217 protein-coding genes, 20 pseudogenes and 3 riboswitches (2 of these 240 cut by a window edge) are annotated in these 223,563 nt (G+C 71.7%); of the genes and pseudogenes, 120 read left to right on the forward strand and 117 right to left on the reverse strand.

Annotation, left to right across the window (positions count from 1 at the left end; all coding sequences use genetic code 11):
• Both J5Y04_RS13145 and J5Y04_RS13150 read left to right on the forward strand, forming a co-directional pair.
• A protein-coding gene (locus J5Y04_RS13145; protein WP_245204782.1) for a radical SAM protein crosses the window boundary here: on the forward strand, positions 1-207 show its 3' portion. The gene continues 1,245 nt to the left of window position 1, outside the view; 207 of the gene's 1,452 nt are visible here — the last part of the coding sequence; its start codon lies off the left edge, out of view; it ends in the stop codon at positions 205-207.
• Positions 188-2,164, forward strand: a complete 1,977-nt coding sequence (locus J5Y04_RS13150) for a HEAT repeat domain-containing protein (protein ID WP_209412172.1) — start codon at positions 188-190, stop codon at positions 2,162-2,164. Before J5Y04_RS13145 ends, J5Y04_RS13150 begins: the two co-directional genes overlap by 20 nt.
• A 97-nt stretch (positions 2,165-2,261) precedes the next feature.
• Here the strand turns inward: J5Y04_RS13150 and J5Y04_RS42850 are convergent, their stop codons facing one another.
• From J5Y04_RS42850 to J5Y04_RS13165, 4 genes are all read right to left on the reverse strand, one after another.
• The gene (locus J5Y04_RS42850; RefSeq protein WP_256463491.1) at positions 2,262-2,393 is read right to left on the reverse strand and encodes a hypothetical protein; all 132 of its coding nucleotides are present in this window, start codon (positions 2,391-2,393) and stop codon (positions 2,262-2,264) included.
• Between the two features lie 279 nt (positions 2,394-2,672).
• Positions 2,673-4,010, reverse strand: coding sequence for a M1 family metallopeptidase (locus tag J5Y04_RS13155; protein ID WP_209412173.1), 1,338 nt, complete (start codon positions 4,008-4,010; stop codon positions 2,673-2,675).
• 146 nt (positions 4,011-4,156) lie between these two features.
• Complete coding sequence (locus J5Y04_RS13160; protein WP_209412174.1) at positions 4,157-8,191, reverse strand: Pls/PosA family non-ribosomal peptide synthetase; 4,035 nt, start codon at positions 8,189-8,191, stop codon at positions 4,157-4,159.
• A 557-nt stretch (positions 8,192-8,748) separates the two neighbouring features.
• Complete coding sequence (locus J5Y04_RS13165) at positions 8,749-9,975, reverse strand: FAD-dependent monooxygenase (protein ID WP_209412175.1); 1,227 nt, start codon at positions 9,973-9,975, stop codon at positions 8,749-8,751.
• Between the two features lie 87 nt (positions 9,976-10,062).
• Here J5Y04_RS13165 and J5Y04_RS13170 point away from each other — a divergent pair, with 87 nt between their 5' ends.
• Entirely contained in the window at positions 10,063-10,746 is a 684-nt protein-coding gene (locus J5Y04_RS13170; protein WP_209412176.1) for a TetR/AcrR family transcriptional regulator, read from the forward strand.
• A 505-nt stretch (positions 10,747-11,251) separates the two neighbouring features.
• Here J5Y04_RS13170 and J5Y04_RS13175 read toward each other — a convergent pair.
• Both J5Y04_RS13175 and J5Y04_RS13180 read right to left on the reverse strand, forming a co-directional pair.
• Positions 11,252-11,863, reverse strand: a complete 612-nt coding sequence (locus tag J5Y04_RS13175) for a DUF6368 family protein (RefSeq protein ID WP_209412177.1) — start codon at positions 11,861-11,863, stop codon at positions 11,252-11,254.
• A 134-nt stretch (positions 11,864-11,997) separates the two neighbouring features.
• A pseudogene (locus tag J5Y04_RS13180) lies at positions 11,998-12,150 on the reverse strand (DUF4287 domain-containing protein); the annotation flags it as partial.
• 40 nt (positions 12,151-12,190) lie between these two features.
• Between J5Y04_RS13180 and J5Y04_RS13185 the strand changes: the two are divergent.
• The 3 genes and pseudogenes from J5Y04_RS13185 to J5Y04_RS13190 all read left to right on the forward strand — a co-directional run.
• Positions 12,191-12,406 (forward strand): annotated as a pseudogene (locus J5Y04_RS13185) (IS256 family transposase); the annotation flags it as partial.
• A gap of 9 nt (positions 12,407-12,415) precedes the next feature.
• Positions 12,416-12,544 (forward strand): annotated as a pseudogene (locus J5Y04_RS43925) (IS256 family transposase); the annotation flags it as partial.
• Between the two features lie 42 nt (positions 12,545-12,586).
• Entirely contained in the window at positions 12,587-13,570 is a 984-nt protein-coding gene (locus J5Y04_RS13190) for a GNAT family N-acetyltransferase (protein WP_209412178.1), read from the forward strand.
• Between the two features lie 237 nt (positions 13,571-13,807).
• On the opposite strand, the gene J5Y04_RS13195 is transcribed toward J5Y04_RS13190, so the two are convergent.
• The 3 genes from J5Y04_RS13195 to J5Y04_RS13205 form a co-directional block, all read right to left on the reverse strand.
• Positions 13,808-14,188, reverse strand: coding sequence for a transposase (locus tag J5Y04_RS13195; RefSeq protein WP_245204755.1), 381 nt, complete (start codon positions 14,186-14,188; stop codon positions 13,808-13,810).
• A gap of 269 nt (positions 14,189-14,457) precedes the next feature.
• Positions 14,458-14,961 (reverse strand): GNAT family N-acetyltransferase, encoded by a 504-nt coding sequence (locus J5Y04_RS13200; RefSeq protein ID WP_209412179.1) that lies wholly within the window; start codon positions 14,959-14,961, stop codon positions 14,458-14,460.
• 263 nt (positions 14,962-15,224) lie between these two features.
• A complete protein-coding gene (locus J5Y04_RS13205) occupies positions 15,225-16,013 on the reverse strand; it encodes an alpha/beta fold hydrolase (protein WP_209412180.1) in 789 nt (262 codons plus the stop codon).
• Positions 16,014-16,187: 174 nt separating this feature from the next.
• Here J5Y04_RS13205 and J5Y04_RS41605 point away from each other — a divergent pair, with 174 nt between their 5' ends.
• Positions 16,188-16,676: a hypothetical protein gene (locus J5Y04_RS41605; protein WP_245204821.1), complete on the forward strand. Its 489-nt coding sequence runs from the start codon at positions 16,188-16,190 to the stop codon at positions 16,674-16,676.
• Here J5Y04_RS41605 and J5Y04_RS43930 read toward each other — a convergent pair.
• From J5Y04_RS43930 to J5Y04_RS13220, 4 genes are all read right to left on the reverse strand, one after another.
• Positions 16,624-16,926, reverse strand: a complete 303-nt coding sequence (locus tag J5Y04_RS43930) for a hypothetical protein (protein WP_374106014.1) — start codon at positions 16,924-16,926, stop codon at positions 16,624-16,626. The two genes, J5Y04_RS41605 and J5Y04_RS43930, sit on opposite strands and share 53 nt — an antisense overlap.
• A gap of 13 nt (positions 16,927-16,939) precedes the next feature.
• Entirely contained in the window at positions 16,940-17,476 is a 537-nt protein-coding gene (locus tag J5Y04_RS41610) for a DUF6193 family natural product biosynthesis protein (RefSeq protein ID WP_307853104.1), read from the reverse strand.
• Positions 17,477-18,269: 793 nt separating this feature from the next.
• Complete coding sequence (locus J5Y04_RS41615; RefSeq protein ID WP_245204756.1) at positions 18,270-18,665, reverse strand: hypothetical protein; 396 nt, start codon at positions 18,663-18,665, stop codon at positions 18,270-18,272.
• 45 nt (positions 18,666-18,710) lie between these two features.
• Positions 18,711-19,037, reverse strand: a complete 327-nt coding sequence (locus J5Y04_RS13220) for a hypothetical protein (protein WP_245204757.1) — start codon at positions 19,035-19,037, stop codon at positions 18,711-18,713.
• Between the two features lie 248 nt (positions 19,038-19,285).
• On the opposite strand from J5Y04_RS13220, the pseudogene J5Y04_RS41620 reads away from it, so the two are divergent.
• Positions 19,286-19,447: pseudogene (locus tag J5Y04_RS41620) on the forward strand (IS5/IS1182 family transposase); the annotation flags it as partial.
• Between the two features lie 63 nt (positions 19,448-19,510).
• Here the strand turns inward: J5Y04_RS41620 and J5Y04_RS13225 are convergent.
• The 3 genes from J5Y04_RS13225 to J5Y04_RS13235 form a co-directional block, all read right to left on the reverse strand.
• Positions 19,511-20,080: an SMI1/KNR4 family protein gene (locus J5Y04_RS13225; RefSeq protein WP_209412182.1), complete on the reverse strand. Its 570-nt coding sequence runs from the start codon at positions 20,078-20,080 to the stop codon at positions 19,511-19,513.
• 193 nt (positions 20,081-20,273) lie between these two features.
• A complete protein-coding gene (locus J5Y04_RS13230) occupies positions 20,274-20,660 on the reverse strand; it encodes a hypothetical protein (protein WP_209412183.1) in 387 nt (128 codons plus the stop codon).
• A 12-nt stretch (positions 20,661-20,672) separates the two neighbouring features.
• Positions 20,673-21,245, reverse strand: a complete 573-nt coding sequence (locus J5Y04_RS13235) for a TetR/AcrR family transcriptional regulator (RefSeq protein WP_209412184.1) — start codon at positions 21,243-21,245, stop codon at positions 20,673-20,675.
• 119 nt (positions 21,246-21,364) lie between these two features.
• Between J5Y04_RS13235 and J5Y04_RS13240 the strand changes: the two genes are divergently transcribed.
• Positions 21,365-21,805: a nuclear transport factor 2 family protein gene (locus J5Y04_RS13240; RefSeq protein WP_209412185.1), complete on the forward strand. Its 441-nt coding sequence runs from the start codon at positions 21,365-21,367 to the stop codon at positions 21,803-21,805.
• 261 nt (positions 21,806-22,066) lie between these two features.
• Here J5Y04_RS13240 and J5Y04_RS13245 read toward each other — a convergent pair whose 3' ends face one another.
• Both J5Y04_RS13245 and J5Y04_RS13250 read right to left on the reverse strand, forming a co-directional pair.
• Positions 22,067-22,438: a hypothetical protein gene (locus J5Y04_RS13245; RefSeq protein WP_245204759.1), complete on the reverse strand. Its 372-nt coding sequence runs from the start codon at positions 22,436-22,438 to the stop codon at positions 22,067-22,069.
• 194 nt (positions 22,439-22,632) lie between these two features.
• Positions 22,633-23,358 carry a TetR/AcrR family transcriptional regulator C-terminal domain-containing protein gene (locus J5Y04_RS13250; protein WP_209412187.1) on the reverse strand — a complete coding sequence of 242 codons (726 nt, stop codon included), beginning with the start codon at positions 23,356-23,358 and terminating at the stop codon, positions 22,633-22,635.
• A 104-nt stretch (positions 23,359-23,462) separates the two neighbouring features.
• Between J5Y04_RS13250 and J5Y04_RS13255 the strand changes: the two genes are divergently transcribed.
• The 3 genes and pseudogenes from J5Y04_RS13255 to J5Y04_RS41625 form a co-directional block, all read left to right on the forward strand.
• Positions 23,463-23,795 (forward strand): hypothetical protein, encoded by a 333-nt coding sequence (locus tag J5Y04_RS13255; protein WP_148647027.1) that lies wholly within the window; start codon positions 23,463-23,465, stop codon positions 23,793-23,795.
• A gap of 392 nt (positions 23,796-24,187) precedes the next feature.
• Positions 24,188-25,678, forward strand: coding sequence for an FAD-binding protein (locus tag J5Y04_RS13260; protein WP_307853092.1), 1,491 nt, complete (start codon positions 24,188-24,190; stop codon positions 25,676-25,678).
• Positions 25,679-26,743: 1,065 nt separating this feature from the next.
• Positions 26,744-26,887, forward strand: a pseudogene (locus J5Y04_RS41625) (pirin family protein); the annotation flags it as partial.
• Between the two features lie 530 nt (positions 26,888-27,417).
• On the opposite strand, the gene J5Y04_RS13265 reads toward J5Y04_RS41625, so the two are convergent.
• Both J5Y04_RS13265 and J5Y04_RS13270 read right to left on the reverse strand, forming a co-directional pair.
• Entirely contained in the window at positions 27,418-28,197 is a 780-nt protein-coding gene (locus tag J5Y04_RS13265; protein WP_209412189.1) for an alpha/beta fold hydrolase, read from the reverse strand.
• Between the two features lie 34 nt (positions 28,198-28,231).
• The gene (locus J5Y04_RS13270; protein ID WP_209412190.1) at positions 28,232-28,639 is read right to left on the reverse strand and encodes a hypothetical protein; all 408 of its coding nucleotides are present in this window, start codon (positions 28,637-28,639) and stop codon (positions 28,232-28,234) included.
• A gap of 262 nt (positions 28,640-28,901) precedes the next feature.
• On the opposite strand from J5Y04_RS13270, the gene J5Y04_RS43935 reads away from it, so the two are divergent.
• Positions 28,902-29,618: a helix-turn-helix domain-containing protein gene (locus J5Y04_RS43935; protein ID WP_209412191.1), complete on the forward strand. Its 717-nt coding sequence runs from the start codon at positions 28,902-28,904 to the stop codon at positions 29,616-29,618.
• Positions 29,619-30,276: 658 nt separating this feature from the next.
• Here J5Y04_RS43935 and J5Y04_RS13280 read toward each other — a convergent pair.
• Positions 30,277-31,187, reverse strand: a pseudogene (locus J5Y04_RS13280) (IS5 family transposase).
• A 21-nt stretch (positions 31,188-31,208) separates the two neighbouring features.
• On the opposite strand from J5Y04_RS13280, the pseudogene J5Y04_RS41645 reads away from it, so the two are divergent.
• Positions 31,209-31,334: pseudogene (locus tag J5Y04_RS41645) on the forward strand (alpha/beta hydrolase); the annotation flags it as partial.
• 299 nt (positions 31,335-31,633) lie between these two features.
• Here the strand turns inward: J5Y04_RS41645 and J5Y04_RS13290 are convergent.
• Together J5Y04_RS13290 and J5Y04_RS13295 are read right to left on the reverse strand one after the other, a co-directional pair.
• Positions 31,634-31,885 carry a hypothetical protein gene (locus tag J5Y04_RS13290; RefSeq protein WP_209412192.1) on the reverse strand — a complete coding sequence of 84 codons (252 nt, stop codon included), beginning with the start codon at positions 31,883-31,885 and terminating at the stop codon, positions 31,634-31,636.
• 54 nt (positions 31,886-31,939) lie between these two features.
• A complete protein-coding gene (locus J5Y04_RS13295; RefSeq protein WP_209412193.1) occupies positions 31,940-32,254 on the reverse strand; it encodes a hypothetical protein in 315 nt (104 codons plus the stop codon).
• A 199-nt stretch (positions 32,255-32,453) separates the two neighbouring features.
• On the opposite strand from J5Y04_RS13295, the pseudogene J5Y04_RS41650 reads away from it, so the two are divergent.
• Together J5Y04_RS41650 and J5Y04_RS41655 are read left to right on the forward strand one after the other, a co-directional pair.
• Positions 32,454-32,804, forward strand: a pseudogene (locus tag J5Y04_RS41650) (hypothetical protein); the annotation flags it as partial.
• A 281-nt stretch (positions 32,805-33,085) separates the two neighbouring features.
• On the forward strand, positions 33,086-33,388 hold the full coding sequence (locus J5Y04_RS41655; protein ID WP_307853105.1) for a helix-turn-helix domain-containing protein: 303 nt from the start codon (positions 33,086-33,088) through the stop codon (positions 33,386-33,388).
• Here the strand turns inward: J5Y04_RS41655 and J5Y04_RS13305 are convergent.
• The 6 genes from J5Y04_RS13305 to J5Y04_RS13330 all read right to left on the reverse strand — a co-directional run bounded on the left by J5Y04_RS13305 (position 33,358) and on the right by J5Y04_RS13330 (position 37,873).
• The gene (locus J5Y04_RS13305) at positions 33,358-34,281 is read right to left on the reverse strand and encodes a VOC family protein (RefSeq protein ID WP_209412194.1); all 924 of its coding nucleotides are present in this window, start codon (positions 34,279-34,281) and stop codon (positions 33,358-33,360) included. The two genes, J5Y04_RS41655 and J5Y04_RS13305, sit on opposite strands and share 31 nt — an antisense overlap.
• Positions 34,282-34,871: 590 nt before the next feature.
• Positions 34,872-35,861: an aldo/keto reductase gene (locus tag J5Y04_RS13310; protein WP_209412195.1), complete on the reverse strand. Its 990-nt coding sequence runs from the start codon at positions 35,859-35,861 to the stop codon at positions 34,872-34,874.
• Between the two features lie 236 nt (positions 35,862-36,097).
• The gene (locus J5Y04_RS13315; protein WP_209412196.1) at positions 36,098-36,247 is read right to left on the reverse strand and encodes a hypothetical protein; all 150 of its coding nucleotides are present in this window, start codon (positions 36,245-36,247) and stop codon (positions 36,098-36,100) included.
• A gap of 220 nt (positions 36,248-36,467) precedes the next feature.
• Positions 36,468-36,839, reverse strand: coding sequence for a nuclear transport factor 2 family protein (locus tag J5Y04_RS13320; protein ID WP_209412197.1), 372 nt, complete (start codon positions 36,837-36,839; stop codon positions 36,468-36,470).
• Between the two features lie 45 nt (positions 36,840-36,884).
• Positions 36,885-37,337, reverse strand: a complete 453-nt coding sequence (locus J5Y04_RS43505; protein ID WP_307853093.1) for an alcohol dehydrogenase catalytic domain-containing protein — start codon at positions 37,335-37,337, stop codon at positions 36,885-36,887.
• 107 nt (positions 37,338-37,444) lie between these two features.
• Entirely contained in the window at positions 37,445-37,873 is a 429-nt protein-coding gene (locus J5Y04_RS13330; protein WP_209412198.1) for a nitroreductase family deazaflavin-dependent oxidoreductase, read from the reverse strand.
• Positions 37,874-38,417: 544 nt separating this feature from the next.
• On the opposite strand from J5Y04_RS13330, the gene J5Y04_RS13335 reads away from it, so the two are divergent.
• From J5Y04_RS13335 to J5Y04_RS13350, 4 genes and pseudogenes are all read left to right on the forward strand, one after another.
• Positions 38,418-38,945 carry a YceI family protein gene (locus J5Y04_RS13335; protein ID WP_209412199.1) on the forward strand — a complete coding sequence of 176 codons (528 nt, stop codon included), beginning with the start codon at positions 38,418-38,420 and terminating at the stop codon, positions 38,943-38,945.
• A 19-nt stretch (positions 38,946-38,964) separates the two neighbouring features.
• Positions 38,965-39,186 (forward strand): annotated as a pseudogene (locus J5Y04_RS43510) (AAA family ATPase); the annotation flags it as partial.
• A gap of 73 nt (positions 39,187-39,259) precedes the next feature.
• Complete coding sequence (locus J5Y04_RS13345) at positions 39,260-40,411, forward strand: hypothetical protein (protein WP_307853109.1); 1,152 nt, start codon at positions 39,260-39,262, stop codon at positions 40,409-40,411.
• Between the two features lie 511 nt (positions 40,412-40,922).
• Entirely contained in the window at positions 40,923-41,933 is a 1,011-nt protein-coding gene (locus J5Y04_RS13350; RefSeq protein ID WP_209412202.1) for a hypothetical protein, read from the forward strand.
• Positions 41,934-42,261: 328 nt separating this feature from the next.
• Here J5Y04_RS13350 and J5Y04_RS13355 read toward each other — a convergent pair whose 3' ends face one another.
• The 6 genes and pseudogenes from J5Y04_RS13355 to J5Y04_RS13380 form a co-directional block, all read right to left on the reverse strand.
• The gene (locus tag J5Y04_RS13355; RefSeq protein WP_209412387.1) at positions 42,262-42,468 is read right to left on the reverse strand and encodes a hypothetical protein; all 207 of its coding nucleotides are present in this window, start codon (positions 42,466-42,468) and stop codon (positions 42,262-42,264) included.
• Positions 42,460-42,635: pseudogene (locus J5Y04_RS13360) on the reverse strand (transposase family protein); the annotation flags it as partial. The pseudogene J5Y04_RS13360 and the gene J5Y04_RS13355, both read right to left, overlap by 9 nt.
• Positions 42,636-43,159: 524 nt before the next feature.
• Positions 43,160-43,396: a hypothetical protein gene (locus J5Y04_RS13365; protein ID WP_209412203.1), complete on the reverse strand. Its 237-nt coding sequence runs from the start codon at positions 43,394-43,396 to the stop codon at positions 43,160-43,162.
• Positions 43,397-43,423: 27 nt separating this feature from the next.
• Positions 43,424-44,437: an FtsX-like permease family protein gene (locus J5Y04_RS13370; protein WP_209412204.1), complete on the reverse strand. Its 1,014-nt coding sequence runs from the start codon at positions 44,435-44,437 to the stop codon at positions 43,424-43,426.
• Positions 44,431-45,174, reverse strand: coding sequence for an ABC transporter ATP-binding protein (locus J5Y04_RS13375; RefSeq protein WP_374106016.1), 744 nt, complete (start codon positions 45,172-45,174; stop codon positions 44,431-44,433). The genes J5Y04_RS13370 and J5Y04_RS13375 overlap by 7 nt, the downstream gene beginning before the upstream one ends.
• A 431-nt stretch (positions 45,175-45,605) precedes the next feature.
• Entirely contained in the window at positions 45,606-46,466 is an 861-nt protein-coding gene (locus J5Y04_RS13380) for an SDR family oxidoreductase (protein WP_209412205.1), read from the reverse strand.
• A gap of 89 nt (positions 46,467-46,555) precedes the next feature.
• On the opposite strand from J5Y04_RS13380, the gene J5Y04_RS13385 reads away from it, so the two are divergent.
• The 4 genes from J5Y04_RS13385 (at position 46,556) to J5Y04_RS13400 (ending at position 50,919) form a co-directional block, all read left to right on the forward strand.
• Positions 46,556-47,284: a TetR/AcrR family transcriptional regulator gene (locus tag J5Y04_RS13385; RefSeq protein WP_209412206.1), complete on the forward strand. Its 729-nt coding sequence runs from the start codon at positions 46,556-46,558 to the stop codon at positions 47,282-47,284.
• Between the two features lie 458 nt (positions 47,285-47,742).
• Complete coding sequence (locus J5Y04_RS13390) at positions 47,743-48,399, forward strand: hypothetical protein (RefSeq protein ID WP_209412207.1); 657 nt, start codon at positions 47,743-47,745, stop codon at positions 48,397-48,399.
• A 176-nt stretch (positions 48,400-48,575) separates the two neighbouring features.
• The gene (locus J5Y04_RS13395) at positions 48,576-48,887 is read left to right on the forward strand and encodes a hypothetical protein (protein ID WP_209412208.1); all 312 of its coding nucleotides are present in this window, start codon (positions 48,576-48,578) and stop codon (positions 48,885-48,887) included.
• A gap of 232 nt (positions 48,888-49,119) precedes the next feature.
• Positions 49,120-50,919 (forward strand): S8 family serine peptidase, encoded by a 1,800-nt coding sequence (locus J5Y04_RS13400; protein ID WP_209412372.1) that lies wholly within the window; start codon positions 49,120-49,122, stop codon positions 50,917-50,919.
• A gap of 789 nt (positions 50,920-51,708) precedes the next feature.
• Here the strand turns inward: J5Y04_RS13400 and J5Y04_RS13405 are convergent.
• Complete coding sequence (locus J5Y04_RS13405) at positions 51,709-52,455, reverse strand: hypothetical protein (RefSeq protein WP_209412209.1); 747 nt, start codon at positions 52,453-52,455, stop codon at positions 51,709-51,711.
• Entirely contained in the window at positions 52,452-52,940 is a 489-nt protein-coding gene (locus tag J5Y04_RS13410) for an N-acetyltransferase (protein ID WP_209412210.1), read from the reverse strand. Before J5Y04_RS13410 ends, J5Y04_RS13405 begins: the two co-directional genes overlap by 4 nt.
• 296 nt (positions 52,941-53,236) lie before the next feature.
• On the opposite strand from J5Y04_RS13410, the gene J5Y04_RS13415 reads away from it, so the two are divergent.
• Both J5Y04_RS13415 and J5Y04_RS13420 read left to right on the forward strand, forming a co-directional pair.
• The gene (locus tag J5Y04_RS13415) at positions 53,237-53,380 is read left to right on the forward strand and encodes a hypothetical protein (RefSeq protein WP_209412211.1); all 144 of its coding nucleotides are present in this window, start codon (positions 53,237-53,239) and stop codon (positions 53,378-53,380) included.
• Positions 53,381-54,012: 632 nt separating this feature from the next.
• Entirely contained in the window at positions 54,013-55,476 is a 1,464-nt protein-coding gene (locus tag J5Y04_RS13420) for an alpha/beta hydrolase (RefSeq protein WP_307853094.1), read from the forward strand.
• Here J5Y04_RS13420 and J5Y04_RS43940 read toward each other — a convergent pair.
• Positions 55,418-56,188 (reverse strand): hypothetical protein, encoded by a 771-nt coding sequence (locus J5Y04_RS43940; protein WP_209412213.1) that lies wholly within the window; start codon positions 56,186-56,188, stop codon positions 55,418-55,420. The two genes, J5Y04_RS13420 and J5Y04_RS43940, sit on opposite strands and share 59 nt — an antisense overlap.
• Here J5Y04_RS43940 and J5Y04_RS13430 point away from each other — a divergent pair.
• Positions 56,187-56,861, forward strand: a complete 675-nt coding sequence (locus tag J5Y04_RS13430; protein WP_209412214.1) for an AIM24 family protein — start codon at positions 56,187-56,189, stop codon at positions 56,859-56,861. The two genes, J5Y04_RS43940 and J5Y04_RS13430, sit on opposite strands and share 2 nt — an antisense overlap.
• Positions 56,862-56,879: 18 nt before the next feature.
• On the opposite strand, the gene J5Y04_RS13435 is transcribed toward J5Y04_RS13430, so the two are convergent.
• On the reverse strand, positions 56,880-57,341 hold the full coding sequence (locus J5Y04_RS13435) for an IS110 family transposase (protein ID WP_374106017.1): 462 nt from the start codon (positions 57,339-57,341) through the stop codon (positions 56,880-56,882).
• 264 nt (positions 57,342-57,605) lie between these two features.
• Here J5Y04_RS13435 and J5Y04_RS13440 point away from each other — a divergent pair, with 264 nt between their 5' ends.
• Positions 57,606-57,959 carry a hypothetical protein gene (locus J5Y04_RS13440; protein WP_209412388.1) on the forward strand — a complete coding sequence of 118 codons (354 nt, stop codon included), beginning with the start codon at positions 57,606-57,608 and terminating at the stop codon, positions 57,957-57,959.
• Positions 57,960-58,524: 565 nt separating this feature from the next.
• Complete coding sequence (locus J5Y04_RS13445; protein ID WP_209412215.1) at positions 58,525-58,713, forward strand: hypothetical protein; 189 nt, start codon at positions 58,525-58,527, stop codon at positions 58,711-58,713.
• A gap of 163 nt (positions 58,714-58,876) precedes the next feature.
• Here J5Y04_RS13445 and mscL read toward each other — a convergent pair whose 3' ends face one another.
• Both mscL and J5Y04_RS13455 read right to left on the reverse strand, forming a co-directional pair.
• Positions 58,877-59,269 carry a large conductance mechanosensitive channel protein MscL gene (gene mscL, locus J5Y04_RS13450; protein WP_209412216.1) on the reverse strand — a complete coding sequence of 131 codons (393 nt, stop codon included), beginning with the start codon at positions 59,267-59,269 and terminating at the stop codon, positions 58,877-58,879.
• Between the two features lie 524 nt (positions 59,270-59,793).
• A complete protein-coding gene (locus J5Y04_RS13455) occupies positions 59,794-59,973 on the reverse strand; it encodes a hypothetical protein (RefSeq protein WP_209412389.1) in 180 nt (59 codons plus the stop codon).
• Here J5Y04_RS13455 and J5Y04_RS13460 point away from each other — a divergent pair.
• Positions 59,930-60,328, forward strand: a pseudogene (locus J5Y04_RS13460) (transposase); the annotation flags it as partial. The gene J5Y04_RS13455 and the pseudogene J5Y04_RS13460 sit on opposite strands and share 44 nt — an antisense overlap.
• Positions 60,329-60,541: 213 nt before the next feature.
• Positions 60,542-62,254 (forward strand): GAF domain-containing protein, encoded by a 1,713-nt coding sequence (locus J5Y04_RS13465; protein WP_209412217.1) that lies wholly within the window; start codon positions 60,542-60,544, stop codon positions 62,252-62,254.
• 37 nt (positions 62,255-62,291) lie between these two features.
• Here J5Y04_RS13465 and J5Y04_RS13470 read toward each other — a convergent pair whose 3' ends face one another.
• From J5Y04_RS13470 to J5Y04_RS13480, 3 genes are all read right to left on the reverse strand, one after another.
• The gene (locus J5Y04_RS13470; protein WP_209412218.1) at positions 62,292-62,690 is read right to left on the reverse strand and encodes a pyridoxamine 5'-phosphate oxidase family protein; all 399 of its coding nucleotides are present in this window, start codon (positions 62,688-62,690) and stop codon (positions 62,292-62,294) included.
• 91 nt (positions 62,691-62,781) lie between these two features.
• Entirely contained in the window at positions 62,782-63,480 is a 699-nt protein-coding gene (locus J5Y04_RS13475; RefSeq protein ID WP_305852834.1) for a response regulator transcription factor, read from the reverse strand.
• Positions 63,481-63,592: 112 nt separating this feature from the next.
• On the reverse strand, positions 63,593-63,970 hold the full coding sequence (locus tag J5Y04_RS13480) for a hypothetical protein (RefSeq protein ID WP_209412219.1): 378 nt from the start codon (positions 63,968-63,970) through the stop codon (positions 63,593-63,595).
• 333 nt (positions 63,971-64,303) lie between these two features.
• Here J5Y04_RS13480 and J5Y04_RS13485 point away from each other — a divergent pair, with 333 nt between their 5' ends.
• From J5Y04_RS13485 to J5Y04_RS13505, 5 genes are read left to right on the forward strand one after another with little or no spacing between them, the layout of a single operon-like run.
• Positions 64,304-65,710 carry an amino acid permease gene (locus J5Y04_RS13485; RefSeq protein WP_374106022.1) on the forward strand — a complete coding sequence of 469 codons (1,407 nt, stop codon included), beginning with the start codon at positions 64,304-64,306 and terminating at the stop codon, positions 65,708-65,710.
• A 17-nt stretch (positions 65,711-65,727) separates the two neighbouring features.
• Positions 65,728-66,951 (forward strand): arginine deiminase, encoded by a 1,224-nt coding sequence (locus J5Y04_RS13490; RefSeq protein WP_209412221.1) that lies wholly within the window; start codon positions 65,728-65,730, stop codon positions 66,949-66,951.
• Between the two features lie 17 nt (positions 66,952-66,968).
• Positions 66,969-67,973, forward strand: a complete 1,005-nt coding sequence (argF, locus tag J5Y04_RS13495) for an ornithine carbamoyltransferase (RefSeq protein ID WP_209412222.1) — start codon at positions 66,969-66,971, stop codon at positions 67,971-67,973.
• 2 nt (positions 67,974-67,975) lie between these two features.
• The gene (locus tag J5Y04_RS13500) at positions 67,976-68,971 is read left to right on the forward strand and encodes a carbamate kinase (protein ID WP_209412223.1); all 996 of its coding nucleotides are present in this window, start codon (positions 67,976-67,978) and stop codon (positions 68,969-68,971) included.
• 23 nt (positions 68,972-68,994) lie between these two features.
• Positions 68,995-69,783 (forward strand): HPF/RaiA family ribosome-associated protein, encoded by a 789-nt coding sequence (locus J5Y04_RS13505; RefSeq protein WP_209412224.1) that lies wholly within the window; start codon positions 68,995-68,997, stop codon positions 69,781-69,783.
• Positions 69,784-70,202: 419 nt separating this feature from the next.
• On the opposite strand, the gene J5Y04_RS13510 is transcribed toward J5Y04_RS13505, so the two are convergent.
• Complete coding sequence (locus J5Y04_RS13510) at positions 70,203-71,078, reverse strand: universal stress protein (RefSeq protein WP_209412225.1); 876 nt, start codon at positions 71,076-71,078, stop codon at positions 70,203-70,205.
• Between the two features lie 146 nt (positions 71,079-71,224).
• On the reverse strand, positions 71,225-72,814 hold the full coding sequence (locus J5Y04_RS13515) for an oleate hydratase (protein ID WP_209412226.1): 1,590 nt from the start codon (positions 72,812-72,814) through the stop codon (positions 71,225-71,227).
• 305 nt (positions 72,815-73,119) lie between these two features.
• On the opposite strand from J5Y04_RS13515, the gene J5Y04_RS13520 reads away from it, so the two are divergent.
• The 6 genes from J5Y04_RS13520 to pflA all read left to right on the forward strand — a co-directional run bounded on the left by J5Y04_RS13520 (position 73,120) and on the right by pflA (position 83,425).
• Positions 73,120-75,501, forward strand: a complete 2,382-nt coding sequence (locus tag J5Y04_RS13520; protein WP_209412227.1) for a phosphoketolase — start codon at positions 73,120-73,122, stop codon at positions 75,499-75,501.
• Between the two features lie 40 nt (positions 75,502-75,541).
• The gene (locus J5Y04_RS13525; RefSeq protein WP_209412228.1) at positions 75,542-76,351 is read left to right on the forward strand and encodes a universal stress protein; all 810 of its coding nucleotides are present in this window, start codon (positions 75,542-75,544) and stop codon (positions 76,349-76,351) included.
• A gap of 145 nt (positions 76,352-76,496) precedes the next feature.
• Complete coding sequence (locus J5Y04_RS13530; RefSeq protein ID WP_209412229.1) at positions 76,497-77,354, forward strand: universal stress protein; 858 nt, start codon at positions 76,497-76,499, stop codon at positions 77,352-77,354.
• Positions 77,355-77,592: 238 nt separating this feature from the next.
• Positions 77,593-80,238 (forward strand): bifunctional acetaldehyde-CoA/alcohol dehydrogenase, encoded by a 2,646-nt coding sequence (gene adhE / locus J5Y04_RS13535; RefSeq protein WP_209412230.1) that lies wholly within the window; start codon positions 77,593-77,595, stop codon positions 80,236-80,238.
• 31 nt (positions 80,239-80,269) lie between these two features.
• Entirely contained in the window at positions 80,270-82,531 is a 2,262-nt protein-coding gene (pflB, locus tag J5Y04_RS13540; RefSeq protein WP_209412231.1) for a formate C-acetyltransferase, read from the forward strand.
• 174 nt (positions 82,532-82,705) lie between these two features.
• Positions 82,706-83,425 carry a pyruvate formate-lyase-activating protein gene (pflA, locus tag J5Y04_RS13545; protein ID WP_245204791.1) on the forward strand — a complete coding sequence of 240 codons (720 nt, stop codon included), beginning with the start codon at positions 82,706-82,708 and terminating at the stop codon, positions 83,423-83,425.
• A gap of 180 nt (positions 83,426-83,605) precedes the next feature.
• Here pflA and J5Y04_RS13550 read toward each other — a convergent pair.
• Positions 83,606-83,997: pseudogene (locus tag J5Y04_RS13550) on the reverse strand (transposase); the annotation flags it as partial.
• Positions 83,998-84,167: 170 nt separating this feature from the next.
• On the opposite strand from J5Y04_RS13550, the gene J5Y04_RS13555 reads away from it, so the two are divergent.
• Together J5Y04_RS13555 and J5Y04_RS41670 are read left to right on the forward strand one after the other, a co-directional pair.
• Positions 84,168-84,767, forward strand: a complete 600-nt coding sequence (locus J5Y04_RS13555) for a GNAT family N-acetyltransferase (RefSeq protein ID WP_209412233.1) — start codon at positions 84,168-84,170, stop codon at positions 84,765-84,767.
• Between the two features lie 453 nt (positions 84,768-85,220).
• Positions 85,221-85,428 (forward strand): annotated as a pseudogene (locus J5Y04_RS41670) (phosphotransferase); the annotation flags it as partial.
• A gap of 220 nt (positions 85,429-85,648) precedes the next feature.
• Here J5Y04_RS41670 and aspA read toward each other — a convergent pair.
• The 5 genes from aspA to J5Y04_RS13580 all read right to left on the reverse strand — a co-directional run bounded on the left by aspA (position 85,649) and on the right by J5Y04_RS13580 (position 91,199).
• A complete protein-coding gene (gene aspA / locus J5Y04_RS13560) occupies positions 85,649-87,058 on the reverse strand; it encodes an aspartate ammonia-lyase (protein ID WP_209412234.1) in 1,410 nt (469 codons plus the stop codon).
• Positions 87,059-87,095: 37 nt separating this feature from the next.
• Complete coding sequence (locus J5Y04_RS13565) at positions 87,096-88,112, reverse strand: asparaginase (RefSeq protein WP_209412235.1); 1,017 nt, start codon at positions 88,110-88,112, stop codon at positions 87,096-87,098.
• A 101-nt stretch (positions 88,113-88,213) separates the two neighbouring features.
• A complete protein-coding gene (locus tag J5Y04_RS13570) occupies positions 88,214-89,653 on the reverse strand; it encodes an amino acid permease (protein WP_209412236.1) in 1,440 nt (479 codons plus the stop codon).
• On the reverse strand, positions 89,650-90,327 hold the full coding sequence (locus J5Y04_RS13575) for a FadR/GntR family transcriptional regulator (RefSeq protein WP_209412374.1): 678 nt from the start codon (positions 90,325-90,327) through the stop codon (positions 89,650-89,652). Before J5Y04_RS13575 ends, J5Y04_RS13570 begins: the two co-directional genes overlap by 4 nt.
• Before the next feature lie 86 nt (positions 90,328-90,413).
• Positions 90,414-91,199, reverse strand: a complete 786-nt coding sequence (locus J5Y04_RS13580; RefSeq protein WP_209412237.1) for a gamma-glutamyl-gamma-aminobutyrate hydrolase family protein — start codon at positions 91,197-91,199, stop codon at positions 90,414-90,416.
• A gap of 260 nt (positions 91,200-91,459) precedes the next feature.
• Here J5Y04_RS13580 and J5Y04_RS13585 point away from each other — a divergent pair, with 260 nt between their 5' ends.
• A complete protein-coding gene (locus J5Y04_RS13585) occupies positions 91,460-92,368 on the forward strand; it encodes a LysR substrate-binding domain-containing protein (RefSeq protein WP_209412238.1) in 909 nt (302 codons plus the stop codon).
• A gap of 69 nt (positions 92,369-92,437) precedes the next feature.
• Here the strand turns inward: J5Y04_RS13585 and J5Y04_RS13590 are convergent, their stop codons facing one another.
• The gene (locus tag J5Y04_RS13590) at positions 92,438-93,700 is read right to left on the reverse strand and encodes a hypothetical protein (RefSeq protein ID WP_209412239.1); all 1,263 of its coding nucleotides are present in this window, start codon (positions 93,698-93,700) and stop codon (positions 92,438-92,440) included.
• A gap of 647 nt (positions 93,701-94,347) precedes the next feature.
• Between J5Y04_RS13590 and J5Y04_RS13595 the strand changes: the two genes are divergently transcribed.
• Both J5Y04_RS13595 and J5Y04_RS41675 read left to right on the forward strand, forming a co-directional pair.
• Positions 94,348-95,220 (forward strand): IS256 family transposase, encoded by an 873-nt coding sequence (locus J5Y04_RS13595; protein ID WP_307853095.1) that lies wholly within the window; start codon positions 94,348-94,350, stop codon positions 95,218-95,220.
• A gap of 33 nt (positions 95,221-95,253) precedes the next feature.
• Positions 95,254-95,427: pseudogene (locus tag J5Y04_RS41675) on the forward strand (hypothetical protein); the annotation flags it as partial.
• On the opposite strand, the gene J5Y04_RS41680 reads toward J5Y04_RS41675, so the two are convergent.
• The 6 genes from J5Y04_RS41680 to J5Y04_RS13630 form a co-directional block, all read right to left on the reverse strand.
• Complete coding sequence (locus J5Y04_RS41680; protein WP_374106018.1) at positions 95,386-95,682, reverse strand: DUF6296 family protein; 297 nt, start codon at positions 95,680-95,682, stop codon at positions 95,386-95,388. The pseudogene J5Y04_RS41675 and the gene J5Y04_RS41680 overlap by 42 nt on opposite strands.
• Complete coding sequence (locus J5Y04_RS41685) at positions 95,627-96,019, reverse strand: STAS domain-containing protein (RefSeq protein WP_209412240.1); 393 nt, start codon at positions 96,017-96,019, stop codon at positions 95,627-95,629. The genes J5Y04_RS41680 and J5Y04_RS41685 overlap by 56 nt, the downstream gene beginning before the upstream one ends.
• A gap of 71 nt (positions 96,020-96,090) precedes the next feature.
• Positions 96,091-96,411, reverse strand: a complete 321-nt coding sequence (locus J5Y04_RS13610; protein WP_209412241.1) for a plasmid stabilization protein — start codon at positions 96,409-96,411, stop codon at positions 96,091-96,093.
• Positions 96,412-97,540: 1,129 nt separating this feature from the next.
• Complete coding sequence (locus J5Y04_RS13620; protein ID WP_209412242.1) at positions 97,541-97,753, reverse strand: hypothetical protein; 213 nt, start codon at positions 97,751-97,753, stop codon at positions 97,541-97,543.
• A 61-nt stretch (positions 97,754-97,814) separates the two neighbouring features.
• Complete coding sequence (locus tag J5Y04_RS13625) at positions 97,815-98,096, reverse strand: hypothetical protein (protein ID WP_209412243.1); 282 nt, start codon at positions 98,094-98,096, stop codon at positions 97,815-97,817.
• Between the two features lie 486 nt (positions 98,097-98,582).
• Positions 98,583-98,990: a DUF317 domain-containing protein gene (locus tag J5Y04_RS13630; protein ID WP_307853096.1), complete on the reverse strand. Its 408-nt coding sequence runs from the start codon at positions 98,988-98,990 to the stop codon at positions 98,583-98,585.
• Between the two features lie 236 nt (positions 98,991-99,226).
• Here J5Y04_RS13630 and J5Y04_RS13635 point away from each other — a divergent pair, with 236 nt between their 5' ends.
• Positions 99,227-99,406: a hypothetical protein gene (locus tag J5Y04_RS13635; protein ID WP_245204822.1), complete on the forward strand. Its 180-nt coding sequence runs from the start codon at positions 99,227-99,229 to the stop codon at positions 99,404-99,406.
• Positions 99,407-99,413: 7 nt separating this feature from the next.
• Here J5Y04_RS13635 and J5Y04_RS13640 read toward each other — a convergent pair whose 3' ends face one another.
• The 4 genes and pseudogenes from J5Y04_RS13640 to J5Y04_RS13655 form a co-directional block, all read right to left on the reverse strand.
• On the reverse strand, positions 99,414-100,523 hold the full coding sequence (locus tag J5Y04_RS13640) for a DUF317 domain-containing protein (RefSeq protein ID WP_209412244.1): 1,110 nt from the start codon (positions 100,521-100,523) through the stop codon (positions 99,414-99,416).
• Positions 100,463-100,627: pseudogene (locus J5Y04_RS43945) on the reverse strand (DUF317 domain-containing protein); the annotation flags it as partial. The gene J5Y04_RS13640 and the pseudogene J5Y04_RS43945, both read right to left, overlap by 61 nt.
• Before the next feature lie 168 nt (positions 100,628-100,795).
• The gene (locus J5Y04_RS13650) at positions 100,796-101,080 is read right to left on the reverse strand and encodes a hypothetical protein (protein WP_209412245.1); all 285 of its coding nucleotides are present in this window, start codon (positions 101,078-101,080) and stop codon (positions 100,796-100,798) included.
• 245 nt (positions 101,081-101,325) lie between these two features.
• Positions 101,326-103,335, reverse strand: a complete 2,010-nt coding sequence (locus J5Y04_RS13655) for a trypsin-like serine protease (RefSeq protein ID WP_209412246.1) — start codon at positions 103,333-103,335, stop codon at positions 101,326-101,328.
• Between the two features lie 170 nt (positions 103,336-103,505).
• On the opposite strand from J5Y04_RS13655, the gene J5Y04_RS42865 reads away from it, so the two are divergent.
• Positions 103,506-107,645: a polymorphic toxin-type HINT domain-containing protein gene (locus tag J5Y04_RS42865; RefSeq protein WP_209412247.1), complete on the forward strand. Its 4,140-nt coding sequence runs from the start codon at positions 103,506-103,508 to the stop codon at positions 107,643-107,645.
• A gap of 148 nt (positions 107,646-107,793) precedes the next feature.
• On the opposite strand, the gene J5Y04_RS43515 is transcribed toward J5Y04_RS42865, so the two are convergent.
• The gene (locus J5Y04_RS43515) at positions 107,794-108,933 is read right to left on the reverse strand and encodes a barstar family protein (RefSeq protein WP_209412248.1); all 1,140 of its coding nucleotides are present in this window, start codon (positions 108,931-108,933) and stop codon (positions 107,794-107,796) included.
• Positions 108,934-109,426: 493 nt separating this feature from the next.
• Here J5Y04_RS43515 and J5Y04_RS13670 point away from each other — a divergent pair, with 493 nt between their 5' ends.
• The 3 genes from J5Y04_RS13670 to J5Y04_RS13680 all read left to right on the forward strand — a co-directional run bounded on the left by J5Y04_RS13670 (position 109,427) and on the right by J5Y04_RS13680 (position 113,910).
• Positions 109,427-109,564: a hypothetical protein gene (locus J5Y04_RS13670; RefSeq protein WP_209412249.1), complete on the forward strand. Its 138-nt coding sequence runs from the start codon at positions 109,427-109,429 to the stop codon at positions 109,562-109,564.
• A gap of 20 nt (positions 109,565-109,584) precedes the next feature.
• Complete coding sequence (locus J5Y04_RS13675; protein ID WP_209412250.1) at positions 109,585-110,430, forward strand: hypothetical protein; 846 nt, start codon at positions 109,585-109,587, stop codon at positions 110,428-110,430.
• Between the two features lie 456 nt (positions 110,431-110,886).
• The gene (locus tag J5Y04_RS13680) at positions 110,887-113,910 is read left to right on the forward strand and encodes a hypothetical protein (RefSeq protein ID WP_209412251.1); all 3,024 of its coding nucleotides are present in this window, start codon (positions 110,887-110,889) and stop codon (positions 113,908-113,910) included.
• A gap of 640 nt (positions 113,911-114,550) precedes the next feature.
• Here J5Y04_RS13680 and J5Y04_RS13685 read toward each other — a convergent pair.
• Both J5Y04_RS13685 and J5Y04_RS13690 read right to left on the reverse strand, forming a co-directional pair.
• Positions 114,551-115,198 carry a hypothetical protein gene (locus J5Y04_RS13685; protein WP_209412252.1) on the reverse strand — a complete coding sequence of 216 codons (648 nt, stop codon included), beginning with the start codon at positions 115,196-115,198 and terminating at the stop codon, positions 114,551-114,553.
• A gap of 31 nt (positions 115,199-115,229) precedes the next feature.
• The gene (locus J5Y04_RS13690) at positions 115,230-115,907 is read right to left on the reverse strand and encodes an SRPBCC family protein (RefSeq protein WP_209412253.1); all 678 of its coding nucleotides are present in this window, start codon (positions 115,905-115,907) and stop codon (positions 115,230-115,232) included.
• Between the two features lie 227 nt (positions 115,908-116,134).
• Here J5Y04_RS13690 and J5Y04_RS13695 point away from each other — a divergent pair, with 227 nt between their 5' ends.
• The gene (locus tag J5Y04_RS13695; RefSeq protein ID WP_245204763.1) at positions 116,135-116,902 is read left to right on the forward strand and encodes a hypothetical protein; all 768 of its coding nucleotides are present in this window, start codon (positions 116,135-116,137) and stop codon (positions 116,900-116,902) included.
• A gap of 85 nt (positions 116,903-116,987) precedes the next feature.
• On the opposite strand, the gene J5Y04_RS13700 is transcribed toward J5Y04_RS13695, so the two are convergent.
• From J5Y04_RS13700 to J5Y04_RS13710, 3 genes are read right to left on the reverse strand one after another with little or no spacing between them, the layout of a single operon-like run.
• Positions 116,988-117,761 (reverse strand): FAD:protein FMN transferase, encoded by a 774-nt coding sequence (locus tag J5Y04_RS13700; protein ID WP_209412254.1) that lies wholly within the window; start codon positions 117,759-117,761, stop codon positions 116,988-116,990.
• Between the two features lie 30 nt (positions 117,762-117,791).
• Entirely contained in the window at positions 117,792-118,328 is a 537-nt protein-coding gene (locus tag J5Y04_RS13705) for an FMN-binding protein (protein WP_209412255.1), read from the reverse strand.
• Between the two features lie 19 nt (positions 118,329-118,347).
• Positions 118,348-119,703 carry a ferric reductase-like transmembrane domain-containing protein gene (locus tag J5Y04_RS13710; RefSeq protein ID WP_209412256.1) on the reverse strand — a complete coding sequence of 452 codons (1,356 nt, stop codon included), beginning with the start codon at positions 119,701-119,703 and terminating at the stop codon, positions 118,348-118,350.
• A 226-nt stretch (positions 119,704-119,929) separates the two neighbouring features.
• On the opposite strand from J5Y04_RS13710, the gene J5Y04_RS13715 reads away from it, so the two are divergent.
• Positions 119,930-120,646 (forward strand): response regulator transcription factor, encoded by a 717-nt coding sequence (locus tag J5Y04_RS13715; RefSeq protein WP_209412257.1) that lies wholly within the window; start codon positions 119,930-119,932, stop codon positions 120,644-120,646.
• A 32-nt stretch (positions 120,647-120,678) separates the two neighbouring features.
• Complete coding sequence (locus J5Y04_RS13720) at positions 120,679-122,109, forward strand: cell wall metabolism sensor histidine kinase WalK (RefSeq protein WP_209412258.1); 1,431 nt, start codon at positions 120,679-120,681, stop codon at positions 122,107-122,109.
• Between the two features lie 151 nt (positions 122,110-122,260).
• On the opposite strand, the pseudogene J5Y04_RS43190 reads toward J5Y04_RS13720, so the two are convergent.
• A pseudogene (locus J5Y04_RS43190) lies at positions 122,261-122,365 on the reverse strand (universal stress protein); the annotation flags it as partial.
• Between the two features lie 499 nt (positions 122,366-122,864).
• Between J5Y04_RS43190 and J5Y04_RS13730 the strand changes: the two are divergent.
• On the forward strand, positions 122,865-123,488 hold the full coding sequence (locus tag J5Y04_RS13730; RefSeq protein ID WP_209412259.1) for a PhoU domain-containing protein: 624 nt from the start codon (positions 122,865-122,867) through the stop codon (positions 123,486-123,488).
• A gap of 10 nt (positions 123,489-123,498) precedes the next feature.
• Here the strand turns inward: J5Y04_RS13730 and J5Y04_RS13735 are convergent, their stop codons facing one another.
• Complete coding sequence (locus tag J5Y04_RS13735) at positions 123,499-124,509, reverse strand: hypothetical protein (protein WP_245204764.1); 1,011 nt, start codon at positions 124,507-124,509, stop codon at positions 123,499-123,501.
• 123 nt (positions 124,510-124,632) lie between these two features.
• On the opposite strand from J5Y04_RS13735, the gene J5Y04_RS13740 reads away from it, so the two are divergent.
• On the forward strand, positions 124,633-128,226 hold the full coding sequence (locus J5Y04_RS13740; protein WP_307853097.1) for a hydantoinase B/oxoprolinase family protein: 3,594 nt from the start codon (positions 124,633-124,635) through the stop codon (positions 128,224-128,226).
• 18 nt (positions 128,227-128,244) lie between these two features.
• Here the strand turns inward: J5Y04_RS13740 and J5Y04_RS13745 are convergent, their stop codons facing one another.
• From J5Y04_RS13745 to J5Y04_RS13760, 4 genes are all read right to left on the reverse strand, one after another.
• Positions 128,245-129,132, reverse strand: a complete 888-nt coding sequence (locus J5Y04_RS13745; protein WP_209412262.1) for a universal stress protein — start codon at positions 129,130-129,132, stop codon at positions 128,245-128,247.
• A 180-nt stretch (positions 129,133-129,312) separates the two neighbouring features.
• The gene (locus J5Y04_RS13750) at positions 129,313-129,873 is read right to left on the reverse strand and encodes a flavodoxin domain-containing protein (RefSeq protein ID WP_209412263.1); all 561 of its coding nucleotides are present in this window, start codon (positions 129,871-129,873) and stop codon (positions 129,313-129,315) included.
• 7 nt (positions 129,874-129,880) lie between these two features.
• On the reverse strand, positions 129,881-130,168 hold the full coding sequence (locus J5Y04_RS13755; RefSeq protein WP_209412264.1) for a hypothetical protein: 288 nt from the start codon (positions 130,166-130,168) through the stop codon (positions 129,881-129,883).
• A 4-nt stretch (positions 130,169-130,172) separates the two neighbouring features.
• Positions 130,173-130,415: a DUF1918 domain-containing protein gene (locus J5Y04_RS13760; RefSeq protein WP_209412265.1), complete on the reverse strand. Its 243-nt coding sequence runs from the start codon at positions 130,413-130,415 to the stop codon at positions 130,173-130,175.
• 416 nt (positions 130,416-130,831) lie between these two features.
• Between J5Y04_RS13760 and J5Y04_RS43520 the strand changes: the two genes are divergently transcribed.
• On the forward strand, positions 130,832-131,695 hold the full coding sequence (locus J5Y04_RS43520; protein WP_209412266.1) for a GNAT family N-acetyltransferase: 864 nt from the start codon (positions 130,832-130,834) through the stop codon (positions 131,693-131,695).
• Positions 131,692-132,399, forward strand: coding sequence for an HPP family protein (locus J5Y04_RS13770; RefSeq protein WP_209412267.1), 708 nt, complete (start codon positions 131,692-131,694; stop codon positions 132,397-132,399). Before J5Y04_RS43520 ends, J5Y04_RS13770 begins: the two co-directional genes overlap by 4 nt.
• A gap of 32 nt (positions 132,400-132,431) precedes the next feature.
• Here the strand turns inward: J5Y04_RS13770 and J5Y04_RS43950 are convergent, their stop codons facing one another.
• The gene (locus J5Y04_RS43950; protein WP_209412268.1) at positions 132,432-132,569 is read right to left on the reverse strand and encodes a universal stress protein; all 138 of its coding nucleotides are present in this window, start codon (positions 132,567-132,569) and stop codon (positions 132,432-132,434) included.
• On the opposite strand from J5Y04_RS43950, the gene J5Y04_RS13780 reads away from it, so the two are divergent.
• The 3 genes from J5Y04_RS13780 to J5Y04_RS13790 all read left to right on the forward strand — a co-directional run bounded on the left by J5Y04_RS13780 (position 132,557) and on the right by J5Y04_RS13790 (position 134,118).
• Positions 132,557-132,724 (forward strand): hypothetical protein, encoded by a 168-nt coding sequence (locus J5Y04_RS13780; protein WP_209412269.1) that lies wholly within the window; start codon positions 132,557-132,559, stop codon positions 132,722-132,724. The genes J5Y04_RS43950 and J5Y04_RS13780 overlap by 13 nt on opposite strands.
• Positions 132,725-132,834: 110 nt before the next feature.
• The gene (locus J5Y04_RS13785) at positions 132,835-133,119 is read left to right on the forward strand and encodes an SHOCT domain-containing protein (protein WP_209412270.1); all 285 of its coding nucleotides are present in this window, start codon (positions 132,835-132,837) and stop codon (positions 133,117-133,119) included.
• A gap of 15 nt (positions 133,120-133,134) precedes the next feature.
• Positions 133,135-134,118: a nitroreductase family protein gene (locus tag J5Y04_RS13790; protein ID WP_209412271.1), complete on the forward strand. Its 984-nt coding sequence runs from the start codon at positions 133,135-133,137 to the stop codon at positions 134,116-134,118.
• A gap of 169 nt (positions 134,119-134,287) precedes the next feature.
• Here the strand turns inward: J5Y04_RS13790 and J5Y04_RS13795 are convergent, their stop codons facing one another.
• Both J5Y04_RS13795 and J5Y04_RS41720 read right to left on the reverse strand, forming a co-directional pair.
• Positions 134,288-134,554, reverse strand: coding sequence for a hypothetical protein (locus J5Y04_RS13795; RefSeq protein WP_209412272.1), 267 nt, complete (start codon positions 134,552-134,554; stop codon positions 134,288-134,290).
• Positions 134,460-134,778, reverse strand: a pseudogene (locus tag J5Y04_RS41720) (histidine kinase); the annotation flags it as partial. The gene J5Y04_RS13795 and the pseudogene J5Y04_RS41720, both read right to left, overlap by 95 nt.
• A gap of 275 nt (positions 134,779-135,053) precedes the next feature.
• On the opposite strand from J5Y04_RS41720, the gene J5Y04_RS13800 reads away from it, so the two are divergent.
• Entirely contained in the window at positions 135,054-135,755 is a 702-nt protein-coding gene (locus J5Y04_RS13800; RefSeq protein ID WP_209412273.1) for a pyridoxamine 5'-phosphate oxidase family protein, read from the forward strand.
• Positions 135,756-135,949: 194 nt separating this feature from the next.
• Here the strand turns inward: J5Y04_RS13800 and J5Y04_RS13805 are convergent, their stop codons facing one another.
• Positions 135,950-136,474 carry a hydrogenase maturation protease gene (locus J5Y04_RS13805; RefSeq protein ID WP_209412274.1) on the reverse strand — a complete coding sequence of 175 codons (525 nt, stop codon included), beginning with the start codon at positions 136,472-136,474 and terminating at the stop codon, positions 135,950-135,952.
• A gap of 176 nt (positions 136,475-136,650) precedes the next feature.
• On the opposite strand from J5Y04_RS13805, the gene J5Y04_RS13810 reads away from it, so the two are divergent.
• Genes J5Y04_RS13810 through J5Y04_RS13830 form a run of 5 tightly spaced genes read left to right on the forward strand, consistent with a single transcriptional unit; the run spans position 136,651 to position 141,217 of the window.
• Positions 136,651-137,793, forward strand: coding sequence for a 4Fe-4S dicluster domain-containing protein (locus tag J5Y04_RS13810; protein ID WP_307853098.1), 1,143 nt, complete (start codon positions 136,651-136,653; stop codon positions 137,791-137,793).
• On the forward strand, positions 137,790-138,251 hold the full coding sequence (locus J5Y04_RS13815) for a Crp/Fnr family transcriptional regulator (protein ID WP_209412275.1): 462 nt from the start codon (positions 137,790-137,792) through the stop codon (positions 138,249-138,251). The genes J5Y04_RS13810 and J5Y04_RS13815 overlap by 4 nt, the downstream gene beginning before the upstream one ends.
• Positions 138,248-139,051, forward strand: coding sequence for an FAD/NAD(P)-binding protein (locus J5Y04_RS13820; RefSeq protein ID WP_209412276.1), 804 nt, complete (start codon positions 138,248-138,250; stop codon positions 139,049-139,051). Before J5Y04_RS13815 ends, J5Y04_RS13820 begins: the two co-directional genes overlap by 4 nt.
• Position 139,052: 1 nt before the next feature.
• A complete protein-coding gene (locus J5Y04_RS13825; protein WP_209412277.1) occupies positions 139,053-139,841 on the forward strand; it encodes an oxidoreductase in 789 nt (262 codons plus the stop codon).
• Positions 139,838-141,217 carry a Ni/Fe hydrogenase subunit alpha gene (locus tag J5Y04_RS13830; protein ID WP_209412278.1) on the forward strand — a complete coding sequence of 460 codons (1,380 nt, stop codon included), beginning with the start codon at positions 139,838-139,840 and terminating at the stop codon, positions 141,215-141,217. Before J5Y04_RS13825 ends, J5Y04_RS13830 begins: the two co-directional genes overlap by 4 nt.
• 160 nt (positions 141,218-141,377) lie before the next feature.
• On the opposite strand, the gene J5Y04_RS13835 is transcribed toward J5Y04_RS13830, so the two are convergent.
• From J5Y04_RS13835 to J5Y04_RS13845, 3 genes are all read right to left on the reverse strand, one after another.
• Positions 141,378-141,821 (reverse strand): universal stress protein, encoded by a 444-nt coding sequence (locus J5Y04_RS13835; protein WP_209412279.1) that lies wholly within the window; start codon positions 141,819-141,821, stop codon positions 141,378-141,380.
• A gap of 213 nt (positions 141,822-142,034) precedes the next feature.
• Positions 142,035-143,045, reverse strand: coding sequence for a hypothetical protein (locus tag J5Y04_RS13840; RefSeq protein ID WP_209412280.1), 1,011 nt, complete (start codon positions 143,043-143,045; stop codon positions 142,035-142,037).
• A gap of 192 nt (positions 143,046-143,237) precedes the next feature.
• Positions 143,238-143,681, reverse strand: a complete 444-nt coding sequence (locus tag J5Y04_RS13845) for a universal stress protein (RefSeq protein WP_209412281.1) — start codon at positions 143,679-143,681, stop codon at positions 143,238-143,240.
• A gap of 266 nt (positions 143,682-143,947) precedes the next feature.
• Here J5Y04_RS13845 and J5Y04_RS13850 point away from each other — a divergent pair, with 266 nt between their 5' ends.
• Positions 143,948-144,604, forward strand: a complete 657-nt coding sequence (locus tag J5Y04_RS13850) for a DUF4389 domain-containing protein (protein WP_307853099.1) — start codon at positions 143,948-143,950, stop codon at positions 144,602-144,604.
• Complete coding sequence (locus J5Y04_RS13855) at positions 144,601-147,159, forward strand: cation-transporting P-type ATPase (RefSeq protein ID WP_209412282.1); 2,559 nt, start codon at positions 144,601-144,603, stop codon at positions 147,157-147,159. The genes J5Y04_RS13850 and J5Y04_RS13855 overlap by 4 nt, the downstream gene beginning before the upstream one ends.
• A 44-nt stretch (positions 147,160-147,203) precedes the next feature.
• On the opposite strand, the gene J5Y04_RS13860 is transcribed toward J5Y04_RS13855, so the two are convergent.
• Positions 147,204-150,122 carry a cation-transporting P-type ATPase gene (locus J5Y04_RS13860; protein WP_209412283.1) on the reverse strand — a complete coding sequence of 973 codons (2,919 nt, stop codon included), beginning with the start codon at positions 150,120-150,122 and terminating at the stop codon, positions 147,204-147,206.
• Positions 150,123-150,336: 214 nt separating this feature from the next.
• On the opposite strand from J5Y04_RS13860, the gene J5Y04_RS13865 reads away from it, so the two are divergent.
• Positions 150,337-150,987: a flavodoxin domain-containing protein gene (locus J5Y04_RS13865; RefSeq protein ID WP_209412284.1), complete on the forward strand. Its 651-nt coding sequence runs from the start codon at positions 150,337-150,339 to the stop codon at positions 150,985-150,987.
• Here J5Y04_RS13865 and J5Y04_RS13870 read toward each other — a convergent pair.
• From J5Y04_RS13870 to J5Y04_RS13880, 3 genes are all read right to left on the reverse strand, one after another.
• Complete coding sequence (locus J5Y04_RS13870; RefSeq protein WP_209412285.1) at positions 150,962-152,059, reverse strand: glutamate--cysteine ligase; 1,098 nt, start codon at positions 152,057-152,059, stop codon at positions 150,962-150,964. The genes J5Y04_RS13865 and J5Y04_RS13870 overlap by 26 nt on opposite strands.
• Positions 152,060-152,187: 128 nt before the next feature.
• A complete protein-coding gene (locus tag J5Y04_RS13875) occupies positions 152,188-152,556 on the reverse strand; it encodes a low affinity iron permease family protein (RefSeq protein WP_209412286.1) in 369 nt (122 codons plus the stop codon).
• Positions 152,557-152,885: 329 nt separating this feature from the next.
• Complete coding sequence (locus J5Y04_RS13880; protein ID WP_209412287.1) at positions 152,886-153,227, reverse strand: helix-turn-helix domain-containing protein; 342 nt, start codon at positions 153,225-153,227, stop codon at positions 152,886-152,888.
• Positions 153,228-153,441: 214 nt separating this feature from the next.
• Here J5Y04_RS13880 and J5Y04_RS13885 point away from each other — a divergent pair, with 214 nt between their 5' ends.
• The gene (locus tag J5Y04_RS13885) at positions 153,442-153,798 is read left to right on the forward strand and encodes an STAS domain-containing protein (protein ID WP_209412288.1); all 357 of its coding nucleotides are present in this window, start codon (positions 153,442-153,444) and stop codon (positions 153,796-153,798) included.
• A 491-nt stretch (positions 153,799-154,289) separates the two neighbouring features.
• Positions 154,290-155,984, forward strand: a complete 1,695-nt coding sequence (locus tag J5Y04_RS13890) for a CYTH and CHAD domain-containing protein (RefSeq protein WP_209412289.1) — start codon at positions 154,290-154,292, stop codon at positions 155,982-155,984.
• A 447-nt stretch (positions 155,985-156,431) separates the two neighbouring features.
• On the opposite strand, the gene J5Y04_RS13895 is transcribed toward J5Y04_RS13890, so the two are convergent.
• Positions 156,432-156,914, reverse strand: coding sequence for a flavin reductase family protein (locus J5Y04_RS13895; protein ID WP_209412290.1), 483 nt, complete (start codon positions 156,912-156,914; stop codon positions 156,432-156,434).
• 279 nt (positions 156,915-157,193) lie between these two features.
• Here J5Y04_RS13895 and J5Y04_RS13900 point away from each other — a divergent pair, with 279 nt between their 5' ends.
• The 8 genes and pseudogenes from J5Y04_RS13900 (at position 157,194) to J5Y04_RS13930 (ending at position 163,871) form a co-directional block, all read left to right on the forward strand.
• The gene (locus J5Y04_RS13900) at positions 157,194-157,595 is read left to right on the forward strand and encodes an ATP-binding protein (protein WP_209412291.1); all 402 of its coding nucleotides are present in this window, start codon (positions 157,194-157,196) and stop codon (positions 157,593-157,595) included.
• 50 nt (positions 157,596-157,645) lie between these two features.
• On the forward strand, positions 157,646-158,011 hold the full coding sequence (locus tag J5Y04_RS13905) for an STAS domain-containing protein (RefSeq protein ID WP_209412292.1): 366 nt from the start codon (positions 157,646-157,648) through the stop codon (positions 158,009-158,011).
• 30 nt (positions 158,012-158,041) lie between these two features.
• Entirely contained in the window at positions 158,042-158,464 is a 423-nt protein-coding gene (locus tag J5Y04_RS13910; protein WP_245204766.1) for an ATP-binding protein, read from the forward strand.
• Positions 158,465-158,556: 92 nt separating this feature from the next.
• On the forward strand, positions 158,557-160,947 hold the full coding sequence (locus J5Y04_RS13915) for a SpoIIE family protein phosphatase (RefSeq protein ID WP_209412294.1): 2,391 nt from the start codon (positions 158,557-158,559) through the stop codon (positions 160,945-160,947).
• Positions 160,948-161,821: 874 nt separating this feature from the next.
• A pseudogene (locus J5Y04_RS43955) lies at positions 161,822-162,010 on the forward strand (DUF6296 family protein); the annotation flags it as partial.
• 63 nt (positions 162,011-162,073) lie between these two features.
• Entirely contained in the window at positions 162,074-162,841 is a 768-nt protein-coding gene (locus tag J5Y04_RS13920; protein ID WP_307853100.1) for a YhjD/YihY/BrkB family envelope integrity protein, read from the forward strand.
• A 126-nt stretch (positions 162,842-162,967) separates the two neighbouring features.
• Positions 162,968-163,621, forward strand: coding sequence for a HemK2/MTQ2 family protein methyltransferase (locus J5Y04_RS13925; RefSeq protein WP_209412295.1), 654 nt, complete (start codon positions 162,968-162,970; stop codon positions 163,619-163,621).
• A 22-nt stretch (positions 163,622-163,643) separates the two neighbouring features.
• The gene (locus J5Y04_RS13930; RefSeq protein ID WP_307853107.1) at positions 163,644-163,871 is read left to right on the forward strand and encodes a CDGSH iron-sulfur domain-containing protein; all 228 of its coding nucleotides are present in this window, start codon (positions 163,644-163,646) and stop codon (positions 163,869-163,871) included.
• Here J5Y04_RS13930 and J5Y04_RS13935 read toward each other — a convergent pair.
• Positions 163,830-164,852 carry an iron-containing redox enzyme family protein gene (locus J5Y04_RS13935; RefSeq protein ID WP_209412297.1) on the reverse strand — a complete coding sequence of 341 codons (1,023 nt, stop codon included), beginning with the start codon at positions 164,850-164,852 and terminating at the stop codon, positions 163,830-163,832. The genes J5Y04_RS13930 and J5Y04_RS13935 overlap by 42 nt on opposite strands.
• A 222-nt stretch (positions 164,853-165,074) precedes the next feature.
• On the opposite strand from J5Y04_RS13935, the gene J5Y04_RS13940 reads away from it, so the two are divergent.
• The 3 genes from J5Y04_RS13940 to J5Y04_RS13950 all read left to right on the forward strand — a co-directional run bounded on the left by J5Y04_RS13940 (position 165,075) and on the right by J5Y04_RS13950 (position 167,143).
• On the forward strand, positions 165,075-165,248 hold the full coding sequence (locus J5Y04_RS13940) for a CsbD family protein (protein ID WP_209412298.1): 174 nt from the start codon (positions 165,075-165,077) through the stop codon (positions 165,246-165,248).
• Between the two features lie 26 nt (positions 165,249-165,274).
• Positions 165,275-165,733: an SRPBCC family protein gene (locus J5Y04_RS13945; protein WP_209412299.1), complete on the forward strand. Its 459-nt coding sequence runs from the start codon at positions 165,275-165,277 to the stop codon at positions 165,731-165,733.
• A 624-nt stretch (positions 165,734-166,357) separates the two neighbouring features.
• On the forward strand, positions 166,358-167,143 hold the full coding sequence (locus J5Y04_RS13950) for a SigB/SigF/SigG family RNA polymerase sigma factor (RefSeq protein WP_245204767.1): 786 nt from the start codon (positions 166,358-166,360) through the stop codon (positions 167,141-167,143).
• A gap of 163 nt (positions 167,144-167,306) precedes the next feature.
• Here J5Y04_RS13950 and J5Y04_RS13955 read toward each other — a convergent pair whose 3' ends face one another.
• Positions 167,307-167,558: a hypothetical protein gene (locus J5Y04_RS13955; protein ID WP_209412301.1), complete on the reverse strand. Its 252-nt coding sequence runs from the start codon at positions 167,556-167,558 to the stop codon at positions 167,307-167,309.
• On the reverse strand, positions 167,555-168,091 hold the full coding sequence (locus J5Y04_RS13960; protein WP_209412302.1) for a hypothetical protein: 537 nt from the start codon (positions 168,089-168,091) through the stop codon (positions 167,555-167,557). Before J5Y04_RS13960 ends, J5Y04_RS13955 begins: the two co-directional genes overlap by 4 nt.
• Positions 168,092-168,779: 688 nt before the next feature.
• Between J5Y04_RS13960 and J5Y04_RS13965 the strand changes: the two genes are divergently transcribed.
• The gene (locus J5Y04_RS13965) at positions 168,780-171,056 is read left to right on the forward strand and encodes a catalase (protein WP_209412303.1); all 2,277 of its coding nucleotides are present in this window, start codon (positions 168,780-168,782) and stop codon (positions 171,054-171,056) included.
• 376 nt (positions 171,057-171,432) lie between these two features.
• Complete coding sequence (locus tag J5Y04_RS13970; RefSeq protein WP_209412304.1) at positions 171,433-171,933, forward strand: hemerythrin domain-containing protein; 501 nt, start codon at positions 171,433-171,435, stop codon at positions 171,931-171,933.
• A 267-nt stretch (positions 171,934-172,200) separates the two neighbouring features.
• Here the strand turns inward: J5Y04_RS13970 and J5Y04_RS13975 are convergent, their stop codons facing one another.
• From J5Y04_RS13975 to J5Y04_RS14020, 10 genes are all read right to left on the reverse strand, one after another.
• Complete coding sequence (locus tag J5Y04_RS13975) at positions 172,201-173,121, reverse strand: Rieske (2Fe-2S) protein (protein WP_209412305.1); 921 nt, start codon at positions 173,119-173,121, stop codon at positions 172,201-172,203.
• Between the two features lie 338 nt (positions 173,122-173,459).
• The gene (locus tag J5Y04_RS13980) at positions 173,460-174,482 is read right to left on the reverse strand and encodes a YihY/virulence factor BrkB family protein (protein WP_209412306.1); all 1,023 of its coding nucleotides are present in this window, start codon (positions 174,480-174,482) and stop codon (positions 173,460-173,462) included.
• Between the two features lie 287 nt (positions 174,483-174,769).
• Positions 174,770-175,195 carry a gas vesicle protein K gene (locus J5Y04_RS13985; protein WP_209412307.1) on the reverse strand — a complete coding sequence of 142 codons (426 nt, stop codon included), beginning with the start codon at positions 175,193-175,195 and terminating at the stop codon, positions 174,770-174,772.
• Positions 175,185-175,436: a gas vesicle protein gene (locus J5Y04_RS13990; protein ID WP_209412308.1), complete on the reverse strand. Its 252-nt coding sequence runs from the start codon at positions 175,434-175,436 to the stop codon at positions 175,185-175,187. Before J5Y04_RS13990 ends, J5Y04_RS13985 begins: the two co-directional genes overlap by 11 nt.
• Positions 175,433-176,233: a GvpL/GvpF family gas vesicle protein gene (locus tag J5Y04_RS13995; protein WP_209412309.1), complete on the reverse strand. Its 801-nt coding sequence runs from the start codon at positions 176,231-176,233 to the stop codon at positions 175,433-175,435. Before J5Y04_RS13995 ends, J5Y04_RS13990 begins: the two co-directional genes overlap by 4 nt.
• On the reverse strand, positions 176,230-176,739 hold the full coding sequence (gene gvpJ / locus J5Y04_RS14000) for a gas vesicle protein (protein ID WP_209412310.1): 510 nt from the start codon (positions 176,737-176,739) through the stop codon (positions 176,230-176,232). Before gvpJ ends, J5Y04_RS13995 begins: the two co-directional genes overlap by 4 nt.
• Before the next feature lie 40 nt (positions 176,740-176,779).
• Entirely contained in the window at positions 176,780-177,034 is a 255-nt protein-coding gene (locus J5Y04_RS14005) for a gas vesicle protein GvpG (RefSeq protein ID WP_209412311.1), read from the reverse strand.
• A gap of 12 nt (positions 177,035-177,046) precedes the next feature.
• Positions 177,047-177,760 (reverse strand): GvpL/GvpF family gas vesicle protein, encoded by a 714-nt coding sequence (locus tag J5Y04_RS14010; RefSeq protein WP_209412312.1) that lies wholly within the window; start codon positions 177,758-177,760, stop codon positions 177,047-177,049.
• Position 177,761: 1 nt separating this feature from the next.
• On the reverse strand, positions 177,762-178,199 hold the full coding sequence (locus tag J5Y04_RS14015) for a gas vesicle structural protein GvpA (RefSeq protein WP_209412313.1): 438 nt from the start codon (positions 178,197-178,199) through the stop codon (positions 177,762-177,764).
• Positions 178,200-178,270: 71 nt separating this feature from the next.
• Positions 178,271-178,669: a gas vesicle protein gene (locus J5Y04_RS14020; protein WP_209412382.1), complete on the reverse strand. Its 399-nt coding sequence runs from the start codon at positions 178,667-178,669 to the stop codon at positions 178,271-178,273.
• Positions 178,670-179,196: 527 nt separating this feature from the next.
• Here J5Y04_RS14020 and J5Y04_RS14025 point away from each other — a divergent pair.
• The 3 genes from J5Y04_RS14025 to J5Y04_RS14035 all read left to right on the forward strand — a co-directional run bounded on the left by J5Y04_RS14025 (position 179,197) and on the right by J5Y04_RS14035 (position 181,499).
• A complete protein-coding gene (locus J5Y04_RS14025; protein WP_209412314.1) occupies positions 179,197-180,096 on the forward strand; it encodes a histone protein in 900 nt (299 codons plus the stop codon).
• Between the two features lie 3 nt (positions 180,097-180,099).
• A complete protein-coding gene (locus tag J5Y04_RS14030; RefSeq protein WP_209412315.1) occupies positions 180,100-181,146 on the forward strand; it encodes an SRPBCC family protein in 1,047 nt (348 codons plus the stop codon).
• Positions 181,147-181,325: 179 nt separating this feature from the next.
• Positions 181,326-181,499, forward strand: coding sequence for a CsbD family protein (locus tag J5Y04_RS14035; RefSeq protein WP_209412316.1), 174 nt, complete (start codon positions 181,326-181,328; stop codon positions 181,497-181,499).
• Positions 181,500-182,109: 610 nt separating this feature from the next.
• On the opposite strand, the gene J5Y04_RS14040 is transcribed toward J5Y04_RS14035, so the two are convergent.
• Entirely contained in the window at positions 182,110-182,580 is a 471-nt protein-coding gene (locus J5Y04_RS14040; protein ID WP_209412317.1) for a hypothetical protein, read from the reverse strand.
• Between the two features lie 414 nt (positions 182,581-182,994).
• Between J5Y04_RS14040 and J5Y04_RS14045 the strand changes: the two are divergent.
• The 4 genes and pseudogenes from J5Y04_RS14045 to J5Y04_RS14055 form a co-directional block, all read left to right on the forward strand.
• A pseudogene (locus tag J5Y04_RS14045) lies at positions 182,995-183,978 on the forward strand (acyl-CoA desaturase); the annotation flags it as partial.
• Between the two features lie 16 nt (positions 183,979-183,994).
• Positions 183,995-184,132 carry a DUF6131 family protein gene (locus J5Y04_RS41730; protein WP_307853108.1) on the forward strand — a complete coding sequence of 46 codons (138 nt, stop codon included), beginning with the start codon at positions 183,995-183,997 and terminating at the stop codon, positions 184,130-184,132.
• Between the two features lie 686 nt (positions 184,133-184,818).
• On the forward strand, positions 184,819-185,226 hold the full coding sequence (locus tag J5Y04_RS14050; protein WP_209412318.1) for a hypothetical protein: 408 nt from the start codon (positions 184,819-184,821) through the stop codon (positions 185,224-185,226).
• 92 nt (positions 185,227-185,318) lie between these two features.
• Positions 185,319-185,462 carry a hypothetical protein gene (locus tag J5Y04_RS14055; protein ID WP_209412319.1) on the forward strand — a complete coding sequence of 48 codons (144 nt, stop codon included), beginning with the start codon at positions 185,319-185,321 and terminating at the stop codon, positions 185,460-185,462.
• Between the two features lie 230 nt (positions 185,463-185,692).
• On the opposite strand, the gene J5Y04_RS14060 is transcribed toward J5Y04_RS14055, so the two are convergent.
• The 3 genes from J5Y04_RS14060 to J5Y04_RS14070 form a co-directional block, all read right to left on the reverse strand.
• Positions 185,693-185,848, reverse strand: coding sequence for a DUF6131 family protein (locus tag J5Y04_RS14060; RefSeq protein WP_209412320.1), 156 nt, complete (start codon positions 185,846-185,848; stop codon positions 185,693-185,695).
• Positions 185,849-185,983: 135 nt separating this feature from the next.
• A complete protein-coding gene (locus J5Y04_RS14065; protein ID WP_209412321.1) occupies positions 185,984-186,544 on the reverse strand; it encodes a hypothetical protein in 561 nt (186 codons plus the stop codon).
• Positions 186,545-186,708: 164 nt separating this feature from the next.
• A complete protein-coding gene (locus tag J5Y04_RS14070) occupies positions 186,709-187,386 on the reverse strand; it encodes an RNA polymerase sigma factor (protein WP_209412322.1) in 678 nt (225 codons plus the stop codon).
• Between the two features lie 152 nt (positions 187,387-187,538).
• Here J5Y04_RS14070 and J5Y04_RS14075 point away from each other — a divergent pair, with 152 nt between their 5' ends.
• From J5Y04_RS14075 to J5Y04_RS14095, 5 genes are all read left to right on the forward strand, one after another.
• Positions 187,539-188,009: an Asp23/Gls24 family envelope stress response protein gene (locus tag J5Y04_RS14075; RefSeq protein ID WP_209412323.1), complete on the forward strand. Its 471-nt coding sequence runs from the start codon at positions 187,539-187,541 to the stop codon at positions 188,007-188,009.
• A gap of 90 nt (positions 188,010-188,099) precedes the next feature.
• On the forward strand, positions 188,100-188,285 hold the full coding sequence (locus tag J5Y04_RS14080; RefSeq protein WP_209412324.1) for a hypothetical protein: 186 nt from the start codon (positions 188,100-188,102) through the stop codon (positions 188,283-188,285).
• Positions 188,282-188,641 (forward strand): Asp23/Gls24 family envelope stress response protein, encoded by a 360-nt coding sequence (locus J5Y04_RS14085; RefSeq protein WP_209412325.1) that lies wholly within the window; start codon positions 188,282-188,284, stop codon positions 188,639-188,641. The genes J5Y04_RS14080 and J5Y04_RS14085 overlap by 4 nt, the downstream gene beginning before the upstream one ends.
• Positions 188,642-188,733: 92 nt before the next feature.
• Complete coding sequence (locus tag J5Y04_RS14090) at positions 188,734-189,393, forward strand: DUF6286 domain-containing protein (RefSeq protein WP_209412326.1); 660 nt, start codon at positions 188,734-188,736, stop codon at positions 189,391-189,393.
• A gap of 49 nt (positions 189,394-189,442) precedes the next feature.
• Positions 189,443-190,042 carry an alkaline shock response membrane anchor protein AmaP gene (locus J5Y04_RS14095; protein WP_209412327.1) on the forward strand — a complete coding sequence of 200 codons (600 nt, stop codon included), beginning with the start codon at positions 189,443-189,445 and terminating at the stop codon, positions 190,040-190,042.
• 252 nt (positions 190,043-190,294) lie between these two features.
• Here J5Y04_RS14095 and J5Y04_RS14100 read toward each other — a convergent pair whose 3' ends face one another.
• Positions 190,295-190,654, reverse strand: coding sequence for a hypothetical protein (locus J5Y04_RS14100; RefSeq protein WP_209412328.1), 360 nt, complete (start codon positions 190,652-190,654; stop codon positions 190,295-190,297).
• Positions 190,629-191,321, reverse strand: coding sequence for a hypothetical protein (locus J5Y04_RS14105; protein ID WP_209412329.1), 693 nt, complete (start codon positions 191,319-191,321; stop codon positions 190,629-190,631). The genes J5Y04_RS14100 and J5Y04_RS14105 overlap by 26 nt, the downstream gene beginning before the upstream one ends.
• 114 nt (positions 191,322-191,435) lie before the next feature.
• Between J5Y04_RS14105 and J5Y04_RS14110 the strand changes: the two genes are divergently transcribed.
• From J5Y04_RS14110 to J5Y04_RS14125, 4 genes are all read left to right on the forward strand, one after another.
• Positions 191,436-191,870, forward strand: a complete 435-nt coding sequence (locus J5Y04_RS14110) for an Hsp20/alpha crystallin family protein (protein ID WP_209412330.1) — start codon at positions 191,436-191,438, stop codon at positions 191,868-191,870.
• A 123-nt stretch (positions 191,871-191,993) separates the two neighbouring features.
• Positions 191,994-192,287 carry an STAS domain-containing protein gene (locus J5Y04_RS14115; RefSeq protein ID WP_209412331.1) on the forward strand — a complete coding sequence of 98 codons (294 nt, stop codon included), beginning with the start codon at positions 191,994-191,996 and terminating at the stop codon, positions 192,285-192,287.
• 49 nt (positions 192,288-192,336) lie between these two features.
• Positions 192,337-192,741, forward strand: a complete 405-nt coding sequence (locus tag J5Y04_RS14120) for a DUF2267 domain-containing protein (protein ID WP_209412332.1) — start codon at positions 192,337-192,339, stop codon at positions 192,739-192,741.
• 59 nt (positions 192,742-192,800) lie between these two features.
• On the forward strand, positions 192,801-193,199 hold the full coding sequence (locus J5Y04_RS14125; RefSeq protein ID WP_209412333.1) for a DUF2267 domain-containing protein: 399 nt from the start codon (positions 192,801-192,803) through the stop codon (positions 193,197-193,199).
• 180 nt (positions 193,200-193,379) lie between these two features.
• Here the strand turns inward: J5Y04_RS14125 and J5Y04_RS14130 are convergent, their stop codons facing one another.
• Entirely contained in the window at positions 193,380-193,574 is a 195-nt protein-coding gene (locus tag J5Y04_RS14130) for a hypothetical protein (RefSeq protein ID WP_209412334.1), read from the reverse strand.
• Between the two features lie 855 nt (positions 193,575-194,429).
• On the opposite strand from J5Y04_RS14130, the gene J5Y04_RS14135 reads away from it, so the two are divergent.
• The gene (locus J5Y04_RS14135) at positions 194,430-194,777 is read left to right on the forward strand and encodes a MerR family transcriptional regulator (RefSeq protein WP_209412335.1); all 348 of its coding nucleotides are present in this window, start codon (positions 194,430-194,432) and stop codon (positions 194,775-194,777) included.
• Between the two features lie 199 nt (positions 194,778-194,976).
• Here J5Y04_RS14135 and J5Y04_RS14140 read toward each other — a convergent pair.
• Positions 194,977-195,075, reverse strand: a pseudogene (locus J5Y04_RS14140) (IS5/IS1182 family transposase); the annotation flags it as partial.
• Between the two features lie 237 nt (positions 195,076-195,312).
• Here J5Y04_RS14140 and J5Y04_RS14145 point away from each other — a divergent pair.
• A complete protein-coding gene (locus tag J5Y04_RS14145) occupies positions 195,313-196,065 on the forward strand; it encodes a DUF1775 domain-containing protein (protein ID WP_209412336.1) in 753 nt (250 codons plus the stop codon).
• Between the two features lie 92 nt (positions 196,066-196,157).
• On the opposite strand, the gene J5Y04_RS14150 is transcribed toward J5Y04_RS14145, so the two are convergent.
• The 3 genes from J5Y04_RS14150 to J5Y04_RS14160 form a co-directional block, all read right to left on the reverse strand.
• Positions 196,158-196,439 carry a hypothetical protein gene (locus J5Y04_RS14150; RefSeq protein WP_209412337.1) on the reverse strand — a complete coding sequence of 94 codons (282 nt, stop codon included), beginning with the start codon at positions 196,437-196,439 and terminating at the stop codon, positions 196,158-196,160.
• Positions 196,440-196,778: 339 nt separating this feature from the next.
• Positions 196,779-197,639 (reverse strand): CAP domain-containing protein, encoded by an 861-nt coding sequence (locus J5Y04_RS14155; RefSeq protein WP_209412338.1) that lies wholly within the window; start codon positions 197,637-197,639, stop codon positions 196,779-196,781.
• Between the two features lie 172 nt (positions 197,640-197,811).
• On the reverse strand, positions 197,812-198,243 hold the full coding sequence (locus J5Y04_RS14160; RefSeq protein ID WP_245204768.1) for a DUF664 domain-containing protein: 432 nt from the start codon (positions 198,241-198,243) through the stop codon (positions 197,812-197,814).
• A gap of 17 nt (positions 198,244-198,260) precedes the next feature.
• Here J5Y04_RS14160 and J5Y04_RS14165 point away from each other — a divergent pair, with 17 nt between their 5' ends.
• Positions 198,261-198,755 carry a DUF664 domain-containing protein gene (locus J5Y04_RS14165; protein WP_209412339.1) on the forward strand — a complete coding sequence of 165 codons (495 nt, stop codon included), beginning with the start codon at positions 198,261-198,263 and terminating at the stop codon, positions 198,753-198,755.
• A gap of 89 nt (positions 198,756-198,844) precedes the next feature.
• On the opposite strand, the gene J5Y04_RS14170 is transcribed toward J5Y04_RS14165, so the two are convergent.
• Positions 198,845-199,504 carry a response regulator transcription factor gene (locus J5Y04_RS14170; protein ID WP_209412340.1) on the reverse strand — a complete coding sequence of 220 codons (660 nt, stop codon included), beginning with the start codon at positions 199,502-199,504 and terminating at the stop codon, positions 198,845-198,847.
• Positions 199,501-200,622 carry a sensor histidine kinase gene (locus tag J5Y04_RS14175; protein WP_374106023.1) on the reverse strand — a complete coding sequence of 374 codons (1,122 nt, stop codon included), beginning with the start codon at positions 200,620-200,622 and terminating at the stop codon, positions 199,501-199,503. The genes J5Y04_RS14170 and J5Y04_RS14175 overlap by 4 nt, the downstream gene beginning before the upstream one ends.
• A 597-nt stretch (positions 200,623-201,219) precedes the next feature.
• Between J5Y04_RS14175 and J5Y04_RS14180 the strand changes: the two genes are divergently transcribed.
• On the forward strand, positions 201,220-202,710 hold the full coding sequence (locus tag J5Y04_RS14180) for a dienelactone hydrolase family protein (RefSeq protein WP_209412341.1): 1,491 nt from the start codon (positions 201,220-201,222) through the stop codon (positions 202,708-202,710).
• 118 nt (positions 202,711-202,828) lie between these two features.
• On the opposite strand, the gene kdpB is transcribed toward J5Y04_RS14180, so the two are convergent.
• On the reverse strand, positions 202,829-205,030 hold the full coding sequence (kdpB, locus tag J5Y04_RS14185; RefSeq protein WP_209412342.1) for a potassium-transporting ATPase subunit KdpB: 2,202 nt from the start codon (positions 205,028-205,030) through the stop codon (positions 202,829-202,831).
• A 387-nt stretch (positions 205,031-205,417) separates the two neighbouring features.
• Between kdpB and J5Y04_RS14190 the strand changes: the two genes are divergently transcribed.
• From J5Y04_RS14190 to J5Y04_RS14215, 7 genes are all read left to right on the forward strand, one after another.
• Positions 205,418-205,717, forward strand: a complete 300-nt coding sequence (locus tag J5Y04_RS14190; protein WP_209412343.1) for a type VII secretion target — start codon at positions 205,418-205,420, stop codon at positions 205,715-205,717.
• Positions 205,717-206,979 carry a putative T7SS-secreted protein gene (locus J5Y04_RS14195; protein WP_209412344.1) on the forward strand — a complete coding sequence of 421 codons (1,263 nt, stop codon included), beginning with the start codon at positions 205,717-205,719 and terminating at the stop codon, positions 206,977-206,979. The genes J5Y04_RS14190 and J5Y04_RS14195 overlap by 1 nt, the downstream gene beginning before the upstream one ends.
• A 4-nt stretch (positions 206,980-206,983) precedes the next feature.
• Complete coding sequence (locus tag J5Y04_RS14200) at positions 206,984-207,646, forward strand: hypothetical protein (protein ID WP_209412345.1); 663 nt, start codon at positions 206,984-206,986, stop codon at positions 207,644-207,646.
• Positions 207,643-208,332: a hypothetical protein gene (locus J5Y04_RS14205; protein ID WP_209412346.1), complete on the forward strand. Its 690-nt coding sequence runs from the start codon at positions 207,643-207,645 to the stop codon at positions 208,330-208,332. Before J5Y04_RS14200 ends, J5Y04_RS14205 begins: the two co-directional genes overlap by 4 nt.
• Positions 208,333-208,574: 242 nt before the next feature.
• A complete protein-coding gene (locus tag J5Y04_RS14210; RefSeq protein ID WP_209412347.1) occupies positions 208,575-209,099 on the forward strand; it encodes a PH domain-containing protein in 525 nt (174 codons plus the stop codon).
• A 111-nt stretch (positions 209,100-209,210) separates the two neighbouring features.
• Entirely contained in the window at positions 209,211-209,339 is a 129-nt protein-coding gene (locus J5Y04_RS42870; protein WP_256463492.1) for a hypothetical protein, read from the forward strand.
• On the forward strand, positions 209,336-209,521 hold the full coding sequence (locus tag J5Y04_RS14215; protein ID WP_209412348.1) for a hypothetical protein: 186 nt from the start codon (positions 209,336-209,338) through the stop codon (positions 209,519-209,521). Before J5Y04_RS42870 ends, J5Y04_RS14215 begins: the two co-directional genes overlap by 4 nt.
• A 113-nt stretch (positions 209,522-209,634) precedes the next feature.
• Here J5Y04_RS14215 and J5Y04_RS14220 read toward each other — a convergent pair whose 3' ends face one another.
• Positions 209,635-209,961, reverse strand: a complete 327-nt coding sequence (locus tag J5Y04_RS14220; RefSeq protein ID WP_209412349.1) for a MazG-like family protein — start codon at positions 209,959-209,961, stop codon at positions 209,635-209,637.
• A 668-nt stretch (positions 209,962-210,629) separates the two neighbouring features.
• Here J5Y04_RS14220 and J5Y04_RS14225 point away from each other — a divergent pair.
• The 3 genes from J5Y04_RS14225 to J5Y04_RS43195 are packed head-to-tail and all read left to right on the forward strand — an operon-like array spanning position 210,630 to position 215,568.
• Complete coding sequence (locus J5Y04_RS14225; RefSeq protein WP_209412350.1) at positions 210,630-211,766, forward strand: GNAT family N-acetyltransferase; 1,137 nt, start codon at positions 210,630-210,632, stop codon at positions 211,764-211,766.
• Positions 211,763-212,941 carry an acyl-protein synthase gene (locus J5Y04_RS14230; RefSeq protein WP_209412351.1) on the forward strand — a complete coding sequence of 393 codons (1,179 nt, stop codon included), beginning with the start codon at positions 211,763-211,765 and terminating at the stop codon, positions 212,939-212,941. The genes J5Y04_RS14225 and J5Y04_RS14230 overlap by 4 nt, the downstream gene beginning before the upstream one ends.
• On the forward strand, positions 212,938-215,568 hold the full coding sequence (locus J5Y04_RS43195) for an acyl-CoA reductase (protein WP_209412352.1): 2,631 nt from the start codon (positions 212,938-212,940) through the stop codon (positions 215,566-215,568). The genes J5Y04_RS14230 and J5Y04_RS43195 overlap by 4 nt, the downstream gene beginning before the upstream one ends.
• A 55-nt stretch (positions 215,569-215,623) precedes the next feature.
• On the opposite strand, the gene J5Y04_RS14240 is transcribed toward J5Y04_RS43195, so the two are convergent.
• Positions 215,624-216,898 carry a phenylacetate--CoA ligase family protein gene (locus J5Y04_RS14240; RefSeq protein WP_209412353.1) on the reverse strand — a complete coding sequence of 425 codons (1,275 nt, stop codon included), beginning with the start codon at positions 216,896-216,898 and terminating at the stop codon, positions 215,624-215,626.
• Positions 216,899-217,069: 171 nt separating this feature from the next.
• Positions 217,070-217,228, forward strand: a riboswitch (cobalamin riboswitch).
• Between the two features lie 97 nt (positions 217,229-217,325).
• Between J5Y04_RS14240 and J5Y04_RS14245 the strand changes: the two genes are divergently transcribed.
• Both J5Y04_RS14245 and J5Y04_RS14250 read left to right on the forward strand, forming a co-directional pair.
• Positions 217,326-218,456 (forward strand): peptidase, encoded by a 1,131-nt coding sequence (locus tag J5Y04_RS14245; protein ID WP_209412354.1) that lies wholly within the window; start codon positions 217,326-217,328, stop codon positions 218,454-218,456.
• Positions 218,457-218,485: 29 nt separating this feature from the next.
• Entirely contained in the window at positions 218,486-218,965 is a 480-nt protein-coding gene (locus J5Y04_RS14250) for a flagellar hook-length control protein FliK (RefSeq protein WP_209412355.1), read from the forward strand.
• 106 nt (positions 218,966-219,071) lie between these two features.
• Here J5Y04_RS14250 and J5Y04_RS14255 read toward each other — a convergent pair whose 3' ends face one another.
• Positions 219,072-220,493: a prenyltransferase/squalene oxidase repeat-containing protein gene (locus J5Y04_RS14255; protein ID WP_209412356.1), complete on the reverse strand. Its 1,422-nt coding sequence runs from the start codon at positions 220,491-220,493 to the stop codon at positions 219,072-219,074.
• Positions 220,494-220,627: 134 nt separating this feature from the next.
• A riboswitch (cobalamin riboswitch) is annotated at positions 220,628-220,704 on the reverse strand.
• An 85-nt stretch (positions 220,705-220,789) separates the two neighbouring features.
• Positions 220,790-220,935, forward strand: a riboswitch (cobalamin riboswitch).
• Between the two features lie 104 nt (positions 220,936-221,039).
• Between J5Y04_RS14255 and J5Y04_RS14260 the strand changes: the two genes are divergently transcribed.
• Both J5Y04_RS14260 and J5Y04_RS43960 read left to right on the forward strand, forming a co-directional pair.
• A complete protein-coding gene (locus J5Y04_RS14260; RefSeq protein ID WP_209412357.1) occupies positions 221,040-223,202 on the forward strand; it encodes a prenyltransferase/squalene oxidase repeat-containing protein in 2,163 nt (720 codons plus the stop codon).
• On the forward strand, positions 223,199-223,563 hold the 5' portion of the coding sequence (locus J5Y04_RS43960) for a hypothetical protein (RefSeq protein ID WP_374106019.1). It continues 823 nt past the right edge of the window; 365 of the gene's 1,188 nt are visible here — the first part of the coding sequence; the start codon lies at positions 223,199-223,201; its stop codon lies off the right edge, out of view. Before J5Y04_RS14260 ends, J5Y04_RS43960 begins: the two co-directional genes overlap by 4 nt.

Below are 223,563 nucleotides of genomic sequence, written 5' to 3' on the forward strand. Positions count from 1 at the left end.
GCCGGGGGCTGGAAGAAGTTCGAGCCGGCCTGGGACCTGCTGATCCGTTCCGGCCGGACCGTCGGCGCCCTGCCACTGCTGGAGAGGACGCTGGAGGCCTTCGGCGGCCACCGCCCGACCGGCGGGCGCCCGGTTGTCAGTGGGTCGGGGCAGACTGTCCGGGCAGGGACCACCGGAGAGGGCGGGCATGTTCGACACACTGCATGAGATCGACTGGGCGGCCCTCGGGCACGCCTACGGCCGCGCCGACGACGTGCCCGCGATGCTGATCGGCCTGGCCTCCCCCGATCCGGGCGAGCGCGAGGAGGCGCTGGACGACCTGTACGGCGCCGTCCACCACCAGGGCGACGTCTGCGACGCCACCCTCGCGTGCCTGCCCTTCCTCTTCGAGCTGATCGCCGACCAGGCCCTGCCGGACCGCGGGCCGGTGGTCGAACTGCTCACCAGCATCGGTGAGGCCGGCCGCCATCTGGTCGACGAGCAGGAGGCGGAGAGCACGGACGAGTCCACCTGGCGGGCCCTCCTTATTCGGGGCCGGGAAGCGATGACCGCGCGCGCCGACGCCTTCACGCCCCTTCTCGCCGACCCCGACCCGGCCGTGCGCTGCGCCGCACCCGGCGCGCTCGCCCGCCTGCACGCCGACGGGCCCGCCACCCTCGCGCTGCTGCGCGAGCGGCTGCCGCACGAACCCGACACCGAGGCGCGGACCGCCCTCGCCACCGCGGCCGCGGCACTCGCCGGGCGCTTCCCCGACCTCGCAGGGCCGGTCATCACCTGGCTCACCGCCCTGGCCGACGACCCGGACCAGCCCGCGGCCCTGCGCCTCGGCGCCTTCGCCCGGCGCGCCCGCCTCACCCCCGGCGCGCCGCCCGCCGACACCCTCCCCACCGCCGTCGGCCTGCTGCGCCGCATCCCCGCCGACCAGGACGGCCACGCGACCGACGTCGCCCTGCGGATCCTCCACCGCACCCTCGGTGACCGCCCCGCCGACCGGGCGGCGCTCTGCACCGAGCAGCTCACCGCAGCCGGCCCGGCGCCGCGCCGCGGCGGCTGCCGGGAGACCGGCCGGCTGCTCGGCGAGGTACGTGGCTCCTTCAGCGAGCTGGTCGCCCTGCTCGGCCGCCGGCTCGCCGACCCCGACCCGACCCTCGGCGAGGCCGTCCTTGCGGTTCTGCCGGACCTCTTCCGCCTCGCCGCCCCCGCCGCCGACGCCGTCGCCGACCGCCTGGCCACGGTCGCCGACCCCTGGGACGACACCCACCCCGACTCCGGGCCGGACGGTCGGCGCCTGGTCCAGACCCTCACCCGGCTCGGAGACCCGCGTGCCCTCCCGGCCCTGGCCGCCGCCCTCGACCGGCCCGTGCTCCCGCACGACCTCGGCTTCCTCGTCGCCGACCTCGGCCCCGCCGCCGCGCCGCTCGCCGTCCCGCTGCGCGAACGCCTCGCCGGCCTGCCGCTGGACGGCACCCCGCGCTTCGACCAGGCCGATCCCCTGCTCACCGCGCTGGGCGTGGTCGGCGACGCCGACGCCGTCCCCGCCGTCCTCCGTCTGTTGCGTGCCGCCCCGGCAGGCCCGTTGACCGACTCCGCCCTGCGCTCCCTTGCCAGGCTCGGCCCGGCCGCCGCCGAAGCCGCCCCCGAGTTGCGTACGCTGCTCGCCGCCCCGTGCTCGCCGCACGCCCTGCCCGCAGCCGCGGCCCTCTGGTCCGCCACCGGCGACACCGGCGCCGTCCTCCCGCTGCTCCTCGCCAAGGCCGCCGACCCAAGCCCCTGGGTCCGCCGCGATGCCGCCAAGGCCCTCGCCGCGATCGGCCCGGCCGCCGCCGACGCCGCCCCGGCCCTGCGCGCCATGCTCGCCGACCCCGAGGTCTGGGTGCGCGTCGACGGCGCCACCGCCCTCTGGCACACCGCCGCCGACGCCGAAGCCGTCCTCCCCGTCCTCACCGCCGCCTGGACGGAGAACGCCCACACCCGCGCCACCGCGGCCGCCTGCTTCACCGCGATGGGCCCGGCCGCCGCCGACGCCTTCCCCCTCGTCCGCACCGAACTCACCACCACCCGCCGCCACAACGCCGGCTTCGGCAGCAGCCACGCGATCCACGACGACGAACTCCTCCTCACCACCTGCCGGTCGGCCGCGGAGGCGATACCGACCGCCGGCTGAGCCGACTGTTCCGGTGTGCGGTGTGCGGTGTGCGGTGTGCGGTGTGTGAGGTCACTGTCCAAAGGGGGCCCGCGCAACCCTCGCCGTGGCCGGCTGGTCAACCGGGCAGGCGGAGACCGCTCATCATCCCGGCGATCTTGTGCAGTTCCGCCACGGCGGCGTTGACGAGGTGCTCCAGGACTTGGTCGTAGGGGTCTCCGCGGTCCGCCGCAGCCGCTTGCGCAGCCACGAGGACGGAAGGACCTTGTCCCGGTGCAGGACCGTCTGCAGCACCGTGGTGCTGCTCAACCAGAGCCGGAAGTGCCGCTGGACGACGGCGGGCCGGCTCCGGAGCTCCAGACCTCCAGACCTCCAGCGGGACTCCGAGGAGCTCGCCGAAGAGGTCACGGCAGACCGGTTCGAAGTCAGGGTCCGTCAGACGCCCCAGGTCGAAGGAATCCATGCCACCTTCACGGACAGGACCCGCCGGGACGTGTTGTCGCCGACGGGTCCCATCCTTCCCGAAGGGTCAGACACCCGGTGCCGGGAACGGGGGCAGCTCGGGGCGGTCGAGCCAGGCCGTGAACAGCCCTGCCAGCGGCCTGTCCGTGTAGCGGGCCGCGTGGGCCGTGAAGTCGGCGGTGGCGACGACGCCGTGCCGGTTGAGCGTCGCCCAGTCCATGAGCAGGCGGAAGAAGGCCGGGTCGCCGACGGCGGTCCGCAGCGCGTGCACGGTGAGCCCGCCGCGCTGGTACAGCCGGTCGTCGAACATCAGCTTGCGGCCCGGGTCGCCCAGCCGGAGGTCCTGCGGGCTGTCGGACAGCAGGGCGTGGGCGATGGCCGCGTGCGAGGCGGCGGACGGTCCACCGGTGTGCTCGGACCAGAGCCACTCCGCGTACTTGGCCAGGCCCTCGTTGAGCCAGATGTGACTCCAGTCGGCGATCGACACGCTGTTGCCGAACCACTGGTGGGCCAGCTCGTGGGCGATCAGACGCTCGTTCCCCCAGCCGCCGCCGAGGTGGTTGGTGCCGAAGGTCGCGACGCCCTGCGCCTCCACCGGGACGTCCAGCTCCTCGTCGGCCACCACCACCGCGTACTCGCCGAACGGGTACGGGCCGAAGACGTCCTCGAAGTACGCCATCATCTGCGGCTGCCGGGCGAAGTCCCTGGTGAACTCCGTGGCCAGCTGCTCCGGCACGTAGCCGGTCTGCCGGACGGCCGGGCGTTCGGCGAGCGCCACCGGCACGTAGTGGCCGATCGAGACGGTCACCAGGTAGGTCGAGGTCGGCGCGCTCTGCTCGTACACCCACGTCGTGCTGGACGCCCGGGTGGTGCGGGTGAGCATCCGGCCGCCGACGACCACCGTGTACGGGGAGGGCGTGGTGATCGCTATCTGGTAGGTCGCCTTGTCCGCCGGGCGGTCGTTGCACGGGAACCAGGAGGGCGCGCCGACGGGCTGGCTGGCGACCAGCGCGCCGTCGGTCAGCTCCTCCCAGCCGAGACCGCCCCAGGGGCTGCGGACCGGGCGCGGGTTCCCCGTGTAGTGCACCTCGACGGTGAACGCGGCCCCCGCCGCGAGTGCCTTGACCGGGCGGACCCGCAGCTTGCCCGCCCGGTGGGTGTAGCGGGCGGCCTTGCCGTCCACCAGGACCCGGCCGATCCGGAACTCGGCCAGGTCCAGCGCGAACTCGGGCAACGCGGTGACCGCGACGGCGCTGAGCCTGGCGGTGCCGCCGAGCCGGTTGGGCCCGGGCCGGTAGTCCAGGGCCAGTTCGTAGCGGTGGACCCGGTAGCGGTGGTCCCCGCTGTTCGGGAAGTACGGGTCGGGCGCGGCGGTGGGGGCCGCCGGGGCGTGCTGGTGGTTCACCGGACGGGATTTCACCGGGTCGTGCGCTCCCTGCGAACTGGGGGACGGGGACGCGTCCAGGAGGGACGTGAGGGATGTCGTGGACGTGGCGGATGTGGAGGATGTGGCGGACGGGCGGGACGTGGGGACGGGGGAGGCCGGCCCGGTCACGACGTCGTCTGCCACGCCTCGATCGGGTTGCCCAGCCACCGCGTGTCCGCGGGAACGGACTCGGCGCGCATCACCAGCGAGGCCGGGCCCAGTGTGCTGCGCGCGCCCACCGTACTGCCGGGCAGCACGATGCCGCCCGGGCCCAGGGTGGCGCCCTCGCGGAGGATGACAGTATCCATCCGCATGATCCGGTCATGGAAGAGGTGGGTTTGCACCACACAGCCCCGGTTGATGCTCACCCCGTCCCCGAGGGTGACCAGGTCCGCCTCCGGCAGCCAGTAGCTCTCGCACCAGACGCCCCGCCCGACACCCGCGCCCAGCGCCCGCAGCCAGAGGTTGAGCACCGGGGTGCCCGGCACCGCGCCCACCAGCCACGGCACCGCGAGCACCTCGACGAAGGTGTCGGCCAGCTCGTTGCGCCAGACGAAACCGCTCCACAGCGGGTGCTCCACCGCCCGGAACCGCCCGACCAGCAGCCACTTCGCCGCCACCGCGACCAGGCAGGCCGCCACACCCGCCGCCGCCAGCACCAGCCCGGAGAGCAAGGCCGCCGCCACCGGGGACCAGCCGGCCGCCAGCCAGGAGAGCGCCGCGAGCGTCAGAGCGCCGAGCGCGCCGGAGGCCAGTACCGGCAGCACCCGGGCCACCTCGACCAGCCCGCGCGCCCAGAGCAGCCGGGCCGGCGGCTCGTAGGTCAGGCTCTGGTCCGCCTTGTCCGCCGAACGCGGCAGCCGCATCGGGGGCATGCCCAGGTAGGACCCGCCCTTCTTGGCCTTCGCCGGGGTCGCCGACAGCACGCCCACCAGCCCCCGTTTGGGGACCGACCGGCCCGGCGCGGTCATCCCCGAGTTGCCGAGGAACGCCCGCTCGCCGACCTTCGCCTCGCCGAGCCGCACCCAGCCGCCGCCCAGCTCGTACGGGGCGATCAGGGTGTCGTCCGCCAGGAACGCGCCGTCCCCCACCGTGGTCAGGCTGGGCAGGGCCAGCACCGTGGACACCTCGGCGCCGCGGCCGACCTTCATCCCCAGCGCCCGCAGCCACAGCGGCGTCACCAGACCCGCGTACAGCGGGAAGAGGATCTCGCGCGCCTGGTCCATCAGCTGCGTCACGGTCCAGGCCTGCCAGCCGACCCGCCCGTGCAACGGGTGCGCCCCGGGCGTGAGCCCGATGCTGAGCAGCCGCACGGCCACGACCAGCTGCGCGGCGTACACCAGCCCGTACGCGAGGGTGGCCGGCAGCAGCCCGAGCAGGGCACCGCCGAGTGCGGCGCCGAGGCCCGTGCCGGGGTGGACGAAGCGGGCGAGCACGGTCAGACCGGCGAGCGCCGGCAGGACCGGCAGGAGGCTGAGCGCCGTGCCGCTGGCCCCGTAGAGCGCGGCCCAGCGGGCCCGGCGCGGCGGCCGCTCCTTGGGCCAGGCCCGCTCCGCCCGGCCCAGCTTGACGGCCGGCGCGCCGCCCCATCGCTGGCCGGTCGGCACCTGGCCGGTGACGCTGGAGCCGGGCACCACCTGGGCCTGCTTGCCGACCCGGGCCCCGGGCAGCAGCGTGGAGCGCGTCCCGACCACGGCGCCGGAGCCGACCTTTACCTGGCCGACCTCCAGCCGGTCGCCGTCCAGCCAGTAGCCGCAGAGGTCGACCTCGGCCTCCACCGCGCACCCTCGGCCCAGCTTGAGCATCCCGGTGACCGGCGGAAGCGAGTGGAGGTCCACCTCGGGGCCGACCTTCGCGCCGAGCGCCCGCGCGTAGCGGACCAGCCACGCCCCGGAGAGCGCGGTCGCGCCGGTCACCTCGGCGAGCCGCTCGGCCGCCCAGACCCGCAGATGGGTTGAGCCGCCGCGCGGGTAGCTGCCCGGGCGCAGACCGCGCAGCAGCAGCCGGGCGCCGCCGGCCGCGACAGCCAGCCGGCCCGCCGGGGTGTAGAGCACCAGCGCGCCCGCACCCACCGCCCACCAGGAGGCGGTCGGCGCCCACGGGTAGTCGCCGAGCCAGGTGAGCACGTTTCCGAGCGCCAGCAGCGCGACCGTCCAGCGCAGGCCGGCCACGGTGAACAGCGGGATCAGCAGGAGCAGCTGGAGCAGCTTGGCCCTGTTCGGCACCGGTGCGATCGTGCGGGTCTCGCCGCCGTCGGCCGCGCTGCGCTCCAGGTGCCGGGCGAGCTTGCGCAGGGTCGGCTGCTGGTAGATGTCCAGCACGGCGACGCTGGGGTAGCGGGTGCGCAGCAGGGTGGTGAGCCGGGCGGCCGCCAGGCTGCCGCCGCCGATGGCGAAGAAGTCCTCGCGCGGGCCGCTCACCGGTACGCCCAGGATCTCGGTCCACTGCTCGGCCAGCCAGGCCTCGGTGCCGTAGAGCTGTTCGGTGGGCCCGGCCGTTTCCAGGTCGGGCAGCGGCCAGGGCAGCGCGTTGCGGTCGACCTTGCCGGAGGTGCGGGTGGGCAGCGAGTCGACCGGCGCGAGCAGCGGCACCAGCGCGGCGGGCAGCTCGGCGCGCAGCCGCTCGACGGCCTGCTCGCGGTCCCAGCCGTCCTTGGTCACCAGGTAGCCGACCAGCAGCTGGTTGCCGCCGCGTGCGGTGCGGACGGCCGCGGCCGCACCGGCCACGCCCGGCAGGGCCTGGAGGGCGGCGTCGACCTCGCCGAGTTCGATCCGGCGGCCGCCGAGCTTGATCTGCTCGTCGGCGCGGCCGAGGAAGAGCAGCCCGGCGGGGTCTGCCTCGACGAGGTCGCCGCTGCGGTAGGCGCGCTCCCAGCCGAGCGAGGGCAGCGGCGCGTACTTCTCGGCGTCCTTGACCGGGTCCAGGTAGCGGGCCAGGCCGACGCCGCCGATCACCAGCTGGCCGGTGCCGCCCGGCGCGACCGGCTCGCCGGCCTCGTCCACCACGGCGAGGTCCCAGCCGTCGAGCGGCAGGCCGATCCGGACCGGGCCGTCGCCGGTCAGCAGCGCCGCACAGGCCACCACGGTCGCCTCGGTCGGCCCGTAGGTGTTCCACACCTCACGGCCCTCGGTGACCAGCCGCTGCACCAGCTCGGGCGGGCAGGCCTCGCCGCCGAAGATCAGCAGCCGGACCTCGTTCAGCGCCTCCGCCGGCCAGAGCGCGGCCAGGGTGGGGACGGTGGAGACCACGGTGATCTCCTGCTCGGCCAGCCACGGCCCGAGGTCGGCGCCGCTGCGGACCTGCGAGCGCGGGACGGGCACCAGGCAGGCGCCGTAGCGCCAGGCCAGCCACATCTCCTCGCAGGACGCGTCGAAGGCGACGGAGAGGCCGGCCATCACGCGGTCGCCCGGACCGATCGGCTCCTCCTGAAGGAAGAGCGCGGCCTCGGCGTCGACGAATGCCGCGGCGTTGCGGTGGGTGACGGCGACGCCCTTGGGGCGGCCGGTGGAGCCCGAGGTGAAGATGATCCAGGCGTCGTCCGCGGTGGTCGGGCGGCCTGGTGCGGCGGCCTCCCGCGGCGCGCCGGTGAGGGCCAGGGCGCGCTTCGCGCCGAGGACGGCGGCGACGGCCGCCTCCTCGAAGACCAGCTGCGCGCGCTCGTCCGGGTCCTCGGCGTCGACCGGGACGTAGGCGGCGCCGGCGGCGAGCACGGCGAGGATCGAGACGTAGAGGTCGTTGGTGCCGGAGGGGACGCGGATGCCCACCCGGTCGCCCGTGCCGATCCCGGCGGCGGCCAGTCGGCGGCGAAGCTGCTCGACCTCGGCGGCGAGCGCCCGGTAGCTGAGCACGGTCTGCCCGTCGTCCAGGGCCGGTTCGCCGGGGTGGGCGCGGACGGTGGCGTCCAGGAGGTCGACCAGGGTGCGCGGGGCGGGGGCCGGGCGGCCGGGGAAGAGGGCCCGGCCCGGGGCGGCCGGCGCGCTGGGGGCGGTGGCGGCCGTTTGGCTGGGGGGCGCAGTGGTCGGCTCGCCCGGGGCGGGGGCGGCCGTCTCGCCCGGGGAGTGTGCGGTCGTCTCGCCCGGGGCCGGAGTGGCCGGCTCGCCCGGGGCGGGGGGCTGTGGGGCGTGCGGGGCCTGCTCGATGTAACTCGGTTCAGCTGTCATGGCCCGTGCGCTCCTCGTCCTCGCCCCTGTCCCGACGGTACTCGGCCCTTGGGGGCGGTGGGAGAACACGCCTGATCGGGTGACCCCACTCCGGGGCCGGAGCGGACAACCCGACCGATGGTAGCCCCGGGTGATGAACGGCGTACTGTCCGACACTCCACTCAACTCGCGCTCAACTGGCCGAATCTGACGTCCAGTCAGTCAATAACTGAGCTTCTGTGAGCCGATTGTGACGAACTGTCAGTCACTTTGACGGAGCGTCAGACGATTTTTCACGCCGTGATCCACGCCACACCGGAAAATGCTCCCTTCGGGTGGTGGGAGGCAGGGCGGCCGCCGTATCGGCCGCCCTGCCACCCTTTCGGCCGCCGTGGTGACGATGGTGACGCCCGTTCCGGACCCTGTGCTGGACCCGTGTCGGATCCGGACCCAGTCGGACCGAGCCGGACCCGGGACCGGAGCCGAGCCGGACCCGGACCGGCCCCCGGGTGGGCGCGGAACCGCTCCGCGGCTGGCTCCGGAACCGGACCGTGGCGGGCCTCCGAGATGGGGTGGAGTCAGGGCCGGGTGGGCGCGGCGGCGATCCGAGGCGCGGTCCAGTCCGCGTGTCGCAGGACGGTGCGGATCATCGCGCCGGACGGGGTGAGGCGGATCGCCGTGTTGCGGGCGGCGACGGCCAGCGGGTGCGCGAGCTGCTGGCCCATCCGGCCGGCCCGCCGCGCGTCGCGGGCGACCGTCTGGCTGCGCGGGCGCCGCTCGGTGTCGTACCGGGTGAGGGCCGCCTCGACGGTCGGCTCCGAGCCGAGGGCGGAGGCAAGGGTCACCGCGTCCTCCAGCGCCTGGCAGGCACCCTGCCCGAGGTGGGGGGTCATGGCGTGAGCGGCGTCGCCGAGCAGTGCCACCCGGCCGGCCGTGTAGGAGGGGAGCGGGGTGGACAGCTCGTTGATGTCGTGGTGCAGGACGGCTCCCGGGCGGGTCGCGGCCAGGAGTGCCGGAATCGGCTCGTGCCAGCCGGCGAAGCGGCGCCGAAGCTCGGCCAGCGGGTCCGGGTAGCGCACCCCGGCAGGGGCGTTCAGCACCGCGTGCCACTCGGCCCGCCCGTCCGGGAAGGCGATGTGGCCGAACTCGGCGCCGTGCCCCCAGGTGAGCTCGAAGTCGGCGATCGGCTCGCCGGCCGGTCCCTCGACCGGCTGTGCGGTGATCGCCCGCAGCACCGTCGAGCCGCTGTAGGCCGGCCCGGGGTGACCGGGGAAGAGGTGGCGGCGCAGCCGGCTCCCGATCCCGTCGGCGGCCACCACCAGGTCGGCGTCGACCGCGGTGTCGCCGTACCGGACCCGCACGCGCGACGGCTGACGGGCGTCCGCGGGCCCCGCCGCCGTGTCCGGCCCCGTCTCCACTGCCGTGACCTCCGCGCCGATGACCAGCGACTGGGGCGGCAGTGCCTCGCGGAGGATCCGGTGCAGGTGGGCGCGGGGAATGCCGATGATCGGTGCGCCCAGCTCGCGTTCCAGCGCCCGGCCGTCCATCCGCGCCAGCCGGCGTCCGTCCGGGGTGCGGGTCCCGCCGGTGTACTGGCGGCGCGAGGCCATCTCCACCGCCTCGCCGACGCCGAGGGCGGTGAGCGCCCGCAGACCGTTGGCGGCCAGCGAGATGCCGGCGCCCGCGTCGTCCAGGACGGGTGCACGCTCGACCACCGTGACCTCCCACCCCGCCAGCCGGAGCCCGATCGCGGCCGCCAACCCGCCGATGCCGCCCCCGACCACCACTGCGCTGTTGCTGCTCATCCCCGGTCCCTCCCTGGGCTTCACGCCATCTTTCTACAGATGTAGAAGGAGCGTACTCCCCTCTTACTACGGGTGTAGAAAGGGGGGATGCAGGAAGCTGGGGCACACGGGCAGGAACAGTCGGACGGTCACGGCGGGGGCGCGGGCGGGAGTGCGGGCGCGCCCGGGGCGCAGGCACCCGGTGCCGCACCGCGCGGCGCCGGTCGGCGCACCCTGTTGGCGGACGCGGCGATCGGCGTCCTGGCCGACGCGGGCGTACGCGGGCTGACCCACCGCGCGGTGGACGCTGCGGCCGGACTGCCGGCCGGTACGACGTCGGCCTACCTGCGCACCCGGCAGGCGCTGCTCACCGCGCTGGTCCGACGCCTGGTCGAGCTCGACCAGGGCGAGCTCCAGGCCCTGGGCGAGCAGGTCGCGGTGCCGCGCTCGGCCGCCGAGCTGGCCGAGGGCATCGCCGTACTGACGGAACGCCGCCTGACCGGCGAGGGCCGGCGGCGGTCGCTCGCCCGCTACGCCTGCGCCGTGGAGAGCGTGCGCGACCCCGAACTGCGCGAGATCCTCGTCCCGCGCGAGAACGCGGGCCGCGCGGTCGTCCGTGCGTTCATCACCGCCCAGGGCGTGGCGGACCCGGAGGGGCGCACGACCACGCTGCTGGCCTGCATCGACGGGCTGGTCTTCGACCGGCTGGTCGGCGGCGGCCCGGTACGGGCCGACGAGATCGAGGGCCTCGTCGCGGCAGCCCTGCGCAGGCCGGATGCCGCCACCAACTGACCCGGTCGCGTCCGCGAGCGGGTGGGCTTGTGGACGATCACGCAATTCCGCGGTCACGTTGTTCGGCGCTGGCGCGCGCTCCCCAAGCCACTGGAAAGACCAGCCGTCTCGCGCGGCATCCTGCCAGGCCGATGTAGCGACGCCGAGGTGGTCGTACTCCCAGCAACGGGCCGTCTCGTGCCGCTCCCCACCCAGGGTCCAGCCGCGCCTCACCTGGTTTCGACGATCGTCCGGACTGCGGGGTGGAGGGTACGCGGTGGAGCCGTGGCGGCGAGTGTGGCATGGGGAGGGCATGGAGACCCGGCGCACGACAGGCCCGGCGACTGTGCGGAGGCCGTCGACGGATCAGGTCGCCTGGGCGGAGAACGAGTTGGGCGTGGACCGGACGCCGATAGCACCCCGCGGAGCTGCGGAAGCAGGAGGTCTGGCCCCGGGGAGAAGCACCGCAGCGGCGGCCCAGAGTCCAACTTGGCCTGACCAATCGTCACTGAGCGAGTGAAAAGCGCTACTTGACCAGGTGAAAACCTGGATGCTGAAGCCACGCCGAAAGGAACTCCACATCACCGACGTGCCGGAACCACCGCCCGCCACCCCAGGTGTCGTACGAGACTTCCGCGACTCTTCCCGGGAGGGAGCCGACCAGCGCTCTCGCGCGTTCCAGAAGCGCCTCGTCGCCGGTGTCCTCACGTGGGGTGGGGTAGCTCAGAAGGCCGTCGAAGTCGATCAGGGCGCCGAGGCGTTCGGCGAGCGCGAGTGTGAGATGACCGAGCACGAGGTGGTTCGTCGGGCCGGAGCAGCCGGCGCCGAGTATCAGCCCCTGCGCGGGTGGCTGCGAGAACGCGGAGTAGTCCTCGTCCTCTGCCGGTAGCTCCTCGTCCTCGGACAGGAAGAACACACCGGTGCTGTTGGGTTCGAAGGCCGGGAGCCCCACGGCCGAACCGTCTCGCACCCAGAAGTCCAGGTCTCCGCGGAGCCTCGTCTCGACCGGCTCGCAGAAGCCCTCCAGCCACGGGACCACATCGTCCACGATGTCCCCGAACTCGCGCGGTTCGAAGAGCCACAGCCCCACTGCCGGTCCCGCCATGTCGTCCCCCGGAAAGTTGTGGCCCAGTGCCATCCGGACCCGGTTCTACCAGGTGTGGATGGCGACCGCTTGACCATTCATGAGACACGGCCTTGGCGTTGGCATCATTCGGATCATCGTCGTTGCCGACTACGGCGGCGAACCCTGTTCCTGCGCTTCTGTCCAGGTCAAGGTGATCTCGGAGAAGCGGCAGCAGCGTCGGCGGGGCCACCGGTGCTGCCGCGCTCGGCGAGGGCGTGGGCGACGAGGGCTTTGGCGTGCCCGTGACCGAGGCCATGCTCGGCCTTGAGCCATGCGACGAGTTCCATGTGCTTGGTCAGGGAACGACCGAGACCGGCTCTCTGATCGACGACATCGTCCGCGAGGTGGATACTGGCCGCCGCTCTGGAGGCTGAAGTCAACTCCTGCATTGCCGAGTTGGCCAACCAGCGAGACGAGAGCGGGCGCCGCCGGGTGGTCCGCAACGGCTATCACCAGCCCAGGAGGGTCACCACTGCGGCCGGGGTGATCGAGGTGAAGGCTCCACGCGTCAACGACGAGCGCGTCAACGAGGCAATCGGCGAGTGCGAGCGGTTCGTGCTCCTCAAGCTCGTCGAGTCCGCCCAGGCCCGCTGGCGAGCCGTGAATGCGCCCCACCTCGTTGCCCTCGTCCGCGCCGGGGCCCGCTTCGAACGCGGCCAGCTCGTTGAACGGCTGCAGACGACCGCGGTGTGAATAGTGTGGCGGACCTGCCTCGAAGTTCGAGAATATCCGGTCATGTTGGATGGCACGGCAGGACAGGACCTTCCGGTCGGCTTCGCGTTCCGGCCGTATCGCGGCGACGAAGATCACGGCGCCATGGCCGCGGTGCGGCTGGGGTGTGCCGAACGGGACCGGGTCGATGCCCGTTCGGTTGTGGAGGGGATCCCGGCAGCGGCCGAGATCGCCGAAGCTTCTGCCAAGTTGGAGGAGCCGTCCAAGAACCAGATCCTGGTGGTGCTCGACGGGAGCGTCGTCGGCTACTCGACGATCCGCTGGTGGCAGGAGCGGAACGATACGTGGCTGTACCTGCACCGCGGCTACCTCTTGCCCAGGCATCGCGGCCAGGGCATCGGCTCAGCCATGCTGAGCTGGGCCGAGGAGCGGATCCGCCGGCTCGTCCAACAGCATGGAACGGCGCGGGCGGCAGTGATCGGCGCGAACGCCATGACCTCCGAGCAGGATGCCACAGCACTTCTCCGCGCGGCCGGCTACCGACGTGTCTTCAGCCTGGTCGAGCTGGAGCTGGGCGATCTGCAGCAGATGCCCGAGCCGGGCGGCGAACTGCCGGCCGGGATACGCACAGGGCCGATCGGGACGAGCCACTACCGTGAAGCCTGGAGGACGGTCGTCGATTCGTACGCGGACAGCGGCTTCACTCGGAGATGGCCGTTCCAGGAGTTCGTCGACACTGCCGACCCGGCATGCTGGAGGGCTGCCTGGAACGGGCAGGACATGGTCGGCGTCGCTCTCTGCTCCATCCGCCGTCACGACCACACCGTGGGCGAGGTGGAAGAGCTGAGTGTCCGGACGGACCAGCGACGTCTCGGAATCGGCCGGGCCCTGCTGCTGGACGGGCTGCAAAGCCTTCGCGAACAGGGCGCAACGACCGCCCGGCTGTTCACGGGCACGGCAAATCCGCACCGGTCCTACGACCTCTACGAGAGCGTGGGATTCCGGCGGCAGAACGAGTACGTCCGCTACCGCAAGCCGCTTGCTTGATCGACCGGTCATCGGGCTGTCCGGTCATCCACAGGATTTGGCAACAGCTCCTTCTCGATCGACGGGAAGTAGCTGCTGCACGGGGCCCTTCGCCGGTGCGGTCATGACGCGCCGTCCTGTCTGTTTGAGTGCGGCGGTCTCGGGATGTTGCAGTGCGTCCGGGATCTGGGCCGCTACTGCCGTGCGATCGGGGCCAGGCCAGCCAGCTGGGTTGTGGCTGCGGTGAGAAGCCGTATCTCAACCGAACGTGATTCGTTGATTTCTGCTGGTCAGGCATGGTGTAGCTCGGAATGAGAGAGACATCAGGCGTCTTGTTTCCGCTCCGTGAGCGTTGGGCTCGGCCTCGCGGCCCTCGCGCTCACGGACCGTCCCGTGCAGCCGGTCGTGGAACTCGGCGATCAGCCTGTGCTCGCGCCGGCGGTGGAAGAAGGCGTAGGCCCGGGCCCGTGCGGGGAAGTCCGAGGGCATCGCCCGACACGAGATCCCGCCCGCGACCCGGTGGCGGATCGTGTCCAACAGCTGCCGGTGACAGTAGCCCTCGGGCCGTCCACCCCGCCCCTGGAACCAGGCCGGCACGGGCAGCAACGGCGGGACGGCCGCCCATTGCGCGTCCGTCATGTCCGACGGATACCGCGCACCCGGGCCAGCAGTTCGGTCGCGTTGCCGTACACGTGCACGAGGCAATCGCACGACACGGAGGGCGAGTTGAGGTCAACTGCTCGGGAACGTACAACAACGACAACAGGGCCTCCGGGAACCACTCGGAATGGGATCGCACCCCCGAGCCGCCTGGAGGCCCTGCTTTCGCGCGCGGAAACCGCCGTAGTCACCCGATCGAGACTCCCGTTCGGTCGACAGCCTTCGGGATCGGTACGGGAAACACCCACTTACCTGTCGGGATGCTCCGGCAGGGCGAGCCAGTCCGACCAGGAGATCTCGCGGCCGAGGAAGCGCGGCTGCTCGAACGGCCAGTCGGCGGCGATCCACTGCGGCACCAGCGCGTCGAAGGCCTGCTCGACCTTGCTGCCCACCAGCTCGTCCACCACCCACCAGGAGATCTCGCCGTCCGCGCCGGCCCTCTCCGGTGGGTCGATGTAGACACAGCCGAGCAGGGCTGTCTCCGCCGCGTCGAACAGCGCGTAGTTGAAGGACTGGTGTGCGGCGATCTCCTTCTCGTGCCGCAACAGGTCGGCCTGGTCGGCCTCGTAGGTCATGGTGGCCGCGGGCCAGCCCCAGGCCGGGCCGAAGATGGTCCACAGCCGCTCGCGCGAACCCATCACAGCCGGATAGTCGAGCGGGGCGTCCGCCTCCCGGATCGGCCGCAGGTGATGGTCACCGCCCGGCAGCGGTACCAGGACGGGGTGGACGAAGTCATCGGGAAGCCAGCTCATGGCGCCTGACCGTAGCAGGGCACGGCCGTCCGCGCCCCTGGATTTTCCCGTATACCGCCAGGCCCTGCTCTCATGCCGGGCAGGGCCCGCGATCACCCGATCGAGACTCTCGTTCGATCGACGGACTCCGTGATCGGTATGGCAACGGCTTCGAGCTAATCGCGAGCGGTCCGAGGCCGGCGTCCTCGGCGCGCAACCTGACCAGATCGCCTTCGAGCAGGGCTTCGTCTCCTGTGGCGGATGGGGTGCGGGCCGGGGCTGGATCAGGCGAAGAACTTCAACAGGACGGGAGCCAAGACGTCGGCGGCCACGTCGTGGGTCTGGCCCGCCGGCGTCATGTGCTCGGCCCCCGGGACGGCCGCAGCGACCGCGCGGGCAGGGGCGCGCAGCAGTTCGGGGCTGGCGCCGCCGTCGACGACCAGAGTTGCCGCGGTGATCCGGGCGAGGGTGTCGACGGGGACCGTCGCACCCGTGCGGGCGTCCAGGGCCTCGGCGTCGTGCACCAGGGTGGGGGCCGCAGCCTCGAACAGCGGCCACACCGGGGCGGTGCGCATCTGGTCGACCATCTCGGTCGGCATGCCGGCGAAGGTCATGAACCGGGCGACGGCGTCACCGCGGCGGCCGTCGGCCACGGCCGCCGCCAGGTCCGCCGCGTACCGGGCGAAGTGCTCGCGCTGAGCGTCGTCGGTGCTGAACGGCGGCTCGTGGACGGCGAGTCGGGTGATGCCGATGTCGCGGGTGGCGGCGCTCAGGGCGAGAGCCGCGCCGGAGGAGAGGGCGGCGACGTGTGCGGAGCCGCCGGCGGCCGCGATCACCGCCGCGAGGTCCTCGATCTCCCGCTCGACGGAGAAGGGCGCGGTGTTGCTGCTGTCGCCGCGGCCGCGCCGGTCGTAGGTGTGGACGGTGTGGTGGGTGGCGAGTTGGTCGGCGATGGCGGCGCCGGGGCGAACGGCGCGGTGGCACAGTGCCCCGTCGACGAGGACGACGGCGGGTCCGATTCCGGTGATGGAGCAGGCGATTGCGGTGCCGTCGGCGGAGATGACGGTGGTCATGGCAGGGGTCTCCTCGTGTGATCGGATGCGGTGGGTGTCGATGGGGTGCGAGCCGGGTCCAGGTGGGCGAGGAAGCCGAACAGCAGGTGGTGAAGGTTGCCAGGTCGTTCCAGGTGGAGGTCGTGGCCGGCACCGGGGATGCTCGCGGCGACGGTGTCGGGGCGCAGGGTGAGCATGACCCTGGCGTCAGATCCAGGCCAGCCTGCCCCCGAGCCGAAGAAGTTCGCAGACCCCTCCGGCTCGCCCTGGCCGAGGGGACACCGCTTCGCCGACCGCACCCGTGCCAACCACGCGACCGTCCAGGAACTGCTGGCCGCCGGGCTCAGCCGGCGGGCGATCGGCCGCCAACTCCGGATGACCTCCCGCACCGTCAAGCTCCTCGCCGACGCAGCCTCCCCGGAGGACCTGTTCCAGGGGCAGTGGCAGGGCCGACCTTCCAAACTCGACGCCTTCAAGCCCTACCTGGATGACCGCTGGAACCAAGGCTGCACGAACGCCTGGAGAGTGTGGGAGGAGATCGTGCCGCTCGGCTATCAGGGCAGTTACCAGCGGGTCGCGCCTATTTCCGGGAGAAGCGGCTCTCGCCAGGGCCGTCACGGCTCGGCCACCGTCACCCCGGGTCGTCGCTGGATGGATCCTCCGCCGACCGGAGACCCTCACTGAGACGGAGCACCTTCGGCTCAAGGCCGTTCTGGTCCACTGCCCTGAACTGGACGCCCTCACCGGCCACGTCCGCGCCTTCGGGCAGATGCTCACCGAGCGCCAGGGCGAACGGCTGCCGCAGTGGCTCGATGCCGTCCGGCAAGATGACCTCCCCGGCCTCCATACCCTCGCCGCAGGCATCGACCGTGACCGCGATGCAGTCATCGCCGGCCTCACCCTGCCCTGGAACTCCGGGGTCGTCGAAGGCCACGTCAACCGGATCATTATGTGGAATCTGTTTTGTCAAGGTCTTCGGCGGTGCCAGCAGCCGCTGGCCCGCAGTTGTGGGGCAGATGGGCGACGACCAAGGCGACGGCGTCGTCAGGGGTGTCGGCTTCTCCGATGTCCGCCGGTCCGTGAGGTGACCGGGTGTGCCACCAGGTCACTCGGTAACTTCCGTTCGCGGGAGTGATCACCGGGATGTCGTGGGTGTAAGGGAATCCGGTGCAGCGGCTGAAGTTCAGCGTCCGGTGGCTGTGGAAGGGAAACAGGGCTCGCAGCTGCGGCTGGGCGTATGCAGCCTCGATGAGTTCATGGTCCACGTGCCGTGCTGTGGTGTGCCGATAGCTCGTCCATTGGGCCTCGACTGCGTCACCACGCTCGTGGGCCTCGGCGAGCGGACTGTAGTCGACGAACGGGCATGCGGACTTCAGGCGTGCCAAGGTGGCGCCGGACTGCCAAGCGCTGATGGCCGACACGACGGCGTCCAAGCTGGTCGTCGTGCCTTTGCCCATCCCAACGCCGCGTTCCCAGAAGTTCACGATGAAGGCGCGCTCCGCGATGCCGAGGAGAACGCTTGTCGTCCGACTGCCACCGTCTACGCGGGCTCCGGACCGCCACCAGCCTGGAGCGCGTTCGGGGAGCACGTCCAGCCCGTATCCAGCGTGATGAACAGCTGTCTGCAGGATGCTCTGGAGCGTTTCGTTCCCACCGAGTTCGGGATATAGGCAGACCAGGTTGTCCGTTGCGGGGGCAGGCCTCACGATTCCCCCTCTCGCCGATGCACTCCGAGTGCGGTCGGCCCTTTAACACTTCCCGACGGCGGCTCGCTACACTTCCCGACGGCGGCTCGCTGCGTCGGACTTCGACGAGAGGAAGCAGCCTGGAGTTTGCAGATATTCCGAGCTGGCGGGGCGTCGGACCTGCCGGGGTGGGGACATCGGCGAGGCGGTCAAGGAGCCTGTCCAAGGCGGTCTGGCCGTCATTGACGGCCAGGCGTTCGTCGTCGGTCAGCGGGATGGTGACGAGCATGCGCTGAAGATTGCCTTTGGCCTCCAGGATCTGACTCTTGGTGGACCCCTTCGGGGTGTAGAAGTCGCACTTGGCGCACGCCATGCGGTGCTGGCACTGCTCGAAGAAGGTGTAGGTGCAGTAGCCGTGGCCGAGGTCGTAGTGATGCCAAGGCTCACCGGCCGCGGCGGTGCCGGAAGCGACCGCGTCGCGGTCGACCAGGACCTCGATCGTGCGGACGTTCCGCTCGAAGTAGCCCGCCTCGGAATACGCTTTGGACAGGGTGTTCGGGGTGATCTTCGCGTAGTACTGGGTGGATTCCGGTCATCGGTGAACGAGCCAGGCTTGCAGTTCGAACAGCGTCATCGGTTCCTTGGCGTTGTAGAGCTGGCTGGCGATGGTGGACCGGGCTCGGTGGCTGGTGATGTTCCCGCGGACGTCCGCGTCCGGGACTCCGGCCTTGCGGCAGAGCATCGGGATGATCGTGTTGTTGATGTAGTGCGTGGAGACGCGGCGGGCCCGGATGGCGAACAGCAGGTCGACGCGCTCGCCGGTGCGGCGGTCGGTGAACTTCGGTTCATCCGGGCGGACGGCCTGCCAGGCATCGACGGCCTGGCCGAGGATCGGGTCGACCGGCTTGGTGAATGCTGTGCCGGTCTTTGTGGGGCGGGACGTCGAGGAGACAGACGGTGTCGCGGGCCAGGACCTGCTGGGAGTCACCGGTGATGGGGGTGCCGTCGTGCTGCCAGCGGATGCAGCCCACCCTCAATGAACAGGCGGACCGGCACCAGGCGCTGCTGGATTGTGGCGTTCGCCAGCCCCGACCCCGAGTCGATCGCCACCGTTCGCACCCCGAAAGTGCGGTCGTGACGTCAACTCTCGTACGTAGACGGCGATGTGGGCGCGGTTCGCGGTGACCGGGTCGACGTCCTCCCGCTCGCACATCACCAGGTACTCGGCCAGTCCGCGGGCGTAGGCGTCGATCGTCCTCGGCGCCCGACCGAGATCAGTCCAGATCTGCAGCCGCACCGCCGCCTGCTCATGCCGGCCCAGCACCGGCCACTTATCCGTCAGCACCATCGTGCCGCTCAAGCCATCTCCCAAGTCCGTGGTTGCACCGGGGAGACATGATCGCCCCGGACAGATTCCACGAAACTTTTAAGATGCTCAAACGCCAGATGTTCGGCCGAGCCGGCTTTCATCTTCTCCGCAAGCGAGTCCTTCTCTACTCGTGATGCACAGGACAGACTGCGTCATCAACGAGGCCGAAGCCTTCAGGAACCTTTCCAGGAACTCCCGCCGCACGGGGTCGGACTCGGCTTCGGCCATCGTCCCGAGCAGAGCGGGCGATCAACCGAGCCCTGTCAGTGGCACGAGCACCGGTCGAACGAAGCATCGCGTGACTCAAGTCCTGGCAGATCCTCCGCCGGGCCCGCTGCAGCCCCAACCTGATGACTTTCATCGCCGCAGCCATCCTCACCTTGGAACGTCAATGCTGCTGAATCCCATTGCCGTTCCAGGGTGGGGACGGATTGGCAATGGCCGTCATCCAGTTGGGAGCCGTCTCACGACCAGACAAGTCGACCTTCGGTGAACCGACAGACCGGTGAGCTTCCATCGGCGATCCTCGTCAGCGTCTCCGCCACGGAGTCGAAATACTGGGCCATCGATTCGTACTCGCCCGTGACCGTGGGGTCACCCACGAACCAGCTGCCGACGCGCCCGTCCCGCACATCGACGAACTTTCCCATCCAGCCGTCCTGGTCCGACAGGAACGGGATCCACTCATTCCGCCAGAACGGGGAGTCCGGCTGGTGCGGAGGGTCGAATCCGCAGGACGTGGAGCGGTTCGCGTGGAGCCTCTCCATCGCCCGGATGCCCAGAAAGAAGCTTCCCTCGTCGGGGAACCCGTCGAAGCCGCAGCATGCCACTTCGTCGTCGACGTCTCCCTCTGGCAGATCCAGATTGTTCTGCAACAGCCACGTCCGCAGGTCCCCATGCAGGGAGATCCCCATCCGTTCCTCGGCTGCCGCGAGCATCTGCTCCGTAGCGGGCCCCGGCAGATCTGCGTGATCGGCCGGTGCGTGCTCCCGGAGAAGAGTCATCACACGCGACCAACTCTCAGTCACACTCATCGCCCTTTGCCCTCCGTCCTCTCCCCATGATCATCTTCCCGCCCCGAAGTGCGGGGTCGGCCCCTCAGTGAAGTGACCGCCCGCGACTTTTCACAGACAACCCACTGTGTCCGGCGGGCCCAGCCGATGAGCTTCCAGGACTCAAGCGAGGGCCACGGCGTCACCCTGGGGTGGCGAAGCTGAAAACGCTCAGTCAGCCCTCCACGGAAAGTGAGCCAGAACCCGTTCTCGTGAACAGAGCCAAGGGATCGACGCTGTGGACGTCGCCGCCGAAGTCATTGGTCCACAGGGCCGGCGTGGCCGGTGCGAGGTCCAGGAGCAGGGTGAAGACGACACGGAAGGGGAAGCCGAGGGGATCGCGGTCGGTGAAGGAGAAGAACTGCTGGTCCGCGAAGTAGGTGAGCTCGTGCATGTCGCCACGGAACGGAACGTCGAGGGTGTAGACGGCGAAGCGGGGAGCAGGCCCGGCCATGCGGGCGTCCGGCCAGTTCCGCCGCAGGGCCTGGTCCAGTTGCTCGGGGGTGAACTCCCATGAGGCGCCCTGCCGCTGGTCCGGCATGACGAGGTACCTGCCGCTCACAGCCCTCCCCTCTCACTGCGGCCGCAGTCCGTCGAAGACCACGTCGAAGATCCGCTCCCGGGCGGCCGGGTCCGCGCCGAGCTGATCCATCGACGCGGTAGTGCCCACCAGGAGCGCCATCAGCTCCGGCACGCCCAGCTCCGGACGGACTGCGCCGGCGCGCTGCGCTCCGGCCAGTAGTTCGGCCAGCTGAGTCCGGATCACCGTGCTCGACTCCCGCAGGGACTCGTGCGCGTCCACCCCGGCCGCGGCGAGTGCCCGGGTGAACTCGTTCTTGCCCGCGGACTGGTCGATCACCAGACGGAAGGCGTCGAAGAAGGCGGTGGCGGGTTCGGTGTCGATGGTCAGCTCCGCGGTCCGGGCGGCGATGGCCTCCAGGCGGCGCACCATCACCGCCTCCAGGAGTGCCTCCTTGGTCGGGAAGTGCCGGAAGAGCGTCCCGACCCCGACCCCGGCCGCCCGGGCGATCTCCTCGGTCGGCGTGCCGACGCCGCGGGCGGTGAACACCTCCGTGGCGACGTCCAGCAGTCTGGCCCGGTTGCGGGCCGCGTCCGCCCGGAGCGGACGCCCCTGAGCGCCGTTCATCCCTCTCACCTCTTCCGTGCGTGGCGGAGCCACCCCTGGACAACCGGAGTCGCCAGTCCGTATCGTCTAATCGGAGTCGCTAGTCCGATTCTAGCGGCGGAGCCCACTGGAGGTTGATCATGTCTGAAACGCGGTCGCCGCGCGAGGTCTTCCAGGAACTGCTCAATGGCATCAGCGAGGGGCGGTTCTCGGAGCTGGCCGAGCTCTACGCCGAGGACGCGGTGGTGGAAACCGTCTTCCAGCCGGTCGGTCCGCGGCGGTTCGAGGGACGGAGTGTGCTCGCCGAGCGGTTCGCGGAGGTCGCCGCGCGCTCGCCGATCGAGCTGGCCTCGAAGAACGTGGTGATCCGGGAGACCGACGACCCGGAGGTGATCGTCGCCGAGTGGGACTACGAGGTGAACCACCGGGTCACCGGACGGACCGTCGAGGCCCCCAACATCCAGGTGTTGCGGGTCCGCGACGGCCTGATCGTCCACAGTCGGGACTTCCACGACCACCTGGCCCTCGCCGTGGTCGGCGGAAACCTGCCGGACCTGGTGGCGGCGCTGGCAGCCGAGTAGCGGACTGCCGGGACGCCGGGACGCCGGAGAGAAGCGTCCGGCCCGTGTCCCCGGTCAGGTTTCCGTCGCCGAGGCCCGCCTCCCGATCCGGGCGAGCAGGCGCCGGAACTTCCTGGCCGGGGCTGCGGGCGGCGACGCGCCATGGCCGCTGCACGGGTTGCCGGGCAGTTGCGGGGCCTTCCTGAAGTTCCTGGGGAGGACGCGCCGATGGAGTGGAAGGCGCCAGGGTGCTTTCCACGTGGAGACCCGGCAGTCGGCGGATCACCGTCGGGCCTTCTGCACCAGCCCCCGGTTCCGGTTGGCGAACGGGCGAGCCCCGTGGACCCCCATGAACTCGGCGATGAGTCCCGTCTCGGCGTCACCCGGGTCCTGTTCGGCCGTCGGCCGCCAGGCGACGAGCAGGGCCGCCGAGTCCCGCAACTGCCAGATGTAGCGCCCGCCCCAGTGGCCGACCGCCTGGCCGGCCCCGTGGCGGCGGTGCTCGTCGAGCCGTTTGCGGAGCCCGCGTCGGCCGGTACGGCCCGCCGACGCCTTGCCGGCGTACAGGATGCAGGCGTCCTCGACCCAGGCCGCCCTCAGCACCTCAATCGCTACGGACGGATCCCGCCCCTTGAAGTGGCCTGCGGTGCTCACGGGCAGGAACTCCGGGCGGGACGCCGTCGATCGGAGGACGACATAGATCCCGGCCTCCGTCGGCACCTCACTGTCGCCCAGCTCGCCAAAGGGCACGAACCCGCAGAACCCACGCTCGGCCAGCCCATCCCGCGTCAAATCCGCTCCGGGAATCATGCGCCGCATGGTGTCAGGCGGCCGGATGGCGGGGGAGATCAGTGTCGCGGCCTCGCGCCGTCCCCGGTGGTAGAACCCGCCTCTGAGGTGCCCGCCTCCTTGGGGCCTGTCTCGATCTCGGCGGCGAAGCCGGCGAGCAGGATGCGGAGCGTGCGGTGGAAGCGAAGCTCGGAGTCCAGGCCGGCACCGGTGGCGAAGGCCTGGGCCAACTGCGGGAAGACCGCCGGGTCCAGTGACCGGAACTGGTCGGGGTCGGGCTCCGTGCCCTCGTGGTGGGGGGTCTCGCCGACCTCCGCGAGGGTGTGGCCGAGGGTGTACGACACCACGGTGTTGAGGACGTCGAGCGCGTCCGCGAGTGGCACCCCGTCGGCGCGCAGGGCGTCGATTCCGCGCTCCAGCAGGTGGAGTGCGGCGGGGGTGGCGACCGGGCGGGTGGCCAGGACGGTGAGCATCGCCGGGTGGTCGAGCAGGATCCGGCGCAGGGCGACGGCGAAGTCGCCGACCACCGCCGTCCACGGCCGCCCGGCGGGGTCGGTGAAGAGGTCGCCGGCGGACAGCGTGAGCAGGCGCTCCACCATCCCGTCGAGCAGGGCTGCCTTGCTGGGCACGTAGTAGTAGAGCGTCATGCCCTCGACGCCGAGCGCCGCGCCGAGCTTGCGGGTGGAGAGGGTCGAGAGCCCGTGCTCGTCGACGAAGGCGAGGGCCGCGTCGATGATCTTCTCCCTGGTCAGACCGGTCCTCGGGCGCCCGCGTCCGCTCGCCATCGACTGTTCCTCCGCGTCTCGTCTTGACATGTCTTGCGATGCAAGAAAATAATAGCGGACAACAGAGTTCTTGCACTGCAAGAAAACCTTATGGGGAGGACGTCATGCAGCTGGTCAGCGTCATGGTGCGCAAGCTCAACGACGGGGTCGACTACGGGGAGTTCCGCAAGGGGTGGATCCCGGACGAGGTGGTCCCGGGGGATCCGCGGACCCGCGTCATCACGGCCGCGAACATGGAGAACCCGCAGGAGATCGTCACCATCGCGATCATCGAGGGCGACCACGGGCCCGAGTCCGTCCAGGAGTGGATGGAGCGGCTCGCCCCGGTCGAGGAGCGCCGCTTCGAGCGGATCAAGGACATGGTCGGTCCGCCCTCCCTGAACGCCGTCTACCAGGTGCTGGCCGAGGACGACCTCTCCAAGCCGATCGCCGAGTAGGGCGGGATTGGAGGCGGAGGTGGGGTCGGCTGGGGGCTGAGGGTGGGGTGGGCCGCCTGGGGTGACGGGACATTGGCCGGCCCCATCGGCAATGCGGTTGGGCCGAGAGGAATCGGGGGATCCCCGGGGCTCCTGGGATTCCCAAGAAAGGACGTACAGTCACATTAATTCGTATAGGGATTCACATGGGCAAACGTGCATGCTAGCGTGCGCCTGCCAGCTTCTCAGAGCCGAGAAAGTGGGTCCCTGTCATGCGTCAAGAATTCTCCCGGCGCGGATTCCTGGGTACTGCCGGGATGAGCGCCGCCGGAGTGTCCGCGGCCTCACTCGGCTTGGCGGCCGGCGCCGGTCCGGCGGCTGCTCAGCCCGTGGAGGTGCCCGAGGGGCAATCGGTGCTCCCGAACGACTCGCGGTACCAGACGCTCAGTCAGGGGTTCAACCAACGGTGGAGCAGCACGCCGGCCTACATCCGGCTGGTGGGCAACGAGGCCGACGCGGTGGCGGCCCTGAGGGCGGCGCTCGACAAGGGGCTGCGGCCGACGATCCGGGGCGGCGGGCACTGCTACGAAGGCTTCGTCGACAACGACAACGGCGTCATCCTCGACCTCAGCACCCTGCGCGGCGTCCGCGCGGCGACGGACAAGTACGGGGCGTCCACGTACTGCGTGGAGGGCGGGGCCACCAACTGGGACGTCTACACCACCCTGTTCCGCAAGTACGGCGTCACGCTGCCGGCCGGCTCGTGCTACTCGGTCGGCGCGGGCGGGCACATCTGCGGTGGCGGGTACGGGCTGCTCTCCCGGCGGAACGGGCTGACCGTCGACCACCTGGTCCAGGTCGACGTGGTGACCGTTCGCGCCGGCAGGGTGGAGGTGACCAGGGCGCACCGGGACGACCCGACCGGCTCGGCGGAGAGGGACCTCTTCTGGGCCCACACCGGTGGCGGCGGGGGGAACTTCGGCGTGGTGTTGCGCTACCACTTCCACCACCAGCTCCCGAAGCCGCCGCCGAGGGTCTGGCTGAGCAGCGTCGCCTGGCCGTGGGACGACCTGCTGAAGCAGCCCGCGGACTTCCGTCAGCTGGTGAACAACTTCGCCGCATTCTTCGCCGAACACAGCGGGAAGGGCGAATCGATCTACCAGGGGTTGTTCGCCATCCTCAAACTCACCCACTGGACGAACGGGAACGTGGTCCTGCTCAGTCAGTGGGACGAGGACGATCCCGCGCCGCTGGAGAGATTCCTGGCCGCCATGGAGGCCGGAATGAAAACCAAGGCGACCGTCCAGACCCACAGCGCCGGCGGGCTGTTCCTGCCGTACCCCGACAAGAGCCGCCAGATGCCGTGGTTCCAGGCCACCATGACGCTCAACGGGTCGGGCGACAACCAGCGCGGCAAGTACAAGTCGGCCTACCACCGCAGGCCGTTCACCCCCGCGCAGGTCGACGGCTTCTGGGAGTGGCTGACGAAGAACGTGCCGGGCGTCGACCTCACACAGACGCTGGTGCAGATCGACTCCTACGGTTGCCGGATCAACGAGCGCAAGCCCACCGAGGACGCCGTTCCGCAGCGTGACTCGATCATGAAGCTCCAGTACCAGACGTACTGGACCGACCCGGCCCAGGACACCGCCCACCTCGATTACCTGCGCGGCCTCTACCGGGATGTGTACAAGGCCACCGGCGGCATTCCCGAGATCAACACCGACACCGACGGCGCCTACGTCAACTACCCCGACACCGACCTCGGCGTGGCCGGACAGCCGAACCCGGCTTACCAACGGCTCTACTACAAGCAGAACTACAGCCGACTGCAGAGGGCGAAGAAGACCTGGGACGACAAGAACGTGTTCCACCACGCCCAGTCGATCACCTTGCCGTCCTGACTACGCACGCAGAGTCATGTCGACCATCCGGTAAACGGAAGATGCCGGGGCGAATGGTGCGAGTAAAGAGCTGAGAGTGACGACTTGCCCCGAGCGGAGCCGGCTTGCCGGGCCTTCTCGCGACGCCTGAACGGGTTCGGCGAGCCAGGGTCAGGGGTCTCAGCTGTGCGCGTGTTTGTGAGGGTCTACTCGGACTGATGCTGACTTTTGCTGACCTCGGCTGACGGTTCGTCAAGGTAGATCGGCGTATCAGGCTGGTCCGGCGCGATGTGTGAGCGATGCCCTCACGGTCGGTTCCCACCTCCACCACGCCTCCACCCCTGCCAACCTCCACGAGCATTTCGGCGTCGTGGAAGCGGAACGAATCAGCCCGGACGGCGCCGTCGACCGCGCGGCATGGCAACCCAGGGAACACGACCGTGTCGAGGCGTGGGCGGGGACGGTCCGGCAGTCCGGTGTCCGGTGCGACCGTGTTGCACAGAAACCGGGAGCAGCCGGAGGGGACCTTGCGCGGTTGGCCGCGCACGGCCCCCGGGGCGCGGTGATCGACGCCTCCGCCTCGTCGCTCGGACCGCGTGACGTGTTGGCCGGTGCGCGGGTCCTGGAACCGGGTGTCGGCCGGTATGCGTACCGGACCCCGGCACGGTTGATGAGGATCCCGGCGAGGCACGCAGCACCGCGCAGCCGCGGGCGCGCCGCAGGGTGGCAGTGTCCGGCGCGGGCCGGTTGGGCGTTGTGGCACGAACCGGTCGACGGCACCGTCCAGAAGCAGGATCCAGGCGGCGGCGAGGTCGTTGCCGGGTCGCCCGCGCAGAGGCCGCCGAAGCCGATCACGCCGCAGACGGTGCCGTCCGTGGTGAGGACGCTCGCCGGGTGCAGGGCAGTGCGGAGCCACCGGGCTGGGCCGGGCGGGCACGGCGACAGCGTCCTCCCAGACCGCGCGGACGGCCGCCGTGCCCTGGATCAGGCCGAACTCGCCGGCTCTGGCGAGGTGCGCGGCGAATCCCTCGGCGAAGTCGGCCGGCGGACCGCCGCGGCTGCGGCCGATGGGTTCCCAGGCGGGCGCGGTCCGGTGAGGAGATCGTACAAGCACGGAACGACTGGGAGAGGAGCTCGCGGTTCGGCGAGGTGCACGGTTACGACGGTGCGCGGCTGCGTGCTCCCGAGCTGCCGGATCTTCCGCTCAAGTCGCATGGGCGGGTGCGCTGACTTGTGAAGATGTTGCCATCTGGCGTGCGGGCGGGCAGTTGGCCGGCAATTCCGGAGCGCTTTTCGGCCGTCGGGTCGACGGCCGATCCGGAAGGTTGCCTGCGGCGCGGCGACGGCTGGGGTGAGGGCTTCTCGGTTCTCATCTCCGAGAGCGTGTAACCGGGTCTGCTCGGGTGGGTGCTGACCTTTTGCTGACTCTTCTGATGGTTGGTCAGGCAGAGGCGTTCTGGTGCTTCCGCCGGTCGCGTTCCGCACGTACCGGGGGATCACGGAGCTGCGGAGGCACTCGGCCGGTGAGGCGGTGAGGTCGGCAGTGACTGGGAAGCTGCGGGTGTACCTGGGGGCGGCCCCTGGCGTCCGACCGACTGCACAGGGAGCGGAAACCCTGACGGGTGATGCTTGGGCAGAAGGCCGGTGGCGGGGTTGCTGCTGCGTACCGGCACGTACTCATGCGTGTGGCCGGCACCGGGGGCGACCCGGTGGGCGAGATGGTCCGCGGCCCGCATGTGGAGCCTTGTGGCAGCTCGCGTTCAGCCGGCCACCTCACGGATGGCATTTGCGACGGCGAGGAAGTCCTTCTTCAGGATCAGGTCGTGGTTGCTCGCGACCTTCGCGCTGATCTCGATGTGCGGGTTGCGCTCGGTCACCGCCTGCAGGACGGTCCGGATCCGCTCCTGCTCGTCGCCCTTGCTGCCCAGTGACGAGCCCGAAGCGACGACGTACCGCGCCGGGACCGCGATCGCGTCCAGCACCGGGCTCATCGCGCTCACCCGGGCGACCTTGCCGAGCTCGATGTTGCACTCCGCCATCTGCGCGGCGGTCATCCGGGGTGTCAGGCCGGTCGGGCGTGCCAGCGCCACCAGCGGGGACATCCGCCGGAACATCCTGCGGATCCGTTGCTCCATCGCGTCGTCCAGCCAGTCGTACGGCTGCGCGCCCTCCACCATGACCGCACCCAGTGCACGCTCCGGGTTCCGGCTGGCCCAGTACGCCGCGACGAACGCCCCGTAGGACCAGCCCGCCACCACCGCCCGCTCCACGCCCCGGGCCGCGAGCACGGCGTCGACATCCGTCACCATGGTCTCGAAGGAGTAGTCCGCCGAGCGCCCCGACTTCCTGCCGCGGGCCCGCATGTCGTAGGTGATGTGCCGCCAGCCCGTGCCCAGTTCGGCGATGGTGTGCCGCCAGTAGCCCTGGGTGGCGAACTGGCCGTTGAGGTAGATCACGGGGGTTCCGGAGCCGCCGGTGTCGGTGACGGCCAGGGCTGTGTCGTCCACCGGCACCATGCCGGTCCACTGCGTGTTCGTCATGGCTTTCCTCTTGGCGACGTGGACCGACGTGCCGTCAGGCTGCGTCGAGAGCGGCGGTGATCTTGCGGGTGATGTCGGTCAGGACGGGGCTGGGCTCGCCCTTGAGGACCCGGGTGGCCGATGCGACGGCGACCAGGACGGTGCTGCGGAAGTTGTCGGCCTCGGCCTGGTCCTGCTGCTTGAGCAGGCTCATCGCGGCCGTCAGGGCCGGCAGCACCCGGTCGGCGATCGTGGCCACGGACGAGCTGTCCGGCTTCGGGCCCTCCGCTTCCTCGGCGAGCACGTGCCCGACCAGGCCGGTCGCGGACGACAGGGCGATGGAACCCGCGGTGGCCATCTTGTGCGGCTTGGTGGTGGCGCCGGCGGCGACCAGCAGCGCGATCGCGCCGTGCGCGGCGGTGCGGAGGGTCAGCTTGTCCTGCTCGGAGAGGGTGATGGACACGGAGGGGCGCTCCTTCGGGCGGGTGGTTCGTGACTGTTCGGCAATTGCTGAACGTCTACGACCGTACATTGCGTTCATGGATTGGGCAACGCCAATGAAGCCGAATCGCCCTTATGTAGCAAGGGTTGAGCGCCCACGATTGCAATGACGGTGACGCTAAACGCAAGAGCCCTTCGGGGCTGGCATTGCAATGATCCCCGCGTCTTCGGATACTGTGCCGCAGAAGGAGCGGGAGCACCGGCACAGAAGGAGAAGAGCACCGATGCCCGGAGGCAGACTCACCGACGGGGACCGCCGGCAGATCGCTGCGGGACTGGCCGAGGGGCTCGGGTACACGGAGATCGGCCGGCTCCTGGACCGTCCCGCCTCGACGATCATGCGCGAGGTCGCCCGCAATGGCGGACCGGAGGGCTACCGGGCGGACTTGGCGCAGGAGGCCACCCGCCATCGCGCGCGCCGGCCCAAGCAGGAGCCGTCGCCCGTGCTACCGCCGGTCGCCACGGACGGCCGGGGCCGCGACCCGCAGGTGGTGCGGGAGGTCGCGGAGACCGTCACCACGCTGATCGAGCAGCAGGGTATGCCCACGATGGCGGCGAAGGTGCTCGTCTGCCTGCTCGTCACCGATTCGGGCGCCCTCACCGCCGGCGACCTGGTCCAGCAACTGGGCGTCAGCCCGGCGTCCGTCTCGCACGCCGTCGCCTTCCTGGAGCAGCAGGGCCTTCTCCGGCGCGAACGGGTCCCCGGCGAGCGCCGCGAGCGCTACGTCATCGACGGCGAGATCTGGCTCCGGTCCACCGTGGCGGCGGTACAGATGCACAGGGCCCTGGTGACCGAACTCCGCACCGCCGCCGAGGCCCTCGGCCCCGCCACCCCGGCCGGCACCCGCTTCGGGGACTCCGCCGAGTTCCTGACCCTGATGAGCGGGACCCTCCAGCAGGTCGTCGATCAGTGGCAGCAGCGCCGGGCAGCAGTCGAATAGCCCCCATCGCACTCGCTGGTAGCCCCCCTGATCGCAGCTGTGAGTACCTCCCCCGTTCGGGGTGACGTCCCGGGCCGCTCTGCGCGACGCACTCGATCGGCTGCAGCCACCAGGGGCCGGCCCGAAGTACGTCGGATGACGGAAGCGACTGCCCGGGGACCGCCCCTAGGGCCTCTCTTTCGGATCACGCCACGCAAACCGAGGTTTGTAGGGTCAGTGCCCAATACGGATTGAGGGGGCGGAGTGACAGGGACTTCTTCGGCTTCGGGCGGCGTGTTCGAGCCGGTCAGGCAGCACTTGCGGGATCCTGCGTATGACTTCGATGTGGGTCCAGGCTGGCGGCAGTTGGTGTTGGAGTGCCATCAGGCCGTCGTCGCAGAGTTCCCGGAGTATGAGCTACGGGCCGTGAAGCAGAAACTCGGGGCCCTGGCCTTCCAAGCGTCTCCGCGACCGTGGCAGCCCGGCGGCAACTGGAGCAGAGAGGAGCACGCACGGCTCGATGCCGTGACTCGCTCATTTGCCAACCGTAGCGAGGCCATCTGTGAACGGTGCGGAGCAGATGGCACTCTGCGTGGGAGCAGGCGGATCCTTCTGGTCCTGTGTGAAACGTGCGAGACACTAGTGCCGGAACACGGCCACCTCTGAGCGGCACCGCTTGTCAGCGGGCGGACCAGATGAAGATGCCTGCGATGTGGAGTCCGGCCTGGAAGACGGTGGCGGTCTTCTCGTAGCGGGTGGCGAGGCCGCGCCAGTTCTTCAGGCGGTTGATGCACCGTTCGACGGTGTTGCGCTGCTTGTAGGCCTGACGGTCGAAGCCGGGAGGACGTCCTCCGAGCCGGCCCCTGCGTTTGCGGTTGGCGATCTGGTTGGCGGGCTGCGGGATCACCGCCCGGATGTTGCGCCTTCGCAGGTGTTCGCGGATGGCCCTCGACGAGTAGGCCCGGTCCGCCAGGACCACGAGGGGCCGGGTGCGTGGTCGTCCGACCGGCCTGGGCACGCGCAGGGCGGCCATGACGTGCTCGAACGCGGGCGCGTCGCCCGCCTGGCCGGGCGTGAGGTGGAAACACAGCGGGCGGCAGCGGCCGTCCGCGGCGAGGTGGATCTTCGTGGTCAGTCCGCCGCGGGAGCGCCCGACGGCGTGGTGGCCGGGTTCGTTGGCCGGGGCCCCTTTTGACGGGCCCCGGCCGCGTTCTGGTGCGCGCGAACGATCGTGGAGTCGACCGAGACAACCCAGTCCAGGTCGCCCTCGGCGTCGGCCTGGGCGAGCAGGGCGGTGAAGACCCGCTCCCAGGTCCCGTCGATCGCCCAGTTCCGAAGCCGGGTGTAGACGCCTTTCCACGAGCCGTACTTCTCGGGCAGGTGCACCCACTGCGAGCCGGTCTGGAACTTCCACGCGATCGCGTCGATCACCTCCCGGTGATCACGCCAGCGCCCTCCCCGCTTCGGCGTCCGGTCCGGCAACAACGGCTCTATCCGCGCCCACTGCGCGTCAGTCAACGGCACGACCAGACCAACGATCCGATGATCGGAAAGAAACGCCCTAGCGTGACCTGACGTACCGTCACGCATTCGGCGACGACAGGAGAACCGATGAGTGAGCAGGAACGCCGCGGGAACATCGTCCTCGTCCACGGGGGATTCGTGGACGGCTCCGGCTGGCAGGGAGTGTACGAGCGATTGACCGCGGCCGGGTTCCGCGTGAGTGTCGTGCAGAATGGCCCGTCTCCCAGGTCACCGTCGCCGAACTGGCCGAACGCGCCGGAATCACCCGGGCGACGTTCTACAACCGCTACAGCACCCCGGTCGCCCCGCGCATCGAGGCGCTCTACGCGGACCTGGAGACCGGCCACCGCCTGGAAGACCGGCGTCGCGCCGAAGGAGCGCCCGGCGCGAGCTGCTACGGCTGTCCGTGGTGGAGGTGGCCGATCACGTCGAGCGCTTCGCCGACGTCTAACGCCACGCGGCCGACTGCCGGGATTTCCAGGAGCGATCGGCACGGCGGCGGTCAGTGATGATCAAGCGACCAACTGGCGGCCCTGCTCGAAGAAGGCCAACACACCGTCCACGCCGCCGAGCTCGCGGACCGTGGCCAGCGCGCCGAACGGCGCGTTCCAGTACGTCCCCTGCTGCGGGGTGTGCGGGCCGACGTAGGCGTACGGCTCCGCCTGGAAGCCATCGCCCGGGGAGACCCCGTAGTTGACCGCGGCCACGGTCACACCGATGTCGAAGTGCTCGGGCCAGATAACCGGATCCGCCCCGGGAAACATCCGGCGAAGTGCGGCATCGCCGACTGCGAAACCATGCGCGATCCAGTGCGCCGGCTACGGATCGGCTTCGATCACGTCCTCGGGGCCGACACCGGATCCACCCTGGTAGAGCCCCGCGGGTGCACCGACCGTGACCCCGACCGCAGCCGCCAGCGCGGCGCAAGTGGTCCGCTCCAGGAAGAGGCGCTGCCCGGACGCCACCAGATCCGCGCCGACGACCTGCACGTTCGGCTCGGCCCGGGTGGCGAAGCCGCCGAGGGAGGCGCGCAGCCTGATCGTGCCACTGGTTCGGAACTGTGGTCCGGCCAGGACCAGCTCCGCGACCGCGTGCAAGGCGCGGCGGGTGCGTACAAGCGATTCGATGTCCATGACGGCATGCTCTCCCACCGTGGCGCCCGGCTCCCGCACCCGGCGCGTTCCCCACCGCTCACGCGCCGAATCACAGGCCGAACCACGACACCTCGCAGCTCTACGAATCCGGTCCTCAGCTGGCCCCGCCTGACAGTCACCCGGCGGACCAGCCCGTCCCGTCCAGGCGGGTCCCCAGCGGGTCGAGCGCAGCGCGGGGATGATCTCCCGCGGCGGTGAGGACCACCTCACGCTGGTGCTCCAGCACCGCGGCACCGCCCGCCTGGCCCAGGACGGCAATCGGGTGGAGCTGCGCCCGGGTACCTTCGCGGTCTCCGACGCCGGGCGGCCGTTCGCGAAGGAGCTGCCGGAGCCATTCGTCTTCACGGCCTTCCACTGGCCGCGCTCGGCCGTTGGCGTCTCGGAGGAGGAGCTGCGGACGCTCACCGCGACCGTCTTCGACGCCGGCACCGGCACCGCCCGCCTGGCGGCCGCCTACCTGGGGCACCTCTCCGTGTCGGCCGAGTCGCTGGAGCCCCAGGTGGCCTCCTGGCTCGCCACCACGGCGCTCGACCTGCTCGCGGTGCTCGCACACGAACGCCGCGGCCGGTCCGTCCCCGAGGCGCCCGGGGCGGCACTGGCCATCCTGGCCCGGGTGAAGGACCACATCCCGCGCCACCTGGGCGACCCGGACCTCACGCCGGACCGGATCGCGGCCGCCCAGCACGTGTCCGTGCGGTACCTGCACAAGCTCTTCCGCTTCGAGGGTGTGACGGTGGCCCGCTGGATCCAGCGCCGGCGGCTGGAAACGTGCCGTCGTGAGCTGGCCCGTTCGACGGAGGGCGGACGACCGTGGCGGCGGTCGCGGGCCGGTGGGGCTTCGCGAGTGCCAGTCACTTCAGCCGGGCGTTCCGGGCCGCCTACGGGGTCTCCCCGCGCGAGTGGCAGGCTGCGTCCGGACGCGCCCCATCCCGGGGAGCGCGCCGCTGCCGGCGGTGGAACAGGTCCGGGCTGCTCTCCCGCCCGGGTACGACGTCGCGGTGTGACGGCCGAGGCGGCAGGCGCGGCCCGGGCCGCCGGGCGGTGGTGCCGGACTTGACGGCCCGGGCCTCCTGGTCCGCCGGTCACCGGTCGGTGTGCAGCTCCGCGACGTAGCCGCCCGGGAACCGCACCATTGCGCTGTCCCGACCGTCTGCCCGGACCGGCCCCCACAGTACCGAGGCGCCCGCGGCCTTCGCCCGCTCCAGGGTGGCGCCGAGGTCCGCCGCACCGTAGCCGGTGAGTTCCCGGCCGAACGGGTACGGCAGGTGGCCGTCCGTCACGGCGACCGTGGTGGCGCCGAAGCCGGAGGTGAGACGCAGCAGCCGGTAGACGGTTCCGGGCAGTCCGATCGCGGCGCCGTCGGCCCGGCGGTCGTCGGAGACGATCCGGCCGCCGGTGAAGGCGAGGTAGCTGCGCAGGAAGGCGCCGACCGCGTCCGGTGACAGGTAGAGCCGGTTCTCCGGCACGCTGGCCAGGTCGGGGTAGGACGGCGGCGTGGTGTGCACGTAGAGCTGGGCGCTGATGCCGCCGGGGAACTGGACGACGGCGTCCCGGCCGATCGGGTCGGCGAACGGTGCCACGGTCACGGCCGCGCCGTCGGTCCGGGCGGCGCGGACCGCCCGGTCGAGGTCGGTGACCAGCCAGCCGGTGCGCTCGCTGCCGAACGGGTACGGGACGGGCGTGGTGTAGTCGAACACTGACAGTGTGCCGACCGGGGAGAGCACCAGCTCCGACAGGGTCCGGCTGGGCGTGGGCGTCACCTGGGTGGCGTTCGGCCCGATTGTCCTCCCGCCGAAGGTGGCCACCCAACTGGCCACGAAGGCCTGCTCGGTGCCGGGTTCCACGTACACGTGGGTGGAGTCGTACTGCGGGCCGACGGCGAGCTGCCGGTGCGAGGCGGACGGCGCGGCCTGGGTGTCCTGGGCCACCGAGGTGGTGGGGGCCGCAGCCAGCGCGGCGATCGCCGCCACCAGTGGGACCAGCCGTCGGGTGAGGCTTCGTTTCATGGGATGACCTCCCGGTCGTGGTGCTCGCCCGGCGTCCCGGAGGGAATGCGCGGGCGCGTGGTTGTGGTCGGCGTCGCTCAGGTCGGCGTTGCTCAGGTCGTCGTCGCGCCCCGGAGCGGACCGCTTCCCGGTGCGGGTGGCGGCGTGCGGCGTCCGAGCGGTCGGGAACAACGGCTGAAGACCGTCGAAGTCCTGATGGAACGTTAGATCGGAAGGTGATGTCGGACTTGGTCGACAGCGCACCGGATCCGGCCCGGGAGTGCACCGGTGGGTCGGAGCGGCGGCCGTGCGCGAGGTTCGCGGCGTCGGAACGGGAAGGTGCCCGGCTGCCGGGCAGCCGGGCACCTTCCCGTTCGTTCAGGGGGCGGTCAGGGGGTCGCGATGCGCGTCCTGCCGCGCGGCCTGCCGTGGTCAGGTTCCCCGGACCGTCGGCCCAGCAGTTGCGGCGGGGGCACCGGAGCAGGTCCCGGCCGGTTCAGACCGTTCGCCGGCCGGGACGTCCCGTGGTGGGCGGAACTCCTTGTTCTGCACGATCCGGCACGGGCCCGCCTGCTGCTGTGGCTGCCACCCGGCCGGTCTGCGGCCGTCGTTCAGCGGTTCACCGCCCGCATTCCGTCCTCGTCGTAGCGCTCGCCCTCCACCGCGGGCAACTCGGCCTCGATGCGCGCCAGGTCCTCGTCGGTCAGCTCGACGTCGACCGCGCCCGCGTTCTGCTCCAGATAGGTGCGGCGCTTGGTGCCCGGGATCGGCACGAGGTCCTCGCCGCGGGCCAGTACCCAGGCGATGGCGAGCTGGGCCGGGGTGACGTGCTTCTCCGCGGCGATCTGCTTCACCTTCTCCGCGAGCCGGAGGTTGGCCGCCAGGTTGGCCTCGGTGAAGCGCGGGTTGGTGCGGCGGAAGTCGTCCTTGTCAAGCTCGTCCGGGGAGCTGAAGCGGCCCGCGAGGAAGCCGCGGCCGAGCGGGGAGTACGGCACGAAGCCGATTCCGAGCTCCCGGCACGTGGGGAGCACCTCGGCTTCCACGTCCCGTGTCCAGAGCGAGTACTCGCTCTGGACGGCGGTGACCGGGTGGACGGCGTGGGCGCGGCGGATGGTCTCCGCACTCGCCTCGCTCAGCCCGATGCACCGCACCTTGCCCTCGGCGACCAGTTCGCCGAGCGCGCCGACGGTCTCCTCGATGGGCACGGTCGGGTCGACCCGGTGCTGGTAGTACAGATCGATGCGGTCGGTACGGAGTCGCGCGAGTGAACCGTGGACGGAACTGCGGACGTGCTCGGCCGAGCCGTCCTGGCGCCCCACCGTCGACATGTCGCCCGGAACAGCGCCGTCCATGCGGTAGTTGAACTTCGTGGCGATCACGTACTCGTCACGGTGTCCCCGGACGGCCTCGCCGACCAGGGACTCGTTGGTGAGCGGTCCGTAGACCTGCGCCGTGTCGAGGAAGGTGATGCCGAGGTCCAGCGCGCGCCGGATGGTCGCGATGCCCTCGTCCTGGTCGGCCGTGCCGTAGAAGGCGGACATCCCCATGCAGCCGAGCCCGATGGCCGACACCTGGAGGTCCCGCAGACTGCGCTGTTTCATGTGTCGTGCCAGTCCTTCGTCTCGTTCTTCCCTTGCCCTGGGCGTTCCGACGCCCGGTCCGGGCGAACGCCCGGGGGCCTCGTCTCATCGGAGAGGACCCTACGGCGCCGGGGTCTTCCGGAGGCGGACCGGCACGGCCGGATGCCGGGCGCCCGTGCGGGGGTCTTTGCACCACCGGCGGGCGGGCTTGCGGCCCGGCGAGGTCCGGCCCGGCCCGGACCGGGAGTCCCGCACCGTCAGGGGAGGGCGGTGAGTGGTGGGTGTCGGTACTCCTCCGTCGCGTCGAGCAGCCGGTCCCCGAGCTGCTGGGCGAAGGACCCGCGGACCAGGAGCCGGTACGACGGCGCCTCGTCGAGCTGGTGCAGCACCACGTTGACCTTGGACACCGCCGTCCGGGCGCAGCGGCCCGGCGCGAAGGCGCGCCGCTCCCGCCGATCCTGTCCCGGCCGCCTCGGACGAGGTCGAGGGCGAGGGCGAAGGTCCGGCCGAGCGGATCAGAGCCTGGATCGGGAATCCGTCCGTGACCAAGGAGGACCTGGTCGCCGCGCCCATGGCGTGCGCACCCGCCTGGTAGGCGGTCGCCGCCCGGCGCTCCGACCCGCCGGGCTAGGAAGGCTGGTGGACCTCGGTGACGAAGGTGTAGAGCTCGACGATGACGCCGTCCTTGCAGTGGGCGATGTCCATTCCGGTCACGACGGGTGCTTGGCCGGCGGGACCGTACCGGAAGCCGAGATGGCCGAGGTCGTCGTTGACCGAGACGGGGCCGTCCGGCTGGAAGGTCCAGTCCGGGGTCTGCGCCCGTAACTCGGCGGCGCGGTGCGCCAGCGCCTCGCGCCCTCGGATGACGCGGTCCGGCTCGTGCCACACGACGCCCTCGGCGTAGGTCTCGGCGATGGCGGTGGCGCGGCGGTCGGGGTCCGGTTCGTTGAAGACGTCGAGGAGGTTGCGGCGCATCAGGTCGGCGACGGTGCTGTCCATGGCTGGTCCTTCGGATCGTGCCGGGGATTCGGCGGGCGGGCGCGTTCAGCTCGGGCGGGCCGGTGCAGGCGGCGGGAAGTGCCTTGCGAGTTGGGTTCGGGTTGCCTCGTCGAGCTGAACGGCTGCGGTGGCGGGGTTCTCGGCGAGGTGGGCGCGGGTGCGGGTGCCGGGGATGAGCAGGATGTTGGGGGCGAGGTGGAGGAGTGGTGGGCTCGGGCATGGTCCCTCTACCAGGACCAGCTCGGCCTGGGAGGCCCGCTTGTTGCTGAATCCGATCACCTCGTCACCGGGCCGGAATCCGCTGACCCCGGCGCCGACCTCCTCGATGACTCCGGCGAGGTCGCTGCCCTGCCCGGACGGGAACGTCGACGGGAACATGTCCGCTACCGCCCCCGTGCGGATGACCGCCTCACTGGGGTTGATGCCGGCAGCCTTCACCCCTACGAGGACCTGCCCGTCTCCGGGTAGCGGGCGCTCCACCTCGTCGACTCGCAACACGTCGATGCCGCCGAACTCGTCGTACCTGACAGCCTTTGGCAGGATCTCTCTCCTTCGACCCGATGGGGTTCTTGCCCAGGTGAACGGGCGGGGTCAGAGGGCGTGGGCTACGCCCGTCGAAGTTCGAGCACAGGGATGGTGCGCACGCCAGCCGTCTGGCGTGCGTAATCGGCAAAGCCGTGGTAGCGCCGTGCTTGCTCGGCGTAGACGCGGTCGCGTTCGGCGCCGGTCAATTCGCGGACGGTCACCTGGTACATCTCGGTCCCGCGTTCGATGCTGCCGACACCGACGGCGATCAAGTTGCGGTACCAGTCGGGGTTGGTGGGTGCCCCACCCTTGGAGGCGAAGACGTAGATGATGTCCGGCTCTGTCTCGTGCGGGAGGTACATCATCGGGTTGACGTACTCCCGCCCGCTCCTGCGGCCGCGGTGGTGCACCAGGACCAGCGGAGCGCCCTCGAAGACCCCGCCGACCCTGCCCTCGTTCGCTCGGAACTCCGCGATGGTCTTCGCGTTCCAGTCGAGCGCTTCGCTCATGTCGAACTCCTGTCTGGGAGGTGTGCCACTGTGAGCCTTCCCACCAGCCAGGTGAGGAGGCATCACCGGATAGAGGTGATTCGCACGGTCGGGGGCGTCGCACCGCGAACTCCGACAGGCTCTGCCCGACCTCGGGCAGGTGGCTGGAGACCAGCAGCCGCAACGCCGCGCCGTCCTCGCAGAGCCCAGGGCAGTCGGCGCCACCGGGCAGGCCCGCCGGCTCCTTCCGGTGCGTCGAGGCGCTCACCGACGCCCGACGCCCGGAGAGGACCTGGCCGCCCTTCGTCGCAGCGGACGCGGAAATCATCAGGTTCCGGCGATGGGCGCTCACCTGTCTGGCGGTGATCCTGGGGGCGATCGAGAAGACGGGCACCTTGTCGGGGAATGGCTCACCGTTGCGGAGATCTTCGTGCCTTCACTGAGCCCTAGGCCGACGGCGCGGCGCTGTCGCCGGACCGTTCCCCCGTGCCGCCGACAACGCCAGAACCTGCAGTGAAGAGCTCCACAGTGCTCGTTGCATGATCAAGTAGATGAGGAGGTCATCATGACCGTCGCAACGCCGAAGCCGGGACAGTACGCCATCGACGTCCCCCGTTCCGGGATCACCTTCACCACCAAGCACATGTTCGGGCTAGGCACCGTCCGCGGCAGCTTCCGGCTGCGCAGCGGCACTGTCGTCCTCACCGAGCCGCCCACCGGAAGCCGCGTGCACGCCGTCGCCGACGCCAGCAGCTTCGCCACCGGCAACAAGAACCGCGACCGCCAGGTGCTGTCCAAGGCGCTGCTCGACACCGCCGCCTACCCCGACATCGTCTTCACCTCCACCGGGGCCGAACTGGACGGGGCCGGTGCCTGGGCTCTCCAGGGGCAGCTGACCGCCCACGGCGTCCCCGCGCCCGTCACCTTCATCGTGGCGAAGGCCGAGATCGACGGCGACGAGATCGCCGTGGAGGCCACGGCGACCGTCGACCGCTACGCCCACGGCGTCACCAGGCTCAAGGGCATGGCCGGGCGCCGCCTTCAGATGACCGCGACCATCCGCGCCCGACTCACCGGCGGTGGCTCTGCCTAGCGGGCCGCCGCACAAGGGAGTGATCGTCGCGACCGCGGAGGCACTCGCCGGCGCGGGGCCCGGCGGTCTGCTGCTGCTCCTGGGGGAACCGGGCGTCGGGAAGACGGCACTGCTGGCCGCCGCCGCAGCCCGGGCCGAGGAGCGCGGCATGCAGGTGGTCGCGACCGCCGGCGCGGAGTACAGGGCGCGCCTGAGCTACAGCGGCCTCAGGCAGTTCCTCGACGCGGCGGCCGCGTTGCATCCTGCGCTCCACCCGGGCGAGGCCCTCGCCCGCCGAACGCGCCCGGCTGATCCGGGCGGACGACCCCTCCGGGGTGTGGTTCCGGCATTCGCTGACCCGGTCGGCGGTCGTGGAGCCGTCGACCAGCGACCAGCGCCGCAGCGCTCACCGTGCGTTGGCCCGGGCGTGGGAGGACGATCCGGAGCGGCGGGCGTGGCACCTCGCCCAAGCCGTGGACGCTCCCGACGAGGGGGTTGCGGCGCTGGTGGAGCGCGCGGCCGTCGGGATCGCCCGCCGAGGCGACGGTCCGGCCGCGGTGGCGGCGCTGCTGCGCGCCGCCGAACTCACCCCGGCCGGTCCCGAACGGGCCCGGCGACTGGCCGAGGCGGCGTACTCCGGCGCGAACATCACCGGTGACCTGAGTGGCGTACCGGGTCTTCTGGACGACGCGCGCCGCACGGCGCCCGGGCAGGGGTCGCTGGCCGCGGCGATGGCCGGGGCGGCGTACCTGCTCAACGGGGCCGGCGACGTCGACACCGCACACCGCCTCCTGTGTGGAGCCATCGCCGGGCAACAGGCACCGTACGATCCCGCCGACGCCACCTTGGCCGAGGCCCCGCACACCCTGCTGCTGGTGTGCTTCTTCGGCGGTCGGCCCGACCTGTTGACCGGGTTCGACGCCGCCGCGGCCGCCTGTCCCTCGGCTCCCGAGCTGCTGGCGACGACACGCAGCACGTTCGCCGACCCGGCCCGCACGAGCCCGGCGAATCTGGCCCGGCTGGACGAGTCCATCGCGCAACTCGCCCACCAGTCCGACCCGTTGCACATCGTCCGGGTGGCGGTGGCCGGGGCGTACGTGGACCGGCTGGGCGGGTGCGAGGAAGGGCTGCACCGCGTGGTGGCCGCCGGGCGGCGGGGCGAGAGCATCGCACCGGCCATCGACGCCCTGTTCCTGCTGGGCAACCACGCGTGGCTGACCGGGCAGTGGCCGCAGTTGAGGCAGGCGGTCCGCGAAGGGCTCGACCCGTGCGAGCAGTACCACTACCCCATGCTCGCCTGCCCGGGGAACTTCCTGCCGGCCTGCACGGCCGCGGTCCGTGGCGACCGCACGGCGACCCGCGGCCTGACCGACCGGACGGAGCAGTGGGCCGGGCCCCGCCGTGCCCATGCGCACGGCCGGAGACCAGTGGTAGACATCGGGGCAGCCGGGCCGGCACTCAACCAGCCCAGCCGCGGCGCGGCCTGAGTGCCAGCCGGCTCTGTCGTGCCGAAGCGCGATGTCTGCCGCTTCAAGTAGGCGCCCACCCGGCCGGCGGCAGCAGCACGTGCCGGGCATTCACTCTTCCGGCCTATTGGGCAAGGTGGTTCGAGCCCGATACATTTTCCTGTATCGGGACGCTCCCCGCGGACTCACAGCATGCGGGGATTCGCATTCAGTACCGTCACCGCGACATTCGGAACGGGCATTTCCGCCGCACCGATGACCGATGCCACAGGACCACCTCACCGACATCCCCGGCGACCTCACACACGGCCGCCGATGAGGACAGCCATCTCCAGCGGCAGTCCGAAAGAAGCCTTCCCCGGGGATTTGCACCGCCCCGACGACCATGGGACGGCCCCGCCCGCCACCGCGGAAGCCAACACACGACCCTTGGCAGGCAGTTCCGCGACCAACGGATCACCGTCGCAGAAGACGCATCTCCGCGACCGGGCCCGTCGTGCCCGCCGGAACACACCATCACTCGGGAGGAACCATGAACGCCGCCGCCAACTGGAACGACATCCTCGTCCGGGACAACTTCCCGGACGTCGGACAGACCCCCACGGCCGACCCCGTCTGGGAGTCCCCGGACATCATCCCCTTCGGCAGCGACATCCTCGACTTCGGTCTGCTGGAGTCCAGCTACGACGGCCCCGACCTCGGACTGAGCCACCCCATCGTCTACGGGCGGCTGAACCGCATCTACGTCCGGGGAAAGAACCTCAGGACCGGTTGCCCCTCCTCCGGCAACGTCAGGCTCTACTACGCCCCCGGAGGACTGCTCCTGGACCCGCGGGCATGGACCCCGCTCACCGCCGAGGGCGGCGGTACCGCCGTGCCGTTCACCGTCCGCGGCGGCGCCCGGGAGATCCCGCCCGGACAGATCTGTGTCAGCAGGTCCGCCTTCCTCTGGCCGAGCCAGAACCCGTCGGGTCACTACTGCACGATCGCCACCGTGGACACCCCCGCCCACCCCATGCCCGCCGCACTGCCCACGTTCGGCTCGCTCGTCGACTACCTGAACTGGGTCAGGTACAACCCCAACGTCGGCTGGCGCAACATCGACGTCATCCCGTGCCGGCAGACGAGGTACGTCCTCTCCAACCTGGCCATCGCCAACCTCAACAACACCCCGACGCGCTTCGTCTTCGGGATCTCCGGCACCGACCTGCCCGCCGGCACCGCGACCTTCTCCAACACCGACCAGCAGGCCCCGTTCAGCCTGACGGCGCAGATCTATGCGCCCGGCACCGACGAGGGCTACACGCGCTCGATCGTCCTGCCCGCCAACTACTCCGGCACCGTCACGGTCGTGGTCCAGCTCGAGCAGCCCCTCCCGTGCGACGCCCGGATCGTGCTGCGGGCCTACAACCCGGTGACCGCCAACGCCGGAAAACTCGAACGGCGACTCGCCGTCCCCCTCACCGGCGTACCCGAGCTCCAGGACGCCCTGTTCCTCGAACTCGGCGCCTACACCTTCGTCGCCTCACCGAGCAGCCCGTGACACGCTCGGAGGTACCCACACCGGGCCCCCGGCCGACCACGGTCGTCACGGCGCAGGCCGGCCCGGAACCCGAGTAGGCCGCCACGCCCTACGGGGCCGGCGGCGGTCGCCTCCCGAAGGCCACGTCCCAGGGCTCACCGAGCGCCAAACTCGGACACCACCCCATGGGGACGCTCAACCAGGCCTTCGAACGGCGGGAGGGGAATCCGCGGCCGAAGCGATCCCGCCCCGTCGGTCACCGGATCCGCTTCCCGACGAACCGGTGCATGCATGAAAGTGCCGGGCGATGGTCCCGGTGCCCCTGCCCCGAGGCAGGGGCACCGGGAGGTCACACGAAGGGGCTCGGTCGGTCGGCGTCCCCGACGGCGTCGAGCAGCTCGGGCAGCTCGAGCAGATCGCAGGGTTCGGACGAGCGCCGGTCGATCCACCAGCCGGCGCGGGTGACGGTGCCGGACCGGTCCTCGATCTGCTCCCATCCGACCTCGGGCATGTCGCCGTCCAGGACGAGGGCGGTGCAGGCGGCGGCGAGGATCACGGTGTCCTTTCGGAACCGCCGGCGGGTTTGAGCGTCAGGAGCGGGCCGATGTGGTCGATGATCCGGCCAGCTGCCGACTTGGACACCCCGAACAGCGGCGCGAGCTGCCGCAGCGTCAGGTTGGTGCGCCAGTAGGCCGCGACCTGCAGGACCCGGCCCCCAGCGGGAGGGCCGCCCACCAGGCCGGCTGCACCCGCGCCGATCAGCGCGCCGGCGCCGAAACGGCGGCCGCCTCCGTCGGGCCGGCCGGCGTGACCGGCAGGCCGTACTTGAGGGGCGACCTGGGCGAAGCGCACCGCGTAGGCGCAGCGGATGTCGGGACGGGCGGGCAGCCATTTGGCCGGGCCCTTGGGCTGGTCCCGTGCTCCGCGGCCGGCGGCGCGCCGTCGCCGGAGGACGAATTCCTGCCGGTGCAGCCGGTGACGGCCAGGGCGGCGAGCAGGACGGCGGTCAGTGCTGTACGGCGGGGGGTGCGCACGCCGCATTCCTGCGAGAAGACAGGGGGTGACGGCGCGACAGAAGAGCAGCAGCGTCCGTGCCACGTCAAAGTGCTGTTCGTGCGGCGCCTCGTGGCACTGGGTCGGCGGCGCCAGGGGCGGCGACGGTGTTCAGCCGACGGCGATCGAGGCCATCAGGACGTAGGCGGCGATCGCTACCGTCAGTGCGGGCGCTCAGGACGACGGGAGCGTGATCAGCCGCTCTCCCCGCTGATCCCGGCGAGGATGCTCCGGCCGTCGCGGCCGCGCAGGGCGAGGGCGGCGGGCAGGACGGCGGCCGGCAGGGCGACGGCCGCGCAAGCGGCGAGGAGTTCGCCGAGGACGGTCCAGGGCACGACGGCCGGGGTGGCGCCGACCAGCCGGTGCAGGGCGGCCCACGACCCGGCGATGCTGAGGGCCGAGGCGAGGGCGCCGAGCTCCCGCAACGGCATGCTGATGATCCTCGGTCTGCCGATCCTCTACGCGCTCGTCGCGCTCGCCAACACCCTGGTCATGACCAGGCACAGCGGGGTGCCGAGCAGCCCGAGCGCACAGCCGGCCGCCGAGGCGAGCAGGCCGACCAGCACGGCCTCGGCGTATATCAGCCGCCGCAGTTGGCGACGGGTCGAGCCGATCAACCGCAGCAGCGCGAGCTCCCGGCGGCGCTGGGTGATGGACAGGGCGAAGGTGCCGGCGACCACGAACACCGCGACGAAGCCTGCGACGGCGGCGGCCAGACCGAGCGGGGTGTCCACGCTGTCCACCATGGCGAGCAGGGCGGCATGGTGCGGGTCCGCGGTCGCACGTTCCTTCCCGGTGAGGACCAGCGCAGGAGCCGGGCCGCCGGATCCGTCGGCCACGGCCTGCCGCACCGCCTCGACCGGGCCGTAGACGGCCAGGGCGTCGACGTCGGGCGAGAGTCGGGCGGCCTCGCCGTCCGAGAAGAACACCGCGTGCTCGTACCGCACCTCGTCGGTGACGCCGGTGACGGTGACGGTGCGCAGCCCGGCCGCCGTCAGCAGCCCGAGCGTGCGGCCGACCAGGGACGCCGCGCCCCCGCCGACCACGACCTCGTCCTCCGCGCCCGGGGCCCGGCCCGCCGCCAGCCGGTACCCACCGGCCTCGGCAGCCGACCAGCCGCGCCCGACCTGGTCCTTCGGTCCGCCTGCGAGCTGCGCGTAGAAGCTGTGGTCCTCGACGACCCGGCCGGTGCGGGCGACCGCCGCGACCAGAGCCGCAGTCAGACCCGGCTGCTGCGCCACGGCGGTGTGCTGTATCTGCCCGGAGTCGTCAGCCACGTCGATGGTGGTGTTCGGCACGACGACGACGGGGGCGGCGCAGTAGCGGTGCTCTGCCGGGTCGGCGACCGAGCCCGTGGCGGCGATCACCGGGACGGCCGTTGCCATCAGCCCGACGCCGAGGGCGAGTGCGAGGAAGGTGCCGACGAACGACGCCCAGCGGACCCGCAGTGTGGAGAGGGCCACGCTCAGCACGCCAGGGCCTCCAGGCTCGTCATGCGGGCGGCGACGGCCTCGGGAGTGGGGTTGTCGAGTTCCCCGGCGAGCCGGCCGTCGGTGAGGAAGACCACGCGGTCCGCGCAGGCCGCGGCGACCGGGTCGTGGGTGACCATCACGACCGCCCGTCCGGCGTCGTCCGCCAGGCCGCGCAGCAGCGCGAGGACCTCGCGGCCGGTCCTGGTGTCGAGCGCCCCGGTCGGTTCGTCCGCGAGGACCACCGCGGGGCGGGTGACGAGCGCCCGGGCGACGGCCACCCGTTGTTGCTGGCCACCTGACAGTTCGCCGGGGCGGTGGCCGGCCCGGTCCGCGAGACCGACGGACGCGAGCGCGGACGTCACCTCCGTCCGGCTCGGCCGCCGGCCGGCCAGCTTCAGCGGCAGTGCGACGTTCTGGGCGGCCGTCAGCGAGGGCAGGAGGTTGAAGGACTGGAAGACGAATCCGACCTTCTCCCGGCGCAGGACCGTCAGCTCCTTGTCCTTCAGCTCGCCGAGCCGGGTGCCGTCGACGAGGACCTCGCCGTCGTCGATGCCCTCCAGCCCGGCCGCCGTGCGCAATAGTGTGGACTTGCCCGACCCGGACGGTCCCATGACGGCGGTGAAGGTTCCGAACGCGAAGCCGACGTTCACCCGGTCCAGGCCGGTGACGGGCTCCGGGCCGGAGCGGTAGGTCTTGGAGACCGAGCGGAGTTCGACGGCGAGGTCAGAGTGGATCACAGGGGCAAGTAGATCTTGTGGATCAGGGCAGGAGCAACGGGGGCCCGATCTCGCCGCGGCCGTGGCCTGGCTGCGATCAGTTGCCGATGGTGTCGCGGCGGCGGTGGGTACCAGGAGCGGTCGGCCTCCGCGGCGGAGGATGGCGGCGACGCCGCGGAGCTGATCAGCGGACGTCGCCGCGTCAGGACTCGAAGAGCTGGGTGAGCAGCGCTCCCAGGGCGAGCGTCGGCAGGCCGAAGCCCGGGTCATGGACCGGGTGACCGGTTTGCCGGGCTCGATGTGGATGTCGACGTGGACCATTGCGGAATCCGGTGCGGAGCCTGGGCTTTGTGCCCGAGGCCGCCGATCTGGCGATCGATGCCTCGGGCGACAGGGAACGAGCCTGTGTGGGCGGCGAGTCGGACCGGGGCCGTCTGCGCGCCCCGCTGGATCTATTCGGCCCAGGCACGCTCCAAGTGGGTGCGGAAGGTGGCGGGCTGCCGCCCGATCAGCTCGGCCAAGGTCGAGTCGACCGTGGTGAACTCGCCAGCCCGCGCCGCGTCGAAGATGCTCACCATCAGGTCGGCGATCGGGGCCGGGGCGCCGTGCGCCAGGACCTGCTCGCGGAAGGCGTCGTCGGGGACGACGGTGCGGGTGAAGGGCCGTCCGGCGGTCTGCGACGCGATCTCGGCGACGGTGTCGAAGTCGAGCGCCGCCGGGCCGGTGAGCGGCGGGGTGGGCCCGTCGAAGCGGCGCTCGTCGAGGATGATCGCCGCGGTGGCCTCGGCGAGGTCGTCGTGGCCGGTCCAGGCGACAGGGCCGTCGGCGGGGAGGGCGATGTCGCCGGTGTGGCGGGCGGACTCCAGGAACTGCAGGGCGCTGGCCGCGTAGAAGCCGTTGCGCAGCGCGGTCCAGGGCAGGCCGGTGGCGCGCAGCAGGTCCTCGGTCGTGGCGTGGTCCCGGCAGGCCTGGAAGCGGGAGTCGTGGGCAGCGCCCATCTGGCTGGTGTAGAGGATGCGGCCGACCTTGGCCTTCACGGCGGCGTCGATGGCGGCACGGTGGCCGCTGACGCACTCCTCGCCAATGCGGTCGAGGGAGACGAGGAGCAACTGCTCGGCCCCTTCGAAGGCGTGCATGAGCGAGTCGGGGTCGTCGAAGCTGCCCTGCCGGACGCGGACGCCGCGGTCGGCGAGGTCCCGGGCCTTGCGGGGGTCGCGGACGCTGACGCCGAGGCGGTCGGCGGGGACGCGCTCCAGGAGGCGCTCGACGGTGCGGCGGCCGAGCTTTCCGGTGGCTCCGGTAACGATGATCATTGGGTTCTCCCGACGATGGTTCCGGTGGAATCGCTTCAACAGTAACACTGGAAATTCCGATGGAAACAGATTCCCGGTACCATCGATTCATGGCTACACGCGACTCAACCGACAACCCGCGGCGCCGCATCGTCGAGGCAGCCGTCGAGCTGCTGGAGAACGGCGGTCCTGACGCGGTGAGCACCCGCGCGGTCGCCGCCGCGGCCGGAATGCAGCCGCCGGCGATCTACCGCATCTTCGGCGACAAGGAGGGGCTCCTTGAGGCCGTCGCCGAGCACGGCTACGCGCAGTTCCTGGAGAGAAAGCGCGCGCAGCTCGACCCCGCCCCGCAGCACCCGGTGGAGGATCTGCGTCGCGGCTGGGACGTGGTGGTCGAGTTCGGGGTCTCCCGCCCCGAGCTGTTCGCGGTGATGAACCGGGCCACCGGCCCGGGATCGGACACGGCACACCGCTCGGGCCTGGAGATCCTCCAAGGGCGGGTGCGCCGGCTGGCGGCCGGGGGGTGGCTGCGGGTCGACGAGGACCTGGCCGCCCAGATCATCCGGGCAACTGGCCAGGGCGCAGTCGCCACCTGGCACTCCACGCCCGCGGACCGCCGCAATCCGGCGCTGTTGACCGTCCTGCGTGAGTCCATGGTCGCGGCCGTCACCCGCGCCGAGCCAGCGCTTCCCGCCGCGGAGTCCGGTCCCGCCGCGGCGGCCCGCGCGCTGCGTGCCGCCCTCCCCGACGTCTCCGATGTCCTGAGCGACGCGGAGCAGTGCCTGCTGCGTGAGTGGCTCACGCGCCTGGCGGCGGACGGTGGCGCTCCGCGTGCCTGATCGCGCGTCGGGCGCCCTCGTGCAGGTTGAACCTCACGTGGAGAGATCGTGCGATGAAGATGAAGCAGCCTCCACGAGATGATCCGGTGGGCGACCACACGGCTCCGGCTGGCCTCCCCTCGCCCACAGCCCGCCGCCAACCTTGATCACGTCTCCGCCGCCCACTGTTGACCTCGCTCGTGGTCAATACACCTGGCGCGACCTGTGGTTCCCCCCGGTCGACATCCCGCTCGGCTGCGGGCCGTCCGGGCGCCCGTTCCACACGACCTGGCACGAGTACGGGACATGGGAGCGGCGGCCGATCAGAGTCCTGATCCACGCCCGGGGTCCACCGCTGGTCTCCCCGGACCCTGCCGTCGCAGGCATGTGGGGGTGGGGCGTCAGGCGCCGGATATTTCACTGCCCGCCAACGCCAAGATCGACTAAGTTGCGGTGCCATGAGAGGCAGAGACCAGTCGGTGGCCATTGCTGAACTCGATGGTGCCTGGAACAGGTCGTGGCCTGAATGCCCGCCGGAGGCCCGCCGTCTGCGTCACCGGTTCCCGGAGCGCTGGGTCCGTTTCCACGCCCTCCCGGAGGGCAAGAGGTATGCGACCTCAGACGCCGAGCACGCCGAGATCCTGCGTCGTCACCACGTCCTTCTGGAGGATCTCCTCGGCGGCGTCACGGCAGGCGGCGGAGGATTGGTGGCGATCACCTGTTCCTGGTCCGCGACCAGTTCCCCGACTCCGCGAGACTCCGCGGTCGCAGTCACCACGCCCGGGGCCGTGCACTGGCGAAGCGATGACCTGGCCACCGAGCCGGGCTTCCAGTCGTGGCAGCACCACTACGTCTCCGCGACGGACGTGCACGATCCCGCGCTGGACCAGCTCCTGCTCTGCGCGGCCGACGACATGACCGCCGGAGTCATCCTGACCGAAGCCGCCTGTGCATGGGTTGTCCACCCCTATGACGGTGGCGTGGACATCTTCGCCGAGAGCAGCAAGGCGCGCGACCAACTCGCCGGCAGACATGCCGAGTGGCTGCCGTCGACGCGGCAGGGAAACGTGAGCTGGAACGCCGTCGGGAAGACGAGGGTGACTCGGCGGCTCCGGCCGTGCGGAGATCGCGACTGAGCTCACCGACGAGCACGCGGGGGTGGCGTCGCCACCACCGATGCCAACTTCTGGGGCGTCACCTCCACCGCCGACGGCAGCCGCTTCTGCGCCACCATGTCGGCCGGCGGCCACCACTCCCTGGTCGCGGGCGACTTCACCGCTCGTAGCCTGCCGACCGTCAAGGACGAGGTGGGTTGCCCGTCACTGTCCCCGGCGACACCCGGTCGGCCGGCAAGGGCCGTCTGTCCGACGGCGGTTGGCGGATCACGGTGCTGCGGCCGGCTGACCTGGCCGACCTGGCCGAGCTGACCCTCGCCGAGACCCGCGGCGTCGACGACCGGTCGGCCTGGCTGGACGACGCCACCGTCGCCTACGGGCTGCCGCACGACGGCACGGGCGCGGACGCCTGGGCGCGGACGTCCGGGCCGTGCCCGCCGGCGGCAGCGGCCGGCCCGCCGTGGCCGTGCTCGCCCGTGACGCGGGAATCCCCGGCCGTCCCCCGATGAGACGGGTCGGGTTCCCCCGGTTCGGCCGTCCGACCCGGGCGCGACATCAAATGTTGACACTGCTGTGACAAGTCGTCATGCGTAAAGCCTTCCCCAAGTGCTCACTGTTCTGGCATGTTGCGTTCAAACCCCGTGTGATCCCCTCACGCACGGGCCGATCGGAGGACATGTGTCACCCCTGATATCCCGGCGGCTGGGCCGCCCGGCCGCCGCTCTCGCCGTGCTCGCGGCCATGGCGATCGCCACGCCGACGGCACTCGCGACCGCCGCCCCGGCGACCATCACCCCCACCATCCCCAGCACCCCCACCGCCCCGGTCGCGGCCGAAGCTCCCGTAGCCGAAGCCCCCGCGGCCGGCGCCCCCGCCGCCGCCCCGGGCGCCGCGGCCGCCGGATGGGCCGCCGGGACCCGCGCCTACCTGGTGATCAGCGCGCCCGCCGACATCGCCGCCGCCAAGGCCGCGGTCGCCGCGAAGGGCGGCACGGTCTTCGCGAGCTACGACGCGATCGGCGTCATCGTCGCCCACTCGACCACGGCCGGCTTCGCCGCCGCCCTGCGCGGCGTCACCGGCATCCAGCAGGTCGGCGCCACCCGCACGTCCGACGTGCCGGCCGACGCGTACAGCCCGGCACTGCCCGCCAACCCGGCCCAGTCGGCCACCACGCTCACCGAGTCCAACCGCTGGGACATGACCCAGATCAAGGCCGACCAGGCCTGGGCGGTGACCACCGGTTCGCCCACCGTCAAGGTCGGCGTGCTCGACACCGGCGTTGACGACCAGCACCAGGACCTCGCGCCCAACTTCGACGCCGCCGACTCCGTCTCCTGCGCCTACGGCAAGGCCGACGCCCGCACCGGCGCCTGGCGCGACGTGGACACCCACGGCACCCACGTCGCCGGCACCATCGCGGCCGCCAAGAACGGCAAGGGCGTCATCGGCGTCGCGCCGGGCGTGAAGATCGCCTCGGTCCGGATCGCCGAGCCGACCAGCACCCTCTTCTACGCCGAGAACACGGTCTGCGGCTTCGTCTGGGCCGGTGAGCACGGCTTCAAGGTGACCAACAACAGCTACTACACCGACCCGTGGCAGTTCAACTGCCCGAACGACCTCGACCAGGCGGCCATCATCGAGGGCGTCAAGCGCGCCCAGGAGTACGCCGAGGGCAAGGGCTCGCTGCAGGTCGCCGCGGCCGGCAACTCGAACTACGACCTGGCCAACAAGACGACCGACTCGGAGAGCCCCAACGACTCCACCCCGGTCACCCGGACCATCAGCAACGCCTGCCTCGACATCCCCACCGAACTTCCGGGCGTGGTGACCGTCGCTGCCACGGGCAGCGGCAGCGGCAAGGCCTCCTACTCCAACTTCGGCCGGGGCGTCATCGACGTCGCGGCTCCCGGCGGGGACGGCGCCACCGGCGTCTACTCCACCCTGCCCGGCGGCAAGTACGGCACCAAGAGCGGCACCTCGATGGCCTCCCCGCACGTCACCGGCGTGGCCGCGCTGATCGCGAGCACCGACGCGTCGCTGACCCCGGCCGACATCCGGGCCCGCCTCGCCACCCAGGCCAACGACCTGGCCTGCCCGGCCTCGGACAGCCGCTGCACCGGCACCACCGCCAACAACGCCTTCTTCGGCGAGGGCCAGGTCGACGCGTTGAAGGCCGTCGGCTCGACCCCGCCGGCCGGCAAGTACTTCGAGAACCTCACCGACGTGGCGATCACCGACAACACCACCGTGGAGAGCCCGGTCACCGTGACGGGCGTGAGCGGCAACGCCCCCGCCACCCTCAAGGTCGGCGTGGACATCAAGCACACCTACCGCGGTGACCTGGTCATCTCCCTGGTCGCCCCCGACGGCACGGTCTACCTCCTGGAGGACTTCCCGAACGGCGACAGTGCCGACAACGTCGCCAAGACCTACACGGTCAACGCCGCCGCGAGCGCGGCCAACGGCACCTGGAAGCTCCGCGTCAAGGACGGCGCCGCGGGCGACGTCGGCACCATCGACGCCTGGAACCTCACCTTCTAGCCCCCGCCCGCACCACGCGCCAGCCCCTACCACGCGCCCGCACCACCCGCCCGCGCCCCGCCGCCCGTCTTTCGGGCGGCGGGGCGCACGGGTGTCGACATCCTCGGCGTCAAGGCCGGCGCTTGACCGCCAGTGAGCCGATGCATCCGGCGGGGGCAGCGCTGCTGCAGCTCGCTCGGCAGCGAGGTTGAGCCCGAGCACGAGTGGTCGGCGACCGAGGCGGCGCTGCGATGAAGAACGGCACGGCGAGACTCCATGACCGCGGGGGCCACCCCGGCGAAGTGGCCTCACGTACGCGACACGATGGACGGGTCATCTCGGCCTCGGCGGGTCCAGGTCGCCGAGCGCGTACTCGGTGCACAGTCTTCGGGCCCCGCATGCGGGCTGAGCACGTACAGCGGGGCGAGTCCGCCGGTGGCGCGATTGAGACGTTCGAGGGTTGGCGCGCTGACGCCTGCATCACGGCGGGGCTACGGGCGTTCGTTCGATGAGCCCAACGAACCGTTCGTCGACGAGCCCACGCGGCATCAGGGGCGAGCGGTTTCCTCCGCTCATACTCGTCGGCGGGAGTCAGGACAACCTGGTCTGCCTTGAGGGCCACCTGCGTCCGACCGCCCACGCCCTCGTTGGCTTCCGGACCGCCATCGAGTGCCTGATCGGCACCGCGCCGACGCTGGGAGGCCCGGGTGGAAGTAGTCCAGTCGGCCGGTCGTACCAGGCTCTCACCGCCCCCGATGGACCTCAGGGGACGTTCTGAGCCGCTGTGCTCGATTCGACTGTTGACCCGGGTCAGGAGGACTGGTGGGCCGGGGAGTCCGGGTGGGGTCGCATCAGCAGCAGGTCCTCGCCCCAGGAGTCCAGCACCGCCGCGTGGCCGGCGGCCCGGGCGGCCGCCTCGACCCGGGTGAAGAGCTGCTGCTGCGGCGCCACTTCACCGGTCGCGGTGATCCGGGCGACGGTGTCCAGCAGCGCGGCGCTGTCCCAGCCGGGCAGCGGGAACCGGTCCAGCTCCCAGGCCAGGTACTTGTTGTAGGGGCGCGGTCGGCGGTCCAGGGCGAAGAGCAGGTCGAGCAGGAAGCCGACACTGGCGGCCGCGTCGAGGTGGCCGGCGAGTGGGTTGCCATCGCGGTTGTTCTTGACCGAGCGGTAGAGCGAGTTGGCGTAGGCGTCCAGCAGGGCGGCGCCGGACCGGAAGGCCTCCTCGGTACCGAGCCGTCCCATTGCGGCGACGATCCGGGTGACCTCCCCGTCGCTGCGGTCGACCAGCACCCGGGAGCGGGCGATGGCGTACCGCTCCCAGTCGGCGGGCCGGCGGAACCGTTCGAGGGTGGTGACGACCAGGTCGAGCTGCGCGGAGCGGTAGCCGTCGAGTGCGGCCAGCTCGCTCGCCGCGTCGTCGGCGAGAATGACGTAGAGGTCGTGGTCGGAGTGACGGGTGGTCATGCCGTCGTGGGCCCGGGAGCCTTTGAGGACGAGCCCGACGACGGCCGGGTCGGCCGTCGCCTCGGCGACGAACGCCGCGAAATCCAGCGTCACGCCAGCTCCTTGCGCATCAGCGTGCACATCGTCTCGTGCCGCTGGAGCGAGCCGTCCTCGGCCTCCACGTCCCATGAGTCGAGCTCGCGGCCGAAGGCCCGGTAGCCCAGGCGCTCGTAGAGGGCGCGAGCGCGCGGGTTGCCCTCCTCGACGCCGAGTTCGGCGCGGGTCAGGCCGCGGGCGCCGATCCGCTGCTCGGCCGAGCGGATCAGCAGCGTGCCGATCCCGCAGGACTGCAGGGCCGGGTGGACGCCGAGTTGCCAGAGGGTGCCGGCGCCGGGCCTGACCGTGTAGTCGATGCCACCGACCGCCACCGGGAGCCCGACCGGCGTGCACACCGCCAGGTAGTCGATCTCGCCCGCCTCGGCACGGCGGATCTGGTGGACGAGCTCGCGTACGTGCTTGGGGGAGCCTGCCCAGTTGCAGGACGGCAGGTCGGCTTCGGCGAGGCTGCGCACCGACAGGTGCAGCCTGATCTCGGTCATCGTCGCATCCCTTCGACTCCAACAGCAGCCGTCTCCCAATTCAGCACGCCGGTCCCGTGCCGTCCAAGGGGTTTCGGACCGGCCCCGACGTCAGCCCGAAGGGTTTGCGCTCGCGACCGGGACCGGGACCGGGCGTCGGCGAGGGTCCTACCAGATCCGCTTCACGCTCCGTCACGCGCACATCCTGGCGGGCCAGCAGCTGACCTCGCCGGCCAGACAACACTTGTACAAGTTCAGTACCTTCACGGCATCTACCCGCCGCCGGCGACATGGGCGGGGAGGGGCCAGCCCGTGACGTGTGGACGGAGCAGCAGATCGCCCTGTCCGGGGTGTACTTGAGCCTGCACGACAAGGGGCTGATCGAGGTTGCGGTGCCAGCCGATGGCAGCAACCCGGACCTTGTGGTGCCGACCGAGGCCGGGCACGGCGCGTTGCAGTGAGGCGACGGTCGGCCGGGACATTCCCGGCCGGCCTCCGGGCCCCCAAGCGCCGCCACGCCGTGGACGATGCGTGGCGAGTACGCCGCCGCCGACCAGCTCGTCGCCCGAGCCGGCACCCTGCTCCCCTCCGACCCTCCCCCCGGCCGCCGGCTGGGGGAGGGGGCGCCTGTACATCGGCGTCGCCGACGCCCGCTGATCCGGCGTGACCCGGAAGGCGCCCCCTAGGGGTTGGCCGTGGGCCTTCGGTGCGGGATTCTGCCGGGTGACCGGCGGCGTGCCGGCCTGCGCGAGGCCGTCCTGAACGTGATCACGGAGGCTGCTGCCCACGGAGGCCGGCTGGATACAGGGCGCGGAAGGCTGAATGCCGGCCGTCGCCTGACGGGTGTCCACCCTGATCGGTGGGGGACGGGCAGTGAGACTCCAGCAGTACGGCGGCGTGTTGGTGTACGCCGCAAGTTGGATCATGAGCCCATCCCCGTGCCGTACGAGGTGCGGGTGCGGCGGACCGGAGACTGGAGGCGACCCCGGACACCCACTCTGCACGGAGGACTGCCATGGCTCTGCGAGGCGCACGAACGAATTTCGGCCTGACGGTCGGTGTTGCAGCCGCCGTTCTGACGGCGCTGACTCCCGTGACGGCCTTCGCAGCGGGAGATCCGCTCGAGCAGGACGAGCGGCAGGGGCTCCGTTGGGAGCGCTGCGACGCGGACCACCCGGAAGAGTTCGAGTGCGCAAAGGTCAAGGTGCCGCTGGACTACGGCGACCCCGGGGGCCGGCGGGTCGACCTCGCGATATCGCGGATCAAGGCGAGCAGCGCGAAGGAGCGGCACGGCGTGCTGCTGATGAATCCCGGGGGCCCGGGCGGTCCCGGGCTGACCATGCCCGTGGAGATGCAACCGCTGCTGCCGGCGGGGGTGCGGGAGCGGTTCGACCTGATCGGGTTCGACCCGCGCGGAGTCGGGCAGAGCTCGCCGATCGGTTGTGACCTGACGGCCGACGAGCAGACCTTCCAACACCCCTACGCGGCAGCGACGTTCGCCAGGGACACAGCCCGGGCTCGGACGGTGGCCGACAAGTGTTGGGCCAAGGCGGGGGACGTGCTGGCGCACATCACCACCCGCAACACGGCGCGGGACATGGATGTCGTCCGGGCGGCGCTGGGGGAGCGGAAGATCTCCTACTTCGGGCACTCCTACGGCACCTACCTGGGCGCCGTCTACACCCAGATGTTCCCGCGGCGCTCGGACCGGTTCGTCCTCGACAGCGCGCTCGATCCCGCGCTCGCGTGGCGGGGGTTGTTCCGGGGATGGTCGGCAGGGGCCGAACTCGCCTTCACCCGCTGGACCGAGTGGGCCGCCGCCCGCAACGCCACCTACGGGCTGGGCACGACTGCGGCGGAGGTTCGGCAGGCCTACTGGGACTTGATCGCCCGCGCCGACCGGACGCCCGTCCCGACGGTGGGCGGGTCACTCAGCGGTGACGCCATCCGCGCCGGGTACGCCGCGTTCGTCCGAGTGGAGACGGTGACGCCCTGGGTCGTCGCGCTGAAGGCCGCCGCCGCCGGCGGGTCGCCGGCGCCTGACGGGCCCACGGAGGCGGTCGGCGCGGCGGCGGGCGAGCCGGCCCCGATCAGGTCGGCCGCGGCGCGTGCGGGGGCGTCCGGAGCGGCGGTTCCGGCGGACAACATGTCCGCCGTCGTGTGGGCCGTCTTCTGCGGCGACACCCGGAGCTGGCCGCGCGACCCCGAGCGGTACCGCCGGGACGCGATCCGGGACCGGGCCGAGTACCCGTTGGCCGGCGACTTGGGGGCCGGCATCCAGCCGTGCGCGTTCTGGAAGTCGGCGGGCACCGAGCAGGCGACCGCGGTGGACAACGACGTCAACGCGTTGATCGTGCAGAACCAGTGGGACCCGCAGGCGACCCTGGCCATGGCGCAGGGCATGCGGCGGGCGCTGCACGGTGCACGGATGGTCACGGTGGCCGGCGGCGAGGGGCACGGCGTGGTGGTGGCCGGCCCGTCCTGTGCGGACGCCAGTGTCACCCGGTACCTGACCACAGGCCGGCTACCCGAGAAGGACCTGACCTGCGGCGCGTGAACTCGACCCGGCCGGGATCTTGGAGCTTCCTGTCGGCCCGGCTGGTCTTGGTAGGCCGCCCGCGGCGCCCGCCGATTCCGAGACGCGCATCCGGGTCGTCACCGGCGGGTCCTGACACTCGGTGGTAGGCGGTCTCATCAGGCCTGGCGATGCTGCGGCGGGCCAGCATCCGGCGCTGACGGGTCGGCTCGTCGCCGTCGAACTCCCATACCGCGGGCAGGCGGGCCGCGGCCCAGTCGTAGAAGCGCTCGCCCTTCGCGCCGCTTCCTGCCGACAGCCGCTGCCAGGCCTCCGGCGGGGCCTGCCCGACGAGATGGTCGATGCGCGGACCGTGGACCTGTTGGGATGTGGCCCGAGCACGACTGTACGACGCATCAGATCCTCCATCCTCGGCAACCGCTGTGCTGATCACCACGATCGCCCCTGCCCGTTCCACCCGCACGCCGCCGGTGTGCGCGGGCCCCCGGGGCGCCATCGCCGGACTCCGGACGGTCCGCACCCCGCCGACGTCCTCGAGGCCGCTCTCCACCTTGCCCAGACCCTCCTCGCCCGATCCGACGAGGACCCGCTGCTTCTGGAGGCCGCCGAGGGGCCTCGCCCGGTCATCCCCCAGCACCTCGCCGCCACCGGCCTCTGACGGGCTGGACCGGTGCCGGCCTCCGACTTGGGGAGGATGTCGCGCATGCCATCGCCGGGCGAGGATCGAGCGCATGAAGAGCGATCTTTTTGCGTCCGAGAACCTTGCCCAGCCGTCCACCGCACCGGGCATGTCCCTGCAGAACGCCAAGTCTGTCAAGTGCACCGTCAACGGGGAGATGCTGGCCCGTCAGGGCTCGATGATCGCCTTCCGCGGCAACCTCCGGTTCGAGCGCAAGGGCCAGGGCATAGGCGGCATGCTCAAGCGCGCCGTCACCGGTGAGGGCCTGCCGCTAATGTCCGTACACGGCCAGGGCGAGGCCTGGTTCGCGCACCAGGCCGCCAACTGCTTCATCGTCGAGTTGGAGCCGGGCGACGCGCTGACCGTCAACGGTCGCAGCGTCCTGTGCTTCGACCCGACGCTCTCCTACGAGATCAAAATGGTCAAGGGGGTCGGGATGACCGGCGGCGGACTCTTCAACAGCCTCTTCACTGGCACCGGGAAGCTCGCCGTGGTCTGCGACGGCAACCCGATCATCATCCCGGTCACCCCGCAGGTGCCGGTCTACGTCGACACCGACGCGGTCGTCGGCTGGAGCGCGCGGCTGGAGACCGGCCTACACCGATCCCAGTCGGTCGGCTCGATGATCCGCGGCGGCTCCGGCGAGGCCGTCCAATTGAAGCTCAGCGGCGAGGGCTTCGTCATCGTCCGCCCGAGCGAGCTCACCGAAACCCCCGCGGCGCACTGACCCCGGGCCGTGGCCGGGTCAGAGCCAGTCGAGCCCGGTTGCGGGGAGCCGCGACCGGCACGACGCCGACCCCGCGGATTGCGGCCGGGGGTCTGGTAACCGGTCAGCAGCCTGAGCGGGCCGGTGTTGGTCACGTCCAGGGCCCGCTCCGGGGCTGGGAACATACTCAGCAGAGTGCCGCGCAGGCGGTTGACGGCACGGGTGCGGGTCCTCAACCAGGTCGGTCCGTTGTGCGGCCAGCAGCTTGAGCTCGATCGCGGCCTCGTCGCCGGGCCGGATCGGGTGCAGGTCGCGGTGCATCCTGGCCTGGTCGGCAATCACGTAGGCTTCGCGAGCGTCGGTCTTCCCGTCGCCGCGGTAGCCGTCGGAGGCCCGATTCGCCAGGCGGCCGGGCAGGTAGAGAACCTCATGGCCGTGGGCCATCAGCAGGCTCAGCAGCAGGGCCGGCTCCCCGCCGGTCATGTCGATCGCCCGGGTCACCTCACGGGTCGTCGGCAAGGGCCAGGATGTCGCCGATCAGCTGCAGCAGCTCGGGCTCGTCGTGGTCACCCGCCGCGACAGCGAGGTCTTCCCGTCGGCGTCCGGAGCGAGGCCGTCAACCCGGCTCAGAAGGTAGAGCTGCCTGACCTTCCCGCTTCCCGCGCTGCTCTGCCGGTCCCACGTCCGAGGCCTGACGCCGATGGCTTCCTCCGGACGGCGGTCGTGGAGGGGCAGGCGGCTTAGGCCGCTCCTAGCGTCGGGAGCATGACGACGGAGAACACGGCGGTGGTGGGGGTTCGGTCGGCGGAGGAGGTGTTCGCCGCCCTGGAGGGGCTTGACGCGCGGTGCCGGCCGTTGACCGAGTACGAGCAGCGGCTGCTGGAGGCGTACCGCTGGGCGGTCGGCGCGCGGACCGCTGCGCCGGTGACGGCCGCCGCCACGGCGGGCCCGTGGGGGCCCTGCCGGGCGCAGATGCTCGCTGAGTGCCAGGCCGCGGCCGTGGCGATCCGCACTGGAGCGGACCGGACGGAAACGGCGCGGGCGGTGGACGCGGAGCGGATGCTGGGTCTCTACACGGCGCTGGCCTGGCTGTGCGGCCACCACGACGACCGTCCCTGACCGAGACCGCCCGCCGCCGGCCCGGCCCGGTCGTACGCTGGAAAACCCGGGTGGCACCGCCGCCCAGTGCGCCGGTCGGAGCCATTCATCCAGACATCGCCCGCACCGCGATCTTGCTCTGCCGGTGCGGGCGGTCGTGTGCCGCGGATCAGGTGTCCTGGCTGACCCGGGCGAGCATGGCGGCAAGGAGCCGGATAGCGGCTTCGGCGTCGGTGAGTCGTCGTCGGCGGGGAGAACGGCGCCGAAGGTGCGGTCGCCGGGGGTGCCCAGAGCGCGCCAGTGGAGGACCGGTGCGAGGTGGCTGCTGGCGTGGGCGAGGAACCAGGCGAGGTGGCCGTGGGTGCGGGCGACAGTCAGGGCGAGAGCGGCGAGGGCCTCCACCCCGGCACCCACAGTCGTCCCGGATACCCGCCGGTCGCCCTGGTCGTCACCGACGCCGGACCGGTCGCGCTGGCCAACCGGCAGCAGGCCGCGGCCTGCTGCCGGCCGAGGTCTGGGGCGGGCAGCAGTACACGGCGCCGGGGACGACAACGACGGGAACGGCTGGCGCGAGTACGACGACGCGGTGCCCATCGTCGCCGCCATGCTGGAACTCCTCACCGAGCACGGCCCGCTCGGTCCGGTGTGGTGGCGCTTCGGCCGCCCCGGCCGGCACTCCCTCATCGACGCACTGGACAGCCCGGAGACCCGCGCCGCCTACGACCAGGGCCAGGCCGCCGCGAGCACGAACAGCAGAAGGCCCACCAGGAGCTGATGGACACCCTGGCCTGCATCGACTGCGGCGACATTCCCGAGCAGGAGAGCACCCGGTAGTACGACGGCCGCGAGCGGAACCGCCGCCCCGGACGAGGCGGCCGGGGCCAGGCTGTCGGCGGAATGTTGATCGGTCTGCCCTGGAAGGCTCCGTCACCGAGGGTTCAGCGACGCGGCGGTTCGCGGAGCAGGTCCCGCATCTGGGTCAGCAGCTCGAGTTCGGTCGGCGGTTCGTCCAGTACGGGGAGACCGGCTTTGCGGCGGCGGCGATCGGCGACGGCGTTGAGCGGCGCGACGACGAAGAAGTACAGGGCGGCGGCGATCAACACGAACGAGATCAGTGCGTTGACGAACGCGCCGTAGCGGAAGACGCTGCCGTTGACCGTGAAGGTGAGCGCTGAGAAGTCCTGCTTGCCGAAGATGGCCGCGATCAAGGGGGTCAGCAGGTTGTTTACCAGGCTGTTCACCACGGCGACGAACGCGGCGCCCATCACGAAGGCGACGGCCAGGTCGATCACGTTCCCGCGCATGATGAACTTCTTGAACCCGTGTAGCATCCGTGGCCTCCTCGCAGCCGTGCCCTTCTCCGAGCCTGCGGCGCCGGGTGGGCTCCGGCACGGCAGGCGGGCCCGCCCGGGTGACGGGCGCCTCAGATGGTGGGAATGTGCGACTCCGCGCGCTGCCCTCAGGCCATGCACCATCCCTGTCACCGGCCCGTCTTGGCCGCCGGCGCCGAGAGCAAGAAGGCGTTCATCGCCGCGATCGGCCGCAGCCAGAGAACGGAGAGGGTTCGGCTGCAGCAGGAACGCGACCGGGACCTGCGAGCCCTGGCGGCCATCGACGCCGCGCACGGAAGTGAGGAGCGACATGAGCCGCATCACCGGACAGACCCGGGCACGCAACGAGGAGGCGATCCGCGCGGCGATGGACCGGCTGCTGCGAGGTGAGATACCCGTGGGCGGTCGGTGCGACCTCACAACCCTGGCAGCCGTGGCCGGCACATCCCGGACTGCCTTCTACTCGAAGAGGAACTGGGACGGAGCCGAAAGGCCCGGGCCATACCAGCACCTTGCGAAGGAGTTCACCCGGCGGCTGGCCTCTGCACGACACAGGGGCGGTGCCGGATGCACGCGACGCCCAGATCGAGCAGCTCAAGGCTGCGAACGCCGATCTGGCCAAGCTGCTGCGGAACCGGGACGAGCAGGTCAAAGAGCTTCACGCCCGGGCAGTGCGCCGACTGCACCCGGTTCGAGCCGGTCATGGACAGGATCCGTGTGCCGCGGCTGACCTGCGGCAGGCCGCGCACGAAGCCGGACAGTGTCAGTGCCGACAAGGGCTACAGCAATCGCCGGACCTGCCGCTACCTGCGCAGACGCGGAATCCGGCACGTCATCCCGGAGAAGGCCGACCAGGCCGCCAACCGGGTCCGACGCGGCAGGGCCGGGGGCCGACCGCCCGGCTTCGACAAGGACCGCTACAAGAAGCGCAACACCGTCGAGCGGGCGATCAACAAGCTGAAGACCTTCCGCGCGGTCGCGACCAGGTTCGACAAGCGCGGCTACGTCTACCTCGGCACCGTCACCGCGGCCGCGCTCGTCATCTGGCTCCGCTCGTGATCGCCAGGACGCTGCCTATGTGCACTGACATCGGTGTGGGCCGGTGCCGGACGCTGCAGTACTTGCACGTGCCGTACTCGATAGCCGTGCATGTGCTGCGTGACCTGGGAGCTTTCGCCGGTCGCCGTGATTGGGCGAGGCCCGGCCACTGTCAGGTCCTGACCCGTGTCTGCCAGAATCGACCGGTCGGTGGCCGGAGATGAGGAGGCTCGCGTGGGCGGGGACGAGGTGCGGTCGCGGATCCCGCAGCTGCGGTTGGACGAGCTGCTGGAGGAGTTGCAGGCGCGGATCGACGCGGCCCGGGGTACCCGTGACCGGGTGCACAGCCTGCTGGAGGCCGTGCTGTCGGTGGGCCGGGAGCTGGATCTGACGCAGGTGCTTCGGCGGATCGTGGAGGCTGCCGCGGTGCTGGTGGACGCCCGGTATGCGGCGCTGGGGGTGATCGGTCCGGACGGCGAGTCGCTGTCGCAGTTCCTGACCGTGGGCCTGGACGAGGAGGAGATCGGCCGGATCGGGCCTTACCCGACCGGCAAGGGGATCCTCGGCGAGCTGATCCACCATCCCGAGGCGCTGCGGCTGGAGGATCTGGCCGCGCACCCGGCCTCGCACGGCTGCCCGGCGCACCATCCGGTGATGCGGACCTTCCTCGGGGTTCCGGTGAGGGTGCGGGAGGAGGTGTTCGGCAACCTCTACCTGACGGACAAGAGGAACGGGGAGCAGTTCGACGCCGACGACGAGTCGGTGATCGCGACGCTGGCTGTGGCTGCGGGGGTGGCGATCGACAACGCGCGCCTCTACGAGGAGGCGCAGAGCCAGCAACGGTGGTTGAGCGCGAGCGCGGAGATCACCCGGGGCCTGCTGTCGGGTGCCACGCGCGGCGAGGTGATGGAGCTGATCGCGCGGCGGGCGCTGGAGATCACCGGTGCTGAGCTGGTGGACCTGTCGGTGCACGAGGGCGACGGCGAGGGGTTGCGGGTCGAGCTCGCCCTGGGGGGTGACCCGTCCGCGCGGTCGGGGATCCACCTGCCGCTGACCGGGACGCTGTCGGGGGAGGCGTTCAGCCTCGGATCCCCGGTCACGACCCTGGATCTGGCGCAGGACCCCCGGCTGACCGGCGGGCCGCGCCGGTTCTCCGGCCTGGGGCCGGCGGTGGCCGTGCCGCTGGGTCGGGCGGGCGGGCAGAGCGAGGGGGTGCTGCTGCTGGCCAGGCGAACAGCCGAGCGGGCCTTCACCGAGCGCGAGATCGATCCGCTGCTCGGGTTCGCCGACCAGGCCGCGCTGGCGCTGGAGCTGGCGGACCGGCGCCGGGACGCGGAGCAGCTGGCGATGCTGGAGGACCGCGACCGCATCGCCCGTGACCTGCATGACCTGGCCATTCAGCGGCTGTTCGCGACCGGGATGACGTTGCAGAGCGCAGCCCGGTTCATCGAGCACTCCGGAGCTTCGGACCGGGTACTGCGGGCGGTCGGGGATCTGGACGAGACGATCAAGATCATCCGTTCGACGATCTTCGGCCTGAGGGCGCGCGAGGATTCGGCTGCTCATGGACTGCGTTCGCGGGTGGTGCGGGTAGTCGAGGGGGCGCAGGCGGCGCTGGGCTTCGCACCGAGGCTGAGTATGGAAGGGCTGCTCGACACGGATGTTCCGGGCGAGGTGGCCGATCACGTGGTGGCGGTGCTGGGCGAGGCGCTGAGCAACACGGCCCGGCATGCGAAGGCCGGCCGGGTCGAGGTGGCGTTGCGGGCGACCGGAGCCGAGGTGGTGCTGACCGTGCAGGACAACGGCGTCGGTATCCCTGAGCAGGGGCGGCGCAGTGGGCTGCGCAACCTGGCGGACCGTGCCGAGAGCCTGGGCGGGGCGCTGGAGGTGTCGAGTCCGCCCGAGGGCGGGGCCCGGCTCGTCTGGGCGGTGCCGTTGGAGGCCTGATCGCTGCCGGGGGAAAGGCGGCCGCGCGTTTTCGGTGTCAATCGTGCGGGGCAGGGGCGGCGGGCAGGAGGCGGCCGGTTACCCACTCGGGGTGGATCCGGATGGTCACCTGGCCGGCGGGCGGCGTAGCGGTAGCACGAGTGGCAGCGCCTTCCCCGGTGGCCTCGGCCGTGCCGAGGACGGTGACGCTCCAGCCGCTGCCGTCGGCACTGCTGACCTCGTCGGCGTGGAAGGCGACGAGTGCTCCCGCGACCGCGCGATGGAACTCGGAGCCGGCGGTGGCCTGCAGCACCACGCTGCCGTCATCGTCGAGGCGGTAGCGGGTCGGCAGGACAGCGGGCAGAGCGCCGACGGTGTAGACGATGCGCCCGACCGGTGCCCCGGCCAGCAGGTGCAGGCAGCGTCGCTCATCGAGCGGCGCGGTGTCAGGTGTCATGGCATCGATGGTCGTCCGGTGCCGGCGGGGGTGGGAGAGGCCGTTGGTCCCCCGGCCGGTGGCCGGGCGGCCCGACTGCCAGGGGCAGGTGTCAGCGGACGTGCCGGCCGGTCGGCTTGTCGTGGGCGGCCAGGGTCTGGGTGGCGATGACAGCGGCCTGGACCCGGCGTTCCACGCCGAGCTTGGCAAGCAGGCGGGAGATGTGGTTCTTGACGGTCTTCTCGGCGAGGTAGAGGCGCTGGCCGATCTGGCGGTTGGTCAGGCCTTCGCCGATCAGGGCGAGGATCTCGCGCTCGCGGTCGGTGAGCTGCGGAAGGTCGGAGGCGGGCGGGGCGGTGTCGCCGCGCAGGCGGGCCATCAGGCGGGTGGTGGCGCCGGGGTCGAGCATGGACTGCCCGGAGGCGACCGTGCGTACCGCGGAGACGAGGTCGGTGCCGCTGATCTGCTTCAGCACGTATCCGGCGGCGCCGGCCATGATCGAGTCCAGCAGCGCCTCCTCGTCGTCGAAGGAGGTGAGGATCAGACAGGCCAGATCCGGCATGCGCGATCGCAGCTCGCGGCAGACGGTCACGCCGTCGCCGTCCGGCAGCCGCATGTCCAGGATCGCCACGTCGGGGCGCAGCGCGGGTACCCGGGCGAGTGCCTGCTCGACCGTTCCGGCCTCGCCGACCACGGTCAGGTTGGGTTCTGCGTCCAGCAGGTCGTGCACGCCCCGGCGGACCACCTCGTGGTCGTCGAGCAGGAACACTTTCACCAGGCCGCTCGCCCGGTCCGCCGTGCTGTCTGCCATCACTTCTCCATACCTGCTGGACCCGCCGCCGGAGCGGGACGAGTGGGATCGTCGGGCAGTCTGCCTGACGCTCCGGCACGTGCGATAGGGCCGGACGGCCCTATTCTCCCGGTTACGGGCGGGCGGAGTCGGCCAACGGAGCCGCAGCGAGGTCCTGGCCGTCCGCCTCCGGCAGCTCGGCGCGGAGGCGGGGAGTGGGACAGCCGGCCGGTCCGTACGCGATGCGCAACAGCATCTGCGGGGCGCAGCGGCCGTGTTCGGGGCTGGCCAACTGCGCATGCAGGTCCGGCCGTTCCAGGGCCTGATGCAGCATTGAGGCGCGCAGACCGTGGAGGGTGAGCAGGAGCAGGACGTGCCGGAGCGCCCGGCCGGCGCGCAGCCAGTCGGCCCGGCGGTCGTGCCGGGTGGTGAGCATGCGCAGCTGAGGGTCGCCCTCGAACGCGGCACGTTCCCGGGGCAGTCCGTCGGTGGGGCCAGCGAAGGTGCGCAACGGCACCACGCCGGTGGAGTCCTGGGGCCGAGCGCGTGGGCGGGGGTGCCGACGCGGGTACCGCGGGCAGCTGGGAGCCCCGGGACCAGTGGGGCGTGGGGAGGGACCGGTGGCGCCGTGATCAGGGCCCGATGGTCCCTAGGGTGACCGTCGGCCGCGACCGCAGGATCGTCACCGTGAGCGACGGACGCACCGGTGTCCGTCTCCCCGGGGCAGATCACAAAGGAGCACCAGATGTCCGCACACGGTCGCGGAAGACCAGAGCAGGGCAAGCCGGTTGACGGAACCAGTGGAGCAGGAAGCGGTTTCGGGCTTCCTGCCGCGACCGCGCTGGTGGTCGGCAGCATCATCGGTACGGGGGTGTTCGCGCTGCCGTCCGCGCTGGCACCGTACGGGCCGATCGCGCTGGTGGCGTTCGTGCTGGTGACGATCGGCGCTGTGGCGCTGGCGATGGTCTTCGGGCGGTTGTCGGAGCGGGTACCGGGCAGCGGCGGACCGTACGTCTACGCCCGGGAGGCGTTCGGCGAGTTCGCCGGGTTCCTCACCGCCTGGTCGTACTGGATCACCGCCTGGGCCGGGAACGCCGCGATAGCGGTGGCCTGGGTCGGCTACGTCGAGGTGTTCGTCAACAAGGGGCACCACACCTGGGGTTCGATCGCGATTGCGCTGACCGGCCTGTGGGTGCCGGCGATCGTCAACCTGACCGGGGTGCGCAACATCGGTGCCTTCCAGGTGGTGACCACGGTGCTGAAGTTCCTGCCGCTGGCGTTCATGGCCACCGCCGGCCTGCTCTTCATCAAAGCGGGGAACCTCGGCGCGTTCAACGCGAGCGGTGGCTCGGCGCTGGGCGCCGTGTCGGCCGCCGGGGCAATCGCGCTGTTCAGCTACATCGGCCTGGAGACCGCCTCGGTGGCGGCCGGCCGGGTCCGGGAGCCGAAGCGGAACGTGCCGCGGGCCACCGTGTACGGCACGCTGGCCTGCGCCGCGATATACCTGCTCGGCACCCTGGCGGTCTTCGGCACCGTCCCGCACAGCAGACTCGGCTCCTCCACCGCACCGTTCACCGACGCCATGAACAACATCGCGGGCGGCCACTGGGCCGGCAACCTGGTCGCCGCAGCGGCGATAGTCTCCGGCCTCGGCGCACTGAACGGCTGGACCCTGATCTGCGCCGAGATGCCGATGGCGGCCGCCCGCGACGGGCTCTTCCCCGCCGCCTTCGCCGGTACCCGGGGCCGGAGCGAGGTCCCGGCCTTCGGCATCCTCTCGGCCACCGGCCTGGCCTCGGTGCTGACCGTCGTCAGCTACACCAGCTTCACCAAGGTCTTCACCGAGATCGTGCTCCTAAGCGTGCTCACCGCCGTCATCCCGTACCTGATCTCGGCCGCAGCCCAGCTGTACTGGCTGGTGGTGCGCGGCCGTCAGGAGCTTGAGCAGCGGCGCTTCGCCCGCGACGTCACCGTCGCGCTGCTCGCCCTCGCCTTCTCGTACTGGTCGATCCAGGGCAGCGGCTACCAGACCGTCTACTACGGCCTGTTCACCATCCTGCTCGGCATCCCCGTCTACATCTGGCTGAAGCGCCCCAACACCGCAGCCCGGACCGCAGGCTCGACCGGAACCGCCGAAGCCGAGCCCGCAATCCCCACCGCGGCGCCCCTGCCGAAGGCGGCCCGCACCGCCCGCCCGGTGAGCCTGCCGACCATCCTGCGCCGCGCACTGACCGCGCGTCACCAGCACTGAACCCCGAGGAGCACCCCATGTCCACCCTGCGTGTCGAATCCGAGGCGGGCCGCCTGCGCCAGGTGATCCTGCACCGCCCGGGCCTGGAACTGTCCCGGCTGACACCGCGCAACGTCGACGAACTGCTCTTCGACGACATCCTGTGGGCCAAGCGGGCCCGCGAGGAGCACGACGCCTTCGCCCAGGTGCTACGCGACCACGGCGTGCGCGTCCACCACTACGCCGACCTGCTCGCCGAGACGCTCGACCTGGCGCCGGCCCGGGCCTGGCTGCTCGGCCAGGTCGTCACCGCGGCGACGGTCGGCCCGGCCTTGGTGGAGCCGGTCCACGAACTGTGCCTGCAACTCGACGGCCAGACCCTGGCCGCGTACCTGATCGGCGGCGTCCTGAAGACCGACCTGCCGCTGGGCAACCCGCACAGCCTGGCCTGGCACACGCTCGGCGAGCAGGACTTCGCGCTGCCGCCACTGCCCAACCACCTCTTCCCACGCGACAACTCCTGCTGGATCGGCGGACGGTACAGCCTCAACCCGATGGCCAGGCCCGCCCGCCGCCGCGAGACCCTGCACACCGCCGCGATCTACCGATTCCACCCGCTGTTCGCGCAGGCCCCGCCCCCGCTGCTCGACGGCACCACCACGGCTCCCGGACTGAGCCTGGAGGGCGGCGACGTGCACGTCCTCGCCCCGGGAGTGGTCATGGTCGGGATGGGGGAGCGCACCACCGCGCAGGCCGTCGAAGCCCTCGCCCAGCAACTGTTCCTGACCAACACCGCACACCGGCTGATCGCGGTGCGGCTTCCGGAAAGCCGTGCGTTCATGCACCTGGACACCGTCATGACGATGATCGACCGCGACACCTTCGCCGTCTACCCGGGCCTGGCCGACCAGCTGCGCTCCTGGACCCTCACCCCCGCCCCCGAGCGCCCCGCAGGCTTCGACGTCACCCCCGACACCGACCTCGCCGCCTCCATCGCCGAGGCACTCGCCCTGGACAAGGTCCGCCTCCTGTCCGCAGAGCAGGACGTCCGGGCCGCCGAGCGCGAGCAGTGGGACGACGGCAGCAACTTCCTCGCCCTCGAACCCGGCCTCGTCGTCGGCTACGAACGCAACACCACCACCAACACCCACCTGCGCAAGCAGGGCATCGAGATCGTCACCATCGCCGGCTCCGAGCTCGGCCGCGGCCGCGGCGGCCCGCGCTGCATGAGCTGCCCCGTCCAGCGCGACCCCGCCAGCTGACCCTCCAGGAGAGCGACATGACCACCAACCTGCACGGCCGCCACTACCTGCGCGAACTCGACTTCACCACTGCCGACATCCACCACCTGCTCGACCTCGCCGCCCACCTCAAAGCCGCCCGGAAGGCCGGTACCGAGCGCCAGCACCTCATTGGCCGGCGCCTCGCGCTGATCTTCGAGAAGAACTCCACCCGCACCCGCTGCGCCTTCGAAGTCGCCGCCGCCGACCAGGGCGCCACCACCACCTACCTCGGCCCCGACAGCTCCCACATCGGCCACAAGGAGTCGGTGGCCGACACCGCCCGGGTGCTCGGGCGGATGTACGACGGCATCGAGTACCGCGGCTTCGCCCAGGACACCGTCACCGAACTCGCCGCCCACGCCGGCGTGCCGGTCTACAACGGCCTCACCGACGAGTGCCACCCCACCCAGAGCCTGTGCGACGTCTTCACCATGCGCGAGCACAGCCACAAGCCGCTGGAGCAGATCTCCTTCTGCTACCTGGGCGACGCCCGCAACAACACCGCCAACTCCCTCATGATGATGGGAAGCCTGCTCGGCATGGACGTGCGGATCGCCGCCCCGCGCGAGCTGTGGCCCGACCCGCTGCTGGTCTCCGAGTGCATGCTGCTCGGCCAGGAGAGCGGCGCCCGCTTGACCCTCACCGACCAGGTCGAGGACGCCGTGCGCGGCGCGGACTACCTCTACACCGATGTCTGGGTGTCGATGGGCGAGGACCACGACCGGTGGCAGGAGCGCATCGACCTGCTGCTCCCGTACCAGATCAACGCCAAGACCATGGCCGCCACCGGCAACCCCGACACCGCCCTCCTGCACTGCCTGCCGGCCCTGCACGACCGACGTACCGACCTCGGCGCCGAACTCGCCACCGAACACGGCCTGGAGGGCCTGGAGGTCACCGACGAGGTCTTCGAGTCGCCCGCCTCCCTGGTCTTCACCCAAGCGGAGAACCGCATGCACACCATCAAGGCGATCCTCGTCGCCACCCTCGGGAGGGACTGACCATGCGCATCGTCGCCGCCCTCGGCGGAAACGCCCTGCTCCAGCGAGGCGAACACCCTGACGCCGCCATCCAGCAGCACCACGTCCACGACGCCGCCCGCTCGCTCGCCGAGCTCGTCCTCGCCGGACACGAACTCGTGATCACCCACGGGAACGGGCCGCAGATCGGCCTGCTCGCCGTCGAGAGCGAGAGCGACCCGGCTCTGACCGCCCCCTACCCGCTGGACGTCCTCGGTGCGCAGACCCAGGGCATGATCGGCACCCTGCTCGCACGCGAACTCGCCGGCCGCCTGCCCGGCCGCGCCGTCACCGCCTTGGTCACCCACACCGAGGTCGACCCCCACGACCCCGCCTTTCAGCACCCCGACAAGTTCATCGGCGGCCAACTCACCGACCACCAGGCCAGGATGGTGGAGCTCGACTGCGGCTGGACCACCGCCCGCGACGGGGATCACCTGCGCCGGACGGTTCCCTCGCCGCTGCCGAAGGCGGTCACCGAGGTGCCCGCCATCCGCGCCCTGCTTGCGGCCGGAGCCGTCGTGATCGCAGCCGGCGGCGGCGGAATCCCGGTCGTCCACAACCCGGACACCGGCCAGGTGCGGGGTGTGGAGGCCGTGGTCGACAAGGACCGTACCGCCGCGCTGCTCGCCGAGCAGTTGGAGGCCGACGCGCTGTTGATCCTCACCGACGTGACCCACGTGTTCACCCGCTTCGGAGCGGCCCACCCCGGCCCGCTCATCACGGTCACTCCCAGCCGGCTGCACGAGCTGGACCTGCCCGCGGGCTCGATGCGCCCCAAAGCCGAGGCCGCCGCGGCGTTCGTCGAACGGACCGGCAGCCTCGCCGCCATCGGCCCGCTGGACGACGCCCTCGGCGCGCTCCTCGGCACCACCGGCACCATGGTCCGCGCACTGCCCGCACGGGGTGATCGGGGACCTGCGGATCTGCCGGCGGGACCTTCGGCCCACGGCCCGGCTGCACCGCACGCGGCATTCTGAACGCACCAGGAAAGGGAACTGTGATGAACCGTCTGCAGACCGGGCCCGCCACCGAGGTCCTGGTGGAGACCCGAGGCGAGGTCACCCTGGCCGCGCCCGACTACGCCCGGACGAAGATGCGCGCCGTGCTGACGCGGCTGGACGAGCCGGTCCTCGCCGCCCGGGTGAAGCTCACCCAGGAGCCCAACCATTCGATGGCGAAGCCGTCGCTCGCCCAAGCCGTCGTCGACCTGAACGGCAGGCCGGTGCGGGCCCACGTGGCCGCCGCTACCATGCAGGAGGCCGTCGACCTGCTGCAGGACCGCCTGAACGCCCGGATCGCTCGCGTCCGCGACCACCGGGAGCACCGCCGCCGCCACCATGCGAGCGCACCGGTCGGCCCGTCGGACGGCGCGCGGCACGAGCACCGCCCGCAGCGCGACGCCCGCAGTGAGCAGGCGCGGCGGATCGTGCGGCACAAGTCCTACAGCCTGGCGCGGCAGACGGCCTGGGAGGCGGTGTTCGAACTGGAAGCCATGGACTACGACTTCCACCTGTTCACCGACGCGGCGAGCGGCTGCGACAGCGTGGTCCACCGCGCCCCGGCCGACGACGGGTACCGGCTGGCCACCACCGGCCCGCAGGCCGAGCCGGTGCCGGGCCTGCCGGTGAGCACGCTCGACGTGCCGCGACTCGCCGTGGCCGACGCGGTCGCGCGCCTGGACCTGAGCGGCCTGCCGTTCGTGTTCTTCACCGACGCCGCCACCGGCCGCGGCAACGTGCTGTACCACCGCTACGACGGCCATTACGGCCTCATCACTCCCGTGCTGTAGGGGGCACAGGTCAGACCCGACGGCCGTGGGGGCCGGCCGGGTACGAAATGCGGGGCCGGGGACGGTGTGGAGCCGTCCCCGGCTTTCGCGTGCCTGCTGCCCGGCCCGGTTGGCACAGTTGCCCGGTGGGTCCGGCCTCGTCGGTCCGGCGCACTGCTTGCGCTGTGTGCCGGCGGCGCGCTCCGGTCTCTCCGAGGCCGGGTGGCGTGGCAGCGGTCCACTCGTCCAGGGCTCCACGGCACTGGGCGGCGCTGCCGGGTGGCAGGTCACGTTCCCGGCCGATCCGAGTGGATCACCGTCGGGTGCCGGGTCCGCGTCCGGCGAACGCCGTCAGAAGACCGGTGTAGGCCGGGACATGCGAAGAGGGTGGTGGACGCCCGGGCTTGCCGGAGTCCACCACCCTCGATGTGGTGGGCGGGTCAGTCGTGCGGCACGACGGCGACCGGTGACTGCGCGTGGTGGAGTACGGCGTGGGCGACCGGACCGAGCCGCATGCCGGCGTGGTGGTGCGGGCGGCGCCGGCGGCCCACCACGAGGAGGTCCGCGTCGGCGCAGGCATCGACCAGGGCCGCCGCGCCGCTGCCGATCCGGCAATCCTGGACCACCGAGACCTCGGGGTACTTCTCCTGCCAGCCGGTCATGGCCAGCGTGAGGAGTTCGTCCTCGATCGCCCGGAACTGCTCGGCCTCGGGCTGCGGGGGAACCCAACCGGCGTAGCCCCACACCGGCGGAGGCGTCCAGCCATGCACGGCGCGCAGCACCGCGCCACGCCGGGCGGCCTCGCGGAAGGCGAAGTCAAGGACGTCCGTGGCGGGCTCGCGGGTGTCGACACCGACGACGACCTCGGGTCCGTCGGGCCCGGCGGGGCGCTCGGTCTCACCGGAGCGGACCAGCACGGTGGGGACCTCGCTGCGGGCGGCGACGGCCAGACCGATGGAGCCGACCATGAGTCCGCCGAAGCCACCGAGCCCGCGGGAGCCGAGGACCAGCATGCGAGCGTCGGCGGCCGCGCCGACCAGCACGTCGACCGGCTCGCCGCCCCCGATCAGCTCGGCGCGGATCTCCAGGCGCGGGTGGGTGTTCGTGACCGACTGCTTGGCGTCGGAAAGCATGCGCGTGGTCAGGGCGCGGACATCGGCTGGCTGGCCGGGGTCGGCGTGGATGTCGTCGAGCCAGGTCTGGGCGTGGACCAGGCGCAGCGACAGGCCGTGGCGGGCGGCCTCGTCGGCGGCCCAGCGGGCGGCGGCGATGCTCTGCGCCGAGCCGTCGATCGCGGCGAGCAGGTAGTCGGCCATGGGTGAATCCTCTCCGGAGTGGGGTACGCGGGGCGCGTGATCGTGTCGGGCCAGTCTTTGTGGGCGCCGGTTGTCGGACCAGGGCCGGCCGGTGCCCGGCGCACGGCCCGAAGGTCCTGTACCGGGCGCCGGCTCGGCTGCGGTGTTCACGCGAAGGCGGTCCGCAGGGCCTGCAGGGCTGTGGCGGGGTCGGCGAGAGCGTGGTGGACCGGCGGGATGGGCAGCTTGAGGCCGAGTAGCTGGTAGACGGCGTGCATGGCGCCGCGCACGGAGTACTCGACGGTGAAGACGACGTCGTCGGGGATCTCGACGTACTGGCCGAGGAAGGCGAAGTTGCGGGCGCCGTGCGGGATCACGCGCGGGCGGTCGTGCACGGTGCGCGGGGCGAACTGGCTGGTGATGTAGGGCATCATCACGGTGGTGACGGTCGTGGTGGCGCGGACGTCGTCGGCGATGTCCTCGAAGCCGAGCTGGCCCAGGAGTTCGGTGAGGATCTCCTGCCCGGTGCACTCGGCCATGACCTTGCCGGTGTGCTCGCCGGTGGTGTCGGTGAACAGGCCGTAGCCCCACAGGGTGAACACGTCGTCCGGCTGGCCGTCGAAGTGCGGAGGGCGGGGTACGACGATCGACATCAGCCAGGGCGAGTCCTTGAAGGTCATCAGGGCGCCCGTGCCCGGGGCGTTGCCGCTGAACTCCTCGATCCGCTTCAGCAGCGCGGGGCTGCGCATGGTGAGGGTGAAGGACTCCCAGGCGGCCTCGGGGATGCTGCCGTTGAAAACGGCGGGCCGGCCGAAGTCCGGCGCCTTGCGCGAGAGGGTCTCCCAGAGCGTCCAGCTGCCGTCGCGCTTGTCGCGGACCAGCTCGGGCACGGTGTGGTCATCGCCGTAGGAGGCATCCGCGGTCATCGAGCCGAGCGTGATGAACGCGAGGTCGAGGTCGGCGAGTTCGATCTCCTCGTGGCGGCCCTCGCGGTCGAGGTGCAGGCGCTTGGCGCGGCGGATGCCGTCGTGCTCGGTGAAGTCGACGTCGGTGACGGTGACGCCGTGCTCGAAACGCACCCCATGCTCATGCAGCCACGCGGTGAGTGGCCGCACGATCGAGTCGTACTGGTTGAGGCGGGTGCGGCGCACGCCGGCGAGGGTGTGGATGCGCGGGAACTCCTGCAGGAAGCGCAGCAGGTAGCGCTTGAGCTCGATGGCACTGTGCCAGTTCTGGAACGCGAAGGTGGTCCGCCACATCGCCCAGAAGTTCGTGGTGAAGAAGCGCTCGGAGAAGAACTCGTCGATCCGGCGGGCACCGATCACCGACTCGGGCAGGACCAGCAGACGGGTCAGCTCGATGCGGTCGTGCGCATTGAGGCCGAGGCGGGCGGCGCAGACGATCCGGTGGTCGCGGTCGATCAGCCGCGCTTTGGCGTCGGTCGGCCATGTCCGGTTGAACTCGATGATCTCTTGGCGGACAGAGACGTTCGGATCGTCCAGGGTGGGGATCGTCTCCAGCAGGTTCCACAGGCAGGTGTACGCCTCGTCCTCCAGCATCCGCCCGCCGCGCGTCACGTACGCCTGATCCGGTGACCCTCCGCCGTCGAGGGAACCGCCCGCGAGCGAAAGCTGCTCCAGGATGTGGATGTTCTCGCCGGGGACGTCGCCGTCCCGGATCAGGAAGGCCGCGGCGGCCAGGGCGGCGATCCCGCCGCCGACCAGGTAGGCCTTTGTCTGACGCCCGCTGTCGATCATGTCGTCTTCCGTTCGTTCGCTGAGGCCGCCTGCGACGATCGGCAGGGGGTGTCGCAAGCCTCCGCCAGCGTCGGCGCAGGCGCGCGGGCCGACAGGCCCCGCTCCAGGGCCATTCGTCCTCGGCATCGCGGCCCATCACGCCCCCACGCGGTGCGGGGAGGTTTGGCTGGGCCGCAAGTCCCACTCCCAGCCGCTGGGCCATGACCCGGTCGGCCCTGTGTCCGGCCGGGTGCGCGGCGTGACGATGGGTACGGCCCGCCGTCGGCGGCCAGCGAAGTCGGCCCATTCCCGAGGAGACCGCCGCCATGACCGTGACCGCTTCAACGCCCGGAGAGCCGACCGAGGCCGAACTGCGGGCGCTCGATGCTCACTGGCGGGCCGCCAACTATCTGGCGGCCGGTCAGATCTACCTGATGGCCAACCCGCTGCTGCGCGAGCCGCTGCTCCCGGAGCACATCAAGCCCCGGCTGCTGGGCCACTGGGGGACCTCGCCGGGCCTGAACCTGGTGTACACCCACCTCAACCGGGTGATCTCCGGGCGTGACCTGGACGCCGTCTGCGTCTGGGGCCCCGGCCACGGCGGCCCGGCGGTGCTGGCCGGCTCCTGGCTGGAGGGCAGCTACACCGACACCTACCCGTCCGTCACCCGGGACGCCGAAGGCATGGCGAAGCTGTTCCGGCAGTTCTCCTTCCCCGGCGGTGTGCCCAGCCACGTCGCTCCCGAGACTCCCGGCTCCATCCACGAGGGCGGCGAACTGGGCTACGCCCTCTCGCACGCCTACGGCGCGGCCTTCGACAACCCCGGACTGCTGGTTGCCTGCGTGATCGGCGACGGCGAGGCGGAGACCGGCCCGCTCGCCGCCTCCTGGCACGGCAACAAGTTCCTGGACCCGGTGCACGACGGAGCCGTCCTGCCGATCCTGCACCTGAACGGCTACAAGATCGCCAACCCGACGGTCCTCTCCCGCCTGCCCGAGGCGGAGCTCGACGCCCTGCTGCGCGGCTACGGTCACGACCCGTTGTACGTCACCGGCGCGGACCCGATGGCCGTGCACCACGCGATGGCCAACGCCATGGACACCGCCCTCGACCGGATCGCCACCATCCAGCGCGCCGCCCGCGAGGACGGGGTCACCGAGCGTCCGTCCTGGCCGCTGATCGTCCTGCGCACTCCCAAGGGCTGGACCGGCCCGCACGAGGTGGACGGTGTACCGGTGGAGGGCACCTGGCGGGCCCACCAGGTGCCGCTCGACCAGGTCCGCACCAACCCCGCCCACCTCGCGCAACTGGAAGCCTGGCTGCGCTCCTACCGCCCCGAGGAACTGTTCGACGAGCACGGGAGGCCCACCGAGCAGGTGCTCGCCTCCCTTCCCGAGGGCCGTCGCCGTCTCGGCGCCAACCCGCACGCCAACGGCGGCCTGCTGCTGCGCGACCTGCCCCTGCCCGAGCTGGAGCGCTACGCCGTCCCGGTCGACAAGCCCGGCACGACCCACCACGAACCCACCCGCGTCCTCGGCGACCTGCTCGAACAGGTGATGGCCGACACCGCCGAACGCCGCGACTTCCGACTGGTCGGCCCGGACGAGACGGCCTCCAACCGGCTCCAGGCCGTCTACGCCGCCACCGGCAAGGCGTGGCAGGCCGACACCCTGCCGGTCGACGAGCACCTGGCCCGCGACGGCCGGGTACTGGAGATCCTCTCCGAACACACCTGCCAGGGCTGGCTGGAAGGCTACCTCCTCACCGGCCGCCACGGCCTGTTCTCCTGCTACGAGGCCTTCGTCCACATCGTCGACTCGATGGTCAACCAGCACATCAAGTGGCTGCGCACCACCCGGCAGATCCCCTGGCGCGCCCCGATCGCCTCCCTCAACTACCTGCTCACCTCCCACGTCTGGCGCCAGGACCACAACGGCTTCTCCCACCAGGACCCCGGCTTCGTCGACCACGTCCTCAGCAAGAGCCCCGAAGCGGTGCGCGTCTACTTCCCGCCGGACGCCAACACCCTGCTCGCCACCGCCGACCACGTCCTGCGCAGCCGCGACTACGTCAACGTCGTCGTCGCCGGCAAGCAGCCCTGCTTCGACTGGCTGAGCCTGGAGGAGGCCCGCACCCACTGCGCGCGCGGCGCCGGCATCTGGGAGTGGGCCGGCAGCGACGACGGCACCGGCGAGCCGGACGTGGTGCTCGCCTGCGCCGGTGACGTGCCGACCCAGGAGGTGATCGCCGCCGCGCAGCTGCTGCGCCGCCACCTGCCCGATCTGCGGGTGCGCGTGGTGAACGTGGTCGACCTGGCCCGCCTGATGCCCGCCGAGGAGCACCCGCACGGCATGCCCGACGCCGAGTTCGACGCCCTGTTCACCCGCGACAAGCCGGTGCTGTTCGCCTACCACGGCTACCCCTGGCTGATCCACCGCCTCGCCTACCGCCGCACCGTCCACCCTCACCTGCACGTGCGCGGATACAAGGAGTCCGGCACCACCACCACGCCCTTCGACATGGTCGTGCGCAACGACCTCGACCGCTACCGCCTGGTCATGGACGTCATCGACCGCGTCCCTGGTCTGGCGGTCCGAGCCGCCGCCGTCCGCCAGCAGATGGCCGACCAGCGCAGCCGGCACCACGACTGGATCCGCGAACACGGCACCGACCTGCCCGAGGTCGCCGACTGGCAGCCGGGCAGCTGACCCGGACCGAAGGGCGCTCCACCCGAAGGAGAAGATCACCATGGACCTGCCCGTCACCGTCGGCGTCGACGGCTCCGACGCCAGCCTGGCGGCCGCCGAATGGGCCGCACGCGAGGCACTGCTGCGCGGCCGCCCCCTGCGCGTGCTGCACGCCCTGCCCCTGATGCCCCACCTGCTCCCCAGCTGGAGCCGGCAGACCCGGCCCGCCGGTGACCTGCTCCACGAGGTCCGGCACATCCTCGCGGTACGCCACCCTCAGTTGCTGGTCCGCACCGACGAGGTTCACGATGCCGTCACCGCGGCGCTGGTCGCGGCAGGGGAGGACGCCGAGCTGCTGGTCCTCGGGGCACGCGGCAGCGGCGGCTTCCCGGAGCTTCGCGTCGGCTCCACCGCCCTGCACATCGCCGCCCGGGCCAACAGTCCCACGGTGCTGCTCCCGGCGAACGGCCCGGGCGCGCATCCGCGCGAGCAGGTGGTGGTGGGGCTGGACGCCCGCCGTCCGGCCGAGGCGGCGCTGCTCTTCGCCTTCCTGGCCGCGCAGAGTTACGGCCTGCCGCTGCGGGTCGTGCATGCCGGGGCAGGTCCGGCGGGGGCGGGCGAGGACCACAACGGTGAGAGCGTGCTGCTCGCCCGGGTCCTGGAGCCCTGGAAGGCAGCCCATCCCGAGGTCGAGGTGGTCGCGGACACCGAGGGCGCCGCACCGGGCCCGGCGCTGGTGGAGGCGTCGGCCAAGGCCCGGTTGCTGGTGCTCGGCCGCCGACCGGTGGATCGGGTCGGCCTGCTCGGCCCCGTGGCCCACGCCGTCCTGCACCACGCCGACTGCCCGGTGGCGGTCGTGCCCGAGGCGTGAGCGCAGCCCACTGACCGGGACCTTCGGGACCGGTCAGTGGGCTGCTCGGCCTCTGTGCCCGGCCTTCGCCGACCGTGAGGCTGTCCGTCAGACACGAGGTCGCGCACGTCGGTCCGTGACCGCAGAAACGAAGGAGGTCGTGATCATGTCTCACGCTGTGGTGGTGGGAGTCGACGGATCGGCGCAGAGCGCGGCGGCGGCCGAGTGGGCGGCCTACCAGGCCCACCGGAGCGGCCGGGTGCTGCGGATGATCCACGCCGGTGGAGCGGAGCCGGCGCTGTCGGCGGAGCCTGTGGACCTGGTGCAGTCACTGCCCCGGCCGGTGCTCGAACTGCATGACCACCTCGCGGAGGTGCTGCCGGGCCTGGAGATCTCCTGCGAGCACGTGCCCGGCCACCCGGCCTACGCACTGGTGGCCGCCGGGGACCGGGACGGCCTGCTCGTGCTCGGCTCGCGCGGGCTCGGCGGGCTTGCCGGATTGCTGGTCGGGTCGGTCGCGCAGCGCGCGGCGGCGCACGCTGCCTGCCCGGTGGTTCTGGTCCGGGCGGACACGGACGGCGGCGGAGTGGAGTCCGGCGTGGTGGTGGGGGTGGACAGTGCCCGGCCCAGTGCCGAGGTACTCGCCTTCGCCTTGGAGCGGGCCACCGAACGGGGAGCGAAGCTGCGGGCGCTGGAGAGCCGGAACCTGCCCACCGGAGGGTACGTGACGGCGGCTCCGGTAGACCCGCCGGAGATCACGGAGGCCTTGGCAGCGGAAGCGCTGGTCCGGCTCCAGGACGCGCTGGCACCCTGGCGGGAGAAGTTCCCCGAGGTGCGCGTCGAGGCCGAGGTGACCGGCTGGCCGGCCGGGAGGGCACTGGCGGAGGCCTCCCGCAGCGCCTCGTTGGTGGTGATGGGCCGGCGGACGCCGAGGATCCGGCCGGCCGTGCCCGGACTGGGCGCCGTGGCCCACACGGTGCTGCACCACGCGCACAGCCCGGTCGCGGTAGTACCGCACGACTGACCGGCAACGCCATCGTGGCCGTGGCAGGACCGACACCAGGTCCTGCCACGGCCACCGGCGCGTCCAGCCCCGGGGCATGGTGACCCCGGCAGCCGGTGGACGAGGGACCTTCGGCCCGCAGGCGTACCCCAACGGCCACCTCCCTGCGCGGTGCCGCTCGGGAAGTCTGTGGGTGCAAGCGCGAGCGACGCCCGCCAGCGCACGATCCCCGGATGAAGAACCGAAAGGTGGTCCCGCCATGCCCCGCCGCCCGCAGGCCGAGGAACCGATCCCTTCCGCCCCCGCCCCGGCCAGTACCACCGCCGTCCACGCTCTGGTCGCCGACGCGCTGACGGCGCTTCGGGACTACGCCGACTTCACCCAGGAGCAGGTCGACCACATCGTCAAGAAGGCGTCCCTGGCGGCACTGGCCCGGCACACCGGCCTGGCAGCGCTGGCGGTGGAGGAGACCGGGCGCGGCCTGTTCGAGGACAAGGCCGTCAAGAACGTCTTCGCCTGCGAGAACGTCACCCACGTGATGGCCCGGACGAAGACCGTCGGCGTGGTCCGGCGGGACGACATCGACGGGATCGTCGAGATCGCCGAGCCGGTCGGCGTGGTCGCCGGCATCACCCCGGTCACCAACCCCACCTCCACCACGATCTTCAAGTGCCTGCTGGCGCTGAAGACCCGCAACCCGATCGTGTTCGCCTTCCACCCCGCGGCGCAGCGCTGCTCGGCGGAGGCGGCCCGGATCGTGCGGGACGCGGCGGTGGCGGCCGGAGCACCCGCATCCTGCATCCAGTGGATCGAGGAGCCGTCGATGGCGGCCACCCACGCCTTGATGAACCACCCGGATGTGGCCACCATCCTGGCCACGGGCGGCAACGCGATGGTCCGGGCAGCGTACTCCTGCGGCAAACCGGCCCTCGGCGTCGGCGCCGGCAACGTCCCCGCCTACGTCGAGAGGAGTGCCGACCTGAAGCGGGCCGTCAACGACATCGTGCTGTCGAAGACCTTCGACAACGGCATGATCTGCGCCTCCGAGCAGGCCGTCATCCTGGACGCGGAGATCCGCGAGGCCGCGCTCGCCGAGTTCCGCGTGCTGAAGGCGCACCACGCGAGCGCCGAGGAGAAGGTGCTGCTGGAGCGGTACCTGTTCGGCGCCGGGGAGGGAAGTTCCTGCGCGGGGGAGCGGCTGAATGCCGACGTGGTGGGCCGCAGTGCGCCGGAGATCGCCACGGCGGCCGGGTTCGAGGTGCCGGCCGACACCTCGGTGATCCTGGCGGACGCGGAGCGGGTCGGACCGTCGGAGCCGCTGACCCGGGAGAAGCTGTGCCCGGTGCTGGCCGTGCTGACCGCATCCTCGCGCCGCGAGGGCGTCGAACTGGCCGCGGCGATGGTGGAGTTCAACGGGCTGGGGCACTCGGCTTCGGTGCACACCGAGGACGCGGCGTTCGTCGAAGAGTTCGGTCACGCCGTCAAGGCGTGCCGGATCATCTGGAACGCGCCCAGTTCGCAGGGCGGCATCGGTGACGTCTACAACGCCTTCACCCCCTCACTGACGCTGGGCTGCGGCTCCTACGGGCACAACTCCGTGGCCGGGAACGTCTCGGCGCTGAACCTGCTGAACATCAAGCGGATCGGGCGGCGCAACACCAACATGCAGTGGTTCAAGGTCCCGCCGAAGATCTACTTCGAGCGCAACAGCATCAAGTACCTGGCGAGCATGCCGAACGCCCACCGGATCGTCATCGTGACCGACCGGACCATGGTGGAAATCGGCCACCTGGAACGGATCCGGGGCATCCTCGACCGCCGCCGAGAGCCGGTCGAGGTCCGGGTCGTCGACTTCGTCGAGCCCAACCCGAGCATCGACACCGTCGGGCGGGGCGCCGAGCTGATGCGCGACTTCCGGCCCGACACCATCGTCGCGCTCGGCGGCGGCTCGCCGATGGACGCGGCCAAGGTGATGTGGCTGATGTACGAGCACCCCGAGGTCGACTTCGCCGACCTGAAGGAGAAGTTCTTCGACATCCGCAAGCGCGCCTTCACCTTCCCCGACCTGGGGGAGAGGGCGAATCTGGTGTGCATCCCGACCACCTCCGGCACCGGAGCCGAGGTCACCCCGTTCGCGGTGATCACCGATACCGCCACCGGCCAGAAGTACCCGCTCGCCGACTACGCGCTCACCCCGAGCGTGGCCATCGTCGACCCGGCGCTGACCACCCACCTGCCCAAGGACGTCACCGCCGACACCGGCTTCGACGCCCTCACCCACTGCATCGAGACCTACGTCTCCGTCTACGCCAACGACTTCACCGACGGCCTGGCCCTGCACGGCATCCGGCTGATCTTCGACAACCTGGAGCAGGCCGTCACCGACGGCCCGAACAACCCCGTCGCGCGGGAGAAGATGCACAACGCCGGCACCATCGCCGGCATGGCCTTCGGCTCCGCCTTCCTCGGCGTCGTGCACGCCATGGCCCACACCCTCGGCGCCACCTTCCACGTCGCCCACGGCCGCACCAACGCGCTGCTGCTGCCGCACGTCATCCGCTACAACGGCACCGCCCCCGCCAAGGTCACCAGCTGGCCCAAGTACCGCAGCTACGTGGCCCCCGAGCGCTACCAGGCCATCGCCCGCACGCTCGGCCTGCCCGCCGACACCGCTGAGCAGGGCGTCGAGTCCCTGGCCGCCGCCATCGAGGAACTGCGCGACCGGGTGGGCATCCCGCGCTCCTTCAAGGAAGTCGGCGTCGACGAGACGGTCTTCCTGGCAGCCCTGCCGCAGCAGGCGATGAACGCCTACGAGGACCAGTGCGCCCCGGCCAACCCCCGGATGCCGCTGCTCGCCGACATGCAACAGCTGATGCGCCAGGCCTACTACGGCGACCAGTCCTGACCACCACCCGAGCGAGAAGGACACCCCGACCATGAACGCACAGCAGCACGGGACCTCGACCGCCTGGCACGGGTTCCAGGGGGAGCGGTGGCGCGAAACCATCGACGTGCGCGACTTCATCCAGCACAACTACACCCCCTACCAGGGAGACGCCTCCTTCCTGGCCGGACCCACCGAGCGAACCCTCGCCGTCTGGAAGCAGATCACCGACCGCTTCCCCGAGGAACGCGCGAAGGGGGTCTACGACATTGCCCACGACATCCCCGCCGGCATCACCGCACACGCCCCCGGATACATCGACCGGGAACGGGAGCTGATCGTCGGCCTGCAGACCGACGCCCCGCTCAAGCGCGCGATCATGCCCTACGGCGGCTGGAGGATGGTCGCCGGCGCCTTGAAGACCTACGGCTACCCGGTCGACCCGGGGCTGGAGAAGGTGTTCACCGAGTACCGCAAGACCCACAACGACGGCGTCTTCGACGCCTACACGCCCGAGATCCTCGCCGCCCGCAAGGCCGGCGTCATCACCGGTCTGCCCGACGCCTACGGCCGCGGACGGATCATCGGCGACTACCGCCGGGTGCCGCTGTACGGCGTGGACCGGCTGATCGAGGTGAAGCGGGCCGAGAAGGCCGAACTGGACCACCTGCCGCACGATCCGTCGCGGCTGGAGGAGACCATCCGGGAGCGCGAGGAACTCGCCGAACAGATCAGGGCACTCGGCGAGCTGAAGCAGATGGCCGCGGGCTACGGACACGATGTCGCCGGCCCCGCCACGACGGCCCGCGAGGCGGTCCAGTGGCTCTACTTCGCCTACCTGGCCGCGGTGAAGGAGCAGAACGGCGCCGCGATGTCGCTGGGCCGCACCTCCACCTTCCTCGACATCTACCTGCAACGGGACCTCGAAGCAGGGCGGTTGACCGAGGAGCAGGCGCAGGAGCTGATCGACGACTTCGTCATCAAGCTGCGGATCGTGCGCTTCCTGCGCACCCCCGAGTACGACGAGCTCTTCTCCGGCGACCCGACCTGGGTGACCGAGTCCATCGGTGGAATCGGCGAGGACGGGCGGCCGCTGGTGACGCGTACCTCGTTCCGCTACCTGCAGACCCTCTACAACCTCGGCCCCGCGCCCGAGCCGAACCTGACCGTGTTCTGGTCGCCGCAACTCCCTCATGGCTTCAAGGAGTTCTGCGCCAAGGTGTCGATCGACACCTCCAGCATCCAGTACGAGTCGGACGAGCTGATGCGCCCGCGCTTCGGCGACGACACCGCGATCGCCTGCTGCGTCTCCGCGATGCCGGTCGGCCGGCAGATGCAGTTCTTCGGCGCCCGGGTCAACCTCGCCAAGACACTCCTCTACGCGATCAACGGCGGCCGGGACGAGATCTCCGGCGCCCAGGTCGGCCCCGCCACCGGTGCGCTCAGCGGCGACGTCCTCGACTACAAGGAGGTGCTCGCCAAACTCGACCAGCAGCTCGACTGGCTGGCCGCCACCTACGTCCACGCGCTGGACGTCATCCACTACATGCACGACAAGTACGCCTACGAGCGTCTGGAGATGGCCCTCCACGACCGTGACGTCCGGCGCACCCTGGCCTGCGGCATCGCCGGCCTCGCGGTGGCCGCGGACTCGCTCTCCGCCATCAAGCACACGACCGTCCACCCGGTGCGGGACGACACCGGCCTCGCCGTCGACTACCTCGTCGAGGGCGATTACCCGGCCTACGGCAACAACGACGACCGGGCCGACGCCATCGCGGTGCGGCTGGTCGAGGAGTTCATGGACAAGGTCCGCAAGCAACCCGCCTACCGCGGCGCGGAGCACACCCAGTCCGTGCTGACCATCACCTCCAACGTCGTCTACGGCAGGAAGACCGGCGCAACCCCGGATGGCCGAAAGGCCGGCGAACCGTTCTCGCCGGGCGCCAACCCGATGAACGGACGCGACCGCCACGGCTACGTCGCCGCCGCCCTGTCTGTGGCCAAACTCCCTTACGAGCAGGCCGAGGACGGCATCTCCCTCACCAGCACCGTCACCCCCGACGCGCTCGGCCGCACCGAGGAGGAGCGGATCGCCAACCTGGTCGGCGTGCTCGACGGCTACACCACCTGCCACGGCTTCCACATGAACGTCAACGTCCTGGGCCGCGAGACCCTGCTTGATGCCATGGAACACCCGGAGAACTACCCCCAGCTGACCATCCGGGTCAGCGGCTACGCGGTCAACTTCGTCCGCCTCACCCGCGAGCAGCAGCTCGACGTGATCGGCCGCACCTTCCACAGCGCGCTGTAGCAGCGCCCACCCGCACGCGGTGCCGACGCCCTCCCCGACCACGGGCGTCGGCACCGCGCCTTTGTGCAAGGAGAATCCGCAATGACCGAAACCACTTTCGCCGCCTCGGCCGGCGGCACCGCACCTGCTACGTGCCCGCCTGCGGACACGACGGCCCCGTGCCCGGTGACCGGCATGCTGCACTCCTGGGACCTGTCGACCGGCGTCGACGGCCCAGGGACGCGTTTCGTCGCCTTCCTCGCCGGCTGCCCGCTGCGCTGCCTCTACTGCCACAACCCCGACACGTGGCACCTGCGCGACGGCCGGCGCGCCACCGCCGACGAGATCGTCCAGGAGGCCGCCAAGTACACCGAGTTCATCCGCGCCTCCGGTGGCGGAGCGACGATAAGCGGCGGCGAGCCGCTGCTCCAGCCGAATCTCACCGGCGAGTTGCTGCACCGCTTCAAGCACGAACTCGGCCTGCACACCGCCCTGGACACCTCCGGCTTCCTCGGCTCCCGCGCCACCGACGCGCTGCTCGCCGACACCGACCTCGTCCTGCTCGACATCAAGTCCTGGGATCGCGCGCTCTACCGGCACCTGACCGGGCAGAGACTCGCTCCCACCTTGGACTTCGCCCGACGCCTGGCCGGTCTCGGCACGGAGGTCCGGGTCCGCTTCGTTCTCGTCCCGGGGCTCACCGACCTTCCCGAGAACATCGAGGGCGTCGCCTCATTCGCCGCCTCCCTCGGCAACGTCGCCCGGGTCGACGTGCTGCCCTTCCACAAGCTCGGCGCCGCCAAATGGCGCGCGCTGGGCCTGGAGTTCACCCTCGCCGACGCGCCGACGCCGGCCCGCGACCAGGTGGCCGCGGCTTGCGCGGTGTTCGCCGCCCACGGGTTGCACGCTGTCTGATCACGCCGGGGACGGGGACCGGCCGGCGGGCATGAGGCGGCGCGGTTGGCGTCCACGTTGGCCTGCGCCGGATTGTAGTGCAGCGGGCGGCCGCTGCCGGGCTTGCCCAGGTGCAGGGGGCCGCCTGCACGGTGCGTATGCTCGCGGCGATGGTCGGCAGGGTCGTCATGGTGGGTGGGTAGACTTTCGGTCGCCGCGCCCGTAGACGTGGCAGAACAGTCGTTCGTCGTAGGTCGGGGCGTCCGGGCGGAGCCAGTTGCTGACGTCCACGCCAGCACGATCCGCCCGTCGGCCGCCTTCGGCAGTGGCAGAGCGGCCAGCGTGCGGCGCAACCGTGCAGGCTCCAGCCGGCCCCGGTCCAACGCGGCGTACAGGGCGCCGTGCCCGCGTCGGTGCTCTACCGCCAAAGACAGCTCCACCAGGGTCTTCACCGGCCCGTCCGAGCACAGCACCGCGTCGGTGAGCTCGAAGAGCGCATCGGCGCGGCTGTACAGGCAGTCGTAGAAGTCAACCCGAAAGCGGGACAACACGCTCAATGCCTCGCCCGCTGGCACGTCAACGGGAAGGCTCATACGCAGCGGCCGTTCTCTCGTGCTTCGTTACTCGATATCTCGAAGCGTGGAGAACGGCCGCGTCACATGTCCCCAGATCCAGCGGATCTCAGCAGGTCGAGCGACCTACGAGGACAAACGCCAACCTAAGCGGTGGACAGTCCTCCGGTCGCTGGGCGAGCATCTCCGGGATGAACAGCGAACTTCACTCCACCAGCGCCAAGCGCGTCCGTTTCGTCGAGCTCGGGGCGAAGGCGCTGCGGGCGCTCGCCGACGGTGACCTCGCCGGCGGCAGCGCCGAGGCGGGCGTCGCCCTCGACCCGCACTTCGTCGGTGACCGTGCCCGTTGGATCTTCGGCTACCGCGCCGACCAGCTGGCCCGGGACCCGTCGGCCGCGCCCTGGATCACGCGGGCCGCGGTGTCCGAGCCGGACGGGGCCGTGGTCGGCGACGCCGGGTTCCACGGGCCACCGGACGAGGATGGCATGGTCGAGGTCGGCTTCACCGTCGTGCCCGGGTACCGCCGTCAGGGTTACGCCCGCGCCATACTGAGGGCGCTGCTCGTCAGGGCCGCCGCCGAACCCGGTGTCAGGACGGTGCGGGCCAGGGTCAGTGCTGACAACGCCGCCTCCCTGGCCACCGTCGCGGGCTTCGGGTTCACGCGTGTCGGCGAGCAGGGAAACGATCGTGACGGCCTCGTCATCGTGTGCGAGGTCCCGGCGCACGCGATTCAGGCCGGGCAGCACCCCGCATCCTCGGCGGACACGACGGCCGTCCCGGTCGAGCCCTGACCCGAGAAGGGCCACACAGGCCGGGCCCTGACCCGAGAAGGGCCACACAGGCCGGGCCCGGACATCACCCGGCCGCGGGCACACCCGGGGTGCGGAAAGCTCCCCCTCTCCTCCTCGACCCTCAGGTCCGGGGGCGTTCGGGTAGGTGAGCATCGCCGGGACCCGGCGGTTGTCGGGGGGTCCTGGGTCAGGTCCAGCTCGGTGAAGGTGCCCGCCGAGTGCTTGCCGACGGCGCTGTCTGTCGCTCAGGTGCGGGTCCAGCGCGACGCCCGCGTTGGACCCGCCCTGCGCCATCGGCTTCGGGGGCATGCCGGGTCGGCTTCGAGCATCTGGCGCGCGGAGTCCCGTAGCGGATGGCGCAGGCGGGGAATCCGGTCGACAGGCCGGCCTGCGACGCACTGTGATGGCCTCAACTTGTTCGTCGCACGGGCGGGCCGACTCGAGGAGTTGCTCTTGGCGGCCGAGAGAATCGCGGACACCCGCCCTGCGATCGACGCCGCGCTGGTCAGGGGCCTGGTCGATTCGCAGTTCCCGCAATGGGCCGGTCCGCCCCCGGAGCCGCTCGATCCGGCCGGCTCAGACCATGTGATCTACCGGTTGGGCGAGGAGTTGTCCGTCCGCCTGCCCCGCCACATCGGTGCCGTCGGGCAGGCCAAGAAGGACCTGACCGTCCGGCCGCTGGCCGCACGGGATCGGGCGACGCGGCCCGCCATCGCGCAGGCCGACGGCGCGGCCATGACTGATCCGGTTTTCGGTGTCATCGCCGACCCCGATCGCGTGGCTACGGCCGAGCGTCCGGCGCGGGGCGGTGCCTCCGACGGGAACACGAAGCTGGACGAGAGACCGCCTGAGCGGCATCACGGATCCGCGCCGGGCAGTCCTCATACCACGGCCACGCCGCTGCCGGCGATGACCTCGGGCCGCAGCAGGGCCGCGAGCGTCTCGGGCGGGAGCAGCCCCTTCTCCAGGACGAGTTCAGCGACGCCCCGGCCGCTCGCGAGGGCCTCCTTGGCGATGTCGGTGGCGGCTGTGTACCCGATGTGCGGGTTGAGGGCGGTCACCAGGCCGATGGAGTTCTCGACGGTCTTGCGCAGCGCCTCGGTGTTGGCGGTGATGCCGGCCACGCAGCGCTCGGCGAGGGTGAGACATGCGGCGCGCAGGTGGGTGATGGACTCCGACAGGGAGTGCAGGATGATCGGTTCGAAGGCGTTGAGTTGGAGCTGCCCGGCCTCGGCGGCCATGGTGACGGCGACGTCGTTGCCGATCACCTCGAAGGCGACCTGGTTGACGACTTCGGGGATCACCGGGTTGACCTTGCCGGGCATGATGCTCGAACCGGCCTGCACCGGAGGCAGGTTGATCTCGCCGAGGCCGGCGCGCGGCCCGGAGGACAGCAGCCGCAGGTCGTTGCAGGTCTTGGACAGTTTGACGGCGATGCGCTTGAGGACGCCGGACATCTGGACGAACGCGCCGCAGTCCTGGGTGGCTTCGACCAGGTTGGCGGCGGTGACCAGGGGCAGCCCGGTGATGTCGGCGAGGTGGCGGCGGGCGGATTCGGCGTATCCGGCGGGGGCGTTGAGCCCGGTTCCGATGGCCGTCGCGCCGAGGTTGATCTCGTGGATCAGTTCGACGGCCTCCGCGAGCCGGCTGCGGTCCTCGTCGAGCATGACGGCGAAGGCGGAGAACTCCTGCCCGAGCGTCATCGGCACGGCGTCCTGCAGCTGGGTGCGCCCCATCTTCAGCACGTCGCGGAACTCGACGGCCTTGTGGGCGAAGGCGTCCTGGAGGACGGCCATCGCGTCGAGCAGGCCGCGTACCGCGGAGACGGTCGCGATCCGGACGGCGGTCGGGTAGACGTCGTTGGTGGACTGGCCGAGGTTGACGTGCTCGTTGGGGTGCAGGTGCCGGTACTCGCCCCTGGCGTGGCCCAGCAGCTCCAGCGCCCGGTTGGCGAGGACCTCGTTGGCGTTCATGTTGGTCGAGGTGCCGGCGCCGCCCTGGATGACGTCGACGACGAACTGGTCGTGCAGCTTGCCGCTGCGGATCTCGCGGCAGGCGGTGACGATCGCTTCCGCCTTCCGGGGCTCCAGCAGGCCGAGTTCCTCGTTGGCGAGGGCGGCGGCCTCCTTCACGGCGGCCAGGGCGTCGATCAGGTGCGGGTAGGCCGAGATGGGCGTGCCGGTGATGGGGAAGTTCTCGGTGGCGCGCAGGGTGTGGACGCCCCAGTAGGCGTCGGCGGGGACGTCGCGGTCTCCGAGCAGGTCGTGTTCGCTGCGGGTGGCGGCGGTCATGGGTGTGCGGGTCCTCTTCTCGGAGTGGTGGTTCGGGTCAGGGGCGGGCGAGCAGGGCCGAGGGGTCCAGCGCGGCCACCGGCCGTACGCCGCCGACGGGCCGGCCGCCGCCGGTGATCGGCTCCCCGGCGAAACCGGTCAGCAGCCGCGGGTCGATTCCCGCCTGTACCAGGGCGGCTGCCGTCACCGGGATGCGCGCCCGGTTCGCCCCGTCGGCGATCTTGACGGCGACGGCGCGGCCGTCCGGCAGCGCGGCGATCTGGACGCCCTCGAAGCCGTCCTTGGCGAGCAGCCCGGGTACCGCGTGCATCAGTCGAGCCACGTCCCGCCCCGTACCGGAGGCCATCTCCGGGTGGCTGCGTAGTGCGTCCGCCACCCGGAATTCAGGTGTCCCGGGCGCACCGGTGGCGATGCGCGCGGCGGCACGGGCTAGACCGTGGAGGGAGACGGCGAACAGGGGGGTGCCGCAGCCGTCCACTGTGGCGTGGGCGATGCGCTGGCCGGTGAGGTCCTCCACGACTTCCGCGACAATTCGTTGGAGCGGGTGCTCGGGGACGTCGTAGTCCTGCAGCGGCCATCCGTTGAGTTTGCAGAGGTGGAGCATCGCGGCGTGCTTGCCGGAGCAGTTCTGGGCGAGCCTGGAGGGTGGGCGGTTCTGCCGGATCCAGGTGTCGCGGACGGCCGGGTCGTACGGCAGGTCCGGGACGTTGCGCAGGTCGTCCTCGGTGAGGCCGGCGAGCGCCAGGATCCGCCGGACCCCGGCGAGGTGGCGCTCCTCGCCGGAGTGGCTGCCCATCGCGAGCGAGAGCAGGTCGCCGTCGAGCGGCAGCCCGGCCCGCACCATGGCGACGGCCTGGACCGGCTTGAGGGCCGATCGCGGGTAGCACGCGGCCTCCGCGTCACCGAGGTGGAACCGGAGCTTGCCGTCGCCGTCGAGGACGACGACGGAACCGTAGTGGGTGCTCTCGACCACGCCGCCACGGGTGACGTGGGCGACGGGCGCGTGGCGGGGTTCGCGGATCGCGGGCGCGTCCGCGAGGGAGCTGGTGAGCATGACTGCCTCGATCGTGATGGCTCGGGACTGCTGGTCTGGTGCCTGCGTGCGGCGGGCCGGGCGGACGCGCGGCGGGTCCGCCCGCCCCCGGGCCGCCGGGTTCAGCCGTCGGTTTTGGCGGCGGCGCGCGCGATGCGTCCGCGGATCGCGTACCAGCCGGCGACGAGTGCGGCGGCGATGAGCGGTACGCACAGCACGGTGGTGCGTCCGGTGCCGCCGTCGGCGTACATGAGGACCAGGACGGCGGCGAGGAAGGCCAGCGTCACGAGTTCGGTCCAGGGCGAGCCGGGCAGGCGGTAGCCGGGACGGGTCAGTTCGCCGGCCGTGGTCTTCCGCCAGAACATGAGGTGGCAGACCATGATCATGCCCCAGGTGGCGATGATGCCGATGGCCGCGAGGTTGAGCACGATCTCGAACGCGTCGGCGGGGACCACGAAGTTGAGGCCGACACCGAGGACGCACATGGCGCTGGTGAGCAGGATGCCGCCGTAGGGCACCTGGGTGCGGCTCATCCGGGCGGTGAAACGCGGGGCCGATCCGTTGACGGCCATGGAGCGCAGGATGCGGCCGGTGGAGTAGAGGCCGGAGTTGAGTGAGGACATCGCCGCGGTGAGGACGACCAGGTTCATCACGTTGTCCGCCGCCGGGATGCCGATGTGGGAGAGCACCGTCACGAAGGGGCTCTGGCCGGAGGTGTACTTGTTCCACGGCATCAGCATCGAGAGCAGGACGACCGAGCCGACGTAGAACAGGCCCACGCGCCACATGATCGAGTTGATCGCCTTCGGCATGATCTTCTCGGGGTTCTCGGTCTCCCCGGCCGTGACGCCGACCAGTTCGACGGAGGCGTAGGCGAAGACGACGCCCTGGACGATCAGCAGCATGGGCAGCAGGCCGTTGGGGAAGATCCCGCCGTTGTCCGTGATCAGGGACGGGCCGGGTACGACGCCGTCGACCGGGTGCCGGGTGACGAGCAGGAAGATCGCGATGCCCATGAAGACCACCAGGGCGCTGACCTTGACGATCGCGAACCAGAACTCCAGTTCGCCGAAGATCCGCACCGAGATGAGGTTGACGGTGAGGACCACGGCCAGGGCTATGAGCGCGATCACCCATTGCGGGACGTCGGAGAACAGGTGCCAGTAGTGGGTGTAGGTGGCGACGGCGGTGATGTCGGCGATGCCGGTGGTCGCCCAGTTGAGGAAGTACATCCAGCCGGCGGTGTACGCACCCTTCTCTCCCAGGAACTCCCGGGCGTACGACACGAAGGCGCCGGAGGAGGGGCGGTACAGGACGAGCTCGCCGAGCGCCCGCACGACGAGGAACGCGAAGACGCCGCAGATGGCGTACGCGACGAACAGGGAGGGCCCGGCATCGGCGAGCCGTCCGCCCGCACCGAGGAACAGCCCGGTGCCGATGGCTCCGCCGATGGCGATCATGTTGACGTGCCGGGCTTTCAGGGACTTGCTGTAGCCGGTGTCGCCGGCGTCGACGTGACGGGTCGTGGGGCGCTTCTCGTCCTTGAGGAACTGCTCGCTCACGCCTCGGCCCTGCCTTCTCTTGAGGTGTCCGCGCGCTGGGGGCGCACGATGTCGGTGAGGGTGGCCTCCACACGGCGGAGGTGGTGGGACATCGCCTCGACGGCGTCGGGCTCGGAACCGTCGATCAGGGCCTCGACGATCGCCCGGTGCTCGCAGTTGGACTGCTCGCGCCGACCGCCGAGTTCGTTGAGGAAGGTCGACTGACGCGCCAGTGCGTCACGGATCTCCTCGATCACCCGGCGGAACACCGGGTTGCCGGAGGCCTCGGCCACCGCCAGGTGGAACACGGTGTCCAGGGCGACCCATGCGGTGGTGTCGCTCTCCCGCTCCATCCGGTCGAGCAGGTGGCCCAAGTGGTCCAGGTCCTCCGGGGTGCGGCGCAGGGCCGCGTATCCGGCCACCGGGATCTCGACGTGTCGGCGCACTTCCAGGAGATCGCTGGCCGCGTAGTCGCCGAAGGTGGGGTCCTCGACCGTGTTGGCCACGACAAAGGTGCCCTTGCCGGTCCTGGAGACCGTCAGGCCCATGGCCTGCAGGGCACGGAGTGCCTCGCGCAGCACGGGCCGGCTGACCTCCAGGGTCCGGCACAGCTCCGCTTCCGAGGGGAGCTTGTCTCCCACGGCGTACTGACCGCGCTCGATGGCGCTGCGCAGGTGGCCGAACACCGCTTCCATCGCGCTGACGCGCCGCGGGACCGGACCACCTGTCTGGCTGTCTGACAGGTTCACGGGCTGATCCTGGGGCCCGTAGTGACACGCTGTCAAGACACCGGAGTCGCTTCGGAGAGCTCCGACGCACTCCGGACACGCACCTTCCGCTCGCCGGCACCCCTCGGCGCAGGGCCCGAGGCCGACCCGGCCGCGGCCACCAGAGCGTGTACCACCGCTGAATCGAAAGCCATTTCGGGGTGCCACTGCACGCCGACCACGAAGCGGTGCCGGGTGCTCTCGATCGCCTCGACGGTGCCGTCCGCCGTGCGGGCGCCCACGACCAAGCCGGCTCCGAGGGACTCCACCGCCTGATGATGGTGCGTGGCGACCTGGCGGGTCCCCGGAAGGAGCGCGCCGATCCGCGTCCCCGGCACCGTGGTGACGGCATGGGGGGAGAAGTGGCCGCCGTGCAGGTTGTGCCCGTGGTGACCCACGGTTTCGGGGAGGTGCTGGATCAGGGTGCCGCCCGCGTGCACGTTCATCAACTGCATGCCGCGGCACACTCCGAGCACTGGCATGTCACGCGCGAGAGCCTCGTCCAGCACGGCCCACTCCCACCGGTCGCGCTCACGCATCGGCGGCCCCGTGCACGGATGCGGCTGCGCCCCGTACAACGCGGGATCCACGTCCTCGCCGCTGGTCAGGACGATCGCGTCCAGGCGCGCGACGACGTCCGGCGCGGCCTCCGGCGCGTCCGGCGGCAGCAGGACCACCCGGCCGCCCGCCGCCCGGAGGCAGCTGATGTACGCCGCGGGCAGCAGCGCGGCGGGCAGCTCCCACTCCCCCCACTGAGCGTCGGCGAGGTAAGTGGTCAGTCCGATGAGTGGCTTGGGCATACCACGTCCTTTCAGCAGCGCGGGTCGATCGTCGAAGCCGTCTCCTCCGCGGCCCGCCCGACAGATGCGGGTGCAGGCGGGACGCGGAGGAGGGGGTGCACGGCCCGGCGGGCACACGAACGAGCCCGACGAGGGTGGGGGTTGGTCGCGGACCCGGGAGCCGAGGCTTGCACATCCGGCCGCGAACAAGAATCCTGCTGCCGTTCATGCTTAAGCACAAGAAAAGACATCTTCGCGACAGATAAGTGAGCCTTAACTCCGTGCAGAGACTAGACCCCCGGTTGCTCGCCACCCTCGAAGCCGTGGTCCGCCACGGCTCCTTCAACGCCGCCGCACGCGAGCTGGGCTACAGCGCGCCCGCCGTCTCGCAACAGATCGCCGAACTCGAACGCCGTGCCGGCCTCATCCTGATAGAGCGCCGCCCCGTGCGCCCCACCCCGGCCGGCACGGTCCTCCTCGACGCCGAGCAGCGTGTCCGGAGCGCACTGGCGGCGGCGTCCGTGGAACTCGACGCCATGCGGGCGGGCACGGCCGGACGGATCAGACTCGGAGCCTTCGCCTCATCCGCCGCCGGCATCGTCCCGCAGGCGCTGGCAGATCTCCACGCGACCTACCCGGATGTACAGGTCAGCCTCTCCCAGGTGGAACCGGACGCCGGCTACAGCCGGCTCAAGCGGGGAGACATGGACCTGGCCCTCAGTTACGACTACGACTTCATCCCGATGCCACCGCCCCGGACGCTGCGCCGAACGCTGGTCGCACGCGACCCGGTCGTGGCAGTCGTCCCGGCTGACCACCACCTCGCCCACCGGGACGTCATCGACCTGGCAGACCTCGCGTCCGAGACGTGGATCGCAGCTCCGGAGGCCGCGTTGCGCCTGGAACTGCTCGCTCAGATGGCCAAGACACCGCGATTCCAGGCCCGCCTGGAATACGACGGTGACGACTTCAACACCGTGCTCGGCTTCGTCGCCGCCGGCCTCTGCGTCGCCGTCATGCCGCGGCTGGCCCTTCCCCCGGGCAACACCCAGGTCGTGGCGCGTCCCCTCGCCGACCCGGAGTTGACGCGCTTCATCTACACCGTCCGCATCGACACCCGGCACGCCCCGTGCGCTCTGCTGGCCCTGGAACGGATGCTCGCCGCGCAGGCACTGGCCGCCCTCTCGTGAGCCGGGGGCAACGCCGCGACGAGTGCGCGACCGAAAGCCGCGACCTCAGGCAGGTCTCCGGGCAGCCGCTCACGCCTGCGACCGGATGCTCCGGTCGGCGGTGAGCCGCTCACGCCACTCGGCCACAGCGACGGGGGACATCGCCGCGAGACGAGCGATCGCCTCGTCGTCCCGCCCGTCGGTCCAGCTAAGGACCCGGGTCAGGACGGTGTTCCGGACCAGGCGGACCTCCTTGAGTAACTCCTCCAGGCGCTTCAGTTCCTCCCCGGTGGCGGCAAGCGTGTCGTCGACCGCCGTCCTTTCCCCGGCCCGCTGTTGCCGCAGGTAGGCCGGCAGGCCGGTGAGGACCACGCCGTCGTCGGCCGCAGCACTGCGGAACGTCTCGGCAAGGTGGTTCAACACGCAGTCAGTGGCATCGGCGAGACTCGCTCCCACGACCTTCGCGCCCTCCCAGCTGCTCCGTCCGGCATCGCTGGTCCGCAGCCAGAGCCCGGCATCGACCGGAGTGCGGTTGCCGCAGGCCGCCGCGCGGTAGGCGTACAGAGCCGCACGGTGACCGTAGAAGGTGTAACCCTCCTCGATCCGAACGTCCGCCGTAGCGCACATCCGTCCCGGCACGCCGCCGTAACCGGAATCGGGTTCGTAAGCGGCACAGCCGTCCAGCTCGGCGTCGGTGGCTGTCGTCCAGGCCGGGTCGCACAGCTCCGGATTCCGGGCGAGGAAGTCCGCTACTTCGACCCGCCACGCGGGAACCGGGCTCATGCGGGGTTCGGCCCAGGCGACCGCCCCCGTCGCGTCGAGCGTGAACCGGCAGGCCTGTTCGAGATCGGTCCAGGCCGTAGCAGCCTCGGCGGACCATTCCAGACTCCCGCCCGGGCCCACGCGGTGCAGCGAGCCGATCACCCGCTGGACCAGGGGCAGCACCCGCCGGACGAGCGCATAGAGCTCCTCGGCACTGAAGAAGCGCCAGACGTCGGCGCCCTGGTCGTCAACGGCGCGGTGCGTGAGCAGGACCGCGAACACGGCCGGGGATGGCAGTGCGCCATCGCCGACCGTGGCCCGGCGATGTCCCGGGAGCGAGTGGGCGACGTCCTCGCCTTGTGTTCGCCAATCGGTGTCCCCGAACCAGACGGCACCGGTGGCGACATCGACGGCGAGCCACTGTTGGTAGCAGTTGCCCGGCCCGAACCGGTCCCGGCGGTGCTCGGCCTGCCGGTCATGCCACACGTATTCCGCTGGAGGCGGACTGAATTGGACGGCGACGAAAGCATCCTGCGGGGTATACCCGACGACCACGTGTGCCGTTGGTTTGCTGTGCTCGGTCCCGGACATATGGCTCCCTCCGTGCCGGACCGTGGCGGTTCCACCACTGTGCGGCACCGAGCCTGCCCTGCGAGAGCCGTACGATCAAATCCGATCAGTTGTGGACTTCTCGTCCTGTGAGGGTCCGTGCACGAGCGGAGCCGACGACGGGCGACCGCAGACCGTCGGTGCTCCTCCCCGGGGCGCCGGGCAGGAGTCGGACCTTGACGCCGCGCCGTCGGGCGGCGCATGATCGAGCCGTTACCTGTCAGACAGCAAGACAGTGAGCTTGGTTCAACGACACGGCAGAACCTCGGAAGCGGTAGGCGGTAGGCGGTAGGCGCACGGCAGCAAGGGCCCCGGCCGGGCCCACTGTCGGCCCGTCAGATCGCTTCACGCCACACCGTGATCATCGCAATTCAAGATCTACGAGCGCGAAGTCGCGGTCTTCCGGGCCGGCCTCCGTCCGGTTGTTCACGCGTCGCAGAGCCGCGCGTTCCTCGCCCTTCGACTGGGCGGTGTTCGGCAGGTCGCCCACCAGCAGAGCCCCGCTGATCGGGGCTGCATGCCGGTGGCCGGCCGCCCACTCGTTGGCGGCCAGTGCGCCCCGCAGCGTAGGGGTGAGCGGCCGGGGCCCACCTGGCAGCCGTGCATCGCGGCCTCCACCTCGGCGGTCGGTGCGCGACATCCGTTCCCACCTCGCGCAGATCTATGGGGTCGAGGTCAGCGCGGACCTGATCAGCAAGGTCACCGACGCCGTGGCGGACGAGCTGGTCGCTTGGCAGAACCGGCCCCTGGACCCGGTGTGGCCGATCATTTACATCGACGCGCTGTGGGTGAAGATCCGTGCCGGGGCGGTGGCTTCGAAGCCGGTCTACCTCGCGGTCGGGGTCGACATGGACGGCCGCAAGGACGTCCTGGGCCTGTGGGTCGGTACGGAGGGCGAGGGCGCCACCGCTTGGATGGCCGTGCTGTCCGAACTGCGCAACCGGGGCGTCGAGGACGTGTGCATCGTCTGCTGCGACGGCCTGAAGGGCCTGCCGGACGCGGTGACCGGCACCTGGCCCCGCGCGACGGTGCAGACGTGCGTGATCCACTTGATCAGGGCCTCGCTTCGGCTGTCCTCCGGCAGGGACCGCTCCAAGCTGGTGCCGGCCCTGCGGGCGATCTACAGCGCGCCGACGGAGCAGGCCGCCGAGCGGGCCCTGGACGAGCTTGCCGCGTCCGAGCTGGGCGAACGCTACCCGGCCGTGGTCCGCACCTGGCGGGCGGCCTGGGGCGAGTTCACGCCCTACCTCGCGTTCCCGCCCGCGATAAGGACGGTCGTCTACTCCACTAACTTGGTCGAGTCGATCAACTCCCGACTGCGGAAGGCCACCCGAAACCGTGGCCACTTCCCTTCCGAGCAGGCCGCGTTGAAGGTTCTCTACCTCGCGGTGCGTGAGCAGATCACCCCCAGGGCACGCGACATCAACCACGTCGCCGCACACTGGAAGGAGGCGCTGAACCAGTTCTCACTCTTCTTCGATGACCGGCTCAGCATCCAATAATCCCAAGGCACTTACACGAGATCGCTTACACGCCCCCGGCAGCTGCGCCTGGAGCAGGTGCTGCTGCCGCGCGACGCGTTCTTCGGCCCGGCCGAACAGGTGCCCGTCGAGAAGGCCGCCGGGCGGATCGCGGCCGAGATGCTCACCCCCTACCCGCCCGGGCCCTCAGCGCAGCGGAACAGCGTGGAGGCAGGTGTGCTGCCCGGGGCCGCTGGTGGCGGCGAGTGGGCGGGCCGCACCGCCGGCGATCTCGACTTGGAAGGTGCCCGGAACATCGCTGTAGATCGGGGCGCCGTTTGAGGTGTAGGCGCCGGTGAAGTGGACGACGACGACTTCGGGTGGGGCGTGGGATCCGGAGGTCCCCGGCATGGTGATCGTATAGCGGGCCGGAAGTGTCATGGCGTGCTCATTCAGGGCAGGGGACAGTGGTGCGGATGTGCGTGCGGAGGGTGAAGATCTCATCGGTTCCGGTGATCGCCAGCAGGCGCAGCAGCTGGGGCCCGGCGCCGGAGAGGACGAGCCAGACTCCTGCGGTCTCGGCGTCGTGGCGGGCCTGGAGGAGGGCGTTGAGGCACGCGGAGTCGCAGAAGGTGAGGGCTACGAGGTCGACGATCAGCATCGCGGGTGCGTCTGCGATGGCCTTAGCGAGGGCTTCGTCGAGGAGGCGCCGGTTGTCGTGGTCGGATTCTCCTGAGACGCGGCACACCACCGCGGTGATGGCCGCCGCATGGGAGGTGACCTGAAGGGGCGCTTGGGTCTGTTGGCCGGGCTCCGGCTGGGGGCCCGAGGTGGCGGACACGATGGGATTCCTTCCGGCGGGATGGCTGTCCCTTCCCCATCCTCCCTCGACGGCCACCCGGCGCGTGCTTGTTAATGGCCGAGGGCGTTGGCGAGCTGCTTCTTGTTCATCGTCGAACGGCCATAGATATTGCGTTTCTTGGCCTCGTTGTAGAGCTGGTCATAGGTGGGGCCTGGGGAGCCCGAGTGGGAGCGGCGGCCGCCTCGTTGCGAGGAGGTGTCCTGGGTAGAGGAGCGACTGGCGGTCTTCGACTCGCCGTGGCGGGCTCGTTCCTTGTCCACCATGCGGAAGGCGATCTCCTTGGCTCGCTTCTCGCTCTCCCCGCGGTCGAGGGCGCTCTCCTTGATGTGCTCGTACTGGCGTTCCCTCTTCTTGTTCGAGCCGGCCGGCATGACTCCTCCTTGGACGTGGTAGGTAGACCGGCGGCTACCCGGCACACCCCGTCCCATGCCTTTACCCGTGGTCCTTTGCTGGGCGAGAAGGTCGAGGGCGGCGCGTTCCACGGTCTCGCGGGTGCCGGGCAATGGTCCGGCTGGGTCGGCGTCGAGGTCGGGCAGCGCGTCAGCGATGGTGACTCCCCAGCCGTAGAGCTCGAACGGTCGCGGGTTGACGTAGAGGGCCGGCAGACTGCCGGGCTGTTTCCCAGGTGACCCACCGTCTCTCGGACGACCCGGGCACGTTCAGGTTCAGGACATCCAAGGGACTGCCACGTCCGGTGCTCCCCGAAAGCCTGCAGGGCCGGGTTGTCGTCGTGGCGGTGCAGCAGAGCCCGGACGGCCTTGGCAGCGGCCTGATCGGAGAGGGCGAGGTCGCGGCGGCGCCCGGACTTAGCGGCATACACGAACTGGAGATCGGCGCCGTGGACGGTGACCTGGTTGCGGCGCAGGGTGGTCGGGCTGTACGAACCGTTGGCCTTCTCGTACGCCGGTGAGCCGACTCGGAAGAAGTCGAGGTCGAGCAGGCGTATGGCGCAGACGGCAACCCGGTCGTGCTGGAGGCCGCGCAGGGCCAGGTCCACCGTGACGCGCTCGCGCAGTCCGGGCAGCGCGGCGGAGGACGTGGTCGTGCTTGGTTTCCTCCCGCCGGGCGGCCGTCGTGGGGCATCGAGAGTCATCCGCCGGTCAGTACTCGACGACGACGCGCAGCGTGGTGAGTGCGGGATCAGCGCTGTCGGGGAGGAGCATGCCCGCGTCGACGCCGGTGCGCAGGTAGTCGATCACGTCGGCGTTGAGACGTTCGCCCGGCAGGGCGGCCGGGATGCCGAGGCCGAGCCGGGCCGTGACGTCCCAGCCTGCGCAGCGGCCAGCGCAGGCTGATTCGGCCGGAAGGAAGACGGGGAGCGTCAGCGGGCAGCCAGAGGACGTTGATGGGGTCCTCGGGGGCGAGCGGGGGCGGTGCGGACGAGGGCGCCGCGGACTCCGGTCGGCATCGGCCAAATGGCGAGGCCGTCAAGCGGGTGGGGCGTTCTGCGGCGGTTGTGAGAGGTGATCTGGTCCTCCTGGTTCGGGATCGGAGTGGTGGTCAGGCCCAGGCGAGTTCGTCGCGGACGGCGGTCGGGAGGTAGCCGTCCTGCCCGTCCTCGGCGAGGTAAGCAATGCCCTCGTGCTCTACGGCGCTCGCGCCGAGGAGGTGGGTGAACGGCCAGTCAGGGTTCACAGCGAGGCGGATGCGCAGGTTCGGGTCGAGGGGCTGGAGTCGGGCGAGCAGGTGGCCGATGGTGAGGTGATGGGGCACGGTGGTTCTCCAAGTGGTTCAGGCAGCAGGGAAGTCGGGGCGGTACCGGGAGCGGTGGCGGTCACCGGAAGTCGAGGCGGAGCAGGCCGTGCAGGATCGTCGGACCCTTCGGGTCGGTCATGGAGTGGGTGGCGCGGTGACGCTTGCGGGATTCGTTGACGCAGCCCTTGCCGGGGCCCTTACTGGGGTACTTGAACTGCCAGGCATCGCAGGTGCAGATGGCCTGGGAGTAAGAGCGGCCGAGGCAGGCGGGGTGCAGCGACTTGCCGGACTTGGTCCGTTTGTTCGCGGGGCAGACGGATTCCTCGGCGTGACGGTTGCTCAGCGGGGCGCGGTGAGTCACGTGGTCCTGTCGAGCCGAGGAAAGGACGCTTGGCGCCGGGGGTCAGTGCGCCAATCCGTAGGAGCACATCGGCAGCGAATCGCCCTCAGCTTCGAGGATCACCACACCGTTGGCAGCCAGTCGGTCGAGCAATCTGGCGGCCGTGTGGTCGGGCAGGCCCCGTGCGTTGCCGATCTGATGCACACGGGCGCCGCCGGACTCCCTGGAGGGGAGGAGCGACTGCCTTTCGGTCGTGGTGCAGGCCCAGGTCGTGCGCGTCGTCGAAGGTGACCACGGCTCGGGACGTTCGCTGGGGAAACCGACCACTTCTTCGACGGGAAGCAACAGGGCGACGGCGGGGACGGGGCGATCGCCGAGAGAAAGAAGCCGTCGGCGCAGATGGTGAGCGGGTTGACCACGGTAAGAGCCGAAGCTGTTGCGTTCGGTGGCGTCGGCGACGCGGTCGTTGAGGCGGAGGCAATGCGTCCGCAGTTGCGGTGAGTTGGGTTAGCGGGAGGGGTCGTCGATCAGCGCGGCGAGGAAGCCGGCGACAGCCTCGGACGGGGTGCGGACACCGAACTCCTGGGTCCACGCCTCGGCGTCGGCGGGCTGGACCCGCACGCGCCAGACGATGCCGCGCTGCCAGGCGTCCGGAGCCTCCGGCAGCCAGCCGACGTACACGCGCCCGTCCGGGCTGGTGCAGTGGACGTTCGCCTCAGGGGTGTTGACGATTGGCCAGCCGAGCGCGCCGAGCAGTTCGAGCACAGGCTCCGCGCAGTGATCGGAGGAGAGCCAGGAACGGTTCTCGAGGGTGGGGCGGACAGGGGAGGGCAGGAGGCTGCTGGTGGCGTTCACGGTGGTGTTCCCTTCGTTGACCTGCGGTTTTCTTGACACCCGTACGTTGGCATGCGCCACGCCGGTGTTCGTAGTCATTTCCGGTGTTGCCCGTCTGCCGTGGGCGAACTGGACCGCGAGGCCCGGGTCCGCCCGGCCTGGAAAGGATCAGCGAGACGGGTTGCGGAAAGGGGTTGCGGCAGCGGGCCGTACGGGAGGAGGGGACGAGCGTTGGGGAGGCGGACAGAGGCCGGGACGGTGCGGCGCTGGAGCTCAAGATCCTGGCAGCGGGACGGCCGTGGACGATAGGCGATGTCGTGATGATTGCCGACGGGCAGTGGACGGTACGGACGAAGACCGCTGCGGCGCATGTCCAGGAGAACGCGGTCCAGGGGCGGCTGGCGGACGGTCGGCGCGTGGAGATGACGGTGGAGGAGCTGGCCCGCGCGGTGGGCGCAGCCGATCCGGGCGCCCACAGCGACCAGGCCACAGACTGAAGGGCCGTTACCGCCGGTTCGTCGGCGACGGGGCCGGCGTCGCTGCGGCCGGCGGGGTGCCGGGATGGCCGGCGGGCAGCTCCAGCGGACGGGGGGACTGCGTGGTGCGGGAGGTGGCGGCCCGGACCCGTTCGGCGTCGAGGCCGCCCTGGGTCGTCAGGGCGGCCTCGCGGGCGTCGACGACGTGGCGGATCGTCTGCAGGGCGGTGTTGCTCTCGGCGTGGGCGGTCCGCAGGGAACTCGCCGACTCGGTGATCCGGTCGAAGTCGTAGAAGGCGGGGACATGGCCGGGCCGGGTGAGGGCGTGCAGGCGGGCCTGGTGGACAGCGACAATGTTGGAGACCACGGTGAGGTAGCCCCTTGTGTGGATGGCCGCACGAAGCCGCGGGTCCTCGACGGAGCGGTGGATGGCAGGACGCTCCAGTTCGCCGATCGGCCGGCCCCGGGCTTCTCGATCATCGCGTTGGCGTGGTCGAGGGCGATGGTGTCGGACACACTGCCCTCCAAGGTGTCGATGGTCAGCGGGAGCGCCGGGCGGCGGGGGCCTGCGGGAGTGCGGGCGGGTGGTGGTGCTGTGGGCGAGCGATGTGGGAGCGGCACGGGGTACGGAGAGCGAGCGGCGGGTGGCCGCCCTGACGCGCGCCACCTCCAGCGGGCTCGGCGTGGTCGCAGTCGCCGTGGCTCCAGAGGGTAGGTGCTCCAGGTCGATGCGCCGCATGTAGCGGTTGGCCGGGGCCGGGTCGGTGATGGTCGTGGTGAGTGTTTGCAGGAGGTGCTCGGGCAGGCGCGAGGAGGCGGTGGCGTACCAGACCTCGCGGGGCGGGCCGACCTCGAACAGCCAGCGCTCGGTGTCGCCGGCCATCTCGGCCGAGTGCTGTAGCGGGTTGTCCCGGCGGTGGAGCCGGATGAGGCGGTCGGGGGACTGGTTGGTGAGGAAGGAGGGGCTGGGTCCAGGCTCCAGCCGTCGGCGAGGAGTTGGAGGGTCACCTCCACTCCGCCGGTCCGGCCGCGGGTGCCCAGGTAGGCGTCGGGCCCTCGGGTGTAGGCGGAGGCGAGCGCGGTGGTGAAGTCTGCGACGATCTCGGGGGGTGTGTTGTGGTCGAAGGTGACCAGCCACTCGGGTGGTGCGAAGGCGTCATGGGCTGCGCTGATCTTCCAGAGCGTGGAATCCTCGCCCTCGGGCAGGAAGGCCAGGGGTGATGGCGCTCTCTGAAATTTCAGAGAGCGCCATCAGAGGAGGTTCTGGTCCTAGGTGCACGGGCCCAGGCCTATGCTGTGGTCGTTGATCGTGAGTTGGCGCACCGGCGGTCGTTCGAGGTAGTTCCGTCCGGTCAACGGGACCGGCACGTACCCGCAGACGGCGGTCCCCCCCCCACATCTCATGTGATGTCAGCCGTGTTGTCGTCGGCAGCACGGGTGGCGCAGCCCGTTGTAGGGGCGGTGGTGCCAGTGGACGAGCCATTCGTCGAGGAGGTCCTGCAGCTGGGGGACGCTGTAGCAGGTGTGCTGTTCGATGTTGCGGCCGCGCTGGGCGACATTGGAGCTGGTGTAGCCGGGCAGGTGCTGCCACAGCAGGGTGTTGATACAGCCGAAGGTGCGCTCGACGATGCCCTTGGCGGTGGACAGCGGCACTACCGTGGAGCCACAGCCCGGACCGACCGCTGCATGAGGCATCCGTCCAGCCCCTCGACAACATGACTCGAACGCCCGCCGTCCGCGGCAGGCAGAGCTGGTCACGAACGCAGGTCGCGCGGGTGCCGCCCCGCTCGGTACAGCCGGCTCGGAGCTGCCCGATCAAAGCCACTTCACTCGTCCGGCCTGGTCCGCCATGCGTGCTCGTCGTGTGCCTGTGTTGACGGGGAAGGGGCCGGTGCCTGGGTTCGGCACCGGCCCCTCCTGCCTCGGCTGGGGCTGACGGGTCAGCCGGCCGGGGTGGTGGTGATGCTCTGGACGGCGTTGCTGGTGAGGCCGTAGAAGGTGGTCCAGCTGCCGTCGGCCTTCTTGTCGGCGGTCCAGATCTGTTGCTCGCTACTGAGGGCGAACAGGCGGACGGTGTCGCCGATGGTGGTGGCGGCGACCTGGTTGATGCCGCCACTGACATTGGGGACCTGGTCGAAGGTGGTCCAGGGGCCGTTGTTGGTGCTGTCGGTGGTCCAGATCTTCTGGTCGCTGCCGACGGCGAACAGGCGCACGAGGTTGCCGACGGTGGTGGCGGCGATGTGCTGGATGCCGCTGCTGGGGATGGCGGCGAAGGTGCTCCAGGTGCCGGCGGTGTAGTCGCCGGTGGTGGTCCAGATCTGCTGGTCGGAGCCGAGCGCGAACACGCGCACAGTGTTGCCGACGGCGGTGACGCTCACCTGCTTGACGCCGCCGCCGGGCAGCGCCTCGAACGGGCTCCAGGTGCCGGCCGTGGAGTCGCCGGCGGCGGTCCAGATCTTCTGGTCGCCGCCGATGGCGAACAGGCGGACCTTGTCACCCATGGCGACGGCGCTCACCTGCTGCATCCCGCTGTTGCCCGGCACCTGCTCCGGGGTGCTCCAGGCGCCGGTCGTGGTGTTCTTGGTGACGGTCCAGATCGTGTTGTCGCCGCCGATCGCGAACAGGCGGACCTTGTCACCCATCGTGACGGCGCTCACCTGCCGGATGCCGCTGGTGTCCGGAACCTCCGCGAAGGTGCCCCACACGTTCGTGCTGTAGGAACCCTCGTTCGTCCAGATCTTCTGGTCGCCGCCGACGGCGAACAGCCGGCTCCCGGGACGGGAGGCCTTCACTTGCTGCACCCACGTGCTGAGGTCGTCGACACGGGCACCGTAGGCGCCGGTTCGGGTCTCGGTGGTGTTGAAGCAGCCGCTCTGCCAGGCACGGCTGGTCACGGCGACGAGCTGGGGCTGGCCGTTGGCGGTGCGGGTGGCGGGGGCACCGGCGTCGCCCGCGCAGACGGTCGTGGTGGCGTCCTGCCAGGCAAGGTCAACGCCGGTGGCGTCGGTGGCTCCCGCGGCGACGGCGGCGGCGTGAAGGGTCGTGGGTGCCCAGAGGCTGGGTGTGCGTCCGTACCCGATCGCGCGCAGGGGCTCGCCGCTTGCCGGGGCAGCGGCGGCGAGGGCGACGGGGCTGATGCCGTCAGCGGGGGTGGCGAGGCGTGCCATGACGAGGTCGCGGTCCTGGCGCGGGACCAGTTCCAGGATGTCGGTGGTGACCCCTGTGTCCGTGGCGGTGAGGTCGGGCCGGCCGACGGTGGCGGTGGTGTGCAGCTTCGGTGCGCCGGCGGCCGGCGTGGTCGGCTTCGTCGGGTCGTCGGCGAAGCAGGAGGCGGCGGTCATCACCCAGTAACGGTCCACGAGGGCTCCGCTGCAGGCGCGCTTGCCGTCGCCGACGTCGATGCGGGCGGTGTAAAGCGCGTCCGTGACGGCTGCCGGCGGCGTGGTGGGGGCAGTGGGGGAGTCGACGCGCAGCTGCAGCAGCACGGACCGGCTGCCCTTGGCACCTTCGCCGACGCCCTTGATATCGCCCTTGTCGAGGCTGACGGTGTCAGTGCGCCCGTCGGCGCTCACAGTGGCGGTGAGGGGCTGGGCCAGGGTCTGCAGTCCGACAACCTCGGCTATCGACATGGCAAGGAAGCCGTGGGGGGCCGTGCTGTTGAAGCAGAACTGGCCGACGTTGGCGGTCGGAAGGCGCGACCAGACCTTGATCTGCGCGGTGTTGCAGTCGTCGGTGAGGATGATGTGTCCGTCACCGCTGGTGAGGGTGATGCCCTTGTCCGCGAGCACCTGTGCGGCGCCGGGGTAGGCGAAGTCCTCGACGATCTGCGGTGCGGCCGAGTTGGCGGTCGTAACGGTGTCGGCGATGGCGGTAGGGGCTGCCGTGCCGAGACCGGCGGCGGCAAGTCCCATCAGTCCCGCGAGCAGCCGGCGGTTCCTAGATGTGCGCATGTTCCTTTTCCTGAATGAATAAACGTTAAAGGTGTGAATCGGGACGGTTTTATCGTTCCCGATCCGGTTCTTCGGTTCCAGTGCGACCGATCACGGCTTCGCCCGGTCCAACCTGCTGACCTGGAGTCACCTGATAAGAGGTCATGATCGGCCGCGTAGACCCTACATGAGTGCACGACAGTTTCTCCACGTCGTATATGATCCCCGCGCCGCCGGATCGGCGGCATCCGATCTATTTGACAAGCGGGGTTGACTCGGTGAATCGGGACATAGCGAAGACAAAGGGTGAGGGAAGGAGGTTCTTGGGCGTTCGGTCGTTGGGCCGCGGCTTTCTGCCGCTCGTCCTGCTGGCAGGGCTGACGGCGGCGGGGCCTGCGGCCAACGCCGGCAGCACCCCGTCGGCGGAGCCGCCACCGGTCGTGCTGCCGGACAGCGACCGGGGCAAGGCGATCGTGTTCTGGGACGCCGGCGGGGCCGCGGTGCGCGCGGCGGCGGAAGCCGCCTTGGCGGGCAGTGACGCGGACGTACGGGCCTTCCTGGACAGCGGCAAGGCGGCCGCGGAGCTCAAGGACGACCGCGAGATCGCCCTGCAGCTCGTCGCAGCCGGCGGACGCGAACTGCGCGATGCCGCGAAAGCTGCGATGGAGGGCACTCCGGAACAGCTGCGGACCTTCGTCACCAGTGGCTGGAAGGTCCCGCTGGAGTCCGACCAGCGGGTGCAGGTCTTCCAGCTCGTGGAGGACGGCGGTGGCCGGGAACTGAAGGAGCGGGCGACGGCCGCGCTCAACGGGACCCCGGAGGACGTGCGCCAGTTCCTCAACGACGGCCAGTACCCGGCGCGCGAGAGCGACGACCGGGTCCAGCTCTTCCAGATCCTCACCGACGGCGGCCCGGCGACGAAGGCAGCTGCATCGATCGCCATCAACGGATCGCCCGCCGACGTCCGGGAGTTCCTGACCGTCGGACAGTACGTGGCCCGCTCCCGCGACCAGGAGTACACCTCCGTCACCGACCTGGTGACCCAGACCAGGCAGGCCGGAGCCCAGGCCGAACAGCAGCGCAAGGCTGCCGAGGACGAATCCGACCGGGCCGTCAAGGCCGCGGCGCTGGCCAAGCAGTACACCGCCATCGCGGCCAAGGAGACCGAGGCGGCCAAGAGCGATTCAGCCGCCGCCGCGGGCGCCGCAGCCCGGGCCGCCGAGGCCACCCAGCGGGCCGCCGAAGCCGGACAGGCGGCCATCGCCGCCGCACGGCGGGCCACCAACTACGCACGCCTGGCCATCAGCACGGCCTCACAGACCGCGCAGGCCGCTGCCGCTGCCGAACGGACCTCGGCAGACGCCCGTAGCGCTGCCGCCGACGCGGTGGTGAACGCGGCGGTGGCCGACAAGGCCCGTGCCAAGGCCGCCGAGACGAATGCGGTCGTCCAGCAGGTCGACCAGCTCGTCAGCGTGGCCAAGCAGGTCTCGGACATCGGCAACAAGGCTGTGGCGGCCGCCTACGCGGCCGATGCCGCGTCCGCGGACGTGGAGGCATCGGCCAAGTCGGCCGAGGAGAGCGCCGGTTACGCCGACCAGGCCGGCGTCTCGTCGGCTGCGACCCGCCGTGCGGCCGACGCCGCCCACCGCAGCGCCGCCGAGGGCGCACGCGCCGCCAAGGCCGCTGTCGGCCTGTCCACCCAGGCCGTCGGCCTGGCCGACAACGCGGGGAAGCTGGCGGCCTCCGCCAAGGCGCACGCCACCGCGGCCGCCAAGGCCGCGTCCGACGCTGCCGACCAGGCCGGGACCGCGGCCGACGCCGCCGAGAAGTCCGCAGCACACGCCGGCGAGGCGGACACCGCCGCCACCGCCGCCACCGCGGCGGTGGACAGTGCCACGAACATCCAGGTCCTCGCCCGCAGCGCCGAGGCCGAAGGCCTCACCGCCCGCACCGCCGCGGCGGTCGAGCAGGCTAGGGACATCAAGGCCGAGTTCGACCACGATCGCCAGCGCAACGCCCAGGCGACGGCCGACGGGAAGAAGACGGATGAGGAGGCCACCCGCCTGGCTGCCCAGGCCGCCGCCCCCGGCGCAGACCCCCAGACCGTCACGGCCAACGGCCGGCGCATCGCCGTCATCGCCATGAAGACCCGCGGCCCCTGGGCCCGCAGCTCCGCCCGCTCCGCCCTGGCGGCCTCCGACGCCGCGGTCCGCGCCTACGTCCGCGAAGGCTGGAAGCTCGCCGAACAGCAGGACGAACGCACCCGCGTCCAGCAGATCGTGCAGTACTCCGGTGTGGACAAGGTCAAGACGGCGGCCACCGCAGCATTGACCGGTTCCGCCGACCAGGTCCACGCCTTCCTCGAGACCGGCCAGCACCAGGCCGCCGCGGACGACTACCGGGTGCGCACGTTCCAGCTGATGGAGGGCGCCGGACAGGGCGTCAAGGAGGCCGCCCAGAAGGCCCTCAACGCGAACACCGTCGAGGCCTACCTGGCCTTCCTCAACTCCGAGCAGTTCACCACCCGCCAGGACGACGAACGCGTGCAGGCGTTCCAGCTCCTCTCCAGCGGCGGACCGGAGGTCCAGGCCGCGGCGAAGGTCGCGCTGGAGAGCCCGCCACTGCTCATGCACGCCTTCATCGAAGCCGGCCAGTACACCGCGCTGCGCAAGGACCAGCTCACGGCCACCCATGTCGCCGCCGTCGAGCAGAGCATTGCGGAGGGCTCTCAGGTCGCCGCGCTGGCCCGGCAGAACGCCGCCGAGGCCAAGCGCGTCGCGGCGGTCGCGAAGGGCGCCTCGGACGAGGCCGGCGCGGCCGCAGGCCAGGCGCAGGCAGCCGCGGCGGTCGCCGCCAGGGCGGCGGAGAACGCGAAGGCCTCCGCCGACAAGGCCGCCAAGTCCGCGGCTCAGGCCGCGCAGTCGGCGGCGAAGGCCCTGAACGCCCGGGAGGTCAGCCGGCAGGCCGACCTGTCCGCACAGTCCGCGGCTAGCTGGGCCCGGGCGTCCTTCAACGCGGCCAAGCACTCTGCCGAGCTGGCCATTGCCGCGGCCGCCACCGCGCGACGGGCATCAGAGGCCGCTCACGACTCCGCGGACGAGGCTGACCGCATCTGGCACACCTCGATGGTCACCGAGCTCGTGCACGCGCAGGCCCGGGACTACGTGGTGTTCGAGGAACAGAAGGCCGCCGAGGCCTACCAGCAGTACCTCTTCGAGGCGGAGCACCCGAGTACCCCGGACTTGACCGCCTATGAGGTCTGGTCCACAGGCATTCACATGGGTCTCGACCTCGGCGGTATGATCCCGCTCCCGGGCTCAAGTGCCTTCGAAGGCGTCAACTGCGGTTTCTACGCGGTCGAGGGAAAGCTGATGACCGAGGACGCCGCGCTCTCCTGCGCAGGCGCCGTCCCCGTCGTCGGTGAAGCCAGCATCTGGCGGAAGGCCGAGAAGTACGGCGACCGAGGGACGCCGATCTTCAAGTGGCTGACGAACAAGGAGCACCCCCAGCAGCCGGCCGCCTGCTTCATCGAGCCGCCCAACAGCTTCCCCGCCGGCACCCAGGTCATCCTGGCCGACGGCACGCGTCGCTCCATCGAGACCGTTCGGGTCGGTGACCAGGTGATGGCCACCGACCCGGAAACCGGCCGGAGCGGCCCCCGCGAGGTCGAGGATGTCATCCGTACCCCAGAGGACAAGGAGTTCACCGACATCACTGTCCGCGGCGTCGATGGCGCTGTTGGCTCCCTGACCGCCACCGACCACCACCCCTTCTGGCTCGAGAACACCCACAAGTGGGTGAACGCCGCCGACGTCGCTGTTGGTGACCGTCTGCGCACCCCAACAGGCGACGTCGCGGGTGTCCTCTCGGTGAACCACCGGAATGCTCCCCAGCCCGCCTACAACCTCACCGTGCAGGACCTGCACACCTACTACGTGACGGCTGGAACCACCCCGGTCCTGGTTCACAACGCAGTCCACAAGAGGTTTCCGAATGGTACCCCACTGTGGGTGAGAAACGGCATCAGGGACGTCCTTTCCGGGGCCCGCCAGCAGCGGCTGACGGGGAATACTGGAAACCGACGCCCCGACTTCTTCAATGCAGAAGAATTCGAAAACAATCCAGGTGCGCATGCGTTCTGGAAGAACGACCCGCAGGGAACGGGCGTGACCTCCAAAATCTATGACCTTAAAGACGGAGACAATGGATACCGCATGATCGTTCGCACTAAGCCAGGGGAGGCGCCCATCTATGCGCTTGCCATCCCCGGAAGGTCAGGCGGTCACAACTATGAGCAGCTGTTTCAGTTCACCCCTCAGTGTGTGCCATAGCGGTCGGAATCATCGAAATCCCTAGGTTATGACGGGAGCCCTTAATTGGGCTGCCGATGGCAAGAGATGGCTGGCCCGCTGGAAATGTCAGCGGGCTGGCTCATTTCCGGAAAGGCTGCCGCGCCGGGAGGGGCCTGATGGGTATTTCTCACTTTAGTGTGACGGTGACGCCGTAGTCCTTCAGGAGGTTCACGGTCGCGTCGAAATAGGAGAGATTGGTGCGGCGGCCGAGAATTTGCCCGGCGATGGCGGCGCGGGCGGTGTCGGCGTGGTGCCAGACGAGTGTGAACGGCGCGAAGACGGAGGGTCCGCCACCCAGGTGGTCCCTGACTGAGTCAAGGCTGCTGCCGTACGTGCCGCCGGGGCCGAGGAGGGCTTCGCCGAGTGCCAGGAGCAATCCTGTCTTTTCTGTGACGTACTGCCCATCGAGGTGGTATGTGCCACCGGAGCGGCCGACGCCTTGTCCGTATGGGCCGACACGGCAGAGATCGAGCCACTCCTTCCGCCCCTGTACGTCGAAACGAGCCCACTGGTTGGGCTGCGTGGGGATGCCGTCATACCAGACGTCCCAGACCTGGCGGGCTGCCAGGGTGGGGCGGTCGGCGACGAGCCAGGGGAGGCTGCCGCTGGGGTCGGGGACGGTGATGTCGATCAGGGTCCCGCCGAGGACGGACGGGCGGGCGTCGCCTGGGCGGAGTTGGAAGTTGTACCGGGACATGCGGCGGCCGTTGCGGTCCAGCGCCCACAGCGCGATGACCTGGTCGTTCTCCTCCTGTGGCGAGCGGAGTTCGGCCAGCAGGGGTTCGGCGGGCTCACAGCCGATCAGGTGCAGCGGCTGGACCTGCCGTCGCGGACGCGGACCGGAGAGGCCGTCGATCGACAGACAGCTGCCTTCCCAGTCGGTGGCCGACAGGTCGATCTGCGGGGCCGGCTGGAGCCGCGGGCCCCAGTCGTCCTCGACGCCGGCACCGACGGTGATGTCCACGCGATCGGGATCGCCGGGCGAGGGCCGGTGGGCCAGGACGGTGACGTTCTCCAGCGCCCAGAACCGGGGGCTGTCCGTCGCGGGATCCTCGGGGTGGATGAAGAGGCTCACATCGCCCAGCAGCCGCACGGGATCGGTCGACCGCGTGACCGCCCGGGCGAGCCCGCTCTCGCGCGGGCACCCCCGCAGCGTCAGGATCTCACGCGGCCGCGGCGGCGGGTCCATGAACAAGCCCTCGACCTCCGCGCAACGCCCCCAGAGCTCCCCGGCCTTCTCGTCATCGTCGTCGTAGTACCCCCGCACCAGGAGATACCGGACCGGGAAGTCCCGCCCCCACTCGATGTGTTCCTCGGACCGCACGATTCTCCCCTGCTACCCGGCTGCGTTCGCGCGCCAACGATATCCGTCGCGGCCATCGGCCGCTGCCGACCGCCCTCGCGGTGCGGGGAGCCATCGCCCGAGCACCGGAGAACACTTGCTTCCGGCACTCCGTGTCGTCCGGGCGTGGAGCGGTCGGCCACGCGCGGCGAAGCCGACGCCCCTGGTCGGAGGACCGGGACGGTTCTCCGACAGTCCGGGCGGGGTCCCGCCGGACCCGAGACGCACTTCCCGGGACTTCACCGGCAGGCACCTCATCTGCCGCTTCCGCGCCGCCAGGATCGGCGTGGAGGCCGGTGCCCGCTGGGCGATCGAGGAGTGGCGTCTCTCGCTCGCTCGGGTTCGATGTGCTCGGTGCCCCCGCCGTGGACGACATTGCGCGGGTTCGGCCCGCCCTCGTCGCCGTCCCGGGCTGGCCTTGGCAGCGGCCGTCCTGCTGGCGGAGCGCGAGCGGGACGTCACCTGGTCGTCCGGGCCGGCGCCCTCGCTCGCCGTCCTGCTCCCCACCGGCGCGGTCGGCCGCTGGCTGTGGGCTCATCGGCCCGTGCCGACCTGACGAGTCCTAGGATCGCCGGTATGGGTAACACGACCGGCCCGGGCGCCTGGCGCGTCACCGTACTCGACCAACAGAGCAAGCGCGGTCTTGAACCTACGCACCGTGTCCCGGTGGAGCCGTTCGCCCGGCGCGACGACCTGGTCATCGGCGGTCGCACCTTCGAGATCACCTGCACCGACACCGCCGGGCACGTCCGGTGGACCCACCCCGTCCCGGGCGTACCCAACGCGGCGCACATCTCCTCCGGGCGCGTCCTCGTCACCACCGGCTCGGTGGACTACTGCGCGTGGGGACCCCTCGGCCCCGCGTACCTCCTCGACCTCGCCGACGGCACTCTGATCGCCGAACTCCGCGGCGAGCGCGGCGCGGCGCTCGGCGGGGGCCGGTTCGTACTCGGGCTGGAGGGCTACGACTTCTTCCACACCTGGCAGTACGACCGCGACGGCGGCCTCACCGACACCTGGCACACCTACGGCCACTACGTCGTCGGTACCGGCGTGCGCGTCGTTGAGACAGCCCGCGGGAACCCCACCAGGGGCCGCGTCGTGCGGCTCCGCCCCGGCGGGGTGATCGAGCGCAGTCCGCTGCTGCTCACCGCGCCCCAGGTGGGGCACCCGGTCGTCCTGCCCGACGGCACCGTCCTGCTCCTCGACGCGGGCGTGCTGCGGGCCGTCGGCCGCGACCTGACGGACACCGTGCTTGCCGAACTCGTCACCGTGCCCGGCGGCGAGGGCCACCGGTTCACCTCCACCCTGGAACACACCGCCGCCGACCGCCTCACCGCCGTCATCCGCGAGCAGAACCCCGAACGGGCGAACAAGTACATCAGTCACACCTGGACCCTCGCCCTCGACCCGCCGCAGTGACGGGTGGAGGGCGGCCGGCGATCCGGCGGCCCACGACGGGGAGTTCGACGTAGGGCGGTGGGCTCCGCCGTGGCCGATCGGGTAGGACGGCGTGGCCGTCGGCCGGCGGAGCTGGAACGAGTGCGCCCGACGAGGGCGTAGCAGAACCCCGGACCGGTGGCCGGGTTCGGCCGGGGCCGCCGGCTGACGCAGCGGTGGGTCAACGCTGCACCGTACGAGACTCCGCGGACGACCGGACACGAGGCCCGCGCCCTGTCGGCCGCCCCCGGGAGACGAGCCGGGAGATGGAGGACGCAGGGGCGGCGGTGGCCGGCTCGGCGCGGTCGTTCGTATCCACCCTCTATGATCCCGCCTGGGGGGAAGGCCGCTGGGCTGGTACGACACCGCTGTGTCCGCTCTCCCTTCGGCGACGCGTGCCCGTGCCGCCGATTTCGACGACCGGGAGACGACCACTCGGTGATACTCACTCAACGCCTGGGCCGCGGGCTGCTCGCCGGCGCCTCCGCGTTCGCGCTGGCACTGCTGCCAATCGGCCTCTCACCCACCACGGCGGCTGCCGCACCGGCCGCCGCACCAGCCGGTGACGGGTCCGGGCCGGCGCCGGCGGACCTCAGCACCACGCGCGCCTTCTCGGACACCTTCCGGCTGGACCCGGCCCTGGACACCGACCCGCTGTACGGGCTGAACGTCGGGCTCGACGCCCGGCAGTCGCCCCCGGCCGGGCAGCACGGGATCTCCTACTCCCGGGTCTCCGGCCGCTGGGACACCTCGGTCGCGCCCGACCAGTGGTTCGTTCAGACCAGTCATCCGAACCACCCCAACAAGCTGCTGTTCGCCAAGGGCGTCTCCGCGGTGATGCTCGGGGCGCCGGCAGTCGCGGACGGCACCGGCCACTACACCGTCTCGACGGTGATCGACCCGGTCGTCGGTGACACCGCCGTCGGCGACTGGGGCTCGATGGTGCTGAGCCGCAGCCACCGCAGCAACGGGTACGTCACCGGCAGCGACGTCGACCTCGGCCTGACCGTCACCTCGGGCGGCAGGCTCGCGCTCTTCCACGGTGGCAGCGGCGAAACCCCCTTCTGGACCGGCACGGTGGCGCCCACGGCGCAGTACGCCGTCTCGCTCACCGTCTCCACCGGCGCCGACCGCGCCGTCACCCTGAGGGTGAACGGGACCCCGTTCACCGTCTCCGCTCCGGCCGGGGTGACCCGCTGGCCGGGCAGCGAGTTCCTCTACCTCGGCGCCTACCTCTCCAGCCCGGACCGCGTCACCACCTTCGGCGACGGCGACGGCCACGGCCTGAACGTCAGCAACGTGGACACCGGTACCACCCGCAGCGCCAAGCCGCTCGTCGACACCTTCGACGGCGCGCCCAACGCCACGGCCGACTTCGGCCTCAACCAGGACCTCAGCGCCCGCCAGCCGAGCCTGATCTCCGTCAACTACACCGCCGCATCAGGCGTCAAGGGCCTGGCCCTCGACCCGCCGGCCGGCTCGGTGCAGGTCAACAGCCCGGCCAACCCGAACGTGCTCTCGTTCCCCAAGGGCACCTCGGCCGTCCGCTTGAACAAGCCGGCCACCTCGGACGTCCCGACCGGCGCCTACACGGTGCACGCCGTTCTGACCCCGCTGGTCGGCAGCACCTCGGGCCAGGACTGGGCCTCCCTCGCCGTCGGCAACGCCTCGGGCGGCACGGGCGCCGTGGATGCCGAGGACATCGCGCTCGGCCTGCGTGTCCAGGCCGACGGCGGGTTGGCGCTCTTCCAGGGTGGCGCGCCGACCGCCCTGGCCGCCGTCCCGCCGGCCGGCTCCTACGAGGTGTCGCTCGCGCTGGCGACCGGCGACCGGCAGCAGGCGACCGTGAAGGTCAACGGCGCGACGGTGTTCTCCGGTCGCACCGCCGCCAAGCTGCCCCGCGACGGCTACGTCTCGCTCGGCGCCCACCACTCGGCGGCCGGCCAGGTCACCACGGTGGACGACCTGCGGGTCTCCATGCTGGGCGGGCTCGGCTACTACGGGTTCTTCGACATCCGGGACCCGGACCGGCCGAACTACGGTGCCAACCACGCGCCTGAGGTGGCGCGGTGGACCAACGTCAACACCTACCTGCGCGGCCAGGACCGCCGCCTGGAATTCCTGGACCAGTGCCTGCCGGCCTCCTGCGTGATCGACCTCAACCAGGAGACGGTGGTCCCGCGCTCGTCGGATGACTGGCAGGTCAACCCGAACCCGAACGCCGCGCAGAACCTGCTCGACCTGGTGCAGCGCATCGGACCGAACATCGACAAGATCGCCGCCGTCGACCTGACGGACGAGGCCTACTCGCACGGCCTGAGCCCCGCGCAGGTCCAGACGCAGGCCGAGCAGATCAGGGCCGCGTTCCCGGACAAGATGCTGATCATGAGCCTCGACCACTGGAACGCCGAGCAGACCGCGCCGGTCCCGTCCATCGTCGACATCGTCGGCTTCGACCACTACTGCGTGGGCCGCAGTGAGATCCAGTGGCGGCTGGCGAACCTGAAGACCTTCCTCTCCTCGCCGGACCAGCACCTGATGCTCTTCCCGGAGTCCACCAACGAGCAGGACATCGCCGACGGCTGCTACTCCGGCAAGACCGATGCGGACATCGCGGCGTACAACGCGGAGTACCGCGCGATCGCCACGCAGGACCCCCGAGTCGTCTACCTGCAGAACTTCCGCTGGCTCGGCCCGGACCAGCCCGACAAGGTGCCGCTGACCGTCGCGGCCCAGAAGAGCATCGGCGAGGCCGTGGTCAACGCCTCGCCCACGCCGGCGCCCGCCTCGGCGGGCGTGTACCGGTCCTCGGACGGCAGCTTCGGCGAGGCCGCCCACAACGGCTGGTACACCGGGCAGACCGTGTTCGGCGGTGGCGGCAACGCCGTCCCGCTGACGGGCCACTGGAGCGGGCCGGGCACCGACACCATCGGCGTCTACCACCCCGACACCGCGACCTTCCAGCTGTCGAACGACAACGCCACCGTGGCCGCCACCTTCCCGTTCGGGGTCCCCGGTGACGTCCCGCTGGTCGGCGACTGGAGCGGGCAGGGGCGGACCACGGTCGGTGTCTACCGGCCCGGTGACCAGACCTTCTACCTCTCCGACGACAACTCCAGCGTCAAGTACCGGATCAAGCTGGGCAACGCGGGCTGGAAGCCGCTGGTCGGCGACTGGGACGGCAACGGCACCACCACCGTCGCCGTCTACGACCCGCAGACCCTGATCTTCTACCTGAACGACTCCAACCAGACGGAGAACCCGCGCCCGGGCGTCAGGTTCGGCAACCCCGGCGACATCCCGATCAAGGGCGACTGGGACGGCACCGGCAAGGAGACCATCGGCGTCTACCGGCCCGGTGACCAGACCTTCTACGGGGCCGCCGAGAACTCCAACCTGGTGATCTACAGCAAGAAGTTCGGCAACCCGGGCGACGTCCCGTTGGTGGGCAACTGGGGCTGACACCCCGCCCGGAGAAAAGCCGGGCTGACACACCGTCCGACAGGGCGCCCTCCCGACCGCTCCGTGCGACCGGGAGGGCGTATCCGGCTGTTCGGACGGGGCCCCGGGGGCAGGGCGTGCGGCCCAAGCAGCGGCGACGGCGACGACGTGACTCCCTAACGGTCAGTCAAAGGGATCGCGCGGCATCTGGCAATCGTCTGGAACACCGTAGCGGCGGGCGCTGGCCGGCGACGATCCGCCGAAGCACCGGCGGGCTACGGCATGCGTCTGTTCCACGCCGTTCTCGCCCCGGACGCGCCTGTCAGACTCTCAAAGAGCGCGGAGACGGAGTGCGCAAGGGGCTCGGCGGTCTGCTGAGCACGTGGGCCGTCCCTTGCGCGGCGCTGTCGACCTCCTCTGGTGTGGGCATGTGTGGCAGGGGCCAGTCGGATCGATGCTGACCTCTTCTTGTCGCCTTTCCTGATGAGGAATCAGCGTGACAGAGCGTCGGGCAGGATTCGGGTGCTTCGCGGAGCGGACATCGCCGTTGCCGTTCATCGGTGTGGTCGTAGGTGTCGCCGAGCGGTTGCCGGCCGACGTGGATGATGCGTTCCCTGCTCGGGCTTGTGCGGTGCTCGCGGAGCACACGGCCTTCCGCGCCCTATGTCCGAGCCTCGGCGTCGGGCCGGGCACCCCGTTCTGCGGCGTTCCTGACGGCGTGGAGCGTGCCACGCAGGACGACGCCGACGCCGGGGGAGACGAGCGCCCAGTAGCGGCCGAAGCGGTCGTCGGCCGCGGGGTCGGTACAGGCGGTGCGGGCCTCGTAGGTGAGCAGCGACCGGTGGGTGCCGTAGGAGCGGACGACAAGAGCGGCTGCCATCTTCGCCCAGCCCGACTCGTCGAACGGCGTGAAGTCCTGCGATTCGACCCGGCGCCATTCGATCGAGGCCTGCCACGGCTTTCCGACCGCCCCGAAGACGAGCTCGCGTCCCGGATTCTCGCCGAGAGCCACCCAGGGCTGATCGCCCCAGGCTTCCCCGGGGGTATCGAAGAGGTCGGCCACCCGCAGAGTCGGCGGGGTCGGTTCGGGCCGGCCGCGGAGCCGGTCCGGAAGTCCGCGTGCCCACATGGCCGCGTTGAGGAGCGGTGAGTGGACGGTGAGCAGGTCCAGTGTTCGGGCGGCTTCGTAAGTGACGGGCGGTGCGGCGGCGATGGCCACACTTTCGAGGCGGGAGTAGCCGAACTCGGGCAGCACGCCGTCCAGGAGCAGCTGCGTACCGGTGGGATCGGCATTCGAGTCGGCGTACATCTCAGCCTCCGGGGGACGGGCGGTCCTGCGGTCACGAGGTGCGGCTGAGCCGCGTGCGCAGGTTGTGGAACTGGCGGGTCTGCATGATGAAGTGCGCGGGTTCGCCGAACAGCAGGTCGAACGGCCGGGTGAACCGTCGCGGTCTGCTCAAGCCGCGCGTTCGGACCACCAGACGGGTCCCGCCACCGGGGGCAGGCCGGAGGTGGAAGCCCCAGACACCGTCCATGTAGGCCCGGGGCAGAGGAGTGGAGCGGGCGTCGAAGGAGTGTCCGGACGGCAGCTCCAGGTTCGACTGCAGCACCAACGTCTGCTCGGGCTCCAGGAGCGCCACGGTGAACCAGGACCGGCCGTCCGGCGCCGCGATCAGACGCTGCCCCTCCTCCAGGCTCTGCCACGCGGGCACGATCACGTCGGCGCTCGGTTCACCCATGTGGTCCAACCTGTCCCAGCTGTACCAGCCTGCGCGGTCGCCCCCCATCTGCACCAGCCAGGGCCAGACCTGTTCCGGTGGCGCGGGGAGGGTCGTGGCCATGGTCGAGGAACTGTCGGCCTCGGGGACGAGATCATCGCCGGGGTAGCCGCGCGCCGCCTCGTCGGGGGTCGCGCCCCAGGTCAGCATCCTCGGCCGCAGGATCAGGCCGTGCAGGGCCAGGGCTACCACGGCGGTGGCGACGGCGGCCGGCCCGGGCGTGAATCGGTGTCCGCTCATACTCCGAGCGTTGCTCTCGCCACTCGGTGACGCCACCGGGCAGCGGAAGGTCCGTCCCGGGCGCGGGCCGACGCGTTGGGCACCGGCACCGCCAATGGGGACGCCCCTCCGCCGGTGGACGAGGCCGGCATCGCGCTCTCCGCTGCCCGACCGTCGTGGTGCGTGCCGCGCCGGGCTGCGGCCGCAACCGGAGAGCCGTGCCGCCCAGGACACGCGACCATGAGCGAATGGACGAGACCGCGAAATCCGGCCCGGACTCGCCGCCTGCGGCGATGCTCGACGCCATGGCGAACCTGGCGCGATTCCACCGAGAGCACGAACAGTTCTATGCCTCGGCGCCACGGGAGCAGGCCGTCTCGCTCCAGCGCGACGCGCGGACTCTCCTCGCCCTGGCCGATCGCTGGTCCGCGGTGCAACCAGCGTCTCCGTCCCCGCTCAACCCCTTCGAAGGCGCTGACGACCTCACTGCACCGGTCGGGCTCCAGCTTCGCGGCGTGCTGTTCATGGACGGCCAGGGCGAGCCGGTCGAACTGGTCCATCTCAAACGCGACCTCGCCCGGACCGCTGACGATCTCCGCTCGGGCGCCGACTGGCTCGCCGCCGCGATGCAGTCGTCATGGGACAGCGCGCGGGCGCTGCTCGACTTCGCCGACTTCGCCGACCTCCTGGGCGAGCGGCATCGCATCATCCTCAACGACTGGCAGGCCGCCCACCTTGCCGATCTCGCGGGGCTTTCTCTCCACCGTGCTGCGGACATCCTCGGCGGTGTGGAATTCCACCCTGTGTCCCTCAGATCAGCGCTGGCCAGGGGCTCCGACGACCAGCGAAGGCTCTACTCGGCAGCCGAGCTCATTGCCCGCGCCGCCGACCTTCTCAGTGAGTCGGCCGAACTCGTACACGACAACGAGCGCCGGTGGCGTATCTTCGGCGCTCGGATTGCCGACCTCAGCAACTCGCCCCCGGCGTGCCCTCCGGGCTCGGCACATCAGGGGTGAACCGTACCCCCGGAGGGCGGCAGGACTTCCGTCGGCAAGTCGGTGGAGCTGCTCGGCCGGTACGCGCCGGGGCTTCCACTCCGGGTCAGCTCTGAAGCGTTGCCACCGTGCGCGGGTTCGGGTACCAGTCGGCCGGGCCGCTCGGCGGGAGGTGGCGGGGCAGGCCGTCGGTCCAGCGCTTGGTGCCGTCGGGCAGGACTGCGAGGGCCTCGACGCCGGGCCGACGGGAGGCCCAGGCGAGGGCGCGGTCCGGGCCCATGGCGAAGGCGGCGGTGGTCCAGGCGTCGGTGCGGGCGATTCCGGTGCCCGGGCCGGTGATCAGGGTCAGTGAGGCCAGGCCGGTCACGGGGCGCCCGGTGTGCGGGTCCAGGATGTGCGGTCCGCGCTCGGCGGTGCCGGATGTGGCCACCGCGAGGCCGCTGCCGCCCAGGACGGCGGCGAGCCGGCCCTGCCGCAGCGGGTGGGCGATGCCGATCCGCCACGGGCCGCCCGCGGTCTGGACGTCGCCGCCGCCGCTGACGCAGAACTGCCGGGATCCGGCGGCGTGGAGCATCCGGGCTGCCTCCTCGACCGCCCAGCCCTTGACCCAGCCGCTGGGGTCGAGTCGGCCGCCGGGCCGGTCGGTGAAGTAGCCGTCGGTCTCCTCGGCGACTTCGCGGCAGGCCGTGTGCACCTGGCGGACCTCCGGGGCGCAGTTGTCGAGGCCGAGTTCGCCGCGGTCGAGGCGGCTGATGTCGCTGTCCGTCCGGTAGGTGGAGAAGACCGCGTCGATTTGCTGCAGCCGGTCGGTGATGTCCCGGAAGACCGCCGGGGTGTCCGGGCCGGGGTCGCGGACGACGATCGAGAAGACGGTGCCCATGACCGGTTCGGTGTGGCGGAGCACGGCAGCTCAGCGCCCAGCCCGGTCGAGGGCGCTCTGCAGGGAACGAATGTAGCCCTGGCTGGTGAAGGTGGCGCCGCTGACCACGTCGATCCCGGCGCTCTGGGCGGCTATCGCCTCCTGGTTGAGCAGCGGCAGGGCAGAGCTGTTGATCTCCCGGTCCCGACGGTCCTCCGTCGGGTACTTGATCACGTCGACGGTGGTGATCCGGCTGCCGGAGAGGGTGACCTCGACCTGCACCAGCCCGTACCGGGTGTTCGCCGCGTTGCCGATGACCTTCCGTGTCCCGCCCGCGACGGTCGCCGCCGATGACGGCCCCGTCCCGCCCGGGCCGGTCGCCCCCGATGACGGCCCCCTCCCGCCGGTCGATCCTGTGGCGCCTGCGGACGGCGAGGCAGCGTCCGACGGCCCGGCGGCGGCGCCGGGCGCGTCGCTCCCGTCCGAGCTGATGACGGCCGTCGGGCCGGCGGCCTGGTGCGGCTTCAGGGACAGCAGCAGGATGATTCCGGCCGCGGTGGCGGCGCTGCTGACGGCGGCTCGGCGCATGGGAGGTGCTCCTCGGGGATCAGAAGGTGAAGGACTCGCGGTGGATACGGCCGCGCCGTACCCCGGCGGCCCGCAGTGAACGCACGGCCTCTTCGGCCATGGCCTCCGGTCCGCACAGGTAGACCTCGTGGTCGGCGAGGCCGGGGAGCAGCCGGGAGAGGGCCGTCCCCAGGTCGCCGACCTGTGCCCTTGACCCGACCAGCTCGTACACCCGCCCCCCGCGTCGGTGGGCGACCTGCGACAGCTCCTCCCGAAAGAGGAGGTCCTCCCGGCGCCGGGCCCGCTGTACCAGGATCACCTCGCCCGGCATCGTCTCGAACAGGGCCCGCAGCGGGGTGACTCCCACGCCCGCTCCGATCAGCAGGACGCGGCGCCGTCGCTGCACTCGTGCCGTGAAGGCCCCGTACGGGCCCTCGGCGCGGACGCGGGTGCCCGGGCGCAGCGAGGCCACCGCCGCACTGTGCCCGCCGAGGTCCTTGACGGTGAAGCGCAGGAAGTCCCTGTGCGGCGGCGCGGACAGCGAATACGGGTTGGCGGCCCAGCGCAGGCCGGGCGCGTCGAACTGCAGCCGGAAGAACTGCCCGGGCTCGGCCCGCAACTCGTCCAGCCGCTGCCCCCGCAGGAAGACGGACACCACGTCGGGGCCCTCGGGGCGGACTTCGGCCACCGTGAGCCGATGGCGGCGGTCGCGCAGCCACGGTCGCACCAGCCGGTACCAGCCCAGCAGGCCCGCGGTGACGAGGTAGAGAGCGCACCAGGCGGCCCGGCCCGGGCCGCCACCGAGGTCGGCACCGGTGGCCAGCTGGTGCCCGAAGGCCAGGGCCACCGCCAGGTAGGTCGCCAGGTGGAGGTAGTACCAGGTCTCGTAGGAGAGCCGGCGGCGCGCAGCCCGGGCGGACACCGCGCCGGTGCCCAGCATGAGGAGCGTGGCCAAGGTGGCCTTGAGCATCTCGGGGAAGTGGAACGCGATCTCCACGCCCTCGCCGAGTACTCCGCGGCCGTCCGTCAGGGCGTATCCCCAGACGATCGTGAGCACGTGCGCGGTCACCATGGCCACCAGCCAGCGGCCGCCGAAGGCGTGCCAGCGGGCCAGGCGGTCGGCGCCGACCTCGCGTTCCAGCGGTGGCAGCCGGGCCATGAGCAGGAGCAGCACGGCTGCCGCGTACCCGGCGAGCAGGCCGGTGATCCGGCCCGCACCGGTCAGCCAGCCGGCCGCACCGGTGACCGCGGTGGTGTCCGTCCACCACAGCGCGACGACACCGAGCGCGCCCGCGGCGATCAGCCCGAGGGCGGCGGCCGGCGCAGCGGCGGCCGGACGCCGCGGTGCCGCCCGATGCATCGGGCTCACGGAGCGCGGCGGAGCGACGCTGGCCATCGGGATTCTCCTTCCTGCCGGCGGCGGTGGCTGCCGGGGTGATCACGATGGCACCGCAAGCTCTCAGTTGCCTCTGAACCCGTGCCGGCGCCCCCGCCGGTCCGAGCGGTATCGGCGCAGCTCAGAGCCTGTTTCGGCGGATCACCCGGCAGATGCGATCTCATGGCTTTCTCATCGTCGCGTGACCAGAATGAGCGCCGACGACAGCGCATGCCGAGGGAGCACCATGGACGACACCGCCGACACGCGCGCCTGGCGAGTGCTCGTGGTGGACGATGAACCCGACCTGGTCGAGGTGGTCTGCGGCGCGGTCCGCTACGAGGGCTGGCAGGCCCTGGGCGAGACCACCGGCCAGGCCGCCGTCCGGACCGCGGCGTCCTGGCGGCCGCACGCCATCGTGCTCGACATGATGCTCCCGGACCTCGACGGCATGGAGGTGCTGCGCCGCGTCCACGAGGAGCAGCCGGAAGTGCGGGTGCTCTTCCTCACCGCCCGGGACGCGGTCGAAGACCGCATCGCGGGCATCGCCGCAGGCGGCGACGACTACGTGACCAAACCGTTCAGCCTGGCCGAGGTCGTTGTCCGGCTGCGCGGACTGCTCCGCCGCACCGCACCGCCCGGGGCGGCGCATCCCCCGCCCGCGCACGCGCTGGTACTCGGGGACCTCGTCCTCGACGAGCAGGCGCGCGAGGTCACCCGGAGCGGCGACACCATCGACCTGAGCCCCACCGAGTACGCGCTCCTCGCCTACCTGATGCACCACCCGCGGCAGGTACTGAGCAAGGCGCAGATCCTGGATGCCGTCTGGTCCTACGACTTCGGCGGCCAGGCGCACGTGGTCGAGCTGTACATCAGCTACCTGCGCAAGAAGGTGGACGCCGGCCGGGCACCGATGATCCACACCGTGCGCGGGGCCGGCTATCTGATCAAGGCGGCCACGTGACCGGCGGCCTGCGCGGCCGAGTGGGCCGGCTGATGCCTAGGACACTGCGCGCCCGGCTGATCGCCGGGCTGCTGGTGCTCCTGGTGGTGACCTGCACCGCCGTCGGGCTCGCCACCACCGCGGCGCTACGCCACTTCCTGGTGGACCGGCTCGACCAACAGCTCGCCGATTCCGGCGGGCGGTACGCGGCCAGCCTGGAGCACGCCGGACAGGGCGGCGACACCCGGGCCCAGGCGCCGGGCACCTTCGGGGCCCGGCTCCTGAACGGCCGGGTGACCGCGACCGGGGTGGTCGACGGCGACGCCGACGATGCGGACGATCCCAACGACGACGACCGGGTGGCGCTGTCGCCGGCCGGCCAGCGTGCTCTCGCCGCCCTCCCGGTCGGCGGGCCGGCCCGCACCGTCGACCTGGGCGGTGCAACCGGCCCCTACCGGGTGCGCGCCGTCGCCGGCCGGGACGGAGACGTCCTGGTCGGCGGGCTGCCCCTGCGGCAGGTCGAGGACACCGTCGACCGGCTGGCCACCCTGGAGCTCATGGTGTTCGCCCTGGCCGCCGCCGGGGCGGGAGTCGCGGGTGCGCTCTGGGTCCGCTGGTCGCTGCGCCCGCTGGACCGGGTGGCGAGGACGGCCGAGCAGGTCAGCGCACTGCCGCTCGCCAGCGGCGCCGTCACCCTCGCCGAACGAGTTCCGGACGACGATCCGCGCACGGAGGTCGGCCGGGTCGGTACGGCCCTCAACCGGATGCTCGATCACGTGGGGGCCGCACTGGCCCGCCGGCACGTGGTGGAGGAACGCCTGCGGGCGTTCGCCGCCGACGCCAGCCACGAACTGCGCACCCCCGTGGCCGCGGTCCGCGGGCATGCCGAACTCGCGTTGCGTCATCCCGGTGAAGTCCCCGAGCCGGTGCGTCACTCATTGGAACGGATCAGCGCGGAAGCGGGCCGGATGGGGATGATCGTCGAGGACCTGCTGCTGCTCGCCCGGCTGGACGCCGGCCGCCCGTTGGCTGACGAGGAGGTCGATCTGACCCGGATCGCGCTGGACGCGTTGGCGGACGCCCGAGCCGCCGGACCGGAGCACCGCTGGCGTCTGGCCCTGCCCGAGGAACCCCTTCTCGTGCGCGGGGACACCCACCGGCTGAACCAGGTGGTGGCCAATCTGCTGGCGAACGCCCACACCCACACCCCGCCCGGTACCGAGGTCGAACTCAGTCTGGCGCGGTTCGGGGAGCAGGTCCGGATGGCTGTCGCCGACAACGGCCCCGGCATCCCGCCCGAGCTGGCCGGCCGGGTGTTCGAACGCTTCGTCCGGGGCGACCGGGCCCGCTCGCGCACGACCGGGTCGACCGGGCTCGGTCTGTCGATCGTGCAGGCGGTGGTCCAAGCACACGGTGGCGCGTTGGAGCTGGCGAGCCGCCCTGGCCGCACCGTGTTGAACGTTCGTCTCCGGGCCGCGCCCTGACCTGACCGCCCGCAGGCGTGCCGAGCGCAGTGCGGCGGCTTCGAAGACGAAGGTGAGAGCGTCGGCGGCCGGACGTCGAGGCCGGGCCGATCAGGACGTCCTGTGCCTGGGTGTCGGCTGTGGGGCCCTCCTCGCGGACTCGGACGAGCACGACGGGGCAAGTCGCCCGACCCAGGACCTCCTGGCTCACCGAGCCGACCAGGAAACCCTGCAGTGTGCTCAGCCCTCGGGAGCCGAGCACCAGCATGGTGGCTGCGCGCCCGCGCGCCCGCGCGCCCGCGCGGCCTCCAGGGCCTCAGCCGGGTCGTGGGGGACATGGGTGGACACCTCCAAGCCGGCGAGTTCGGCGCGTAGGGCCGCCTCCTTGGCGCCCAGCCGCTGTTGGCTCCAGGTGAGGGCGTTCGGCCGTGCCGAGTACATCGGTCTTGGGCCAGGGGCAGGCCTGAAGGAGTTCCAGCGGGAGCCGTCGGTGCAGCGCCTGCCCGGCCGCTCAGTCGGTGGCGTCGGGACTCAGCCCGCGCCTGGGCGAGACCGCCCGGAGCGCCGCGCGGGAGCCGCAGCCCGGGGACGGACCGCTCGGCTCGGCGTTGAACGGTGCACGGGCCGCAGACCCGACGCGCCGCCCGGCTCCGGACGGTGCAGGCTGGAACCACAGCACGCCGCAGGACGCCCGAGCGGCGGCCTCCATGTGCCCGGGGCGGCGCCAGTACGAGTGGCGCGAAACCGGTCGCCGGGCTCGGAACGGGAGACGGAGGATGGCCCATACCTACGCGCGCACCGGCGAGCGGCTGGCCGGCCAGGCGGACCTGGTCGCGGAGGCGCTGCGGCGGGTGACGGAGGCGGTGCTCGGCTCGCCGGCCGTCGAGGTCAGCCGGGAACTGGAGGCGGCCGAGCGAGCGGTGCGGCCGCTGTTCGAAGACCTGGAGGACGACCTCACGGTCGTTCTCGCGGTCGAGGGCACAAGGCCGCAGGGCCTCCGAGACGTCGTGGCCGAGATCCACATCGGCGGAGACCTGCGGCACCTGGCCGACCAGGCCCGGCAGATCGGGGAGATCGCCTCGGCGCGGCGCGTCAGGGGCCCGTTCCCCGAGGAGCTCCGCACCCCGCTGGGAGGGCTCGCCGACCTGGTGCTCGGCATGGTGACGCTGGCTGCGGCGGCGCTGCGGGAGCCGTCCGCGGCGACCGTGGCCGACCTCCATGACGGTCCCAATGCTGCCGCCCAGCGCCAACGGCTGCTGTACGAGCGGATCATCCGCGAAGGGGCGACCGACCCGACGGACGTGCTGGATGCAGTGCTGCTGGCGGCGTGCTTCGCGCGCTGTGCGCACCATGCGCTGTCGGCGGCCCGGTTCGCGGCGCTGTTCGCCGAGTCGCCGTAGCCGCCCGCGCCTACGGCAGGCCCGCCACGGCGGTCGTCGCCGCGAGGCTGCGCAGGACGCCGGCATGCCGGACGGTGCCGTCGTGGGCGATGACCAGCTCGGCCAGGGCCGGTTCGGTCAGGTCGACGACCGGTCGTCCGTCGTGGACGAGGCGGGCCAGCAGTGCGGCGACGGAGCGGGAGAAGGCGACGGAGGCGGCCGCCGGGACATGGGCGGCGAGGTCGCCGGCGCCGACCACGGTGACGCCGTCGGCGAGCACCTGCTCGATGCCGGGCTCGGCTCCGGCGACGGTGCGCCCGTAGGGCCCGCAGGCCAGGTCCACCACCACTGACCCCGGGCGGAGCCCGCGGAGGGCGTCGTCGTCGAGCAGCAGCGGCGCCGGAATGTTGCCAGAGGGCTCGACCGTGCTGATCACGATGTCGAAGGACGGCAGGTCCGCCGCCGCTGCTCGCTCACCCGTTCGGCGGACCTGCACCTCGGCACCGAGCAACCGCGCCGTCTCGACCGCCCGCCGAGCGTCAGGGCCACCCCCCAGAACCAGGACGCCGGCCGGTTCCCGGCCGAGCCGGTCGGCGGCCAGGCGGACGGCCTCGGCCCCGGCGAACTCCGCCTGGCCCGCCGCCGCGTCCAAGGGGCTCGGGGGGCCGGCCGTGGCCGACAGCTGGTCGAGACTGATCAGGGTCGCCCCCTCGTCGGCCCACCGGCGGACCACGAAGGGGGCGTGCATCGGTCGCAGCAGGCCGATGAGGATCTGCCCGCGGCGCATTGGCCCGAGTGTGTCGACCGTGGGCCGCCGGACCGCGACCACGATGTCCGCCGAGGTCACCTCGGCTCTGGAGACGACGCGCGCCCCGGCTGCCCGGTACACAGCGCCGGTGAAGCCCGCGACGGCTCCTGCGCCGCCCTCGACCAGGACGCTCAGCCCGAGGACGCCGATGTCACGCACGCCTTCCGGTACGAGCGCCACCCGTGTTTCTCCCTGATGCCGCTCGCGGAGCACGCTCAACGTCACGGCCGCCATCGCCGACCTCGCAGTCCGTCATGGAAATGCTCTGCGCCCTCCCAGTATCAGCCTTTGCGAGGCTCCCCGATCACCCCGGATACTCGAACGGGAGCCGTTGCCCGACTCCGCGCGGAGGTGGCCGTGGCCCGTCATGGTTGGCAGTTCTGGGTTGACCGAGGGGGGACGTTCACCGATGTCGTCGGCCTGCGCCCGGACGGCCGTCTGGTCACCCACAAGCTGCTCTCGGTGGACCGCCGTCGCTACCGTGACGCCGCCGTCGCCGGTATCCGGCACCTCATGGGGCTCGCCCCGGGAGAGCCCCTCACCGATGTCGGCATCGAGGCCGTCCGGATGGGTACCACCGTTGCCACCAACGCCTTGCTGGAGCGCACCGGCGAGCGGACCGCACTGGTCGTCACCCGCGGTTTCGGTGACGTCCTGCGGATCGGCTACCAGGACCGCCCGCACATCTTCGCCCGCCGGATCGTCCTCCCCGAGCCGCTGTACGACGAGGTGATCGAGGCGGACGAGCGGATCACCGCCGACGGCACGGTGCTGCGCCCGCCCGAGCTCGACGCGCTCGGCGCCCGGTTGCGGACGGCGTACGACCGCGGGATCCGCTCGGTCGCGGTGACGCTTCTGCACAGCCACCTCCACCCGGCGCACGAGCGCCTGATCGGTGAACTCGCCCACCGCATCGGCTTCCCGCAGGTGTCGCTGTCCAGCGAGGTCAGCCCGCTGATGCGGGTGGTGCCGCGGGGTGACACCACGGTCGTGGACGCCTACCTGACACCGGTGCTGCGCCGCTACGTCGACGAGGTGGCGGATGAACTGCGCGGGGTACGGCTGATGTTCATGCAGTCCAACGGGGGACTGGCCGAGGCCGGTCACTTCCGGGGAAAGGACGCGATCCTCTCCGGCCCGGCCGGCGGTATCGTCGGAATGGCCCGAATGTCCGAACTGGCAGGCCACGACCGGGTGATCGGCTTCGACATGGGCGGCACCTCGACGGACGTCTCGCACTACGCGGGTGCCTACGAGCGGGTGGTCAGCACCCAGGTGGCCGGGGTGCGGTTGAGGGCGCCGATGCTGGCGATCCACACGGTCGCCGCGGGTGGTGGATCGGTGCTGCACTTCGACGGCGCCCGCTACCGGGTCGGCCCGGATTCGGCCGGCGCCGACCCCGGCCCGCTGTCCTACCGGGCCGGCGGACCGCTGACGGTGACGGACGCCAACCTCGTCCTCGGTCGGATCCAACCCGGCTGCTTTCCCACGGTCTTCGGGCCCGGTGGCGACCTGCCGCTGGACCGGGAGGCGGTCCGGGAGGCGTTCCGCGCCCTCGCCGTCGACATCTCCGCCCGGACGGGCGACGACCGGACACCCGAACAGGTCGCCGAGGGCTTCCTGCGGATCGCCGTGGACAACATCGCCAACGCCGTGAAGCGGATCTCGGTCCAGCGGGGGCACGACGTCACCCGGTACGCGCTCACCACCTTCGGCGGTGCGGGCGGCCAGCACGCCTGCGCGGTCGCCGACGCCCTGGGCATCCGCACCGTTCTGGTGCCGCCGGCGGCCGGACTGCTCTCCGCGCTCGGCATCGGCCTGGCCGACACCACCGTGATGCGCGAGCAGTCCGTCGAACTCCCTCTGGAACAGGCGTCGATGGGCAGGATCGGGGCGGTGGCCGAAGCGCTCACCGCGACCGCCCGGGCCGAGCTGCTGGCCGAGGACGTCCCGGCGGATCGCGTCCGGACGGTCCGGCGGGCCCGGCTGCGCTACGACGGCACGGACACCGCGATTCCGGTCGACCTGGCGGAGCCGGCGGTCATGGCCGCCGCCTTCGAGGCCACCCACCGTGCGTTGTACTCATTTCTGATGGACCGTCAAGTGATTGTCGAGGCATTGTCGGTGGAGGCGACCGGTCTGACCTTTCCGCCCGACATCGGCGTTCTCGGAGCGGCTTCCGGCGGAGAGCCCGACGTGCCCGGGGAGGTCGACCTGTACACCGGAGGGACATGGCGGAGGGTCGGCCTGCACCGGCGTCAACTGCTTCCTCCGGGGCGTACGGTGACCGGTCCCGCGATCGTGGCCGAGTCCGGTGCCACCACCGTGGTCGACGACGGCTGGCGGATGACGGTCGGCGAGGCAGGCCATCTGCTGCTGGAGCGGTCCGCCGCGCCCGGGGCCGAGACCGTCGGTACCGAGGCGGACCCGGTGCTACTGGAGGTCTTCAACAACCTTTTCATGTCGATCGCCGAACAGATGGGAGCGCGGCTGGAGTCCACCGCGCAGTCGGTCAACATCAAGGAGCGGCTCGACTTCTCCTGCGCCCTGTTCGACCCGGGCGGCAACCTCGTCGCCAACGCCCCGCACATCCCGGTCCACCTCGGCTCGATGGGCACCACCGTCCAGGAGGTGATCCGGCGGCGAGGCGGCTCGATGAGGCCCGGCGACACCTATGCCGTCAACGACCCCTACCACGGTGGCACCCACCTTCCCGACATCACGGTGGTCACCCCGGTCTTCGACGCGGCCGGAGAGCGGATCCTGTTCCACGTAGCCTCCCGCGGGCATCACGCCGAGATCGGTGGGCTCACACCCGGCTCGATGCCGGCCAACAGCCGCCGGATCGAGGAGGAGGGCGTGCTGTTCGACAACTGGCTGCTGGTCGAGGGCGGGCGGCTGCGGGAGGCGGAGACCCGGAAGCTGCTGTGCGAGGCGGCGTACCCCTCGCGCAACCCGGAGACCAACCTGGCCGACCTCCGGGCCCAGATCGCCGCCAATCGCAAGGGAGTCGAGGAGATCGGCGCGATGATCGGCCACTTCGGGCTGGACGTGGTGCAGGCGTACATGGGGCACGTCCAGGACAACGCGGAGGAGGCCGTCCGCCGGGTGATCGGACGGCTTGACGACGGCGCCCACCGGTACGAGACCGACGCCGGGTCGGTGATCGCCGTACGCGTCACCGTCGACCACCGGGACCGTTCGGCCGTCATCGACTTCACCGGCACCGCGGACCAGCTCGACAGCAATCTCAACGCGCCCGCGTCGGTGGCCACCGCGGCGGTGCTGTACGTTTTCCGCACCCTGGTGGCCGAGGACATCCCGCTCAACGACGGCTGCCTGCGGCCGCTGCGGATCATCGTCCCGCCCGGGTCGATGCTTGCCCCACGCCACCCGGCCGCCGTGGTCGCCGGGAACGTCGAGACTTCGCAGGCGCTCGTCGGTGCCCTCTACGCGGCGCTCGGAGTCCAGGCGGAGGGCTCGGGGACGATGAACAACGTCAGCTTCGGCAACCGGGATCACCAGTACTACGAAACACTCGGTTCAGGCTCAGGCGCGGGCGACGGCTTCCACGGTGCCTCCGTGGTGCAGACCCACATGACGAACTCCCGGCTCACCGACCCCGAGGTCCTGGAGTGGCGACTGCCGGTCCTGCTGGAGGAGTTCTCCGTGCGGGCGGGCAGCGGAGGCCATGGACGCTGGCATGGCGGCGACGGCGCCGTCCGGCGGATCAGGTTCCGCGAGCCGATGACGATCAGCCTCCTCTCCAGCCACCGCCGTGTCCCTCCGTACGGCCTCGCGGGGGGTCGGCCGGGCGCCCTCGGCGCCAACCGCGTCGAACGCGTCGACGGCTCGGTCCACCACCTGGCCGGCTGCGACTTCGTCACCGTGGAATCGGGTGACGTCCTGGTGATCGAGACCCCCGGTGGCGGTGGCTACGGCCGGCCCTGACGTCGATCCGGCCTGGCATCAGTGCCGGCCTTGCGGGGGAGTGGGCACGATGACGACCGGGCAGTGGGCGCGGTGGAGCAGGCCGTGGGGGACGGAGCCGAGCCGCATCCCGGTGAAACCACCGTCACCGCGGCGTCCCACGACCACTGCGAGCGCGTGCTCGGAGGCCTTGGCCAGTTCCTCGACGGGGTGGCCGCGGATCACCTCGTGCGTCAGCGAGACGTCGGGGTGGAGGTGGTGGCGGCCGGCCGTGGTCTCGTGGAGCAGTCGCTGCAACGTCCGGACGGCCGTCGCCTCGTCGAGACGGCTGATCAGTTGGGACTGCCACACCCAGAGTGCCCGGAGGGCCGCACTCCGCCGTGCTGCGGCGTCGAAGGCGAAGTCGAGGGCGGCGACCGAGGAGGGACTGCCGTCGACCCCCACGACCACGTACGGCGGGTCCTGGGTGATGTGCTCGGGCTCGCGGACGACCACGACCGGGCAGTGGGCCTGGGCACCGACCGGGACGGTCACGGAGTAGGTGCTCAGCACCTCCTCGGCCCGGCTGAGCCCGCGCGAGCCGAGGACGACAAGCGCGGCGTGGGCCGACTCCCGGCACAACACCAGGGCGGGGACGTCCTCGGCGACGGCCGTGGTCACGGTCAGAGCGGGGTGCCGTTCGCGCGCCGCTGAGGCGGCCCGGTCCAGGGCCTCGTCGCCGCGTTCGCGCAGCGCCTTGTGGTAGCGGCCCTCGCCGTAGGCGTGGAGCTCGTGGGCAGGGGTCGGGACCGCGTGCACCAGGCGTAGTGGCAGCCCTCGGCGGTCGGCCTCGTCGGCCGCCCAGGCGTCGGTCATCCGCCCCGTGGTGACCGCATCGACGCCGAGGACGATCGGCTGGCGCCCGCCGGCGGAAGTCGGGGATGTCATATCTCCTCCACGGATTGGGCGACCGGATGGCCGCATCCGGCCCTGCTTCCACGCTAGGGGGGCCGGGGTACCGGCGGGAGGGCCGGTCGGCCCTGTCCGGCCGGGTCGGGCTCGCCCCTCCGCGGCTCGACCTGCGCACACCCTCCGGACGGCGGCTGCCCAACTGACGGGTGCCCGCCGCTACGGACCGGACGCCAGCCTCCGGGCGATGGATTCGGTCCACCGATCGATGTCCGCCCAGTCCCGGTGGTCGCCGTAGCGTCCGCCCATGAGCCTGAATGCCACGCGCCCGGGGAACGGCCAGTGTTCCGACTCCACCGCCCCTGAGAAGTCGTGGTGGTCCTGAAGGTCGGCGTCGCTCCGGAGGCCGTCCGGCTGCGGGGAGCGGTGCGCCGCGCGAAGCGCTCGCAGCCGCTTGGCGACGAAGGGGTGGAACGCGCTGCCCCGTTCACCGAGCAGGCTCACGCTGAAGAGCCAGACGGGGAGGCCGGCGAGCGCGTCGGCGTTTCGCCGGGTGAATTCGAGGGCGGCGGAAAGCCACCGCCCGTCGTGGACCGCGCTTCCGAGGACGGCCGCGTCGAGGTCCTCCAGTTCCGTGGCCTCGGGCCCGCGAGAGGGGCCGAGCGGTACGAGGGAAGCGACCACGACGTGATGGCCGTGACGGCTCAGCCCGGCAGCGATGCGCTCGGCGATACCCCGAGTGGAACCGTGCTCGCTGGCGTAGCCGACGAGAATCCGCATGGCACCATCACCCGCTGTCACCGTGGGGCGAGGCCAGGTCGGTCCTCCGGGTACGGCAGGACCGCCCGGCTGCGGCACGCAGACGTTCCTCGATGCGGCGCCGCACATCGGCGGTATGCCGGAGCAGTCGCTCGGAGACGACCGCGGCCGGGGGCGCCGGGACTTCGATCCGCCGTGCGGCGGGCGGGAGTTCGGGCAGGTCGGCCTCGAAGCCGGCCCGGGCCCGGGCCCGGGTGAGCGTGGGCCCTGGTGACGTCCGCTCGTCTCCTGCCATCACCGGTCTTGCATTCGACATCGCGTCAGGTCTCGTTATCCGGGAGTGCATTGGGCGCCGGCTCCCGGTAGGTGTCCTGATGTCGGTAGTGATGGATCCGGGCGTCGGGGCCGGGGAAGTACTCGGTGATCCTGTCGTTGTCCGACCAGCGCACGTCGTAAGGGGGGCTGCCGTCCTCGTGGTGCAAGCCGACGATCTCGCCGTCCCGCCGTACCGCACCGGGGCGGGTGCTCTCGACGATGATCCGGTCTCCTGTTGAGGCTCTCATCTGTTGCTCCCTACGTCCCGGGGGCCACGACGGACTGGCCCGGGGCGACGGGCTCCGGGGCTTCGACCGGCCCGCGACGCGCCCGACTCTCATGACATCACGTCCCGAGGGGACCGAACCGGGGCCGGGCGTCCCTGTCGGTAGGGCCGATCGGACCGGTCCGGCAGGCGCCCGGCGGTCTGGGCGGGTGGTCCGGTGGGCCCCGTGGCAGGTGCGGGCCGTCGACGGGCCCCGGGCCGACTCTGTCGTGGGCATGAGTACGGACTCGACGGCCAGGGTCGGCGGGAGGTGCGGGGTATCGGGAGGTCCGCCTGCGTGCGGCCGGATGGTGGGCCGGTGGGCCCTTCCGGGGGACGGAGGACGGGCGGACGCTGGAGTTGTCCTGACCGCCGGGGCCGAGGTCGAGGAGCCGTGCCATGTCAGCTGTCCCGGACCTGCCGCCGACCGCCGAGGCGCTGATCGCCGACGGCACGACGGTCGAGATCCGCCCGATCGCCCCGTCGGACCGGGCGGCCGTTCTCGACCTGCACGCGAACCGGATGTCGGAGGAGAGCCGGCGGCTGCGCTTCTTCGGCGCCAGCCGGCGGGCGCCGGAGCTGGCCGCGGAGCGGCTGTGCGGTCCGGTCCGGCCCGGGCTGCTCGCGCTCGGCGCCTGGGCAGGACCGGAGCTGGTCGGGGAGGCCGACTGTGAGGTCGTGGACGACCCGGCCTGCGCCGAGCTGGCGCTGGCGGTGGCCGACGAGTGGCACCGCCGGGGAGTCGCGACCCTGCTGTTGGAGCACCTGGTCCATGCGGCGCGCGGCCGGGACGCCCGCGTCTTCGAGGCCGACACGCTGGCCGGCAACCGGGCCGTGCACCGGGTCTTCGCACCCGGGGTCGAACTGCTCGCGGGCGTGGTCCAGGACCGCGTCTTCGGTCCGCTCGTCGTCCTCGGCATGGGCGGCACCGCTGCCGACGTCCTCGCCGACCGAGCCGCCCGCCTCGCCCCGCTCACCGAGCACGACCTCACCGCCATGGCCACTGAACTCCACGGCGCACCCTTGCTGTTGGGCCACCAGGGGGCGTCCCCGGCCGACCTCGCGGCGGTCCGCGATGTGCTCGCCAGGCTCTCCCGGCTCGCCGCCGACCTTCCCCAACTGGTTGAGGCGGACCTCAACCCCCTGATCGCCCGCCCCGGCGGAGCCGTCTGCGTCGATGCCCGGGTCAGGCTGGAACCCCGGCCCTCGTTCGACCCCTACCTGCGCCGACTGCGCCGACCGGCCGCCGCCCAGGAGGCATGAGCACCATGAACCACAGCATCCTCGACGGTACGCCTGCCCTGACCACCGCTCACCCGGACACCTCGCCGGTGTCCGGCCGCACCCGGGTGCGCGCCTGCATGAGCCGACCCGGTATCGCCGTCACCCCCGGCACCGACTTCGCCACCGTGGTCGCCGCCATCACCGCCTCCCGGCGCGGCATACTGCCCGTCGTCACGGCCGACGGCACGGTCGTAGGTGTCGTCGCCGCCTCCGACCTGCTCGCCGCCTACGCCGACGAACACGCCGGGCGAGCCGTCCGGGGCGAACTCCACGCACAGGACCTCATGACCGCGCCGGCGGTCACCGTGACCGACGAGCAGAGCGTCACCGAGACGGTGGCCCTGCTGCGCCGCGAATCCCTGCACCACCTGCCGGTGGTCGACGGTGGCGGCCGGCTGGTCGGCCTGGTCTCACCGCACGACCTGCTGGACGCCCTGCGCCGCGACGACGAGGCCGTCCGGACCGAAGCACTCGCCATCGTGCTCACCCCCGGCTCCGGCATCGCCCCCGCCTCCGCCAGGGTCACCTGCGAACGCGGTCATGTCGTGCTGCACGGCCGCACCCGCACCCGCAGCGACGCCGCCGCGATCTGCCTGCAGGTCGCCCGCATCGACGGGCTCACCGGACTCAGCGACCGGCTCGGCTGGGACACCGACGACACCACGCCTCCTGCCGCCGGTTGACCCTCACCCACCGCACGGGGCGGCGCGGGGGATCAGCCCGGGACGAGGGCCACCGGGCCGCGGGCGTGCCGGACGACCGCCTGGCAGGTCGAACCGAGCCTGCCGAGCGGGCCGCGGTGCTCCCCGTGCCGAGCGACGACGACCAGTCGCCGTCCCTGTGACCTGGCCAACCGGCAGATCGCCCAGGAGCTCCGGCATCGCCGAGAAGACCGTCAAGAACCAGGTCCCGCGGCTCCTGGCCGAGGCGGGCGTGGAGCGGCGCCTCCAGCCGGCCGTGCTCGCGGCCCACGCCGACACCGAGCACCGGCCCGAGCGGTCGCACTGAGCCCGACCGGCCCCTGCCGGTGGGCCGGTCGGCCCATGCGCGGCCGCCGGCTCCGGCAGCACGGTGGGGGTGAGGTAGCAGCCCCACCCCGCCCGGTTGAGGAGCCCGCGATGATGTACTGGAACGACCACGGTATGAACGGCTGGGGCTTCGGCCTCATGACCGTCGGCATGCTGCTGTTCTGGGGGCTGGTCGTCGTGGCGATCGTTCTCCTCATCCGTCACCTGGTGCACACCCCGCAGCACGCACCGGGTGCCTACCCCGTCCCGCAACCCGAGCGCCCCTCGCCCGAGCAGCTGCTCGCCGAGCGCTTCGCCCGTGGGGAGATCGACGCCGACGAGAACCGCCACCGGGTGGACGCCCTCCGCTCTGCCGGCCCTCCGGCCGCAGGCTGACGTCCGGGAGTCATCATGGCCACCCTCGCCCTTGACGCCGCCGCGCTGGAGAATCTGGTCTCCGCCGCGGTGGCCGCACCCTCGATCCACAACAGCCAGCCCTGGCACTTCCGGCTCCAGCCCGAGACCTCGGTTCTGGAGGTACGGGCCGTACGGGAGCGTGCCGTACCGGCCGCCGACCCCCAGGGACGGGCGATGCACGTCTCCGTCGGCGCCGCAGTGCTCAACCTGCGGGTCGCCGCCCGGCACATCGGCTGGGCACCGGACGTGCGGCTGCTGCCCGATCCCGCCGACCCGGACCTGTTCGCCACCGTCCGTCTCGACGAGACGTCCCCGGTCCGGCTCCCCGGCACCGAGGCCCTGTACGACGCGATCTGGCGCCGCCACTCCATCCGCACCCCGTTCACCGGCCAACCCGTTCCGGCGGACGTCCTGGACCAGCTGGTCATGGCGGCCCGGGCGGAGGAGACGGTCCTCCGCCTGCCGGGCCGGGACGAGACGGCCCGGCTGCTCGAACTCACCGCCGAGGCCGAGCGCCGCAACACCACCGACCCCGCCCAGCGGACCGAGAGCCGCAACTGGATCCGCAGCGGGGACGTGCCGCCGTACGGAATCCCGGCCCACGCCCTGGGACCGCAGGACCGGGACGGCCGGCTCCCCATGCGGGACTTCGCCGCCCTCCGCCCCGTCGAGCACCAGCAGCCTGCCACCTTCGAGCACGAGCCGGTCATCGCGGTGCTCACCACGGACGGCGACCGCCCCGAGGACTGGCTGCGCACCGGGCTCGGCCTGGAGCACGTCCTGCTGGCGGCCACCGTCCACGAGGTGCGGGCCTCGCTCCTGCACCAGGTGGTGGAGTGGCCGGAGCTGCGCTGGGCCGCCCGTGAGCCGCACCAGCGGCCGGGGCACGTGCAGATGCTGATACGCCTCGGCTACGGCCCGGAGGGAACGCCGACCCCCCGGTTGCCGACCGCCGATGTCCTCGATCCCGAGGCCTAGGGAGGGTTCGTCGTCCTTGGAATGCGACATAGCCTCCTGGCGTGGTGCGAGGTGCAGCGAAGGATGTGGACGGCTACCTGGCCGAGGTGCCCGATGAGCGTCGGGACGCACTGGCCGAGCTGCGGCAACTGTGCCGCCAGGAGCTGACGGGCTTCACCGAGGCTGTGGCCTACGGTATGCCCGCGTACGAGCGGGACGGTGTCGCCGAGATCGCCTTCGCCAGCCAGAAGCAGTACATCTCCTGCGCGTCGTCCGCGATCGCCGGCGGCACGGTGACGTCGAGCAGGCCGGTCATCCGCAGGCCGGGGGTGAAGCCGAGCGTCCGCGCGGCCCGTTCGACGACCTCGACCCGCTCGGGCGCGCAGGCCGACGGCGATTCGCACCTCCCGTTCCTCCGTTCCCGGCAGTGGCAGTGCCACCACCGCGAGGTCGGCACCGGCGATCTCGGCCGCCCGGGTGACCAGCAGGTTGAGGACCTGCTGTTCCGAGGCACCGGACAGCAGGCTGCGGGTGATCTCCGCGTTGGCCGTCAGCCCAGCGATCGCGCAGCCTGGCCTGCGTGTACAGGCGGGCGTTGTCGATCGCCACCCCGGCCGCCACGGCCAAGGTGGCAAGCACGGACTCGTCCTTGGCGTCGAACTCGCCGCCGCCGCGCTTCTCGGCCGGACTCTCCGATTCGCTGCCCACCGGCTCCTCCGGGATCCGAGACTCGCCGGGTACCACTGTCAGACCAGACGCGACGGTGTCGGCACGCCGTGCCTTGCGTGGGCGACCCGGGCCCAGGGCCCTCCGGCGGCCCACCCGGCGCATGGCGGCCGACGGCCCCGCGGAGGACTCTGAGAGGGAAGGCGGGACATCGGCGGCCACCTCCGGAGCGGCATCGGCAGGGCCGCGCCCCCGGGCGCGACGGGCACCGGGTGAACCAAGGAGCCATCGTGAACCAGAACCGCGACATCGAGACCACTCGCCGCGTCGATCCCGCGGATGTCGCGCGCCGGATCACCGAGCGCCGCGATCAGCTCGGCCTGACCGACCGGATGCTGGCCCACCGCGCGGCCATGGCCCCCCGGTACCTGGAGCACCTGATGCAGGCCGGTCCGGCCTTCGACCCGGGCGGTTTCCTGCGGATCGCCGCCGCCCTGCAGCTCACCTACCCGGAGCTGGTCGAAGGGCGTGCCGACACCCCGCCCGGACGACCCGAGGCCGGAGCCCGCCCGCTGCTGCTCCACCTCACCGAGCCCGAGTGCTGGGACAAGATCGGCACCCACGGCGTGGGCCGGATCGCCCTGCCCGTCCAACCGGGCCCGGCGGTCTTCCCGGTCAACTACACCGTGGACGCCGAGACCATCGTCTTCCGCACAGCCGCATCAGGCGCCGCCGACCCGGGTGACGGGGCCTCGGTGTCGTTCCAGGTCGACCGGATCGACGACCACCTGAGCCAGGGCTGGAGCGTCCTCATCCTCGGTACGGCCGAGCACGTCGACGACCCTGAAATCGTTCAACACCTGCTGAAGTTGCCTGGAACCACCCCGTGGGCCGGCGGCAACCGCCCCCTGTGGGTCCGTGTCCGCCCGGACGAGATCACCGGCCGCCGGATCGGCAACGGCGGGTCGCCGACCATGGCCGGCGGCATGTAGACCCCGTCGGCACGGGACCGGTGGCCCCGCCGCATCGCGATCGAGCTCTCCCTGTCACCGAAGCTGCGCGGCGCCGTGCCGATCGGCGGGTCTTCGCCGCCGGGCTGCCGGGCTGTGCCTTCGCACGGCGCTTGACCGGGCGGATGCCGGCCGTGTCGCGGCCATTCGGCCGGCATCTGCCTTCCGACTGGATCTCAAGGGCCGGCGACACCGGACCGGGTCGCGGACGCCGATGCCCGGTGCGACGCGATGTCCGCCACGATGCGCTCGGCGAGAGGCGCCACGGTGGCCGCCACCGCAGCCGACAGCCCGGTACCGAGGCTGCCGTCGGCCCCCTCGACCGCGTAGACGACGAGTCGCGGAGGGAGCCTGTCGAGCTCTCGGGCGAGCTCGACGGCCTCGCCGAGGCCGAGCCCGTGGGAGCTCGTCGCGCCGCCCGTCGGCATCAGCCGGTCACTCTCAAGTGACAGGCGGTGGACCCGGCCCGGGCGTCCGGGGTGTGCATGGGCGGCATCCACCACGATGGCGAGCTCGGCGCCCTCCCACAGGGTGATCAGCCGGGCGGGGTCACCGTCGCACACCCGCAGCACGGTCCCGCCCGGCAGGGGGTGCTGCTCGGCACGTTCTGCCAGCCACGCCACGACGGCCCAGCCCACGCCGTCGTCGTGGCGGTACTCGTTCCCGACGCCGATGACGGCGATCCGTGTTGCGACGTTCATGCACTTCGCCCTTCCCGTACGCCGCAGCCGTGAGTCGCACCGCGGCCAGGTGGGGGCCGTACGGGGATCGGAGGCCGCCACCTGGACCACGCCAGGACGCCCGGCCGCAGGCCCGCGCCCATACTGGCCGGGACAGCTCCTGGCCGGGGCGGTGTGATCGGTGCGCGGAGGTTGACGTGGCGGACGGCGTGGTGGTGATCGACCGGGACGGACTGAGCGCGCTGATCGTGGTCCTCGCCGGGCGCGGACGCACGGTCGTGGGGCCGACGGTCCGCGACGGGGCGATCGTCCTGGCCGAGCTCTCGGGCGGTGACGAGCTCCCGTACGGTTGGGGGGTCGAGCTGGAGGCCGGGACGTACCGGCTGCGCGCCCGCGAGGACGGCGCCGTGTTCGCCCACAGTGCCGGCCCGCAGTCCTGGAAGACGTTCCTGCACCCGCCGCGCGAGCGGCAGTGGACGGCCGACCGGCACGCCGACGGTGAGCTGGTGATGACGGAAGAGCGGACACCGCCGCCCTCGTACGCCTTCCTCGGCGTCCGTCCGTGCGATCTGCGGGCCATCGCGATCCAGGACCGGGTGCTGACCGGCGGGATGTACACCGACCCGGCCTACCGCGGGCGCCGCGAACGGGCGTTCCTGGTGGCGGTGGAGTGCACCGAGCCGGGGGCGACGTGCTTCTGCGTGTCCATGGGCAGCGGGCCGGCCGTCGGGCCCGGCTACGACCTGGCGCTCACCGAGGTGCTCGACGCCGACGGCCACCGCTTTCTGTTGCGGGCCGGGAGCGAGGAGGGGGAGTCGGTCCTGGCGGAGCTGCCGAGCCGCCCCGCCGACGCCGCGACCAGGTCGGCCGCCTCCGAGCGGGTCGCCGGGGCGGCCGACCGGATGGGCCGCAGCATGCCGCCGGTCGACCTGCAGGTCCTGATGCGCGAGACCCTGACGGCGGAGCGCTGGGACGACGTCGCGGCACGTTGCCTGACGTGCGGCAACTGCACGATGGTCTGCCCGACCTGCTTCTGCACCACCGCCGAGGACGTCACCGACCTGACAGGCGACCACGCCGAGCGGTGGCGGCGCTGGGAGTCCTGCTTCGACCTGGACTTCTCGCACCTTCAGGCAGGCCCCGTCCGCGACACCCCGCGCAGTCGGTACCGGCAGTGGGCGACCCACAAACTCGGCACCTGGTACGACCAGTTCGGCAGCTCGGGCTGCGTCGGCTGCGGGCGCTGCATCGTGTGGTGCCCGGTCGGCATCGACATCACCGAGGAGGCCCACGCGCTGCACCGTGAACGCGGCGGCGGCCAGGACGAGGGATCGCCATGACCGTCGCCCGCCACGGATTCCTCGGTGCTCTGCCGCCCGGTCACCGCGACCGCCTGCTGGGCTTCTCCTACGAGATCGCCTTCCCCGGCGGCACCCGCATCTTCGAGGAGGACGGCGTCGCCGACCGGTTCTGGGTCATCCGTACCGGGCTCGTCGCGCTCGACATCCACGTCCCGGGCCGACGCGAAGCCGTGGTGGAGACGCTCGGCGAGGGCGATCTGCTCGGCTGGTCCTGGCTGTTCGAACCGTACCGTTGGCACCTCGGCGCGCGGACCCGTGGGACGGTGCTGGCGTCCGAGTTCGACGCGGAGCGCGTCCGCGCCGCGTGCGAGGAGGACCCGGCGTTCGGCCTGGCGGTGACGAACCGCGTCGCCCAGGTGATCGCCCGGCGGCTGAAGGCCACCCGCACCCGCCTGCTCGACCTCTACGGGCTCCCCGGTGACGGTCGGGCGCGATGACGACCCCGCTCCCGTACCGGGTGGTCGAACGCGAGGCCGAGACGTCCGACACCGCCACGATCGTCCTTGAGCCCGCCGACGTGCCCCTCCAGCCGTTCACCCCGGGGCAGTTCGCCATGGTGTACGCCTTCGGTGCCGGGGACATCCCGCTCTCGGTCAGCGGCTTGGACGGACACCGGCTGACCCACACCGTCCGTGCGGTCGGCGCGATCTCCGGCGCGCTGCACGGCCTGCGGCCCGGTGCGACGGTCGGTGTACGCGGCCCGTTCGGCACCGGTTGGGAGCTGCCCGCCGCCACCGGGCCCGACATCCTGGTGGTCGCCGGAGGCATCGGTCTCGCGCCGCTGCGCCCGCTGGTGCGCGCCGCGCTCACCGAGCCCGGGCGGTACGGGCGGCTGAACGTCCTGATCGGCGCGCGTACGCCCGGTGACCTGCTCTACACGGAGGAAGTGCGCGGGTGGCAGACGGCCCGGAGGGCGGTGGTCACCGTCGACCGCCCCGACGTGCGGTGGCAGGGCGAGGTCGGCGTCGTCACGACCCTGCTCGACCGTTGCGCCTTCGACCCGCAGGAGGCGGCGGCGTTCGTCTGCGGCCCGGAGCCGATGATCCGGGCCACCGCCCGTGACCTGGTGCACCGCGGTGTCGACCCGGACCGGATCAGGGTCTCGCTGGAACGCACCATGCACTGCGGGACGGGCCACTGCGGGCACTGCCAGCTGGGCCCGCTCCTGCTCTGCCGCGACGGGCCGGTCGTCACCTGGACCCGCGCCCAACCCCTGCTCATGGTAAGGGAGTTGTGACATGCCGAGCACCGCCAACCGGCACCCGACGCTCGCCGTGTGGAAGTTCGCCTCCTGTGACGGCTGCCAACTCACCCTCCTGGACTGCGAGGACGAGCTTCTCGCGATCGCCGACCGGGTGGAGATCTCCCACTTCCTGGAAGCCTCCAGCGCGAGCGCGCCGGGCCCGTACGACCTCTCGCTCGTCGAGGGCTCGGTCACCACCCCGAAGGACGCCGAGCGGATCCAGCACGTCCGCGCGGTCTCGCGGCGCCTGGTGACCATCGGCGCCTGCGCCACCGCCGGCGGCGTCCAGGCGCTGCGCAACTACGCGGACGTGGCCGAGTTCCAGGCCGTCGTCTACGCGCGGCCGGACTACATCGACACGCTCGCCACCTCCACACCGATCAGCGCCCACGTCCCCGTCGACTTCGAACTGCGCGGCTGCCCCATCGACCGGCGCCAGCTCATCGAGGTCGTCACCGCCTACCTGGCCGGCCGCAAACCGGACGTCCCCGCGCACAGCGTCTGCTTCGAGTGCAAGCAGCGCGGCACGGTCTGTGTCACGGTGGCCCACGGCACTCCCTGCCTCGGTCCGGTCACCCACGCCGGCTGCGGCGCGATCTGCCCCGCGTACCACCGAGGTTGCTACGGCTGCTTCGGCCCCTCGAACTCCACGAACCTCCCCTCCTTCGTTCCCCTGCTGCGTCGCGACGGCATGGACACCCTCGACGTGGTGCGGGTGCTGCGCACGTTCAACACCGCGTCCCCGGAGTTCGACGCGGCCTCCCGGAAGGAACTCGGACGGTGACGCACCGCGGCTCCAGGACGCTCCACGTCGGATCGCTCGCCCGTGTGGAGGGCGAGACCGCGCTGCACCTCGGCCTGGACGACGGCGAGGTCACCGACGCCCGGCTGGAGATCTACGAACCCCCGCGGTTCTTCGAGGCGTTCCTGCGCGGACGCTCCTACACCGAGCCGCCCGACATCACCTCCCGGGTCTGCGGGATCTGCCCGGTCGCCTACCAGATGAGCGCCTGCCGGGCCGTGGAGGACGCCTGCGGCGTCACCGTCTACGGCCAGTTGGCCGCGCTGCGCCGGCTGCTCTACTGCGGGGAGTGGATCGAGAGCCAGACGCTGCACATCCACCTCCTCCACGCACCCGACTTCCTCGGCTGCGACAGCGCCATCGACCTGGCCCGCACCCACCGCATCGACGTCGAACGCGGCCTGCGGCTCAAGCAGGCCGGCAACGCGATCATGGAACTCCTCGGCGGCCGGGCGATCCACCCGGTCAACGTCCGCCTCGGCGGCTTCCATCGCACTCCGACCGCGGCCGAACTACGGCCACTGGCCGAGCGGTTGCGGCGCGCCCGGGACGACGCACAACAGACGGTGCGCTGGGTGGCGGGCTTCGACTTCCCCGACGCCGGCTGCGACCACGACCTGCTCGCCCTGGCCGAACCCGGCAGCTACGCCATCGAGTCGGGCACCCCGACCGTTATGCCCGCCCCGCAGGCCGCCGGACTGCCCGCCGACTCCGACCGCGCGCTACCCACCCGCACCTTCGCGGTCCACGACTTCGGAGACCACGTCGTGGAGAGCCAGGTGCCGCACTCCACCGCGCTCCACTCGCTGCTGGACGGCCGCCGTCATCTCACCGGCTCGCTCGCCCGCTACGCGATCAGCGGCCGCTGGCTCTCCCCGCTCGCCCTCCAGGCCGCCCAGGACGCCGGACTCGGCGACCCACGCCAGGGCGTGGTCTGCCGCAACCCCTTCCGGAGCATCATCGTCCGGGCGGTCGAGGTGCTCCACGCGGTCGACGAGGCGCTGCGCATCATCGACGCGTACGAGCCTCCACCGCATCCCCACGCCGAGGTGACACCGCGAGCCGCCATCGGTCACGGCGCCACCGAGGCACCGAGAGGGCTCCTCTACCACCGTTATGCCATCAACGGCGAAGGGACCGTCACCGACGCCGTCCTGGTCCCGCCGACCGCGCAGAACCAGGGCGCGATCGAGGCGGACCTTCGCCGCATCGTGCAGGAGCGCCTGGGAGACGGCGACGCCACCGACGCCGAACTGACCGCTCTGTGCGAACGGGCGATCCGCAACCACGACCCGTGCATCTCGTGCTCGGCCCACTTCCTCGACCTCACCGTCGAGCGCGCCCCGGCGTGCGACTGAAGCGGCTGCGACGCCAGTGTTCGGACGGCGCCGCGCTCGGGCCCGTGGACGGTGTGGTGCTGCATGCTGCTCGCACCCCGCCGCCGGGATCTGCCGGGGGGTACACCCCCCTGATGGCTCCCGCTCTCCGCCGGTTCCAGCCTCGGGGAGCCGGGCCGGCTCAGGAGGCGCCGCGAACGACGACCACGGGGCAGGGGGCGTGCTCCACACAGTGCCGGCTCACGGAACCGAGCACGGTGCCCTTGAAGCCTCCGAAGCCCCTGCTGCCGACGACCAGGAGCCGGGCCCCGCGAGCCGTCTGCAGCAACACGTCGGCCGGGTGGCCGTACTCGGTGCGCTGCCGGATCGGCACCGGGGAGCCTGTCGAGTCGACCTCGCGCTTCACCGCGTCCGCCAGGGCGAGACGGGCTGCCTCCTCGATCTCGGGACCGGGGATCGACAGACCCCAGCCGCTCAACGGCGGGTAGTCCCAGGCGATCACGGCAGCCACCGTGGAGCCGTCCAGCCGGGCGAGTTCGAGTGCCCAGCGCAGTGCCGCCGACGAACTGGGCGAGCCGTCGACGCCGACGACGATGGTGGGGGCGGTTTCCTGCGCGGATCCCATGGCGAACCTTCCCTGTGGCCGTATGCGGTTGACGAGATCACTGCCCGGCGTTCCGGGCGGACGACGAGCGGGCCGCCCGCCGGTGACCGACACGTCGCCGTCCACCGCCCGGCACCGGCGCACCATGATCGGTACGAGGCGGGGCGGCTCGATTCTGCGGGATCCGGTGGTCGGCGCCGGACATCACCTCCCCGGCAGTACGGTGCGTCGGCATCACGACTCCCCGTGCCCGGTCGCGTCCGCGTGGCCGGTGAGGTCGAGGATCTCGTCGACCGGGCGGCGTGGGGTGGCAGCGCCGGGCGGACCGTAGCCGAGTCGCAGGACGAGCTGGACGTGGCCGGGGCCTTCGCCCGGGTCGCGCAGGCCCCAGCGGGTGTCGGGCCACTCGACGGCCTGGTGCAGGACCGAGATGCGCACGCCGTGGGCCGTCGCCAGCAGCCACACCCGCTCCATCGCCTGGCCCGCGCGCAGCCAGTCCGCCGGCCGGTCGCCGTGCGTGGTGAGCGTGGCGAGCTGGGGCAGTGCCTCGAAGCGCTGGGACGCCGTGGTGGATGGTGTCCGGCCGGTGAAGCTCCGCATGGGCACGTGGGCGTCGTGGTCCTGCGGGCCCAGCGCGGCCGCCGGGATGCCGTCCGCCGCCGGCTTCTCCAGCCGGAGCCACGTGCGGGTCTCGGCCATCCGTGCCAGGTCGGTTCCGGTGCGCCGCTCGGCGTCGTGGGTCAGGGCCAGCACCCGCCGTACTCCCGCCTCCTCCAGCGGGGACAGCACCGCGCCTTCGTCGAGGGCCGCCGCGATGAGTTCGCCGAGTACCACCTCGGGGACGTCCCGGTTGGCGAACGGCTGACGGCTGGAATGGCGCTGCCCGATGGCCTCGAAGAGCTCCCTGCCGAAGGGCAGCGGTGCCGGTGAGGGGCGGGCGAGGCGGACTGTCGCGACCAGGCGCGGCTCGGCCTCGTCGGGGAGGAGCCGGACCTCCGGATCGCGTCCGAGCCGGAGGCCGGCGACACGCAGGTTGAACAGGGCCGCGCCGACCGAGATGTGCAGGGCCCGGCCGTCCGGGTCGGTGATCGGCACGGCACGGTCCAAGTCGGCGTACACCCGCATGCCGAGCGCATCGGGCGTGGGGCGGAAGCTCCAGGGCTGGCTGTTGTGCAGGGACGGCGCGGCGCCGGCCGCGGCAGCGAGAAACCGCAACTGCTCCGGGGCGAGGGGTTGCTCGGTCATCGTGGACTGCTCCTTGGGCCGGTCGGACCGGTACGCGCTTCCGGCGGCCGACGCGGGCCGCCGCGGGATGTCCGTGACCGGTCCGGGCGGGGGCCGGCCGTGCCGCAGCTTCCATCATGCTTCGCCGGCCGAGCCGCCGGCGTGGGCCCACCGGCCCCACAGCGCCTGCCGTACGTCCCCCGTGCGTGGTCGTCAGCCATGATCGCCGCGGACCACGACGACGGGGCACGAGCCGTGCTGCACGCAGTGCTGGCCGACCGAGCCGAGCAGGGCACCGGCGAAGCCGCCGTGACCACGGCTGCCCACCACGAGCAGCTCGGCCCCGTGCGACCTCTCCACCAGGACCTCGGAGGCATTGCCGAGTACGGCCGTCTCCCGGATCTCGACCGGCCTGTCGTCGCCGACCGCCTCGGTCACCGCTTGGGCCAGCACTCTCTCGGCGGCATGGCGGAGCTCACGATCCACCGACGCCGGGGCGCGCCTGTACATCGCCGGGAGCAGCCAACAGAGCACCGCCTCCACGGCGCCGCCGGTCAGCCGTGCCTGCCCGACCGCCCAGCGCAACGCCTGTCGGGAGGAGGGCGACCCGTCGACCCCGACCACGATCCGGCGTGACGCCGGGACGACCCTCTCCATCGCGTACCTCGCTTCCCGAGCGGGCCGACGGCCGGCCGCAGGCTTGTACGGCACCGCTCATGGTCGTTTCAACTCTCCGCCCCACCACGACGTGACGCACTCCGCCGCTCGGGCCTCGGCCGAGGCGTCCGGGGCCGACCGCCCTGCCGGGCCGTCCATCCGGAGAGACCATGAGGGTGTCCGAGAACATGCCGCACCGGATCCGCCCCTGCCGTCGGCCGGGGTGAGGGACCGCCATCCGGTGTGTCGCTCCGGAGGAGATTGCCGTGGCTGTCACCAACACGTCGTCGCCCGTCCGGGTGGAGGCCCGACTGGACCTTCCGCTATCGCGCTGGCTCTGGCTGGTCAAGTGGATCCTGGTCATCCCGCACTGGATCGTCCTGTGCTTCCTGTGGGTGGCCTTCGTCCTGCTGACCGTGGTCGCGTTCTTCGCGATACTGTTCACCGGCCGCTACCCGCGCGGGATCTTCGGCTTCAATCTGGGTGTGCTGCGCTGGTCGTGGCGGGTGTCCTACTACGCCTACGGCGGGCTCGGGACCGACCGCTATCCGCCGTTCAGCCTTGGCGCGGAGCCCGACTACCCGGCGACGCTGGACGTCACCTACCCCGGGGAACTCTCCCGCGGTCTGGTGCTCGTGAAGTGGTGGCTCCTGGCACTGCCGCAGTACCTGGTCGTCGGGGTCTTCGTGGGCAGCTTCCACGAGGGGTGGGGCGGCGGCGGGCTGATCGCTCTGCTGGCACTGTTCGCGGGGGTGGCATTGGCCGTCACCACGCGCTACCCGCCGGGCATTTTCGACCTCCTCGTCGGTCTGAACCGCTGGGCGCTCCGGGTGGCCGCATACGCGGCCCTGATGACCGACTCCTACCCGCCGTTCCGGCTCGACCAGGGTGGCCTTGAGCCGGTCGCCCGAGACACCACGTGACACGGACGGTCAGCCGACCGGCCGGGCTGACCGAGGAGCAGGCGGCCCGGCTCCTGACGGAACACGGGCCGAACACGGTCGGGGCGGCGCCGAGCCCGCCACTGTGGTCCAGAGTCGTCGCACAGCTGCGCGACCCCCTGATCCTGGTGCTGCTCGCCGCCGTGGTGCTGACCGTGGCGACCGGCGACCACGCCGATGCGATCGTGATCGGCCTCGTGGTCGTGGTGAACACCACCGTGGGCGTCACCCAGGAGGTCCGCGCGGACAACGCGGTGGCGGCCCTCTCCGCGCTCTCCGCTCCTGCCGCCCGGGTACTGCGGGACGGCCGGGAGCGCGAGGTGGCGGCCGCCGTCGTGGTGCCGGGGGACATTCTGCTGCTCGCCGAAGGAGACATCGTCCCCGCGGACGCAGACCTCACCGAAGCCTCCGCGCTGCTGGTCGACGAGTCGATGCTCACCGGCGAATCCGTACCCGTGGACAAGGACGTGGCCGCTGCTGCCGGGCTCAGTGCCGGCACGGTGGTGGCACGCGGCCGGGCGGTGGCGACCGTCACCGCCACCGGCACCGACAGCGCGCTGGGCCGGATCGCCGCCTCGCTCCACCCGCGTCCCCGGGCCACCCCGTTGCAACAGCGGCTCGCCGGGCTCGGACGGGTGCTGGCGCTGGTCACGGCCGCCCTCTGTCTGGTGGTCTTCGTCCTCGGGCTGGCGCGCGGCCAGGCACCCGAGGCGATGGCGGTCACCGCGATCAGTCTCGCCGTGGCGGCCGTGCCGGAGTCACTGCCCGCGGTGGTGACACTCGCGCTGGCGATCGGAGCCCGCCGGATGGCCGCCCGCCACGCCATCGTGCGCCGGCTCGCGGCCGTCGAGACGCTCGGTTCGGTCACCGTGCTCGCGACCGACAAGACCGGCACACTCACCGAGGGCCGGATGGTGGTCGAGCGGCTGTGGGCACCCGGGTGGGAGGCCACGGTGACCGGCACCGGTTACCGCCCGCAGGGCGAGGTCCTGGTGGAGCCTCCGGAGGGGCGAGACAGGGCTCGGGCACTGCTGCGGGTGGCGGCGCTGTGCAACGACGCCTCGCTGCGGCCGCCGCAGCCCGGCGAGGACGGGCAGTGGACGGCGCTGGGAGACCCGACCGAGGCGGCCCTCCTGGTGGCGGCGACCAAGGCGGGCCACGACCCCGCCGTGCTCGCAGAGCTGTCCCCGCGGGTGGACGAGCTGCCGTTCGACAGCCTCCGCAAGCGGATGACGACGGTGCACCGGACGCCTGCAGGGCGGTTGGAGATCTGCTTGAAGGGCGCTCCCGAGGCCGTTCTCGATCCCGCCCTGGTGGACGACGACGCCGATGCGCTGGCCCGGGTGGCGGAGCACGCGGCGCGGCTCGCCGCCGACGGTTACCGGGTCCTCGCCGTGGCGTCGGGTCTGCGGGACCGCCCGGGCGGCGCGGTCGAGTCGGGGCTGCAGCTGCTCGGGCTCGCGGCGCTCAGCGACCCGCCCAAACCTGCGGCCGAGACCACTGTCGCCGCGTGTCGGCGCGCCGGAATCACCCCGATCCTGATCACCGGTGACCACCCGGCCACCGCCCGCGCGATCGCCGAGCGGGTCGGTCTCCTCCAGCCCGGTACGGGCCCGGTCGGCGGCGAGGTCGCCACCGGCCGCGACCTCGCCGCGAGCCTGGTCCCCGACCTCACCGCCGTGCGCGTCTTCGCCCGCACGGATCCGCAGCAGAAGCTCGACATCGTCGAGGCCTGGCGCGCGGCCGGCGCCGTCACCGCGATGACCGGCGACGGCGTCAACGACGGCCCGGCACTCCAGCAGGCGGACATCGGCGTGGCGATGGGCCGACGCGGCACCGAGGTGGCCCGCCAGGCCGCTGACCTGGTGCTCGCCGACGACGAACTCGCCACGCTGGTCTCGGCCGTGGAGGAGGGGCGCCGGGTCTACGACAACATCCGCCGCTTCCTGCTGTACGCCATGTCCGGCGGAGCCGCGGAGATCCTGGTCATGCTCCTGGGCCCGCTGTTCGGTCTCGCGCTGCCGCTGCGCGCCGGCCAGATCCTGTGGATCAACCTGCTCACCCACGGCCTGACCGGCGTCGCGGTCGGCGCCGAACCGGTCTCCGCCCAGGCGATGCGGCGACCGCCCCGATCCCCCCACGAGCACGTGCTCGGCGCCGGCCTCTGGGAGGGCGTCCTCGCGCTGGGCGCGACGGTCACCGCCGTGAGCCTGGCAGCCGCCCTGTGGGCCGAGGCGGCCGGGCGGCCCTGGCAGAGCGTGTTGTTCCTCGCCCTGCTGGCGGCGCAGCTCGGCGTGGTCCTCGGGCTGCGCGAGCGGCTGTTCACCCGGGCCAACCCGTTCCTACCTGCGGCCGTCCTGGCGTCGGCGGGGCTGGCGGTGGCCGCCCTGTACCTGCCGCTGCTCCAGGACGTCCTGCAGACCGTGCCGCTGTCCTGGGCGGACATCGGGGCGGCGGGGACGGCCGGACTGGCAGCCTTCGGGGCGGCACGGCTGGGCGCGCGCGGGCTGATCCTCCCGGCACGGCGGCAGGGCTGAGCGGGGCCCGCCCTCGGCCGGGCGATGAGGCGTGGCGGTCTGACTCACGGCGTTCGGCGGCCGTGCTCGGCGGCGACCCGGCGGGCGTGGGCGACGATCTCATCGGCCGCTCGCTCACTGATCCCGAGGGCGTGCGTGAGTCGGTGTGCGCTCCAACCGTGGCGGGCCAGCAGGACGGCGAGCGGATGGTGTCCGGACGCCTCGGTGGCGGGACGCACCGACGCCGGCGCGACGGCGGCCGGCGCGGCGTGTCCTGCCGTGTGGTGCCGCACCAGGGCCCGGCGCAGCTCGTCCGCACCCCAGACGACGAACGGGAACGGCACCACGACGGCCAGTTGGGCCGGGGTGAGTGCCGCCGTCCCGAACACGTGGTGCAGGGGTGGCAGGTAGACGATCGCGGCGGCGAAGGCGAGGGAGAAGCCGATGCCGCCGAGCAGCCGGCGATTGCTGAGGACGCCGATGGAACGCAGCGAGGCGCGGTCGGTGCGGGCGGCGAAGGCGGTGCCGATCTGGCAGGCGACGATGCCGAGCCAGGTGACCGTGGTGGCCTGCTCGTAGGTCAGGTGCAGCGCGGTGCCGGGGCCGGTCGGGGCACCGGGGTGCCAGCCTCCCAGCGTGAGGGTGAGCAGGAACCCGGACATCACCAGACAGGCCGAGATCAGTCCGAGGAAGCCCCAGGCCCGGGCCAGCATCCCGGGCTGGATCACCCGCTCGCCGCGCGGGCGCGGGGGGCGGTCCATCAGCCCGGGCTCGGCGCGTTCGCGGCCGAGGGCGAGGGCCGGGAGGGTGTCGGTGCCGAGGTCGACGGCGAGGATCTGCATCACCGTGAGCGGCAGCGGGATGGCACCGCCCGCGAGAGCGAACACCAGGAAGGGGACGACCTCGGGGACGGCGTGGGCGAAGATGTAGACGATGAACTTGCGGATGTTGTCGTACGTCCGCCGGCCGGCCTCGACCGCCGCGACGATCGTGGCGAAGTTGTCGTCGGTCAGCACCATGGTCGCCGACTCGCGGGCGACGTCCGTGCCGGAGCGGCCCATGGCGACGCCGATGTCGGCGCGCCGCAGGGCGGGGGCGTCGTTGACGCCGTCCCCGGTCATCGCCACGGTGTGGCCCTCGGCGCGCAGCGCGTCCGCGATCCTCAGCTTGGCCTCGGGCGAGGTACGGGCGAAGATCACCTCCTCGCCCCGGGCGAGCAGTGTGTCCAGCTCCGGCTCGCTCATCGCGGCCAGCTCGGTGCCGGTGACGATGCGGGAACCGCGGTGGCCGATGCCGACCTGCTCGGCGATGGCGGCCGCGGTGAGGCCGTTGTCACCGGTGACGACGTGCACGGTGATGCCGGCCCGGTGAGCGAGCGCGATCGCGTCGGCGACCTCGGGCCGGGCCGGGTCCGCCATCCCGACCAGGCCGGTCAGACACAGGTCCCGCTCGGCCTCCTCGCGGCCGGCGGGCGGCGGCTCGCCGGACGGCAGTCGCCGCCGGGCCACCGCCAGCACCCGCAGTCCCCGGGCGGCCAGGACACCGACGGCATGCGCCACCTCGGTCCGGTCGTCCGGCGTCAGGGCCCGCTCCACCCCGTGGTCGAGGAGGCGGGTGGCGTGGGTGAGGACCTCCTCCGGCGCACCCTTGGTGTGCAGGACGACCGCGCCGTCCCCGGTGTCGGCGGTGGTCATGAGCTTGATGCGCGGGTCGAAGCGGAACACGGCCCGGCGGTCTAGGTCGCGCCGTTCGGGCGGACACGGCACGCCCAGCCGGTCGGCCAGAGCGAGCAGCGCGAGCTCGGTCGGGTCGCCGTGCCCCGCGTCCGGATGCGCCGTCGTGCAGGCGGCCGCCGCCTCGGCGACCAGCCGGACCTGCGGCGGCACGTCCGGCAGCGCGTCGACGGCGGTCTCGCCACCCGGGGTCCAGACGGTCGTCACCAGCATCCGGTTCTCGGTCAGCGTGCCCGTCTTGTCGGTGCAGACGACCGTTGTGGAACCCAGTGTCTCGACGGCGGACAGCCGTTTGACCACGGCCCCGCGCCGGGCCAGGTCCCGGACCCCGGAGGCCAGCGCCAACGTGATGGTCGGCAGCAGACCCTCCGGGACGTTGGCGACCAGCAGGCCGATGGCGAAGCTCACCGCGGCGGCGAGCGAGAGGCCCGCCGCGAGGCCGATCGGCAGGAAGGCCAGTCCGACGCCGACGGCAACCACCGCGATCAGCCGGGCGGCCCGCTTGACCTGGTGCTCCAGCGGGCTCTCCTCGCGCCGGGTGCGCTGGCTGAGCGCGGCGATCCGGCCGAGCTCGGTGTGCATGCCGGTGGCGGTCACCACCGCCCGGGCATCGCCACCCGTGCACGCCGTTCCGGAGAACAGCAGGTCACGGGCGTCCAACAACGACCCCTCGATGTCCACCAGGTCCGCCGAGCGGAACACCGGCACCGACTCGCCGGTCAGCGCCGACAGGTCGACCTCGACGCCTCCTGCGAGCAACCGGGCGTCGGCGGAGATCCGCTCGCCCTCCTCGACCACCAGCACATCCCCCGGGACCAGCGCCTGGACGGCCACGTCCCGTCGGACGCCGTCGCGGACCACGGCGGCCTGCTCGGGCAGGAACGCCGCCAGCGCCTCCACCGCCCGCTCGGCCTGCTGCTCCTGGGCGAAGGCGAGCGCGGCGTTGAGCAGGATCACCGCCACGATCGCCACCGCCAGTGCCGGGGCCCCACTGACGGCCGCGAGCACGGCCGCGACGGCCAGCAACAGGGCGAGCGGGTGCGTGAACTGCTGCGCGAGCTCGCGAGGCCAGCGGCGCCCGCCCCGCCGGGCGAGGGTGTTGGGACCGTACACGGCCTGGCGCCGGACCGCCTCACGCTCCGGCAGACCCGCCGGTGACGTGCGCAGATCCCGGAACAGAAGCGCCATCGGCTCGCGCGGGTCGGGGGCGTCCGAGCGGTCGGTCGGCCGGAGCGTGGTGGTCGGTGCCATGTTCCCTCCCCGGTGGTCGTTGGGGCGGCCCGGTGCTCCCGAGCCCTGTACGAACCGTAGGCAGGCGTCCGGGCCGGGCGGGAGGGCCGACCGGTCCGGGCACCGGGGCGAGCGGCCCTGGCCCGGATGCTGTCGCCGGCCCACGCTGGCGTTGTCGGCCACGCCCTGTGCGCGGCCGGGACGGGCACGCACAGGAGGAGCACCATGAAATAAGTTGAAGATCCAGGTGGCCTACGGCAACAAGCACGGCGCCACGGGCGGCATCGCCCACGAGATCGGCCGGACCTTGGACCAGGACGGGTTCGACGCCGTCGTCGTCCCCGGGGAAGAAGTACGGAACGTGTCGGACTTCGACGCGGTCGTTCCCGGCAGCTCGCTCTACGCAGGCCACTGGCACCGCGACGCCCTGCGCTGCGCACACGACCACGCCGAGGCCCTGGCCCGGCGCCCGGTCTGGCTGTTCAGCAGCGGCCCGGTGGACAGCTCCGCCGAGCAGCACGACATCCCGCCGGTGCACGGCGCCACCACGGCGATGCGACAGCTGCATTCCCGCAGGCACGTCACCTTCGGTGGCAGCATCACCGCGAGTGCCGACCAGCGGGCCGCCTCCACCACCTACCAGGTCACCAGCGCGGGATTCCGCTACCCGCTCCCCTTCCACCAGCACCTCACCGACGACGACATCCACCACGTCACCACCGCCCTCCAGCAGGCCCTCACCAGCACCGGAGCACGCATGCAGCAGCTCAGTGTCGCGGTAGCCAGGGTCGGCGCGGAAGATGCCGGGGTCGTACCGGCGGCGAGCCGCCATCGACCAGGCTCGTGGGTTCGGGGCGTGGTCAGGTTCCGGTGGTCTGGTCGCTGATCATGGCGATCAGGCCTTCCCGGCCGTGTTCTCGCAGGACCCGGCGCTGACGGGTGGCGCCGTTGCCCTCGCGCAGCAACCGCTCGAGTACGGGGACGATGTGTCTGCGCTCTCCACTCCGGGTGAGCGCCGGGTCCACGGAGTCGAGCATGGTGGCCGCTGCGTCGCCGACCGCGACGAGTCGGCCGTGGACGGGGTCGAACACCTCGCTCGTGGAGCCGTGGCGCGCACCGTGCCACACGGCTGCGGCCAGGGCCTCCGGCTCGACGGCGGGTCCGGGGCGCCCCGTCCGCTCGTCGCTGATGGCCTGGTCGGCCAGGAGGCGGACGATGCCGGCGAGCAGCACCGCCTCGTCCGGACGCAGCTGGACGTCCATGGCGCGGACCTCGACGGTGGGGTAGTGGTCGGACAGCCTGATGTGCCAGTAGATCTGCCCCCGGTCGTGGATCAGCCGGCGTGCCACCAGCGCGCGGGTGCGTCGGTCGTAGTCGGCCGCGTTCTCGAAGCGTGGGGGCGGTCCGCTGACGGGCCAGCGACTGAAGACGATGGTGCGCCAGCTGGCGAAACCGGTGTCGGTGCCCTGCCACAGGGGCGAGTTGGCGGCCAGCGCCACGAGCACCGGCAGCCAGGGGCGCAGCCTGTTCATCAAGAGGATGCCGGTCGCGCGGTCGGGGATACCGAGGTGGACGTGCATGCCGGTGATCAGTTGCTCGTCGGTCAGTTGCGGCGCGTCGGTGTGCATGGCGCGGTAGCGGGCGGTGTCGGTGATCGGGACGGTGAGGCGGTCGGCGAAGGGGGCTGCGGCGGATGCGGCGAGACGACAGCCGTCCGTGACGGCGGCAGCCCCCAGAGCGTGGCGCAGCCGCAGGAGGTGTCCCCCGACCTCCTCCAGCTCCCGGCAGACGGGCGTGGCGACCTCCAGCTGGGCCTGCAGGAGTTCACGCTGTATCTCGGCCTCGGCGAGGGCGGGCTGCAGGCCGGCCGTTCGGCGCACCTGTTCCGCGCGGGCCCGTGGAAGGCCCGTGTCGAGGTCGAGCAGGAGGTACTCCTCCTCCACACCGAGTGTGAGCATATCGAGCGGATACCCGGTGATCCGGCTGCCATCCGCCTGCCGGCCGTCTGAACGTCAACGCGGTGGCTGCACCCTCCGATCCGCTTGGCGTGGGCGTGACCCGCCGACGGGTCGTGGGTCGCCGATCCTCAGAACCGTTCCTCCATGCGGATCGCCTTCCTGAGCTCGGTTTGCGCCTTGCCCTCGTGCCCCTCGTGCGTTTCGAGAAGAGCGGCGGCGATCGCGTCCAGCTTGCGCTGGACGGCATGCTCGGCGCGACGCTCAGCATTCTTGAGCAGCGCCAACAGAAGGAGCGTGATGGCCGTCATCGTGTCCCCCACCAGGATCTGCCACTCCGTGGACAGACCGGCCGCGTGGACCACGATGAAGGCCGCCACCAGCATCACGCAGAACAACGAGAACGTCGGCGAGCTGGTGAAATTGGAGGCGACTTCGGCAAGCCGCTCGAACTGGCCGCGCCGGCCGTCGCTGCGATCGGCCGGGTGTGAGAGGGTCATGCCCCCTCCCTACCACCAACGCTTCCGGAACGCTTCCGGCCGCGCCCTATGTTGCGCGCGAGGCGCCCGGGCGGGCCGGATGCCACCGTCATCTCGTGGGAGGCGGGCTGCTACGTCGACGTCGCGTACCCCGCCTGCACCCGTGGGGCGCCGATCCACGGCGAGTGGGCCCCGTGCGTCCGCCTGCCTCTGCCATGTGTTGCCGCCCTGCCGTGTCCGGCCGCCTGAACGCGGACCGGCCGGCGTCGCCGTCGACCCCGTGGGTGGGCCGTCCCCACCAGGCGCGGCTCGGGCGGAGAGAGTGGTCGGTTGCGGGCCCGTGGCCTGTGTCAGCCGGCGCGGAGCTGGTGCGGGGTGGCGTCCGAGTGCTCCGTCCCCGAGGTCATGAGGTCGAGAAGGGCCGCAACGTGGAGGTGATCGTCGGCGGGGTGGCGCAGGTGGGTGTCGGGGGTGATCTCGTATCTGTTGCGGCGGCCGGTGCGGGTGTGGGCGAGGTAGCCGGCCTTCTCCAGGTCCGTGACGATGGCCTGGGCGGCGCGCTCGGTCAGATCGCAGTGGGAGGCGATGTCACGCAGCCGCGTTCCGGGGTCGCGGGCGATGGTCGCCAGGACACGTGCGTGGTTGGTGAGGAACGTCCAATTCGTCCTCGGGGGTGCCGTGTGCCGGTCCATGACCCCATCGTAGGCCTCACCCTTCCAGCATCACAAAAGGTGCATTTCGACTCCGGTTTTGCTTGACGTACATGGACGGGGCGACGCAGGATTTCAGTAAAAGTCGTCAGTGGCCAAGGAGCTCGCCATGTCCAGGTGGGAGTCCTCAACACGGCAGCGGCGCACCTCTCGGGGACCGGCGCCAGCGAAGCCGGGACAACACCGCGCCCCCGACGTGATCGCCGCCGGGAACAAGTCCGTCGGCGTGCGGCTCGCGGGCACCTCGCAGCACCCGGTCGCAGCTGTCTGCGGCGAGATCGACCAGGACTGCGCCGCACGTCTCGGGCGGGCGCTGATCAACGCCCTGGACGCGAGTCCAGGTGTCCTGACCATCGACATGACGGGCGTCAGCTTCACCGACAGCACCGGCCTCAACATCCTGCTGCGCGTGCGCGAGCGGGCCCGGCAAACCGGCAAGACCCTGTCGCTGCGCCCGGGCCGCTTCCTCTCCCGGATCCTCGACCTCACCGAGACCACCACCCTGTTCGCCATCGAGCCAGTCCCTGACCGGAGAGGGGATGCACCGACATGAGCCTCACCGAACCCGCCGTGCTGGTCGGCCTCCTCGGACCCGCCGAACGGCCCGAGCGCCTCCTTGTCAGACTCGCCGACGGCCGCCAGGAGGTGACCGCCCTCCTGGGGGAAGCAGCTGCACGCGCTGTGGCCGCCTCTTGCCTGCTGCGCCCGGCCCACGCCGCCGCCTCCCTGACGCACTGGATCCAGGGCGGTCTTCCCATTCGCGTCTCCCGTTCCCGGGCCTCCGCCAACAACAGCGGCCCGGTCGCCTTCGCCGGCTTCGAAACCCGCCCGGACACCACGGGATCCGACCGGCTGTCGGCGCACCGACTGCGGGCGCCGGGCCCTGGGGTTTCTCCCGCCGCGGATGGTCGGCGCGGCGGACGCGGAACGAGCGCCGTGAGGCGGTAGCGGAACAACGCGACAGGAGCGTCGACTCCGGCGTCACGGCGACTCTCCCGCGAGGTCGGCGGGGTCGAGGACGCGGCAGGGAGAGGTGCCGCCAAGGTGCGCAGGTTCTCCACGCGCTGGGGAGGTTCGGCGCCCTCGATCCACGACTCTGTTGACGGTCGTCACGGGAAGGGCCTGCACCCTGTCGACCTGCTGCACCGCCCGGCACACTGTCGAAGCGAAATCCTGTCTCCGGTGCTGGTGATTCGGATGTGCCATGTCGGACAGACGGACAGTATGGCAACACGGTATCTGGAGATCGAACGTTCGTACGACGGCGCGCTGCGCAGGCCGATCACTGCGGACGGCCTGTCCGGAGTGGCCTTCGTACGCGCCGGTGCCACCGTGCGGCTGGACGCCGTCTACTTCGACACGCCGGACCTCCGACTGCTGCGCCGGGGCGTGACCCTGCGCCGACGCAGCGGGGGCCACGACGCGGGGTGGCACCTCAAGACTCCCGAGCCGGACGGCGGCCGTGCCGAGACCCGCCTCCCTGCCGACACCGATGGCAGGGACCGACCGCCCGCGGAGCTGACCGCCCGGGCAGCGGTCCACGCGCGCGGCGGCCGGCTCGGTGCCGTGGCGCACCTGCGGACGCGGCGGGAGCCCACGATGCTGCTGGACGAGCACGGGGGGACCCTCGCGGAGATCGACCGGGACACGGTGTCCGCGGAGCTCGTCGGCCCGGTCGGCGCGACGCTCGGACGCGTCGACTGGATCGAGACCGAGGTGGAGCTGGTGGATGCGGGGCCCGAGCTCCTCGACGCGGTCGAGGAGCGGCTGCTGGCGGACGGCCTGCGGCCGTCCGCCAGCGCGACGAAACTCGGCCGCGCCCTGCACGACCGGCTCGAAGAGCTTCCGGACGGATCCCGCACCGCTCTGCCGACCGCTTCGAACGCCCCACACTCCGTTGGCGATTGCCTCACCGCCTATCTTCGGACCCACGTCGCCGCCCTGGAATCACTGGACGCCGCCGTCCGACTGAACGAACCCGACGCGGTGCATCAGATGCGGGTCCACGTCCGACGCCTGCGCAGTGCGCTCGCCGCCCACCGGCGGCTCCTCCGCAAAGGGGCGGTGGACCACGTCGACGACGAACTACGCCGACTCGGCCGGATCCTCGGGCGCGCCCGAGACGCCGAGGTTCTGGGTGAGCAGCTCACCGCCGACGCCGCCGACCTGCCTCCCGACCTCCGGCCGGGGGCGACTTGCCGACTGCTGGAGGCCGTCTTCCGGGACCGGTACCAGACCGCCTGGCGCGCAGCCGTGCAGGCGATGAGCCGGCCCCGCTACTTCGCACTGCTCGGCGTGTTGGAGGATCTGGCCGCCGAACCACCGCTGCGCGTCCGCGCCCGGCACGGCCGCAAGGAAGCCCGGAAGGTCCTGACCCGGCAACGGAAGCGGACCGGACGGCGCCTGAGTGCCGCGCTCGCCATGCCGCCGGGACAGGACCGCGACGCTGCCCTGCACCGGGCACGGAAGGCCGCCAAACGCGCCCGCTACGCCGCGGAATGCACCGAGCCGCTCCTAGGGAAGCAAGCCCGTCGGCTGGCCAAGCGCGCGAAAAGCATCCAGAAGGCGCTCGGTGCCCACCAGGACGGCGTGGTCGGCGAGAGAACCATCCGCGAGCTCTCCGACCAGGTCCCACCCGGCATCGCCTTCGCGCTGGGCGTGCTCCACACCCGCCAGCGACACGACGAGGACCGCCGGCTGTCCGAAGCCGCGAAGGCCGGCCGCCGGCTCGCACGCTGATCTCGCACCAAGTCGTGGTCGGCGGCGCACCGGCAGGCCGCCGGCCTGCTGAGCGCAGCCGAGGTCCTGCTCCATCCGCTCGGAGGCGCGCGCGACCCGCAGGTACAGCCCCTGGAGGTTGTGCGGCACCCGCAGGGGCCAGGAGGTGTCGCGGTAGAACCGCTTGATCCCGCCCGTGATTTGCGGGAATCGCATAGGTCACGAACCGGAAGGCCACCCGCAACCGCGGCCATTCCCCTTCGGAGCAAGCCGCGTTGAAGAGGCTCCATCTTGCCGTCCGCGAGCAGAGACGCCCGGGGCCCGCGACATCAACCACGTCGTCGGACACTGGAAGGAGGCACTGAACCAGTTCTCACTCCTCTTCGCGGACCAGCTCAGCATCCCATAACCGCAAGGGACTTACACCAGAACGCTTACCGCGCGGAGCGGTCGGCGAGTCCCGGGGGTTCAGGCCGGATGTCCGGCGTCGATGTCCGTGACATCGCCAAGGCGGAGCGGACAGCGCCCTGTCGTGGTCCTGGTGACGAAGGGGTCCAGGAGGAATCCCACGTGATCACCCCAGTCGACTCGGTCGAGGACCCGCCCCGCGAACCAGGCCAACGCGTCGGTGAGCACCGGGACTCCGGACGGGCCGGGCTGCCAGCCGATGGCCGCGAACTTGTCGACCGCGTCACCGCTGCGTCCGCCGAACAGCTCCGCGAGGTCGTGGCGCTGCGGCAGCAGATGGACTACGAGGACAGGAGAGTGCATCGCGACGGCGTAGGTGTGGTTCACCTTGGAGAGCCACACCGTGAACCGGGGAGGCCGGATGGAGCACTGGCCTGCGAAGCCGACCAGGCAGCCTGCGCGCTGCCCGGCGTCGGTTGCAGCGGTGACGACGTAGACCGGCTGGGTGTCCAGCAACGCGACGAACGATTCGAACCCACCCATCTGTCCTCTCCCTCCGTGTTCTACCGTCCAGCTGCACCCGTCGGCTTTGTCGCGGTGATCGGAATGGGTAGGACGCGCCTACCCATTTCGGCCGACACCGACGCGAGAACAGGCGACCTGCCTCCTAACTGTGCTTTCGCTGCGTGCAAAGGTGCACTGTGAGGCGACCCGGTGGCGACCCGGCCGGCCGGGTCGCACAGACACGGGGTGCCGATTGTGGTGGCCGCCCCAGGGTAGGAGCCAGGTGGGACCGAACTTGAGGAGAGTCGAGGTGACGTCGTGCGCTACGTGCCCTCGCTCGACGTCTACCTGGACGGAGCCCCCGGGTCGGAAGGCCGAGCGCGAAGTGCCGCACGTTGCTTTCTCGGCGAGCTGGCAGGCCTCGACCGGGTCCGGCTCAGCCCGCAGACCCGTCAGGACGCGGTTCTGGTGGTCAGCGAGTTGGTGTGTAATGCGTGCCGGCATGCACCGGGACCGTGCAGACTGACGATGGTGGTCGTGGACGAGGGCGTCGAGATTGCGGTCGAGGACACCAGTTCGGAGCTGCTCCATCCGGCCGGACGGCCGGGGCCGTCCGGGCACGGCCTGTTCGTGGTAGCCACCATCGGTCACCGGGTGCACGCCGCACGCACGGCCACCGGCAAGATCGTGGAGACCGTCGTCCCAAACCACCGGGGGTGAAGGGCAGCGCCCCAACCGTGGGACGAGGGACACCGGGAGGAGAAGAAGCCATGGACACCGACTGGGCCCAGGCCGGGCTCACGGTGGTGGTTCGCGCTTCGGGGCGGAGCGTGATCGTCCGTCCGGAAGGGGAGCTGGACAACGACACGGCGGAGCCCCTGGACGAGGTCTTGGATGCCGTCCTGCGTGGCCCGCCGGGCCCGGTGGTGGTCGACTGTGACGGTCTGTCCTTCTGCGACTCCACCGGCCTGAACCTGCTGCTACGCGTTCGCCGCTCCGCCGAGGGCGACGGGCGGCCGCTGCTGCTGGCAGGCCTCAGCCCGATCGTTTCCCGCCTGTTCGAGATCACAGGAGCGGGAAGCATCTTCCGGATCTACCCTTCGCTGGCCGACGCGCTCGACGGCCAGGACGGCTGACCGCTGATGTCTGCCTCGGACCACCGCCGATTGGTTTTGGACCACGTCCCCGGTGTGGTCGTCAAGTCCCGCGAGTTCACCTGCGCGGCCTTGCTCGACTGGGGCTGGCTCCCGGCCGCCGAGGGCGAGCGCCGGGCGGTCGCCGAGGACGTCCTCCTGATCGTCAGCGAGCTGGTCACCAACGCCGCCATGCACGCCGGGGGACCGATCGAGCTGCGCCTGCGCCGCTCACCGGCGGGGCTGCGCGTGGAGGTGTCCGACACGAGCCCCGAGCTGCCCGTACTCCGGCGCACTAAGGACCCCACCGCCCCCGGCGGATACGGACTACGGGTGGTCGCACTACTGTCCTGGGCCTGGGGCAGCGCCTCAGACCCCAGTGGCAAGACAGTCTGGTCGGAGATCGCCGCACCGCCGGCCCGCCCGGAGCTCGCGAAAGGGCACCGCTCGCATTGAACGGCGCAGGTCGTCGTCCGCACCCGGCGCCGCCCACGCCCGCGGCCTAGGCTGGAAGAACTCCTCACTCTCGGCGCCTCTAGGGGGCGTGGATGTCGGAACCGCAGGGCGAAAGCACCCGGCTACGGGCCACGATCGACCGCCTGCGCGGCGAGGTGGAGGGCCAGCGCCGTGCCATGCGGACCCGCGCCGTGATCGAACAGGCCAAGGGCATCCTGATCGAACGGTTCTCGTGCACGACGGACGAGGCCTTCAGCCACCTGGTCCAGCTCTCCCAGGACAGCAACCGCAGAGTCGTCGACATCGCCGCCGACCTGCTCGCGACGGTGGCACCGCCGGACACCGACGAGGACGGCCCGGTCGCTGGGCTGCCGCAGCCGGCTCCGGTCGGCCGCGCGCCGGCCGCTGCGGGGCCCCGGGCGGGTGGTCGCTCCGTCGCGGGCGACTTCGCGGCCCGCTACCACCTCGCCGCCTCGGCCCTTGGTTCGGCCGAGGCACCCGACGAGCTCGCCGCCCTGCTCACCGAGGCGGCGCTTGCCCCGCTCGGTGTCGGCGCGGTCGCCCTCACCCTTCTGGAGCCCGACGGCGCGCTCAGGCTGGTCGCCAGCCACGGGGTCCCCGCCCATCAGCTCAGCCAGTGGCAGCGCATCCCGCCGAGTATGTCGCTGCCCATGACAGATGCCGTCCGCAGCGGAACGATCGTGTGGGCCAGGCGCTCCGAGTTCGCCGCGCGCTACCCCGACCTGAAGGGCGAGGACCTGGTTCCCGGTGAGACTGTGTGCGCCCTGCCGCTTCGTACCGGGGAGCGGCTGATCGGTGCGATGAAACTCGGCTGGCCCGGCGACTTCCACGCCGACCGTCCCGCGGAGCGCTACCTCTCCGCGCTGGGCCGGCTCTGCGCCGCCCAGCTGCTGCGGGTGCTCAACCCGAGCAAGGAGGAGGCCGGAGCGCCACTGCCGACCGGTGAGCCGTGGTTCCGGGCGGTACTCGACGCCCTCCTCGATCCGGTCCTGATCCTGAACGCCGTCCGCGAGACCGAGGGGAAGGTCACCGATCTGCGCGTGGAGCACGCCAACGCCGCCACCATCGACCTGGCCGGCCGCACCGGCCAGGACATCACGGGCCGGCTGCTCAGCGAGCTCTACCCCGGCATGGTCTCCTCCGGCACCTTCCAGCACCTGCTCGACGTCGCCGCCACCGGTGTGCCGTACCAGGGCGAGGCCGAGCAGTACGTCGAGGTCGTCGGCGGCGCTGTGCACGGCTCGACCATGACGCTGCACGCCACCCCGTTCCTCGACGGCGTCCTGGTCAGCTGGCGCATCCACGACGAGCAGGAACTCCGGGAACACCAGCTCGCCCAGGCCCAGCGGCTGGCCGGGATCGGCACCTGGCAGTGGGGCGTCTCCGCCGGGCATCTGGACTGCTCACCGGAGGTCTTCCGGCTGCTCGGCCGACCCGAACGGGCCACGCTCGGCACTCTTGGCCTGGCGGAGGCGGAGGCAGCCGTCGCACCGGCGGACCGCGCCGCCGTCCACCTGCTGGCCGAGCGGCTGCTCGCCGGGCACGCCTCCGCCACGCTCGAATTCCGGATCGTCCGCGGCGACGGCGTCACCCGTACCGTCCGAGCGATCGCGGAGTCCGTACCCGGCCAACGGGACGGCGAACTGCTCGCCGTCCGCGGCGTCGTCCAGGACATCAGCGCCTGGCGCCGCACCGAACGGGCGCTCACCGACACCCGCGCCCAACTCGCCGAGCAGGTCCGCCAGACAGCCGTCGAGCACCGCGCCGTACGGGCTCTCCAACACGCGCTCATGGATGTGCCCGGCGGCCCGCCCCCGTCCAACCTCGAAGTGGCGGCCCACTATCTGCCGGCCGAGAGCGACGGCCGGGTCGGCGGCGACTGGTACGACGCCCTCACCCTCCCGGACGACACGGTCCTCATCGCCGTCGGCGACGTCTCCGGCCACGGACTGCGGGCGGCCGCCGGCATGGCGCAACTGCGCGACGCCCTACGAGGTATGGCCTTCACCGGCGCCCAACCGGACCAGATGCTCCAGCGCCTCAACGAGATGCTCTGCCACCTCGGCAACGAGTTCATCGCCACCGCCGTCTGCGGCCGGCTCGACCCCGAACACCGGACCCTCACCTGGGCCAGGGCCGGACACCTGCCACCCCTGCTGGTCCACGACGGCGCAGCCCGCTACCTCGACCAGCCGCCCGGCATGCTGCTCGGCGCCCACCCCGGCGCCGTCTACCGCAGCACCGTATTGGACCTGGAACCCGACGACGTGGTGCTGCTGTTCACCGACGGACTCGTCGAGCGGCGCGGTGAGAGCCTCGACCGCGGCCTCGAACGCCTGCTCACAGCGGCCGCAGAGTACAAGGTGCCCAACCTCCGGGGCCACCTGGACCACATCCTGCGCCGACTCAAGGCCCCCAACCCGCAGGACGACACCTGCATCATCGGCTTGCAGCTGACCTGAATCCGGGCGCCTGCGATCCGCGGCCGCGCGAACGCCACGAAAGCCCGGGACCCGGGAAGAGCCGCTGACGACCACCCGATCAAGGCAGTCCGAGCAAGTCGGTACGGTCGTCTACAGCCAAGGCTGACCCTCCAGGCGTGCGAGCCGGTGCGCCTGCCCGTGTGAGCATCCGGCAAGCCCCAGCTCTACGGAGACGGTTTTGGCGGCCGGGGCGCACGAGCGAGAGAGCAGGGGGCACGCGGCTGGCTGGAATCAGCGCGACGCCAACGGGAGCGGCACGGGCTCAGCCCGTTCCTACAGCCTTATGGTGCCTGGGAATCCCCCAGCGGCGGTTCCGAATGCTCGTCGTCCGCTCCGGCGCGGACGTCCGCCGGAGTAGGAGCCACGATCCGTCCTTCCTCTGCCGACCGGCGCTGGGTCTCTTCGTCGGGTTGTGCCGTGTCGCCGTCAGCCGTGGCCCGGACAGCTACCGGGGTTGGAGCCACGACGGCTCGTTCCTCTGCGGACCGGCTCCGTGCCTCTTCGCCCGTTTGCTCCGGGTCGTCGGGAGTGGCCACGTCATCGCCTCCTCCGGCCGCGCCGGCCCTCCGCGGGGGAAGCAGGAGGTGCCCAGGCGGCTACTGCAATCAAGTGTCCCGCACGTCGAACGGGTTGGCGCGGTGCCAGGACGGGACGTCGCGGACCTACGAGCGAGAAGAACGGAAGGGTCGAGTTCGAAGGTACCCGGGGCCCGCGGCCGACAGCATGGAGAGCGAGGCGGCGTCTGTGGCCTTCCCCTCCGCGGCGTCGACCTCGGTCGGTCGTTTGCCTCAGCTGGGGCGGGGCAGGCGCGCTGCACAACCGAAAGGGGGCGGAAGCCTGTGCAGAGGCCGCCATGGCACCCATCGAGCGATACGCCGTCACGATCCCGGGTACTCCTGGCGCCCATGCGCCGCCGCGGGTTGTCGTGGTGCATTTCACGCACACGACCGGGCCGGATGGACGGCCGGTGTATGCCGACGAGTCCGGCGGCCTCCGGGTGTACGTGAGCGCCGGTGTGGCCGAGCCGCTCGCCGATCCCCCTGGAGGTCGCCTCGATGCAGTGCCCGCACGCCGTCCCGGTGCCATGACCGGATATGCCCGGCGAGTGGCCGTGGTGGCGTGGCGCCGCGGGCGTGAGGTGGAGTTGCTGCACCGGGCGATGGCGTTCGCGGCGCTGTGCTTCGTGACCCTCGTGCCGCTGCTCGTGGTGATCGCCGCTGCGTCGCCGACACGCGGCAGCGGCATCGCCGACTGGATCGCCGACGGCCTGGGCCTGTCCGGCCGCTCCTCGGCGGCTGTGGGCCAGCTCTTCGCCTCGCGCCGCGAGGTCCTCAGCACCACCACCGGCCTCAGCCTTGCCGCCCTCGCCGTGTTCGGGGTCAGCCTGATGACCGCGGTGCAGAACGCCTACGAGCGGATCTGGCAGCTGCCGCCCGGCGCCTGGCGCAGCGCGTGGCGACAGGTGGCGGCCCTGGTCGGGCTGATCGGCTACATCCTGGTCGCGGCGTGGAGCCGGGTTCCCTGGGAGCACACGGCTGCGCAGCCGGCCCTGCAGGTGGTTGCCACCGTGTGCGGCGGGGTGCTGCTGTTCTGGTGGCTGCAGCGGCTGCTACTCGGTGCGCGGGTCCCCTGGCGCAGGCTGCTTCCGGGGGCCGGCGCGACCGTCGTCGCGCTGGTCGGCCTGCGGGCGTTCTCGCGGCTGGTCTTCGCGCCGCTGATCGTCTCCAACGTGGTCACGTACGGTCCGGTCGGCACGGTCCTGGTGGTCCAGTCGTGGCTGATCGGGGTGGGCTTCTCGGTGTACGGGGGCGCGATCGCGGGCCGGGCGCTGTTGTCGCTGCGGGTGGTTCCGCGCCGTCGAGGCGTCCGCTGAGATGCCGGCGCAAGTGGATGTCGGCCCTGGGGATTGGATCCCCGGGCCGGCCCCTCATCAGCGGTACCGCCCGACCGTCGCAGGCTGCTGGCGATTGGTTGGGCGGATCCGGGGCAGGCGCGCGGTATGTTGCTGCTCAGACCACCCGGCGTGTATCCGGCCCAGGGCGACACGGCCCTCCTGGTGGAGAGTCTCGCCCGCGAGGGGCCGCTTCGCGGGGCGCGCTGTCTCGATCTCGGCACCGGCAGCGGCGCCGTCGCGCTGGCGGCCGCCCGCCTCGGCGCCCGGGTGACGGCCGTGGACGTGTCCTGGCTCGCGCTCGCCACTGCTTGGGCGAACGCACGACTTCGTCTCCGTCGGATCCGGCTGCGTCGCGGGGACCTGACCGGGCCGGTGCGCGACACGCTGTTCGACCTGGTGGTCAGCAACCCGCCGTACGTGCCCGCCGCCCAGGCCGAGCGCCCCCGGCGGGGTGTGGCCCGCGCCTGGGACGCAGGGCCGGACGGCAGGCTGCTGCTCGACCGGATCTGCTGTGAGGTGCCGGATCTACTGGCGCCCGGCGGGGTGCTGCTCCTGGTGCAGTCCTCGCTGGCCGACGTCCGGGCGACGGTGCGCACCTTGGAGCGGGTGGGCCTGCAGGCCGAGGTGGTGGCCCGGCGGCGCCAAGACTTCGGTCCGGTGATGTCGGCTCGCGCGGAGTGGTTCGAGAGCCGCGGCCTGATCGCCCCGGGTGTCCGCGAGGAGGAATTGGCGGTGGTGCGCGGTGCCCGACCTGCCTGAGTACCAGGACTCGCGACCGCGGCTGTCGGCGCGCCGAGTCCTGCCGACCGATCACGGCCCGGTGCTGATCGAGGGCCCGGTCGAGATCGTCCTCCCGGACGGGAGCCTGGTCCGCTCCGACCGTCCTGTCGTGGCCCTGTGCACCTGCCGCCGCAGCCGCCGCTACCCGTTCTGCGACACCAGTCACCGGCGGCACCGGCCCGGTGGCTCAGCCGAGGTCGGGCTCGGCGAGCGGCCCGCCGCGCAGTGAACTGCGCCCGGCCGCCCACTCCCCGGTCAGATGGGCGGACAGCCGGCCTTCGGCGAGCGAACTCGCGGCGATGCCGAAGGCGACATCACCGGCCAAGGCGGGCTCCGTCGCAAGCAGCGGTCCGATCACCCCGTGCCGCACCAACTGCTCGTGCACCGCGTCGGCCTCCACGTGCTCTCGGTAGAAGCGGAGTCCGGCGGGCCCCGCGCCCAACCGCTCGAAGGCCCGGACAAGGCGGGCCGACCCGGGGGAGGAGGTGATCTCCACGGTCGCGAACTGTCCGATCAGAGCGCCGCGCAGCGCCCGGTGCAGGCCGAACAGTGACATCAGGTTCACCACCTCCAGCGCCGGGGCGGCCGCTGCGTCTACGTAGCGGCCGTACGTGGAGTCCAGGCCGAAGTCGGCCATCATCTCCGCGAACAGCCGTGAGTGGGCGCGCTCCGGGTGTCCTGCGCCGTACTCGTCGTACTCGATGGACAGGAACGCCGTCTGGGCGGCGCCGCCGAGCCGCGGTGCGGCCCACAGCTGCGGGTCGGCCTCCTTGAGGTGGTACAGCGAGCGGTGTACCAGGTACTCGCGGGCCTGCCAGCGCTCACCACCGGCGAGCAGGAAGTGGGAGGGCCCGTCGCCGGTGCGCGGTTCGGTGAGCAGGCGGGCGAGCAGCTCGTCCAGCGGTGGTACCTCGCCGGCCTGCTCGCGTACGGCGGCGAGGAAGTGCTGTTCCATTTCCCCGCGCAGCCGCAGAAGTTCGGGGTTCCACTCCCAACCGGGGTCGACTCCCGTGAAGCCGCGGTAGTGCAGCTCGTAGCAGACGTAGAGGGCGAGCTGCAGATCCTCACCCCACGGGTCGGCTTGGCGGATCGGCACCGGCTCCAGCCGCCTGGCGGTAGTGCCCGGGCTCGACGTGAGCGCGGCCCTGACGGCGTCGGACAGGGGGCCGCGCGGGGTCGGCGAGCGGGGCGCTACGGGTGTCGTGATCACGGTCTTCCTCCTTGATTTGAGGCGCGGCGGCGGTCAGGTGGCGGCGCGTTCGAGGGTGCAGCATTCGGCTCCACCGCCGGCTTTCACCGCAGCGGCCTGCGGCTACCCGCGCCAGGCGGGAACAAGCCCGTGCGGGCAGAACGGTTTCGGGTGCTCCTGTCCGAGCAGACGCCCGGAGACGCCGGCCGCACCGGTCGGACCGAGAGCGGAGGAGTGATTGCCATGGGCAACGTAAACAAGGTGAGGAACGTCACCGAGAAGGCGAAGGGAAAGGCGATGGAGTCCGTCGGCCGGGCGATCGACGACCCGGCTCTGAAGGTCGAGGGCAAGGCGACCCAGGTGAAGAGCGACCTGAAGCAGGCCGGTGAGAAGGTCAAGGACGCTGCCAAGCACTGACGGAGGGATCGCGAGGAGGAGCACTCATGAGCATGGTGCGTGAGTCGATCGACGTGGATGTGCCGCTGCACACCGCGTACAACCAGTGGACGCAGTTCGAGGAGTTCCCGAACTTCATGGACGGAGTGGAGGAGGTTCGTCAGCTCGACGACCGGCACAATCACTGGAAGACCAGCATTGCGGGTGTCCAGCGCGAGTTCGACACCGAGATCGTCGACCAGCTGCCCGACGAGCGGGTCTCCTGGCGCACCGTCGGCGGGGATGTCCACCAGATGGGCACGGTGACCTTCCGGAAGATCGACGACGACCACACCCGGGTCAGCCTGGCGATGCAGTTCGAGCCGAAAGGCCTGGCCGAGTCGGCGGCCGACACACTCGGCATGGTGGACCGACGAGTCAAGGCCGACCTTGACCGCTTCAAGGGGTACATCGAGGACCGCGTCGGTTCGAGCGGTGCCTGGCGAGGCCGGATCTCCCCGGGCTGAGCACGGCCCCGGAACCCCGACGGGGAATACGCGCTGGTTGCCCGACGGCGCGCGCGGCTCCCCGGCCACGTGCCGGGGCGCCCGTCGGTGGGAGGAGGCAAATACCCCGCTTCGCCGCCGGCTCCAGCGGCTTCCGGTCATCCCTGCACGGGCCGCCACTGCGTGCGCTGCGGCCATGCGTCCGCGGCGCCGCCCACCCCGGCTCGGCCGCTGTCCAGGCACTGTTCCGGCTCGGCTGTACCCGCGTGCCCCCGAGGCGGCGGCGCCGATCGCCAGGCTGCTGAAGGGTTGGCGCCCCTTCTGACCGGGAATGAATGACACACGGAATGTCCGGGTTGTCGGCCCGACTCCGGTCCGGTGCCCGTCGTGGCGCCGGGTTCACGGCACTATCACCGTGCCGGGACGCCGCCGCCTGAAGAAGCCGGGCGCCACGGTCTCCCACAGCCGAATCCTCGCGCGCCGCGCGGTCAGCGTCCTGCTGCAACCGCGCTCCTGGGCGCGGGGATCAACCAGGGAGATGCCCACGTGTCCGCCCCTATGCCCACGCTGTCCTCCGTTGTGCCTTCCGCGCCCTGCGACGTGCCGCCCGACTCCGGTCGGCCGACCCGCCAGGAGATGCGGGTGATGGGCAAGACCGAGGCCCGCGATTTGAGCGACGCCCTGTTCGCTCGACTGGCCGGCCTGGAACGCGAGTCCGCCGCCTACAGCTACGTCCGCGGCACGATCATCGAGCTCAACATGCCGCTTGTGCGATTCGTCGCCTCCAGGTTCCGAAACCGGTCCGCCGACAGGGACGACATCCTGCAGGTCGGCACGATCGGGCTGATCAAGGCCGTGGACGGCTACGACCACCGGCGCGGCGTCGAGTTTGCGACTTATGCGATTCCCACCATCACGGGTGAGATCAAGAGGTTCTACCGCGACGCCTCCTGGCCCCTGCGCGTGCCGCGCAGCCTCCAGGAGCTGTACCTGCGGGTCGCGCGCACATCCGAACGGATGGAGCAGGATCTCGGTCGGCTGCCCACCGCCCAGGAACTCGCCGAGAAGCTGGGGCTGGACGTCGACGACGCCGCGTCCGCCCTCGCGGTGGGCCGGGCCTACCGCGCCGGATCGCTGGACGCGCTGCGCGAGGACCGCGAGGACGAGACCGGCAGCGCCCTGCTGGACCGGCTCGGCGAACGCGATGCGCGACTGGACCTGGTCGAGTGCCGCGAGTCGGTGCGGCCACTGCTCAAGGACCTCACGCCCCGGGAGCGGACCATCCTGATGCTGCGGTTCTGGGGCGACTGCACACAGTCGGAGATCGCCGAACAGATCGGCTGCTCCCAGATGCAGGTCTCCCGGCTGCTGACCGCCACCTTGGGCGGCATCCGGGCCCGTTTGACCTCGCCGGCAGCCGACGCTCGCTGACCGGCCTGGCGTCCCCGGTTCCGCCCGGCAGGCGAGGACGGCCCGGCAAGCCGGTCGACGACATCCGGCAACCGGCGCCGCCGCCCGTACGCGGCCCGCCCGGTGCTCTGCGCCGGAGCCGGCGCGGAGCACCCCGTCGAGCAGGGACGCCACGTCCGCCAGGTCACCCGCGGTGGCCAGTCCCGGTAGCGCGGCGGTGGGTGTTGTACCAGCCGTCGATGTAGGGGCTGGCGTCCGTGGGCGTCGCGAAGGTGGAGTGGCGCACGCAGTCGGTTTTCAACACGCTCCGGAAGTTCTCCGCCAGGGCGTCGTCGGACGAGTTGCTCACGCTTCCCGTGCTCGGCTCGAATCCCGCGTTCAGCACACGGGTTGTGAGCTTGATGGAGGCGTAATCCGGTGGTGCCGCGGCGCTCACAGGGCGGTGCTGTGCCCGCCGGTGTCGGCCTGATCCGTACTGTCCCTGAGGACGGCAGTGCTGACTGTGTAATGCCAGCCGTTCAGCATGCGGCCCTGCTCGGCAGCCCGTTCGGCAAGGCGGTCCAGCTCCACCTGGTCCAGGCGCGGATCGGTGTCGGCGATCGCACGCAACGCCCGCCACAGCGCGGTCTTTCCTTCGACGCCGGCGCGCAGCGTTTCCAGTTCGATCAGGTCGCTGAGCGGGGAACGGCGTAGGACGGTGCCGTTGGGCTTGAGGCGGCTGAGGCGTTCACCGGCGAGGCCGAGCCATGTCCGGTAGTGCCGGACGGGCACGCCGAGTCGGTTCATGATCCGGACGAGGTCGTCGCGGTCCTGCTCTATGTCGTGGGCCAGGCGCTGCAGGTCCGCCGCGTGGTGGCTGCCCGGGTGGGTCCGGGCCATGCGGGCGGCGAGCGCGGCGCCGCCGAACGCGCCGGTCAGGTGGTCGTTCAGGTAGATGTGCAGGGGCTCGACCAATGTGTGGGGAGACATCGCGGCTCCTTCCGGTGCGGCCGGTCACCGGGGCCGCTGAGTGGGTGAGTGCAGCGACCCCGCGCCGGTCACGGAAGCGGAATGGTCTGGCTGTTTCATCGTGCCGCGCCGTGCGGCTGGGCGCTCGCCGCCCGCCACGGCCACGGCACCTGAAGCGCCTTCCCGGGTTCGGCGGAGGAACACGGGTCGGGGTTGCCGGCGGCTGGTCGTGATCAACTGGGCCGGTGAGGCGGTTGGCCCCGCTGTGGGGCAGGTCGCTGCCCGGGCCGGCCGGGGGCAACCCACCGTCGGCGCGGTGACGGCGGCACCGGCCCGGCGTCTCTCTGCGCGCTGTGTGATGGCGAGCTCGCGGGGGCTCGGCCTTCTTGCGACCGGGATCCTCAGAGTCCTCCGCCGACACGGCGCACGGCCTTCCGGGCACCCGGGCCGGATGTCCGCCGAACAGGTGCGTCACATCGCGGTCCCCCCTGTCCTGCCGCAGCCTGAGGAGTGCGCGGCCGCCATCGGACCGGAGCATCGGCGCGGCCGGGCCATCGCGGTCGGCCGGGAGGTGTCATCGGCCCCGCTGGGGCAGGAGGCCACGAGCACCGTTCTTCGGGATCGCGGGATGGCCACGACTGTGATGGCCCGCCGTCTCCGCATGCCACATCGCCGCAGTTGCCCGCGGCAGCACTTGAGAGTTGAGGACATGGACAAGCCCGCTCCTGTGAAGAAGGTCATCGACGCTGTCACGGAGATCGTGACCGGCGACGGCGAAGACTCGCGATCGGTGCCCGGAGCGCCGAGCTCCCGGGCGCCGCAGGTCAGCGAGCCGACAGAGCCGCGGCCTCCCCTGCCGCCCAAGCCCGACCAGCAGCCGCCTTCCCCGGTGACGGCCACGGGCCGCGCGACGGGGGCCCCGCTGGATGTCCGGGCGCAGAACGGCGGGTATCTCACGACGGCGCAGGGTCTTCGGCTGCCGGATTCCGACCATTCGCTGAAGGCGGGCCCGCGCGGTCCGGTGCTGCTGCAGGACCACCACCTGCGGGAGAAGATCACCCATTTCGATCACGAGCGGATCCCGGAGCGGGTCGTGCACGCTCGCGGCGCGGCAGCCCACGGCGTCTTCCGCGGCTATGGCACCGCCGTTGCGGTGTCGAAGGCGGCATTCCTGACGGAGGGGGCGCAGACGCCGGTGTTCGTGCGGTTCTCCACCGTGCTGGGCTCCCGCGGATCGGCCGACACCGTGCGCGACACCCGTGGGTTCGCCACGAAGTTCTACACCTCCGAGGGTGTCTTCGACCTGGTCGGCAACAACATCCCGGTGTTCTTCATCCAGGACGCGATCAAGTTCCCCGACGTCATCCACGCGGGCAAGCCGCACCCGGACCGGGAGATCCCCCAGGCGCAGAGCGCCCACGACACGTTCTGGGACTTCGTGTCCCTGCACACCGAGGCCACCCACCACACCCTGTGGAACATGTCCGACCGGGGCATCCCGCGCTCGTTCCGGATGATGGAGGGCTTCGGAATCCACACCTTCCGACTCGTCAACGCTGACGGCGCCACCACCCTGGTGAAGTTCCACTGGAAGCCGAAGGCGGGCGTGCACTCCCTCGTGTGGGAGGAGGCCCAGCTGATCGGCGGCCTGGACCCGGACTTCCACCGGCGCGACCTCGCGGACGCGATCGAGGCGGGCAACTTCCCGCAGTGGGAGCTCGGCATCCAGACGTTCCCCGACACTCCGGAGCAGATGTTCGAGGGGATCGACCTGCTCGACCCGACGAAGATCGTCCCGGAGGAGCTCGCTCCGGTCCGGCCGATCGGGCTGATGACGCTGAACGCCAACCCCGTCAACTTCTTTGCCGAGACCGAGCAGGTCGCATTCCACCCCGGTCACCTCGTGCCCGGCATCGACGTCACCGACGACCCGCTGCTCGCGGGCCGCCTGTTCTCGTATCTGGACACGCAGATCAGCCGCCTGGGTGGCCCGAACTTCGCCCAGATCCCGATCAACCGCACCCACGCCCCGGTCAACGACATGCTGCGGGACGGCTTCCACCAGCACGCCGTGCATGCGGGTGTCGCCCCCTACAAGCCGAACTCGCTGGACGGAGGCTGCCCGTTCTTCGCCGGCCCGGGCGACCACGCGTTCGTGGAGTTCCCCACCCCCGTTGCGGCAGAGGCCAAGGTCCGCCAGGCCCCGGCCTCGTTCGACGACCACTTCAGCCAGCCCCGGATGTTCTGGCTCAGCCTCAGCCCGGTCGAGCGCGAGCACGTCATCGCCGCCTACACCTTCGAGCTGTCCAAGGTCTACGAGCAGGCGATCAAGGAACGCGTCCTCGGTGTCCTCGCCCAGGTCGATGCCACGCTGTGCTCGCAGGTCGCCGCAGGCCTCGGGCTACCCGCCCCGACAATGAGCACCAGGGATGCGGCCCCGCAGGTGTCTGCAAGCGCCGCCCTGTCCCAGGTCGGCAAGGCCTGGCCCTCCACCGGCCGGATCCTGGGCATCATTGCCGACCAGGCCAGCGACCTCGACGCGGTGCGCCGCGTGCACGACGCGGCGCAGCAGGCCGGCCTGCTACCCCTTCTCATCGCCCCCACCGGTGCGCCCCTGGTGGAGGGACTGGCTGTGCAGCGGACCTTCGGCGCCGCTCGGTCCGTCGAGTTCGACGCGCTCCTGGTCGCCGGTGCCCCCGCGCCGGGGGACGATGACCGCGGAGCCCGGGATGCCAAGTCCGGCGCCGTCGCAGGCGGGCAGTCGACGCTCGACTCCCGCGTCGTCCTGCTGGTCAACGAGGCATACCGCCACGCCAAGCCGATCGGTGTGCTCGCGGGGGCCCGCGCGGTCCTGGTGCCGGCGGCGGTCGACCCCCGGGCGCCCGGCGTGGTCCTCGAAACCGAGGGCGCCGACGTCCTGGCCCGCCTCACGGACCTGCTCGCGCTCCACCGCGTGTGGGACCGCTTTCCCGCCACCGAAAGCTGAGCCTTCGCCGTAGATCCCGACCCGACAACACGCCGCCCGGCCCACGCAGGAAAGCTGGCCTGGCTTTGTGCGCGCGGATTTACGACGTCGTTTCGACGTGATGTCGGGAGTCACACGCTCGCGCAAACAGGTGATGCTCACGAGAACGGTTTCTGGTCCAACTTCCGGAAGTTGAGCCAGAGCCCGAACTCATCGACGTGGCCGTCGGACCCGCAGCTGGCGCGCTGCAATCTCGGCCCCGACGACGGCTGATGACCAACCGGGACGGCCCTTCGGCGCCTGCACCGGCAGGCGCCTCCACCGTCACGATTCCGTACGTGTGCGTCCGGGCTGGGCGGGTAGGCGCAGAACCACGCCTATGACAAGGGAGGAACCCATGTCCACTGATGCCATTGTTCTGCTGAAGGAGGAGCACAAGGAGGTGCGCCGCCTCGTCCGGGCGCTCGAAGGCGCAGACGAGGGCGCCACGGAGGTCAAGGCGGACCTCGTGAGTAGGATCGTGGAAGCGTTGACGGTCCACACCTTCATCGAGAACGAGGTCATGTACCCCGCGGTCCGCGAACTCGTCCCCGCCCTCGAGCGGGACATCCTGGAATCCTTCGAGGAGCACCACGTCGCCGACCTGTTGTGCGCCGAACTCGACGCGATGGGGCCCGATGACGAGCGCTTCGACGCGAAGGCAACCGTGCTCATCGAGACCGTCGGTCACCACATCGAGGAGGAGGAGAACGACTGGTTCCCGAAGGTTCGCGACGCCTTGGGCCGCACAGAGCTCCAGGCGATCGGGGCCCGCATGCTGGAGGCTCGTGCCACAGCGCCCCGCCGACCTGCTCAGCCAGGCGCCCTGAAGAAGGCCGCTGATGCGATCCTCCGCTGACCAGGGGCGGGCCTGTGGCTTTCTTCTTCCCGGAATCGGCCCTCGCCCCGCATCGGCGTAGGACCGGTTCACTGCGGCGCCGTTGAGGGCGGAGTTCGGCTCCTGCGGCCAGTCCGTCGGGGCGGGCCGCAGCGAGAGCCGGATCGCAGCCGCTCGAGCCACTGAGGAAAGCCATCGCATCGAGTCGGTGAAGAGACCTTCAAATCCCGGCTCCCGACGATTCCTGAGGCCGCACCCTCGCTGCTGCGGAGGACCAGACGGCCCGGATCAGCTGACGTCCGGCAGGCGTGCTTGAAGGTTGCCCGCCCTGTCCGTGCGGGTGACGAAGCGCGGCTGCGGGGCCGTGGCAGGCCCGTCGACGTTCCAGCCGTCGGACAGGCGGAAGACGCTGCCGTGCCAGGGGCAGGTCACGCAGCCGTCGGCGACCTCGCCCTCCGAGAGGGGGCCCGAGGAGTGGCTGCACCGGTCGGCGAGCACATGGAACACCTCGTCGGATTCCCGGACCACCAGCACCGGCACCTCGCCGACCGTCCGACGCGTCGCCTCACCGACGACGAACTCCTCGGCGCGCCCGAGTGTGTGCCAGCGAGGCTCGACCAGGTGCGGGACGGGCTCTGCCTTGTTGGCGCCGGCAGCCTGGCGGTAGGCGAGGTGGCCGCCGACTGCTGCGCCGCTTCCGGCTGCGGTCAGTCCGGCGAGGCCGAGGACGCGTCCGAGGCGGATGCGGCCACACGAGCGGGCCGCCCACGACGCACCGTAGAGGCCGATCGCGGCCGCCATCGACGCGGCGTGCAGCAGGCCGGTGCGCCTCTGCTGCTCGTGCTGGTCCGCCCAGTCGACCCACCCCGAGAGGGCCGCCGGAACGGCGGTCGCCACGCCGGCCGCGACCAGAAGCCGTGCTGCGCGCTCCGAGCCGGGCACCAGGTCGAGCAGGACTGAGGACATCCAGGCGCCGATCGGCAGTTGGACGAGGGCCGGGTGCAGCGGATGCCCCAGGGGCCGACCGTGCAACGCCCCGCGCATCCGCCCCAGCGGCAGTGCCTGGACGGCGCGCGTCAGCGGCTCGACGATGGGGTCGAGCTCTGCTGCCCCACCCACGGCATCGAGCCCCTTCAGGGCCCGGGCACCGATGCCGCCGCGGTCATCGGACCGGGTGGCGGCTGTGATGCGCGCGATGAAGGTTCCCATGGGGACAACGCTGCCCTCACCGCCGACCCGGCGCGGCCCGTGCTGAGCCGAGCGGAGTAACGGTGAAGACGGCTGCCGGGTGGCTCCGGGGGTCGGTGCCGCGCGATCCGACCGGTATCCGCGCGGCGCGTCGGTATCGGGAAGGAGTTTCGGGGAGCCGCCGCCCGGCCCGCCCAGCCGGCCGGGATGGCCCGGCGACGTGTTGCACCCGGATGGCTCCCTACATCACCGCTGCTCGTCGACACCGTCAACGCCACCGGGGGTGCCCTGTGCCCTGTGCCCCCGGACCGGGCTGCACGACCGCCCTGAGCCCCCCGTCACACGCTGCGGTCCTCCGGTCAGGGCTGTTCGCCGTCGGGCCAGGTGCTGGTGTCCCGGGGCCGGACGTACGGCTCCTCGCCCTTCGGCAGGCCACCCTCGATGGCGCGTTCACGCGAGAGTTCGGCGTCGAACTCCAGGCCGAGGAGGATTGCGAGGTTGGAGATCCACAGCCAGACCAGGAAGACGATGACGCCGGCCAGGGTGCCGTACGTCCTGTTGAAGGACGAGAAGCTCGCGACGTACCCGGCGAACCCCGCCGAGGCCGCCATCCAGAGCGCCACCGCGAGCACGCTGCCCGGGGAGATCCAGCGGAAACCGCGGTCGCGCACGTTTGGCGCGGCCCAGTACAGCACTGCGATCATCAGCACGACGAGGAGCACCAGGACCGGCCACTTGGCGATCGACCAGACTGTGAGCGCGGTACTGCCCAGGCCCAGGGCCCGGCCGACGTGGTCCGCCAGCGGCCCGGTGAACACGACGATGACCGCGCTCGCCGCCAGCAGCACCATCAGCAGCAGCGTCAGCCCCAGCCGCAACGGGGTGGTCTTCCACACCGGGCGGCCTTCCCGGATGTCGTACACGGAGTTGGAGGAGCGGATGAACGCCGCGACGTAGCCGGAGGCCGACCACAGGGCGGCCGCCAAGCCCACGATCAGCAGGACCGTGCTGGTGCCGCTGTTGTTCTGCAACTGGTCGACGGCATTGCGCAGGATGTCCCGGGCAGCGCCTGGCGCGAGCTTTTGCACATTGTCCAAAATCGTGTCGGTGGCCGACTTGCCGATCACTCCGAGCACGGAGACGAGCACGAGCAGCGCCGGGAAGATTGCCAGGACGCTGTAATAGGTAAGAGCGGCGGCGCGGTCGGGCAGTTCGTCCTCCAGGAACTCCTTGCCGGTGCGCCGCAGTACCGCCCACCAGGAGCGCCGGGACAAATCACTGAGCGCGTCGGGCGCGGCCGCCTCCACGCGACGGCTCGGGCCCGGCCCGGTGCCGTTCTCCTCGCCGTCGTCGCGGCGCGATCGCTTGAAGAGGGATGCCATACCGGGCGTCTGTCCGCAACGTCGCCAGCCAATCATCCGGGCCCGGTGTCCTAACTGCGGGCCGTCCGCGCCGTCGTCCACGCTGCCAAGAGGTCGCGGTCCGACTTCACGGCCTCACCTCCACCACGACAACCCGCCTGCTCGTCGCCGCCATGTGGTTGAACTACCTTGGCCCGCTTGAAAGCAGTTCCGCGCGATTGCCACGGGTTCGACAAGGTCGCCGCCCGTTACCGAGCGGGACCCGTCCTGGTATCCCTGATCCTCCGACTCCGCGAACCGCAAGATCATCAACTGTCAGACACGCCGTGGTCGGAGGGCGGCAGTAGCGTTCCCAGCGGGCCCAGGTCCAAGTTGAGGTCCTCCATCGTCAGGCCGTACCGGGCGCAGAGCTCGCCCATGCGGTCGTGGAGGGCCATGAGGGTGGCTCCGAGTGTCTCTTCCTGTTCCTCGCTGAGGTCGCCGGTCTCGACACGGTGGATGGCCTGACGCTCCATGAGCTGGCGTAGGAGTTCGACGATGGTGAGGACGAGTTTCATCAGGTCCCGTTCGACCCTTTCCGGGTCGGTGGAGATCCTGCGTGGCCGGCCCGGCGGTGTGCCGTGGGCCGGCAGCGGACTGTCGTGGGATGTCGCGGGCAGGAGACGGAAGGCGCGGGCGGCTGCTTCGGCCACCTCGTCGAACCGGCCGCGAGGCAGACGTTCGTCACCGGTCATGGCTGTTCCCGCCGCGGGCGTGGCCGATCATGAGAGGGGCGGGGTTCTGGTCGCTGACGGACAGGATGAGCGCCCGCAGGGAGATCCGGACGAGGTCGATGTCCGCGATGGACAGGACGACATCGCCCGTGAGGACCACGCCTCCGCTGAGCAGCCGGTCCAGCAGGTCGATCAGGGCTGCCTGGCGCTGCGGCGCGGCTGCCGCCCGCGGGCCGGGAGCCGCGCCATCGGGGTCGTTCACGGCGTGGCCTCTTCCGGGAGGCCGGGGGCGGCGAAGGAGTACGGGGCCCACGGCCCGGTGACGACGACGCGGAGCCCAGGCAGGGCGGTGGCCGAGCGCAGCACGTCGGCCCGGAACGCCTCGCCGTGGTCCAGCGGTACGAGGTAGGCGTCGTTGAGAACGTTCACGCCCGGTTCGATGGCCAGCTCGCCCTCCTGCGGCCGGTGCCGGACGCGGTCCACGGCATGGGACAGGGCTGCTGCCTCGATCAGCTCGGCCCCACGCCCGGCTACGCGGAGGGCGTCCTGTTGCGCGTCCCGGTCGGCCCGGCGCCGGCGCAGGTAGGCACGTCCGGGGCCGAGATCAGGCCCGGGCGAGGGGGCTGGTGGTGGGTCAGGTGGGGCGTCGATGTACAGCTTCACGCCCCATTCCACGTACCCGGTCAGCCGGGACAACCGGTCCACGAAGACCTCCAGCCCGTCGTCGAGCATGTTCCGCACCCGGTCGTCGTCGAGGTACACCGTCGCCAGGCGCAGCGGAACGACGGTGGTGCACGCCGAGATTGCCTCGACGACGCCGTGGTGGGAACGGGCAAGCGCCTCCAGCCACTCGAGGTTCTCGAGGTGACGGGGCAGGGCGGTCTCGTCGAAGTCCTCAGCGGGCACGGCACTCACGGCTGCCACGATGTCCCCGCCGTGAGTGCCGGACACCAGGTGGACCGGAGCGTTCACGACGCCGACCAGGCCTTCCACGGTCCGCTGCAGGCCGGCGGCGGTCCGTGCGACGGCGTACGTGTAGGCGAGCCCCCCGGTGGTCATGGCTCACCCCGGGGGGTGGTGCTGCGGGTCCTGGGTGCGGCCCGCTTCGGGCGGGCAGCGGATCGGGTGGTGTCGTTGCTCTCGGCCTGTTCCTCGATGGCTGACAGGGCGGCAGGGTCGGCGCGCAGGGCGTCGATCTGCTCGCGCAGACGCTGGTTCTCCTCGATCTGCTCGCGCAGACGCCGGTTCTCCTCGATCTGCTCGCGCAGGAACCGGTTCTCCTCTTCCAGGGACCGGCCGCTGTCCGCCCGGGAGGACAGCGAGGGGTCGTGCTCCCACCAGTCGATGCCCATCTCCTTGGCCTTGTCCACCGAGGCGATCAGCAGGCGCAACTTGATGGTGAGCAGTTCGATGTCGAGGAGGTTGATCTGGATGTCGCCCGCGATGACGATGCCCTTGTCGAGGACGCGTTCCAGGATGTCGGCGAGGCTCGCGGAGGCCTGCCCGTAGGGCGGCGCGGACCTGGAGGGGAGCGAGCCGAGGCGGTTGGCGATGGGGTCTGTCACGGATCGACCTCGCTTCGCTGCCGGGTGCGTGCGGATGGGGTCACGTGTCGTCGTCGGGCTGTCTGCGAGCCCTGATCTCGTCCAGGCGGTCGAGGAGTTCGTCCTCACGGCGGTCGAAGGTCTCCTCGTCGATGTCTCCCGCCAGGAGAGCCCTCTCGAGTGCGGCGAGTTCCCGTTCTACAGGCGCAGGGTCGTAGTACTGGTCCTCCGCGGCCTCGACGACGCGTTCCAGCACCCACACGGTGCCGCGCACCGGTGCGAGCGGGAGTGTCAGGATCTGGGTGAGCAGGCCCACGGGGTGCCTCCGCTAGACGAAACTGTAGGCGGGCAGCGGGCCGTACAGCCGGAAGTCGAAGTCCTGGCCCAGCTCGTGGGTGAGCCCCTTCTCCGAGGCGAGGAACAGCTCCTGGTGTTCCTCGTCCACCAGGAAGGAGATGTTGAGGAAGTCGTCCCCGGTGGGCTCGGAGATCCTCTCCTGGCGGGTGTGGGGGCGCAGCGCCTCGATGATTCCGGAGGCAAGCGCCTGGTGGCGGGCGAGGACTTCCTGGGCGACGAGTTCGCCGAGCGCCAGCGAGAGGTCCGGGCCGGCGTCGCCGGCCTTGATGTCGTCGTTCAGGCGCCTGGCCTCGGGCGACTCCTGGAGGATCTGACGCAGCAGCACGTCTTCCTCGATGGCCGCCTTCAGGTGGTACTCGGCGCAGCCTTCCAACGCCGTCAGACGCTGGGTGTACTCCTCCCGGCGCTCCTCGAGGACGCGGCGTACGGCGTCGTCGTCAGGGGCGGTGAAGCCGAAACGCAACGGCAGCACGGTGCCGGTGGTCATCAGGCGCTCCTGGACGGCCTGGTGTGCCATCAGGTCGCGTCGCTTGGGCCGTAGGCCCTCGGGGGCTTCGCTCACGACGGCGCAAAGTGTGTCCACGCACACGGTCCGTAGTTCGGCCGGCGCCTCGCCAACTCCCGTCAGGCCGTCCAGGTTGTGGGGGTGCGTAGCGGCGGTGATGGAGTAGACGTAGAGGGTCACGTCATTCCTCCCGTCGCCTGGTGGGTCGGCGGGTGGGCCTCGCGCGCTTCGGTTCGGCTTCCTCTTCCTCCTCGTCCTTGTCGCGCCCCAGGTGGAGGGAGTCGGTGACGGCTTCGACCGCGCCGCTGATCGCCCCCTTGCTCTTGCCGTGCGCTCCGCCCTCGGTCACTTTCCCAACGATGTCGGGGAGCTGTGCCGGCGCCTTGCGCCCGGATTCCAGATCCAGGCGGTTGCACGCCTCGGCGAACCGGAGGTAGGTGTCCACGCTTGCGACGACGATCCGGATATCAATCTTGAGGATCTCGATGCCGACCAGGGAGACCCGGACGAAGACGTCGATGACCAGCCCGCGGTCGAGGATCAGTTCGAGGATGTCGTAGAGGTTCCCGGTGTTCCCGCTGCGGGAAACACCTGCTGAGCTTTGTGGCACCACAGTCACGGTGCCTCCCTTCGCCGGCCTGCCGTCGCGGTGGGAGCGGATGATTCCGCTCCGTCGCGGGTGGCGGGCTCTCAGGTACGGCGGTCGATCTGTCCGCGGGTGTACCGGCGGATCCGCTCGTACGCCAGCAGTTCGCCCTCCTCGTCGAGCGACACTCGGTAGCTGGCCATCACGCTGGTCGTCTCCGGGATGCGTTCCAGTTCCACCACCTCCACGTCAGCCCGCCACCCGTCCTCGGAGGGCTTGAGCGCCGACACGGACTCGGGTACACGCCCCAGGAGTTCCGCGAGTTGCTCGGCGGCGGCGCGCATCGCCTGCGCCGCGGAGACCCGGCGCCGAGGGCGGCGTACCGTGTCCTGATCCTCGCTCGCCGCCCGCCGGGTCCCGGCGCCGCTGGGGCGCGCAGAGGTCGGAGCCGCGCGGGCAGGCCTTCTAGGCCTGACGCCGTCCTCCCTCTTGTCTGGGGCCATCTTCTTCTCCGGGATCGGAGGCGACGCGCTGCGAGGTGCCGGTGTGGGGCCGCCGGCAGCTATTCCATGATAGACGGCATTCCTCATGGATTCCGGTGACAGCCGTTCCCGCCCGGCCTGTGGCGGTGGTGGTCCGCGACCCCGGCCCCGCACGCTGTGGGCGAGAACCGCGACGGCTTGGTCGGCCGACGCAGGCCGGTGTCCCTGACGGAAACGGCCGACGCAGGCCCGGTCTCCCTGACGGAAACGGCCACTGCCCACATGGCGCATGCCTGCGGCTCTGGCCAGACTGGAAGTACGGAGTACTGGCAAAGGCACAGGGCCGCGTTCTCGACCGCCTGGTGCTTCACGACCCGGGCGGGTGCCGAGCAGTGCCCATCGGCGCCGCCAACATGAGCCGCCCCCCGTACGCGCGGTCCCGTCGATGCACGGCCGCCCAGCACCCCCGGGCAGGACGAGGGGCGGGGCGCAGGTCGCTCGCGTCGCACCGGTGCACGGAGCGAGCGAGTGCCGGAAAGGACGACCCCATGAAGGACACCACCAAAGTCGCTCTTGCGGCGGCGGTCGCCGGCGGGTACGTGCTCGGCCGCGCGAAGAAGGGGCGGCTCGCATTCGCCGTCGCGACGTACATCGCAGGGAGGCGGTTCGGGCTCGATCCGCGGGAGCTCGCCACCGAGGGGCTGCGGCGCCTCGGCGAGGTGCCGCAAGTCGCCGAGCTGAACGAGCAGGTCCGGGGCGAATTGCTCAACGTCGGCAAGCAAGCGGTGGCAGCGGCGGCCAACCGTCGCATTGGGGACCTCGCGGACTCCCTGCGGGAGCGCACGCTGAACGTGGGCAAGCCGAAGGAGGCGGAGGCGGAGGAGGAGCCGTACGACGAGGAGGAGCCGGAGGAGGAGTCGTACGACGAGGCGGAGCCGGAGGAGGAACCGTACGACGAGGAGGAAGAACCGGAGGAGGAGCAGGAACCGGAAGAGGAGGAACTGGAGGAGCCCGAGGAGGAGCCCGAGGAGGAGCCCGAGGAGGAGCCCGAGGAGGAGCCCGAGGACGAGGGCGAAGCCGAGAAGGCGCCACCACGCCGCAAGCGCGCATCGCGCTCCCGGGGAGCTGCCGAAACCGAAGAACGGCCGCGCTCACGTTCCTCGCGGACGGCCCCGAAGTCGGCGTCGAAGTCCGCACCCGTGCGCAAGCCCGCCAAGAAGGCCGCTGCCCCGGCGAAGAAGACGGCCCCGGCAGCGAAGAAGGCCCCCGCAGCGAAGAAGGCCCCCGCGAAGTCGGCTCCGCCCGCCAAGCGCTCGTCGACCCGCTCGACTCCGTCCAAGACGGCCGCCGCCAAGGCCCCGGGCAAGAAGACGGCCGCGCCCGCGAAGAAGACCGCGGCGAAGAAGGCCGCTGCCAAGACATCCACGCGGTCCACCCGTCGGAGGTAGGTCATGGCCAGGACGGAACAGGAGGCGCCTGAGCAATCGGGCGTCGACCGGCTGAAGGAGGAGCTCGTCCACTACCTCGGCGCCCAGTTGGAGAACCTGGTCGGAAAGGCCGGTGACAAGGTCGCCGATGTCACGAGCCAGCTGGGAGAAGTGGCCGAGAACGGCGGTGTGATGCCCAAAGTGGGCGCACGCGTCCTGCAGGGCGACTCACCGGTGAAGGCGTTCCTCGCCGAAAAGGCGAAGAGCATGAAGGACAACGTCGTCGAGAAGGTCAAGGGAGCGTTCGGTGGCGGCAAGGCCGGCCGGAAGGCCGGCAAGAAGGTCATGAACATCGTCGAGACACTCGACGTTGGCGTGCCGGTGCGGACGGTCTACGACCACTGGACCCAGTACGAGGACTTCGCGGGCTTCGCCAAGGGCGTGCAGGACATCTCACAGGGCGACGAGGTGACCACCGACTGGAAGGTCAAGGTCGGGCCCTCGAAGCGCAGCTACAAGGCGACCGTCCAGGAGCAGATCCCCGACGAGCGCATCGTGTGGACCTCACAGGGCGCCAAGGGCAGCACCCGTGGGGCCGTCAGCTTCCATGAGATCACTCCGAACCTGACGCGCATCGTTCTGGTGGTCGAGTACTTCCCCGCGGGATTCTTCGAGAAGACCGGGAACATCTGGCGCGCCCAGGGCCGCCGTCTGCGCCTGGACTTCAAGAACTTCCAGCGGCACGTTTCCCTCACCAACGACGAGGCCGAGGGCTGGCGTGGCGAAATTCGCGACGGCGAGGTCGTGCGAACCCACGAGGAGGCCATGGAGGAGGAAGCCGCCGAGAACGACCAGGAAGACCAGGAAGCGGAGGAGTACGAGGACGAGGGTGAGCCCGAGGAGCAGTACGACGAAGAGGAATTTGAGGACGGGGAGTACGACGAGGGAGCGGAGGACGAATACGAGGACGGGGAGGAGGCCGAGGACGAGGAGGAGGGCGACCGGGGCGGCGCCGACGACGAGGAGGACGAGGACGACGAAGCACGCTACGAGGAGGAAGACGAGGAGTGAGCGTCGTGACTCCGAGCCGTTGATCCCCACCCAGCCGCGCTCAAGGCCATCGGAGGAGTGCTGCCCACACTGCGCTTCGGCCCATCCGGCTTCCGCTAGGCCCGCCCAAAGAGGTGTGAAGAGACATAAATGGGGCAAGCGCGAAGCTAGTGATCGACCCCCAGAGGAACGAGGACAGGATGAGCGCGGGAAAGAAGGCCAAACACACCGCGGAGACGGCCAAGGGCAAGGTCAAGGAGGCCACGGGAAAGGCCGTCGGCAACGAGTCCCTTGTCGTGAAGGGCAAGGCCGAGCAGGTCAAGGGCAACGCTGCTCAGGCCGGACAGAAGATGAAGGACGCCCTGAAGCCCTAGCAGTGCCTGGGGAGGGCCGGCCGCCCGCGTATTCGGCGCGTGTTCACGCCAGGTCGCCGATCGAGCGCGGGTGGCCGCTTCTGCACCGCACCGCACCCGTCAGCATTCCACCCGTTGCCACTTGCCCCGGCCCGCGGACTGGCTCGACTCTGGGCGGAGGGCGGTGTACCGAAGAGCCGCGCGGACTGCCTTCTGACGTACGGCCCTTGGAGCCCTCGTCGTTCTCGTCGTCCTGCTCCCCGGTTGCCCGGTGGCGGTTTTGACGCCCGGTCGCTTTGGGAATCGCCCGCTGAACTTTCGTCGGCCCCCGCGCCGGCGTCGCCGCCCGCCGACTGGTCAGCGAGTCAGCGAGCCCCTGGACCGCCGCGTGACGGCTGAGCGCCGGGGACTCCCGCCCGGGCAGCCCCCGGTCGCGAACGGGCCGCGACGGGGGTTGTGAAGCAGGTCGGCAAGTCGACGCGGCGGCAACGGTGCCCCGGTCCCCCCGGCCGGACGAGGGTCCCCCCGGCCGGACGAGCCGGATGAGCCGGACGAGCCGGACGAGCCGGATGAGCGGGCGCCCGGGCCGTCCGCCGAAGGCTGTCGTCCGGAACGCCGGCGGGGGCGCGGTTCAGCAGACCCGGGATCGGGTAGGCGCCGTCCGCGCGCGCCGCCGGTGGACAACCACGGCCAAGACGCATGCGGCCGCCCCCGCCCCTACCAGGACCAAGGTCAGCGACTTACGGGAGACCTGGCCGGTCCGTACGGCGGCTTCCCGCAGCGGCTCCGGAGTTTTTTCCTGAACGGTGTGGGCAACGGCTGCCGCCGTGTGCGCCAGATGCTCCTTGGCATGGGACACCGCGGCCTGGCCCGAATGCGTTGCCTGGGTGGCTTTGTCACGCGCGTGGGCGGTGGCGCCCGCCGTCGTACTGTGCAGGCGGTTCTTGACCTGTGCCGCCCTCACCTGGACCTGGGTCTCACCCTCGATCTTGGACGTGATCTCCTCAATGCTCTGCCCGAGTCGCTGCCGGGCGTGCTGAATGCTCTCGCGCAGTCCGTCACCCGCGTTCGAGGAGCGGTCGGCGTCAGGTGTGTCCGTCATGGGTGGACCCTTTCCTGGATGTTTGCGATGTCGGTCTTCACACGGGCGGTCATCTTTGGGATCGGAGGGGGCGTCTGCCCGGATGCCGGAGGCGTGGTGCGGTCCGGGTCCGCCGACGGCGGGTACCAACGCCTGTGCGGTGCTGGTGCCGACGACTGCCGCGACACCGGACAGCCCGTCGGGCGTTTATCCCCGACGGCCCCGCTCAATCATCCGCCCTGCCGATGGCCGAGTCGCGGCGACGTGCGGGGGCAGGCATCCCCTCCACGGCGTCACCATGGAGTCCCTCGACCTCCGTGTGCTCGTGAACCGCCTCAGGCGGCGAACCCCTCGAACGAGGAATTCCGGGAAGCCGACGCACCTGCTGCCCCAGACCCCGGCCGCGCCGCTCACGACACGGCGAAGGAGCCGGGGATGGCCGTCTCGGGGCAGAACACCAGACGAGCGCCTGCATCTCCGGCGTGCGCTTACGACGGCACCTCGCCGTTCCCGGACGACACCACTGCGGTCGGCGAGCAGGTACCGACCTGGCAGCTCGCGCTGACGGCGGTGGTCGTCGCGTGTCCCTTCCTCGCGATGGTGCTGGCCGGATGGCTGCTGTGGGGAAGCCTCATCGGGCCGGCGGACGTGATCTTGGCCGTCGTCCTCTACACGTTCACGGGTCTGGGTGTGACGGTCGGTTTCCATCGCGGCCTCACGCACCACAGCTTCACCCCGAGCCGCCCGATGAAGATCGCGATGGCGGTCGCCGGGTCGATGAGCTTCCAGGGCGATGTGATCGGCTGGGTCGCCACTCACCGCCGTCATCACGCCTTCACCGACCGGCCCGGAGACCGCCACTCACCGTTCCGCTTCGGCACCAGCCTCGTCGGTGAACTCCGCGGCCTGGTGCACGCCCACGTCGGCTGGCTGTTCACCGCCGACGCGACACCACCGGAACGCTACGCGCCCGACCTGCGGGCCGACCCCGACCTACGGGCCGTCTCACGCGCCTTCCCCGCGCTGTGCCTGCTCTCCCTCGCCGTTCCCGTCGGCGCGGGCTGGGCGGTCGGCGGCACCTGGCACGCCGCGCTCACCGCCCTGGTGTGGGCCGGGCTCGTCCGCGTCGCCCTGCTGCAGCACGTCACGTGGAGCGTCAACTCCCTCTGCCACATGATCGGCCGGCGTCCCTTCCGCACCCGCCGCCACGACCGGGTCACCAACCTGTGGCCGCTGGCCCTGCTCTCCTTCGGCGAGAGCTGGCACAACCTGCACCACGCCGATCCCACCTGCGCCCGCCACGGCGTCGACCGCCACCAGATCGATCCCACCGCCACCGTCATCCGCCTGGCCGAACGCCTCGGCTGGGTGCACAACGTGCGCTGGCCGGTCCCCGACCGCGTCGCAGGCCGTCGGCGGCCTTGCCGCTGGAGTCATCCTCCTCGCCATCGGGCTCGTCACGGGAGTCTCCTTCCTGTGGACCGTCGGCATCGTCCTGGCCCTCATCGGCGCCACCCTGCTGATCATGGGCTCGCTCGGCCACGAGGTCGCCGGCCGCCGCCACTACTGGTAGACCCGGCTGCTCTCTGCTATCCACCGACCGGCTCGGAGCCCGCATTGCGGGCTCCGAGCCTCGCCCGGGCCGGACCACCGCGCAGCGCATCCACCCGGACAACGCCGGCCAGTAGTGCGCGGCGGGCGGGACACCCTCCGGATCCCGGACCGGTCTCCGCCTCCTTCTGCTTCTTTCCCTCCCGGCCGGGGAGGGGCCGCACGCGGGCCGTGCTGCGACGGCGCAGTACGGCCCGGGCGGGGTACAGACTGGGTATGCCACCGTGGTTCACCCGGGCCGTCTGGACAAGGAGGCGAGTGATGGTTCTCTTCCTTTCAGTCGTCATCGTGGCGATCGTGCTGGGCATCGTGGGTGTCGCGGTGCACGGGATGCTGTACCTGCTTGCCATCGGTGTCCTCCTTCTCATCGCCGACGTGGTGTTCCTCGGTGTGCGCTCAGCACGGAGCCGCCGCACGACGCGGTGAGACCCACGCCATCACGACGATCGATCCGCGTCGGCCCCTGCTGCGCTTGGCGGAGCCCCTGCCGGACGTGCAAGGGCCCGCCCGGCGGCGTGCGCTGAGCTGGATCGGGCTCTCCGGCCGCGTCGCCTGTGCCCGGCGCGCGGCCTTGGTCCCCGCATTGCCGTATGTGCCTCCCCCTGGCGCGGTGGATCGGGAAGGGGGACGGCCCGAAGGGATGACTTCATGAACATCACCACCAAGGTCGCTCTGGGCGTCGCGGTCGCCGGCGGATATGTACTCGGACGTGCGAAGAAGGGGCGGCTGGCGTTCGCCGTCGCGACGTACATCGCCGGAAGGCGGTTTGGACTCGACCCGCGGCAGCTCGCCACCGAAGGGCTCCGGAAGCTGGGTGAGGTCCCTCAGGTCGCCGAGCTCAGCGAGCAGGTCAAGGGGGAGTTCCTGGAGACGGGCAAGAAGGCATTGGTCGCTGAGGCCAACCGACGCGTCGGCGAGTTCGCCGACTCCCTGCACGAGCGCACGCTCAATATCGGCAAGCAGAAGGAGCAGGAGGAGGAGCCGGAGGAGCCCGAACGCAGGTCGGCGAAGAAGGCCCCGGCCAGGAAGCTGGCCCCTCCAGCCAAGAAGGCGTAGGCGAAGAGTGCATCCCCTGCGGCACGTTCAACGGGTCGAAAGCGGAGTTTCAAGGCCACCGTGCAGGAGCAGGTGCCGGACGAGCGCATCGTGTGAACGTCGCAGTGCGCGACGCCCTGGGCCGTAAGGAGCCTCAGGAGATCGGGGCCCGCATGCTGGAGGTCCGCGCGACGGCACCCCACCGGCCCGAGCACCCGGGCTCGCTCAAGAAGGCCGCCGACGCGCTCCTGGGGTGACGCACAGGCGCCCCCGCCCCGCTCTGCTGCCCGTCATACTTGCCGTTGGCGGCGACGCGCCCACGGTGGGTGGTTGCCAACGGCGGGACGGGGGCCCTGCCGCAAGCCGAACCGCTGCCCCGCCACGCCGGTCCGGAGGGATTGGACCTGAGCGCCCCGGCGGCACGGTCGGAACCCGCTGTGCGGACTCGCGACCGTGCCGCCGGGGCTGGGTGCGCCTTGGGTGCGTCTCAGTAGTAGTGGCGGCGGCTGCCGACCTGGTGGCCGACGGCGCCCAGGATCCAGAGGATCAGGCCGATGACGACCAGGACGATGCCGATGGTCCACAGGATGGAAATGCTGGTGAGGAATCCGATGAGGAGGAGGATGACTCCCAGGATGATCACGATGACCTCCGTTGTGCGTTCCCCCCTGCCGATGTGGGTTCTCCGTAGATGCGGAGGTGATGCTTCGCCTTTCCTGTGTTCCGCCGGTGTCTCTGAGGAATTGCGTGCGGTGCCGTTCCGGTCCCGCCGCCGGCGCTAGCAATCCCGTGTCCGGTGTCGGCGGTGGTCAGGGGTGTGGGGTGAGGTGGTGGTGAGGCCGGTGAGGGGGATGTCGAGGCCGCTTCCGAGTCCGGCGGCGCCGTCGTAGGTGGCCAGGGCGGTGACGAGGCCGAGTCGAGGACCGGTCCAGGGTCCGGACTCGTTACTTTCTGTCGTGGCACGTGGCACGTGGCACGTGGCATCGCGGTCGGGGCTGGGGGGCGTCGTCGGGGTGTGGAGGTCGTCGATGGTGATGTCGACGCGTGTGACGGCGAGTCCCAGGGTGTGTTGTGCGTTGTACAGGACGGACTGGCGGACCTGGTCGGCCTGGGGGAGCAGCGGGTGGGACGGGTCGGCGGTGAGGGTCATGGTGGCGTGGATGGTTCTGCCGTCGGGGGCGGGTGTGAGGCGGCAGCTTCCGGCCCGGGCGGTGCCGGCGTTGTCGGCGGCGCGGCGCAGTGTTCTGGCGGCGGTGTTCTCGTCGATGTGGGGTCCGTGGGCGGGGTCGTCACGGGAAAGCCGTCGTCCTCGTCGGTGTTCGGCCCGTACCGCGCGCATGACCCGCTCTGCCAGGGCCGTGTTCCGGCTGTCGGGTCCCTGGGCGCGTAGGGCCTCGGTGGCCTGATGCAGGAGGCGTTGCCTTCGGGCGTCGTCGGGCTCGTCGGGACTGTCCGTGGTCCGATCGGTGCCGGGCCGTGTCGGTGTCCGGGGCGGGCGGGGTTCTAGCGCCATGAGCCCATCGCCTCCGCCAGGGATCGGCGTGCGCGGGACAGCCTGCCGCGTACGGTCTGTTCGCTGATGCCGAGGGTTCGTGCGATCTCGCCGTAGTGCATGTCGTGCAGTTCGCGCAGGATCCAGCAGGCCCGCTGGCCGGGGTCGATGCCGGCCAGCGCGCGGGCGAGTGCGCGTGCCGCGGCGTGAGCCTCGGCCACCTGCTCTGGGGCTCCGAGCGTGGGGAAGGCCGCGGGTTCGGGCTGGACGTCAAGGGGCGCGGGGGGCGGGGGACGGCTGCGCAGGAGGCTGAGGCAGCGGTTGGTGACGATGCGGTAGAGCCAGGTGCGGAACGCGGCATCGCCCCGGAATTCCGGTAGTCGCCTCCACGCGCTGAGGAGGGACTCCTGGACCATGTCCTCGGCGTCCTGCCGGTTTCCGGTCAGGTGACGGGCGAGGGTGAGGAGGACGGCGCTGTGGCGGCCGACCAGGACGGCGAAGGCGTAGTCGTCGCCCTCCGCTGCGCGGACCGCGAGGAGCTGATCGCTGACCGGGGTGGTGCGGACCAGGCGGGTTGCGGTGGACCGGGATGGCAGGCGCCAAGGCGCGGCCAGGCGGTCTTGTCGGGCGTGCGGAAGGGGAGGCCGCTCGCGGAAGCCGGCTGTGGTGTGGGTCTGCGCTGTGCTCATGATGGCGTCCGGTCGCCGATGCTGTATGCCTCTCGCGCCTGTCCGTTATCCAGGCAGTTATGCCGAGGGCGTGAGGATTTCGTACGGGCAGCGTCCAACAGTTCAGCGGGCCCGGCTGGGCTCGCACCGGGGCGAGTTCAAGGAGGCGTGCCATGACGGACACGTCCAGCAGTTTCCCGCAGGGTGACGGACGCCCGGAGGACGGCCCACAAGGTCCCAGCGGCGCGGACCGGGTGCCCGAGGAGCGGGGGAAGACGACCATCGCGGACAGCGTTGTGGAGAAGATCGTGGGCACCGCCGCACGGGACGTTCCCGGTATCCACGCCCTGGGAGCCGGGATGTCCCGCACCATAGGCGCGGTACGTGAACGCGTTCCGGGTGGGGGACGGGCGAGCGTCAGGGGCGGCGTGAAGGTCGAGGTGGGCGAGCGCCAGGCTGCCGTAGACCTCGTCGTCGTCGTCGAGTACGGCGTCCCCATCACCGACCTGGCGGGCGACGTGCGCGTCAGTGTCATCTCGGCAGTGGAACGCCTGACCGGCCTGGAGGTCGTGGAGGTGAACATCGCCGTCGACGACGTCCACCTTCCCGACGAGGACGACGACACCGAGAGCCGCGTTGCCTGACCCGCAGCCGCCCGGCCCCGCACCGCCGTTGCCGGGACGTAGCAGGGTGACCGGGCAGAGCCGGGCGACACCGAACAAGGAGCAAGTGAGATGAGCACAGCCGCACTCGGTCTGCTGGCGGGAATGGCACTGGGATTCGCCGGATACTTCGGAGGCTTCTGGGCCTTCCTCCTGGTCCTGGTCCTCGGCGTGGTCGGCCTCGTCGTCGGGCGCCTCCTGGACGGCGAGGACATCAGGGACTGGCCACGGCCCCGATCCGAGGATCGGCGCCGATGACCCCGCAACCCGTTACGGCGCGCGAGCGCGGCGCCACTGTCATCCCGGACCGCGTGGTGGCCAGGATCGCCGCGCGGGCCGGCCGGGAGGCCCTCGCCGCGCAGCCGCACCGCCCCACGCGGCCCGCACCGTCGACCCCCGACGCGTCGGCGCACGTCCACGGCAGCTTCGCCCGCATCCGGCTGGCCGTCGAGCTGCCCTACCCGATCGACCTCGCCGCAGCCGCCCGCGAGCTACAGCGCCAGGTGACCCGGCGCGTGGGCCGTCTGACCGGACTCGAGGTCACCGAGGTCGCGCTCGCGATCCGCCGCCTCCTTCCCGAGGGCAGCGCCGGCAGCGCCGGCCGCGTCCACTGACACGCAGCGCACACCCCATCACCGAGCCCTTCCCGCGGAACACCGCCGGGACATTCGCCCGCCCACCGCCCCAGATCTCAAGGAGAGCCGGCATGACGCACCAGCACCCGGCCGTCTCCGACCCCGACCCCGAATCCGCCACCGCGCAGGGCGGCCCGCCCGAAAGCAGCCCGGCCGGCACACCAGCGGCCCACACCGAGCGCGGCCGTACGGCGTCGCGCTGGTGGTCCGAGCGGAGGGTTCCCGCCGCGATCGCGGCCCTCGTCATCCTGGCAGCCTGCGCGTTCACGCTGTTCGACGTCGTCCGGGTGCGCACCGGCCACACCGCCGCCGCCTGGCGCAAAACCCTCGCCGACGAACTCGCCACCCGGCCGATCAACGACCCGTGGGTCATCACCGGCGCGGCAGTGGCAGCCGCCCTCGGCCTGTTGCTGATCATCCTGGCACTCACCCCCGGCCGCCGACACCTCCTGCCCATGGCCGCCACCGACAACCCGGACGCACCACAGGCCGCCCTCGACCGAGACGGCGCCGCACGACTGCTGCGCGACACCGCCCTGCGCGTGCCGGGCGTCTCCCACGCCGACATCAGGGTGCGCCGGCGCCGGATCAACGCCCGTGTCCAGGTCGCCTTCCGCGACCTGGACACGGTGCGCACCGAGGTCACCGAAGCACTGACAGCACAGCTCGACGCCCTCGCCCTGGCCCGGGTACCCCGGCTCACGGTCCGGGCCCGCCGGCGGGGCCCGTGACCGTGCAGCCGCACAGAACGCCGGCCCCATCGCCATGGGAGACCATCTGATGAACTCTCACTCCGTCCTCAACCGGACCTTGCTGGCCCTCGCGGGCTTGGTCATGCTCGGCGGTGGCCTGCTCGTGCTTGTCGGCGCGCTGGACCTCTACCGGCGCTGGAGTCTCGATCCGCCCGCCGACTGGCCCCTCACCGGCCCGCACGACACCCTCCTGCCGGCCGCAGACCGCACCCGCTGGACGGACGAGGACTGGTGGTGGCCGACCGTCATCGCCGCTCTGGCCATCCTCATCGCCCTCGCCCTGTGGTGGCTGCTGGCACAGCTCCGCCACCGGCACCCCGGGCGCCTGCCGGTCGGCAACCCGCCCTGCGACGGCGTCGAACTGCACGACAGCGCCCTCGCCGACGCCATGGCCGCCGACGCCGCCCGACTCCCCGGCATCCACCAAGCGCACGTGAACCTGACCGGTCATCGTGACCACCCCCACGCGACCTTCGATCTCACCCTCGATCCGGACGCCCACCCCCGGGACATCCTCCGCGCCCTGGAAGGCACCCTGCACCGCGCCTGCCGGAGCACCGGATGGGAGCAACTGCCCGCCCGGGCCACGCTGCGCGTCGCCTCCCATCGGCCCCACCGCGCCGAATGACCCGCGACGACCAGGCCACGGCAACTCCGAGCAGGCCGGAGCGTGGGACGGGGCGGTGGGTTCGGAGCGGGAGTCGCGCAGCCGGGACGGCCGCCCGTACCCCACTCCCGACTCCCGGGGGCACTCCGCGATGACCGACACCACCCGCCCCGACCAGGAACCCGCCGCGCCGCGCCCGGGTGGCTGGAACTGGCCCCGCAGAGCAGCCGCCCGGCGTCCGTCCCGTCGGCTCGGCGGGTGGTTCCCGTCTTGTCACGCCGAGGTCCGGACGGCGGTGCCGTATTGACGGGCCGAGCCGTGCCGCGGATCCGGGACGGCCGCCGTGTGCCGGTGGCCGGCCGTTGCGGGCGGGCTCTCGGCGGGGGCTTGCCCCGGTGGCGGCGGGATGGCCGGAGGGTCCGCGGGTGTGGGGAGTGCCTGCGGGGGCCAGGGCCGGTGGGCGAGGTCGTGGCGCAGGGCGTCGAGTCTGCCCAGGCAGGCGTCGATGGTGGCGATGGCGGCGGTGCTGTGTTCGCGGACGCGGCGTTCGATGGCGGCGAGCCGGTCTTCGATGTGCTGCCAGCGCTCCTCGGCCGTGGTGCGGGTGTCAGGTGCGTCGTTGGTCGCTGTCATGGCGTAGGCGTTCGGTGCGGTCGGTGAGGTCGTCGAGGCGGGCGGCGAGGTCCGGATGGGCGGCGCCGAGGTGGGGCCGCATGGCGGCGAGGGGCGCTATCAGGCCGGCCGGGTCGGGGGCGCCGAGGGCGGCGGTGAGCGCGGTCACCGCGGGCCGGGCCCGGGGGGCCAGGCCGGGCGCGGCGGTGACCTGGGCGGCCAGCACGCGCAGGTCGGCGGCGTTGTCCCGGGCCCAGTCGCCGACCGCGCGCTCGGCGGCCCGCCGGTCGCGCACCGCTTTGACCCGCTCCGCGCCGGTCTCCGTGCCGGCTGAGGTGAGGTCGGGGCGCAGGCGCAGGTAGCGGTTCTCGGCGGCCTGGCGGCTGGCGACGCCCATCGGCTGGGCGAGCTCCGCCCAGGTGGCGCCGGCGTTGCGGGCGTTCTCCACCAGGCCCGCCTCCCAGCCCGCGAGCTCGGTGCGCAGCTCGCGCAGCAGCACCAGCGCGGCCAGCGCCGGCTCCGGCCCCCCGTCCGGCGCACCGACACCGGGCGGCGCGCCGGACCCGGCGTTGTGGGCGGTGCGGACGGCGTCGTCGATGGCGGCGAGCGCGGCGGCGGCGGCGAGGAAGGACGCCGGTCCTGTCGGCGGGCCGCTGCCGGTGGCGGGCGGGTCGGGGCGCTTTCCCACAGGTGTCACTCCTTTGGCGACATTGGGGTTTGTCATCGGATGGATGACATGTTAGAACGGATTCAGGTGAAGCGCACTGGCTCCCATAGCCCAACCACCTGGAGGTGTTTCGCGATGCTGCTGCGCACTGACCCGTTCCGCGAGCTGGACCGGCTGACCCAGCAGTTCCTCAACACGACCGGCACCTGGTCGCGTCCGACGCCGATGCCGCTGGACGCCTACCGCACCGGTGACGAGTACGTGATCTGCTTCGACCTGCCGGGGGTGGCCCCGGAGGCGATCGACATCGACGTCGAGCGGAACATGGTGACCGTCAAGGCTGAACGCCGCCCGCGCCAGGAGGGCGAGGGGGTGAAGTGGGAGCTGTCCGAGCGCCCGCTCGGCGTGTTCTCCCGCCAGGTCATGCTCTCCGACACCCTCGACCCGGAGGGGATCAGCGCCGACTACGACGCCGGCGTGCTGACCCTGAAGATCCCGGTCGCCGAGAAGGCCAAGCCCCGCAAGATCGCGATCAGCCACAGCGGCGACCGCAAGCAGATCCGGGCCTGACCCGTTCCCCCGATGCCGTTCCGGCCGCCCCTGATCTCTCCCCCCTCGAAGGGGCGGCCGGAACACCCCCACCCGTCAGCCGCCCTCCTCGGGCCGCCCGGACCGCGGACAGGGGGCAACGCCATGAACGCCCAGGGCAATGAACCCTTCGTGGTGCGGGCGCGCGGCGAGATCGACCTTCACGCCGCGCCCTCGCTGCGCCGTGCGCTGTCTGCCGCGCTCGCGTCGCACCGGGCGGTGGTGCTGGATCTGTCGGAGGTGACGTTCATGGACTGCGCGGGCCTGGGCGCCCTGGTTTGGGCCCGCAACCAGGCCGACCGCAGCGGCAGGCGTTTGGTCCTGCGCGGGGCCGGGCGCTGCGTGGTGCGGCTGCTCAAGCTCACCGGTCTGCACCGGCGTCTGGCCGTCGAGCCCTGACCATCGGCAGGCGACGTACCGGGCCGGCCGGGACGGAGGGAGAACCGCGATGACTCTTCAATGGGAGGCGTTCCTGGAGGAGGTCCGGGAACGTGGTGAGTACGCCACCCCACAGGAGGCCGAGCGGGCCGCCAGGGTCGTCCTGGCCCTGCTGGGTGCCCACCTGGTCGGCGACGTGCGCGCCGAACTGGCCGCCCGCCTGCCGGAGACCATGGCCCTGGTCCTGCTCAACCCCTTGCAGGCCGCCGAACCGCTCAGCCACGAGCGCTTCGTGCGCGCGACGGCGGCCTGGATCGAGGGCGCCACCGAGACCACGGCCCTGTGGGACATCGGCGCCGTCCTGTCCACGGTGGCCGACACGGCCGGCGACGACCTCACCGAGCGTGTCCTGCTCCAGCTGCCGCCCGGCTACGACCTCCTGTTCGGCCGGCCCCAGCCCGGCCACCGCCCCTGAACCCGTCCGCGCCGCCTGCCGCACCCGCCCGGCCGGCCCCGCCCCGGAAGGCCCCCGCCATGACCCGGTACCGCCTCCTTCTCCAGCAGGTCCGCACCCTCGGCCGCTACAACTGCGACGAGGAGGCCGAACGCGTCCTGCATGCCGTCCTGGCCGTCCTCGGCAGCCAGCTCACCGGTGAGGAACGCTGCGACCTCGCCGCAGTCCTGCCGGAGCGGGCCCGCGCGGTCTTCGCCTCGCAGATCCCGCTGCCCGAGCCGGTCGCCGCGCCGGCCTTCACCGAAGCCGTCGCCCACGCCCTGAACACCAGCCTCAGCCGCGCCCGCTGGGACACTTCCTCCGTCCTGGCCGCCCTCGCCGGCCTGGGCGGTGACCGGCTGACCGACCGGCTTCTCGCGGACCTGCCCCGCGGCTACGCCCTGCTGTTCGGCCGCGCCGACCTGATCGCCGCGGCGTGACCCGGGACCGGGTACGGGCCGTCATCGGCACGGTGCCGGACTTCCCCCACAGGGCGGGCATCCGCTCCGTTGCCCGGGCCGGCCGCCGGGGCGAGCGCGCATGCGCAGCGGCCACGACGCCAGGCGCAGGACCGACCGGAACGCCTGGCCGCGCAGGTCCGCGAGCCTGGTCGGCAAGGGTCAGCTCTGCCGGCGATTGCCGGATGGGCGGGCGGTGTCGAGGGCGTCGCGCAGGGCGTAGAGGTCGGTGATGGTGGCCAGTTCGGCGAAGCGGGCCAGCAGTCGGCGGACGGTGCGGTCGTCGCCGTCGTGCACGGCCTCGGTGATCGCCTCGATCAGGGCCGTCTGCTCGTCCCGGACCGTCTCCGGTGCCACGGGCGCCGGGTGTCCCACTGCCGCCTCCCTGCGCGGTGCCGCTCGGTACGTCGCTCGCGCGGCGGCGGCTCGGGGGGTTGCCGCCGCCGCGCAGCGGAAGACTACCTCCCTTCTCGCCTCCGCAAAATCTATGCGCGCCGGAGTAGACATTGCTCGCGGGTGGGTCTAACGTTTCTCTCGTAGACAGCAGTCGGCGATACCGGCCAGACACGAACTGGCCGGGGTTGTTGGACCGAAGTTCGCAGTTCGGTCCGGCAGTGGAGTTCCGAAGCCAGGCAGGTGCAGGACGGCGACGGGACTGACTGCCGGACCGGGCGGCCCGCAGGCATCAGGGGCCGCCACCAGCGGTACCAGTAGTACGCAGTTCAGTGATTGCAGTACCGGCAGTCGCTAGAGAGGCAGGGCCTCGGCAAAGGCGCCCAGACTGCGGGCGCGCGTGCCGAGGGGTCCGGGCAGTGGGGTTCCAGGCCAGCGCAGGTGCAGGACGGCCAGCGGGGCTGGCTGCCGGACCAGGTGGGCCACCGCGGCCACCGACCCGTAGTACGCAGTTCAGCAGGTGCAGTACCAGCAGTACGAAAAGCGACAGTTCAGTACAGAGGATGAACGGAGGGCGCAAGCGCCATCAGGATCGCCCGGCTCGTGAACACTCGCCCGGGCGGACACCGCAGACCCCAACGCAAGGACGGTGGTTTCCGGTCACGCATACGCGATCCCCGCACACCCCTCTCCCGGGGCAGTGCGGAAGTAGAAGGACCGGCCCAGGCCGGTAGATGGTGTTGTTCCCCTTCGGGGCCCCGGAGCCGACACGGCCCCGGGGCCCCTCGACGCGTTCTCCCGGAGAACCAGAGAGGTGCAGTGACTACAACGGCCAGCCCCGACACACCCGACAAACTCGACGACGACGACTACCCCGCCTACACCATGGGCCGCGCCGCCGAGATGACCGGCACCACCCCCGGCTTCCTGCGAGCCCTCGGCGAACACCGCCTCATCACCCCGCTGCGCTCCGGCGGCGGACACCGCCGCTACTCCCGCTACCAACTGCGCATCGCCATGCGTGCCCGCGACCTCGTCGACCAGGGCACCCCCATCGAAGCCGCCTGCCGCATCGTCATCCTCGAAGACCAACTCGAGGAAGCCCTGCGCCTCAACGAACAACTCCGCCGCTCCCAGCACGACCAGGAGCCCACCACGGACACCTGACCCGACCGGCAATCCGGCCGACAGCCGCACGCGGAGCCTATGGACAGATTCTGTAGGCTCCGTCGCGGCGGTGGCGTGCCCGACCCGGACGAGGGCGACCAGGGCGCCGACCACCCGACGGACCGGCTCGCGAAGGTCTCGCCCGGTCGGGGCAAGGGGCCCGGCGCCGCCTCCGCAGACACCTCTACCGGCAGATGCCGACGACGAGGGGCAGCCCGGAGCGGTCGGACAGGACGTGCACCTTGGAGCCGGGCTTGCCCCGGTCGACGGGGCTGGGACCGGTGCGGAGACCTCTTTTTCAAGATCGGCCGCACCTACCCGGCCGACTGACCCCCTTGCCTGGCGGGCCGCCGGTTCCAGCGGCACCGGGTTCCAAGCAGTACCGGGTTCCAGCCGTCCGGGTTCCAGTGGTCCCGGGTTTCCGGTGTCGGTGCTGACCTGCCAGGTTCATCGTGCATCATGGACGCCGCCCTCACCCCGACCGGCCCGGCCCGCCCAGGCCCAGGCCGCCTTCCCCCCGCGGAGCGCCTTCGCCATGAACACCTCCCGCCTGCTGGGCCGGGCCGCCACCGTCACGGCGGTCGTGGCCGGATCCCTCGTACTGGCCGTGCCGGCCTTCGCCCATGTGGAGGTCGAGTCCGAGACGGCCCAGGCACTGGCGACCAACGCCACGGTCACCTTCACCGCCGAGGCCGAGTCGACCACCGCCGGCCTCGCCAAGTTCCAGGTCGTCCTGCCCGAAGGCATCGCCCCCGCCGACGTGGCCCTGGCCGACGCCCCGGCCGGCTGGACCCTCGCCGCCACGCCCGACGGCTTCACGGTCGGCGGCCCTGCGCTCGCCCCGGGCAAGGACGCGGTCTACAAGATCACCATCAAGCAGCTGCCCAACGCCGACGAGCTGGTCTTCAAGACCCTGGAGACCTACAGCGACGGCCGGATCGACCGCTGGATCGAACTGCCCAAGGCCGGCACCGAGCCCGAGCACCCCGCCCCCACCCTCAAGCTCGCCGCAGCTGCGCCGGGAGCCACCCCCGTCGGCACGCCGTCCGCCGCGCCCTCCGCCGCCACGCCGTCCGCGTCCGCCAGCGCCTCGGCGTCGGCCGTCCCGTCGGTGCCGGCCACCGCGTCGGGCGCCCCGAGCGTGACGGCCTCGCCCGGCGTGACGGCGACCGCCTCGACCGGCGACTCGTCATCTGCCGCCCCCATCGCCATCGGTGCCGCCGTGGTGGTCGTACTCGCTGCGGGCGGTGCCTGGTGGTGGCGCCGCAAGCGCACCGGCGCCGGCTGACGTTCCGCAACCGCCGTCGCAGTGCCCGGCCCTCGTGCTGCGAGGGCCGGGCACAGCGTTGTCGGTGGCAGGTGGCAGGTAGCAGGTCCCGCTCAGTCGACGTGCAGGGTGAGTTCGGCGGTGTGCAGTTGCCCCGCGGTCTGGAACTGGAGGAACACCCGCCAGTCACCGGGCTCGGCGAGCAGGGCCCGGAAGCTCAGGGTGTGCCCGCCGTGGTCACCGTTCACCGGGTTCGCGGGGTGGAGGTGGGCCAGCGCCTGGTCGCCTTCGTGGAAGGCACTGAGGTGGGCGTAGCTGTCGAGGTAGGGCTGGAGGTCGGTGACCGGGCGGCCGTCCTGGCTGATGGTGGCAACCAACCGGTGTGCGCCGGCCATCGGTTGGGCGTGCAGGGTGACGGTGTAGCCGTCGACGGTGGTGCTGTCGCTCGCGCCGAAGCACGCGCCGTGCGGAGCCGAGGGGACCCGGCATCACTGCAACTGGAGACCTGGGACGGGAAGCGCGATAACCGAAAGTCGCGACGGGAGCGCAACTCCCTGCGTGGCACCGACGGCTATCGGTGCCACGCAGGGCGCGTGGTGGGGCAGGCGCGGACGGTTCGACCTGCCCGGTGGCGGCTGCGGAGCGCATGGTGACCGCCCCGGTGAGGGTCGTACGGATTGCCCTGAGCGGGCTCCCGGGGCCGCGCTACTGGCCGGCCCCGGGAGCCCACGGCTTCAGCCGGCGAACTCGTGCACGCCCCACCAGCCGGTGGAGTCGTGGTAGAGGCCGACACCGATCTCCTTGTACTTGGGGTTGATCTGTGCGGCGTGGTGCCCGGGCGACTCGGTCCACATCTTCTGGAACTGCTCGGCGGCCTGTTGCCCGGTCAGGGAGGCGTCGCTCCACATCACGATGCACTCCCCGGTCAGCGTCCGGCTGCCGGTGAGGCTGGGACCGGCACCCGAGGCGTTCGCCGAGTGGGCGAAACCGGTCTCGCGCATGTGCTGGGCCCACTTCACCGCGAAGTCCGTCAGGTCGGCCTTGACGACCAGGGCCGGGACGCCGTTGCGGGCGCGTTCCTCGTTGATCAGCCGCAGCGACAGCGCCTCGGCGCTGCCGGCCGGGTAGTCCGACGCCGAGGTGTCGGGGTTCGGTACGGTCCTGGGCGGCGCCGTGGTGTCGGGTCGTGCTGTGCCGGGGGTCGGCGCCTTGGTGACGGGGCTCGGTGCGGCGCCGGTCGGCGGCCTGCTCGGAGCCTTGGCTGCGGCGGGGCTCGAAGGAGCCCTGGTGGCCGGCGCGGTCGATGCACCGGCGGTGGCCGTGCTCGCTGCCGGGGACGGGGTGGCCGAGGCCGTGGTGTCGGCCTGCGGGGATGCCGAAGGCGACGCGGCCGCCGCCGAGGAGACGGCTGCGGACGGCGAGTTACCGGTACCCGCGGCCGTTGCTGCCGCCGTCGCCGGTGCCGTTGCTGCCACGACACCGGCCCTGCCTGCGGCCGCCTCGTCGGCCTCCGGACCGCATGCGCTCAGCGCGGCTGCGATCACCCCGACGGTCACGACAACCGCCACTCCCTGCTTGCGACGTATGGATTGCATGAGCGGAGATGGACTTCCCTGGTTTCGCCCGGCGGCTGGGAGCGGCACCGCGATTGTTCACACCGCACCTGCTGTCCCGCCGGTCGGCGCCTCGTGCGCCGACACCAGAGGAGACCGGTGGCCTCGGTGGCGATAACACTTACTGATCGGTCGGCAAGCCGTCCTCCGCCGTTCAGCCGGTCGGAGCCTGCCAGGGCTGGAACCACGGGTCGGGCCACTGTTCGGCGGCGGCCAGCAGCGGGAACAGGGTGGCGCAGTCGATGGTTCCGCGGATGATGTCGGCGTGACCGCCGTGTCGGGAGGTCTCCTCGATGAGGTGCAGCAGCACCCAGCGAACGGACCGGTTCTTCACGTCGGCGGGGAACCACGGCAGTCCCTGGGGGACGGGCAGGGCCTGGCCGAGATCGGCGATTCCGGCGATCACCGCATCCGTCTCCCGGGCAGCGGCCTCGTACTGGTCCGGCACGTCTGCGAGCGTCTCCTCCGCGGTGAGTACGAATTCGGCGGAGTCGCTCTCGTCCGCCGTTCGCTGTTGGCCGCGCTGCCGCTGGAGGATCGGGTCTGGCAGTAGAGTCCGCTGAAAACCTGCTGCAAGAATTTGCATAGCGAGAGGGTCCAGCCATGCCGAGAGTCGTCCCGCCCGTCGCCGATGAGCGCACAGCGCTGACCGCCTTCCTGGCCCACCAGCGGCGCGCGCTGCGGGTCACCGCTTACGGTCTGACCGAGGATCAGGCCCGCATGGATACGCGGCCAGCACCGCGGCCAGGGCTCGTCCGGGGCGAGCCGGAACTCGTCCGCGCCCGACTCGTCCGGCTCGTCCGGCTCGTTCGACTCGTCCGCGAGCGGACCGACGCGGTGATCGCCGGCATCCCGGACCTCGGGCAGGCCGTTCCGGTGCCGCAGGGGGCTCGATGGGTTCCCGCCGAGGTCACGGAATGGTCGATCCGCTGGGTACTGCTGCACCTGATCGAGGAGACGGCACGGCACGGCGGTCACGCCGACGTCATCCGCGAGAGCATCGACGGCGCAACCTTCGACCCGCTGCTCGCCGCAGCCGAGGCGTGGCCCGATCCGTGGGTCCAGCCGTGGGAACCCGTGGCCCCGAGCGTCAGTTGACGGCAGGTGCCGATCGATCGATCACGCATCCGCGTCGGGCTGCGCCTCGAAGGGCGGGCCAGGCGAACAGGCCGGCTCCGGCGGCGGCGTCATGCCGGGTGGATGAGGCGGCTCTCGTAGGCGAAGATCACGGCCTGTATCCGGTCGCGGAGTTCGAGCTTGGTCAGGATCCGCCCCAGATGGGACTTCACGGTCGCCTCCGCGAGGTACAGGGTGGCCGCGATCTCGGTGTTGGACAGGCCGCGGCCCACCTCGATGAGCACCTCGCGTTCACGGGTGCTGAGCCGGCTCAGCCGCTCGTCGAGCGCGGAGCTGCTGCCGTCGGGGAGCGGGCGGAGGTGCTCCAGCAGGCGTCGGGTGATCCGCGGGGAGACCACCGCGTCGCCCGCGGCGACGCTGCGGATCGCGGTGAGGAACTCCTCGGGCCTGGTGTTCTTCAGCAGGAAGCCCGAGGCTCCGGCGTTGAGTCCGGCGAAGGCGTACTCATCCAGGTCGAAGGTGGTGAGGATCAGCACTCTGCTCTGCGGGGAGGTCCTGATGAGCTGTCGGGTCGCCTCGATCCCGTCGGTCCCGGGCATCCGGACGTCCATGAGGACGACATCGGGGCGCAGCTCCCGGGCGAGGCGTACGGCCTGGATGCCGTCCGCGGCTTCGCCGACCGGGGCCATGTCGGGCTGGGCCTCCAGGACCGTGCTGAAGGCCATCCGGAGCAGTGCTTCGTCGTCGGCGATCAGGATGCGGATCGTCATGCGGACGCCACTTCGCTGCTGCCGAGGAGGAGGCGGGTACGGACTCCCCAGCCGCCGCCCGGAAGCGGTCCGGCCTGCAACGTCCCCCCGTAGGCGGCCGAGCGCTCGCGCATGCCGGGGATGCCGTGGCCGGACGGTGTGGCGGCGGGCGGCGGCGGGCAGGGGCCGTTGTCGGTGACGTCCACGGTGACGGTCCCGGTCGAGCACCGTATCCGGACCTTCGCGTGCGTGCCGGTGGGTGTGTGCTTGAGGGCGTTGGTCAAGGCTTCCTGTACCAGGCGGTAGACCGTGAGTTGTGCGGTGGCGGGTATGTGGGTGTGGCCGCCGTGGACGTGGAGGCGGGTCGGCAGTCCGGCGGCGCACATCTGGTCGGCGAGGGCCTCCAGTTGTGCGATGCCGGGCAACGGGTGGCGCTCCGCGTCCGGTTCGTCGGTCCGCAGGATGCCCAACGAGCGCCGCATGTCGGTCAGGGCCTGCCGGCCCGTCTCGGACACCTGGAGCATCGCGGCGGTGGTCCTGTCGGGCGACCGGTGCTGCGCGTAGACGGCGGCGTCGGTGAGCGCGACCATCACGGACAGGTTGTGGGTGACGATGTCGTGCATCTCCCGGGTGATGCGTGTCCTTTCCTCGGCGACGGCCAGCCGTGCCTGTTGTTCCTGTTCGTGTTCCAGGCGTGCGGCCCGTTCCTCCAGGGCCGCGAGGTAGGCGCGGGTGGTCCGCACGTTCACACCGAGGACGGCGGCGGCAACGGCCATCGCGGTGACCGCGATGAAGGGGGTCAGGAACGCGCCTTCCGTCGCCCAGCGCAGGCAGGCCACAAGGGCTCCTGCCTCCACGAGGGCACCGGCGACGAGCGTGCCGCGCCGGCCCGAGTTCGCGGCCGCGGTGTAGAGGGCCACCAACAAGGCGATGTCCGCCGGCAGCGGGACGTCCATCAGCCACTGGACGAAGGCCGCGGCTGTCACGGCGCCGAACACCGTGAGCGGAGCCCGGCGCCGCCACACCAGGGGCAGCGCAAGGGCGGCGGTGAGGGCCCCGGCCACCGGCAGCTCCTGCGGCGCGTGCGTGGTCACGACGTTGAGGAGGAGAAGCGCCGGCAGTAGCGAGTCCCACAGCACGGGTGGCAGCCGGGAGCCCCGGCGTCCGGCGGCGGTCAGCAGTCGCGCCGCTCGTGCGGAGGCCAGGTCGGCGTACCTCGTCAGCCGCGAGGCCGTCCCCGCCCACCACACCGGGTTCCGGTCCTGGTCCCGGTAGCGCATCCGCACCCGCACCAGCTCCCGTACCCGCACCCGGTCCCGTACCCGCACCAGCTCCCGCACCCGGTCCCGCACCCGCTCCCGGTGGCGCACCCGGTGGGCCTTGCCGGGTTCCGCGGCCGCCTCGGTCATCACACGTCCCTGTCGATCCAGCATCATGGTGGCCCCGGCCGGGGCTGCCGCCGCGTACGGCCTGGTCCGGGTCGAGTACGGGGAACGCACGCCTCGCGCCGCCCCGGCACGTACCGCAGCCCCTGTCACGTTAGGCCGCGGGCGCAGCGGAGCACATTAGCCCACCGTCTGATGACACCGTGCCGAGGTACGACCGCAGGAGGAGTCCCGATACCTCCCGGGGTCGCACGGCGGCCGCTGGTCCGGCGTGCTCGATTGCTGCTCCGGTTGCAGGGGGACCTGCCACGGATTGCGATCCCGGTTGCACACGACGGCGACCCGGGATCGATGTGGCGGCGCACACCCGGCGCCGAGTATGGCCGGGTGACCGAGATCATCACGGGACTGAACATGTCCCCCCTGGAAATCCTTGTCCTGCTGGGTGCCGTCGCACTGGTGGTGGCGCGCTGGCTTCCCCCCGCCGCCCGCCCACGCGTCACGACCGCGGCGGGGGCGGTTCTCGTGCTCTCCGCGATCGTGCTGGGTGTGGCGGGGATGCGCTGGCAGATGCTGCCGGTACTGGCGGGCGCCGCCTTCGCGTTGCCGTTCGCCTTCGCTCCCCTGCTGCGACGCCGTTCCGGCCGGTCGGCGTGGCGGGCCCGCTGGTGGCTGGCGTTGCCGGGGTCGGTGGCCTGCGCCGGCCTGATCGCGACGGGCCCGGTGGCCGCCTGGGCCTTTCCCGTGCCCGAGTTCCCCGAACCGTCGGGCGACTTCGCGGTCGGCACCCGCGTGGTCCAGTGGACCGACCCACGCCGCCCCGAGACCTTCACCGCGGATCCGGACGACCGGCGCACGGTCGTGGTCCAGCTCTGGTACCCCGCGCCGAAGAGCCCCGCAGGCACCCAGCGGGCCCAGTACCTCGGACGCACGGAGCACGAGGCGCGCACCGTCTCCGACGCCCTCGCCCGCGAAGTCGGCCTGCCGGGCTTCCTGGTCGACGGTGTTCCGCGTGCCCGCACCCGTTCGGTCCTCGACGCCCCGGTGGACAGCAAGGGGGGACGGTTCCCCGTCGTACTGTTCTCTCCCGGGTCGGGCGGAGTGCGCACCCAGAACACCGCCTGGGCGGAGGAACTGGCCAGCCACGGCTATGTGGTCGCCGCCCTCGACCACCCGTACGACTCCGCTGCCGTCGTCCTCGCCGACGGCCGGACGATCAACACGGAGACCGCCTCCAGCGGCGACCCGGACAAGGACGAGGAACTGGCGGCCGGCTGGACAGCGGTTCGCGCCGCCGACCTCAGCTTCGTCCTCACCCAGCTGGACGATCTGGACCGAGGCGGGACCGCCGACCCGCTGAGCGGGCGTCTGGACACCAGCCGGGCCGCGGTGACCGGCCACTCCATGGGTGGTGCCGCCGCCCTGCAGGCAGCCAGGCAGGATCACCGGTTCGACGCCGTCATCGATCTGGACGGCTACCCCCACGGCCCCGCCTCGCCCTCCCTCGACCGGCCGACGCTCGCGCTCACCCAGGCCGTCACCGCGGCAACCGACCCGCGCTACATGCCCCGCCTCACCGAGGCGCTCAAGGCCGGCACCACGACGAGCTACCGGCTCACCATCCCCGGCGCCGCACATCTCACGTTCATGGACGGCCCCCTGTATCTGCCGCCCGTGCCCTCGATAGTCGGCTCCCTGGGCCGCACCGAGAGCCCGCGCGTCGTCGCCGCAGCCACCCTCGCCTTCCTCGACGCCGTTCTTCGGGGCGAACCCGGCGACCTGGCCGGCGTTCTGCCGGCCTACGGCAACCTCACCGTCTACCAGCCGGACAACAGCCGCTGACCGGCTGCACTCGACCGGGGCACGTACGACAGCCGGACGAGGACGACGAGACCATCGGCCGGAGAGACCGGAGCCCGGTTCTTGGCGGGGCCTTGACGAGCTGCCGGTTCTCCCGGCCTCAGCCGAGGCCGGGGACGAACTGGACGAGCAGGTCGATGGTCTTGATGCCGAGGAAGGGGAGGACGAGCCCGCCGAGGCCGTAGACGCGCAGGTTGCGGCGGAGCAGGTCGGTGGCGGAGGCGGGGTGGTAGCGGACGCCGCGCAGGGCGAGCGGGATCAGGGCGACGATGATCAGGGCGTTGAAGATGATCGCGGAGGCGATGGCGGACCTCGGACTGTGCAGGCCCATGATGTTGAGGTGCGCGAGGCCCGGGTGGGAGCCGACGAACATCGCGGGGATGATCGCGAAGAACTTGGCGACGTCGTTGGTGATCGAGAAGGTGGTCAACGCGCCCCGGGTGATGAGGAGTTGCTTGCCAACGCGGATGATCTCGATCAGCTTGGTGGGGTTGGAGTCGAGGTCGACCATGTTCCCGGCCTCCTTGGCGGCCGGGGTGCCGGTGTTCATGGCGACGCCGACGTCGGCCTGGGCGAGGGCGGGCGCGTCGTTGGTGCCGTCGCCGGTCATCGCGACCATGTTGCCGGCCGCCTGCTCCCGCTTCAGGTAGGCGAGTTTGTCCTCGGGGGTGGCCTCGGCGAGGTAGTCGTCGACACCCGCCTCGGCGGCGATCGCGCGGGCGGTGAGCGGATTGTCGCCGGTGACCATCACGGTGCGGATGCCCATCCGGCGCAGCTCGGCGAAGCGTTCGGCGATGCCCTCCTTGACCACGTCCTTGAGCTCGATCGCGCCCAGCGCGCGGGCGCCGTGGCGGTCGTGGACGGCGACCAGCAGCGGGGTGCCGCCGGCGGCGGAGATGCGGTCGACGAGGGGTTCGGCCTCGGTGGGCAGGCGGCCGCCGGAGCGCACCACCCAGTGGGCGACGGCGTTCGCGGCGCCCTTGCGGACCAGACAGGTGGTGCCGTCGGGCCAGGCGAGGTCGACGCCGCTCATCCGGCTCTGTGCGGTGAACGGGACGGTGGTCTGCTCGCCCAGTTCGCCCTCGGCGCGCGGCGGTACCCAGTACTGGCGGTCGGTCAGCTCGATGACGGAGCGGCCCTCGGGGGTCTCGTCGGCGAGCGAGGCGAGCTGGGCGGCCTCGGCGAGCTGTTCGACGCCGGCGCCGGGGAGTGGGTGGAGGGCGGTGGCGCGGCGGTTGCCGTGGGTGATGGTGCCGGTCTTGTCGAGCAGCAGGACGTCGACGTCGCCGGCCGCCTCGACCGCGCGGCCGGAGAGCGCGACCACGTTGCGCTGGACCAGGCGGTCCATGCCGGCGATGCCGATCGCGGAGAGCAGCGCGCCGATCGTGGTCGGGATGAGGGCCACCATGAGGGCCACCAGGACGACGGTGGTCTGCGGGGAGCCCGCGTAGATCGCCATCGGCTGGAGCGAGACGACGGAGAGGACGAAGACGATGGTGAGCGAGGCGAGCAGGATGTTGAGCGCGATCTCGTTCGGGGTCTTCTGCCGCTCCGCGCCCTCGACCAGGGCGATCATGCGGTCGATGAAGCTCTGACCCGGCCGGGAGGTGATCCGGACGACGAGCCGGTCGGAGAGGACCCGGGTGCCGCCGGTGACGCTGGTGCGGTCGCCGCCGGACTCGCGGATGACGGGCGCGGACTCGCCGGTGATCGCCGACTCGTCCACGGCCGCGACGCCCTCGATCACCTCACCGTCGCGGGGGATCACCTCGCCGGCGGGGACGAGCACGATGTCGTGCAGGAGGAGGTGCTCGGCGGGGATGGACTCGTGGCGGTGGTCGGTGCCGCCGACCCGCCAGTGCAGCAGGCGGCGGGCGGTGGTGCCGGTCTGCGCCCGGCGGAGGGAGTCGGCCTGGGCCTTGCCACGGCTCTCGGCGACGGCCTCGGCGAGGTTGGCGAAGAGCACGGTGAGCCAGAGCCAGAAACTGATCACCCAGGCGAACACGCCCGGGTGGACGACGGCGGTGAGGGTGGTGAGGGCGGAGCCGGTCTCGACCACCAGCATGACGGGGTTCCTGGCCATGGTGCGCGGGTGGAGCTTGCGTACCGCGGCGGGGAGGGCTTCGCGGAGCTGGCGTGCGGTGATCAGCCGGCGGCGCCCGGGCCGCGGTGCGCCGGGGCGGTGGCCCGGGTGCGGGGGCGTCGGCTCGGTGCTGCCGGCCTTCGGGCGGCGGAACCGGTCGGGCCTCGGTGCGGGCTGTTCGGTGGTGGTGGCCGGTGAGGTGAGGGCCGAGCGGCGCATCGGTGCTGGGACCTTCCGGAGCCGCCCCGGGGGAGCGGGGCGGATGGGGACGGGAGCGGGGGACGCCGCACAGCGAAGCACCGGATCTCCGCACGCCATCCGCGTCTTGACGCCCGCTTGGCACGACACCGGACGTCCTTGACACGACCCTGACGCGACGACCTCGCCACCACCGCCGGCACCGGCGGAGCAGCCCTGGCAGCCGCGCTCGTCCTGACCGCCCTCGGTGTCCGGCCCAGGCTGCGGGTCTTCGTCTTCGCCTGACGCGGCCCGTGGTGTTGGGAACGCGTTCACGGCGCATCAGGAACTCGTCAACGTGTCTATCTGGCTGAAGAGTTGACCGTTAGCGTGCCGGTGATCACCAAGCACGGGGTACATGGGGGAGCAGTGGCGGACAATTTCCGGGTCGACGCGAGTGAGCTCGGCCAGGTGTCGAAGGAGCTGCGGGAGGCGACCGGCAGCATGGCCGGGGCGATGCACGCGCTCGACAAGGCCTCGCCGCAGGTGGCCGGCCACCTCGCGCTGGACGGGGCCTGCGGGCACTTCGGCGGCGAGTGGAAGTACGGGCTGAAGCAGCTGAACGAGACGCTGCACGCCATCGGCGAAGGCCTGGACGCCACGGCGAAGGCGTACCGGGAGACCGACGAGGCGATCAAGGGTGCACTGACCCCGAAGGCGGCCGCCTGATGGCGGGCCCGGGACAGGCTCAGGGCTTCGGCCGGCCGGGCTGGGGGCCGAAGGTCGAGCGGGACGGCTTCGACGCCCTCGGGTTCGACCCCGCACCGGGCAGTTTGAGCGGTGTCGACACCCTCGTCAAGGACCTCAAACTGGCGGCCAAGGAGCTGAACGAGGCCCGCGGCAGCGTCCAGCGGGCCTCGCGGAACGGCCAGGCGTGGCAGGGCGAGGCGGCGGACGCCTTCTCGGCCCGGATCGCCAAGCTACCCGGGCAGTTGGACACGGCGCACGCCTCGTTCTCCTCGGCCTCGGCCACGATGGCCGGGTGGCGGGAGCAGCTGGCGGCCATGCAGACGAAGGCCGACGACCAGGAGGCCCGCGCCAAGGCCGCGAAGGCGAAGCGGAAGAAGGCGGCGGACGACCCGGACCTCAAGCTCGGCGGGCTCTGGTTCGACGACGGGCAGAAGGCTCAGGAGGCGACCGCGAAGCTGCGGGCCGCCGAGGCTCGGCTGAAGACCGCCGACGCCGAACTGGACGTGATCATCGCCCAGGCGGAGGAGCTGCGCGCCGAGCACGACCGGGTGGCCCAGGAGGCCGCGCAGGCGGTCTCGAAGGCCGGCGACGCGGCTCCGGACGGGCCCGGCTGGTTCGCGAAGCTGATGGACGGGGTGAAGCAGCTCGCGGCGGCCCACATCCAGCTCGCCAAGGACGCCGCGAAGTGGGCGAAGGACCACGCCAACGCCATCGCCGCGGTCGGCGACCTGCTCTCCAACGCGAGCACGCTCGTCGGTCTGGCGGCCGTCGGGGTGGCGGCGGTCGGGGTGTTCTTCCCGCCCCTGGAGGTGGCCGCGGCCGGCCTGGGTGCGGTGTCGATGGGGCTCTCCGGTGCGGCGCTGGGCGCCCACGCCGTTGCCAAGGCCGCCGGCGCGGACGTGCCGCCGCTGAGCCTCGCGGTGGACGTCATGGGCGTCGTCCCGGTCATCGGCACGGTGGGCAAGACCGGCAAGCTCGCCACCTCGCTCTTCGCCCGCGAGGCGGTCGGCAACGGGGTGAGTCTGGGCGGTACCGGCATCACCCTGGACGGCTGGTCCAAGGACGCCGCAGGCCTGCAGCAGTTCCTCCCGCGCGGCGGCCGGCAGTGGGGAGAGCTGCTGGTCCCCGGCGGGCCGCTGATCATCGGGCTGGAGAACGCCTGGGAGGACGGCTCCAGGAAGGACGGCTCGCAGAAGGACGGCTTGCAGAAGGACAAGGAAGCTGCGGGCAAGGGGAGTTGAAATCATGGACCTGAGCCGGACGGCTCTGCTGCTCGACGGTCGGCCGAGCGTCGACCAGCCCGTCAACCTCTTCTCCTTCGGGGAGGCCGAGATGCGCTGGCTGTGCTGGCTCTACGGCTACCGCCTGGAGGGGTTCAAGCAGTTCTCCGACCGCTTCGGGAGCGCCCGGGTGCGGGCCGTGCTCGACCCGGACCCGAGGGCCGCCGCAAGGGCGGAGTGGATGCGCCGCCCGGACCTGCGCCCGGGCGTGTCCTCGCCGGTGCCGTGGGGCCCGCCGCAGCCCGGGGGCCCGACGGTGTGGACGCCGCCGGGCTGGCCGTCGGGCCTCGGGCCGGTGCGGCCCGCGCCGGACCGGATGCCGGTGCCCTCCGCGGAGGAGATCGAGGCGAGGTACAGCCCGCGGGCGCTCCTCGGCCTCGGTGTCGTGCTCGGCGTCGCCGGGCTCGTTCTGGCCTGGTCGGTCCCGGTGGCCGGCGGGATCCTCGCCGTGCTCGCGGCGTCCTGCCTGCTCGGCGTCCGGCCGTACGCCCGCTACCGGGACCGGCTGCTGGCCCGCGCCGGCGAGCGCCGTCCGATGTACCCGGAGGACGGCGGGGCGGTCCCGCCGCCCGGACCGCCTCCCGCTCCCCGCGCGGGTGAGCGGAACGATCGAGGGGAGAGGCAGTGAACCCGGCCACGGCCACCGGCAGCGTGGAGTTCGACGTCCCGGAGGTCTTCGAGGCGTTCCGCGCCACCGACGACCCGGAGGAGGCGTACGAGCTGGTGCTGGGCCGGCTCGGCGAGCAGGCCGGTGACCTCGGCGCCGACCGGCGCAGAGCGCTGACCGACCTCTACCTGGCCGGCTCGGCGGCGCTGGGCGAGCTCGACGCGATCTGGTCGGGCACCTGTGTCGGGAGCGTCGACGGGCGGGTGTCCATGGCGACGCTGACGGTCACCCGGCTGGAGACGGCCGACGACGCGCCGCAGGAAGCGGTGGCCGCAGCTCTGACTGAGCTTCTCGCTCCCGTGCCGGCCCCTGCCGACGGGCGCGGGCCCCAGCGACTGGTGCGCCGCTTCGAAGCCCCGGCCGGCCCGGTGGTCGTCTCCCTGGAGCAGACCCCGGGCTGGCAGCTCACGGGAGAGCAGCACGTCCCGCTGCTCTCCGCCAAGGCCCACCTGCCGCTGCCGCCGCCACTGCCCGGCGTCCTGATCGCCGAGCTGACCACCCCGGACGCGGACCACTGGGCGGACGGCTACGCGCCGCTGTTGGTCGCCTTCCTGCGCAGCGTCCGCTTCCGGGTGCCGGACGTGCCGACCGCCGAGGGCCGGCCGGTCCCGCCCGCTGCGGACCCGTTCGGGACCACGCTGACCTGACGTCCGGCCTGGGCGCCGCTCAGCGGGGTGGCCGCACCGTCCCCGGTCCCGCACCGCCACCCCGTAGGTCGGCGGTGCGGACCCGGGGCTCGGGTTGCGCCGACACCCACCGTCCATCTCTGACCGACCATCAATGATGGTCCATCCCGCCGTTTCGAGGCCGAGGCCGGAGGCGTAGTGTGCCGAATGTGATCGAACTGAACTTCCGGGCGGCGGATCGGAATCGTCCGACAAAGTTGTACGTGGTGCTGGCACTTGTCGTCCTGGTCGTCGAGGGGTCCGCCGCCTTCACCCGGCTCGGCGCGGTGGGCTTCGCCTGGCTGGCGGGCGGGAGCATCGTCCTCCTCGCCCCGGTCGTCCTCCTGTCGTACCGGAGCTGGAGCAGGGTCGGGGCCGACGGAATAACCATCTGTTGGGGCCTTGGGCGCGGCCGCACCTACCCCTGGCCCGAGATCCGGTGGATCGACGTGCGCGAGTCCAAGGGCCAGAGCTCGTCGTCGTACGCGGTTCGGATGTTCCTGGAGAGCGGGCGGCGTCGGTCGCTGCCCGGGCTCTACCGCAGCGACGCGCATCCGGCCCCCGACTTCGACGAGCAGTTCCAGCGGGTCGTCAACTGGTGGGAGCTGAGCACGGACCCGGCCGCACGGGTCCGGCCCTCGAAGCAGTTCCGGGACCGGCTGACTCCCGCCGTGCTCGGCCTCGCCCTCGTCTTCGTACCCGTTGTCGTCGTGGCGGCCGTCGTTCTCGTGGTCCTCGCGCCGCACTAGACGAGTGGCTCCGATGTACTCGGCCGCATCTGACAGCTCTTTCCGGCCTGAGCGCATGACGGACGATCTTGGCAGGCGTCATGGGAGTCCGACCTTGAAGGAGTGACGCCCGTGAAACTGGTCTCCGACCCGGCGTACACCCCGAACGTGGTCCGCTTCATCCAGGGCGTCACGACGGCCGACGAGTTCGTCGCGCAGACCAAGCAGGCCTCCGTCGACTACTGGAAGGCCAACCCGTGAGCACGACCGCCACCGCCACCGCGACCCTGGCCTCACCGCTGGAACGGCGCCGCGGGCGGATCTTCGGACCGTTCGTGGCGCCGGCGGTGGCCCTGTACACCGCCCTGTTCACCGGCCCGTGCCCCGCACCCGACCCGGGCGCCACGCACGAGCCGCAGGTGCCCGGGTTCGACGGGCGCTGAATCCGATCACCGGAAGGGCTCCCCGGTCTGCGGGCAGCACGGGGTCGGCCGGAGGCCGGCCGCCGCGGGGCGGCCCACCGCTCGACCTGTTTCGTCCTTCGGTGGTCAGCAGGTCAGGTACGAGTGACGTCCTTCGTGTCGCGGGTGGCGACCGACCGGAGGTGCTCCTCGAAGAACCTGCGGGGGTCGCCGCCCATCCGGGCGAGCATCACCAGGGCGGACAGGGCCACGTCGCAGGTCTCCTTGCGCACGTCGTCCCAGTCGTGGGAGTGGCCTTTCCGGGGGTTGGCGCCGAGCGCCCCGATGACGGCCTCGGCGACCTCCCCGGCCTCCTCCTGGAGCTTGAGGGCCTGTACGGCCCAGCGCTGCTCGTCGCTGCGGTCGAAGTGTGAATCGAGCTTTGCCGCAAGGGAGTTGACGATATCCCAGATCTCTTCCATGGGGAGGATCCTGCCCGTGTTCGAAGGGGTCGATCAAGCCGGGCGGTTCCCGGCGAGCCTGGGTCTTTTCGATTTCCTGCCGGGGCGGGAAGGTGCCTCCGTGCAGGCGATGGCCACCTCCTCGGCGATTCCGGTCGGCCTCGGTGCTGCTCGATCGGCCGATCCGCGTGAGTGTGTGCCTGTTCCACCACCGTTCACAAAGGCCTCGGTGGCCACTTCGGCCCCAGCACGTGACAGTTCTCCGATCCGGTCCGGGAATCGCCACCCGTCGGTGGTCGGATCAATTCGGTCGTTGAAATTCGTACATATTTGACGATCCATCAGAGGAGTTTTGGCGAACCATCACCGCTGCTTCTGAATGGCCTGTGATCCTTGTCGCACCGATCGGGTGAACCCCTTGTCCTGCCTGCCGACTCGGCGTCGACCTCCCGCGAGGGGGACTTCGTGACGCCGAGGTCGGGTTAGTGTGATGGGCAGTCAACCCAAAGTGACTGCACTCCTTCGTTTGTGCCCGACGCTGCTCTTGCGGACCTGTCCGGTCCGCCGTACGACGCTGCCCGAATCCGGGCATTCGTCGTCGGGCGTGAAGTCGGGCGTGAATTCGTTTCTTCCATGTCGCGTCCGCGCCGATCCGTGGACGTACCGCCTTCGTGGGGGGAGGCAACCCGGTGCTCAACTATTCCCTGGCGCGTCCCGATGACGTCGACGCGTTGCTCATGCTGTACCGAGAGGTCTACGGGAGTGCGTACGCACTCCCGCTCGGGACCGATCCCGAGGTGATGGCGAGCGAGATCAGCTCTCCGCAGACCACCTGGCTGGTCGCCCGTGAGCCAGGTCGCGGCCGGCTCGTCGGCTCGATCGTCGGAACCCTCGACCCTGCCGCCCGCCTCGGCAAGCTCCAGGGCCTGGTGATCCATCCGGACGCCCGCGGCCTCGGCGCGGGCCACCTGGCCGTCCAGCAGCTCAGCGAGGCCATGCTCGGCGGTGATCGGCCGGCCGATTCGCTGTACTCGACCGCCCGTACCAACTCCACCGCGCCGCAACGGATCTGCCTGCAGGCCGGGTTCCGGGCGCTCGGCGTCCTGCCGAACCTGCGCAAGGCCGCACGGCACGAGACCATGGTGCTGCTGGCGCGCCACCGCGAGGGCGTGCTCGAGCAGCGCCTTCCGGTGGCGCGCGTCCCGCAGGCCCTGGGCGGTCTGATGCTGGCCCTGGACGCCGTCCCGGGCCCGCATCCGAGGCCGGAGCTTTCCGACGAGCCGCTGCCGGTACCGGCGACGGGCGCCGGCCGGGGGCTCGAACTCGTCGACGCCCCACAGTTCGTGGCCCGCCACTTCGCCCGGCACCTGCCCGACCCCGGGCAGTGCTTCTACCCCTTCCACACCCCCAACGTCCTGCTCACCCCCGCCGACGGCGGCTACGAGCTGTACGCGCAGCTCAGCCCGTCCGACGGGTACTGCACGCTGATCGGCGCCGAACCCGGACTCTCCGCGGTCGGCGACGACCTGGACACCATCACCCAGAAGCTCGCCGCCCACGGCGCCAGCTACCTCGAAACCCTGGTGCCGCTGGACAGTTACGAGAACCTGCGGCTGCTGCTCGCGAACGGCTTCCTGCCGGTGGCCGCCTACCCGGCGATGCGCCGCGAGGAGAACGGCTTCCGCGACCACGTGGTGATGGCCCGCACCCTTCAGCCGCTCGACTTCCGCGGCCTGTCCATCGACACCGCCTTCCAGCCGTTCGCCGAGCAGTACATCGAACTGTGGAAGCACCAGAACCTCAACACCAACGGGATATTCCGATGAACCAGTACCTGCGCCCGGTCGCGGTACCCGACGCCGATGCGCTGGCCCACGTACAGCAGCTCTGCGACATCGCCGAGCCGTACCAGGCCGGCCCCGACACGGACCGCCTCTTCACCGCGGCCATGAACGAGTCCAACGCCTGGCACGCGGCCAGGTCCCCGTTCTTCGACCGGCTGCTCAAGGCCAGCCCGGGTGGCGGACGCCCGCTCGACGGCATCGAGGAACTCGACCGGCTCCCCTTCGTCCACGCCAACTTCTTCAAGGCCCACGAGATCCTCTCGCTGCCCCGCGAAGACGTCCTGCTGCACCTCACCTCCTCCGGTACCACCGGCCAGAGGTCGCAGATGTTCTTCGACGAGTTCACCCTGCGCAACGGCCAGCGCATGGTGGCCCGGGTCTTCGACCACTACGGCTGGATCGACGAGCGGGAGCCGGTCAACTACCTCCTCTCCAACTACCAGCCGCGGCCCGGCCTCAACCTCGGCACCTCGTTCACCGACGAGTACCTGTGCCACTTCGCCCCGGTCCGCTCGGTCGAGTACGCCCTCAAGCACACCGGCAGCGCCCACGAGTTCGACCCCTTCGGCTGCGTCCGCACCCTGATCCGCTACGCCGAGGAGGGCGCCCCGGTGCGGATCCTCGGCTTCCCCGCCTTCCTCTCCTTCACCCTGGACCGGATGCGCGACCTGGGCATCGGCCCGCTGGAGCTCTCCCCGCGCTCGCTGGTCGTCTTCGGCGGCGGCTGGAAGGGCCACGCGGACCAGCAGGTCGCCAAGCCCGAGCTCTACCGGCGGATCCACGATCAGCTGGGCATCCCGGACGAGCGGATCCGCGACGGCTTCGGCGCCGCCGAACACTCCGTCCTGCACATGGAGTGCCCCAACCACCGGCTGCACGTGCCGGTCTGGGCCCGGATGCTGGTCCGCTCGGTGCGCGACCTGACACCGCTGCCGTACGGCGAGCCGGGCTACGCGCAGTTCGTCTCGCCGTACATCACCTCGGTGCCCGCCCAGTCCGTCCTCATGGGCGACCTGGTCACCCAGCACGCGCCCGAGGAGTGCGGCTGCGCACTTCCCACCCCCTGGTTCACCGTGCACGGCCGGGCCGGCCTCAGCCGCAACCGCAGCTGCGCCATCGCCGCCGCCGAACTCCTCAAGACCGAGAAGGCCTCATGACCAGCCCCACGACGCCCGACGCGACTCCCGACACGACGCCCGACGCGACCCCCGACCGGCACTACTGGCAGGGCAGCTGGGTCGACGACACCGAAGCCGGGCGACGCCTCGCGGAGCTCGACACCTGCGCCACCGAGGCCCTCGCCGTCCCGCTCAGCCCGCTGACCGTGCTCGCCGCCTGCGACCGGCTCGCCGGCGTCCTGGCCGACCCCGCGAGCGAGCAGCACCGCCGGCTCGCCCGGCTGCTCGACGAGTCGGGCGTCGGCCCCGCGGAGCGCGAGCGCACCCTGCACGACCTCACCGAGGCGCTCGGCCGCGAGGCCCTGGAGACCAAGGTCACCCGCGAGCTCGGCGGGATCGACCCCGGACGGCTGGCCCGCTTCGACTTCCGCCGGGAGATCTTCGAGGGCTGGCTGCCGGTCGGCCTGCTGGTGCACATCGCCCCGGGCAACGCCCCCGCCGCCGGGGCGCTCAGCGTGGTCGAGGGCCTGCTCGCGGGCAACCTCAACATCGTCAAGACCAGCGGCGGGAGCCGCTTCACCCACGCCCTGCTCGCCGACCTGGCCGCGCTCGACCCGACCGGCGCCATCGCGGCGCGCACCGTGGTGCTGGGCTTCCCCTCGTCCCGCACCGACTGGCTGGCCCGGCTCTGCGGCGCTGCCGACGCGGTCGCCGCCTGGGGCGGGGAGGAGGCGGTGAACGCCATCGCCGCCCTCACCCCGCCCGGCTGCCGGCTGGTCGACTGGGGCCCCAAGCTCTCCTTCGCCTACCTCACCGCCGACGCCTGGTCCGATCCCGAGGTGCTCGCGGGCATCGCGCAGGACATCTGCCGCCTGGAGCAGCAGGCCTGCGCCAGCCCCCAGGTGATCTACCTGGACACCGAGGACCAGGACCGGCTCTTCGCCTTCGCCGAGCGCTTCGCCGCCGTCCTCGCGGCCCGGCCGCCCGCCGCGGCCGAGCCGGAGCTGCTGGAGAGCGCCGAGATCACCAACACCGTGCTGGTGGCCCGGCTGGAGGAGCACCTGGGCCTCACCAAGGTGCACGCCGACCCCGCCGCCCGCTGGCACGTCCTGGCCGACACCCGCGTTGCCCTGCGGGCCTCGCCGCTGCACCGGACCGTCTGGGTCAAGCCACTGCCGCGCAAGCGGATCGGCGAGGTGCTGCGCCCGATGCGCCGCTACCTGCAGACCGCCGGCATCGGCGCCTCCCGCCGCGACACCGCCGAGCTGGCCGGGGCGGTCCTGGCCGCCGGGGTCCAGCGGGTCACCGTCCCCGGGCGGATGCTGGACAGCTACGACGGCGAGCCGCACGACGGCGTGTACGCGCTGCAGCGCTACAGCCGCCGGGTGGACGTCCAGCTGGACGCCCGCTTCGCCTCCGACGCCTGCCTCGACGACCTGGTCGGCGCCCGGGAGCTCGCGCCCCCGCCGGTGCCGGTGACCGCGAAGACCGACTTCGAGCAGCTGCAGGGCGACCTCGGCCGGGCCGAGGTGTTCTTCCGCAGCGGGGGCAGCTCCGGCGCGCCCAAGCTGTCGGCCTTCAGCTGGGACGACTACCACGAGCACATGCGGCACGGGGCCGAGGGGGTGCTGGCGGCGGGCTTCGACCCGCGCACCGACCGGGCGATGAACCTCTTCTTCGGAGGCCAGCTCTACGGCGGCTTCCTGAGCTTCTACTCGGTCCTGGAGAACCTGCGCGCGGTGCAGTTCCCGATGGCCGCCCAGGACGACCACGCGGCCGTCGCGCGCTCGATCGTCGAGCACCGGGTGGACACCCTCTTCGGCATGCCGAACTACCTGCTGCGGGTCTTCACCGAGGGTGCGGTCGTGCTCCGCGGGTACCGCGGGGTGCGCAAGCTCTTCTACGGCGGAGAGCACTTCCCCGAGCGCCAGCAGACGTGGCTGCGTGAGGAGTTCGGCGTCGAGCTGATCCGCTCGGCCGCGTACGGCAGCGTCGACGCCGGCCCGCTGGGCTACCAGTGCCCGGACGCCGGGGGACGGGTGCACCACCTGTTCAGCGGGCTCCAGACACTGGAGATCCTCGACCTGGAGGAGGACCGCCCGGCCGATCCGGGCGAGGCCGGGAGGCTGGTCTTCACCGCGCACAGCAGGCGCGGCCAGCGCCTGGACCGCTACGAGATCGGCGACCTCGGCCGCTGGGTGGACGGCGCCTGCCCCTGCGGGCGGCGCACCCCGCGGTTCGAACTCCTCGGCCGCTTCGGCGACATCTTCCGCAGCGGCAGCCACTTCCTCAACTACCGTCGCTTCGTGCTGGCGGCCGAGGAGCGGCTGGACCACCACGGAGCCCTCCAGCTGCTCCTCGACGAGGACGAGCACAGCGCCCGGGAGACGCTGACCGTCCGCCTGGAGGCGGACCGCTCGCACTCGGACGCGGGCGGGGACCCGCGCCCGGATGGACGGCCGCGCCCGGGCGGAGGCCTGGGTGCGGGCGAACAGCCCGACGCGGTACGGGAGTTCCTCGACGCCTACCCGGACCTGGCCGCCGCCGTGGTGCGCGACCGTCTGGTGGAGCTGTCCGTGGAGCACGCCCCCGCCGAGGACTTCGAGCGGACGGCCGCCAGCGGCAAGCTCCTCGCCGTCGTCGACCGCCGGGCCCGCAACCGCTAGGGGACGGCTGCCGGCCCGTGGCTCCCGCAGCACCGCACCACGGATGCTGCGGGAGCTACCCCATCCGCTCGTCGAGGAGACGGATCAGCTTGCCGGTACGGGAGTTGACCGCGAGGCCGTCCGGGGCGACCCATTCGAAGGCCAGCGGGTGGATCAGTCCCTTGCGGACGTGGTCGGCGAACATCGGCCGGGTCGCACCGAGACGGGCGGTCAACTCCCGTGCCAGGGCGGGATCCTCCCCGCCGGGAGCGGCGAGCCGCAGTACCAGCTCGTCCCGCTCGGCCCGGTGCCGCAGGACCACCTGATGGCCGACGACCGGGCCGTCCCCGCCGGCCGCGGCCAGCAGGGCGCGCAGGTCCTCCAGGTAGACGGTGACCACCCCGACCCGGGCGCCCTCCTCCGAGCGCCCCAGCAGCCGCAGGCGGCGCCGCGGGAAGTCGACCCACTCGGCGAGGTCGCCGACCGGGTAGCGGATCACCGGCATCAGGCGACGGACCAGATCGGTGGCCACCACGCGGCCGGGCCGGCCCTCCTCCTCGACCGGCTCGCCGGTCTCCGGGTCGAGCAGTTCCACCACCTTGTCCGCCGTGAAGACCTCGTGCACCCGGCTGTCCGGTTCCCCGGCCACCGGACCGGCCAGGACGCCCGCGTCCACGCTGGCGTAACCGATCGACCGGACGCTCACGTGGGGGAAGGCGGTGGTGAGCAGTGCCACCTGGTCCGGGTAGCAGGCCTCGCCGGCGAAGAGCGCGACGCGGACGTCCGGCAGGGTCCCGACGGTGTCGACGACCTCGCGGGCCAGCCGGCACAGCGACGTGGGCGGCGCGGCGACCACGGTTGCGGAGAAGTCGCGCAGGGCCTGGATGGTGGCGTCCAGCGGCGCGGCACCGCCGATCGGCAGCTGGACCGTGGGGACGGGTGCCTCCTGCAGGCAGTTGAGGGTGAAGACGAAGCTGGAGTAGAGCTCCCCGGCGTAGAACAGGTTGGCGACCCGGTCCCCGGCACGCAGCCCGGCGGCCGGCAGGCCGCCGCCGAACGTACGGCTCATGCGGCGCCACTCCGCGCGGGTGTACATGGACACGCGCGGCGCCCCGGTGGTGCCGCCGGTCTTGAAGACGATCCCGTCGTCGTGCGGTCCGGTGAGCACCCGGCTGCGGTCGATGCCGTGGGCCGCCCAGTAGGCGGTGTGGTCGGTCAGCGGCAGTGCGGTGAGGCCGGTGGGGTCGGCGGGGCTGGTCAGGTCGTCCGGGAGGCCGGCGTAGAGGTCGCGGTAGAAGGGGGAGTTCTCCCGTGCATGGCGGATCAGGTCGGATATCTGAGTGTTAGTCACATCATATGAGTCTAGACCTGTACAAATGCCTCGCCTGCGCCGGGTGGGGCGAGCGGTCCCAGCCGGTTGCGCCACCCGGCCGGGCCCAGGGGCCACCGCGGCGCAGCCGGACGGTTCGGTGCCGGTGGCACCGATGGTGGCGGCGGGGCACCGTGATGTGACGCACCATCCCTTGACCGGATCTTTTCCGTTTCGCCATGATGAACCGTCATGTTCTGACTCCGCCGATGGGGGAAGTCCGGTCCGAATCCGGCGCTGACCCGCAACGGTAGGCCGCCGACGCCACGTCGGCGGCGAGCCCGAGTACCCGTCGGCGGAGGTGTGTCACCCCTCCTCCCGTCGTGGTCTGCGGGCCGGAGCTCCGAGGGCTGCCCGGCCGTTGCCGACGCCCTCCGGGCCCCTGCGTCCAGGCCCGGAAAGGCATCCCATGCCCACGCCCCGCCGCACTCTCGGTCTGCTCGCGATACCCGCCCTGGCGCTCGCCACCGCGCTCCCCGCGGCCACCACAAGCCACGCCGCACCCGCAGCCCACGCCGCACCCGCAGCCCACGCCGCACCTGACGCCCACGCCGCACCCGCCGACGCGGCGTCGTCCCGGACCGTCCGCCCCGACGCCGCCGCGGCCGGCTGGCTGGCCCGCCGGCTCGTCGACGGCGACCACTTCGAGTCCGTCTTCAACGGCACCGCCTACCCCGACCAGGGCCTGACCATCGACGCCGTGCTGGCCTTCGCCGCCTCGCACGGCTCCGAGCAGGCCGCCGCGAAGGCCACCGCCTGGCTCGCCAGGCCCGAGATCATCAGCGGCTACCTCGGCGACGGCACCACCGAGGCGTACGCGGGCGCGACCGCCAAGCTGCTGCTCGCCGTCGAGGTCCGCGGCGCGGACCCGGCGAGCTTCGGCGGCGTCGACCTGTCGGCCCGGCTGCGTTCGCTCCAGACCGCCGAGGGCCGGTTCTCCGACCGCTCGCAGTGGGGTGACTACAGCAACGCCTTCGGGCAGTCGCTGGCCCTGATCGCCCTGTACCGCACACCCGGTGGCGCCCCGTCGGCGGCCGTGGACTTCCTCGCCGGCAGCCAGTGCGCGGACGGCGGCTTCCCGGTCTCCTTCGGTCAGGCCACCTGCACCGGCGACCCGGACGCCACCGCGCTCGCCGTCCAGGCCCTCGCCGCCACGGGACGGGCCGCCAAGGCGAGCGCCGGCCTCACCTGGCTGACCTCCCAGCAGGGTGCCGACGGCGGGTTCGCGGCCGCCGGGGCGAGCGCCTCCAACGCCAACACCACGGGCCTGGCCACCCAGGCGCTGCTCTCCGGCGGACGCCTCGGGGCCGGCCTCAAGGGCTGGAGCCGGCTGGTCAAGTTCCAGCAGGGATGCTCCACGGACCCGGCCGTCCGCGGCGCGGTCGCCTACGACGCGTCCGGCTTCAACGCGGGCAACGGCGCCCGGGCCACCGCGCAGGCCGTCCTCGGCCTCGCCGGCACCCCGCTGACCACGCTCTCCGCCGCCGGCGCACGCCCCGACGCGCCCACCCTGGCCTGCCCGGCACCGGCCTCCCGCTGAACAGGGCCGTCCCCAGGAGGAGTTATCCGATGACCGACACCCTCACCCCGGCCCGTCCGGTCCGCCGCACGCTCGGGTCGATCGCCGCGGCCGCGGCCCTCACCGCCGGCCTGCTCGGCGTCAGCGCCGTCCAGGCCCCGCAGGCCCGGGCCGCGGCCTGCTCCGGGACCACCGGCGTCACGGTCGTGGTCGACTTCACGGCCGTCGGCGGCGGCATCCAGACCGGCTGCGCCCCCGGCGACCCGGCCAGCGGACTCGCCGCGCTGACCGGCGCCGGGTTCTCGTACGCCTTCCACCCGCGCTTCCCGGGCTTCGTGTGCAGGATCAACGCGCTGCCGACGACCTGCACCAACCCGACCGGCAGCGCCTACTGGTCGTACTGGCACGCCCAGCACGGCGGCCCCTGGTCGTACAGCAGCCTGGGCGCCGGCAGCTACAACCCGGCTCCCGGCGACGTCGAGGGCTGGTCCTTCGGCGCCGGCGCCCAGCCGGGCATCACGGCGCCCTGACACCCTGCCGTCCGAAGGCCCCGACGCCCGGAGGCCCTGACGCCGGGAGGCACGCCGACGCCCCGACCCTTCCGCGGAAGGGCCGGGGCGCCGGTTGCACGTGCGGTCAACTGCCGAGGCGCAGCGAGACGGTGTCGCCGAGGCGGACCGGTGCGGTCCGGGTGGCGCCGGTGGCGGCGGAGCCGTCCAGGCTGACCTTCCAGGTGGACGAGCCGCTGTCGGCCGTGCCGTTGATCATGGTGACGGCGCCGCCGCCGGTGGACGGCGTGACCGAGGTGACGCAGCCGTTCGGGGTGGCGGCGGCCGCCGCGTCGAGGACGTCGCCGAGGGTCGTGGTGGTGCCGGTCGGTGTGAGGGTGACGGCGCAGGCCCTGAGCGCCCCGGTGCCGTCGTCGACGACCAGGGCGAGCCTGGCCGCGGTGCCGGGGGCGAAGGCGCCGGTGGCGGCCCAGGTGGGCTCGCCCGCGGTGGTCGGAGCCGGCGGGGTGGCGGTGAAACCGGCGCCGGCGACGGCGCGCAGGCCGTCGACGGAGGCGTAGGGGGAGGGGACGGTGTCGGTGGGCAGGTACTTGAAGCCGCCGCCGGGCTTGAACTGCTGGGCGACGAGGAAGTCGACCGGGGTCTTTCCGGTGCCGCTGGTGAACTCGCCGCCCTGGGGGTTGATGCCGCAGGCGTTGAGACCGGACACGGCCCAGCCGTTGGAGTCGGTGTTGGCGCCCCACATCGAGTTGAACGCGCCGGAGGAGACGAGCTTGCCCTTGAGGAAGTTCTTCGCGGAGACGATCGCCGGATCGGTGGAGGGAACGCCGCCCGCGCACAGGGAGGCCATGGCCGCGCCCGTCATGTCGATGTCGCTGCCCTGGGCGAGCGCGGTCGGGTTGCCCGCGGCCTTGCTGTAGTTCCAGCCGCCGTCGTTGTGCTGGTTGGCGCGCACCGCCGTGACGGAGGCGTCGATCAGCGGCTGCGGGGCGCGCCGGGTGCCGGCCTGGGTCCTGGCGCCCGCCAGGGCGAGCAGGCCGAAGACCGTGCCGTTGAAGTTGGCGGACGGGCCGTAGTAGCCGGGCTCGGCGCTCTGCCAGGAGGCGACGAGGTCGGCGACGAGGTTGCGGCCGGGGCCCACCCGGGCGGGGTCGATGCCCGCGGCGTAGGTGTTGAGGATGCCGCGCTCGTAGTCCGTGACCACCGGCGAGCTGCCGGGCCAGCCGGGAGCGGCGAGCTGGTTGCGGTAGACGAGGCGGGCGTTCCGGCCGGCGTCACCGCCGGGGGTGACGCCGGCGGCGGCCGTGCCGGCGGCCGCGAGCGCGCTGAAGGCCCACTCGTTGGAGAGCCCGCCGCCGGTGACGTAGCTGCCGTCGGCGCCCTGGAGGGACTTCAGGTAGCTGACGCCGGTGCTCCTGGAGGTGGCGATCTGGGCCAGGGTGGCCGTCGCGTGGGCGGGAACGGTGGCGGACAGCAGCAGGGCCCCGGCCGCCAGGGCGACGGTGACGGCGGGTACGGAAGTGGTCCGCGACGGGGTGCGGAGGGACACGGGAGGGGCTCCTTGGGGTGGCGGGCGCCGACCCTGCCCCGGAGGTCCCGGCGTCCGTTCGGAAGCGCGCGACCGGCGGAGCGGTCGCCGCCCGGATCGCGTGGGCCGGCATTCGCCGCGGTGCACGGCCGGGCGGGCATCCGGGCTCGGGACGGCACGACCGCCACCCCACACCGCTGCGCGTCAGCCCCGGATTCGCACCGGGTTCCCCCACTCGGCCACCGGGGACGCTACCGCACGGCGCACGGCGCACCGGGCGACGAGGCGGATGTGACCTACCTGACGCCCCGTTGACTCTCCGTCAGCCGCCGTGGTCTGATGAACCGATTTTTCGCCCTCGGCATTCAGGGGAAGCCGGTCCAACTCCGGCGCTGACCCGCAACCGTAGACCCGCCAACCCGGTGGGTGAGCCGGAATGCCTGGACCGGGGGCCTGTTCACAGAGCACTTGCGTCGTCGCGGACTACGACGCGGTCAGGACGGTCCCTGTCCCGGGAGACCGTCGGCTGCGCCGTGTTCTCCCGCGTCGACCGACCAGGGAGTCGTCGTGAGGGTCAGCAGCAGTCGTACACGTCACAGGAACCGGGAACTCGCGTCCCTGGTGGTCGCCGGCGCCGTCGCGGTCGCCGCCTGCGGCACGGTCCTGCTCGGGCACCCCGGAACCGCGGCGGCCGACCCGATCGAGCAGTGCACGGCGACGACGGGCGCGATCGTCGCGGTCGACTTCGGTCACTGGGGCGGTGGTGTCGTCCGTGGCTGCGACGCCCACCCCACGACGGGCATGAGCCTGCTGCACAACGCCGGCTTCACCACGACCGGCACCGAGCACGACGGACCCGCCTTCGTCTGCCGGCTCGGGACCGCGGGCTTCAACGGCGGCGCCCAGTATCCGGCGCCGGCCGACGAGCCCTGCGTCAACACCCCGCAGGCCACCGCGTACTGGTCGTACTGGATCGCCGAACCCGGCCAACAGAATTGGTCCTACAGCCAGTTCGGGGCCGGGACGCAGAAGCCCAAGCCCGGCGAGGTCGAGGCCTGGGTGTACGGCGGCACCGACATCGGCGGCTCCAACGGGGCGCCGTCATTCACCCCGGATTCCGTGCGGGCCAAGAACGGCGGGCCGTCGTCCTCCGCGTCCCCCTCGGCGACCCCGAGCCAGACCCCGAGCCAGACCCCGACCGCGAGCCCGACCGGGTCGCCGGCCGCCACCACCGACCCGGACCCGGCCGCCACCGAGCAGGCCGTCCTGGCCCTGACCGGCACCGACCTCACCAGCGTCCGGCGCAACCCGGACGGCACCACCGCGACGCCGACCCCGCCCGCCGTTAGGAAGCCCGACGCCGCCAAGGGCAGCGCCTACCTCACCGACCCGGCCCGCCTGATCGACGGCCACTACTACGAGGGCTTCCCGGCCTTCGCCGACTTCGGTCTCACGATCGACGGGGCCTACGCGCTCGCCGCCACCGGCACCGACGACACCGCGCTGCGCAGGATCGTCGACTTCCTGGACCAGCAGGGCAAGGACGCGAGCGGGCGGACCGTCAACGACTGGACCGGTGTCGGCACCGAGTTCGCCGGCGGAGGCTCGATCGGCAAGGAGGCGTTGCTCGCCGAGATCGTGGGCCGCAACCCGCGGGACTTCGGCGGTCACGACCTGATCGCCGCCCTCGCCGCGATGGTGTGCACCAAGGCCGCCCCGGACACCGGTTGCGCCGAGTCCGGCAACTACACCTGGGCCACCTCGGTGTTCTCCCAGGCCCTCGGCATCATGGCGCAGCTGCGCGCCGGCGACACGGCCGGCGCCGCCGCCCCGGTCGCCTACCTGAAGAGCCTTCAGCACGCGGACGGCTCCTGGCCGAGCCTGATCCCGGCCACCGGCGACTCCGACGTGGACAGCACGGCGATGGCCGTCATGGCGCTCGCGCTCGTCCCCGGGGACGGGGCCGCGCAGGCGGTCGACAAGGGGCTCGGCTGGCTCGCCGCCCGGCAGCTGCCGGACGGCGGCTTCCCCGGCGCGGCCGGCGACTCGACGAACTCGGCCGCGCTCGCGGTCCAGGGCATGACGCTCCATCAGGCCACGTACGGCGGACGGATCGCCAAGGCGCTCGACTTCCTCGCAGGCCAGCAGAACGCCGACGGCGGGTTCAACGTCGCGTCCGCCGGACAGCAGGGTTCGGACGTCCGTGCCTCGACGCAGGTCCTGGGGGGTGCCACGGGCGTCTCCTTCGGCACGTTGTCCCGCACCATCGGCGGCACGCCCACGCCCACGCCGACCGGTACGCCCACGCCCACGCCGACCGGTACGCCGACGGGTGCGCCGACCGCGACGTCCACGGGTACGCCGACGCCGACCGGTACGCCGACACCCACGGGGACACCGACACCCACGGGGACACCGACCGCGAGCGGTTCACCGACGGCGGGCGGTTCACCAACGGAAACCGCCTCCGCGACGTCCACGGCCGTGCCGTCGTCCGGTGAGGGCGCGACCGCCGGCCGCCCGTCCGACGCCGTGCTCGTCGGAGACGGCGGCAGCACCGGCGCCCCGGTGCGCGGCGGCTCCGTCCAGGCCGCCGGTGGCAGTCTGGCCGGCACCGGCACCGACGCCCTGGTACTGACGGGCATCGCCGGTCTGCTGACCGTGGCCGGCACGGCTGGGGTCCTCGTCGCCCTCCGTCGTACGGCCTCCGTCCCGGGGCGTCACCGGTGAGCCGGCGGCTGGGCCGGCTGGGCCGGCTCACCGGAGCGGCGGTCCTGACGTTCGCCCTCGCCTCGGGTGGCGTCGGGCTGGGGACGGCCCCGGCGTCCGCGGCGCCGACGCCGATCGAACAGTGCACCACCACCTCGGGCGTGGTGCTCGCCGTCGACTTCAGCCGGTGGGGCGGCCCGCTGCTGCGCTCCTGCGGGACCACCCCGACGACCGGGTACGCCCTGCTCAACCAGGGCGGCTGGAAGACCACCGGGACGGGGCACGACGGCCCGGCGTTCATCTGCCGGATCGGTTACAGCGGCTTCCAGGGCGGCAAGCAGTACCCCGCTCCGGACCAGGAGAAGTGCGTCCTGACGCCCCC

This window comes from Kitasatospora sp. RG8 (assembly GCF_017813315.1).
Lineage (GTDB): Bacteria > Actinomycetota > Actinomycetes > Streptomycetales > Streptomycetaceae > Kitasatospora.

Coding starts and splice junctions, on each gene's coding strand:
- J5Y04_RS13770 (WP_209412267.1), top strand. CDS start 131,692: ATGAGCACCATGAACCACAGCATCCTCGACGGTACGCCTGCCCTGACC.
- J5Y04_RS13715 (WP_209412257.1), top strand. CDS start 119,930: ATGGACGACACCGCCGACACGCGCGCCTGGCGAGTGCTCGTGGTGGAC.
- J5Y04_RS13970 (WP_209412304.1), top strand. CDS start 171,433: ATGTCCACTGATGCCATTGTTCTGCTGAAGGAGGAGCACAAGGAGGTG.
- J5Y04_RS13845 (WP_209412281.1), bottom strand. CDS start 143,681: ATGGAGAGGGTCGTCCCGGCGTCACGCCGGATCGTGGTCGGGGTCGAC.
- J5Y04_RS43195 (WP_209412352.1), top strand. CDS start 212,938: ATGACCAGCCCCACGACGCCCGACGCGACTCCCGACACGACGCCCGAC.
- J5Y04_RS13380 (WP_209412205.1), bottom strand. CDS start 46,466: ATGATCATCGTTACCGGAGCCACCGGAAAGCTCGGCCGCCGCACCGTC.
- J5Y04_RS14220 (WP_209412349.1), bottom strand. CDS start 209,961: ATGGAAGAGATCTGGGATATCGTCAACTCCCTTGCGGCAAAGCTCGAT.
- J5Y04_RS13200 (WP_209412179.1), bottom strand. CDS start 14,961: ATGAGCTGGCTTCCCGATGACTTCGTCCACCCCGTCCTGGTACCGCTG.
- J5Y04_RS13470 (WP_209412218.1), bottom strand. CDS start 62,690: ATGACACCTGACACCGCGCCGCTCGATGAGCGACGCTGCCTGCACCTG.
- J5Y04_RS13580 (WP_209412237.1), bottom strand. CDS start 91,199: ATGCCCAAGCCACTCATCGGACTGACCACTTACCTCGCCGACGCTCAG.
- J5Y04_RS13870 (WP_209412285.1), bottom strand. CDS start 152,059: ATGCTCACACTCGGTGTGGAGGAGGAGTACCTCCTGCTCGACCTCGAC.
- J5Y04_RS13240 (WP_209412185.1), top strand. CDS start 21,365: ATGTCTGAAACGCGGTCGCCGCGCGAGGTCTTCCAGGAACTGCTCAAT.
- J5Y04_RS13410 (WP_209412210.1), bottom strand. CDS start 52,940: ATGACCGAGATCAGGCTGCACCTGTCGGTGCGCAGCCTCGCCGAAGCC.
- J5Y04_RS13925 (WP_209412295.1), top strand. CDS start 162,968: ATGTTGCTGCTCAGACCACCCGGCGTGTATCCGGCCCAGGGCGACACG.
- J5Y04_RS13610 (WP_209412241.1), bottom strand. CDS start 96,411: ATGCCGGCCGGCTCGAACAAGAAGAGGGAACGCCAGTACGAGCACATC.
- J5Y04_RS14180 (WP_209412341.1), top strand. CDS start 201,220: ATGTGGCGGCGCACACCCGGCGCCGAGTATGGCCGGGTGACCGAGATC.
- J5Y04_RS13815 (WP_209412275.1), top strand. CDS start 137,790: ATGACCGTCGCCCGCCACGGATTCCTCGGTGCTCTGCCGCCCGGTCAC.
- J5Y04_RS41605 (WP_245204821.1), top strand. CDS start 16,188: ATGACCCTGGCGTCAGATCCAGGCCAGCCTGCCCCCGAGCCGAAGAAG.
- J5Y04_RS13290 (WP_209412192.1), bottom strand. CDS start 31,885: ATGTTTCCCGGGGCGGATCCGGTTATCTGGCCCGAGCACTTCGACATC.
- J5Y04_RS13150 (WP_209412172.1), top strand. CDS start 188: ATGTTCGACACACTGCATGAGATCGACTGGGCGGCCCTCGGGCACGCC.
- J5Y04_RS43935 (WP_209412191.1), top strand. CDS start 28,902: ATGCCCGGAGGCAGACTCACCGACGGGGACCGCCGGCAGATCGCTGCG.
- J5Y04_RS13235 (WP_209412184.1), bottom strand. CDS start 21,245: ATGAACGGCGCTCAGGGGCGTCCGCTCCGGGCGGACGCGGCCCGCAAC.
- J5Y04_RS13915 (WP_209412294.1), top strand. CDS start 158,557: ATGTCGGAACCGCAGGGCGAAAGCACCCGGCTACGGGCCACGATCGAC.
- J5Y04_RS13330 (WP_209412198.1), bottom strand. CDS start 37,873: ATGAGCGAAGCGCTCGACTGGAACGCGAAGACCATCGCGGAGTTCCGA.
- J5Y04_RS13195 (WP_245204755.1), bottom strand. CDS start 14,188: ATGACGGACGCGCAATGGGCGGCCGTCCCGCCGTTGCTGCCCGTGCCG.
- J5Y04_RS14035 (WP_209412316.1), top strand. CDS start 181,326: ATGAGCGCGGGAAAGAAGGCCAAACACACCGCGGAGACGGCCAAGGGC.
- J5Y04_RS14165 (WP_209412339.1), top strand. CDS start 198,261: ATGCCGAGAGTCGTCCCGCCCGTCGCCGATGAGCGCACAGCGCTGACC.
- J5Y04_RS13760 (WP_209412265.1), bottom strand. CDS start 130,415: ATGAGAGCCTCAACAGGAGACCGGATCATCGTCGAGAGCACCCGCCCC.
- J5Y04_RS13170 (WP_209412176.1), top strand. CDS start 10,063: ATGCAGGAAGCTGGGGCACACGGGCAGGAACAGTCGGACGGTCACGGC.
- J5Y04_RS13895 (WP_209412290.1), bottom strand. CDS start 156,914: ATGGGTGGGTTCGAATCGTTCGTCGCGTTGCTGGACACCCAGCCGGTC.
- J5Y04_RS13510 (WP_209412225.1), bottom strand. CDS start 71,078: ATGGCCGACTACCTGCTCGCCGCGATCGACGGCTCGGCGCAGAGCATC.
- J5Y04_RS13975 (WP_209412305.1), bottom strand. CDS start 173,121: ATGGGAACCTTCATCGCGCGCATCACAGCCGCCACCCGGTCCGATGAC.
- J5Y04_RS43520 (WP_209412266.1), top strand. CDS start 130,832: ATGTCAGCTGTCCCGGACCTGCCGCCGACCGCCGAGGCGCTGATCGCC.
- J5Y04_RS13175 (WP_209412177.1), bottom strand. CDS start 11,863: ATGGCACTGGGCCACAACTTTCCGGGGGACGACATGGCGGGACCGGCA.
- J5Y04_RS14075 (WP_209412323.1), top strand. CDS start 187,539: ATGACGGACACGTCCAGCAGTTTCCCGCAGGGTGACGGACGCCCGGAG.
- J5Y04_RS13735 (WP_245204764.1), bottom strand. CDS start 124,509: ATGGCGGCCGTGACGTTGAGCGTGCTCCGCGAGCGGCATCAGGGAGAA.
- J5Y04_RS13860 (WP_209412283.1), bottom strand. CDS start 150,122: ATGGCACCGACCACCACGCTCCGGCCGACCGACCGCTCGGACGCCCCC.
- J5Y04_RS14090 (WP_209412326.1), top strand. CDS start 188,734: ATGACGCACCAGCACCCGGCCGTCTCCGACCCCGACCCCGAATCCGCC.
- J5Y04_RS13700 (WP_209412254.1), bottom strand. CDS start 117,761: ATGGGCACCGTCTTCTCGATCGTCGTCCGCGACCCCGGCCCGGACACC.
- J5Y04_RS13365 (WP_209412203.1), bottom strand. CDS start 43,396: ATGCCGTTGCGGGAGCTCGGCGCCCTCGCCTCGGCCCTCAGCATCGCC.
- J5Y04_RS13755 (WP_209412264.1), bottom strand. CDS start 130,168: ATGTCGAATGCAAGACCGGTGATGGCAGGAGACGAGCGGACGTCACCA.
- J5Y04_RS13730 (WP_209412259.1), top strand. CDS start 122,865: ATGGCCCATACCTACGCGCGCACCGGCGAGCGGCTGGCCGGCCAGGCG.
- pflA (WP_245204791.1), top strand. CDS start 82,706: ATGCTGCACTCCTGGGACCTGTCGACCGGCGTCGACGGCCCAGGGACG.
- J5Y04_RS13705 (WP_209412255.1), bottom strand. CDS start 118,328: ATGCGCCGAGCCGCCGTCAGCAGCGCCGCCACCGCGGCCGGAATCATC.
- J5Y04_RS13505 (WP_209412224.1), top strand. CDS start 68,995: ATGAACCGTCTGCAGACCGGGCCCGCCACCGAGGTCCTGGTGGAGACC.
- J5Y04_RS13980 (WP_209412306.1), bottom strand. CDS start 174,482: ATGGCATCCCTCTTCAAGCGATCGCGCCGCGACGACGGCGAGGAGAAC.
- J5Y04_RS13430 (WP_209412214.1), top strand. CDS start 56,187: ATGAAGAGCGATCTTTTTGCGTCCGAGAACCTTGCCCAGCCGTCCACC.
- J5Y04_RS41680 (WP_374106018.1), bottom strand. CDS start 95,682: ATGAGATCTTCACCCTCCGCACGCACATCCGCACCACTGTCCCCTGCC.
- J5Y04_RS43940 (WP_209412213.1), bottom strand. CDS start 56,188: ATGCGCTCGATCCTCGCCCGGCGATGGCATGCGCGACATCCTCCCCAA.
- J5Y04_RS13805 (WP_209412274.1), bottom strand. CDS start 136,474: ATGAACGTCGCAACACGGATCGCCGTCATCGGCGTCGGGAACGAGTAC.
- J5Y04_RS14065 (WP_209412321.1), bottom strand. CDS start 186,544: ATGCGCGCGGTACGGGCCGAACACCGACGAGGACGACGGCTTTCCCGT.
- J5Y04_RS13785 (WP_209412270.1), top strand. CDS start 132,835: ATGATGTACTGGAACGACCACGGTATGAACGGCTGGGGCTTCGGCCTC.
- J5Y04_RS13950 (WP_245204767.1), top strand. CDS start 166,358: ATGGGCAAGACCGAGGCCCGCGATTTGAGCGACGCCCTGTTCGCTCGA.
- J5Y04_RS14070 (WP_209412322.1), bottom strand. CDS start 187,386: ATGAGCACAGCGCAGACCCACACCACAGCCGGCTTCCGCGAGCGGCCT.
- J5Y04_RS13750 (WP_209412263.1), bottom strand. CDS start 129,873: ATGCGGATTCTCGTCGGCTACGCCAGCGAGCACGGTTCCACTCGGGGT.
- mscL (WP_209412216.1), bottom strand. CDS start 59,269: ATGCTACACGGGTTCAAGAAGTTCATCATGCGCGGGAACGTGATCGAC.
- J5Y04_RS14200 (WP_209412345.1), top strand. CDS start 206,984: ATGGACCTGAGCCGGACGGCTCTGCTGCTCGACGGTCGGCCGAGCGTC.
- J5Y04_RS14110 (WP_209412330.1), top strand. CDS start 191,436: ATGCTGCTGCGCACTGACCCGTTCCGCGAGCTGGACCGGCTGACCCAG.
- J5Y04_RS13575 (WP_209412374.1), bottom strand. CDS start 90,327: ATGGAAGCGGTGTTCGGCCACCTGCGCAGCGCCATCGAGCGCGGTCAG.
- J5Y04_RS14030 (WP_209412315.1), top strand. CDS start 180,100: ATGGCCAGGACGGAACAGGAGGCGCCTGAGCAATCGGGCGTCGACCGG.
- J5Y04_RS14020 (WP_209412382.1), bottom strand. CDS start 178,669: ATGGCCCCAGACAAGAGGGAGGACGGCGTCAGGCCTAGAAGGCCTGCC.
- J5Y04_RS14155 (WP_209412338.1), bottom strand. CDS start 197,639: ATGCAATCCATACGTCGCAAGCAGGGAGTGGCGGTTGTCGTGACCGTC.
- J5Y04_RS13835 (WP_209412279.1), bottom strand. CDS start 141,821: ATGGGATCCGCGCAGGAAACCGCCCCCACCATCGTCGTCGGCGTCGAC.
- J5Y04_RS13720 (WP_209412258.1), top strand. CDS start 120,679: ATGCCTAGGACACTGCGCGCCCGGCTGATCGCCGGGCTGCTGGTGCTC.
- J5Y04_RS13965 (WP_209412303.1), top strand. CDS start 168,780: ATGGACAAGCCCGCTCCTGTGAAGAAGGTCATCGACGCTGTCACGGAG.
- aspA (WP_209412234.1), bottom strand. CDS start 87,058: ATGACCGCCGCCACCCGCAGCGAACACGACCTGCTCGGAGACCGCGAC.
- J5Y04_RS14245 (WP_209412354.1), top strand. CDS start 217,326: ATGCCCACGCCCCGCCGCACTCTCGGTCTGCTCGCGATACCCGCCCTG.
- J5Y04_RS13790 (WP_209412271.1), top strand. CDS start 133,135: ATGGCCACCCTCGCCCTTGACGCCGCCGCGCTGGAGAATCTGGTCTCC.
- J5Y04_RS13650 (WP_209412245.1), bottom strand. CDS start 101,080: ATGCCTCATGCAGCGGTCGGTCCGGGCTGTGGCTCCACGGTAGTGCCG.
- J5Y04_RS13385 (WP_209412206.1), top strand. CDS start 46,556: ATGGCTACACGCGACTCAACCGACAACCCGCGGCGCCGCATCGTCGAG.
- J5Y04_RS13190 (WP_209412178.1), top strand. CDS start 12,587: ATGTTGGATGGCACGGCAGGACAGGACCTTCCGGTCGGCTTCGCGTTC.
- J5Y04_RS13400 (WP_209412372.1), top strand. CDS start 49,120: ATGGCGATCGCCACGCCGACGGCACTCGCGACCGCCGCCCCGGCGACC.
- J5Y04_RS14195 (WP_209412344.1), top strand. CDS start 205,717: ATGGCGGGCCCGGGACAGGCTCAGGGCTTCGGCCGGCCGGGCTGGGGG.
- J5Y04_RS14100 (WP_209412328.1), bottom strand. CDS start 190,654: ATGACAGCGACCAACGACGCACCTGACACCCGCACCACGGCCGAGGAG.
- adhE (WP_209412230.1), top strand. CDS start 77,593: ATGCCCCGCCGCCCGCAGGCCGAGGAACCGATCCCTTCCGCCCCCGCC.
- J5Y04_RS13475 (WP_305852834.1), bottom strand. CDS start 63,480: ATGGCAGACAGCACGGCGGACCGGGCGAGCGGCCTGGTGAAAGTGTTC.
- J5Y04_RS13310 (WP_209412195.1), bottom strand. CDS start 35,861: ATGAAACAGCGCAGTCTGCGGGACCTCCAGGTGTCGGCCATCGGGCTC.
- J5Y04_RS13525 (WP_209412228.1), top strand. CDS start 75,542: ATGGACCTGCCCGTCACCGTCGGCGTCGACGGCTCCGACGCCAGCCTG.
- J5Y04_RS14095 (WP_209412327.1), top strand. CDS start 189,443: ATGAACTCTCACTCCGTCCTCAACCGGACCTTGCTGGCCCTCGCGGGC.
- J5Y04_RS13255 (WP_148647027.1), top strand. CDS start 23,463: ATGCAGCTGGTCAGCGTCATGGTGCGCAAGCTCAACGACGGGGTCGAC.
- J5Y04_RS13160 (WP_209412174.1), bottom strand. CDS start 8,191: ATGACAGCTGAACCGAGTTACATCGAGCAGGCCCCGCACGCCCCACAG.
- J5Y04_RS13335 (WP_209412199.1), top strand. CDS start 38,418: ATGACCGTCGCAACGCCGAAGCCGGGACAGTACGCCATCGACGTCCCC.
- J5Y04_RS13710 (WP_209412256.1), bottom strand. CDS start 119,703: ATGGCCAGCGTCGCTCCGCCGCGCTCCGTGAGCCCGATGCATCGGGCG.
- J5Y04_RS13555 (WP_209412233.1), top strand. CDS start 84,168: ATGAACAGCGAACTTCACTCCACCAGCGCCAAGCGCGTCCGTTTCGTC.
- J5Y04_RS13265 (WP_209412189.1), bottom strand. CDS start 28,197: ATGACGAACACGCAGTGGACCGGCATGGTGCCGGTGGACGACACAGCC.
- J5Y04_RS13205 (WP_209412180.1), bottom strand. CDS start 16,013: ATGACCACCGTCATCTCCGCCGACGGCACCGCAATCGCCTGCTCCATC.
- J5Y04_RS14230 (WP_209412351.1), top strand. CDS start 211,763: ATGAACCAGTACCTGCGCCCGGTCGCGGTACCCGACGCCGATGCGCTG.
- J5Y04_RS13500 (WP_209412223.1), top strand. CDS start 67,976: ATGCGCATCGTCGCCGCCCTCGGCGGAAACGCCCTGCTCCAGCGAGGC.
- J5Y04_RS13565 (WP_209412235.1), bottom strand. CDS start 88,112: ATGCTCACCAGCTCCCTCGCGGACGCGCCCGCGATCCGCGAACCCCGC.
- J5Y04_RS13905 (WP_209412292.1), top strand. CDS start 157,646: ATGGACACCGACTGGGCCCAGGCCGGGCTCACGGTGGTGGTTCGCGCT.
- J5Y04_RS13695 (WP_245204763.1), top strand. CDS start 116,135: ATGGACGAGACCGCGAAATCCGGCCCGGACTCGCCGCCTGCGGCGATG.
- J5Y04_RS13440 (WP_209412388.1), top strand. CDS start 57,606: ATGACGACGGAGAACACGGCGGTGGTGGGGGTTCGGTCGGCGGAGGAG.
- J5Y04_RS13295 (WP_209412193.1), bottom strand. CDS start 32,254: ATGGACATCGAATCGCTTGTACGCACCCGCCGCGCCTTGCACGCGGTC.
- J5Y04_RS13530 (WP_209412229.1), top strand. CDS start 76,497: ATGTCTCACGCTGTGGTGGTGGGAGTCGACGGATCGGCGCAGAGCGCG.
- argF (WP_209412222.1), top strand. CDS start 66,969: ATGACCACCAACCTGCACGGCCGCCACTACCTGCGCGAACTCGACTTC.
- J5Y04_RS13455 (WP_209412389.1), bottom strand. CDS start 59,973: ATGACCGGCTCGAACCGGGTGCAGTCGGCGCACTGCCCGGGCGTGAAG.
- J5Y04_RS14160 (WP_245204768.1), bottom strand. CDS start 198,243: ATGCAAATTCTTGCAGCAGGTTTTCAGCGGACTCTACTGCCAGACCCG.
- J5Y04_RS14150 (WP_209412337.1), bottom strand. CDS start 196,439: ATGGCCGGCGCACACCGGTTGGTTGCCACCATCAGCCAGGACGGCCGC.
- J5Y04_RS13250 (WP_209412187.1), bottom strand. CDS start 23,358: ATGGCGAGCGGACGCGGGCGCCCGAGGACCGGTCTGACCAGGGAGAAG.
- J5Y04_RS13320 (WP_209412197.1), bottom strand. CDS start 36,839: ATGGACAGCACCGTCGCCGACCTGATGCGCCGCAACCTCCTCGACGTC.
- J5Y04_RS14050 (WP_209412318.1), top strand. CDS start 184,819: ATGAACATCACCACCAAGGTCGCTCTGGGCGTCGCGGTCGCCGGCGGA.
- J5Y04_RS13165 (WP_209412175.1), bottom strand. CDS start 9,975: ATGAGCAGCAACAGCGCAGTGGTGGTCGGGGGCGGCATCGGCGGGTTG.
- pflB (WP_209412231.1), top strand. CDS start 80,270: ATGAACGCACAGCAGCACGGGACCTCGACCGCCTGGCACGGGTTCCAG.
- J5Y04_RS14040 (WP_209412317.1), bottom strand. CDS start 182,580: ATGACGGACACACCTGACGCCGACCGCTCCTCGAACGCGGGTGACGGA.
- J5Y04_RS13690 (WP_209412253.1), bottom strand. CDS start 115,907: ATGAGCGGACACCGATTCACGCCCGGGCCGGCCGCCGTCGCCACCGCC.
- J5Y04_RS13655 (WP_209412246.1), bottom strand. CDS start 103,335: ATGCGCACATCTAGGAACCGCCGGCTGCTCGCGGGACTGATGGGACTT.
- J5Y04_RS13985 (WP_209412307.1), bottom strand. CDS start 175,195: ATGACCGGTGACGAACGTCTGCCTCGCGGCCGGTTCGACGAGGTGGCC.
- J5Y04_RS13880 (WP_209412287.1), bottom strand. CDS start 153,227: ATGGACCGGCACACGGCACCCCCGAGGACGAATTGGACGTTCCTCACC.
- J5Y04_RS14085 (WP_209412325.1), top strand. CDS start 188,282: ATGACCCCGCAACCCGTTACGGCGCGCGAGCGCGGCGCCACTGTCATC.
- J5Y04_RS13820 (WP_209412276.1), top strand. CDS start 138,248: ATGACGACCCCGCTCCCGTACCGGGTGGTCGAACGCGAGGCCGAGACG.
- J5Y04_RS14025 (WP_209412314.1), top strand. CDS start 179,197: ATGAAGGACACCACCAAAGTCGCTCTTGCGGCGGCGGTCGCCGGCGGG.
- J5Y04_RS13225 (WP_209412182.1), bottom strand. CDS start 20,080: ATGAGTGTGACTGAGAGTTGGTCGCGTGTGATGACTCTTCTCCGGGAG.
- J5Y04_RS14080 (WP_209412324.1), top strand. CDS start 188,100: ATGAGCACAGCCGCACTCGGTCTGCTGGCGGGAATGGCACTGGGATTC.
- J5Y04_RS14120 (WP_209412332.1), top strand. CDS start 192,337: ATGACTCTTCAATGGGAGGCGTTCCTGGAGGAGGTCCGGGAACGTGGT.
- J5Y04_RS14125 (WP_209412333.1), top strand. CDS start 192,801: ATGACCCGGTACCGCCTCCTTCTCCAGCAGGTCCGCACCCTCGGCCGC.
- J5Y04_RS13875 (WP_209412286.1), bottom strand. CDS start 152,556: ATGACCCTCTCACACCCGGCCGATCGCAGCGACGGCCGGCGCGGCCAG.
- J5Y04_RS13825 (WP_209412277.1), top strand. CDS start 139,053: ATGCCGAGCACCGCCAACCGGCACCCGACGCTCGCCGTGTGGAAGTTC.
- J5Y04_RS13490 (WP_209412221.1), top strand. CDS start 65,728: ATGTCCACCCTGCGTGTCGAATCCGAGGCGGGCCGCCTGCGCCAGGTG.
- J5Y04_RS14250 (WP_209412355.1), top strand. CDS start 218,486: ATGACCGACACCCTCACCCCGGCCCGTCCGGTCCGCCGCACGCTCGGG.
- J5Y04_RS14170 (WP_209412340.1), bottom strand. CDS start 199,504: ATGACGATCCGCATCCTGATCGCCGACGACGAAGCACTGCTCCGGATG.
- J5Y04_RS13685 (WP_209412252.1), bottom strand. CDS start 115,198: ATGTACGCCGACTCGAATGCCGATCCCACCGGTACGCAGCTGCTCCTG.
- J5Y04_RS13590 (WP_209412239.1), bottom strand. CDS start 93,700: ATGTCCGGGACCGAGCACAGCAAACCAACGGCACACGTGGTCGTCGGG.
- J5Y04_RS13515 (WP_209412226.1), bottom strand. CDS start 72,814: ATGATCGACAGCGGGCGTCAGACAAAGGCCTACCTGGTCGGCGGCGGG.
- J5Y04_RS14145 (WP_209412336.1), top strand. CDS start 195,313: ATGAACACCTCCCGCCTGCTGGGCCGGGCCGCCACCGTCACGGCGGTC.
- J5Y04_RS13745 (WP_209412262.1), bottom strand. CDS start 129,132: ATGACATCCCCGACTTCCGCCGGCGGGCGCCAGCCGATCGTCCTCGGC.
- J5Y04_RS13840 (WP_209412280.1), bottom strand. CDS start 143,045: ATGACCGAGCAACCCCTCGCCCCGGAGCAGTTGCGGTTTCTCGCTGCC.
- kdpB (WP_209412342.1), bottom strand. CDS start 205,030: ATGCGCCGCTCGGCCCTCACCTCACCGGCCACCACCACCGAACAGCCC.
- J5Y04_RS13960 (WP_209412302.1), bottom strand. CDS start 168,091: ATGTCTCCCCACACATTGGTCGAGCCCCTGCACATCTACCTGAACGAC.
- J5Y04_RS14115 (WP_209412331.1), top strand. CDS start 191,994: ATGAACGCCCAGGGCAATGAACCCTTCGTGGTGCGGGCGCGCGGCGAG.
- J5Y04_RS13995 (WP_209412309.1), bottom strand. CDS start 176,233: ATGACCACCGGGGGGCTCGCCTACACGTACGCCGTCGCACGGACCGCC.
- J5Y04_RS13305 (WP_209412194.1), bottom strand. CDS start 34,281: ATGAAACGAAGCCTCACCCGACGGCTGGTCCCACTGGTGGCGGCGATC.
- J5Y04_RS13940 (WP_209412298.1), top strand. CDS start 165,075: ATGGGCAACGTAAACAAGGTGAGGAACGTCACCGAGAAGGCGAAGGGA.
- J5Y04_RS13520 (WP_209412227.1), top strand. CDS start 73,120: ATGACCGTGACCGCTTCAACGCCCGGAGAGCCGACCGAGGCCGAACTG.
- J5Y04_RS13945 (WP_209412299.1), top strand. CDS start 165,275: ATGAGCATGGTGCGTGAGTCGATCGACGTGGATGTGCCGCTGCACACC.
- J5Y04_RS13675 (WP_209412250.1), top strand. CDS start 109,585: ATGGGTAACACGACCGGCCCGGGCGCCTGGCGCGTCACCGTACTCGAC.
- J5Y04_RS13350 (WP_209412202.1), top strand. CDS start 40,923: ATGAACGCCGCCGCCAACTGGAACGACATCCTCGTCCGGGACAACTTC.